Here is a 229346-nt window from a genome sequence, read left to right as displayed (position 1 = left end):
GCAGTTGACCAGCACCGTGACCTACGGCGGCAACGCGTTCGCCTCCTACCCGATCAACATCTACCCGGGTCTGCTGCGCCGGTTCATGGCGTTCGTGGTGCCCGGCGCGTTCGTCGCCTACTACCCCGCGCTCGCCCTGCTCGGCCGGGACGACCCGCTGGGCGGGCCCGCCCTGCTGGGCTGGGTCTCCCCGCTCGTCGCACTCGCCGCCGCCGGGGTGGCCGGGCTGGTGTGGCGGTTCGCCGTTCGCCACTACCGAGGGACCGGGTCATGATCGAAGTGCGCGACCTGCGCCGCGAGTTCACCGTCACCACCAAGACGGGCCGGTTCCGGCGCAGCCGGCGCACCGTCCGCGCCGTCGACGCGGTGAGCTTCGACGTCGCCGCCGGCGAGGCCGTCGGGTACGTCGGGCGCAACGGGGCCGGGAAGTCCACCACCATCAAGATCCTCACCGGCATCCTGGTGCCCACCTCGGGCCGCGTCCGCGTGTCGGGCGTCGACCCGGCCCGCTCCCGCCGGGAGCTGGCGCGGCGGATCGGCGTGGTGTTCGGGCAGCGCAGCCAGCTGTGGTGGGACCTGCCGCTGCGGGACAGCTTCGACCTGCTGCGCGCGATCTACCGGGTGCCCGCCGAGGACCACCGGCGGCGGCTCGCGGAGTGCGTCGAGCTGTTGGAGCTGGCCGATTTCCTGGACACGCCGGTCCGGCAGCTCTCGCTGGGGCAGCGGATGCGCGGCGAGGTGACCGCCGCCCTCCTGCACGGGCCGGAGCTGCTGGTGCTGGACGAGCCGACCATCGGCCTGGACCTGGAGTCCAAGGAACGGCTGCGCGAGTTCCTGGCCGACCTCAACGCGCGGCGCGGCACCACGTTGCTGCTCACCACCCACGACCTGGACGACATCGAGCGGTTGTGCCCGCGCCTGCTGGTGATCGACCGCGGCGCGGTGCTCGCCGACGGACCGCTGGAGGAGCTGCGGGAGCGGGTGGCGCCGGACCGCGTGCTGGTGGTGGACCTGGAGCGCCCCGCCGGGCCGCTGGACGACCTGCCGGGCGTGCGGTCGGTGCGCTCCGAGCTGGGCGGGTTGCGACTGCACCTCACGTTCCGCCGCGCGGAAACCACGGCGGCGGCGTTGATCGCGGCGGTCGCGGCCCGTGCCGACGTGCACGACCTCGTGCTGGAGGAACCCGATATCGACGATGTGGTGCGCCGGTTGTACGCGCGTCGGTAGAGTCGGGCGAAACGGGCACCAACCGAGACAACAGGAGCACCCATGCGCGCAGGCCGTCCGGTTGCCACCATCCTGCTCGCGCTCGGCCTCGTCGGCGCGGTCTCCGGTTGCGAGGCCGTGCAGGAGGCGTCCAACGCCGCCAACCAGGCCAGTCAGGGCATCGACAAGGCCAAGCTCTGCGTGGACGCCCTCGCGCTGGCCGGTTTCACCCCCAGCGCGGCGGACCCCCAGAAGGCCGTGGACGAGACCAAGGCCAAGGCGGAGGAGCTGAGCAAGCTCGCCGAGAAGGCGGGTGACACCACGTTGCGCGACGCCATCACCGGCGTGTCGGACTCCATGTCCAAGGTGACGCTGAGCGACCTCGACCCGACCAAGTTCGCCGACTGGACGCAGCAGAAGCTCGACCAGGTGGCCAAGCTCAGCGCCGCCTGCGGCGGCTGACCGGCGCACGCCGGGCGGGATCGCCGGGCGGTCGGTACCTTCGGAACCGTCCTAGCTGTGACGCACCGGAGGTGTGGCAGATGCACGCGACAGCAGGCGACCGGTTGCACGTCCACAGCCGCGCGGTGGGTCTTGACGAGCGCGTCGGCGAGATCCTGGAAGTACGCGGCGAGGAGGGCGCTCCGCCCTACCTGGTCCGCTTCGCGGACGGGCACGAAGGGCTGGTCTACCCCGGCCCGGACAGCCTGGTCGAGCCCCGCCGGGGCGACTGAGCGAGCGGACCCGACCCCACCCCCGGCCGACGCCGGGGGCGGTCGAGCACGGCTCAGCCCAGGGCGGTGGCGATCAACTCGTCCGCGAGCCGCGGCGTGGCGGCGGCGACGCCCGACCAGCGGCGGGACAGGTCCGGGTCGAACTCCAGCGGACGACCACGCAGGTCGAGCAGCACGCCACCGGCCGCGGGCAGCGTCACCATGGCCGCGATCAGGTCCATCAGGCGGTGCGTGTCCGAACCCGGGTCGGCGAACGCGTCCACCGAGCCCTCGGCGACCAGCATCGTCTCCAGGCACGTCGTGCACAGCACGCGGATGCGGTCGGCGGCGTTCGCCAGCCGGTGCCACGCCTCCTCCGTGCCGCGCTTGGGGCGCATGAGGCAGATCGACGAGCCCTTCAACGCGGTGCGGCCGGACGTGCGGAAGCCCGCGGGCTCACCGGCCTTCGCCGACCAGGCGCGGCCCGTGTCGAACCAGACCGTCAACGCCTCCACCGGCGTCGCGTCCACCACCAGGGCGCCCGCGAAGCACGACAGCGGCACGCCCATCGCCGCGTTCGCCGAACCGTCCACCGGGTCCACCACGAGCGTCACGGCCGAGCCGTGGTCGAGGAAACCCGCCTCCTCGGACAGCAGGTTCACCCCGGCCGCCGCGGCGGCCTCGGCGATGGCCGCCTCCACGAGGGCGTCGACCCGCATGGTGGGGGTGCCGTCCGCGCCGTCCGCGACCTCTTCACGCAGTTCGGCACGCGTGTGCCGCCGACGGGCCTCCTGGTAGGCACGCGACGCGGCGCGGGCGGTCGCGCCGAGGGCCGGGTGCACGTCTTGGGCGAGCACCGGTTCCGGGACTGGCCACAGGTTTTTCGTCACACCATGAACATGCCATGCGGGCCGCGCCCCGTGCGGAGCGCGGCCCGCACGCGATCAGATCAGGCCGAGGGCCCGCACCGCGTCGCGCTCCTCGACCAGCTCGGCGACCGAGGCGTCGATGCGACCGCGGGAGAACTCGTCGATCTCCAAGCCCCGCACGATCTCGTACCGGCCGCCCTTGGCGGTCACCGGGAACGACGAGATCAGGCCCTCCGGCACGCCGTACGAGCCGTCCGAGACGACGGCGGCCGACGTCCAGTCGCCCTCGGCGGTGCCGTTGACCCACGTGAACACGTGGTCGATGGCCGCGTTCGCCGCGGACGCCGCCGACGACGCGCCACGCGCCTCGATGATCGCCGCGCCGCGCTTGGCCACGGTCGGGATGAAGTCGTTCTCCAGCCACGCCTGGTCGTTCACGGCCTCGGCCGCGACCTGGCCGTTGACCTCGGCGTGGAACAGGTCCGGGTACTGGGTGGCCGAGTGGTTGCCCCAGATCGTGAGCTTCTTGATGTCGGTGACCGACACGCCGAGCTTCTTGGCGAGCTGCGACAGCGCCCGGTTGTGGTCCAGGCGGGTCATCGCGGTGAAGCGCTCGGCGGGCACGTCCGGCGCGTGCCGCTGCGCGATGAGGGCGTTGGTGTTGGCCGGGTTGCCGACCACCAGCACGCGCACGTCGTCCGCCGCGCCCGCGTTGATCGCCTCGCCCTGCGGCTTGAAGATGCCGCCGTTGGCCTCCAGCAGGTCGCCCCGCTCCATGCCCTTGCTGCGGGGGCGCGCGCCCACCAGCAGGGCGACGTTCACGCCGTCGAACGCCGTCTTGGCGTCGTCGGTGATGTCGATGCCGGACAGCAGCGGGAACGCGCAGTCGTCCAGCTCCATGGCCGTGCCCTCGGCGGCCTTGACGGCCTGCGGGATCTCCAGCAGCCGCAGGCGGACCGGGACATCGGGGCCCAGGAGGTGGCCGGAGGCGATGCGGAACAGCAGTGCGTAGCCGATCTGGCCGGCCGCACCGGTGACGGTGACGTTCACGGGCGTGCGGGTCATGAGCCTTCCCGAATGACGATCCAACGGCTTCAGTCCTCGGGCACGACCACTAGGCAGGCTGCACCTGTCAGCGGCGGTCTCTACTCCGGGACCGGCGCATCGGGCGGGTTGCCCGACGCGGTGAGGTTACCAACCGCTGAACGGTGAAATGGTGTGACAGTGAACATCATGGAAGCCGACGAGGACTACACCGACGCCGTGCTGGCCGGGCAGCGGTGGGAGGGCCGCTCGTTCGTGCGGTGCGATTTCACCGAGGCCGACCTGCACGGGCTGGTGACGTCGGGCTGCACCTTCACCGAGTGCGTGTTCGACCGCTCCGACCTGGGCGGTTCCGAGCACACCGCCACCGCGTTCCGGTCGTGCCGGTTCGACCGCGCCGTGCTCGGCTCGGCGGTGTTCCGGTCGAGCACGCTGCTCGGCTCGCTGTTCGTCGACTGCGGGCTGCGGACGATCACCTGGGAGGAGACCGACCTCACCCTCGCCGGGCTGTCCCGGGCGAACCTGCGCCGCGCGTCGCTGCGCGGCCTGCGGTTGCGGGAGGCCAACCTGGAGGACGCCGACCTGCGTGACGCGGACCTGCGTGACGCCGACCTGACCGGCGCCCGCCTGCGCGGGTGCCGGTTCGACGGCGCGGACCTGCGTGGCGCGCGGCTCGGCGCGGACGGCCTCGTCGCGGCCGACCTGCGCGGCGCCCGCGTGGACGTCGACACGGCCATCGCCTTCGCCGCCGCGCACGGCCTGCGCGTGGACTAGTGGGTGGGCGCCTCCTGGTTGGCCACCTCGACCAGGACGCCGTCCGCCAGCATGTCGTCGACGGACCCGGGCAGCAGGTACGCCGTGCCGCCGCCGGGCTGCTCGAACCACGGCACCGCGATGCCGGTCAGCACCTCCAGCGGGCGGCGCAGGCGGTAGACGCGGTACGGGCGGTTGACCCACGACGGGACGAGGGAGCGCTCGGGGAACGGCGTGCCGGCCGCGTAGACCAGGTTGCCGCCGCCGTCGCCGAACCGGTCCACCTCCGCGCCCACCGGCAGCTCCACGAGCTGCTTGTGGCGGAACAGGGTGAGCGGCGGCTCGCCGTTCATCGGGGTGATCGGCCAGGCACGCGACTTGGGCGGCTCCTGGGCCTCCGCGCGGGGTGGCGCCGGGGGCGGCGTGGGGGCGCGGCGGTCGTCGCGGAAGCCGTTGTTCAGCGGGGGGCGTGGCGGCTCCTCGCGGAAGCCCTCGGCCTGCGCCTGGTGCTCCTCGCGGAACGGCTCCGGCCGACGCGGCTCGTCGCGGAAGTTCTCCGGCTGGCGCTGGAGGTCTTCGCGGAACGGCTCGGGCTGGCGCTGGACGTCATCGCGGTACTGCTCCGGCTGGCGCTGGACGTCATCGCGGAACGGCTCGGGCTGGCGCGGCTCGTCGCGGAACGGCTCCGGCTGGCGCTGGACCTCGTCGCGCTGGGCCTCGTCGTGGAACTGCTCCGGCGGGCGGGGCGGTTCGTCGTGGAACTGCTCCGGTCGGCGTGGCGGCTCCTCGGGCAGCGGCTCCGGTGCGCGTTCGTCGCGGAACGGCTCCGGGCGGCGCGGCTCGTCGCGGAACGGCTCGTGGTGCGGTTCCTCGCGGAAGCCCTCGGGGCGGGGCGGGCGGGGCGGCTGGTTGCGCGGTGGCAGCGGGCGGGGCGCCCGGTGGCCGGTGAGGACGAGCTTGCCGACCAGGTAGGCGGCGGCGTCGTCCAGGTGTTCGAAGTGGACCGGCTTGGTGGGGCCGTGGTCGTACCACGACACCTCCCAGTCCCGGTCGGTCACGCGCAGCCGCCACGTGCGGTCGACCGGCTCGCCGAACCGGTACGCCGCGGCCGGCACTTCGAGGTCGTCCAGCGCGCGGCGCAGGGCGACCAGCTCGCGCTCCTCGTCGACCGTCACCTGCCGGGGCTCCTCCTCGGCCGGTTCCTCGTAGTCGGCGGTGTCGTCGTAGTCGGTGTGGTCGGACTCGTCGGAGTCGTGCTCGTCGAACCGGTGGCCGCGGTCGTAGGACTGCTCGGGGAACAGCTCCTCCTGGTCCACCTCGATCTCGGTGGTCCGCTCGGCCTCCTCCTCGTCCACGACGCGCTCCGGCTCGTCGGCCGCCGGCGCCTCGACCGCCTCCGGCTCCGCCGGCGACTCGTCCACCGGCTCGGGCTCGGCCTCGGTCTCCGGCTCGGCGGCGCGGGCGGCTTCGGGCTCCTCGTCCGCGAACGGGCTCCACGTCTGCGCCTCCTCCGGCGCGCGGTCGTACGTGGTGACCGGCGCGAACAGGTCCATGCCGTCGACGTAGGTGTCCCGCCGGTACCGGTCCTCCACGACCGGGCCGCCGTCCTCCTCGAACCGCACCCGGTACGGGGGACCGTCCTGCGCGTACTCGACCGTTTCCGGCTTGACGTCGCCGAGGTGCACCGTCTCACCCACGGGCACCGGGCCGTCCTCGGCCGACGCGCGGTCGGGCAGCAGCGCGGCGACCGTCTCGCCGACCTCCACCGGCTCCTCGTACTCCCGGAACTCGTGCACGGGCACGGCGGGCAGCGGCGTGTCGCGGGGCGCGGCGGGCGCGCCGAGGTTCGCGGCGGCGGCCACGCGGACGTCCTCCGGGACCTCCGGCAGCTCGAAGTCGTGCGCCTTGACCCGCTCCACCAGCTCCGGCTCGGGCGGCACGCCGTACGCGCGCAGGTAGTAGCCGACCGCGGCGGGCCAGATCCAGTGGCCGTCGGTCTGGAACGCCACCGGCACCACGGCCGGCGCCTCCGGGTTGAGCACGTCGGCGTCGAAACCACCGCGCCCGACCACGGCGACCGGCGCGTGGTCCAGGTAGGCGAGCAACCGCTCCCGCTCGTCGTCGGGCACCGGCGGCCGGTGCGCCGAGGGACGCCCGTTCGGGCCCGCGCCGTCGAACACGCGGGCCGTGCGGAAGCGCGGCTGGGCGGGTTGCTGGGCCAGCCGGCGACGCAGCCAGTCCGGCACGTTCTCGTCGGTGCGCGGGAAGAACCGCATCTCGTCGACGTACGCCTGCGGCGGCGGTGGCGTCTGCCACACCGGCTCGGCGCGGTCGAAGTCGAGGTTGTAGCTGGACGGGTGGTCGAGCTGGTAACGGGCGTTGGACCAGCTGCCCCGGCCCTCCCGGTACATGCCCGCGCGCAGGCGCGCGAACAGACCGGCCACGTCCTGGGGTGGCGACCACGCGCGCATGGTCCCGTCCGCGGCACGCACTTCGGCGGACAGCTCGAAGTACCGACCGGTCGCGCGGTACTCCGCCGTCACGTGCCGCCAGTCCTCCGGGGCGGCCCGCATCAGCGACAGGCCGATCTGCTTGACCAGCGCGTCCTGCTCGGTCGGGTTCAACGGCTTCGGCTCGGACACGTGCATCATCTTCCCCCGCGACGCATCGTGCCCGCACGGGACCCCGCTCGGCCGAATGGACGAACCGCTCCGCGCCAGGCCCTCGGCCTACCCGATCTCCACCAGGCTGCCGTCGGCGAGCAGGTCCCGCACCGGGCGGGCCAGGAAGTACCCGGTGCCGCCGCCGACCTGGCCGAACCACGGCACGGCCACGCCCTTCAACGCCGGCACCGGCTGTCGCACCAGGTAGCCGTGGTACGCGCGGTTCAGCCATTCCGGTGGCAACGACCGGTTGCCGTACGCCGTGCCCGCCGCGTAGACCAGGTTGCCGGTGTCGTCCCCGAACCGGTCGACCTCGGTCCCGACCGGCAGCACCACGGCCTCCCGGTCGCGGAACAACGACAGCGGCGGCTCGTCCGGCAGGGGCTGGATGTCCGGCACGGGCCGCACCGCCCGCGCCCGCCCGCCCGCGCGGACCTCGTCCAGGTCGTCCCGCCACAGCAGCTGCGCGAGCAGCGCCTTCGCCGCGTCCACGGCGTGCTCGTGCACCTTCGGCCGCCCGTGCGGGCCGCGGTCGGCGTCCCAGAACTGGACCTGCCAGCCGCTCGGACCCGGCGCGGGTTCGATGACCAACGCGTCCGGTTTCGGCTCGACGATCCCGTACTCGCCCTCGCCCACCCCGTAGTGGTCGAGGCGGTTCTTCAGGTGCTCCAGCGCGTGGCGGTCCGCGTCGGAGATCACCCGCGGCGTGTGCGGCGGCAGCGGCGCGCTCCGCGCCTGGCCGGTCGCCACGGCCGCGGCGGCGCTCTGCGTGGTCGGGTTCACCGGCGGCACCGCGTAGTCGTTGTCCCGGATGTGCTGGACGAGCTGCGGCGCCGGCGCGACGTGGTGGTTGCGCAGGTAGTAGGCCACGCCGCCGGACCAGACCCAGGTCCCGTCGGTGTGGAAGGACAGCGGCACGGAGGGCGGCAGGTCCGGCTGGAACGCGTCCGGCCCGTACGAGCCGGTGGTCAGCACGACCGGCGCGCTCTCCAGGTACTCCAGGACGTCGGCCAGCTCCTGCGGGTGCACGCGGGGCCGGTCGGCGATCAACCCGCCGTGCGGGTCGTCCAGCAGCGGCGCGGCGATCAGCTCGGGCGCGCGGGCCGCCAGCCAGTCCGGCGGCGAGTCGCGCGGGTACCGCGCCAGCTCGTCGGCGCGGTCCTCGGCGGTGGGCGGCGACGTCCAGTCCGGCTCCTGGTCGTGGTTGAACTCGACCGAGTAGGTGTCCGGGTGGACCAGGTGGAACCGCAACGACACCCACGTGCCCCGGCCCGGCCGGGCCATGCCCTCGCGCAGCTGCGTGAAGAACGGCATCGCCGCGACCGGCAGCTCCCACCGGAACGGACCGCCGAACATGGTCACGCCGGACACGTCGGTCTCCACGTGGTCGCCCACCACGCGGAAGTCGATGAACAACTGCTCCCAGTCGCCACGCAGCCGCTGCACCAGCAGCGTGGTGACGGAGCCGAGGATCGCGTTCTGCTCCTCGGCGGCCAGTACCGGCGTGGTCATGCCCGCTGCTCCTCGGACGCCTCGGCCAACCTGACCCGCAGCCAGTCCGGCACGAAGGCGTCGTCCCGGGGGAACGCCTCCAGGTCGCGCGCGAAGTCCGCGGCCGGCACCGGGGGCGTGAACAGGGGGTCGTGGTCGAAGTTGTAGGTGATGTCGATCCGGGCCGGCGCGTTCACCACGCACCGGCACGAGAACCACGCGCCGCGACCCGGCTGGTAGAGCACCTGCCGCATCTCCTCGAACGCCTCGGTCAGCCCCTCCGGCGGCAGCACCTCGGGCGTCGAACCGTCCGGCCGGTACACCGTGAGCGCCAGGTCCCGCACCGCGACCGTCATCTTCACCAGGAGGTCGATGCGCCGGAAGTCGTCCGGGGCGGCGTCCAGCAGCAGACCGCCGATCCGCTGGAGCAGCTCGTCGTGGCGCTGCTCGGTGGTCGACCGGTCAGCGGGCCGCGGTGGGCTCATCGGGGTAGCTCCTGACGTAGATCTCGGTCGTGCCGTCGGCGAGCGTCACCCGCCACCTGGTCCGGTACGCGTGCGGGTGCCGGGGTGGGTCGCACCGGGTGAACGTGTCGATGATCTCGACCGTACCGCCGGCCCGGACGAAGTTCGACCGGTCCCGCTCCATCCGCCGCCACGTCGCCTCCGGCGTGCAGTCCGGCCGGTCGGTGGTGGGCGGCGCGGTCGCCTCACGCAGGACGCCCAGGTCCAGCAGCCGCCGGACGCTCACCCCGCCGGTCGCGGGGTCCACCAGCGCCGGGGTCGGCACCGGCCGGAACCCCGGCGTCCCGCCCGGCCGGTCGGCCGTGACCCGGATCGGCGTGGTGAGGACGTACACGTGGGGGTTCTTGGCGTTGTCCGACCGCAACGGCGACATGACGTCCCCCTCGGGACTGCCGGACCGCTCCAGCACGGTGCCGGCGGGGAGTTCCACGAGTCGCGGTGGCGTGCTGCCCGGGATCTCCTTGTGGGACAGGGGTTCGGCGGGCCACGTGCGGGTGGCGACCGGGTTGGGCGGTGCCGGTGTGGTCTCCCGGAACGGCTCGGCCGGTACGCCGGTCAAGGTGTCGTCGGCGGGGTCGCCAGCGGGGTCATCAGCGGGTTCTTCCGCGGGATCGGTGTCGGTGTCGCGGGACTCGTCGTCGCGTTCCGGTTTGGCGCGCGCGGCCCGGCCACCGGCGGACGGACCACGCCCACCGGCGGCCACGGCGGTCGCCGGGAGGAGACCCGCGCCGCCGGTCGACACCGCCCCACCGGCCGCCGGCCCGCTCGTGGTCGGACCACCGGCGCCCGGGCTCCGGCCGGGCGGTGGCGCACCACCGTTGCCCTGTCCCGCGCCCGGCAGCACGCCGGACGTCGGGCCGGCGGTCACCCCGGGCACCGACCCGGACCGGCTGCCGGCACGGGACTCGGGACCGCCGGGTGACGTGCTCCGGCCGCCCGGCGAGCCGGTCCCGGGCGGGCCGCCCAGTCGGCCGCTGATCGACGAGCCGCCGGACGTCCTCGGCGTCGTCCCGGGCCTGGTCGGGGTCGGGACGGCTCCGGTGCCGCCACCGCCGACCGGGCCGTTCCGGTGGGCTTCCGGTGCGGCGGCCACGCCGGTTGATCGGCCTGCGGTCTCGCGTGGAGCGGGGGGCGCGTGGGACGTCGTGGTGGTGTCGTTGCCGGGCCGGGTGGGGCTCTGACCGGTCGACCCGCCGGGAGGAGCGGTGATCACCGGCTGGGGCGGCACGTCGCGGGTCGCACCGGGCACGGGTGCGGCGGGGGTGCTGGAGACGGGTGCGCTGGAGACGGCGGCGGCGGAGGTGGTCACCACGTCGGGCGCGTTGACGGCCTGGCCCGAGGTGGTTCCGGGGAGCTGCCCGGGGTGCTTGCCCTTGGTCAGGACACCGCCCGTCACGGTGCTCCCCTCCACTGGGCTGCCTCCCACTGGGCTCCCCTCCACGCGACCCGTCCGGGCGGCGATGTCGACACCGTCCGGGACCGCGACGTCCCGGAGCATCGCGGTGACCAACCGCCGGAACGTGTCCTGCACGGTCGCCCTGGCCGCCTGCTGCGCGACCGGGATGCCGGCCGTGGACACGCCGAACGTCCCGAACGCCGCCGCGACCAGGGCCGAGATCTCCACGGCCAGCGCGAGCAGCGCCGCGATGATGGCCAGCTTGGCGTGCTCGACCTCCAGCGCGGCGCGTTCGCAGGTCTCCGCCAGCTCCTCGCAGGCCCGCTGGAGCGCGGGCAGGCGGGCGTCGTCACCGGCGGTGTACTCGCCCCAGTGCTCCTCGAACCGCCGCGCGGCCACGCCTTCCTGGCTGCCCACGACCGCCGAGGCGGCGGTGTCGGCCTGGTCGATCACCGACCGCACGCCGCGCGCGGCGGTGCGGTAGGCGTCGGCCATCCGCCGCAACGCGGTCTCGTCGCCCTCCGGCCAGCTCCGCCCGACGACGATCGGGACGAGCCAGGCGACCTCGCCCGGGATCTCGATGCCCACCGCGGCACCCCCTCGCTCGTGTCCGGGTCAGCGGGTCCGGGAGAGCCCGGTCGCGTTGTCGCGGTCGACCCCTTCGTAGGTGTCCGCCGACCGGTCGACGCCGGTCCTGATGTCCTGCAACGCGCCGGCCAGCCGCCGGAACGCGTCGAGCGTGGCGGTGGAGGCGGGCACGTAGCCGCCGGCGAACGCCTGACCCGACTCGTCGTCGCCCCAGCACCGGCCCTCGGCCCGCAGCGCGCTGTCGAGCTGCCGGAGCACGCCGTCGAGCGCGTCACCCGCACCGCTGAACCGGGCGCCGCCCCGGCGCAGGCCGGGCACGTCCACCTGGAAACCGCCGGTCACCAGTCGCTCCGGTCCAGGACGCCGGCGTCGTCCTCGTCGTCGGGTGGGCGGGCGGCCGGGCGCCGGGGCGCGGTCGCCGGTGGGCCCGGCACGGCGGGCGGCTCGGGGACGAGGTCGGCCAGCGTCGGCACGCCGGGCAGGAACTCCGCCAGGTCGACGCTCGCGCCCCGCTGGGAGGGGGTGATCACGTCGCTCAGCTCGTCGCGGGCCTGCGCGACGGCGCGGAGCACGGTCTCCGTCGCGAGCCGCGCGAGCTTGGCGGGCGTGGTGCGCTCGAAGGCGTTGGCGGAGAACTCCAGCGACGTGAGCGCACCGGTGGAGTCCACCGCGGCCCGCACCGCGCCGTCCTCGGACACGGCGGTCGCGGTGATCGACCGCACGCGTTCCCGCACGTCCCGCAGCTCCGCGGTCCTGGTCCGCAGCTCGGCCAGGAGGGTGTCGACCCGCTCGCGCGCCGCCGCGTTGCGCGCCTCCAGCTCGGCCCTGTCCGGGCCGGTGGGATCGGTCACCGCTGTCCCCTCGCTCGTGCCTCCGCAGTGTGCTGACGTTCGGCGACGCCCCGGGGTTCCCCGAAAAACGGCAACGGGTTCGGCGGTGATCGGGTGCAGAGTGGACGGGTGCTGCGCCCGTACCGCGAACTCGCGACGATCCCGGGTCTGCCGGGCCTCCTGCTCTGGTCGTTGATCGGCCGCCTCCACTTCCCGGGCACGCCGCTGGCCACGTCGTTCCTGATCGCCGGGTGGACCGGCTCGTACGCGGCGGCGGGGGTGGTGGGTGGCGCGTTCTCCCTGGGGCTGGGCGTGGCGAGCCCGCTGCGGGGCCGGGCCGCGGACCGCAGCCCCGCCGGGCGGCTGCTGCTGGTGACGGCGGCGGGCTACGCGGTGGCGATCGCGGTGGCCGGGCTGCTGCCCGCGGTGCTGCCGCCCGCGTGGTGGCCGCTGTCTGCGGTGGTGGCCGTGCTGGCGGGCATGTCGATGCCGCCGGTCACGCAGGTGGGCCGGGCGAGCTTCCCCCGGCTGGCGACCGGTCCGGCGCGGCAGGCCGTGTTCACCGTCGAGGCGTCCATGCAGGAGCTGATCTACGTGGTGGGGCCCGCGCTGACCGCGATGGCCGTGGCGTTGCTGGACGCGCGGATCGCGTTGTGGCTGTGCGGTGCGGTGGCGGTGCTGGGCGCGCTGGGTTTCCGGGCCGCGGTGCGGCGGGCCGGGGTGGACGACCCGGTGGGCCGCGCGGACGGGCACCGGGGCCGGGCGCTGGTCGCCCACCCGCCGATGCTGCTCGCGTTGCTGGTGTCGTCGTGCATCGTCGCGTCGCTGGTGGCGATCGACATGCTGGTCGTCGCCTGGGCCCGCGACCTGGGCACCCCGGCGGTGGCGGCGGTCCTGACGGTCGCCTGGGGCGTCGGTTCCACGGTGGGCGGGCTGGTGGCGGGCGGCTGGACCGGCGAGGTCCGGTTCACGCGGCGGATGGCGGTGCTGGCGCTGGGCGTGGTCGCGTTGGTCCCGGTGCTGCCGCCGGTCCTGCCGTCGTCGCCGGTGTGGTTGGTGGCCGCGGTGCTGGCCGTCGGCGGCACGGCCATCGCGCCCGCCATCGCCGCCAACAACGCCCGGGTCAGCGACCTCGCGCCGGACGGCCGGAAGGCGGAGGCGTTCGGGTGGATGGCCGCGTTCACGACGGCGGGTTCCGCGCTGGTGCTGCCGCTCACCGGGTGGCTGCTGGACGGGGTGGGTCCGGCGGCGGCGGCCGGGGCGAGTGCCGCGCTGGCGTTGCTCGGGGTGCTGCTGGCGAGCCGCGTGCGGGTGCCGGCCGAGGTGGGCACGGGTGCGTGAGGTCGGGGTGCCGGCGGGTCGTGGGCGGGCGCCGGCCAAGATGGGCCGTGCAGATGCGTGGGATCGGGGTGCTGGCCGCGTTCGTCGGCGGGGTGTGCATCGCCGTGCAGGGGCGGATCAACGGCGAGCTGGGGCACGTGCTCCGCGACGGGTTCCTGGCGGCGATGGTGTCGTTCGGCGTGGGGCTGGTGCTGCTGGCCGCGGCGGTGCCGACGACCCGGGTCGGCCGGGCGGGGCTCGTGCGGTTGCGGGATGCGTTGCGGCGTGGCGACATCCGCTGGTGGCAGTGCGTCGGTGGCGCGTGCGGCGCGTTCTTCGTGTCCGCGCAGGGTTTGACGGTGGCCGTGCTCGGCGTGGCGACGTTCACCGTGGCCGTGGTGGCGGCGCAGGTGGTGAGCAGCCTGGTGGTGGACCGCGTGGGCGTGGGTCCGGCGGGCGTGCAGCCGCTGACGTGGCCGCGCGTCGCGGGCGCCGGGCTGGCGGTCGGCGCGGTGGTGGTCGCGGTGGCGGACGAGTTCGGCACGCCCGCGTCGCTGTGGCCCGCGGTGCTGCCCGCGCTGGCCGGGATCGGGATGGGCTGGCAGCAGGCGGTGAACGGCCTGGTGCGGGAGGCGGCGGGCAGCACGCGGGTCACCACGCTGGTCAACTTCGGCACCGGCTCGGTGGTGTTGGCCGTGGTGTGCGTGGTGGACGTGGCGGTGCGCGGCCTGCCCGTCGTCGTGCCGAGCGAGCCGTGGCTGTACGTCGGCGGGGCGTTGGGGATCGTGGCGATCGGCACGGCCGTGCTCGCGGTGCGCTGGAGCGGCGTGCTGCTGGTCGGGCTGGGCCAGGTCGCGGGGCAGCTGGTGGGCGCGCTGGCGGCGGACCTGGTGGTGCCGGCGACGGGTGGCGCGGTGTCCGCGACGACCGTGCTGGGCACCGGCCTGACGTTGCTCGCGGTCGCCGTCGCCGCGTTGCCGGCGGGTGCGGGCCGCCCGGCCCGCGATGCGCGGTGATGCGAAGATGGGGCGCGTGACGGCGACGATCCTCAACGGCAGGGCCACCCGGGACGCGATCTTCGAAGACCTCCGCGCGCGAGTCGCGGCGCTGGTCGAGCGGGGGGTGACGCCGGGGCTGGCCACCGTCCTGGTGGGCGACGACCCGGGGTCCCACTCCTACGTCAAGGGCAAGCACGCCGCGTGCGCGAAGGTCGGCATCACGTCGATCCGCCGCGACCTGCCCGCCGACACGACGCAGGAGGAGCTGGAGGCCGTCATCGACGAGCTGAACGCCGACCCCGCGTGCACGGCTTACATCGTGCAGCTCCCGTTGCCCAAGCACTTGAACGCCAACGCGATCCTGGAGCGCATCGACCCGCGCAAGGACGGCGACGGCCTGCACCCGGTGAACCTCGGCAAGCTGGTGCTCGGCGACGAGGCGCCGCTGCCCGCGACGCCGCGTGGCGTGGTGGAGCTGCTGCGCCGGTACGACGTGCCGATCGCGGGCGCGAACGTCACCGTCGTCGGGCGCGGCGTCACGGTGGGCCGCCCGATCGGCCTGCTGCTGACCCGGCGCAGCGAGAACGCCACGGTGACGTTGTGCCACACCGGCACCAAGGACCTGGCGGCCGAGGTGCGGCGGGCGGACGTCGTGGTCGCGGGCGCGGGCAGCCCCGGCCTGATCACGGCGGACATGGTGAAGCCGGGCGCGGCCGTGGTCGACGTCGGCATCACCCGCACGGAGGCGGGCCTGGTCGGCGACGTGCACCCGGACGTCGCCGAGGTCGCCGGGTACCTCGCGCCCATCCCGGGTGGCGCGGGGCCCATGACGATCGCGATGCTGCTGACCAACACGGTCGAGGCCGCCGAGCGCGGCCTCGCGGACTAGCGGGCGGAATCGGTGGAGCTGATGCCGGAGCAGCGCTGGCGGTCGGCGGCGGGTCAGCACCTGCCGTTCGCGCTGGTGCTCGGCGTGGTCGTGCTGGGTGTCGTGCGCATCGTGCAGTACCACTGGCGGCAGGGCGTGGTGCTGATCGGCGTGGCGCTGCTGCTCGCGGCGTTGCTGCGGGTGCTGGTGACGGACGAGCAGGCGGGCCTGATCGCGATCCGCGGGCGGAGCGTAGACGCGTTGCTCTACTCGGGGTTGGGTTTCGCGTTGATCGTCGTCGCGATGACCATCGTGGGCGGCCCGTTCAGCCGTTAGGGGCGGTGGAAGTCGTCGGCGTCCCGGGACCACCCCCGCCGACGCGGGGAAGACACGTGGCACGCCCTGGCGGGGCCGGCTAGTGGAAGTCGCGGGAGCGGGACGGGATGCGCAGGTCCAGCGCTTGCAGCCGGTCCGCGCGCAGGTTCACCACACCCTCGGCCCGTTCCAGCACACCCCGCACGAGCAGGGCCGGGCTGGAGCGGGCCACTCGGCGGTACCTCGCCCACAGGCCCTCCGTGCACACGACGTTCACCATGCCCGTCTCGTCCTCGATGTTCAGGAACGTGACGCCGCCCGCCGTCGCCGGGCGCTGCCGGTGGGTCACCGCGCCACCCACCAGGACGCGTGACCGGTCCGGCGCGTGCGCCAGCTCGGCGGTGGTCAACGCGCCCAGCCGGGCCAGGTGCGCACGCACGAACTGAGTGGGGAAGCTGTCCGGCGACAGGCCCAGCGCCCACACGTCGGCGACCGCCAGCTCCACGTCGTCCATGCCCGGCAGCACCGGCGCGTCGACACCGACCACCGTGCCCGGCAGGCGGTCCGGGCGGATCTTCGCGGCGGCGCCCGCCGCCCACAGCGCCGACCGGCGGTCCACGCCGAAGCAGCCGAACGCGCCCGCCGTGGCCAACGCCTCCGCCTGGGCCGTGGTCAGCCGCACCCGCGCACCGAAGTCCGCCATGTCCCGGAACGGGCCGTCCGCGCGTGCCGCCACCACCGCCTCCGCCGGCGACTGCCCCACCGTGCGCACCCCGGCCAGCCCGATGCGGACCGCCTGCTCGCCGTCCACCTCCTCCAGCGTCGCGTACGGCAGGCTCGCGTTCACGTCCGGGCCGAGCACCCGCACGCCGTGCCGCCGGGCGTCCGCGACCAGCGACTGCGGCGAGTAGAACCCCATCGGCTGCGCCCGCAGCAGGGCCGCGCAGAACGCCGCCGGGTGGTAGAGCTTGAACCAGGCGCTGACGAACACCAGGTGCGCGAAGCTCAACGCGTGGCTCTCCGGGAAGCCGAAGTTGGCGAACGCCCGCAGTTTCGCGTAGATCCGCTCGGTCAGCTCCTCGTCCAGCCCGTTCGCCCGCGCGCCCCGGTGGAACCGCTCGCGCAGCCGCTCCACGCGGTGCGTCGACCGCTTGGCGCCCATGGCCCGGCGCAACTCGTCCGCCTCCGCCGGGCTGAAGTCGGCCACGTCCACGGCGATCTGCATCAGCTGCTCCTGGAACAGCGGCACGCCGAGCGTCTTGCCCAGCGCGTTCGCCAGCAGCGGGTGGTCGTGCTCCCACACCTCCTGCCCGTTGCGGCGGCGGATGTACGGGTGCACCGAGCCGCCCTGGATCGGGCCGGGCCGGATCAGGGCGACCTCCACCACCAGGTCGTAGAAGTTCCGCGGCTTGAGCCGGGGCAGGGTCGCCATCTGCGCGCGGCTCTCCACCTGGAACACGCCCACCGAGTCGGCCCGCTGGAGCATCTCGTAGACGCCCGGGTCGGCCAGGTCCAGCGCGCCCAGGTCGACCTCGACGCCCTCGTGCTCGCGCACCAGGTCCATCGCGTAGTGCAACGCCGACAACATGCCGAGGCCCAGCAGGTCGAACTTCACCAGGCCGATCGCCGCGCAGTCGTCCTTGTCCCACTGGAGCACCGTGCGGCCCGCCATCCGGCCGCGCTCCACCGGGCACACCTCGCTCACCGGCCGGTCGCAGATCACCATGCCGCCGGAGTGGATGCCCAGGTGGCGTGGCGAGTTCTCCAGCTCGGCGGCCAGCTCCAGCACCGGCCGCGGGATGTCGCCGCCGGCCGCGGTGGACCGCAGCGGGCCCCAGCGCTCGATCTGCTTGCTCCACGCGTCCTGCTGACCGGGCGAGTGGCCGAGCGCGCGTGCCACGTCCCGGATCGCCGAGCGGGCGCGGTAGCCGATGACGTTCGCGACCTGCGCCGCGTGCCGCCTGCCGTACCTGCGGTAGACGTACTGGATGACCTCCTCGCGGCGGTCCGACTCGATGTCCAGGTCGATGTCCGGCGGCCCGTCCCGCGCCGGGGCGAGGAAGCGCTCGAAGAGCAGGTCGAACCGGACGGCGTCCACGTTCGTGATGCCGAGCGCGAAGCAGACCGCCGAGTTCGCGGCCGAGCCGCGGCCCTGGCACAGGATGTCGTGCTCGCGGCAGAACCGGACGATGTCGTGCACCACCAGGAAGTAGCCGGGGAAGCCGAGTTCCGCGATGACCCGCAGCTCGTGCTCGACCTGCCGGTACGCCTTGGGGTTCGCCTCCGGCGGGCCGTAGCGGCGGGCCGCGCCGGCCAGGGTGAGCGCACGCAGGTGGCTGTTCTCGTCCTCGCCCGGCGGCACGTCGAACGGCGGCAGCTCGGGCGCGATCAGCCGCAGGTCGAACTGGCACTGCAACCCCAGCACGGCCGCCCGGTGCACCGCGCCGGGGAACCGCGCGAACCGGCGTGCCATCTCCTCGCCCGAGCGCAGGCACGCCGTGCGGCCCGGTGGCAGCCACCCCGCCATCTCGTCCAGGCCGCGCCGGGCGCGCACCGCCGCCATCGCCGCCGCCAACCGGCCGCGCGCGGGCACCGCGTAGTGGACCGCGTTCGTCGCCACCGTCGGCAGGCCCAGGTCGTGCGCCATGCCCCAGAGCAGGTCGTTGCGGCGGTCGTCCTCGGGGTAGCCGTGGTCGGTCAGCTCCACGAACACCCGGTCCGCGCCGAACCGGTCGACCAGCTCGCGCAGCCGCGTGAAAGCCGCCTCCGGGCCCTCGGTGGCCAGCGCCCGCCGGACCGCGCCCTTGCGGCAGCCGGTGAGCACGACGCACTCGTCGCGGGTGTCCGCCACGACCTCGTCCGGCGAGTACACCGGGCGGCCCTTCTCCGCGCCGTCCGCGAGCTGGCCGGTGGTGATGGTGCGGCACAGGGCGTGGTAGCCGGCGGAGCCGGTGGCGAGCAGCAGCAGGTGCTCGCCCTCCGGGTCGGGTCGGCCGCCCTGCGGCGCCGACAGCCCGAGGCTCAGCTCCGCGCCGAAGACGGTCCGCACGCCCAGTTCCTTCGCCGCCTCGGCGAACCGCACCACGCCGTACATGCCGTCGTGGTCGGTGAGCGCGATGCCGTCCAGTCCCAGCTGCTGCGCCGCCTCCACCAGCTCCTCGGGGTGGCACGCGCCGTCCAGGAAGCTGAAGTTGGAGTGGCAGTGCAGCTCCACGTACGGCACGCGGGACCGGGTCGTCCCCAGCTCGTCGACCTTGACGTGCCGGTGGCGGGTCCGGGCGGGGCTGTCCCCGCTCGGCTCCGGGGGTTCGCCGGACAGGGCGCGTTCCAGGTCGGACCAGCGGACCGGTGGGTTGTCCCAGCCCATGTCAGAACAACTCGTCCGGTGCTCGGCGCGGTAGCGGGACCAGCGGGGGTTCGCCCCAGTTCACCGGGCAGGTGAGCGCGCCGCGTCGAGCGGGCCAGAACGCCTCGTCCGCCGCGCGGGCGGGTTCCTTGGGGTGTTCTCCCCGACCTACCTGGGCGGGTTCTCCCCGGCTTGCCGGGTTGGTGTCCCGCGGCGGTTCGCCCCGACTCGCCGGGCGGGTGTCCCCCACCGGCCGGGCGCGCCCGCCCCGGCTCGCCCCGCGAACGGTCTCGCCGCCTGCCGGGCCGCCGGGTCCGGCCGGGCGGGTGGGATCTTCGTGATCCGCCGGGCCGACGGATCCGGCCTGGCCCGCCGAGCGGGTGGGATCTTCGTGGTTCGCCGGGCCGACGGATCCGGCCTGACCCGCCGGGCGGGTGGGATCTTCGTGATCCGCCGGGCCGACGGATCCGGCCTGACCCGCCGAGCGGGTGGGATCTTCGTGGTTCGCCGGGCCGACGGATCCGGCCTGACCCGCCGGACGGGTGGGACCTTCGTGATCCGCCGGGCCGACGGGTCCGACCTGGCCCGCCAGGCGGGTGGGACCTTCGTGATCCGCCGGGCCGACGGGTCCGACCTGGCCCGCCAGGCGGGTGAGACCTTCGTGATCCGCCGGGCCGGCGGGTCCGTTCCGGGCCGTCTTGTCGAAGCCGGTCCGCGAGCCCTGGTCTTCGGAGAAGTCACCGGACATCAGTCGTACACCCCTTCCACCGCCCACTCACCGTTCGCGCGGATCAGCAGGTAACCCAGTTCCGCGCCGTCCGGGGTCGTGCCGAGCACTTGGAGGCGGGCGGCGCGCAGCGCGTGTTCACCGTCCCACCAGCGTTCGTCCACGGGCCACGGCCCGGCCCACGCCACGACCTTCCTCGTCTGTCCGCCGTGCACGATGCGGTGCGGTCGGGCCACCAGTTCGGCGTAGCCCGTGACCACCACGTCGCCGCCCGTCTCGTCCAGCAGCACCACCGGTTCGGGTGGCGCGAAGACCGTGGCGGGTGATGGTGCGGGCAGCCGGCCCGGCCACGGCTGGTCGGGGTCGGTCGCGGGCGTGCGGTCGTCGCCCCACGGCACCAGCCGGATCCGCTCCACCGGACCACGCCCGCCCTGCGGCACGGGGGTGACCACCGCGTCCGGTCCGAGCAGGCCCTGAACGTGGACCATCGCGCGGGCCGCGCGTTCCGCGGCCTCACCCTGGTCCTGGCCCGCGCCCGGCCACAGGCCGAGCTGGAGGGCGTCGGCGTCGACGACCTCCTCCGGGTCCAGTTCCAGCAGCTCGACGCCCGCGGTGAGGCGTTCGCGGGTGAGCCAGCCGTCGAGCTGCCAGCGCACCCGGTCCGCGATGCCCTGCGGTGTCAACGGGTCCGCGCACCGCCAGACCCGGCGCAGTTGCCCGCCGTGCTCGGTGGTGGCCCGGATGCCCAGGCGCGTGCACGCCAGGCCCCGGTCGGCGAGGCCGCGGTGCAGTCGTTCGGCGAGTGCCTTCGCGGCGAACGCGGCGGCGTCGACCCGGTCCACCGGCGGGTCGAGGTGTTCGGCGACGGACAGCTCCGGCGGCGGGCGGCGGCGTGCCCTGGGTCGGGTCACGACGCCCGAGGCGAGCCGGTGCGCGAGGACCGCGGGTTTGCCGAAGCGGCCGGCGACGTCCCGTTCCGGGATGGCCGCGAACGCGCCGAGCGTCCGCAGCCCGAGCCGGCGCAGCAGGTCGACCAGCTCCGTGCGGTCGGCGCGGCGCTCATCGGGCGGGTCGAGTTCGCGGATGTCCAGCGGCGCCAGGAACTCGCGGGTCCGGCCGGGCGGCACCACCGCGCCGCGCCGCGCCGCGATGGTCGCGGCGAACAGCCCGTCCGCGAACCCCACCTGCGCCTCGACCCCGGCCCGGTCCGCCACGTGGTCGACCACCCGCTCCGCCGCGGCCTCCGCCGAGCCGTAGTACCCGGCCGGCCCCTTGGCCGCCACCGTCACCAACCCGGGTCGCACCACCTCGATGCCCGGCGCCAACTCCTCCACGGCCGCGGCGACCGGCTCGAACAGCCGCGCGTCACGCACGTCGTCGTGCTCGAACACCACCAGCTCGGGACAAACCCCCTGCGCGGCCCGCTTCCGCTGTCCGCGGCGGACGCCCTCGGCGCGGGCGACGGCGGAGCAGGCCACCACCTCGTTGCCCCGCACGACGGCGGCGGGGAGGTGCGGCAGCAGTGCCGCCTCGGCCGCGGCGGCCACCACCGGCCAGTCCGGGCACCAGACGGCGAGCGTGTACGGGTCGGTCACCACGTCCCCCGTGTCAGGCCACCCGGACGCCATGGGGCCAGGTGTGGTCCGAAGTGTGGGACTGGGTGTGGGGCGGAGTCCGGGTCGGACGGGGCACGCGGGCCCGGGGGCGGACCTGGGGGCGGAGCCGGGTGTTGGGCGGGATGTGCGCTGGAGTGCGGAACAGGGTGCGGATCGGCACCCGGGTCGGAGTGCGGGGTGGAGTGCGGGGTGGGGTGCGAGGTGGGGTGCGGACCGGAGCGCGGAGCGGCACACGGGGCGCGATGCGCAGCGGAGTGCGAGGCGGAGCGTGCGTCGAGGTGCACGGCGGAGCGTGTGGCGAGGGGCGCGGCGGAGCGCGCGGCGGAGTGGGGGGCGCGGAGCTTGGTGTGCGGGAACCAGGACATCGGCTCACCTCCTGTTGTTCGCGGCGGATGGCTGCGGTCGGGCGGCGTGCGGTGGGGTGTGGCGGAGGGAGGTCGGTGTGCCGACTCGGACCAGGGCAGCCGTGGATGAGGCTTGAGCTGGGGCGACCGGTGTCGGAGCGTAAGGCGGGACCGAGGTGTGAACCAGGGCCGGAGGGGAAGGGTGCGACTGGGCCGGAGAAGGGACCGGGGACCGGGAAGGGCGTGGGCCGGGTGTGGGGCCGAGCCGCCGGGGAGGGTGGGGGTCATCCGGCTACCGCTCGTAGCACCGGCCGGACCGCGGGGCGGGGAGTGCCTGGTAGGGACAGGTTTGTCGTCCTGGCTCGGGAGGCGGCTCCTCGGCCTGTCGCGTGGACGGTCGCCGGGCGCGTGGTCAGGGTGCCGTGGCCCTTGCCCAGGCCCTCCCACGGGCCGAAGGTGGCGTTCAGCTCCACGTCCGCACCTGGCCACGCCGCGCCGAACGGCAGCAGGACCGCCTTGCGGTTGCGGGCTCGGGCGGAGAGTTTGCGGGCCGTCGCCGGGGACACCGGGGTGGCCACCGACACCAGGTCGAAGCCGTCCAGCAGGGCGGCCACGGTGCGTTCCACCTCGGCCCGGTCCCGCCCCGGGCTGGGCACCAGGGCGAGGCGGTGGACGGCCACCCCCAACTCGGCCGCCGCGAGCGCACCGCACCGCGGCAGGCCGGCCACGGCCGCCCAGCACCCTTCCGCTGTCGCCTCGGCCATCAGCGTGAGCAGCAACGATGTCGACCCGCGCACCGACACCGTGCTGCCCCGCCGCAGGCCGCCCCACGGGAGGACGTCCGCCAGTTCCCCGCGAACCGGCAGGACCCGAGCCGGTGCCGTGGTCGACTCGTCGATCGCGCCTACCCCGAGCGCGGCCAACGACGCCGTTGCCGACCTGGACACCAACCCTCCTCCCACGAATCCGCGCGCACCCCTGTGCGCGGACCGCCGTGGGAAGCCGGCGACCTGATTTTTGTCGAACACACGTTCGAACGACGGGGTCGATCTTATCGTCTTCGGTGGTCCTGGTGTCAATGGCGAGAGGTACCACTTGTGGGTGGGATCGCCGGCAGACTGCTCGGCGCAGCTTTCCGCACCTCAGGGGGGAACGTGAACGGTCCTCAGCACCCGTCCCAACAACCTGGGCAACCGCCTCACCAGCCCGGGTACCCGCCCCAGCCGACCGGGTACCCGCCTCAGCAAGCCGGATACGGACCCCAGCAGACCGGGTACGAGCAACCACAGACCGGATACGGGCCACCGCCCGGACACGGGCCGACAGGTGAGCACGGGCCGCCACCGGGACACGAGCCCGTAGCTGGACATGGACCGACAGCCGGATACGGGCAGGCAGCCGGGTATGGGCCGCCACCGGGACATGGGCAGGCAACCGGACACGGACCGGCAGCCGGGTACGGGCCACCACCAGGACACGAGCCCGTAGCTGGACATGGACCGACAGCCGGATACGGGCCGCCACCGGGACATGGGCAGGCAACCGGACACGGACCGGCAACTGGATACGGGCAGGCAAGTGGGTACGGGCCGGCGGCCGGACATGGGCCGGCGACCGGGTATGGGCCGGCGGCTGGGTACGGGACGCCTCCGCCCAGGAAGAAGCGCACCGGGCTGGTCGTCGGCTTGGCGGTGGGGGCCGTCGTGCTGATCGCCGCCGGTGTGTTCGGCAAGCTCTACCTCGACTACAGCCGCGAACCGGGCGGCGGGCCGGGTGAGCAGCCGATCGCGCAGTGCCAACTGAGCGCGGAACTGCTGTCCCAGGCCCACGTGAGCAGCTTCCGCCTGGTCCAGGCGCCGCACGACGGTGAGAAGGGCCTCAAGCAAACCCACTGCGCGTGGGAGCAGACCAAGGGCAAGGACGGTCGCAACCCGCGCACCCTCGGGTTCCTGGTCTACGACTACTCCAAGTTCTCCGACAAACCGGACCGGAACCTGGAGCAGGCCAAGAGCAACTACAGCGGGTTCACCAGCTACGCGTCCGGGCAGCAGGCGAAGCCCGTCCAGGGGCTCGGCGACGAGGCGTTGTTCATCGCACCCTCGGCCAAGGGCGACCTCACCGAGGTGAACCTGTTGGTGCGCAAGGGCACCGTGGTCTACAACATCCGCTACCTGGGGCGGGACAAGGGGTTCTTCAGCGACTCGGAGTTCCCGGTCGCGGACGCGGAGGACGTGGCACGCAAGACCGCCGAGGAGCTGACCGGGCGGTGATCGGGCCGCGGTGGGGCTGCCCGCGCAGCCCCACCGCGGAACGCGCTCAGTGCGCGAAGTGCCGGGTGCCGGTCAGGTACACGGTCGCGCCCGCCGCCTCGGCCGCCGCGATGACCTCCGCGTCCCGCACCGAGCCGCCGGGCTGGACGACGGCACGCACACCGGCCTCCAGCAGCACCTCCAACCCGTCCGGGAACGGGAAGAACGCGTCGGACGCCGCCACCGACCCGCGTGCCCGGTCACCGGCCCGCGCCACGGCCAGCCGCGCCGCGTCGACCCGGTTCACCTGACCCATGCCCGCACCGACGGTCGCACCGCCGGACGCCAGCAGGATCGCGTTCGACTTCACCGCCCGACACGCCCGCCACACGAACGCCAGGTCCGCCAAGCCCTCCGCGTCCAGCGGCTCGCCGCACGCCAGCGTCCAGTTCGCCGGGTCGTCGCCCTCGGCTTCAACGGTGTCGACGGTCTGCACCAGCAGCCCACCGGACACGGCCCGCGTCTCGACACCTCCCCGGACCGGCTCGTCGGCCACCAGGATGCGGACGTTCTTCTTGCGCGCCAACACGTCCACCGCGCCATCGGCGTACGACGGCGCGATGATCACCTCGGTGAAGATCTCGGCGACCTGCTCGGCCAGCTCGACGGTCACCTCGCGGTTGGCCGCGATCACACCACCGAACGCGGACACCGGGTCGCACGCGTGCGCCTTGCGGTGCGCGTCCGCGATCGCACCCGGACCGTCCACAGAGGACACCGCGATGCCGCACGGGTTGGCGTGCTTGATGATCGCGACGCACGGCAGCTCGTGGTCCCACGCCGCGCGCCACGCGGCGTCGGCGTCGACGTAGTTGTTGTACGACATCTCCTTGCCGTGCAGCTTCCGCGCGGTCGCGAGGCCGGTGGCGCCGTCGCCCCGCGTGTACAGCGCGGCCTGCTGGTGCGGGTTCTCGCCGTACCGCAGCACCTGCCCGCGCTGCCACGTCGCGCCGATCCAGCCGGGGAAACCGGAACCGTCGTCGTCGGGGCTGAGCACGCCGCCCATCCAGGACGCCACGGCCACGTCGTAGGACGCGGTGTGCCGGTACGCCGCCGCGGCGAGCGCCTGCCGGTCGCCGAGCGTGAAACCGCCCGCGGCCACCTGCTCCAGCACCCAGCCGTACCGCGCCGGGTCCACCACCACGGCCACGCCGGCGTGGTTCTTCGCGGCGGCACGCACCATCGCCGGGCCGCCGATGTCGATCTGCTCCACGCACTCCTCGGGCGAGGCGCCGGAGGCGACCGTCCGCTCGAACGGGTACAGGTTCACCACCAGCAGGTCGAACGGCGCGATCTCCAGCTCCCGCAGCTTCGCCACGTGCTCGGGCCGGCGCGGGTCCGCGAGCAGCCCCGCGTGCACGCGCGGGTGCAGCGTCTTGACCCGCCCGTCGAGCACCTCCGGGAACCCGGTCACGTCCTCCACCCGGGTCACCGGCACGCCGGCGTCGGCCAGCGTCTTCGCGGTGCCGCCGGTGGACACGACCTCGACTCCGGCCGCGTGCAGGCCGGTGGCCAGTTCCAGCAGCCCCGACTTGTCGGAAACCCCGATCAGGGCCCGGCGAACCGGTCGCCTCTCGGCAGGAGTGGTCACGGGATGCTCACCTTTCGTCCGTTCACGGTGCAGCCCTCGCGGGCCAGGCGGGCGACGACGTCCACCAGCAGCCGCCGCTCCACCACCTTGATGCGCTCGTGCAGGCGGTCGACGTCGTCGCCGTCCTCGACGACCACGGCCTCCTGGGCCAGGATCGGCCCGGTGTCCACGCCGCCGTCGACCAGGTGCACGGTGGCACCGGTGACCTTGACGCCGTAGTCCACGGCGTCCCGCACCCCGTGCGCGCCGGGGAAGGCGGGCAGCAGCGCGGGGTGGGTGTTGACCATCCGCCCGCTGAAGCGGGCCAGGAAGGCGGAGCCGAGGATCTTCATGAAACCGGCGGTCACCACGAGGTCGGGTTCGTGCGCGGCCACCGCGTCGGCCAGCGCCGCGTCCCACGCGGACCGGTCGACGTGGTCGCGCAGCCGGACGCTGAAAACGGGCACGCCGGCCCGCTCGGCACGGGCCAGGCCCTCGATCCCCGACCGGTCCGCGCCGACGGCCACCACCCGCGCGGGGTAGTCGGGGTCGGCGGCGGCGTCCAGCAGGGCCTGGGCCAGGGTGCCGGAACCGGAGACTAGGACGACGACCCGCGCGGGGATCGGTAGCTGGAGTGTGGTCGCGGCGCTCAGCGTGCTCTCCTTGCTGGGGATGTCACAGCAGCTCAGGAGAGCCTATGCGGTGGCTGGTCGCGCTTGTCGGCCAGGTCCTGCTCGTCGTCGCGCGGGGTGGAATCGCCGGTGCCGGTGGACGCGTCGCCGGGTGAGTCGGGAGCCGGTTCGCCGGACGCGGAGAGATCCGACGCAGAGGGGTCCGACGCAGAGGGGTCCGGCTCGTCGGACAGGGAGAGGTCGGGCTCGTCGTCCGGGAAGTCCTCGGACAGGTCCTCGTCGTCTTCGGAGAGGTCGTAGTCGTCCTCCTCCTCTTCGAACTCCTCCTCCAGCTCGTCGAGTTCTTCCTCGTACGCCTCGTCGTCCTCGTCGTCCTCGAACTCCTCCTCCTCGACGTCCGGGTCGGGCTCCGGGGTGTCCGCCGGTTCCTCGGCGACGGGCTCGACGGGCACCGGCGCCGGGCGCGGGCCGGCGAACCACGCCACCACGCCGCCGGGCACCGCCAGCCACCCGAACACGATCACGGCCAGCAACCCGGCCGGCACGGTCACCGGGTCGAACACGCCACCACCCAGGCTCCCGCCCGCGACGGCGGCCAGCACCAGCACGCCCACCGCGGCGGTCACGGCGGCCACCAGCGCGGCACGCAGGCGGGCACGGGGTGTGTCGGCGGCGTCCCGCAGGGACCACCCGACCAGCACCCCGATCGCACCCGGCAGCACCAGGACCAGCGGCAGCAGCGGGCTCTGCGTCTCGGGCAGCGCGGCCAGCAGCGGCACGGCGGGCACCGGACCGCCGGTGAACGCGGTGGGGCTCACCGCGACCGCGCCGATGGAGAAACCCGCGCCCGCGACGTACGACAGGGCGCCGACCACCGCGTTCGGCAGGTAGGCGAGGCACATCAGGAAGATCCCGAGCCCGGTGCCGAGGGTGCCGCCCGCCTGGTCGAACAGGGAGCTGGTCACCGGCCACGACACGGCCAGCCCGCACGCCAGCACCAGCGCGCCCGCCGCCGCCAACGCGAACAGGCCCAGCGCGCCCGCGCGCAAACCACGCCGCGCCACCGGGTCGATCCGCTCGAACACGACCTCGACCAGGCCGCACCGCTGCGCCACACCGGCCACCGCCGCCACGGCGGACACCGCCGCGCACCCGAAGAACGCCACGGCGGGCGTCGCGCGCACCACGCCGCCGTCGCCCATCAGGAACGCGATCACGCCGCCGACCACCGCGTGCGCGCCGGCGATGCTGAGCACCACGCCACGCGCCTGGAGCGGTTCGAACAGGCCCAGCCGGTCCGCCGCGCCGGCCGCCGCCCGCGACACCAGCAGCATCAGCAGCACGGTCGGCAGCAGCGGCAGGACGCCGAGCTGACCGCCGTCGAACCGCAGCGGCACGTGGTGGGCCACCAGCCAGCCGGGCGCGGACGCCGTCAGCACGCCGGTGGTGGAGAACCGGGCGTGCGCGGCGGTGGACGAGACCAGGGCGAGGAGCGCCGCCACGGCGGCGTAGCTGACCACCACGGAGCCGGCGGCCGTCATGGCGAGCACCCGGGCCCGTTCCGCGCGGGAGAACTCGGGCGGGCGCACGGAATCCGTCACGGCGCCGTGCGAAGACGTTTGCAGCACCGGCATCTTCCCACTGTGTCAGGACTGCTGGGCCGACCGGGTGAGGCACGCCGCGCACGCGAGGAGGGGTGGCGCCGGCGAACCGGCACCACCCCTCCCACGACGCGGATCAGCCCTGCGGCTGGCCGCCGAACCCGCCGGGCGGCGTGCCCGGCTGACCGGGCTGCTGCTGGCCGGGCTGGTTGAACTGGCCGGGCTGCGGCATGTACGACGTCGGCTGCGGCGCACCACCGGGCTGCTGCTGGGGCGGCTGCTGCGCGCCGAACTGGCCGGACGGCGGGCCGTACTGACCGGGCTGCTGCTGGCCGGGCTGCGGGAACGCGCCGGACTGCGGGTTCCAGCCGCCGGGCTGGCCGTACGGGTTGGCGGGCTTCGGCTCGAACTTCACCACGCCCGTGTCGACCAGCAGGCTGAGCACGATCGCCGCCGTCTCCAGCAACGCGATGATCAGCAGCACGATGTGCATGCCCTTGACGCTGCCCTCGCTCTTGATGATCCCCTGGAGGAACAGCAGCGTGGGCACCGCGGACAGCACCGCCGCGGCGGGCAGCAGCTTGGGCGCCTTGGGCAGCGCGGTGAGGCCCGCGAGCGCGGCGGCGGCGAGCAGGTACTCGACGGTGCCGAACGACGGCACGTCGTCGGCGAAGGCCAGGAGGTAGGCGATGAGCCCCAGACCTGCCGCGACCAGCGGGAGGATGAGGGTCAGGTTGACGCCCACCGCCGGCTGCTGCGCCGGACCCGGCTGCTGCTGAGGGGCGCCGTACGGCACGGACATGGCGAGGTCTCCTCCTCCACCTACGGAAACGGCAGCGACGGCTGAACGCTAGCCGATGCGCACTCTCCGACGACCACCGGACCTTCTTGGTTCCACCGGATGTGCGCATCGACCCGCGTCGAAACGGCGCACAGGCCATCCCCGTCACCGGGAACGGCCTGTGCACACGGGTGGCCGTCAGCCGATGGACTGCATGATCTCCCGCATGAGCGCGGCGGTCTCGGACGGCGTCTTGCCGACCTTCACGCCCGCCGCCTCCAGCGCTTCCTTCTTGGCCTGCGCGGTGCCGGCGGAACCGGACACGATCGCGCCCGCGTGGCCCATGGTCTTGCCCTCGGGCGCGGTGAAGCCCGCCACGTAGCCGACGACCGGCTTGGTGACGTTGTCCTTGATGTAGGCCGCGGCCCGCTCCTCGGCGTCGCCGCCGATCTCGCCGATCATCACGATCGCCGCGGTGTCCGGGTCGGCCTCGAAGGCCGCCAGCGCGTCGATGTGCGTGGTGCCGATGATCGGGTCGCCGCCGATGCCGATGGCGGTGGAGAACCCGAAGTCCCGCAGCTCGTACATCATCTGGTAGGTCAGCGTGCCCGACTTGGACACCAGGCCGATCTTGCCGGCGCCGGAGATGTTGGCCGGGATGATGCCCGCGTTGGACTGCCCGGGGCTGATCAGGCCGGGGCAGTTCGGGCCGATGATCCGGGTCTTGTTGCCGGTGGCCACGGCGTGCGCCCAGAACGCGGCGGTGTCGTGCACCGGGATGCCCTCGGTGATCACGACGGCCAGCTCGATGCCGGCGTCGATGGCCTCGACCACGGCGGCCTTCGCGAAGGCCGGCGGGACGAAGATCACGGTCACGTTCGCGCCGGTGGCCTCCATGGCCTCGGTCACGGTGCCGAACACCGGCAGCACGTTGCCGTCGAAGTCGACCTTCTCGCCCGCCTTGCGCGGGTTCACGCCGCCGACGATGGTCGTGCCGGACGCCAGCATCCGCTTGGTGTGCTTGGTGCCCTCGGCCCCGGTCATGCCCTGGACGATGACCTTGCTGTCCTTGTTGATGAAGATAGCCATCGTCAGACCCCCGCAGCGGCGAGTTCGGCGGCCTTGTCGGCCGCGTTGTCCATCGTGTCGACAACGGTCACCAGCGGGTGGTTGGCGTCCGCCAGGATGCGGCGCCCCTCCTCCACGTTGTTGCCGTCGAGGCGGACGACCAGCGGCTTGGTGGCCTCGTCGCCCAGGATCTCCAGGGCCTTGACGATGCCGTTCGCCACCGCGTCGCAGGCGGTGATGCCGCCGAAGACGTTGACGAAGACGCTGCGGACGTCCGGGTCGTGCAGGATGATGTCCAGCCCGTTGGCCATCACCTCGGCGGACGCGCCGCCGCCGATGTCCAGGAAGTTGGCCGGCTTCACGCCGTTGTGCTTCTCGCCCGCGTAGGCGACGACGTCCAGCGTGGACATGACGAGGCCCGCGCCGTTGCCGATGATGCCGACCTGGCCGTCGAGCTTGACGTAGTTGAGGTTCTTCGCCTTGGCCTTGGCCTCCAGCGGGTCCTCGGCCTGCTTGTCGACCAGGGCCTCGTGGTCGGGGTGGCGGAAGGACGCGTTCTCGTCCAGCGTGACCTTGCCGTCGAGGGCGACGATCCGGCCCTCCGGGTCGCGGACGAGCGGGTTGACCTCGACGAGGGTCGCGTCCTCGCGGACGAAGGTCTCCCACAGCTTCACGACGACCTCGGCGACCTGGTCGGCCACCTCGGCGGGGAACTTGGCGGCGGCGACGATCTCGTCGGCCTTGGCCCGGTCGACGCCCTTGACGGCGTCCACGGGCACCTTCGCCAGCGCTTCCGGCTTCGTGGCGGCGACCTCTTCGATGTCCATACCGCCCTCGACGGACGCCATCGCGAGGAACGTGCGGTTGGCGCGGTCGAGCAGGAAGGAGAAGTAATACTCCTCGGCGATGTCGGACGCGGGGGTCACCAGCACGCGGTGCACGACGTGGCCCTTGATGTCCAACCCGAGGATCGCCTCGGCCTTGGCCTCGGTCTCGTCCGGGGACTCGGCGAGCTTGACGCCACCCGCCTTGCCACGGCCACCCGTCTTGACCTGGGCCTTGACTACGACGGTCTGACCGAAGCGCTCGGCGATGGCCTTGGCTTCGGCGGGCGTGCTCGCCACGTCGCCCGGCAGCACCGGGACATCGTGGGCGGCGAAGAGGTCCTTCGCCTGGTACTCGTACAGGTCCACTCGGGTCTCCTGCGACGTCGGTGTCGGACACCGCGCCCTGGTGCGGTCCTCGATTGTCCGGCGCTCCAGGCCATGGCCTGGTGCGTCCACGTACCAGGCATCACCTGGAACGCCGGCATAGCCGTGGGGGGACCGGCTGCGACGCGGCTGCGCAGAACACTATCGACCTGCGCGGACCACACCGCACCCCATACCCGTGAGGTCGGTCATAAAGGCGGTGAGGTCGATCACCCGCGCACCGCGCGGCGGGCGCGGGCGGCTTCGGCGGTGGCACCGACGAGCAGCGCCGCGGTGGTCGCGAGCGCCAGCCACAGCCCGGGTCCGGGCGTCGTGGCGGCGGCGCGGGACTCGCTGAACGGGTACTCCAGCGCCCTGGTCGCGGTCACGCACGCCGCGCCGAGCAGCAGCGCCGCGCCGGGGCCCGGCCGCGACACCAGCGCCAGCCCGGCCGCGGCGAGCACGGCCAGCAGCGCGATCAGCAGGCCCCACGAGCCGACCCGCAGGCCGAACGCCGTGATCGGCGCGTAGTCCGGCGCGCGGAGCACGGGCAGGGCGAACGCGCCCACCGCGAGCAGCGCCGCCGTCAGGCACGCGGCGACCAGCGGCAGCGGCGGCGGCACCCGGGACGCGCCCTCCTCGTCCCGCTCGACCGCGCCCGCCAGGGCGGCGGTGATCGCGGCGGCGGCGGCGAGCACCACCGCGAGCGCCGTCCACCACACGCCCGCGGCCGGTTCGACGAACGGGACCCGGGTGGCGTTGAACGCGGCGTCCAGGGCGAGCCCGGCGGCCAGCGGCACGGTCGCGGTGGCTACGGCGAACGCGGGCCGCGCCCGCGGCAGCAGCCCGAGCAGCGCCACGGCCACCGCCGCCGGCCACAGCAGGCGTGCCGCGTAGTCGGTGGGCTGGGTGACGCCCTCCGGCACGGCCAGGTGGTCCAGCAGCGCGCCGAGGGCCGCGCTCGCACCGGTCGCGACGCCCAGCGCGGCGGCGATCACGTGCAGCCGCCCGCGGCCGGGCAGCGCCAGGTCGCGCTCCTTCTTGTCGGTGGTCGACCACACGAGCGCGACGGCGGCGGCGAGCACGAGGAACGGGCCGGGCGCCACGTCCACCCGGTCCAGGGCGGAGGCGGTCGCCAGGCCGGGCGCGCCGAGGGCCACCAGGGCGGCGGCGGTGCCGAGCAGGCCGCCGCGGCGCGTGTCGGGGTCGCCGGAGCTGGCCGCGAGGACGGCGGTGACCGGCGCGGCGAGCAGCACCAGCAGCCCGCCCGCGAACGGCAGCGGCGGCGCGTCCAGCGGACCGCCGGCCGGGATGAACGCGTCGGACGACCGGTAGGGGGCCATGAACAGGCCGACCGCCGCCACCACGCCCGCCGCGGCGGGCAGGCCGAACCGCTCGGCCCGGCCGCCCTCCCGGTCGACGCGGGTCAGCGCGACCACGCCCGCCGCGCAGGTCAGGACGTGGCCCGCGAGCAGCAGCCACGCGCCGAACACGGGCTCCGGCCCGGACAGGCTGTCCGGGCGCAGCAGCTCGGGCCGGGTGGCGAGCACCGGGTCGCGGAGGATCTGGAGGTCGATCAGGAACCGGCCGACCGCGAACACCCCGGCGGGCACCAGCGCGGCGGCGGCCGTCGTGCTCCGCCCGCGCAGCAGGAAGAAGGCGGACACGGCCACCGGGAGCAGGGCCAGGACGGCGAGCAGCGGCCACGCGGTGAACGCGGGTGGCGCGCTGCCGTCGACCACGGAGACCAGGGGGCCGGCCACGGCGCACGCCGCGCCCGCCGCGGCGAGCCCGAGCGCCGGGGTCGCCGGGTCAGCGGTTCGGATCATCGGGACCGACGCTAGCAAAGCTGCGCCGCCCGGTCGGGAATGTCCGGGGCCCGTGGCGGTTGATGGTGTACGGGGGAGGTGCCGGCCGCCCAGTCACGTGCTGGGGGACGTGACGTCGGGGTGGGCGTGCCGGTGACGCGCCGCGTTCGCGCGGGGCCCGGGGGCACCACGTCGAACTCCCCCCGATCGGGCGACTGTCGGCGTGGTCCGGTTTTGGCGGGTGGCGTGCCGGGCACCCAGGTCGCGCGGTGCACGGCAACGGGGACCACCGGCCGGCCTTCGCAGTGCTGTCGGGGGCGCTGCGAAGGCGCGGTCGCGGGATTTGCGGTGCGCGCCGCCTCCGGTCGGCCCAGGGTCACTGGCCCCGGTGGAGCACCGGATACGTGATTCAGGTCACCATTCGGTGTCGAACGTCTTCCGCCCTGCGCACGTGGTCGTGGCCGTCATCACTCGAATGGTCGACCCGATGGTCGGCCACATCGTGCCTGTAAGTGAGGGGTTTCGTGAGCCGGGCGTGACGCAGGGTCACCACCCGAACCGCCCACTCGCGCGCCGACCGCTAATCGGTAGACATCCGGGCCGGGGATTGCCTACGAGCCTTCCGCCCCGTTACTGTCCCCCGGTCCGTTGTCACGGTCTGGTCACGAGCAGGAGAGCGAGTCGGTACCCCGACCGGCTCAAACCGGGATCCCCCGCCCGGTGTCGACCGGACTCCCCGAAGACGGAAGGCCAGGTTTTGTCCCGACACCGCTCCCCCGGCGGCCATAGCAGTTCCGCAGTGCTCGACGAGGCGACCGAACGCGCCGTTCCGGCCGCCTCGCGCGACACCGGCGCCCACCGGCTCCCGCCGCCCCCCTCGGCGTTGCGCGGCCGGATCGTGGTCGCCGCCGTCGCGGTCGGCGCGTTCGCCGCCGCGGGCGCCGGGCAGACGCTGCACGCCCTGGGTTCCGGCTCCGACGCACCGGCGGCCGACGAGATCACCCCGCTCGCCAACGCCTCCGACGGCGCCGCCGCGTTCGGCGTCGGCGGCACCGGCCCCGCCGCACCGCAGGTCCTGCCGGTCGCGAAGACCGTCGACACGGCGGGCGAGGCGCAGAAGCTCGCCAAGAGCGCCCGGATCACCGAGGACCGCGAGGCGGCCGAGGCCGAGGCCAAGCGCCCCAAGTTCTCCCGGCCCGCGAACGGCACGTACACCTCCGGCTTCGGCGGCCGGTGGGGCGAGATGCACTACGGCATCGACATCGCGGGCCCGATCGGCACGCCGATCCTGGCCGCCGCCGACGGCGTCGTGATCGAGGCGGGTCAGGCCAGCGGTTTCGGCCTGTGGGTCCGCGTCCAGCACGAGGACGGCACGATCACCGTCTACGGCCACGTCGACACCTACTCGGTGCGCCAGGGCCAGCAGGTCCAGGCCGGCGAGCAGATCGCCCGGATGGGCAACCGCGGCTTCTCCACCGGCCCGCACCTGCACTTCGAGGTCTGGGAGCCGAGCGCCAAGACCAAGATCAACCCGCTGAGCTGGCTGAACGCCAGGGGCATCAGCGTCTGAACGCGGTACAAGAGGAGGAAGGGCCCGGGTCGCCGCACGCGACCCGGGCCCTTCCCGGTACTGCCCACCCCTGGAGCAACCCCTCGGGGAGCACACCTCCGGAGGTGGCCGCCTCCGCCGGGTCTCCCCCCGGTGCGGTCGCCGCCCCCGAAAACGGCTCCCGCGCACCTCACCCGCAAGCGGCTCCCCCTGACCGGAACGCCCCGAACGCCCCGGTCATCCGCTTGGGACACCCCTTAAGACGCGCGGGTGCGAATCGGGTTGCGCGTGACTTCCGGTATCTCCGGGAGGGTCAGAGCTTCACCAGCGGCACGCCGCCGATGAGCATCAGCCGCACCTTGCCCGCGCTGCCGAAGTCGATCGTGGCGGTCGCGCGCGGGCCCGTGCCGTCCACCGCGATGACGCTGCCCAGCCCGTACTTGTCGTGGCTCACGCGGTCGCCGACGTCCAGCTTCAGCGCGGGCGTGTCCTTCCACGCCGCGTTGGTCGGCGCGGGCCGCGACGGGCCGTCCGAGCGGCGGCCCCACGTGGTCGCCGCGGCCGGCGCGGAGCGCTTCGGCTCCACCCGCCGCCACTCGACCAGGTCGGCCGGGATCTCGTCCAGGAACCGGGACGCCGGGTTGGCCGACGGCTGGCCCCACGCCGAGCGCACCAGCGCGCGCGACAGGTACAGCCGCTGCCGCGCCCGCGTGATGCCCACGTACGCGAGCCGCCGCTCCTCGGCCAGCTCGGTCGGGTCGCCCAGCGCGCGCATGTGCGGGAAGACGCCGTCCTCCCAGCCGGTGCAGAACACCACCGGGTACTCCAGGCCCTTCGCGGTGTGCAGCGTCATCAGGGTGACCACGCCGTCGGACTCCGCGTCCGGCACCTGGTCGGCGTCCGCGACCAGCGACACGCGCTCCAGGAACGCGGCCAGCGAGCCCTCCGCGGGCAGGCCCTCGTCCTCGGCGGGCACCTGCGTCGCCGAACCCAGGTCGGTGAACTCGCGGGCCACCGTGACCAGTTCGTTCAGGTTCTCCACGCGGGTGTGGTCCTGGGGGTCGTCGCTAGCCTCCAGCTCCGCCCGGTACGCGGTGCGGTCCAGCACGGCCTCCAGCACGTCGGCCACGTCGTCACCACGCGCCACCAGCTCGCCCAGCTCGTCCAGCAACGCCACGAAACCCGCGATCGCCCGCTGCGACCGGGGGTTGAGCAGCGGCACCCGGCCCTCGACCGCCGCGCGCAACGCCTGCGCGAAGCTGATCCGCTCGCGCTCCGCGTAGGTCGACACGCACGCCTCGGCGCGGTCGCCGATGCCCCGCTTGGGCACGTTCAGGATGCGGCGCAGCGACACCGTGTCGTCGGGGTTGGCGAGCGCGCGCAGGTACGCCAGCGCGTCCCGCACCTCGCGCCGCTCGTAGAACCGGACACCGCCGACGACCCGGTACGGCAGGCCCAGCCGGATGAAGATCTCCTCGAACACGCGGGACTGGTTGTTGGTCCGGTAGAACACGGCGATCTCGCCGTTGTTCGCCTCGCCGCCGTCCACCAGCCGGTCGATCTCGCCCGCGACGAACGCCGCCTCGTCGTGCTCGTTGTCCGCGACGTAGCCGACGATCTTCTCCCCGTCGCCCAGGTCGCTCCACAGGCGCTTGTCCCGGCGGTCCGGGTTGCGCGAGATGACCGCGTTGGCGGCGGCCAGGATGTTCTGCGTGGAGCGGTAGTTCTGCTCCAGCAGGATCGTCGTGGCCTGCGGGTAGTCGCGCTCGAACTCCACGATGTTGCGGATGGTCGCGCCGCGGAACGCGTAGATCGACTGGTCGGCGTCGCCCACCACGCACAGCTCGGCGGGCGGCACGCCGTCCGCGCCGGTGCCGACCAGCTCGCGGACCAGCGTGTACTGCGCGTGGTTGGTGTCCTGGTACTCGTCCACCAGCACGTGCCGGAACCGGCGGCGGTAGTGCTCGGCCACGTCCGGGTGCCGCTGGAGCAGCTCGACGGTCCGCATGATCAGGTCGTCGAAGTCCAGCGAGTTCGACTCGACCAGCCGCCGCTGGTAGCTCTCGTACACCTCGGCGACCCGGCGCTCCAGGTCGTTGCCCGCCCGCTCCTTGGCGGTCTCGACGTCCACCAGCTCGTTCTTCAGGTTCGAGATGTGGATGGCCAGCGTGCGGGCCGGGTACCGCTTCGGGTCCAGGTCGAGGTCGCGCGCGACCAGCGTGATGAGGCGGCGCGTGTCGTCCGAGTCGTAGATGGAGAAGTTCGACGACAGGCCGAGAGTCTTCGCGTCACGCCGCATCACCCGGACGCACATGGAGTGGAACGTCGACACCCACATCGCGCGGGCGCGCGAGCCCACCAGGTCGGCGACGCGCTCCTTCATCTCGGCCGCGGCCTTGTTGGTGAAGGTGATCGCCATGACCTCGCCCGGGTGCACGCCCCGGTGCGCGAGCAGGTACGCGATCCGGCGGGTGAGCACGCGGGTCTTGCCGGAGCCCGCGCCCGCGACGACCAGCAACGGGGAGCCGGCGTGCTCGACCGCCCGGCGCTGGGCCGGGTTGAGGTCGTCCAGCAGCTCGGTGGACCGCGACGCGGGGGGACTTGGCGGCAAGTCGAACAAGGCGCTCATCGTGGGTTCACGTTACCGGGTGACACCGACAACGCCGGGCTGTGGCATGATGACGGCGTGCGCGTGGCTCACTTCGAGTTTTTCTACGGGACCCGGACTCCGGCTCCCGTGGAACGCCAGCGCTGACAAAGCACCCACGAAGCCCCGGAGTCCTCGGATTCCGGGGCTTCGTCGCTTCCGGGAGCCGGGATTCCACCCGAGTCGAGAGGTCACCTCGATGAACAGCACCGGAACCGCAACCCCGCAGGCCGGCGACACCGAGCCCGCGCCCGACATCGACGCCCTGCGCCAGGAGATCGACTTCCTGGACGCCGAGCTGCTGCGGATCGTCAAGCGGCGGGTCGACGTCTCCCGCACGATCGGCGCCGCCCGCATGGCCGCGGGCGGCACCAAGATCGTGCACAACCGGGAGATCGACGTGCTCAACCGCTACCGGGAACTCGGCCCCGAGGGCCGGGACCTGGCCATGATCCTGCTCAAGCTGGGTCGCGGCCCGCTCGGCCGCTAGTCGCGCGGGCCAGGTCGCGGTCCACCAGTTGGGTGTCGTCGGGCACGTAGGCCAGGGGGTCGTCCAGCAGCGGGCCGGTCCCGACCAGGCCCTCGACCAGCGCGTGCAGGCACAGGGCGGCGTACCCCCGCAGGTAGCCGCCCTCCTGGGTGAGGACGGTCGGGAGGGCCAGCGCCGCCACCTCCCGGCCGATGTCCCGGTACCCCGCGGCGGTCAGGTTGTGCCTGCCGTTCGGGTCGAACGCCGAGCCGTCGAAACCGGAGGCGCACACCAGGAAGTCCGCGCCGTGCGCCCGGATCGCGGGCAGCGCGACCTCGGCCAGGGCACGCCGGTAGGCGGTGTCGCCCGCGCCGAGCGACAGCTCGACGTTCAGGTTGCCCCGGTCGTTCTCCTCGGGGCCGCCGGTCTGCGGGTGGTTCACGCCCCACGGGCCGTGCCGCATGTGCACGGACACGGTGAGCACTTCGTCGGTGTGCGCGAAGACGTCCTGCGTGCCGTTGCCGTGGTGGACGTCCCAGTCGAGGACGGCGACCCGGTGACCGGCGCGGCGGGCCGTCTCGGCGACCAGGGCGGCGTTGTTGACCAGGCAGTACCCGTCGGGCCGCGTGCGTTGCGCGTGGTGGCCGGGCGGGCGGACCAGGGCGTACGCCAGGCGCGTGCGGCCGGACTCGACCGCCTCGTACGCGGCGAGCGCCGTGCCGGCCGCGGCGCGGATCGCGTCCCACGAGCCGGGGCCGACGACCGTGTTGGTCTCCAGCGCCACCCGCTCGCCGGTCGCGCACGCCGCGCGCAGGGCCGCCAGGTACTCCGCCGCGTGCACGCGGCCCAGCTCCTCGTCGGTGGCGAACCGGCCGTCCCGCCACGCGAGGTGCGGCGCGACCGGGCCGTGCTCCAGCGCGTGCCGGAACGTGCGCAGGCGGGCCGCGTTCTCCGGGTGCGGCTCGGGTTCGTCCAACCAGTCCCACCGGCCCGGCAGCTCCCACAGCCCGGTCCCGGTGTCGTGCTCCAGGCAGGCGTCATGCCAGTACAACTCCACACCAGGGGCATATCAGGGCGATCACCGATGGTCCAAGCGGAATAACGGCGGGCACACTGGACGCATGGGCGGAGTCATCGGCCTCATCACGGGCCTCATCGCAATCCTCGGCGTGCTCGCCACGCTCGCACACGACGGCTACCTCGCCATGCTCGGCTCGGCGGCCAAGGCCAAGCGCGCCGCGGGCGCACCGGTCGCGCAGTACGTGCGCAGCCGGTGGACCGTGGCCGGCGTGACCACGGTCATCGCGCTGGTCGGCCTGCTGATGACCACGGGCGGGGGCGTCGCGTCCGACATCATCGGCGCCCTGATCGCGGGTGGCGCGGGCTTCGCCGCCACGAACTCGTTGCAGAGCAGCCGGCGGAAGCTGAACAGCGGCGGCTGAGTTTCACCGGGTCGGGTGTCCCCGGGCTGCTCCGGCCGGCCGGTCCGGGACCCGGCACCTACCCTGTGCCGTGCGCAGGGTCCGGCTGCCCCACCCCTCGTTCCCTGCCCTGAACAGGTGAATCTCGGCCCGAGTCACGTGCGGGCCGGGGGTGGGAGGGATCACAACAGCCATGGACTTCGGGCAACCGGCACGAGCGGGCAGGCACCGGCTGGCGGACGAGCGGGCGGTCCTCTGGCTGCCCGCGGGCGACGCGCCCGAACCCGTGCTGCCGCTCCAGCGCACCCGCGACCCGCTGTGCGACAGCGACGTCGTCGGCCTGCACAAGTTCAACATCGGCCTGGTGCCCGCGTCCGTCACCCCGCCCCGGACGTGGAAGCGGGCCGCGTGGTTCGCCGTCCTGTCGTCGGCCGCCGTCCTGGTCGGGCTGGCGTACGCGGCGGCCGAGCTGGTCGGCGTGCACCCGCCCGAGCAGCGGATCGGGATGCCCGCCCAGCTCACGGCGAGCCCGCTGCTCAGCGGGTTCGCCGCGGCCACCACCACGCCGCCGACCACCGCCGCCCGCCTGGACGTGCCGCGGGTGGACCGCGCGGACGCCGCCTGGTCGCCCGGTGAGGCCCGGCAGCCGGCGGCCGTCGTGCCCGTCGTGCCCGACACCGCGCCGGGCGAGCCCGTGCCGGACGGCGTGCCCGGCGTCGGCCAGCGGCCCGGCGCGGCGCCCCAGCCGACCGTGACCACCGTGGCGGGCGACGCGCCCGCCGTGGTGGACGGCGCGGCCCTCGTGCTGCGCACGCAGCGGTTCTTCGAGCAGGCCGCGGCGAACGTGGACGCCGCGATCGCGCTGGTGTCCGCCGCGTTCCGGCCGGACGCCGAGGCGCAGCTCGAGCACCGGATCGGCGACGTCGCGGCGGTGCGGGTCAGCGAGATCACCGTGGACGCCACCCGCGGCGTCACGGTGAGCACGCTGCACGTGACCAGGAAAGACGGCACGACGACCACGGAGAAGCGGCAGCTCGTGTTCGCGACCTCGGGTGAGCCGTTGATCGAAGCCGAGCGGCTGGTGGACAGCGCCTAACGGTCGTTAGCGAACGCACACCTCCGGGCTTGATCGCCTGAACGAGGGATACCCCGCGACCGCTGGCCGCCACGAAAGGGTGAACCCACGGGTTCGGCTGGCTTCGCGCAGGTGGCACGCGGTACGAGTGCTGGCGACGACACGGGTACGAGGGAGTCGCCAGTGCAGCGCCCTACGACGAGCGGTCGCAGGCACAACCGGGCCGGTTCGGTCTCCGTTGCCGAGCTGATCCGCAAGCAGCGCCCACCGCTGCGGGCACCGGCCCGCGGTCGGGCGGGCGCGCCCGCCACCGAGCCCGCCCACCTGGCACCGCCACCGCCGACCAACCGCACCGCCAAGGTCGCGGGCCTGGCCACCGGCGCGGCGGTGTTCCTCGCGTTCACCACCACGGCCGCGCTGCTGGCGAGCCACCGGGACGCCGGTCCCGAACCGCCCGCGGTCGCGCCGCCCGCCGCCATCGCCGGCTCCTCGGCGTTGCGGCCGGACGTGCTGGCCGCCGAACTGGGCGGCCCGCCGGTGCGGGCGCAGCCGCCGGCGGCGGACGAGGTGCCGCTGGAGCTGCCGATGGAGCCGGACCGGCCGGTGGTGCCGCCGCAGGAGGCGGCCTCCCGGTCCAAGCCGCAGGTGGACGTGGTGCGGCAGTTCTACGAGCTGCTGCCCGCCAAGCCCGCCGACGCGGCCCGGCTGCTCACCCCGGAGCTGGTCGGCCCGAGCACGCGGGACTTCGCGGCCTCGTGGAGCGGCGTGCAGGCCATCACCACCGAGTCGACGGCGCTGCGGCCGGACGGCACGGTGCTCGCGGTGGTGTCGATGCAGGAGCGCTCGGGCCGGTGGTTGCGGGTCGAGCAGCGGTTCTCGCTGACCGACACGAGCCCGCCGCGCATCGTGGACACCGAGGTCGTCTCCGCCCAACGTGGTTGACGCAGCGTGACAACCACGACGGGCTCCGTCACGGATCGTAGACAAATCTGGTTGTTGACGAGGAAAGTTCCACCGAAGGGGTTACGGATTCGGTCACGATTCGGTATCCATGTTCCCGGTCGGTAGCGCATCAGCACTTCCGGGAAAGGTGACCTCCGGTGTCGAACGACGACAAACGCCGTCGGTGGGACAGCTCGACGGCCCAGCTGTCCGTCGCGGAGCTGATCGCCCGGCGCGAAGCGGAGACGCAGCCGATCCCGCGCATCACCGACGAGGAGACCGTGCGGTTCCGGCCCACCGACCTGTCCGGCCGCGAGCTGCACATCACCGAGCTGCTGCGCCGGGAGGGCCGGGCGGGCGAGGAGGAGCGCGGCGGCGGGTTCTCCGTGCCGAAGCTGGTCGCCCTGGCGAGCGGCGGCGTGGTCCTCGCGGGCACGGTCGCGTTCACCGCGTCCAACCTGCTGTCGTCGCCCGACGAGCGCCCGCTCGCCGAGGTCAGGTACGACGCCCGCCAGGCCGCGCGCAGCACCAACACCGTGGGGATGGACCTGGCCGCCGCCAAGCCGCAGCAGGCCGCGCCGAAGGTGGCCGAGACCACCGACGCGACCACCGCGTCGACCGCCGCGCCGAACACCCAGCAGCCCCGCCCGCGCGTCACCCAGCAGCCGCGGCCCGCGCCGACCACCACGACCGAGCAGGCACCGCCGCCGGTCGAGGAGCCGCCCGCCGCGCCGCCGACCACCAGCACGCCGCCCCCGAGCAGCGAGACGCCGCCGCCGACCAGCAGCACGCCCGTGGCGCCCCCGTCGACGGACGTCGCGCCGCCGCCCTCCTCCGGCACCACCGCGCCGCCCACCACCACCTCGCCCGGCCTCGACGTCGGGGTCGACCTCGGCGAGATCCTCGAACCCATCGGTGGTTTCGACTTCTTCGCGCCGGCTCGGTAGCCCGGTCCCCGCCCGCTGGGCCGTTCGGACCCAAATCGCGCGATCTTCACCCGAACAGGTGGCCTCAGGCGGCGCTTTCGGGTATCCCTTCCCGGTCTGAACGTAGCTCGCGTGACCTGCGCGACGGTCCGAAAGCCGTCGTCACCGCCGGGGTAGGCTGTCCGCGCACCGATCCGCACGACGAGGAGCCCGAGCGTGAGACCTGCTGCCCATGCCGCGGTCGCGCAGCGCCCCAGCGAGGTGGTCCGGTGACCGACGGCAAGCTGATCGCCGAGCGCTACCGCTTCCTGGACCGGATCGGCAGCGGCGCCATGGGCGTCGTCTGGCGGGCCCAGGACGAGCGCCTGGGTCGGATCGTCGCGATCAAGCAGCTGCTGCTCCAGCCCAGCCTCGACGCCACCGAGCAGGACGAGGCCATCCAGCGCGCCATGCGCGAGGGCCGGATCGCGGCCAAGCTGCACCACCCCAACGCGATCGCCGTCTACGACGTGGTCGAGGAGAACGGCGCTCCGTGCCTGGTCATGGAGTACCTCCAGTCCCGCAGCCTGGCCGACACGATGGCCGAGCACGCGCCGCTGGAGCCGGTGGAGGTGGCGCGGATCGGCGCGCAGGCCGCCGCCGCGCTGGCCGCCGCGCACGCGGCGGGCATCGTGCACCGGGACGTGAAGCCCGGCAACGTGCTGCTCGCCGACAACGGCCTGGTGAAGATCACCGACTTCGGCATCTCCCGCGCCAGCGACGACGTCACGGTGACCAAGACCGGCCTGATCGCCGGCACGCCCGCGTACCTCGCGCCGGAGATCGCCCGCGGGCAGGACCCCACGCCCGCCTCGGACGTGTTCTCCCTCGGTTCCACGCTGTACGCGGCGGCCGAGGGCGAGCCGCCGTTCGGGCTCAGCGAGAACACCCTGGGCGTGCTGCACGCCGTGGCCGCCGGGCGGATCAACCCGCCGACCACCGAGGGGCCGCTGACCGACGTCCTGCTGGCGCTGCTGAGCTACGACCCCGCCGACCGGCCGACCATGGCCCAGGCGCGGGACATGCTCAACGCGGTCGCCAACGGGCGCGCCGGGACCGTGGCCGGCCTCGCGCCGGCGGCGGTGCCCGCGGCCGGCGCGACGACCGTGCTGGACGCGGACCGGACCCGCGTGGTGCGGCCGGGCCCGCGCACGTCCGGCCCGACCACCCCGGTGGCGGCGCCGCCACCCACCAAGGACGGCAACACCAGGCCGCTGGTGGTCGCCGCCGTGGTGCTGGGCAGCCTGCTGCTGCTCGGTTTCCTGCTGGTCCTGCTGGGCGTGTTCGACGCCGAGCAGCCGAAGGTGCCGCCGGCGAGCAACACCAGCTCCTCGACCACGCCGCCCACGACCACCACCACCGCGCCGGTGACCACCACCACGGTGCCGGTGGAGGTGACGACCGACGAGCCGATCCCGACCACGACCACCACCACGACGACCACGACCACCACTACGACGACCACGACCACCACGACCACCACGACGGTGCCGGTGACCACGCCGAAACAGACCACCTCCGTCGCACCCACGACTTCAGAGGCTGCACAGGGCAGCTGACGAACCTCGTAAGGTGGACGGCGAACCCACCGGGTGCCGCAACGTCTCCTGTCCTTGTGGCGATGTCACCGGTGTTCGCCACTGATCCAGTCCGAGCAGCTTTGGAGCACCTGTGACCGACGATGGCCGCCTGGTTGCCGGCCGCTACCGACTGGGCCGGCGGATCGGCAGCGGAGCCATGGGCATCGTCTGGCAGGCGCACGACGAGCGCCTGCACCGCACCGTCGCCGTGAAGCAACTGCTCCTCCAGCCGGGGCTGGCCGAGGCGGACACCGACGAGGCGAAGCGCCGCGCGATGCGCGAGGGCCGCATCGCGGCCCGGTTGCAGCACCCGCACGCCATCGCCGTCTACGACGTCGCCGAGGACGACGGGCAGCCGTGGCTGGTGATGGAGTACCTGCCGTCGCACAGCCTGTCCACGGTGCTGTCCGAGCGGGGCACGCTGCCGCCGCGCGAGGTGGCCGCCATCGGCTCGCAGGTCGCGTCGGCGCTGGCCGCCGCGCACAACGCGGGCATCGTGCACCGCGACATCAAGCCCGGCAACGTGCTGCTCGGCGACGACGGCACGGTGAAGATCACCGACTTCGGCATCTCCCGCGCGACCGGCGACGTCACCGTCACGGCCACCGGGATGCTCGCCGGCACGCCCGCCTACCTGGCGCCGGAGGTCGCGAAGGGCTACGACCCCGGTCCGCCGTCGGACGTGTTCTCGCTGGGCTCGACGTTGTACGCGGCGGTCGAGGGGATGCCGCCGTTCGGGTTGAACGAGAACACCATCGCGCTGCTGCACCAGGTCGCGTCGGGCAAGGTCACGCCGCCCAAGCAGGCCGGTCCGCTGACCGCGTTGCTGATGCGCCTGCTGCGTGCCGAGCCGGAGGACCGGCCGACCATGGCCGAGGCCAAGGAGGCGCTCGCCGCCGTGGCCGCCGGCCGTGCCGCGCCCGAGTTCCCGGTGGCGCTGCCGCAGCACAACCCGCCGTCGTGGCGGGGCACGCCCGTGCCGCCCGCCGCGGCGACCCGCCCGGTGACGCCCGCGCCCGCCGCGACCCGCGTCGCGCCCGCGCACACGCCGCCCCGCCCGGCCGCCGCGCCGAAGCCGGCCGCGCGACCAGCCGCCGCACCCCGCCCGGCCGGTCGCGGCCTGGCCAAGAGCAAGCGCTCCACGGTGGTCACCGCGCTGGCCATCGTGGCCGCCGCCGTGGTCGGCATCCTGCTGGCGAGCGTGCTGACCAGCGGTGGCGGCAGCACCGACGACCAGGCGGGTGGCACGCCGACCACGCAGCCCAAGCAGGCGGGCGGCGGCGAGCCGTCCGCGACGTCGACGGAGAAGACCGTCACCCCGCCGCCCAAGATCACCACGGATCCGACCGCGGCGCAGATGGAGCAGACGATCCGGGACTACTTCGCGCTCATGCCGACGAACGTCGACGAGGGCTTCAACCGGCTCACCGCGGACATGAAGGCCGCCGCCGGCGGCTACGACCGGTACAAGGGCTGGTGGGACCTCGTGAAGTCGGTCGAGCTGACCAACATGAGGCTCAACTCGGAGTACGCGTACGAGGTCGACCTCGCGTTCGGGATGAAGGACGGCTCGACGTCCCACGAGCGCAAGCTGATCGCGTTGAAGTGGGAGAACCAGGGGCTGTTCATCGACAAGGAGCAGTCGATCAGCAAGTCCTAGCCGGTGCCGGCCGCCGCCACGCGGGGTCTCCGCGCCGGCGGCGGGCCGCCTGGGTTGGGGGCGGCCGACCGGCAGCGCGCACCGCACCACGCCGGCTGCGGGATCGGCCGACGGCCGCGGCCCAGGACGGCAAGCGACGCGACCAGGCACCGGGCACCGACCAGCGGCACGCACCGCACCACGCCGGCGGCGGGATCGGCCGACGACCACGGCCCAGGACGGCAAGCGACGCGACCAGGCACCGGGCACCGACCGGGCAGCGAAACCACACGGCACCAAGCGCCCGCGACAGCCGAAGCCCGGCGGCGTCAGCCCGCGGCCGCGGTGCGGAGGGCGGACAGCAGTGTCCGCACGGCGGGTGAGGTGAGGGTGTCCACGCGGACCGCCGCGCCGATCGCGCGGTTCGGCTCGGGACGCCGCAGCTTGCGGACCACCACGCCCGGGTGCACGACGCCCAGCCCGAGCTTGGGCACGATGGTGACCCCGAGCCCGGCGGCCACGAAGCCCTGCGCGGTCGGGTAGTCGTCGGCCTCCACCACCAGGTTCGGCGTGAACCCGGCCGCCGCGCAGGCGTCGACCACGATGTCCCGGCACGGTCCCGGCGGGTTCGCGGCGTCCACCCACGGCTGCCCGGCCAGGTCGGCCAGGTCGAGCACCCGCTTGCGCGCCAGGTCGTGCCCACGCGGCAGGACCGCCAGGTACGGGTCATCCAGCAGGTGCTCGACGTGCACGCCGCGCGGCGGCTCGGCGAGGCGGGCGAACACGCACAACGCCACGTCCGCCCGACCGGCCTCGACCTCGGCCAGCGGGTCGTCCGGCTCGGTCAGCCGCAGGTCCAGCCGCACGTCGGCGTGCCGGGCCCGGAACGCGGCGACGGCGGGCGGCACGAGGGCGGCGCCGGCGGTGGCGAAGTAGCGGACCCGCAGGCGACCCGTGCGACCCTCCCGCAGGTCCGCCAGCGCGGCCTCGGCCTCCACCAGCCGGTCGGTGATCCGGGCGGCGTGCTCGGTGAGCAGCCGACCCGCGACGGTGGGCCGCACGCCGCGGCCGACGCGGTCCAGCAGCGGCAGCCCGGCCTGCTTCTCCAGGGCCGCGACCTGCTGGCTGATCGCGGACGGGGTGTAGCCGAGGTTGACCGCCGCGGCGGTGATGGAGCCGGTCGTGACCACGGCCCGGAGCACCTGCATTCGTCGCACGTCCAACATGTCCGAATCGTACAGCTCAGCTTAAGGGACGTGCAGAATTATTCACTTGTGCTGTTGGGTCGCCCGCGCGCAAAGTGTGCCGGTGAACAGTCCCGGGACGTTGATCAGGATGGGTGTCCTCGCCCTGCTCTGGGGTTCCAGCTTCCTCTGGATCAAGATCGCGCTGACCGGCCTGTCCCCGGTGCAGATCGCCCTCGTGCGCACCCTGCTCGGCGCGGCGGTGCTGGTCGTCCTGCTCCACGTGCGCGGGCAGCGGCTGCCGCGCGGCCGGACCGCGTGGCGGCACCTGCTGGTCGCGGCGACGTTCGCCAACGCCATCCCGTTCATCCTGTTCGCGATCGGTGAGCAGACCGTCGACTCCGGCGTCGCGGGCGTCCTGAACGCCACCACGCCGCTGTGGACGCTCGCGATCGGCCTGCTGCTGGGCTTCGAGCGGCAGCGGCACCCGGCGCGGCTCGCGGGGCTGGGGCTGGGCTTCGCGGGCACCCTGCTGATCTTCGCGCCGTGGGAGAAGGCGGGCCTCGCGAGCTGGGGCGCGCTGGCGTGCCTGGCCGCCGCCGCGTCGTACGCGGTCGCCTACACCTACATCGGCCGCACGATCTCCGGGCGCGGCATGTCGTCCATGCAGCTCTCCGCCGCGCAGCTCACCGCGGCGAGCGGGCTCACCGCGCTGGCCGTGCCGGTCGGCGGGCTCCAGCCGGTGCACCTGAGCTGGCAGCCGCTGGTCGCCGTGGCGGTGCTCGGCGTGTTCGGCACCGGCTTCGCGTTCGTCCTGAACTACCGGCTGATCGAGGACGAGGGCGCGACGAACGCCACGACCGTCGGCTACCTGCTGCCCGTGGTGTCCGTCCTGCTGGGCGCGGCGTTCCTCGGCGAAGCGATCGGCGTGCGGGTCGTGGTGGGCATGGTCGTGGTCCTGGTGGGCGTCGCGCTGACCCGCAAGCAGCCCGCGACCGCGATCATTCCGACCGACCGCGCTCCGGTGACTACGCTCAAGTGACCTGCGATAACGCTGGGTTACTCACCGGTATGGCCATCTGAGACGGGCGATGTGGGCAAACGGGTGGACCTGAGAGCCAGGTCTCCCCCGATCGCGTGGTGTTCGGGCGAACCACGTCCCGAATCGCCTCCCCGGACGTCTCCTCTCCAGTGAGGGTGAAACACGGGAAGGACTCCACAACCATGAGCGCCGAGAGCATCACCGCCAGCACCACGTTCCACCTCCTGGTCCCGGGGGTCGCGCCGGCACCGGTGGAAGCCGAGCTGCACTACGAACCCGAGGACCCGTACGCGGTCGCCGTCCTGTTCCACACCGGTCAGGGCAAGGTCGAGTGGATCTTCGCCCGCGACCTGCTGGCCGACGGCCTGCTGACCGCGTCCGGCGAGGGCGACATCCTGGTCCGGCCCGCCGCCGACGACCCCGAGCGCGTCCTGCTGGAGCTGAACGCGCCCACCGGGTTCGCCATCCTGTCCGCTCGTGCCGAGGACATCGCCGAGTTCCTGGACCTCACCTACGACGTGGTCCAGCCCGGCGAGGAGGACCTCTGGATCGACTTCGACCGCGAGCTGGCCAAGCTGGTCTCCACCAACTGACCCGGTCGCCGACCTCCTCCCGGAGCGCCAGGGGATCCCGGGGGACGGTGGGCGACCCGGTCGAACGGGTCGGCGACGGCGCCTCGGCGCGCGTCGGCAGGGGAAACCGACCCGAGTCCCGCCGGGCCTCACACCGGCGGGCGCGGAACTCCGCGCATCGACGTCCCACCGGGGCCGATGCGCGTCGATGCGATCACAAACCCGCCGGGCCTCAGACCAGTCTGCGGTCCGAGGCCCAGCGGGACAGCTCGTAGCGGTTGGAGAGCTGCGTCTTGCGCAGCACGCTCGACACGTGGGTCTCCACGGTCTTCACCGAGATGAACAGCTCCGACGCGATCTCCTTGTACGCGTAGCCACGCGCCAGCAGCCGCAGCACGTCACGCTCGCGGGGCGTCAGCAGGTCCAGCTCGGGGTCGCTGATGGGGGCCGCGCCGGGCCGGTCGGCGAACGCGTCCAGCACGAAACCCGCCAGCCGGGGGCTGAACACGGCGTCGCCGTCGGACACCCGCACCACCGCGCGCACCAGCTCCTGGCTGGAGATCGTCTTGGTCACGTAGCCACGCGCGCCCGCCCGGATCACCGCGATCACGTCCTCGGCCGCGTCGGACACCGACAACGCCAGGAACACCACGTCCGGCAGCGTCGTGCGGACCTGCCGCAGCACCTCCGCGCCACCGCCCTCCGGCATGTGCACGTCCAGCAGCACCACGTCCGGCTTGACGTGGTTGATCCCGACGACCGCCTCGCCCACCGAGCCCGCCTCGCCGACCACGTCCACCTCGTCGGTGATCGAGTCCAGCTCCGCGCGCACCCCGGCGCGGAACAACGCGTGGTCGTCCACCAGGAACACCCGCACCGGCGTCTTCTCGGCTGTCACGTCCCGGCCTCCGTACTCCGTGCTCCGGCCGCGCCGGAGGTCTTGCGGGGCATGTAGAGCTGCACCTCGGTCCCCTCGCCGGGGGTGGTGCGCAGCCGGACCTCCCCGCCGTGCCGGTCCATCCTCCCCCGGATGGAGTCGGCGAGGCCATGCCGGTCCTCCGGGACCAGCTCCGGGTCGAAGCCCTTGCCCCGGTCCCGCACGAACACCGCGACCCGCTCGGGCTCCACCTCGCCGTAGACGCTGATCTCGGCGACACCCGCGTGCTTGGCCGCGTTCACCATCGCCTCGCGGGCCGCCTGCACCAGGGCCAGCAGGTTGTGGTCGAGGTCGCAGTCACCCACGACCACCTGCTGCACGGCGAGCGCGAACTGGTCCTCCACCTCGCCGGACGCCTTGGCGACGGCCGCGGACAGGGTGGTCGGCCGGTCGCTCTCGTCCACGCTGCGCCCGTACAGCCAGTCCCGGAGCTGCCGCTCCTGGCCACGCGCGAGCCGCTTGACCTCACGCGGGTGCTCGGACTGCTTCTGGATCAGGGCCAGCGTCTGGAGCACCGAGTCGTGCAGGTGGGCGGCGATCTCGGCACGCTCCTCGGTGCGGATGCGCACCCGGCGCTCCTCGCCCAGGTCGTTGATCAGCTTGATCCACAGCGGCACGGTGAGCACCGCCGCGCCGCCCAGCGTGGCCACCACCGCGAGCAACGCGAACCGGAGCTGGTCGATGCCGTAGCTGCTGATCAGCAGCACGCCGATGCCGATGGCGACCAGCGCCACCCCGGACAGCACCCGCACCACCCCGGCCCGGCCGGTGCCGACCAGCCCGGACTTCGCGCCGTCCCGCCAACGCCTGCGCTGCGCCTCGTCGGCCTCCCGCCACACCACGGCCGCGCCGACCAGCGCCACCGCCAGCGGCCCCACGATCCAGCCGCTGACCGGGCCGGTCAGCAGACCGCTGACCACGGCCGCGCCGATGCCCAGCGCGACGAGGCCGAGCGCCTGCTGCCGCTCCTGCGGCTTGGCGGTCGGCTCGGGCGTGTCGGCCGCGCGTTGCGGCACGAACAACCACAGCAGCCCGTACGCGACGATGCCGATGCCGTTGAGCGCGGTGAGCGCGGCGAACACCGCCCGGACCCAGAAGACCTCGACGCCGAGGTGGTCGGCGACACCGCCCGCGACGCCCGCGACGACGCGGTTGCCACGCCGGCGGCGCACCGGTTCGGGCGCGTGCGCCGGTTTCGGGGTCGGTTTGGTCGCGGCCGGCTGCGGCGCGCTGTCCACCTGCGAACTCACCCCACGATCGTCACACGGGCCCAATATCGAATCATCAGGGTTCCACCCGATACCCGGTTCAGGGTGGATCCCCGATGTGCATCGTCCCCCGAAGCAGCATTCTCGTCACCGTGAGCGGGAACCTGAGCGCAGCGGGCGTCGAGGAGACGCTGAAGGACTTCTGGGTCAGCCGACCCAGGCGGCCGCACGGCGGGCGCAAGATCGCGGGTGTCGCCGCCGGTATCGCCGAGCGGTACCAGGTCGACCCGGTGATCGTGCGCGTCGCGTTCGTGGCCATGGCGCTGTGCAACGGTGCGGGCATCCTGATCTACCTGCTGGGCTGGCTGTGGCTGCCGCAGGCCGACGACGAGGTGTCCGCCGCCGAGGCCCTGATCGGCCGGGGCCGCAGCTCGACCCCGGTGCCGCTGACCGTGCTGCTCGGCCTCGCGGTGTTCCCCGCGTCCGGCTTCTTCGTGGACGGCGGCTTCACCCTGGTGGGCGGCGTGCTGCTGTCCCTCGGCGCGATCTACGCGCTGCACCGCGGCCGGGGCCACGTCAACCGTCCGACCCCTGCACCCGAGGTGAGCACCGTGGACACCGCCGATCCCCCGACGACCCGCGTGACGACGACGACGCCGCCGGCGTGGGACCCGCTGGGCGCGGCGCCGTTCGCCTGGGACCTGCCCGAGCCGGCGACCGAGGCGGCACCCGTCGCGCCGCAACCGCGGCCGGTCCGCCGCCGCCGCAGGTCGCGCGTGGGCGGGGCGACGTTCGGCCTGGCCATGGTGGTGCTCGCCGGGTCGCTGGTGTCCTCCTCGTACAGCTCGTGGTTCACGCCGCAGCACACCATCGGCCTGGTGGTGGCGACGCTCGGCCTGGGCCTGCTGGTCGGCGCGTTCCGGGGCGGCGCGCGTGGCCTGATCGGGCTGGTGGTGCCGCTCAGCCTGGTCGGCGTGGTGCTGACCAGCGTGAACTTCTCCTGGTACGGCGGTTCGGACCGCTTCGGCGACGTGACGGCCCGACCGGCCGCGACGGACCAGGTGGAGGACCGGTACGACTCCAACGTCGGCACCGTCGAGGTCGACCTGACCGGGTTGCCCGCGACCGGCTCGGTGAAGACGCGGGTGGAGGTCGGCGCGGGCAGCGCGCGGGTGACGGTGCCCGCGGACGCGCAGGTCGTGGCGACGTGCGAGGCGTCGATCGGTTCGGTGGACTGCCTCGGGAAGCGCGTCGACGGCCGCAACCGGTCGACGACGGTCACCGAGGACGGCGGGGCCGACGGTGGTCTGAAGGTGGAGCTGGACGTGCGCGCAGCGGTGGGAGAGGTGGTGGTGAGCCGTGGCTGACCAGGAGTTGAGCGAGAAGCGGGGAATCGACGTGGTGGGGCTGGTGTTCGGGGCCGCCGCCCTGGTCGCCGCCGCCTACATGCTGTCCGACGGCGCGTCGTGGCCGGACTTCCTGGACCTCAGGTGGGTCCTGGCCGGCGGCGCGATGGTGATCGGCCTGGGGCTGCTCGCGGGCTCCGCCCGACGTCGGAGGTGAGAGCTTCGGCGCCGCGGTGGCCGCGGTGCCGGGGACAGGGGGGTTCGAAGGGGTTCGAGGGAATCGATGGAGTGATCACGGGGGTCGGAGGAGGCCATCCCGCCACGCGGCGGGGTGGCCTTCGTCGCGTCCCGGGGTCACTCCCACTCGATGGTGCCCGGCGGCTTGCTCGTCACGTCCAGGACCACCCGGTTGACCTCCGCCACCTCGTTGGTGATGCGGGTGGAGATGCGCTCCAGCACGTCGTAGGGCAGGCGGGTCCAGTCGGCGGTCATCGCGTCCTCGCTGGACACCGGCCGCAGCACCACCGGGTGGCCGTAGGTGCGGCCGTCGCCCTGCACGCCGACGCTGCGCACGTCCGCCAGCAGCACGACCGGGCACTGCCAGATCGTGCGGTCCAGGCCGGCGCTGGTCAGCTCCTCGCGGGCGATCGCGTCGGCCTTGCGCAGGATCTCCAGGCGTGCCGCGGTGACCTCGCCGATGATCCGGATGCCCAGGCCGGGACCGGGGAACGGCTGGCGCTGCACGATCGTCTCCGGCAGCCCGAGTTCCGTGCCGACCCGGCGCACCTCGTCCTTGAACAACGCCCGCAGCGGCTCGACCAGGGTGAACTGGAGGTCTTCCGGCAGGCCGCCGACGTTGTGGTGGCTCTTGATGTTCGCCGCGCCCGAGCCGCCGCCGGACTCCACCACGTCCGGGTACAGCGTGCCCTGCACCAGGAACCGGTAGTCGCCCTCGGCCGTCAGGTCGCGCTCGGCCTGCTCGAACACGCGGATGAACTCGCGGCCGATGATCTTGCGCTTCTCCTCCGGGTCGGTGACGCCGGCCAGCGCGTCGAGGAACCGCTCCCGCGCGTCCACCGTCACCAGGTTCACGCCGGTGGCCGCCACGAAGTCCCGCTCCACCTGCGCCCGCTCACCCGCGCGCAGCAGGCCGTGGTCGACGAACACGCACGTCAGCCGGTCACCGATGGCGCGCTGCACGAGTGCGGCGGCGACCGCCGAGTCCACGCCGCCGGACAGGGCGCAGATGGCCTTGCCGTCGCCGACCTGCGCCCGGATGCGCGCCACCTGCTCGTCCACGATGGATGACGTCGTCCACTGCGGCCGGATGCCCGCGATGTCGTGCAGGAACCGGCGCAGCACCTCCTGGCCGTGCGGGGAGTGCCCCACCTCCGGGTGGTACTGGACGCCCGCGAACCGCCGCCGCCGGTCCTCGAACGCGGCGACCGGCGCGCCGTCGCTGCTCGCGGTCACCGTGAAGCCTTCGGGGGCGCTGGTCACGCAGTCGCCGTGGCTCATCCACACCGGGTGGTTGCCGGGCAGCTCCTCGTGCAGCAGGCCGCCCGCCTCGGTGAGGCCGAGTTCGGTGCGGCCGTACTCGCGGGTGCCGGTGTGCTCCACGGTGCCGCCGAGCGCGCCCGCCATGGCCTGGAAGCCGTAGCAGATGCCGAACACCGGCACGCCCACCTCGAACAGCTTCGGGTCGACCTGCGGCGCGCCCGGCTCGTAGACGCTCGACGGCCCGCCGGACAGCACGATCGCCGCCGGGTCCTTCTCCAGCAGCTCGGCCACCGACGCCGTGTGCGGCACGACCTCGGAGTAGACCTGGGCCTCGCGCACGCGGCGGGCGATCAGCTGCGCGTACTGGGCCCCGAAGTCGATGACCAGAACTGGGCGGTTGCTGCTCTCAGACACGGCTGACATCGTCTCAGACCTGCGCGGGGTGCTCAGCACGGCCTAGGTTGTCCCCCATGGACGCGACCACCCCGCAGCCCCGGCCCTGCTGGATCGCCGGACACCCCGAGCAGGGCACGCAGGCCATCACCGTCTCCCACCCCTACGACGGCACAGAGGTCGCCTCGGTCGCCGTACCCGGGCCTGACCAGGTGGAACGGGCGGTGGCGGCAGCCGCGGCGGTCGCGAAGGAGTTCCGGCGCACCCCCGCGCACGTGCGCGCGGAGGCGTTGCTCCAGGTGTCGCGGGCGCTGGCGGAGCGGGCCGAGGAGGTCGCCGAGACCATCACCGCCGAGAACGGCAAACCGCTCAAGTGGGCGAACACCGAGGTGACCCGGGCGGTCGCCACGTTCCGGTTCGCCGCCGAGGAGGCCCGCCGGTTCACCGGCGACCTCCAGCGCCTGGACACCGACGTCACCGGCGAGGGCAGGCTCGCCCTGGTGCGCCGCGTGCCGCGCGGGCCGGTGCTGGCCGTCGCCCCGTTCAACTTCCCGCTGAACCTGGTGGCGCACAAGGTCGCGCCCGCGCTGGCCGTGGGCGCGCCGGTGGTGGTGAAACCCGCGTCCGCCACGCCGCTGTCCGCGTTGCTGCTCGGTGAGCTGCTGGCGGAGACCGACCTGCCGGAGGGCGCGTTCTCGGTGCTGCCGGTGCGTGGCGGTGACATGAAGAACCTGGTGGCGGACGAGCGGCTGCCGGTGATCTCGTTCACCGGTTCCACGTCGGTCGGCTGGTCCCTCACCGACGCCGCGCCCCGCAAGCACATGCTGATGGAGCTGGGCTCCAACTCGGCGGCCATCGTCTGCCCCGACTGGCCGGACCTGGACCGGGCGGCGACGCGGATCGCCACGTTCGGCAACTACCAGGCGGGCCAGTCGTGCATCGCGGTGCAGCGGGTGCTGGTGCACCGCGACGTGGCGGAGGAGTTCGTGCCGAAGCTGGTCGCGGCGGTGCGGGCGTTGCGGACCGGCGACCCGCACGACCCGGAGGTCGAGGTGGGCCCGCTGATCGACGAGGACAACGCGCGGCGCGTCGAGGAGTGGGTGGCCGAGGCCGTCGACGGCGGCGCGCGGCTGCACGTCGGCGGCGGGCGCAGCGGCGCTTCGGTGGAGCCGACCGTGGTGCAGGACGTGCCCGCGACGGCGAAGCTGTGGCGGGAGGAGGTCTTCGGGCCGGTGCTCGCGGTGTCCGTGGTGGAGTCGCTGGACGAGGCGTTCGAGCAGGCCAACGCCACCGACTACGGGTTGCAGGCGGGCGTGTTCACGCGGGACGTGGCGGTGGCGTTCCGGGCCGCGGCGGAACTGGAGGTCGGCGGCGTGATCATCGGCGACGTGCCGTCGTACCGGGCCGACCAGATGCCGTACGGCGGGGTGAAGGGCTCGGGCACCGGTCGCGAGGGGGTGCGCTCGGCGATGGAGGACTTCACCGAGGAGCGCACCATGGTGCTCACCGACATCACCCTCTGACGAAACCCGTGGCCCGGCGCAGCGCCGCGGCCGGGTCGGGCGGGTCGACCGCCGCGAGGTGGCCGTCCGGGCGGATCAACCGCCCGCCGTCGTACGTGAAACCGGGGCCGCACCGGTGGCTGCCGGCCACCAGTTCACCCGGGCAGCCGGGCGTGGTGAGCGGCGAGTCGCGGTAGGCGAACGGCTCGAACAGCCGACCCGAGTCGATCTCGGCGGTCCGGCCGCCGCTGAGCACCTCGTGGCGGTAAGCGCGCTCGGCCTCGGTGCGCGGCACCAGGAACCGCATGGTGGCCCCGGTGACGCGGAGGTTCTCGTCGGCGGCGGCGCCGCGCTCCTGCTCGTAGGACGGCAGCAACGCGGGTCCGGCCTCACCGCGGCGGTCCAGCACGACCTTCCACACGGCGTTGTCCGCGTCGCAGATGCCCGAGTTGAGGCCACGCGCGCCGAACGGGCTCATCACGTGCGCGGCGTCGCCGATCAGCAGCACGCGGCCGTCGCGGAACCGCGTCGCCCGCCGCTGGTGGAACCGGTAGGTGGACTGCCACAGCACCTCGTACGGGCGGTCGCCGGTGATGGCGCGGATGTGCTCGGGCTCCAGGTGGAACCCGGCGGGCACCTGCCAGTCGACCCGGTGGACGCCGCCCGGTTGCGGGTGCAGCAGCACCTGCCTGCCCGGGTGCCAGGCGGGGTCGAAGTGGAACAGCCGCTCGGGTTCGGCGTGCCCGAGGTCGACCCGGATGTCGGCGATCACGAACAGGTCCTCGAACGAGTGGCCGACGAACCCGATGCCGAGCAGGTCGCGCACGGTGGACCGGGCGCCGTCGGCGGCCAGGCAGTGCGTGCCCTCGACCACCTCGCCCCCGGCGGTCACCCGCACGGTGGCGCCCTGCCGCAGGTCGGTCACCCGCCGCCCCCACCGCAGGTCGATCAGCGGTTCGCGCCGCACCAGGTCGTCGAGGACGCGTTCCACCTCGGTCTGCGGCGTGTTGACGAACGGCGGGAAGCCCTCGCGGCGCGGCAGTTCCACGGTCAGCACCTCGCGACCCCGGTAGAACGTCCGCCCCCGGTACCAGGTGACGCCCGCGTCGACCACGGCACGCCCCGCGCCGACCCGCTCCAGGACGTTGAGCACGTCGTGCTGCACGCAGATGGACCGGCTGCCGACGGCGGTGCGCTCGGCGGCGGCCTCCAGCACCACGCTCGGCATGCCCGCGCGGGCCAGCAGCAACGCCGCCGTCATGCCCACCGGTCCCGCGCCGACCACCACGACGGGCAGTTCCGCGCCCACCGCGCCCACCTCCGCTCAGCGCTGCAACGCGGCCCACACCTCGCGGTCGCGCTCGGCCGTCCAGATGCGCGGCCAGTCCACGCCGTCGCACTCGTCCCAGTACCGCTGCACGTCGAACGGCAGGCAGTGCTCGAAGATCGGCCACCGCCCGTAGCGGGGCGCGAGGGCGCGGTGCGCCGCCTCGAACGCCTCCGCCACCGTGCCGCCGGACTCGTGCACCGCGCCCACCGTGCGCCTCAGCTCGTCCAGGAAGTGCCGGGACTGCGCGATCGCCGCCTCCACCGCGCCCCGGCCGCGCACCACCGGGCCGCGCCCGCCGACCAGCACCTCCGCGCCGAGCGCGTGCACGGTGTCCAAAGTGGACGTCGCCCACTCGTCGTGGAACGCGTCGCCGGTGTACAGCGCGGCCTGCGCCTCCACCAGGTCGCCCGCGAACAGGATGCGCTGGTGCGGCAGCCACGCCACGATGTCGCCCGCCGTGTGCCCGCGCCCGCAGTACCGCAGCTCCAGCACGCCCCGGTCGCCCCCGAGGGGGATGGTGAGGCGGTCGCTGAACGTCAGCGTCGGCCAGGTGAGGCCCGGGATGGACGAGGGCTCCTCGAACAACCGCGGCATCCGGCCGTACTCGCTCTCCCAGTCCTGCCTGCCGCGCTCGGCGATGAGGGTCCGGGTCAGCTCGTGCGCGATCACCTCGTCCGCGCCGAACGCGCTCGCGCCCAGCGTCCGCACCGCGTGGTAGTGGCTGAGCACCAGGTACCGCACCGGTTTGCCGGTGTGCTCGCGCAGTCGGTCCAGCCACCGCCGGGCCGCGACGGGGGTGGCTCTCGCCTCGACGCAGACCAGGAAGTCCTCGCCCTCCACGGCGCCCACGTTCGGGTCGCCCTCGGCGGTCAGGGCGTAGACGCCCTCCGCGAGTTCCACGAACTCCTCGTCCTTCGGGGCGAGGTCGGCGCTGGACGCAAACGGCTTCGCTGCCACGCCTCCCACCATAGGACCGCCGCACGGGGAGCGGACCGGCCGTTTTCAGGTCACCCGGACGACCGGCAGCCGCAGCGCGCCGGGCGCGGACCCCGGCACGGCGGGCCGCACCGGGCGCACCGGTGCCACCCGCCGGTACGCCGCGCCCGGCGCCGGACGCCCGTCCACCTCGCCCTTGTTGGGCCACAGCGCGAACGCCCGCTCGGCCTGCGCCGCGATGGTCAGCGACGGGTTCACGCCGAGGTTCGCGGAGATCGCCGAGCCGTCCACCACCGACAGGTTCGGGTACCCGAAGACCCGGTGGTACGGGTCGATCACGCCGGAACCGGCGTCCGAGCCGATCGGGCAGCCGCCGATGAGGTGGGCGGTCAGCGGGATGTCGAACAGCTCGCCCCAGGTGCCGCCCGCCACGCCGCCGATGTGCTCGGCGGCCAGCAGGTTCGCCCGGTGCCCGGCCGGGATGAACGACGGGTTCGGCTCGCCGTGGCCCTGCCGGGACGTGAGCCGCCACCCGAACGGGCCCCGCCGGCGGTAGGTGGTGATGGAGTTGTCCAGGCTCTGCATCACCAGCAGGATCACCGTCCGCTCGCTCCACCGGCGCACGGACAGGACCCGCGCGAACCGCACCGGGTGGCGCACCGCCTGGCGCAGGAACTGGACCAGCCGGGGCGTGCTCCGCCCGCCGTCGGTGGCGAGCGTCTGGAGCAGGCCCATGGCGTTGCTGCCCTTGCCGTACCGGACGGGCTCGATGTGGGTGCGGTCGTCGGGGTGGATGGACGACGTGATCGCCACGCCCCGGCTGAAGTCGCGGTCCTCGTCCACGGTGGTCCGGCCCGCGCCGATGATCGACTCGGAGTTGGTGCGGGTCAGCTCGCCGAGCCGGGCCGACAACCGCGGCAACGCGCCCTCGGCCTTCATCCGGTGCAGCAGCTGCTGGGTGCCCCACGTGCCCGCGGCCAGCACGACCTGGCCCGCCGTGATGGTGTGGCGGCCGGCGCGGAACTTCGCGCCGGTGCGGCGGGTGCCCACCACCCACGTGCCGTCCGCCGCCTGCCGCAGGTCGGTGACGGTGGTCAGCGGCAGCACCGCGGCGCCGTGGCGCTCGGCCAGGTACAGGTAGTTCTTCACCAGGGTGTTCTTCGCGCCGACCCGGCAGCCGGTCATGCACGCGCCGCACTCCACGCACCCGGTGCGGTGCGGTCCCGCGCCGCCGAAGTACGGGTCCTCCGCGACCCGACCCGGTTCGCCGAAGAACACGCCGACCGGCGTCGGGTGGTAGGTGTCGGCGACGCCCATGTCCTCCGCCACCCGCCGCATGACCTCGTCGGACGGCGTGGTGGTCGGGTTCTCCACGACGCCGAGCACCCGGCTCGCCTGGTCGTAGTACGGCGCGAGTTCGGCTTCCCAGTCGGTGATGTGCGCCCACTGGCGGTCCGCGTAGAACGGCTTGAGCGGCCGGTACAGCGTGTTCGCGTACACCAGCGACCCGCCGCCGACACCCGCGCCGGCCAGCACGACCACGTCGCGCAAAGCGTGGATGCGCTGGATGCCGTAGCAGCCCAGCGCGGGCGCCCAGAGGTAACGCCGCAGGTCCCAGGAGGTCTTGGCGAACTCGTCGTCGGCGAACCGGCGACCCGCCTCGACGACGGCGACCCGGTACCCCTTCTCGGTCAGGCGGAGCGCGGCGACGCTGCCACCGAAGCCCGATCCCACCACCACGACGTCGTAGTCGGTGTTGTTACCGGCGAGTTCACCCATGGGAGCAGGTTAGGGGTGACTTCGGGTAACAGCCAGACCCCGGCCGCCCGCGAGCGGCCGGGGAGCGGCGGTCAGCCCCGGACGGTCAGGCCGACCTTCTGGAACTCCTTGATGTCCGAGTAACCCGTCTTGGCCATCGCGCGGCGCAGCGAGCCGAACAGGTTCGTCACGCCACGCGGGTCCACCGACGGCCCGAACAGCAGGCTGCGCAGGTCCACCACCTGGTCCACGCCCGTCGACACGTGGCTGCGCGGCACCGACGGGTGCGCCGACGACGCCGTCCAGTACAGGCCCTGGCCGGGCGCCTCGGCCGCCGCGGCGAGCGGTTCGCCGAGCATCACCGCGTCCGCGCCGCACGCGATCGACTTCGCCACGTCACCGCTGGTCAGCACGCCGCCGTCGGCGATGACGTGCACGTACCGGCCACCGGTCTCGTCCAGGTAGTCCCGGCGCGCCGCCGCCGCGTCCGCGATGGCCGTGGCCATCGGCACGCCGATGCCCAGCACCGAGTCCGTCGTGGTCACGCCCGGCGTGTAGCCGTAGCCGACGATCACGCCCGCCGCGCCCGTGCGCATCAGGTGCATCGCCGTCCGGTAGTCGCCCACGCCGCCCGCGATCACCGGGATGTCGAGGTCCGCGATGAACGACTTCAGGTTCAGCGGCTCGCCGTCCCGCGACACGTGCTCCGCCGAGATGATCGTGCCCTGCACGACCAGGACCTCCACGCCCGCCGCGAGCAGGTCCGGCGTCAGCTCGGCGGCGCGCTGCGGGCTGACCCGCACCGCCACCGTGACCCCGGACTCCCGCACCTGCTTGATCGCCTCGGTGATCAGGTCCATCCGGACCGGCGCGGAGTGCAGCTCCTGGAGCACCTTGACCGGCGCGGCCGGGTCGTCGGTGTCCTCCACCGACTGCACCAGCCGGAACAGGGCGTCCTCCACGTCCGCGTGCCGCGCCCACAGGCCCTCGGCGTTCAGCACGCCGAGACCGCCCAGCTCGCCCACCGCGACCGCCGTGCCCGGCGACACGATCGCGTCGGTCGGGTGCGTGATCAGCGGGATCTCGAACCGGTAGGCGTCGATCTGCCACGCCGTCGACACGTCCTTGGAGGACCGGGTCCGGCGGGACGGGATGATCTCGACGTCGTCCAGCTCGTAGGCCCGCCTCGCGGTCCGGCCCATGCCGATCTCGACCAGATCGCGCACTTGTTAGTCCTCTCGTGGAGCGGGCGGAGCCAGGTGGTCCTGATCCGTCACCGGGTGGTGTAGTTCGGAGCCTCTACGGTCATCGTGATGTCGTGCGGGTGGCTCTCCTTCAGCCCGGCCGCCGTGATGCGCACCAGCTGCTTCTGCTGGAGGTCGGCGACCGTCTTCGAGCCGGTGTACCCCATGGCCGCGCGCAGACCGCCGACCAGCTGGTGCACCACCTGCGACAGCGGGCCCCGGAACGGCGTGCGGCCCTCGATGCCCTCGGGCACCAGCTTGTCCTCGGACAGCACGTCGTCCTGGAAGTACCGGTCCTTGGAGTAGGACTTGGCGTCGCCGCGGCCCTGCATCGCGGCCAGCGAGCCCATGCCCCGGTAGGTCTTGAACTGCTTGCCGTTCACCAGGACCAGCTCGCCGGGCGACTCGGCGGTGCCCGCGAGGAGGCTGCCCAGCATGACCGTGCTCGCGCCCGCCGCGATGGCCTTGGCGATGTCGCCGGAATACTGGATGCCGCCGTCGCCGATCACCGGCACGCCCGCGGGCGCGCACGCCAGCGACGCCTCGTAGATCGCGCTGATCTGCGGCACGCCCACGCCCGCCACGACGCGCGTGGTGCAGATGGAGCCGGGGCCGACGCCGACCTTCACGCCGTCCGCGCCCGCGTCCACCAGCGCCTGCGCGCCCGCCCGGGTCGCGACGTTGCCGCCGACCACGTCCACGGTCTCGCCGAGTTCCTTCTTCACGCGGGCGACCATCTCCAGCACGTTGCGCTGGTGGCCGTGCGCGGTGTCGACCATGATCACGTCGACGCCCGCGTCCGCGAGGGCCATGGCGCGGGCGAAGCTGTCCTCGCCGACGCCGATCGCCGCCGCGCACAGCAGGCGGCCGTCCGGGTCCTTGGACGCGTTGGGGTACTGCTCGGTCTTGACGAAGTCCTTGACCGTGATCAGGCCGCGCAGCCGGTTGTCGGCGTCGACGATCGGCAGCTTCTCGACCTTGTGGCGGCGCAGCAGGCCGAGCGCGGCCTCCGCCGACACGCCCACCTGGGCGGTGACCAGCGGGCCCTTGGTCATGATCTCGCTGACCTTGCGGTTGTGGTCCACCTCGAACCGCATGTCCCGGTTCGTGATGATGCCCACCAGCTTGCCCTGCTCGTCGGTCACCGGGACGCCGGAGATCCGGTAGCGGGCGCACAGCTGGTCGACGTGGCGGATGGTGTCGTCCGGCGTGCACGTCACCGGGTCGCTCACCATGCCCGCCTCGGACCGCTTCACGGTCTCCGCCTGGCGGGCCTGCTCGTCGATGGACAGGTTGCGGTGCAGGACGCCGATGCCGCCCTGACGGGCCATGGAGATGGCCATCCGGCCCTCCGTCACGGTGTCCATCGCGGCCGACGCGAGCGGGACCCGGAGGGTGGTGTTGCGGGAGATCCTGGTGCTGGTGTCCACGCCGCTCGGCACGATCTCGGATTCGGCGGGCAGCAGCAGGACGTCGTCGAAGGTCAGTCCCAGCATGGCGAACTTGGGCGGGACTCCGTCAGCGTTGAGCTCGCTGGTCATGGCGGCTGGCTTGCCTTCCGTCGTGCGGTGATCCCGCCGCACGCGGATTGGGGTTTTCCGCAGGCGGCGATGGGTTCAGCCCATGGTATCTGGACGTGGTCGGGGGTCCTGCCGGTACCGTGCGTGGTCGTGCCGCACGACGCGTTGCCACCAGACCCGTTCGCGGGCGACCCCGAGGACCCCGCGCGGGCCCTGGGGCACCCGGAAGACGATCACGACCACCCGCCGATGGACGACGTCGAGCGGGCGGAGCTGATCGGCGACCTGAGCGACCTGGCCGTCTACCAGGCGCTGCTGGAACACCGCGGCGTCAGAGGCATCGTCGTGGACTGCGGCGAGTGCCAGGAGCCGCACTACCACGACTGGGCGCTGCTGCGGTCCAGCCTGGAGCAGCTGCTGTCGGACGGGCGGATGCGCCCGCACGAGCCCGCGTACGACCCGGACCCGGCGGCGTACGTCAGCTGGGAGTATTGCCGGGGCTACGCGGACGGCGTGACGGCGACCGAGAGCGCGCGCTGACGCCGCTCGGGATGTGACGAATCACTCGTCACACCGGAACGCCGAACGCCCGCACCCCGGTCCGGGCGCGGGCGTTCGCGGGAGTCCTTCAGTTGCCGCCGGTCGCGGCGGTGTTGTTGCTGTTGTTGCCGCTGTTGCCGGTGTTGTTGCCCACCTGACCGGTGTTGCCGCCGCCGGGCTCGCCGCGGGACTCGTTGCCGCCGCTCGTCTGGGTGTTGCTCGTCGGGACCGTGCCGTTCGTGGTCGGCGTGGTCGTCGTCGTGGGTGTCGGCTGCGTCGTGGTGGTGGCGTCGGTGGTGGACGGCGCCGGGGTCACCGAGGACGGGGCGCTGGTGGTCGTCGGCGCCAGGGGCGCGGACGACGAGGAGTGGCCGGCGGGCGTGCTCGCCGGCGGCGGCGTCGTGCTGGTCAGCTCGCGCCACAGGTTGCCGTGCTTCTCCTCCAGGTCGGCCTTGCCGTCGTCCACCGAGATGGACGGCAGCACCTGGCCGGCGCGGTCCAGCAGCGAGCGGGCGTCGCCGTACCGGCCCTCGCGCAACGCGATGCGGGCGGTGTCCAGGTCGGTCCGGACGGTCACGGCGGCCTCCACGGAGCGCGCGTGCTCCGAGTAGAGCACCCGGGTCAGGCCCCACAGCGCGTCGCCCGGCTGGGCGTCCCGCGCGACCAGGCTGACGCCGGTGAACGCGATCGCCAGCACGGCGGCGGCGCTCGCGAGGGGGATCAGGAAGCGGTGCCTGCGCTGCTGCGGGCGGGCCGCGGCGATGGTCGCCACGGCGGTGTCGGTGTCGACCAGCTCGCCCACGGGGCGGCTGTCCACCTCGCGCCGCCACGCGAGCAGCAGCGCGTTCAGCTCGTCGTCGACGAGCGCCTCCGTCTGGCCACGCCCACCAAGCGCGTCCAGCAGCGCGTCGTCCGCCCGGATGCCGGCGAGGTCGTCACCGGGCTCCACCGGGGGGTCTTCCGAAGTGAGCGGGGTTCTCTCGTCTCGTCCGCGCACGACTCGTCCATCGCCCTTCTCGTGCTGGTCGGCCACTCAGACCACCTCCTCCGCTGCCAACGTCTTGCGGAGGCGGGCCAAGGCGCGGTGCTGCGCCACCCGCACCGCGCCCGGCGTGGAACCGACGGCGTCGGCGGTCTCCTCGGCCGACAGGCCGACGACCACTCGGAGCAGCAGGATCTCCCGCTGCTTCTCCGGCAGGATCTTCAGGAGCTGGGCCATGCGGCCGGACAGCTCGCCCTGCATGGCGCGCTGTTCCGGACCGGCTTCCGTCTCGGGGGCGTCGGGCACCTCCGGGACCGGTTCCGACCGGTTCCGGGCGGCTGAGCGATGCGCGTCGGCGACCTTGTGCGCGGCGATCCCGTAGACGAACGCCAAGAACGGCCGACCCTGGTCGCGATAGCTGGGCAAGGCCGTCAGCACCGCGAGACACACCTCCTGGGCCACGTCGTCCGCCGAAGCGAAAGACCTCTCCTGCCTTCCGACTCTGGCGCGGCAGTACCGCACCACCAAGGGACGAATGGATGCCAGCAGCCGCTCGATTGCGTGGCGGTCGCCATCGACGGCCGCGCCCACTTCGGCGTCCAGTCCGTCCCCCAAGTTGGTCATCGCAGACAACAGCCCTGGTGTTACGTGTAGGCGTACCGACAACGAACGGCACGAACCGACCGATGTCGCCCGTACCGGTGACGCTTACCGTACCGGTCCGCTGCCCGGATGGTCGCTTAAGGGGGTCTTAAGGCCCTGCATGACGGGCCGTCACGCCCTGGGCCGGCGCAAACGAATCAGCCCGGCGACGCGGGGGTCGCCGGGCTGACCGGAGGAAGGAGTACCCGGTCGCGGCCCGGGGTTACGAGACGAGCCCGCGCCGGAAGCCGTGCGCGACGGCTTGGGCGCGGTCACGGACGCCGAGCTTGCGGAACAGCCGGCGGGCGTGGGTCTTGACGGTGTCCTCCGACAGGTACAGCTCGCGGCCGATCTGCCCGTTGCTCTTGCCCTGGCTCATGCCGCGCAGCACCTGGAGTTCCCGCTCGGTGAGCTGGACCCCCGGGTCGGACGGCTGGCGCGGTGCGGGCACCGAGGTGCTCGCCAACGTGTGCGCGAGCGCGGCCACCAGCTCGGGGCGCGAGGCGTCCCAGCGGAGGTAGCCACGCGCGCCACCGGCGATCGCGGCGGCGATGCTGCCCGCGTCGTCCGGAGCGCCGAACACGATGACGTTTGCCTGCGGGTTGGCCGAGACGAGCCGACGGGTCGCTTCGACCCCGGTCGGGACGGCGCGCTGGGTTCCCACCAGCACCACGTCGACCGGCTGACGGGAGAAGCGCGCCAACAACTCGTCACCGTGCGCTACGCAGTCGATGCGGCTAACCCCGGGGACAGCCGACATCACGCGGGTGAGACCCTCCCGCACACTGCGCCGGTCGTCGCATATAAGGACCGTGGTCACGGGGACTCCTTCCTGCAGCCGAGTGACGTTCCACTTCCCCTATCGGACGCTAGGGGCAGAACCTTGACACGATCCGGTGCTTAATCCGTCAAGAAGTTCGTCTGAGGGTCTGCGTTCGGGGGTTCCCCGGAACGGAGCAGCGCCGTCGGAATCCACGGAGAGTTGGCCGCGAGTTGGCGGCCAATTGGATCAGCCCTGCGTAACGTGCAGCTCAGAGCGTTGACGACCGCATTCCGGACACTCGTGGTCTCCGCAGGATTGCGGACGACCGGACTGGTCAGGAGCACGTACGCCATCGGCCAGGACAACGAGAGGAGCCCGTGGCGGTGAGTGTGATTTAGGTCACAGCGAAGGATGTCGATGCCCCGTTCGACGCTTTCGGGTGTCCCCCACACCACGAGCGCGGTCCCCAGGACGAGCCGGGACTTGAGCAGGTGTCGCGTTCCACCGGCCGCTCCGGCGAGCCGCACCGCGGCCTCCGCCGGCCCCACCGCCGCCTCCGGGCGGCCGGAGGCGAGTGCCAGTTCGGCGGCCACCCAGTGCACGCGCACGGCGGTCCGCCAGCTCGTCGGCGCGACGCGGGCGTGCAGGCGGCGTGCCTCGACCAGGCGGCCGGCGCCGAGCGCGTCGGCGGCGAGGCCCAGCAACGCGTCGGCCAGCGCCCCGGCCGCGTCCACGCCGTCGGGGTCGCCGGACCACCCCGCGCCGGCGGACAGCCCGGGACCACCGGCCCGCCCCCGCTCCGCCGGTCCCGGATCGCCGGTCCGGCCCGGGTCGGCGCTCATCCCCGGGTCCGCGCTCGGTCCCGGGTCGGCGTTCCAGCCCAGGTCGGCGGACTGCCCGGCACCTCCGGCCGCCCCCCGGTCCGCGCTCGGTCGGGCGTCCGCGCTCGGCCCCGGGTCCTCCCGCGCCGGTCCGGCAGCCGGCACCGGTTCGGCGTGCTCCCAGCCGGCTGGACGGCCGTGTCCGGTGGCCGGGACGTCGCCACCGGACCGGGCGACGCCGGTCGCCGCCGGACGAGTGGGTGATGGGTCCTCGCCCGGTTGGGTGGGCGGGGCCGAACGGCGGCCCGCCGACCGGGTGGCCGGCACGACCCGCACGCCTGGCGGTCCCTCCCATGGGGGCGCGCCGGGGGTGTCCGCGGTCCGCATTGCGGCGCTCCGGGCGGTCTCGATTGGCGGCCCGCCCTGCGCCGTTCCGGTCGAGGGGGCGGGTGCCGGCGGCGCGGTGGCCAGGGCCAGGGCGTCCAGGCGGCGTGCCGGGCCGTGCGCGCCCAACTGCCGCCGATGCGACGCGAAAGTGGACGCGGCCAGCGACGCGAACAACCCGTCACCCGACCCGATCAACGCGGTGAGCACCGTCGCCGCCGCCGCGTAACGACCCTGCGCACCCAGCACGACCGCCGCCAACCAGCGCTCACGCGGCGACCCGCCCGCGGCGGCCTCCCACACGTCCGCCCCGGGCCGGTCCCCGAACGCCGCGGCTCGAAGTGGGTCCACCCCGTCATTGTGCGGGCGCACCCCGACATCCCGGCGAACCCTCAGCACACGGCGCGTTCCACCGCGTCCGCCGCCTCCGCCAGGTCGTTGATCCGCTCCGCCGGCGACGGCACGATCCCGCGCGCCCACCCCGGCCCGCCGACGAACACCCGCACCTGCTGGCGCGTCCGCGGCAACGCCGACACCGCACCCGGATCGGCGTAGCGCGGCAGCTGCGCCCACAGCACGACCGCCGCCGGCGCGGTCCGCCGCACCGCCGCCGCCAGGGCGTCCAGCGGCAGCGCCGCGCCGAGCTGGCGGATCCCGATCCCCCGCCCCGCGAGCACCGCCGCCAACGGGTAGAGCGGCAGGTTGTGGCGTTCCTCCGGCATGCACGCGAGCAGCACGGGCCGGTGGTTGCGCGGCTCGGCGACGATCGGCGTGGCCCGCACCATCGCCGCCATGACGCACTCGTCCAGCAGGTGCGACACCTCGACGCCCGCGCCCGAGTGCTCCCACCGGGCGGCGATGGCCGCCAGCACCGGGCGGACCACGTCGTTCCACGTGGCGATCACCCCGTCCTGCTCGACGGAGTCCGCGAGCAGCAGCTGGACCGCCGCCGAGTCCATCGCCAACGCGGCCCGGCCGACGCCCCGGGCGAGCCTGCTCGCGCCCGGCAGCTTCAACCCGCGCCCGCCCGCGGCCGGCGCGACGCCGTCGACCTCTCCCCCGGTCAGCACGGGCGCGGCGGTCAGCCGGGGCGGCTGCGCCGGTGCGGACAACGCGTACTTGGCCGCCTCCGCGCTCGACGCGCCCCGCAGCAACGCCCGCTGCATCAGCTCCAGTCGCGCCACGTCCTTCGGCGCGTACTTGCGGTGTCGCCCGGTTGTGTGATCACTGGGTCCGAGGCCGTAGCGGCGGTCCCAGGTGCGCAGGGTAGCGGGCGCGACGCCGAGCCGGCGGGCCACCGCGGCCACCGACAAGGTCACCGAATGCGCAGGATCATCCTCTGCCGCAACGGGTTCCCGCTCGCCTTCGGACGTCGCCGCGGTGTGGTCGGGTGGCGTCATCACGGGGACATGGTCCGTTCACCTGACGTCACCGGCAACTCCTGGGGTGACGCCGATTGATCACCCATCGAATGAATTGCCATCTTTCTGACGGCGACCCCCTTGAACAAGTTTTGGCGCGGTTCTACGGTGGATCATCGTTAAGCCGAATGGAGCAGTTCACGTCAGTGGGCCAAGGAGGCGGTCTCGATGGCGGACACCCGAAGGCTTCCCGGTCCCAACGCCGACCTGTGGGACTGGCAGATGCGCGGCTCCTGCCGCGGGATGGACAGCGCGTTCTTCTTCCACCCGGACGGGGAGCGCGGACCGGCGCGGGCGAGGCGGGAGGCGCGGGCGAAGGCCGTGTGCCTGTCGTGTCCCGTGCTGGAGATGTGCCGGCGGCACGCGCTGGCGGTGCAGGAACCCTACGGGATCTGGGGTGGGCTCTCGGAATCCGAACGCGACAGCATCATCAAGGCCCGCAAACGACAACTCGCCCTCACCTGACCGGCAGCGGACCGACAACTCCACGACTGAGCCGGGACGCCCCGCGCGCGTCCGGGCCGGCAGCCGACCGGACGGAGCCCGGCGACGACCACCCGACCAACCGGGGGCGCGGCCGGCGGCACCCGACCGGGTTGAACCCACAGCCCACCGACCAACCGACCGGGCCGCGGCCGGTCACCCGCCGACCGACCGGACCGCAGCCGACCGGCCCGGCGACCAGCCGAACCCGGACCGCGACCGAACGGGGTCGGCGGTCACCCGATCGAGCGGCAACCCGCGTGGCCGCTCGACGTTCCGCGAGCCGGTGGCCCGTGACGTGCGACCGTGACGTGCGAAAGGGGCGGCACCCAAGCGGGTGCCGCCCCTTCGTGCGAGCGCTCGGAGCGAGCCCTCAGCGGTAACGCCTCAGCCGCAACGCCTCAGTGGCCGTGACCGTGGCCGTGGCCGTGACCGGCGTCGGCCTCCTCTTCCTTCTTCTCCACGACGGCGCTCTCCGTGGTGAGCACCATGCGGGCGATGGAAGCGGCGTTCGCGACGGCCGACCGGGTGACCTTGACCGGGTCGATGATCCCGGCCTCCAGCAGGTCGCCGTAGACCAGCGAGGCCGCGTTGAGGCCGAAGCCCCAGTCCTGCTCGCGGACCTTGTTGACCACGACCGCGCCTTCCAGCCCGGCGTTCGCGGCGATCCAGTACAGGGCCGAGCCGAGCGCCTCGCGCACGATCCCGACGCCGGTCGCCTCGTCACCGGTGAGGTCGAGGTCGCCGTCGAGCACCTTGGCCGCGTGCACCAGCGCCGAACCGCCGCCGGGCACGATGCCCTCCTCGACCGCGGCCTTGGTGGCGGCCACCGCGTCCTCGATGCGGTGCTTCCGCTCCTTCAGCTCGGTCTCGGTGGCCGCGCCGACCCGGATGACCGCGATGCCGCCGGACAGCTTCGCCAGCCGCTCCTGGAGCTTCTCGCGGTCCCAGTCGGAGTCCGTGGCCTCGATCTCGCGACGCAGCTGCTCCGCGCGGGCGGTCACGTCGGCCTTGGTGCCGGCGCCGTCGACGATCGTCGTGTTGTCCTTCGACACCACGACGCGCCGCGCGGAACCCAGCACGTCCAGACCGGCCTCGGACAGCTTCAGGCCGACCTCGGCGGAGATGACCTGCGCGCCGGTCACGACGGCCAGGTCGTCCAGGAACGCCTTGCGGCGGTCGCCGAAGTACGGCGCCTTCACCGCGACCACGCGCAGCGTCTTGCGCAGGGCGTTGACCACCAGGGTGGACAGCGCCTCGCCCTCGACGTCCTCGGCGATGATGACCAGCGGCTTGCCCGCCTCGGCCACCTTCTCCAGCACCGGCAGGAGGTCGGCCAGGGCGCTGATCTTCTCGCGGTGCAGCAGGATGCGGGCGTCCTCGAACACCGTCTCCTGAGCTTCCAGGTCGGTGGCGAAGTGCGCCGACACGTAGCCCTTGTCGAACTGCACGCCCTCGGTGATGCGGAGTTCGGTCGCCAGCGTCGAGGACTCCTCGACGGTGATCACGCCGTCCTCGCCGACCTTCTCGATGGCCTCGCCGAGCAGCGCGCCGATCGACTCGTCGCGGGACGACACGGTGCCGACCTGCGCGATGTTGTCGCGGCCCTTCACCGGGGTGGCCTTCGCCTTGAGGGCGTCCACCACGGCGTCGGCGGCGGCCTGGATGCCGCGGCCCAGCGACGTCGGGTTCGCGCCCGCCGCCACGTTCCGCAGGCCGACCCGCACCATGGCCTGGGCCAGCACGGTCGCGGTCGTCGTGCCGTCGCCCGCCACGTCGTTGGTCTTGGTCGCGACGCTCTTCGCGAGCTGCGCGCCCAGGTTCTCGAACGCGTCCTCCAGCTCCACCTCGCGGGCGATGGTGACGCCGTCGTTGGTGACCGTCGGACCGCCGAACTTCTTGTCGAGCACCACGTGCCGGCCGCGCGGACCGAGGGTCACCTTGACCGTGTCCGCGAGCTTGTTCACGCCGCGCTCAAGAGCCCGACGAGCGTCCTCGTCGAAGCTGATCTGCTTGGGCATAACCTAGCCTCTCTCAGATGCGCGAAACGCCCCGGAACCCCCGGTTCCGGTGGGTCGCCGGGGCGTCCTGCGTGGCGGCCGAACGTCAGTTGATGACGGCCAGCACGTCGCGGGCGGAGAGGATCAGGTACTCCTCGCCGTTGTACTTGACCTCGGTGCCGCCGTACTTGGAGTAGATGACGACGTCGCCGACAGCCACGTCCACGGGCACGCGGTTGCCCTTGTCGTCGATCCGGCCCGGGCCGACCGCGAGGACCTTGCCCTCCTGGGGCTTCTCCTTCGCGGTGTCCGGGATCACGAGGCCGGACGCCGTCGTGGTCTCGGCCTCGCTGGCCTGCACGACGATCTTGTCTTCGAGCGGCTTGATGTTCACGCTCACCGGGCTGACCTCCACGGTCGTCGAAAGCGTTGGCAGGTTGCGTTTACGGCTCCTGCCACCCCGCCGTCGCGGGGGTCGGGGCGGTTGCTGGTGCCGTGCAGCTAGCACTCTACCCACGCGAGTGCCAACGCTTCAACGAGCCCCGGCCACTCCTACCCGACGGTGACCCACGCCACTCCTCGAAGGCCCCACCAGGCGGCGATCTTCCCGACCCCTGCCCGCACCCCGCCGTTCACCAATGGGCCAACACCGTCCACGACGGTGGTCGACCATGACCTCCCTGACTCGACGCACCCTGCTGGTGGGCGGTGCCGCGCTGGCCGCGGTCGGCGCCGGATTCCCCAAGCTCGCCAACCCCTTCACGCTCGGCGTTGCCTCCGGCGACCCCAGCCACGACGGCGTGGTGCTGTGGACGCGGCTCGCACCCAGCCCGCTGGACGGGAACGGCCTGGGCGGGATGCCGAACCGGGTCGTGCCGGTGCACTGGGAACTCGCCGAGGACGAGCGGTTCCGGCGGGTGGTCCGGCGCGGCGTGGAGGTCGCGCGCCCGCAGTCCGCGCACAGCGTGCACGTGGAGCCGTTCGGGCTGCGCCCCGGCCGCGACTACTACTACCGGTTCCGGGTGGACGGCCACGTCTCGCCGGTCGGCCGCACCCGCACCGCGCCCGAGCCGTGGTCGGTCGGCCAGGACCTGACGATGTGCTTCGCCTCCTGCGCGCACTACGGCGAGGGCTACTTCACCGCCTACCGGCGGCTCGCCGAGGACCACCCCGACCTGGTCCTGCACCTGGGCGACTACCAGTACGAGTACGCGGCGGCCAAGAAGGACGTCCGCGAAGTCCTCGGCCCGGAGACCAGGACGCTGGCCGACTACCGCCTGCGGCACGCGCAGTACAAGACCGACGCGGACCTCCAGCTCGCGCACGCGGTCGCGCCCTGGGCGGTTGTGCTCGATGATCACGAGGTCGAGAACAACTGGGCCGACGAGGTGCCGGAGCAGCCGGACCCGGACTTCCTGAAGCGCCGCGCGGCGGCCTTCCAGGCGTACTACGAGAACATGCCGCTGCGCCGCGCCGCCCGCCCGAACGGCATCGACATGCGGCTGTACCGCCGCATCCGCTGGGGCAACCTCGCCACGTTCCACATGCTGGACACCCGCCAGTACCGCGACGACCAGGCGTGCGGCGACGGCTGGAAGACGTGCGCGGACGCCGCCGCGCCGGGCCGCAGCATCACCGGCGCGGCGCAGGAGGCGTGGCTGCTGGACGGGTTCCGCCGGTCCCGCGCCCGCTGGGACGTGCTGGGCCAGCAGGTGTTCTTCGCCGAGCGCGACCGCAAGGACGGCCCGGAGAAGGAGGTCTCGATGGACGCGTGGGACGGCTACCTCGCGTCGCGCGACCGGGTAACCCGCGGCTGGGTGGACGCCCGCGTGCGCAACACCGTGGTGCTCACCGGCGACGTGCACGCGGCGTACGCGGCCGACGTCAAGGCCGACTGGCACGACCCGGCGTCGTCCCGGACGGTCGGCACCGAGCTGGTGTGCTCCTCGATCACCTCGGGCGGCGACGGCAACGACACCTCGGACGAGGTGCAGCTCCGCCTCAACCCGCACATCAAGATGCACAGCAGGCGGCGCGGCTACGTGCGGACGCGGTTCTCCGCGCGGGAGATGCGGGTCGACTTCCGCGCACTGCCCCACGTGTCGAAGCCGGGCGCGGAGGCCACCACGCTCAAGTCGTTCGTGGTGGAGGACCGCAACCCCGGCCTGAACCCGGTCTGACGGGTGCGGGGGCGGTCCGCGCGGACCGCCCCCGCCCGGTCAGCGACCGGCCTTGATCACCTCGTACAGGGCGGTCCAGTTGTCGCGGCCGAACCCGGCGGCGAGGCCCTTGCGGTACATCCCCTGGACGGCCTTCGGCAGCCCGGCGTCCACGCCAGCGTCCTCGCTCGCGCCCACGACGTGGTCGGCGGACGCGCTCATCATGATGATGTTCGACAGGTCGCCGGGGTGCTCGCCGCGGTCGATGGCGTCGACGGTCATGTCCAGGTACTCGACCAGGCCGCCGACGTTGTCCCGCAGGTGCGGCAGGAACTCCGCCCCGCTGATGCCCGCGGACTTCACCAGGGCGACGCTGTGCAGGACGCCGGACAACGCGGTCAGGAAGAAGTCGAGCTGCGCCTGGTAGTACAGCTGCGCGAGGGAGTGGTCCTCGCCCAGGTACTCGGTGCGGCCGAGCACCGCCAGCGCCTCGCGGTGCTCCTCGAACACCGCGGACGGACCGCTGTAGAACACGTAGGCCGCTTCCGTGCCGACCACCGGCGGCGGCACCATCACGCCGCCCACCACCAGCTCCGCGCCCCGCTCGGCGAGCCACGCGGCGGCCTTCAGGGTCTTGTCCGGGGTGTCCGAGCTGAGGTTGACGATGGTCTTCCCGGCGACCGGAACGCCGTTGAGCACGTCGTACATGGCGGCGTAGTCGGTGAGGCTGAGCACGATCAGCCCGTTCGCCGCCACGGCGTCCCGCGGGGTGTCGGCGCGGCGCGCGCCCTTGGCGACCACCTCGTCGGCGCGGCTCGCGGTGCGGTTCCACACCGTCACGGGGTGGCCGTGCTCCAGGAACTTCGCGACCATGGCCCGCCCCATCGGGCCGAGGCCGATCAGGGTCAGCGGCTTGCTCATCAGTGGTTTCTCGCTTTCCTCGTCGTTGCGACCGAGGTTGCCGCCACGCGCTGCGGGTCCGCTGGGGGTTCGCTGCGGACGGCTGTCGGCGGGTGCGGATAACGTCGTGGCGTGCGATTCGGCGTGTTGGGGCCGTTGGCGGTGTGGGCGGCGGACGGTTCCCCGGTCCGGGTGCCGGAGGCGAAGGTCCGGGCGCTGCTGGCGCACCTGCTGGTCGCCGAGGGCCGGGTGGTGCCGGTGGACCGGTTGGAGCGGTCGCTGTGGGGTGACCGGCCGCCGGGCGGCGCGGCGAACACGCTCCAGACGAAGGTGTCGGCGTTGCGGCGGGTGTTGGGCCGGGACGCGGTCCGGTGGGAACCGCCGGGCTACGCGCTGGCGGTCGACGCGGACACCCTGGACCTGCTGCGGTTCCGGGCGCTGGTCGCGGCGGGCGACCGGGCCGCCGCGCTGGCGCTGTGGCGGGGTGAGCCGCTGGCCGAGTTCGCCGGCGAGCCGTTCGCGGTGGACTTCGCGCGGCGGGTCGCCGAGGAGCGGCTGGTGGCCGTGGAGGACCTGGCTCAGGCGCGGCTGGCGGTCGGGCAACCGGTGTCGCTGGCGGACGAGGTCGCGCGGCACCCGCTGCGGGAACGGTTGCGGGGCCTGCACATGCGGGCCCTGTACCAGGCGGGTCGGCAGGTGGAGGCGTTGGCGAGCTACGCCGAGCTGCGCCGCGCGCTGGCCGAGGAGCAGGGGCTGGAGCCGGGACCGGAGCTGGTGGCCGTGCACCGCGCGCTGCTCGGGCACGAGGCGGCCCGACCGCGCACCAACCTGCCCGCGCCGGTGACGGAGCTGGTCGGGCGGGCGGACGCGGTGCGCGCGGTGGCGGCCCGGCTGGGCACCTCCCGGCTGGTCACGCTGACCGGGCCGGGCGGGGTGGGCAAGACGCGGCTCGCCGTGGAGACGGCCCGCGCGCTGGTCGGCACCGCGCGGGACGGCGCGTGGCTGGTGGAACTCGCCGGCCTGGACCGCGCCGAACCGGCCGGTGACGCGGTGGAGCGCGTCGCGGCGGCCGTGGCGGAGGTGCTGGGCCTGCGCGAGGACGCGCCCGGCGGGTTCGGGCCGGGTGGCGCGGCGCGGTTGGCCGACCGCGTGGTGGCCGCGACCCGGGGCCGGGACGTGCTGCTGGTGCTGGACAACTGCGAGCGGCTGGTGGAGCCGGTGGCGCGGCTGGTGTCGGAGCTGCTGCGCGCCGCGCCCGACCTGCGGGTGCTCGCCACCAGCCAGGAACCGCTGGGCCTGGCCGCCGAGGCGGTGTGGGCGGTGCCGCCGCTGGCCGAGGGCGACGCGGTGCGGTTGTTCGCCGCCCGCGCCTCGGCCGCCGCGCCGGGGTTCGCCGTGACGCCGGCGAACGAGGCCGCCGTGACCGCGATCTGCCGCCGCCTGGACGGCCTGCCGCTCGCGCTGGAGCTGGCGGCGACGCGGGTGCGCGCGCTGGGCGTCGCGACGTTGCTGGACCGGCTGGACGACCGGTTCCGGCTGCTCGCGGGCGGTCACCGGGACGCGCCCGCCCGGCAGCGCACGCTGCGCGCCATGATCGACTGGAGCTGGGACCTGCTGTCCACCGCCGAGCAGACCGTGCTGCGGCGGTTGTCGGTCACCGCCGAGGGCTGCGACCTGGCCGCCGCCGAGGCGGTGTGCGCGGGCGGCGGCGTGCGGGCGGAGGACGTGGCCGACCTGCTCACCGGGCTGGTCAACCGCTCCCTCGTGGTGGCGCCGGACCACGGCGGGCGGGCGCGCTACCGGCTGCTGGAGTCGGTCGCCGACTACGGCCGGGACCGGTTGCGCGAGGCGGGCGAGGAGGACGCGGTCCGGGCGCGGCACGCCACGCACTACCGGTCGCTCGCCGAGCGCGCCGACCCGGAGCTGCGCGGGCCCGACCAGCTCACGTGGCTGGACCGGCTGGACGCGGACACGGCGAACCTGCGTGCCGCCCTCGACGTCGACCCGGGCGCCGCCACGCACCTCGCGTGGTACTGGTTCCTGCGCGGGCGGGTGCACGAGGCGCTCCGCCACCTCACCGGGCCGTGGCGGGCCGGGTTCGCCGTGCTCGCCGGCGGGTCGGCGGAGGCGGTGGCGCCCGACGCCGACGCCGTGGAGGACCCGCGGGCCGCGTGGTTCCTCGGGTACGTGCTGGCGACGGTCGGCGACATGGCGACCGCCGAGCGGTTCACCGACCGGGCGCACGCGGGGTTCCGGGCCCGCGGCGACGACTGGGGCGTGGCGGCGGCGTTGAGCGACCGGGCCACGTACGCCATGCACCGCGGTGAGTTCGACGTGGCGCGGGACGCCGCCGAGCGGTCCGGCGAGGTGTTCGCGGCGCTGGGCGACCGGTGGGGGCTGCTCCAGTCGACGTTCGCGATGGGCACGCTGGCGCAGATCACCGGCGACTACGCGCGGGCGGAGCAGGTGCACCGACGTGGCCTGCGGATGGCCGAGGAGCTGCGGTCGTGGCCCGAGGTGTCGTACTCGCTGTCGTGGCTGGGCCGGGTCGCCCTGCTCACCGGTGACTACGCGCGGGCCCGCGCCCACCACGAGCGGGCGCGGCTGATCGCGGCCGACCGCGGTTTCACGCCCGGCGAGGCGTACGCGGAGACCGGCCTGGCGCTGGGCGCGCGCCGCTCGGGCGACCTGGACGAGGCGGACCGGCTGCTGCGGCGCGTCCAGGAGTGGCACCGCCGGGTCGGGTTCGAGGCGAGCGGGTCGCTGATCCTCGCCGAGCGCGGTTTCGTCGCCGAGCTGCGTGGCGACGCCGACGCGGCACGCAAGCTGCACGAGGAGGGGCTGGAGCTGGCCGGGCGGACGGGTGACCCGAGGGCCGTCGCCCTGGCGCAGGAGGGGTTGGCGGGCGCGCACGCGCTCGCCGGCGACCACGAGGAGGCGGCGCGGATGCTCGGCCGCGCCGCCGCCAACCGGCTGTCCGTCGGCCGGCCGCTGCCGCCCTCGCAGCGGCAGGACGTGGACCGCGCGACCGCCGCCGCCCGCGCCGCGCTCGGCGAGGAGCGGTTCGCCGCGGCGTACCGCGAGGGCCTGGACGCGCCGCGTTAGAACAGCTGCACGGTGCCCACGGGCAGACCGGGCACGGTGGACAGGTCCAGCGGCGACGGCGGCGCGCCCGCCGCGACCAGGTGCGCGCCCAGGGCGGCGATCATCGCGCCGTTGTCCGTGCACAGCCGGGGACGCGGCACGCGCAGCTCGATGCCGGCCGCCGCGCAGCGCTCCGCCGCCAGCCCGGACAGCCGCGAGTTGGCCGCCACGCCACCGGAGATCACCAGCGTGTCCACGCCGAGGTCCTGGCACGCCCGGATCGCCTTGGCGGTCAGCACGTCCGCCACCGCCTCCTGGAACGACGCCGCCACGTCCGCCAGCGGCACCTCCTCGCCCGCCCGCTCCCGCCGCTCGACCCAGCGCGCGACGGACGTCTTCAGGCCGGAGAACGAGAAGTCGTACTTGGCGTCACGCGGCCCGGTCAGGCCGCGCGGGAACGCGATGGCGCACCCGTCGCCGGTCTTCGCGAGCCGGTCGATCGGCGGACCGCCCGGGTAGGGCAGGTCGAGCAGCCGGGCGACCTTGTCGTACGCCTCACCCGCCGCGTCGTCCACGGTGGACCCGAGTTCGGTGATCTTCTCGGCCAGGCCCTCCACCAGCAGCAGCTGCGAGTGCCCGCCGGACACCAGCAACGCCACGCAGCGCGCGGGCAGCGGGCCGTGCTGGAGGGTGTCCGCGGCGACGTGCCCCGCGAGGTGGTTCACGCCGTACAGCGGCTTGCCCAGCGCCGCCGCGTACGCCTTCGCCGCCGACACGCCGACCAGCAACGCGCCCGCGAGCCCCGGGCCGGCGGTGACCGCGATCGCGTCCACGTCGGACAGCTCGACCCCGGCCTCCTCCACGGCGCGGCGCATGGTGGGCACCATCGCCTCCAGGTGCGCCCGCGACGCCACCTCGGGCACCACGCCGCCGAAGCGCGCGTGCTCCTCGACGCTCGACGCGACCTGGTCGGCCAGCAGCTCCAGGGCCCCGTCCGGGCCGAGGCGGACGATGCCGACGCCGGTCTCGTCGCAGGAACTCTCGATACCGAGGATGAGCCGGTCAGTCACGGTTCGCGGGCCTTCCCATCGTGTACGCGTCGGCGCCCGACGGCTGGTAGTAGCGGCGGCGCAGGCCCAGGTGCTCGAAACCGTGCGCCAGGTAGAGCGAGATCGCGCGGGCGTTGTCGGTGCGGACCTCCAGGAACACCGGCAGCCCCGCCTCGTCGGCCTTCGCCAGCAGCGCCCGCAGCAGCGTCTTGCCGACACCGCCGCCCTGCCAGTCGGCGGCCACGGCGAGGGTGTGCACGCTCGACTCGAAGTCCGTCAGGCCCAGGCCGCCGTAGCCGACCAGCTCGTCCGCCACGTACGCGCCGACGTAGTAGTTGCCCCCGGCCAGCTCGCCGCGGAACGCGGCCTCGCTCCACGGGTCGTCGCCCGCGAACAGGGCGCGCTCGATCTCGGCGCACCGGGGCGCGTCCTCGGCGCGCAGCGGGGCGATGGTGAACGTCCGGGCGCTCACCGCGTCACCCGCTTGCGCCCGGTCGGCTCGACCGCGTCCGGCCGCCGCAGGTAGAGCGGGGTCAGCGCGGCCGGGCGCGCCTTCGCGAGCAGCTCCTCGGCCGCCGCCGCGACCAGGGACGTCGGGGACGGGTAGACGGCGTCCACCACGGGCAGCCCGAGCACGTCGGCGTAGATCCGCGCGCCCTCGCCCGCGGCGTGCGCGACGGCGGGCAGCTTGGCGGGCACGTCGGCCGGCCGGTCCACGTGCGGTCCGTCGGTGCGGCGGCCGGCGGCGTCGTAGGCGGCCCAGTAGACCTCCTTGCGCCGGGCGTCCGTGGCGACCAGCAGCGGCGCGCCGGTGCGCGCGTCGAGGGCGATCGCGTCCGGTGTCGGCACCGGGTAGACCGGGCGGTTCAGCACCTGGCCGAGCGCGGCGGCGGTGACCAGGCCGACCCGCAGGCCGGTGAACGGGCCGGGGCCCGAGCCGCACACGACGGCGTCCAGGTCGGACAACGCGTGCCCGGCTTCGGCGAGCGCCTCCGCCAGGTGCGGTGTCAGCAGCTCGCCGTGGGCTTTCGCGTTCACCGTCACGCGCTGGGCCAGCAGGCGCGCCCCGTCCTCGGTCAGGTCGACCACACCGGCGGTGACCGCCGGGGTCGCGGTGTCCAAAGCGAGCACAAGCACAATCGACAAGGGTACGGGTGGCCTGACGCACACTGGACTTGACGTCCACGTCAAGTCGGAGGATCGGCACGTGCGCATCGGTGAACTGGCACGGCGGGGTGGGACGACCACCAGGGCGCTGCGTTACTACGAGTCCCTGGGTCTGCTCACCGCACGCCGCAGCGCGAACGGGCAACGCGAATACGACGAGGACGATGTGCGCCTGGTCGCCGAGATCCGGTCGCTGACCGGGATCGGGTTCGCGCTGGAGGACACCCGGCCGTTCGTGGAGTGCCTGCGCACCGGCCACCCCAGCGGGGACGCGTGCCCCGCGTCGGTGGCGGTGTACCGGCGCAAGCTCGCCGAGCTGGACGAGTGCATCGACCGGCTGGAAGCCGCCCGTGAGCGGGTGCGCGCGCAACTGGACCAGGCAGAGCTGAGGAGACGACCGTGCACGCGCTGACCGACGAGACGTTCACCGACCAGACCAGCACCGGCGCGGTGCTGGTCGAGTTCACCGCCACCTGGTGCCCGCCGTGCCGGATGATCGAACCGGTGCTGGCCGAGCTGGACCGGGAGCTGCCCGCCGTCACGTTCGCGAAGATCGACACCGACGCGAACCCGACCACCGCGCGCGACCGGGGCGTGCTCGGCCTGCCGACGCTCCACCTCTACCGGGACGGCGAGCTGGTCGCGGAGGTGGTCGGCGCGCGGCCGAAGGCGCAGCTCAAGACGTGGCTCGAAGCACACTTGTGATGCGTGCCGCGCCGGCTGCCGCCAAGGTGGGCGGATGCTGCTGCCCGCCCTGGCGTCGACGCCCGCGAAAGTGGCCCTGCGGTTCCCCGGCCACGAGCTGACCTACCCGGAACTGGCCGAGCAGGCCCGCGCCGTCGCCGCCGGGCTGGTCGGGCGGCGGCGGATCGCGGTGTGGGCGCGGTCGGACGCGCGCACCTGCGTCGCGGTGGTCGGCGCGCTGCTGGCGGGCGTGCCCGTGGTGCCGCTGAACCCGAAGCTCGGGGAACGCGAACTCGACCACGTCCTCACCGACAGCGCGCCGGACCTGGTGGTGGACGACGTGCTGCCCACCGGCCCGCCCGCGGACCTGCCGGAACCACCCGCCGGAGCACCCGCGTTGATCGTCTACACGTCCGGCACGACCGGGCCGCCGAAGGGCGTGGTGCTGCCGCGCCGGGCGCTCGCGACGAACCTGGACGCGTTGGCCGACGCGTGGGAGTGGACCGCCGACGACGTGGTGGTGCACGGCCTGCCGCTGTTCCACGTGCACGGCCTGGGCATCGGGGTGATCGGGCCGCTGCGGCGCGGTGGCACCGTGCACCACCTGGGCTCGTTCGACGTCGCGGCGGCGGCCGGGGCGCTGGACGGCGACGGCACGGTGTTGTTCGGCGTGCCCACCATGTACCACCGGATCGCACGCGCGCCGGAGCACGCGGCGTCGTTCGCGAAGGCCCGCCTGCTGGTGTCCGGTTCCGCGCCGCTGCCCGCGACGCTGCACGCCGAGCTGACGGCCCTGACCGGGCAGCGCGTGGTCGAGCGGTACGGGATGACCGAGACGTTGATGAACACCAGCGTCCGCGCGTCCGGCGACCGGCGGCCCGGCACCGTCGGCCCGCCGCTGGACGGCGTGGAGGTGCGGGTCGTCGGCGACGAGCCGGGCGAGGTCGAGGTGCGCGGGCCGAACCTGTTCCTGGAGTACCTGAACCGGCCGGACGCCACGCGCGCGGCGTTCACCGAGGACGGGTGGTTCCGCACCGGCGACCTGGCCGTCGTGGAACCGGACGGCTACCTGCGGCTGGTGGGCAGGCGCGCCACCGACCTGATCAAGAGCGGTGGTTACAAGATCGGCGCGGGCGAGGTCGAGAACGCCCTGCTGGAGCACCCCGGCGTCGCCGAGGTCGCGGTGACCGGCGAACCGGACGACGACCTCGGCGAGCGGGTCGTGGCGTGGGTGGTGCCCACCACGACACCGGCCACGCCGGAGGAGCTGGCCGACCACGTGGCCCGCCTGCTCACCCCGCACAAGCGGCCCCGCGTGGTCCGGTACGTGGAATCCTTGCCCCGCAACGACATGGGCAAGGTGCTCAAGCGCGAGCTGCGGTGAGCCCCCGGCTCACACCGGCAGTTCGCGGGCGGCCCACGCGCCGTGCGGCTCCAGGCGGGCCGTGCGGACGTCGTCGTCGTGACGTTCCAGGGTGATCAGCAGGTGGTCCTCGGACAGCCGCTCCGCGCCGCCCTCGCCCCACTCCACGGCCACCACGGCGTCCACCAGGTCGGTGTCCAGGTCGAGGTCGTCCAGCTCGCCCAGGTCGCCGCCCAGCCGGTACGCGTCGACGTGCACCAGCGGCACGCCGCGCCCGCCCGGCGCGGGGTCGTGCACGCGGGCGATCACGAACGTCGGCGAGCTGACCCGCCCGCCCACGCCCAGCCCGGCCGCGAGCCCGCGCACCAGCGCGGTCTTGCCCGCGCCCAGCGGACCGGCGAGCAGCAGCAGGTCGCCGCCCCGCACCAGCCCGCCCAACCTGCGCCCGAACTCCTCGGTGTCCTCCACCTTCGGGAGGGTCACGCTCGTCGCCACCGCCGCCTGCTCTCCGTCCGGCCCACCGCGCAGCGCCGGGCCAGGGCCGCCAGGTGCCCGGTCACCACGTCGGGGCGCTCCAACATCACCATGTGACCCGCGCCGGCCGCGCGGACCAGTTCGCCGTGCGGCATCTCCGCCGCCATCCGCTCGGCGTGCGAGAACGGCGTCAGCCGGTCCGCGTCGCCGCCGACCACCAGCACCTCGCAGTGCCGCAACCCGGCCAGCGCCTTGTACCGGTTGTGCGTGCCCAGCGTCTCCAGGAACTCGGTGAGCACCTGCACCGACGTGCCGGCGATCATCCGGTCCATCAGGTCGACCAGCGACGGGTCGACGTGCCGGTCGCCGAACGCCAGCACCCGGATGCCGCGCCGCGTCACCGTGCCCGCCCGCCGCCGCGCCCACTCCACGAGGTCCGGCTGGAGGCCGGCGAGCCTGCCCACGCCCAGCGTCACCGGGTTGTACCGGGACAGCACGGACTTGGGCAGCCCGGCGCCGCCGACCGCGCCCGCCGCCGTGCCGATCAACGCCACGCCGCGCACCCGGTCCGCGAACAGCTCCGGCCGCTGCTCCGCCAACGCCATGATCGTCATACCGCCCATGGAGTGCCCGACGAGCACCAACGGCCCGTCCGGCGCCAGGGTCCGCAACACCGCGTCCAGGTCGCGGGCGAGCTGGTCGATGGTGCTCGACTCGGCGCCGGACCGGCCGGACCGGCCGTGGCCCCGCTGGTCGTAGAGCACCTGCCGGACCCGGGGCTCGGTGAGCGCCGCCAGGTCGCGCCGCTGGAAGTGCCAGGACCGCCGGTCCAGCGCGAAACCGTGCACCAGCACGACGGTCAGCGCGGGCTCGCCGCCGTCGTCCGGGTCGACCTCCTCCGCGGCCAGCGGCACGCCGTCGTCGGCCGCCACCGTCGACTCGCGGGTGGGGCGCAGCTCGCCCGGCGGCTCCTCCGGCACCCCGACCGGCCGGCGCTCGGCCGCCCGCCGCTGGTTCGCCACCAGGCCGACCGCGGCGCCGGTGGCCGCCGCGCCCAGGACGCCGCCGGCCCAGCCGACGGCCTTCCACACCGCGTTCACCGGTAGGTCCTGGTCACCCGCGGCCGGTACATGCCGGTGACGATCTCGTAGTCGATGGTGCCGGTGCGGTCGGCCCACTCGCGGGCGGTCGGCTCGCCGTGCTCGCCGGAGCCGAACAACACCACCTCGTCGCCCTCGACGACCAGGTCGTCCCCGCAGTCCACCACGAGCTGGTCCATGCACACGCGACCGACGACGGGCCGCCGCCGACCGCCGAGCCACACGTCCATCCGGTTGGACAGGGCACGCGGCACGCCGTCCGCGTAGCCGACGGGCACCAGCGCCACCGTCGTGTCCGCCGGAGCGGTCCAGGTGAACCCGTACGACACGGCGTCGCCCGCCGCGATCCTCTTGACGGCCGCCACCGACGACCGGAACGTCATCACCGGCCGCAGGTCGACCGGCACCGGCACCGGGTTCAGCCCGTACACCGCGATACCCGGCCGCACGAGGTCGAAGTGCAGGTCGGGGCGGGTGAGCACGGCGGCCGAGTTCGCGATGTGCCGCATCGGGTCCAGGCCCGCCGCCACGGCCTCGCCGCAGGCGTCGGCGAACCGCGCGGCCTGCGCGTCGGTCGCCGGGTGCCCGATCTCGTCGGCGCACGCCAGGTGCGACCACACGGCACGCACCTCCACCTCGGGCGTGGCGGCGGCCTTCTCCACCAGCGCGCCCCACTCGTGCGCCGGGCACCCGTTGCGGGACAGCCCGGTGTCGATCTTGAGGTGGATCGCGGCCCGCCTGCCGACCGCGCGGGCGGCCTCGGCGACCTCGGCGAGCTGCCGCGCCGAACTCACGGACAGGTCGACGCCCGCTTCGACGCCGGGCGCGTAGTCCGTGCCCACCGGGTCCAGCCAGGCCAGCACCGGCGCGCGGACACCGGCGGCGCGCAGCACCAGCGCCTCGGCCAGCGAGCACGCGCCGAGCCAGGTCGCGCCCGCCTCCAGCGCCGCTCTCGCCACCTCCACCGCGCCGTGCCCGTAGCCGTCGGCCTTGACCACGACCATGGTCCGCGCGGCGGGCGCGTGACCGGCCAGGACGGAGACGTTGTGCCGGAGCTTGTCGAGGTCGATCACGACCTCAGCGCGTGGAGCAGCCATAACACCGTTCATGGTGACACAGGGAGGGGTCCGGGCGTCCGAATGGGCCAACACGTCACTTCGGCTCCGGCCGCACCGCGCGGATCGCGTCCGGCACCGCGGCGAGCAGCGCGCCCGCCGTGACGGGCGCGCCGTCGGCGGCCAGCTCGGCGGCCAGCACGTGCACCCGGGCGGCGCAGCCCGCCGCGAGCAGCGGGTCCAGGCCGGCCGCCAGCAGCGCGCCGATCAGGCCGGACAGCACGTCGCCCGACCCGGCGGTCGCCGCCCACGACGTCCGGGCCCGGTTGACCAGCACCCGCCCGTCCGGGCCGGCCACCACCGTGGCGTGCCCCTTGAGCAGCACCACGGCGCCGAACCGCACCGCCGCCCGCGACGCCGCCGCCACCCGGTCCGCGCCGACCTCCCCCGCCAGCCGCTCGAACTCCCGGTCGTGCGGGGTGAGCACCAGGGGCGTGCCCGGGTCGCGGGCGTCCCACAGGTCGGGGTTGTTGGCGAGCATGGTGATCGCGTCGGCGTCCGCGCACACGGGCACGCCCGCGCCCAGCACGGTCCGCAGCACGTCCTCCGCGCCCAGCCCGGTGCCGAGGCCGGGTCCGACGACCCACGACTGCACGCGCCCGGCGTCCGTGGTCGTCCCGGTGCAGATGGCCTCCGGCCACCGCGCCCGCACGGCCTCCGCCGCCGCACCGGCGTACCGGACCATGCCGGACGTCGCGAGCAGCGCCGCGCCGGTCGCCAGCACGCCCGCGCCGGGGTAGGTCGCCGACCCGGCCGCGACGCCGGTCACGCCCTGCGTGTACTTGTCGTCGGTGGGACCGGGCACCGGCCACGCCGAGCCGACGTCGTCCACGTCGAGTTCCAGCAGGTCCGGCCCGGCGAGTTCGGGGCCGAGACCGATGTCCACCAACCGCACCTCGCCGCAGTCGGCCAACGCGTGCACGGGTTTGAGGCAGCCGAACGTCACGGTGACCGCCGCCCGCACCGCGGGCCCGTCCACCGCGCCCGTGTCGGGGTCGACGCCGCTGGGCGAGTCGACCGCGAGGACCGGGGCGTCCAGGTGCGCCACGTGCTCGGCGGCGGCGGGCCGCAGCGGACCGCGCCCGGACAGGCCGACGATGCCGTCCACCACCAGGTCGACCTCGCCCAGCCGGTCCACGACCCGACCACCCGCGCGCCGGAACGCGGCCAGCCCCTCGGCGTGCGCGCGTTCCGGGTCGAGCAGCACGGCGGACACGGCGAACCCGCGTCGGCGCAGGTAGTACCCGGCCCACAACGCGTCACCGCCGTTGTTGCCCGCGCCGACCAGCAACCCGACCCGCCGCTTGCCGCCCAGCACGTCCGCCGCCGCCACCGCGACGCCGAACGCGGCCCGCCGCATCAGCGATCCGGTGGGCACCCGCCCCATGAGCCGTTCCTCGGCCGCCCGGACCCGGGCGGTGGTCCACAGTCCCCGCATAGCGGGACAGCCTGCCGCGTCCGGCCGCGTGCCGCACCGCCGGGTGGTGGCCTACTCGACCGTCACGGACTTCGCGAGGTTGCGCGGCTTGTCCACGTCGTAGCCGCGGCTGCGGGCGATCTCGGCGGCCAGGACCTGGAGCGGCACGGTGGAGACCAGCGGCTGGAGGAGGGTGGACACGGCGGGCAGCTCCACCAGGTGGTCCGCGAACGGCCGCACCGCCTCGTCGCCCTCCTCGGCGATCACGACGGTCCGCGCGCCGCGGGCCTGGATCTCGCTGATGTTGGACACCAGCTTGGCGTGCAGCACCGGCCGGCCCTTGGGCGAGGGCATCACCACGACCACCGGCAGGCCCTGCTCGATCAACGCGATCGGGCCGTGCTTCAACTCGCCCGCCGCGAAGCCCTCGGCGTGCATGTAGGCCAGTTCCTTCAGCTTCAACGCGCCTTCCAGGGCCACCGGGTAGCCGACGTGGCGGCCGAGGAAGAGGACGGCCTTGGAGTCGGCCAGCTCGCGGCCGAGGGCGCGCACCTGGTCGACCGTGCCGAGGACCCGGCGCACCGCCTCCGGCGTCGTCTCCAGCTCGTGGAACTCGCGGGCCACCTCGTCGGGGTACTTCGTGCCGCGTGCCTGGGCCAGCGCGAGGCCGACCAGGTAGTTGGCGGCGATCTGGGCGAGGAACGCCTTGGTCGACGCCACGCCGATCTCCGGGCCGGCGTGCGTGTAGAGGACCGCGTCGGACTCGCGCGGGATCTGCGCGCCGTTGGTGTTGCAGACGGCGAGCACGCGTGCCTTCTGGGCGCGGGCGTGGCGGACGGCCTCCAGCGTGTCGGCGGTCTCGCCGGACTGGGACACCGCGACCACCAGCGTGTCGCGGTCCAGCACCGGGTCGCGGTAGCGGAACTCGGAGGCCAGCTCCACCTCGACCGGCAGGCGCGTCCAGTGCTCGATGGCGTACTTGGCGACCAGGCCCGAGTGGTAGGCCGAGCCGCAGGCGACGACGAACACCTTGTCCACGTCGCGCAGGTCCTGGTCGGACAGGCGTTGCTCGTCGAGCACCACCCGGCCGTCGCGGAAGTGGCCGCGCAGGGTGTTCGCGAGCGCTTCGGGCTGCTCCTCGATCTCCTTGAGCATGAAGTATTCGTGGCCGCCCTTCTCGGCGGCGGACAGGTCCCAGTCGACCGTGAACGGGGTGGCCGCGGCGGGTTCGCCCCGGAAGTCGGTCACGGTGTAGCCGGCGCGGTCGATCACGACCACCTGGTCCTGGCCGAGTTCGACGGCCTCGCGGGTGTGCTCGATGAACGCGGACACGTCGGACGCGACGAACGTCTCACCCTCGCCGACGCCCACCACCAGCGGCGAGGAGCGGCGGGCGGCGACCACCAGGTCCGGTTCGTCGGCGTGCGTGACGACCAGCGTGAACGCGCCCTCCAGGCGGCGGACCACCGAGCGCACGCTGGCCGGGAGGTCGCCCCGCGTGTCGCCGTCCCGGTAGGCGAGGGCGATCAGGTGGGCGGTGGTCTCGGTGTCGGTGTCGCTGGTCAGCTCGACGCCGAGCCCCTCCAGTTCCGCGCGGAGCGCGGCGAAGTTCTCGATGATGCCGTTGTGGACGACGGCCACCCGGCCGGTCGCGTCGCGGTGCGGGTGGGAGTTGCGGTCGACGGGCGCGCCGTGCGTGGCCCAGCGGGTGTGGCCCATGCCGGCCGTGCCCGCGAAGCCGGCGCGGCCCACCTCGTCCAGGCGCTCCTCCAGGTTGGCCAGCCGGCCGGCCTTGCGCTCGACGGCCAGGTTGCCCGCGCCGTCCAGCACCGCGACGCCCGCCGAGTCGTAGCCCCGGTACTCCAGCCGTCGCAGCCCGTCCAGCACGACGTCCAGCGCCGGGCGGTGGCCCACGTATCCCACGATTCCGCACACGCCGCACAGCGTAACCAGACCAGCGCCACCTTCGGAAAGTGACGTTCGCGGGTGTTTCCCCAGGTCGCACCCGGTATTGGTGTAGACCAATCCGGGCGTGCGGGGCCGGCGGGCGATCGACTACCGTTCACGCGGTGAGCGGCTACTCGGCGAAGCAGGTGCTCGACCAGCTCGGCAGGCCCGGTGAGCACCGGGTGCTGCGAGGTGATCTGGCGCTGGTCGGCCTGCCCGGCCTCGTCTACACCCCGGCGGTGGGCCTGGGCCTGCCCGCCGTGGCGTTCGGGCACGGCTGGTTGCAGCCCGTGACGCGGTACCGGGCGTTGCTGCGGCACCTGGCGTCGTGGGGTTTCGTGGCGACCGCGCCCGGTGCCCGCCGCGGGCCGCTGCTGTCGGCGCGGTTGCTCGCGGGTGACCTGCGGACGGCGCTCGACGTGTGCACCGGCGTGCGGTTGGGCGAGGGCGACATCAGCGTCGACGCGGAGCGGCTGGCCGTGGCCGGGCACGGTGCCGGTGGCGGCGCGGCGGTGTTGGCGGCGGCGGGCGACGAGCGCGTCCGGGCCGTGGTGACGCTGGCCGCCTCCGAGACCCGGCCGTCCGCTCTGGACGCGGCCCGGGGTGTCGGCGTGCCGGCCCTCCACCTGGCCGCCGGGGAGGACCGCATCGCTCCGCCGGTCGGGCACGCGGAGGCGATCGCCGAGGCGTGGCGGGGGCCGGTGCAGGTGCGGACCCTGCCGAAGGTGTCGCACCTCGGGTTCGCCGAGGGCAGGCACTGGAGCGAACTCCTGCTGGACGGCCGCGGGGCGCACGGCGCGCAGCGCTTGGCGCGGGCGTTGGTGACGGCGTTCCTGCTACGCGTGCTCAAGGGCGAGCGCCAGTGGGACGCCCTCCTGGAGAACGACGTGAAGGGCGCACCCCTGACCTACCACCGCCCCGCCCTGGCCACGAGCTGACCGCGCCCTCGGCCGGCCGGGGCCTGCGGGCGCCGAGTCCGGCGAGCGCACACCGACCGGAGTGCGACCCGGCCGGGCACCCGACCCGGCGGGCGCGGGGGCCGGCCGGTCGGCTCGGGCTCATGTCAGCCAGCTCTGCCCGCCGAAATCGTCATCGTCGTCCACCGGAGCCGGGCGGCGTGGTGCCGGGCGCGGCGGAGTCGGGCGGGGTGCGGGTGGCGGTGGCGTGACCGGCGGGGGCGGGGTGGGTGGCGGCGGGGTGGAGGACACCCAGGTGTTGCCGGGCGCGGGGGCCTCGTAGGTGGGTTCGTCCTCCTCCGCCCCGAAGCGGTACTCGCCGCCCTTCTTCTCGGTGGCCGCCGTGGTGCCCCAGCCGCCGGCTGCCTTCTGGCGCTTGCCGGCCTCCTGGATGCGCTCGATGGTCTTCTCCGCGACCGCGGCCTGCTTGTCGAGGCTCTGCCCCGCCTTCTCCCTGGCCTCCCGGGAGTGGCGTTCCCTCAGCTCCCGCCGGTCGGCGTGCTCGCGGGAGATCTGGTCCATCCGGCTCTTGGCCGCGGCCAACCGGTCCGACGCGACGCTCATCGGCCCTCCTCACCCAGCACGCCCTGCACGCGGCTGAGGCTCAGGTCGTCGTCGAACAGCGAACCGGTGGTGCGCCACTGCCCCGGGCTGCGCTCGCTGTCACCGCCCTGCTGCTGGCCGGCACCCGCCATGCCACCACCCATCATCCCGCCGCCCATCATGCCGCCACCCATCGGGCTCTGGGCCGACTGCGCGTGCTGGTCCTGCATGGACGGCAACGTCGCCCCACCGGGCTGCCCCGCGTTGGACGTGTTGGTGTCGGCGTTCAACCCCTGGTCGGCGCGGTCGGACGGCGGACTGGTCCACGTGTTGTCCGCACCCGGCGAACCGCCGCCGAGCACCGAGTCCGCACCGTTGAACCCGCTCGTCCCGCCGGAACCGCCGAACACGGACGCGCCGGACGCCGTCGTCGTGCCGCTCGGGTCGGACGCCACCAGCGGGCCGTGGTCGGCCGGTGCGAACTGCCCCGGCGAGAACTGCCCCGGCGGCGAGAACGAGGACTGCTGCGCGACCGGCTCGGTGAAGCCGAACCCGGAGTGCGCGGCACCGCCGGGCATCGCCTCGGGAGGGGTGAAACCGGACGGCGGGGTGAAGCCGGAGGGCGGTGTCGCCAGGCCGGCGTCGGCCGCCGCGAAGCCGGCCGCCGCCGTCGCGCTCGCGGGAACCGCGCTGTCCGGCGCGAAACCGGCGGCCGGGGCCGTCTCGACCCGGTCGAAACCGATGTCGGCGGCGAGGGTGCCTTCCGCGGTGGTGAAGCCCGCCCCCGCACCGCCACCGGACCCGCCGTCGGCGAGCGGGGGTTCCGGTCGGAACGTCTCGTCGGCGGGCGCGGGCATGGTGGTCACCTGGTCGCCCTCGGCGGGCAGCGGCACGGCGCCTTCGATGGTGGGGATGCCGGGGACGTCCTTCGAGTCCTCGCCGAACTCGACGCCGTACTCCTCGGGGGTGCCGTCGCCGTTGTCCACGGTCAGGTTGATCTCGCCGGTCAGCGGGTCGACCTCGGCGGTGATCGCCAGGCCCTCCAGCTGGATCAGCGCCTTGCCGTCCGGACCCGCCGCCACCGGCGTGGCGGCGTCGGGCGCGCCGGGCGTCGTCGGTGCGCCGGGAGCGGTCGGCGTGCCGGGGGTGGTCGGCGTCGCACCCGCCAACGCTCCGGCCAACGCCGCACCGCCCTGCTGGCCGGTGAGGGCCTTGAGCGCGTCGGGGTTCTTGCTGAAGTCGACGTCGTAGGTCTTCGGCTCGCTGGTCGGCGTGTCGACGGTGATCTTCACGTGGCCGTTGGCGTCCGGCTCGGTGACCTTGATCTCGTTGTCACCGCTCTTGATGGTGACGGTCTCGGGCGCTTCCTCCTCGCCCTTCAGCCCGTCCGGCTTGCCGTCGGGTTTGCCGTCGCCGTCGAGGTCGTCGGGCTTGCCGTCGCCGTCGGTGTCGCCCGGGATCTTGACGTCGGGCTTGCCGTCACCGTCGGTGTCACCGGGGATCTTGACGTCCGGCTTGCCGTCGCCGTCCTTGTCGAGCGGGTTCTCCGGCTTCGGGATCTCCGGCACGGACGGCGTCCCGCCGCCGCCACCGGAACCCGAGCCGCCACCGGTGCCGGTGCCGCCACCACCGCCGGTGCCGGTGCTGCCCCCCGTGCCGTTCCCGTTCCCGTTCCCAGTGCCGTTGCCGTTCCCGTTCCCGTTGCCGTCATCGCCGCCCTTGTCGTCGGCGGGCGCGGGGAACGGGTTCTCGAACTCGGCCATGTAGGAGGCGAGCGTCTCCCACTTGCCGTCCACCGAGGTCTTGGTGTCCTCGCAGCAGCCCTTGAACTGCTCGTACAGGCCCCAGAACTCGACGTTGAACGACTGCTGGATCCAGCGCTTGCACTGGTTGATCGCGTACTCCTTGTTCTCGTCGTTCAAGGAGCAGTCGTCGTCGTTGAGGCGGTCGGCGATGTTGCTGCCCTCGACCACCGAGTCGACCCAACCCGCGATCTCACGCACGCGGTCCTTGGAGTAGTCGCCCTCGCCACGCGCGAACGAGACGACCTTCTCCGCCATGTACGTGTCGGCCTTGGCGATCCGCTCCCGGTACATGTCCAGGACCTCGTCCGCCTTGCCCTTGCACAACTGGTACACGCCGCCGACCGCGGTCCGGGTCAGGTCCGCCGCGCCGTTCAGGCCGTCGCCGAGTTCGGTGATCTTCGGGACGATCTGGTCCGTGTAGTGCTCGTACGACTTGGTGGCGGCCTTGCCCTCCCACTCGCCGTACAGCGTCTTGAGCTGCCCGTCGACGTCCGCCTTCATGTCGTCGATCTTCGACTTGGCGGTGCTGAACTCGTCGGCTTCCTGGAGCAGCTTCTGGAAGTTGATGCCGCGCTGCTCGTCGTACGGCTTCTGGATGTGGTTGCCGAAGTCCAGGTTGGACGTGTTGCCGAGGCAGTCGCCGGGCCGGTTGTTCCAGATCGGCAGGAACTTCTCGAAGACCTTCAGGCCGGCCTTGCCCGCGTCGAACAGCTCGTCCGACGTCTTGGTGCCGGAACCGGCCGCGGTCGGCGGCTGCTTGCCCTCCAGCGACTTCTGGCCCTCGTCCACGGCCTTGGTCTGCTCGCGGCTGTTGTAGCCCTTGGTGTCGCTCTCGGCCTTCGCCTCGTCCAGGCGGCTCTGGAGGTTGTCGCCGCGACCCGCGTAGTCGCCCCAGTTCCAGAAGCTCGAGGTGTCGTACCGGTCCTTGTACGTGTCGGCGCCGTCCGGGATGTCCCACGGCGGGGTGGCGGAGACGTAGGCGTGCATCAAGTCCGCCTTCTTCTCCTCGGACACGTTCGGGTCGTCGAGGACCGCCTTCACGTCGTCCCAGCTCGGCCCGGCCATCAGTGCTGGCTCCCCACGTTGGTCGCGTTCGTCGCCTCGACGTCACCGTAGGTCGCGGCGCCGGACGCGATCCGGCCCGCGAAACCCTGGAGCGTGCCCGCCATGTTGGCGATACCCTTGCCGAAATTCTCGATCCCGGACTTGTACTTGCCGAAGTGCTGTTTGTGCGCCTGGCCGAAATCGGCGTCGGCGGTTTCCGTCTGACCGACCTTCTTGAGGTCTTCCCCCGTGTCCTTCGCGGCGTCGGAAATGCCCTTCGAGGCTTTTTGCATCGCCTCGGTGCTGGTGTTGTAACCGGCCACGGCGCCTCACTCCCCTCCGTGGCACGACGGCCACGACCCTTCAGCCGAACTCGTTCGTTGGGACGCGACGCCCCGGTACCCGGTTCCCATCGTGACAGCCACCGGGACCGCTTCGCGGCAATTCCCACCTGCTCCTTGCAGGTGTGAACGCGCGAGTGGCGGCCGGGGGTGCGCGACTACTGCGGCGAGGGCGGGAACTGCGTCTGCGGGAATGGGGGCCGCGGACCCTGGCCGGACCCACCCGGACCGTTCGGGTCGGGCCACCCGGGCGCCCCCTGGGCGGGCGGGGTGCCGCCGGGCGCGAACTGCCCCGGGAAGGCTTGACCCGGGGTCGGCGGACCGGGCTGTCCGGGAAACGCCTGACCCGGGGCCGGTTGGCCGGGAAGGGGCTGCCCCGGGAAGGGTTGCCCCTGAACGGGCTGACCCGGGAAGGGCTGACCGTAGCCGGGAGGCGGGCCGTAGCCGGGTTGGGCGGCGCGGCTCCTGCTCCTCTTCACCAGCACGACGACCACCACCACCGCGGCGATGACGAGCAGCACGATCCCGATCAGCGGGATGAAGCCAATGCCCATTCCGGCACCCCCGACGGACTAGACGGCGTCAGCCCACCGAGGAAACCACACCGGCGAGGCGGCGCGCGGCGGACTCCGCGAGTTCGTGCGTCGACGCCTCCACCATGACCCGCACCAGCTGCTCGGTGCCGGACGGCCGCAACAGCACGCGACCGGTGTCACCCAGCTCCTCGCTGACCGCGGCCACGGCGTCGTTCACCGCGGCGGCACCGGCCACGGCCGCCTTGTCGCCGACGACGACGTTGATCAGCACCTGCGGCAGGCGGCGCATCACGCCCGCCAGCTCGGCCAGCGGTTTCCCGGTCTGCGCCATCCGCGACATCAGCCGCAGCGCGGTCAGCAGACCGTCACCGGTGGTGGCGTGGGCGGGCAGCACCACGTGGCCCGACTGCTCGCCGCCGAGCGCGAACCCGCCCGCGTGCAGCTCCTCCAGCACGTACCGGTCACCCACGGCCGTGGTGCGCAGCGTCACACCGTGCTCGCGCATGGCGATGTGCAGGCCGAGGTTGCTCATCACGGTCGCCACGAGCGTGTCGTCGGTCAGCTCGCCCGCTTCCTGCATGGCCAGCGCGATGACGGCCATGATCTGGTCGCCGTCGACCTCGTTGCCCGCCGCGTCCACCGCGAGGCAGCGGTCCGCGTCGCCGTCGTGCGCGATGCCCAGGTCGGCCCCGTGCTCCAGGACGGCGGCACGCACCAGGTCCAGGTGGGTGGAGCCGCAGCCGTCGTTGATGTTCAGGCCGTCGGGCGCGGCGTGGATGGCGATGACCTCGGCGCCCGCCCGGCGGTAGGCGTCCGGCGCGGCGGCGTACGCGGCGCCGTGCGCGCAGTCCACCACGACCTTGAGGCCGTCCAGGCGGTGCGGCGTCACGTCCAGCAGGTGCCGCACGTACCGGGCCTCGGCGTCCTCGACGTCACGCACGCGGCCGATCTCCGCGCCGGTGGGCCGGGTGTGCGCCTCACCCATCTTGCGCTCGATCTCGTCCTCGACGGCGTCCGGCAGCTTGTGCCCGCCACCGCCGAACAGCTTGATGCCGTTGTCGGGCATCGGGTTGTGCGAGGCGGAGATCATCACGCCCATGTCCGCGCCCAGCGCTCCGACCAGGTGCGCGACGGCGGGCGTCGGCAGCACGCCCACGCGCAGCACGTCCGCGCCGGAGGCGGTCAGGCCCGCCACGACGGCGGCTTCCAGCATCTCGCCGCTGGCCCGCGGGTCGCGGCCGACCACGGCCACGGGTCGGTGCGAGCGATCGTGTTCGGCGAGCACGCGGGCCGCCGACGCGGCGACCGACAACGCGAGTTCGGGGGTGAGGTCGGCGTTCGCCAGACCACGTACACCGTCCGTGCCGAACAACCGACCCATGACCGCCATGACCTCCGTGATCAACCACACATCGCCGGGTGGGGAAAAGACTGCGGGAGCAGCAGTTCGGTGAAGAACTGACTGCTCCCGCAGGGTGGTGCTCGGCGCTCGATCAGCGCTTGCTGTACTGAGGCGCCTTGCGCGCCTTCTTGAGGCCGTACTTCTTGCGCTCCTTGACCCGGGGGTCACGGGTGAGGAAGCCGGCCTTCTTCAGCACCGGGCGGTCCTCGGAGTCCACGGCGATCAGCGCGCGGGCGATGGCCAGGCGCAGCGCGCCGGCCTGACCGGTGGTGCCGCCGCCGCGCAGGTTCGCGACGACGTCGAAGGTCTCGGGCTTCTCGGTGGTCACCAGGGGCTCGCGGATGAGCTGCTGGTGCACCTTGTTCGGGAAATACTGCTCCAGCGACTTCCCGTTCAGGGTGAACTTGCCGGTGCCGGGCAGCAGGCGCACGCGGACGATGGCCTCCTTGCGGCGGCCCACGGTCTGCGCCAGGTGGTGCGCGCCCGCGCTGAGCACGGGGCGGGCGACGGGGGCGGGCGCCTGCTCGGCGGCCTCGTCCACGTCGGCGGACTCGACGGCTTCGACCTCGGCCGGGGCCTCGGCCTCGACCGGCGCGTCGACCTCAGGGGTGGTCACTTCGGCTTCCTCGGTGTACGGCTCGGTCACTGGGCGACCTTCTTGATCTCGAACGGCTGCGGCTGCTGCGCCGCGTGCGGGTGGGTCGGGCCCGTGTAGACCTTGAGCTTGGCTGCGATCACGCGGCCGAGGCGGTTCTTGGGCAGCATGCCCTTGATGGCCTTCTCGACCAGCCGGTCGGCCCGGGTGTCGAGCACCTCGCCGAACGACTTCTGACGCAGGCCGCCGGGGTGGCCGGAGTGGCGGTACACGAACTCCTGGTCGCGCTTCTTGCCGGTCAGCGCCACCTTGTCCGCGTTGACGATGATGACGAAGTCACCGGTGTCAACGTGGGGGGCGTAAGTCGGCTTGTGCTTGCCGCGCAGCAGCGTCGCGGCCTGGGTGGCGAGCCGACCGAGCACCACGTCCTGGGCGTCGATCACGTGCCAGGCTCGGGTCACCTCGCCGGGCTTCGGGCTGTACGTGCGCACGGGTCTACCTCGTCGTCACTTGCGTCTGGGGTCATTGCGGCGGCTGCTCAGGCCAGGCACCCCAGGTGGGCAGGTGGACCAGAACACGGCACGCGAGTGCGCACCGAGTACCGCACAACAACGTAGGAAGATACCGGGTGGGTCATGGTCGGGTCAAAACGACCCCCCTCGACCGCCCCGGCCGGGGTGCCGGCGCGCTGCCACGTGCCGGTCGGTCACGACCGGTCCGGTGCGGGCCGCCGGGTCGGCACGTGCCCGCCCGGTCACGACCGCGCGGCGCGGGCCGCCGGGTCGGCACGTGCCCGCCCGGTCACGACCGCGCGGTGCGGATCGCCGGGTCGACACGTGCCCGCCCGGTCACGACCGGTCCGGCGCGGGCCGCCGAGCCGGCACGTGTCGACCCGACAAGCGGGCCGCGTGCCGCCGGACCGCCCGGCGTGGCGCGGCGCGCCCACCGGTCGCGTCCCGACCGGTGGCGTGCCGACCGCGCGCGCGGGCCCCGGCAGCCGAGGACGGCTCCGGGGCCCGCGGGGTCACGCGGTGACGCGGTTCACCAACGCGCGGTGTTCTTCTGCTCCGCGGCGGAGTAGGCGTCGTTCGCCGAGGCGACGGCGGTGCCGATCGCGGCGAGCACCTGCTGGAGGTCGGCGGCCGACTGGTCCCACTTGGCCTGGACCTCCTGGTAGGCGCCGGAGGTGGCACCGTCCCACTGCGCGATGACGGGCGCGATGCGGGACTTCAGGTCCTCCAGCTGCTGCTGCACCTGGTTGGCCTGGCTCTGGATGTCACCGGCCGCCGAACCGAGGGCGCCGAAGTCGATCTTGATCTCGTCGTTCATGGTCTCCCCTTGGAAGTCAGGTCACACTGTGCGGAAAGGTATTCCAGGAAAAGCAGTGGAGCGGGCGAAAATGAATTCGCCGTCACGCACCGCCGCCGAGGCGACCGAGGATGGTCGACATCTCGGAGGACTGCTCCTCTTCCTGCTGCACGTAGGTCTGCACCGTGCCGGTGATCTGCTCGGCGATGCCGACCAGCGCCTCCTGGAGCTTGGCGGCGTCGTCGTTGAAGCGGTTCATCAGGTTGGTGAACGCGTCCGCCGCCGAACCCTTCCACGCGGGGGCAAGGCCGTCGATGGTGTTCCGCAGGTTGTTCAGGATGCCCTGAACGTTCCCGTTGGTGTCCATGATGTCCTTGGCGGCGTTCTGGAGCGCCGGGACTCCGGTTGCGTAACCAGCCATTGGGTATGACCCCCTAAGTCGGCGAGATCAGGCATGCGTTGCCTTCTCGGTTCGTACACGGCTTCAGACGCAGACCCTGCCACGCCCGGTTCCACGCTGTCGCGACTTCTTCGGAAGTAGTTGCGCTAGTAAACGGACGACGCCGCCACGCCGGCTCAGTACAGGATTCGCGCTTGCGAAAAGTCCTCGTCATCGCCTGTTTCCGGGGGCAGTTGGCCGCTCGGCCCGGCCACCGGGCGCGATCCCGACGGCTCCGGCGCGGACGCGGTATTTGCATTCGCGTCCGTTTGCTCCTGCGATTTCCCGGGCGGCGCGAGCAGTTCGGCGGCGTCCGGCAAGCGGTCCACCGGCAAACCCCGGTACTCGCGGAACCCGGTGGCCACCCGCCGCACGTCGTCGGGCGTCGGCACGTGCTCGCCGGGCCGCACGGCGCGGTCCCGCGCCTGCCGCGCCGACTCCCGGTTCCGGTCCCGCAGCGCGGCGTTCTTCGCGCCGGCCGCGGCGGCGGCCCGCCTGCCCCTGGTCACGGCCGCGGCGAGGTCCGCGCGGAACCTGTCGAAAGCCTCCGGGACGCCGGTCATCTGCCACCCACCCAAGTCAGTTCGTCACGGTCAGCGTGCGCACCACCTGCTCGCACGCCGGGCGGACCCGGTCCTGGCCCGGGTCCGGGTACTGGCAGCCCACGCTCACCTGCGCGTCGCGCTGGAAGAACACGTACCAGTCGACGGTCACGGTGCCGGCCTGCTCCCGGTAGTAGACGACATCCTTGCCGCCGAAGTTCGCGTTCTCGGCGAAACCGGACAACTCCCGCCCGCCGCCCCGGTCGTACTCGGCACGCAGCTGGGCGACCGCCCGACCGCGGTCGGCCGACGAGTCGTAGGTGAGCTTCTGCTCCGTCACCGCGATCACGTCGTCCGGGCGCCCGGCCCGGTCGACCGGCTTGATGAACACCTGCCGGGTCTCGGCGGCGCCGCCGGTCTGCTCCCAGCCCGCGGGCAGGGCGAACTCGTAGTCGTACTGGGCGATGGTCTTGCCCGCGCTCGGCGTCGTGCTCGTCGCGGGCGACGTGGGGTCGCCGCGTTCCCGCACGGCCAGCGCGTACGCGACCGTTCCACCCACCACCGCGACCAGCGCGAGCACCACGCCGACGACGAGCGGCGCGCGGTTGCGGGTCCGGGGCGGGTGGGGGTGCGGGAAACCGACCGGCGGCGGCAGGTCCGGCTGGATGCGGCGGGTGATCCGGCGGGTCTGGTCGGTCGTGACCCGGTGCGTCACGTCCGCCTGGTCGGGCAGCGCGCCGGTGCGCATCGGGTCAGTGGTCACCGCGCGCAACGCGCCGCGCGCCACCACCGTCTCCGGCTGGTCGATGCTGGTCGGCACCACCCCGGTCCGCTCCAGCACCAGCCGGGCCACCAGCGGGATGCGGCTGGAGCCGCCGACCAGGAACACCCCGGCCAGGCCGCGGGGGTCGAGCCCGGCGTCCCGCACGGCCGCCACGAGCAGCTCCACGGCCCGGTTCAGCGGCGCGCCCACCAGGCGCTCCAGGTCGGCCCGGGTCACGTGCGCGTCCGGGAACGGCGGCGGCATCGGCACGTCGGTGTACGAGTGGCGGGACAGCGTCTCCTTCGCGCCCCGCACGTCCTGCCGCAGCACGCGCCGCTTGCGCCGGTCGGCCAGTTCCCGGCCCTCCACGAGCTGCCGCCACGCCTCCGGGTCCCGCGGCGACACCAGCGAACCCACGTGCTCCAGCAACGCCTGGTCGACGTCCGCGCCGCCGAACGTCGGGTCGCCCTTGGCCGCCAGCACCCGGAACGCGCCGCCCTGCCGGGTCACCACGCTCGCGTCCACGGTGCCGCCGCCCAGGTCCAGCACGGCCAGCGCCGCGCCCTCGGGCACGGCGTGCGACGCCGAGTGGAACACGGCCGCCGCCACCGGTTCCGGCACCAGCCGCAGCTCCCGGCCGAGCCCGCGGCCCGCCGCGAGCAGCACCCTGGTGCGGATCGCGCCCCAGTCCGCCGGGTGCGTGAGCACCAGCAGGTCGACCGGCACGCCGCCCGCGACGTGCCGCGCCTCGGCCACCACGCGGGTGAGCACGGCCCGCACCACGTCCACGACCTTCAGCACGCTGGTGCCCAGCAGCAGTTCGCCCTCGTCGACGCGGCGCTTCGGGTGCGGCTCGTACCGGGACGGGTCGACCGCCGCCTGCCGCTCCGCCTCCTGCCCGACGAACAACGCGCCGTCGGCGGCGGCGAACACGGCGGAGGGCAGGATCGGCTGGCCGTCCACCACGACGACCTGCGGTTCCCGGCCGTTGACCGAGATGGCCACGCACGTGCTGGACGTGCCGAAGTCGACCGCCACGCGCAAGCTCATCGGTCACCCCCGTCGTCACCGCCGCCAGGCGAGGGTATCCGCCGCGGTCCGGTGTCCCCGGCGGCGGCGAGGCGGGCACGCACCTCGTCGGCCTTGACGTGCCCCATCCGGTCCATCAGCTCCAGCGCCGCGGTCCACGTCCGGCGCGCGGCCACGACGTCGCCCAGCGCCTCCTCCGCCTCGCCCCGGTGGGCCAGCACCTCCGCCTCCAGCGACTGGCCGCCGACCTCCCGGAAGATCCGCACCGACTCGGCGAAGCACGCCAGTGCCCGCCGGTGGTCGCCGAGGTGGTGGTGCGCGTAGCCCAGCGTGTCGAGGGCGTTCGCGAGCCCGTAGCGGTGGCCCGCCGCGCGTTGCGCCTCCACCGCGCGGGTGGCGTGGTCGAGCGCGGACCGGTAGTCGCCGAGCTGGGTCTCGTAGACGCTGATCGCGTTGTACGCGCCGGCGAGGCCCAGCACGTCGTCGACGGCGGTGAAGCACTCGACGGCCGCCCAGGCGTGCTCCAGCGCCTCCGGGTACCGGCCCTCCAGGTCGCGCACCCACGCCATCGTGCGGTTGACCTTGCCCTGGCCGACCAGGTCGCCCGCACGCCGGTACGCCGCCAGCGCCTCGCCCATCACCTCGGCCGCCTCGCCGTGCGCGCCGACCCGGGCCAGCACGTGCCCGGCGTTGAACTGCGTCACGGCGTGCGCGGTGTCGTCGCCCAGCCGCGCGGTGGCCGTCATCGCCAGCCGCTGCACGCCCAGCCAGTCGTGCCACCGGCCGCGCCGGTCGAAGAACTGCGCCATGGTCCAGCAGAGCTGCCACGCCACCTGGTCCGCGCCGACGTCGACCGCGACGCGCACGGTCGCGATGAGCGCTTCGCACTCGACGTCCAGCCACTCCCACGCGGCGGCCGCGTCGGCGGGTCGCCAGGGCGCGACGCCGACCGCCGGCGGTGCGGGCGGCACGGGCATGGCACCGCGGCTCGGGTCGATCAGCCCCGCCGCGGCGACCGCCGCGTGCAGCAGGTGGTCGAAGACGCGGCGACGCGCGGCGGCGGCCTCGTCACCCGCCCGCTCGGCGGCCCACTCGCGGACCAGGTCGTGGTAGGCGTACCGGTCCGGGCCCACCTCGGCCAGCAGGTTCGCGTCGACCAGCTCGGCCAGCGCGGCACGCACCCCGTCCTCGGTGACGCCCGCCGCGGACCGCGCGGACGCCGCCGACAGGGTCCGCCCGGGGTGCAGGCTCGCCAGCCGGAACACCCGCGCCGCGCCCTCCGACAACGCCCGGTACGACCACGACACGACGGCACGCACGTCGCTGTACGGGTCATCGTCGTCCAACGCGGGCAGGCGTGCGCCCGCCAGCTCCTCGACCCGGGCGGCCAGCGGGCGGGTCGGGTCGACCGCCGCCCGCGCCGCCACCACGGCCAGCGCCAGCGGCAGGCCCGCGCACAGCTCCACCAGCCGCGTCGCGGCGGCCGGTTCGCGGGCCACCCGGTCCGCACCGACGACGCCCGCGAGCAGCCGCCGCGCGTCGGGCTCGGCCAGCACGCCCAGCACGACCGGCCGCGCGCCTTCACGCGCGACCAGGCCCGCCAGCCGGTTGCGGCTGGTCACCAGGGTCAGGCACCGCGCGCTGCCGGGCAGCAGCGGCCGGACCTGGTCCACGTCACGCGCGTTGTCCAGCAGCACCAGCACCCGCCGCCCGGCGAGCGTGGTCCGGTACAACGCGGCCTGCTCGTCCGCGCCGGGCGGCACGCGTTCCGGCGGCACGCCCAGCGCCGTGAGGAACCCGCGCACCACCTCGGCCGGGTGCAGCGGCTCGGCCACCGGGTCGAACCCGCGCAGGTTCACGTACAGCTGGCCGTCCGGGAACCGGTGCGCCACGCGGTGCGCCCAGGTCACGGCCAGCGCCGTCTTGCCGATGCCGCCCGCGCCGTCGATGGCGGAGATCACCACCGGTCCGCCCGCGCCCGGCAGGTCGTCCAACGCGCCCAGCTCGGCGTCCCGGCCGACGAAGTGCGGTGTCCGCGCGGGCAGCTGACGCGGCACGGCGGCGGGTGGCGTGCCCCGGTCGAGGATGCGGGCGTGCAGCTCGACCAGCTCCGGGCCCGGGTCGACGCCCAGCTCGTCGGCGAGCAGGGCACGCACCTCCCGGTAGGCGGCCAACGCCTCGGCCTGCCGGCCCGACCGGTACAGGGCGAGCATGAGGTGGCCCCGGAACCGCTCGCGCAGCGGGTGGCGGTCGACCAGCGCCCGCAGCTCGCCGACCAGCTCGGCGGACCGGCCCGCGGCCAGGTCGGCGTCCAGCCGCCGCTCCAGCACGACCAGCCGCTCCTCCTCCAGCGGCGCGACGTCCTCGCGGTGCAGCGCATCGGACCGGACGTCGGACAACGCGTCGCCACGCCACAGCGCCAACGCCTCCGCGGGCCTGCCGCGGGCCGCCAGCTCCCGGAACGCGTCCAGGTCCAGCGCACCCGGCGGCACCTCGGCCAGGTAGCCGTGGGTGGCGGTGCGCACCACGTTCGCCGGGCCCAGCGCCTGCCGCAGCCGGGTCACCACCATGTGCAGCGTGGCCCGCGCGCGGGCCGCGTTCGGCGGGCTGCCGTCCCACAGGCGTTCCACCAGCGCGTCCGCCGAGACCGGCCGGTTCGCCCGCAGCAGCAGCGTGGCGAGCAGCACCCGCGCCCGCCCGGCGGGCACCGGCACCCGCTCGCCGCCGTGCCGGACCTCCAAGGGTCCGAGGACCTTGAACTCGGTCACAACCCCACCTTCACCGCCGGACCGGACGCACGCCTGGAGCGGCACGGGAGTCTACGGTCGGAGACCGGCCGACCGGCCGACCCGCGTCACACCCTGGCCGCGGCCAGCAGCCGCTCGCCCAGCTCGCGGGCCTCCGGCGCGTCCAGCTCGCGCAGGATCGCCAACGCCGCCCGCCAGTGGTCGCGTGCCTCGTCCCGCTCACCGCCGCCCGCCAGCACGTCGCCGAGCCGGGCCAGCGCGATGGCCTCGTTGTGGCGGTCGTGCACGGCGCGGCTGTGCTCCAGCGCCCGCTCCAGCGCGTCGAGGGCGGCGGTCGGCCTGCCCGCCTCCAGGTGCAGGCGGCCGAGGTTCGCCAGGTTGATGCCCGCCGAGTAGCGGTCGTCGCGGTCCAGGTTGAGGCGCAACGCCTCGGTCAGGCACCCGATCGCCCGCTCCCGCTCGCCCCGCGCCCGGTGCACGGTGGCCAGCGTGTCCAGCAGGAACGTCTCGCCGGTCGGCTCCGGCTGCGCGCGGCAGATCGCCAGCGCCCTGGTCAGCACCTCCAGCGCCAGGTCGTCGCGGCCGACCGCGTTGTACGCCATGCCCAGGTTGTTCAACGCGATCCGGGTGTTGCGCGGGTCCTCCAGCCGCTCGGCGAGCGCCAGCGAGTCGGTGAGGTGCCCGATGGCCTCCTCGAACCGGCCCAGCCGCCCGTTCACCACGCCGAAGTTGTTCAGGGTGCCGCACTGCGCGGCGAGGTCGCCGAGCCGGCGCGCGGACTCCAACGCCATCTCGCACAGCACCAGCGCGGTGGACTGGAGGTAACGCAGGTTCAGGTAGGCCCACATGTGCGTGCAGAACGGCGGCGGGTACTGCCACCGGCCGCGCTGGAACGCGTCACGCGCCAGCAGCACGAGGTTGTTGTGCTCCAGGTCGAGCCACGCGGTCGCCTCGGCGAAGGAGGAGAACTCCCGGGGTCTCAGCCCGTCCACCGGCGGCACCTTCAGCGGGGTGAGGTCGTGCACCAGCCACCGGTTCGCGTGGTGCAGCACCCGCACGGCCCAGTTCAGCAGCCGGTCCGCGGCGGCGTCCCGCTCCGGCGCGGGGTCCTCGGCCTCCGCCAGCTCGGCCGCGTACCGGCGCAGCAGGTCGTAGGTCGTGAACCGGCCGGGGTGCGGTTCGAACAGCAGGTGCGCGCGGGTCAGCTCGGCCAGCGCGGACGCCGCCGCCTGGTCCGGCACGCCCGCCAGCGCCGCCGCCGCGGCCACCGACGTCTCCACCGCCGGGCTCAGGCCGATCAACCGGAACATCCGCGCCGCCGCCCGCCCGACGAACCGGTACGACCAGGAGAACACCGCGCGCACGTTCGCGTCCGGCGCGCCCGCGTCCAGGTAGTCCAGGCGCAGGCGCTCGTCGGCGAGTTCGTCGGCCACGGCGCGCAACGCGAAGCCCGGGTTGACCGCGGCCCGCGCGGCGACGATGGCCAGCGCCAGCGGCAGGCCCGCGCACCGCCGCGCCAGCTCCGCCGTCGCGCCGGGGTCGGCCGCCACGCGGTCCGCGCCGAGCCGGCGGGTCAGCAGCGCCACCGCCTCGTCGGGCGCCAGCAGCGGCAGCGACAGCGGGTGCGCGCCCTCGTTGGCCACCAGCCCGGTCAGCCGGTCCCGGCTGGTCACCACGGCGAAGCAGCGCGCGCCGCCGGGCAGCAGCGGGCGCACCTGCTCGGCGTCCCGCGCGTTGTCCAGCACCACCAGCGCCGACCGGTCGGCGAGGATGCGCCGGTACAACGCCACCTGGCCCTCCAGCCCGGCCGGGATGGTGCCCGGCGGCACCTCGAACGCGTCCAGGAACGCACGGACCGCCTCGGCGGGCGACAACGGCTCGCCGGTCGGGTCGAACCCGCGCAGGTTCACGTACAGCACGCCGCCCGGGAACCGGTCCGCCACGGCGTGCGCCCAGTGCACGGCGGTGGTGGTCTTGCCGACACCCGCCGTGCCGCCGAGCACCGCCACCCGGCTCGCCGACCGCGTCACCAGGCCGGTCAGCTCCGCCAGTTCCGCCTCGCGGGCGACGAAGTGCGGGTTGGGCGCGGGCAGCATGGTCGGCGCCACGACCGGCGGCGGCGCGGGCCGCGCCAGGTCCGGGTTGGCGACCAGGACGTGGTCGTGCAGCTCACGCAGCGCCGCACCCGGCTCCACGCCCAGTTCCGCCACGAACACCGCGCGCACCTCGCGGTACGCGGCGAGCGCGTCGGCCTGCCGCTGGGACCGGTACAGCGCCAGCACCAGCTGGCCCCAGAACCGCTCCCGCAGCGGGTGCCGCCCGGTGAGCGCGCGCAGCTCCGCCACCAGCTCGCCCGCCAACCCGTCCGCCAGGTCCGCGTCCACCCGGCGCTCCAGCACGTCCAGCCGCTCCTCCAGCAGCGGCGCGACGGCGGTGGCGTGCAGGGCGTCGGACCGCACGTCCGGCAGCGGCGCGCCACGCCACAGCGCCAGCGCCTCGTGGTACCGGCCCGCCGACACCAGGTCCCGGTAGCGGTGCAGGTCCAACGCGCCCGGCGGCACGTCCAGCCGGTAGCCGCCGGTCACCGTGCGCACCCCGGCCGCGTCGCCGAGCGCCCGGCGCAGCCGGTTCACCACCATGTGCAGGGTGGACCGCACGCGGTCCGGGTTGGGCGCGCCGCCCTCCCACAGGACGTCCACCAGCTCGTCGGCGGGCACGGTCTCGTTGGCGCGCAACAGCAGCACCGCGAGCAGCGCCCGGACCTTGCCCGCGGGCACCGGCACCGGCTCGCCGCCGTGCCGCACCTCCAGGGGGCCGAGCACCAGGAACTCGGTCGTCACCGTCAACTCCCGCAGGTCAGGGCGCTGTGAGCCGACTGTGAGCCGACTTGCGCAGAGTGGACACCGTTCACCGCCGCCCTCCCACCGGACCGGCTCGATCACGGGGGGCAGCCGGTCCACCGGTGTCGCGTGCCGACGCACTGGGGGGCCGACACGCGACACCGGGGTAGGCGGTGGTGGGCACCGCGCCCGCGGGGTTCTCGTCGCTCCCCCGCCGAGAGCCTCGCGGCGCGGGCCGCGCGCGTCGCCGCCTCCCCTCGGCGCGAATCGCAGTCTACGGACGGTGCCCGGCGTGTTCCGCGCCGTGTCCACGCCACCGGGAAACCGGCCGCACCCCCTCCGACCCGGGGAAGCCCGGCGCGGCAAGGGAACCCGCCCCGACGCGGCACGCGAAACCCCCGGCCACCCGCCGCGGCACGAGACCCCGGTACACCCGCCACAGCGCGGAAAAGCCCCGCCGGAGCGGGGCTTCTCCCGTCGTGCCGCGGAACCCGGTCAGTCGGGCTGGATCCACGCGGCCTGGATGCGCTGCTGCCCGTACTTGCGGGTGACCAGCGTGCCGCGACCGGGCGGCTGCGGCGACGGCTTGAGGGTGCCGACGATCGCGCCCTCCTCCTTCGAGCCGGAGCCGACCAGGATCGGGGCCGAGATCTCCTTGAGCTTGCCCAGGATCGGGTCGTACATGGCGCGCGAAGCGCCACCCATGCGGCGGACCGTCACGATGTGCAGGCCGACGTCCTTCGCCTGCGGGATGAACTCCGCCAGCGGCTGCAACGGGTTCTGCGCGCCCTGCGGCGCCACCAGGTCGTAGTCGTCCACGACCACGAACAGCTCCGGGCCCTTCCACCAGGAGCGGTTCTTCAGCTGCTCCTGCGTGACGTCCGGGCCGGGCAGGCGGCCGTTCATCGAGCCCCGCACGTCCTTGACCATGTCGGTGAGCTGCGCCGACGACACCGCGTACGCGAGCAGGTGGTCCGTCTCGATGAAGCCGAGCATGGTGCGGCGGTAGTCGACCAGCATGATCAGCGCCTCGGACGAGGTGTAGCTGTTCATGATCCCGCGCACGATGGTGCGCAGCAGGTTCGTCTTGCCGGACTCGCCGTCGGCCAGGCACATGAAGTGCGGGTCGGCGTCGAAGTCCAGGTAGACCGGCGCCAGCTCGTCCTCGTTGACGCCGATCGGCACCAGCCGGCCCCGGTTCGGGTTGGTCTGCTGCACCTGCGCCATGAACTCCGCGTGCGGCAACAGGTCCGGCAGCAGCCGCACCTGCGGCGCGCGCCTGCCGCGCCACGCGCCGGACACCTTGGCGATCATGTCCTGCACGCCGTGCGCGACGGTCTCCGGGTCGGACGACGCGTCGACGCGCGGCAGCGCGGTGAGGAAGTGCAGCTTCTGCGGCGACAGGCCGCGGCCCGGCCGCCCGGCGGGCACGTTGATCGCGACCTTGCGGTCCACGTCGGACTCGCTCGGGTCGCCGAGCCGCAGCTCGAACCGCGTGCCGAGCAGGTCCTTCATGGCGGGCCGGATCTCCGCCCAGCGGTTCGCCGCCACCACGACGTGCACGCCGTACGAGAGGCCCTGCGCGGCCAGCGCCTGCACCTGCGGCTCCAGCGCCTCGAACTCCTGGCGGAAGTTCATCCAGCCGTCGACGACCAGGAACGCGTCGCCGAAGTCGTCGTCGCGGATCTCGCCACGCCGCTTGCGGTTGCGGAACTCGACCATGGAGTCGATGCCCTGCGCGCGGAACCGAAGCTCGCGTTCCGCGATCAGGCCGCTCAGCTCCGCCACCATGCGGCGGGCCTTGTCGACGTCCAGGCGGGACGCGAAACCACCGACGTGCGGCAGCTTCTCCAGCGACGCGAGCGTGCCGCCGCCGAGGTCGAGGCAGTAGAACTGCACTTCCTCCGCGGTGTGCGTGAGCGCCATCGACGTGATCATGGTGCGCAGCATCATCGACTTGCCGGACTGCGGGCCGCCGACGATCGCGCCGTGGCCCGCGGCGCCGGAGAAGTCCGCCCACAGCAGGTCGCGCCGCTGCTCGAACGGCTTGTCCACGACGCCGAGCGGCACCTGGAGCTTGCCGTTGGAGAAGAAGCCGGGCGAGGTGAGGCCCCGGTCCTCGGTCGGCTGGAGCGGCGGGAGGAGGGTGTCCAGCGACGGCGGCTCGTTCAGCGGCGGCAGCCACACCTCGTGCGCCGGCGGGCCCTGGCCCACCAGGCGCTCGACGATGACCTCCAGCTCGCTGGGCTCGTTGCTGTCCTCCTTCTTCTCCTGCTTGACCGGCTCGATCGGCTTCACCGGCTCCTTGGGCACCTCGATGTAGTCCGGCACGAAGAAGCGGGGCCGCTTGTCGCTGGACACGACCGCCGACGGGCCCGCGACCTGGAGACCGGCGGGCCGGTAGGGGCCGGACACGTACAGCGCCTTGAACCGGGTCAGCGGCGAACCCTGCACGCCCAGGTAGCCGGAGCCCGGGATGGGCGGCAGCTCGTAGGCGTCCGGCACGCCGATCGCGGCACGCGACTCGGCGGCGGAGAACGTCTTCAGACCGATCCGGTAGGACAGGAACGTGTCCAGGCCGCGCAGCTTGCCCTCCTCCAGGCGCTGCGAGGCGAGCAGCATGTGCATCTGGAGCGACCGGCCGACGCGGCCGATCTGGAGGAAGATGTCGATGAAGTCCGGCTTCGCCGTCAGCATCTCGGAGAACTCGTCGATGCAGATGAACAACGCGGGCAGCGGGTCGAGGTCGGCGCCGTTCTCCCGGGCCTTCTCGTAGTCCCAGACGTTCTTGTAGTTGCCCTTCGCCAGGACCTCCTGGCGACGCGCCACCTCGCCCGCGATGGCGTCCTTCATGCGGTCGACCAGGGTCAGGTCGCCCGCCAGGTTGGTGATGGTCGCCGCGACGTGCGGCGCCTTGTCCAGGCCGAGGAACGTCGCGCCGCCCTTGAAGTCGACCAGGATCATGTTGAGCGTCGTGGACGAGTGCGTGGCCAGCAGGCCCAGCACCAGGGTGCGCAGGAACTCCGACTTGCCGGAACCGGTCGCGCCGATGCACAGGCCGTGCGGACCCATGCCCTCCATCGCCGCTTCCTTGATGTCCAGCTCGACCTGCTGGCCGAACTCGCCGATGCCGAACGGCACGCGGTAGCGGTCGCGGACCGGCCGGGGCCGCCACGCCTGCTGCACGTCGAACGTCATCGGGTCGCCCTGGAGGCCCAGGAACTCGATCAGCGGCGGGTTGTTGGACATCGACAGCGGGTCCTCGTCGCTGCCGCCCGCGTCGACGCCGCCGATCCGGTACGGGGCGAGCCGGCGGGCCAGCGCCTCCGCCTCGACCGCGGACAGCCAGTCCGGCGAGCCGAACCACTCGACGCCGCTCGCGCTGCGCGCGCCCAGCTTGCCGTCCTCGATGACCAGCCGCAGGCCGCGCCGCGCGGTCAGGTTGCCCAGCGACTCGGACAGGTCCAGCAGCGTGACGCCGACCAGCCCCTCCTCCAGGATGATCTGCTCTTCCCGGGTCACGTCGCCGTCGTCGATCACGATCACGATGTGCGGCTGGTCGGCGGGCGGCGGCGCGTTGCGGGTGAACCGCTGCCGGTCGCGCAGGTGGTCGTCGAGCATCTGCTCGACCTCGGTCAGCGAACCGGCCATCATCCGCATCTGGCCGATGCCGTCCACGATGGTGGGGTGCTGCACGTGCGGCAGCCACTTCATCCACTCCCACTCGGCCTTGGTGCGCCCGGTGGTGACGACCGCGATCAGCAGGTCGTCCGGCGAGTGGAAGGTCGCCATCTGCGCCAGCAGGGCACGCGCCAGGCCGCGCTTGGCGTTGGTCTCGCCGAGCAGGCCGACGGCGGCGAACCCGCGCAGCGCGATGGAGATCGGCAGGTCGGGCACCAGCGAGTGGGCGCGCACGAAGCGGCGCAGCGCCAGCGTCGCGATGGGCTCCAGCTCCTCGACCGGTCCGGTCTGCGGCGGCACCAGGCGGGTCGCGAGGCGCTGCGAGCCGCGGCCCGCGCGCAGGTGGCAGAAGTCGGGGTCGTTCTGCCTGCGCTCCCACATGCGGCGGGTGGTGGCGAGCGACCACAGCGCCTGCGGGTCCGGGTGCACCCACTCGCGCTCGGCGCGCTGCTCGTTGGCCGCCTCCCGGGCCCGGTCCCGCATCTGGCCGAGGTACCGCAGGTAGTCCTTGCGGTCCTCGTTCATCTCGGCCTTCTTCTGGCCCTTGCCCGAGCCCATGCCGCCCGCCATCATGCCGATGGTGGAGATCATCATCATGCCGGGCATGATCATGGCGGCCGGGTTCTTGTTGCTGTAGCTGAACATCAGGACCATCATCCCGATGGAAGACACGATCATGACGGCCGGCATCGCCTTCATCATGATGTTGCCGGGGATGACCCGGGGCACCTCGGGCGGCGGTTCGAGGTGGACCTCACCGCCGGGCGGACGGGGAGCGGCGAGGCGTGCCGTGCGCTTGAACTGCAACGTGCTCACCTAACAGGCACCTCTTCACACTCTCGAACCAACGCACGCAGGGGTGCGGCAACCAGTCGCAACCGACACTATGGCGCATCGGCCCGGCGGGCGGCGGTGGGTCGGCGAAAATACCGGTGGCGACGTGTTCCGCCGAACCGCCCTGCCGGAACAGCCGATGCGGCCATACTTGGGGCCGCCCGGTGGGCGCGCGGACGCGGACCAATAGGGTCGGTGCGGCCCACAGGCAGATATGAGCGACAAGGACTTTAGGGGGCGCTGGTGGCGACCGGTACGACGGTGTTCAGCCGGGTGACGGTGGTTGCGCCGCGAACGCGTATCGACGTCGCGCTGCCCGCCGACGTGGCGGTGGCCGACCTGCTGCCGATGCTGCTGGACATGGCCAAGGAGGCCACTCCGGACGGTGGTGTGCGGCACGGCGGGTGGGCGTTGGCGAAGCTGGGCGACAGCCCGCTGGACCCGGCGCGGACCCTCGCGTCGCTGGGCGTGGTGGACGGCGAGCTGCTCCAGCTCCGCAAGCGCAACGAGAACCCGCCGCCCCCGCTGTACGACGACGTGGTGGACGCGATCGCGGAGTCCGACCCGGACAGCTTCCGCCCGTGGACCAAGGACACGGCCCGCCGCTACGGGCACCTCGCGGGCGCGCTGGCGTTGATCATGGCCGCCGTCGCGGTGCTGTTGTCCGGCCCGCTGGTCGGCGGCAGCGGGTTGTGGCCCGCGATCAGCGCGGGCGTCGCGGCCGTGGTGGCGCTGGCGGCGGGCGCGGTGATCGCCCGCTCCTACGACGCGACCGGCACCGGCGTGCTGATCGCCGCCGCGGGCGGGCTGCCCATGGCGTACGTGGCGGGCCTCTACACCGTGCCCGGCGCGATCGGCCGACCGAACCTGCTGCTCGCCAGCGTCCTGGTGCTGATCTTCGCGGCGGCGGCGATCCTGCTCATCGGGCGCGGCATCACGGTGTTCATCGCGGCGGCCACGGCGGGCGCGCTGAGCGGCCTCGCGTTCCTCATCGGCATCTTCGTGGACCACCCGGTCGTCGGCATCGCGGCGGCCACGGCGGCGGTGTCGCTGGCGGCGTTGTCCGCGCTGCCCCGGCTGACCATCCAGCTCGCGAAGCTGCCGCTGCCGACCGTGCCGGGCAGTGCCGAGGACCTCAAGGAGGACACCGGGTTCCCCGAGTACGCGGTGATCGAGCGGCGCACCGCCAACGCGCACGAGTACCTGACCGGCATGATCATCGGCTGCGGCGGCATCGCCGCGGTGTTCTCGGTGATCGCCGCGGGCGACGGCACCGTGTTCGGCCCGATCCTGGCCGTGGTGGTCGCGCTGGTGCTGCTGCTGCGCGGCCGGGCGTACGCGAACGGCGCGCAGGCCGTGGCGTTGCTCGCCTCCGGCATGGTGGCCGCGGCGGGCGTGCTGGTCGGCTGGCTGGTCGAGGCCACGCCGGACAACCGCCTGCTGTTCGTGTTCGGCACGCTGGTGCTGGTCGGCGCGGCGGCCCTGGTGCTCGGCGTGATCTTCCCCGGCCAGAAGTTCTCCCCGGTGCTGCGCCGCACGGTGGACGTGCTGGAAGCCATCCTGATCGCCGCGGTGCTGCCGCTGGCGCTCGCCGTGATGGACCTGTACGTGGCCATGCGCCAGCTGATCCCGGCCTGATCCCGTGAACCGCACCGCGCGCAAGCTCGCCGCCGCGACCGCCGTGGCGCTGACGCTGGTCGGCGCACCCGGCGCGCAGGCGCAGGAACAGGCGAAGTCCAACTCGACCCCGCCACCGGTGGACCGCGGCTACCTCAAGCCGTTCAAGCCGCCCGCCGAGGACGTGGACTACGCGCAGAAGACCCAGTGCGTCCGGTCGGGCACCGGCAACCGGCCGATCCCGAACAAGCCGTGGGGCCAGATGCAGCTCCGGCTGGAGGAGGCGCACCGGTTCGCGACCGGCGCCGGGGTGAAGATCGGCATCATCGACACCGGCGTCAACGCCGACCACCCCCGCCTGCGTGGCCGGGTCACGTCCGGCGGCGACTACGTGGAGACGGAGAAGGGCGGCACGTCCGACTGCGACGGCCACGGCACGGAGGTCGCGGGCATCGCCGCCGCCAGCCGGGACGAGCAGACCGGTTTCGTCGGCGCCGCGCCCGACGCCGAGGTCGTCGCCTACCGCCAGACCAGCAGCCACTTCGAGTACAAGGACCCCGCCAACCGGGACAACCGGCCGTCGGCGGGCAAGGTGCGCACCCTCGCCGAGGCGATCGTCGCGGCGGCGACCGCGGGCGTGCGGGTCATCAACATCTCGCTGACGTCGTGCGAGCTGCCCAACGCCCCGAGCGAGCAGGAGCGCGAACTCCAGGCCGCGATCGACTGGGCGGTCAACGACAAGGACGTGGTCATCGTCACGGCCGCCGGCAACGTCGAGCCCGACGACGGTTGCTCGGTGCAGAACGACAACCAGGACCCGGACCACGTCAACATCGTCGCCTCGCCGGGCTGGTACGCGGACAACGTGCTGTCCGTGGCCTCGATGAGCGAGAAGGGCACGGTGTCGTCGTTCTCGGTGTGGGGCCCGTGGGTCAGCGTGGCCGCGCCGGGCGAGCAGATCACCACCCTGGACCCGGCGGGTGAGGGGCTGTCCGACGCGCGCGTGGACGAGAAGGGCACCCCGAGCCCCCTCCAGGGCACCAGCTACGCGTCGCCGTACGTGGCGGGCGTGGTGGCCCTGGTGCGGCAGCGGTTCCCGGACCTCACGGCGCACCAGGTGATGGACCGCGTCAAGGCGACGGCCCAGCACCCCGGCAACCCCGGCGGGCGGGACCACAAGGTCGGCGCGGGCATGATCAACCCGATCGCGGCGCTCACCGCGGAACTGCCGTCGGAGAAGGGCGTCAAGCCCGCCGACCCGCCGCAGCTGATGACCGACCTCGACCCGCTGAACCCGCCGGACCACACGCCGCTGATCGTGGCGCTGTCCGGCACCGGCGCGGGCGTGGGCCTGCTGCTGCTGACGTTGTTCATCGTGCACACGGTGAACCGCAACCGCGCCCGCCGCACCACACCGGTGCGCCGCTCGGTGATCTGACCCGACACGCGGGAGGGGCCGCCCGGTGGGCGGCCCCTCTTCGTCGTCCGGCGGGGAACGGCTCGCCGGTTCAGTCCTCGCCGAGCACTTCCGGCACGGTCTTCTTGGGCTTGCCGAACAGCTCCTCGGTGGTGCCCGCGAGGCGGACCTTGGACTTGTGCTCCTTGTCCCCGCCCTGCTGGCCGGCCGCGCCCATGCCGCCCATCATCCCGCCACCCATCATCCCGCCACCGGTGGCGGTACCGCCGCCCGCGGCGGGCGCGGCGGTCGGCGCGGGGCGCGGACCGGCGTCGGGGAGCTTCGGCTCCTGCACCATGGTCACCCCGCCCGGCTGGAGCTGCGGTTCACGCGGGGCCGCGCCCGGCACGCCGCCGCCGACCCCACCGCCGCCGACCCCACCGCCGCCGGGAGGAGCACCACCGCCGGGTGTGCCGCCACCCGGGGAAGCACCACCGGCCGGAGTCGTCGGAGCGGCGGGAGCAGCGGGGGCGGCGGCACCGGCCGGCGCGGGCGCGTCACCGACCGCGGCGGCGGTGAGGGGCTTGGGCTTCGGCGCGTCGAACGCCCAGTCCCGCTCGGGGTACCGGTGCTCCATCCGCACCTCGTCGAACTCCGACGCGCCGGAAACCCCGTCGCACAACCGCAGGAACGCCTCCAGCACGTCACGCACGGACTCGTGCAGCTCCCGCACCGGGTCCCGCAGCTCGTCCAGCGCCTCGACCACGCGGCGGTCGCCGTCCAGCGGCAGCGCCGCCGCACCGGACACCGCGTCCGCCGCCTCCGCGAGCACCCGCGCCATGTCGGTCACGATGTCCCGGATGCCGTCCGCGGTCTGGTCCAGCGCCTCGCCCATGGCGTGCATGGCGTCGGACATGTCGTGCCCGGCCAGGCCGACGGACTGCATGTGCGTCACGAACGAATCCGCGTCCCGCCCCTGCCACGCGGAGTCCAGCTTGCCCAGCGGTTTGGTCAGGTCCCGCGTCACGTGCTCCGCGACCAACCCGGCCGCACGCCACCGCTCGGCCTCCTCGTGCAGGTCGTTCCACGTGCCGACGACCGGCGCGAAGCACTCCTCCACCAGGTCCCGCACGCCCAGCCGGCGGCTGATCCCGCTCAGGTAGTCCAGTTCCGCGCCGACCTCGGCCGCGACCTGCCCGCCGTCCTTGCCCCGCACCGCGGTCACCCCCTACCGCCGGTCGGCGTTCTTGATGAGGGCGACGGCCTCGTCATCCCGCGAGCCGTAGTGCTCGGCCACGGCGTGCAGCCCACGGGCCGCCGACGTCAGCACGTCGCACGCCCGGTCGAGCTGCCGGTGCAGCACACCCGCCGCCCGTTGGTACGCCTCGGCACTGCGCAGGGTCCGGCCCAATTCGCCGAAACTGGCCGCCCGCACCGGTTCGGCACGCAGCCCGGCGCGGGCGCGGTCCAGCTCCTCCGCCGCCTCGTCCACGCGCTTCGCGTACAGCTCGACCCAGCGCGCGTCGACCGCGATGCGGCCGGTGCGCGCCGGGACGGCGGGTCGTGACACCTCTTCCACCCCGGACACCTCCTACCGCTGTGACGGCGTCCGGGGTGCGGTGGTTCCGCCGATCAGCCGCCGTTCGCCTTCTTCTGCTCGTCTTCCGGGAGCTGACCCAGGTTCTTCGGCACCGGGATGGAGTCCCAGCTGCGGATGGCGTCGTTGCGGTTGAGCTGCGGCCCGTTGGGCAGCAGCCGCAGGATCGACTCCGGCCCCGGCGTGAACTGGTCGCCCAGGCCGAGCGCGCCGCTCACCACCGTGTCCGGGATGCCGTACTTCACGCCGCGCCCGGTCACCAGGTGGATGGGACCGCTGCGGAAGTCCTGGGTGGACGTCGCCGAGCGCACGACCGCCGACTTGCCGGACGCCATCATGAACTGGCCGACCACCTCGCCGGTCGCGCCGACCTGGTTGATGTCGACCGCCACGGCGTCGGACGGCACCGGCAGCGACGGCGCGATGGTCACCTGCGTGTGCTGCGAACGGTTGTCCGCGTTGACGTTCTCGGCCCGCCAGTTCAAGCACACCACGCGGTTGTTCTGGTTGGGCTCCAGGACGTCCGGCACCTCGCTCGGGTAGTCCAGGAAGTCCAGCGCCTGCGCGGGTTTGCGGGTGTCGATGCGCGCGATGTCCACCTTCTTGGCCTCCGCGCCCTGCGCGTAGGCGGCGCGGATCAGGTCGCCCGCGGCCCGGCTGATCTCCTGGAGCGCGTCCTTGAGCGCCACGTAGAACACCGGGTCGGCGCCGGTGCGGACGACCTCGATCACGTCGCCCACCTCCAGGTTGACGCCGTTGAGGTAGGTCACCGGCTCGCCGAGGCCCGGGATCTCCGGCGCGCGCAGCGGCTTCGCCTCGGGGATCGCGTTGAGCAGACCGGAACTCACCGCGCGGACGGTTTTGCCGCGCAGGTTCAACGCGGTCTGCACGTCGGCCTTGGTCAGGTCCACCTTGGCCCGCACGGTGGAGGTCGAGGTGATCTTGGAGTTCACCGGCGCCTTGTAGATCAGGTACGCCTGCTTGTCGTCGGTGCCCGCGCGGACCAGCAACGCCTTGTTGCCGTCCAGGAGCTGCCCGCCGCTCATGCCCGCCAGCACCGTCGTCTCGAACTTGTTCTTGGCGGTGGGGTTGTTCAGCGTCTCGTCCAGGTCGAGCGTGTCGCACACGCCCCACTCCGCGCCGATCCGGTCCTCCTGCTTGGCGGGCAACGAGTCCGGCCCGTCCGGGATGCCGGTGAGCCTGCCCTTGGGCAGCTTCGCCAACGCCTTCTCGCTGACCAGCTTCGGCTCGCCGCCCGCGACCTGCGACGCGTTCACCTGGCCCGCCTGCGCGTCGCCGCCGCCCACGCCGTTCTGCGCCTTGTCCGGGCTCTGCTGGTTGAGGATCAGCAGCCGCGCGGACGCGAGGTTCGTCATCGGGACGAGCTGGGTTGGACCGCGCCGCACCACGTAGACCTGGCCGGTTTCCTTGCTGATGGCGATCTGCGTGTCGTCGTCGATCTTCGGGTCGGGTGAGAAGAAGCCGAAGACCAGGAAGCCGATCATGCCGATGACGCCGAGGATCACACCGACGGCGGTGGCGCGCGAGTGGGTGCGCATCGGGTCGTGCAGCATCACCGCGTCCCGGCGGACCAGGGCGGACTGCATCCGGCGCAGCACGAATCGGTACGCCTGGACCTGTGACTTGGTGGTGGGTGTTGATGCCATTCTGGCTCGCTGCTCTCCCAGTCGCGGTACGGTCTGCACGATAGCCGGACGGCGGGTGGCGCGTGTGCGGGTTGGTCAGACCCGATCGGCCACCGCCGCACCCGACGGGAGAGAGAACCAGATCGGATGTCCGTGACCACCCCACATCCGGGTCCGCCCAACCCTGCCATGGCACGCGCGCAGGCCGCCGGTGGCGCCGTGCGCGCCGCGCTGCTCCGGGCGCGCCGCCGGGCCACCGGCGCCAGCCTCGGCTCCCTGCCGGTCGCCAACCTGGTGGTCCTGGAGGTCGGCGTCGCGGTGGGCCTGATCCTGGTCGCCGTCGGCACGACCGGTGACCGGGTCGCACCCGCCCTGCTCTACACGGCGGGCGGCATCGTGCTGATCGCCCTGGTCCTCGCGTTCACCCGCTCCCGCGGCCGGTGGCTGACCCAGTGGATCGGCCTCGTCGTCCGCTACAACCTCCGCGGCCACACCCGGTCCGCGAAGCGCGCCGGCCCGGTCGAGATGCGACCGCCGTCGGAGGAGGAGACGTCGGTCATCGGACCGGACGACCCGCGCGTCGCGTTGCTGCGGCTGGCCGTGCCGGACCTGGTGGTGGCCAAGGGCGTCGACCACGAGCGCCGCCCGCTGGGCATGGCGTGGCACCAGGGCGCGTGGACCGCCGTGCTGCTGGTGGACCCCGCGCCCGGCCTGATCACGGCCGTGGGCAGCGCGCCGTCGCTCCCGCTGGGCGCGCTCGCGCCGACCCTGGAGGACCGGGGCGTGGTGCTGGACGCGATCTCCGTGATCTGGCACTGCTACCCGGGCAGCGCGGCGCTGCCCGCGAACTCGCCGGCGCTCAACTCGTACATGGAGGTGCTCGGCCCGCTGCCCGCGGCGTCCCGGCGCACCACCTGGATCGCGGTCCGGCTGGACCCGCGGCGGTGCGCGGCGGCGATCCGGGAGCGCGGCGGCGGCGTCGTCGGCGCGCACCGGGCGTTGATCGGCGCGTTGTCCCGCGTGCGCAACGCGTTGGAGTCCGCGGGTGTCGCGATCCGACCGCTGGACTCGGACGAGCTGATCCGCGCGGGCATCTCGGCCGCCGAGCTGACCTCCGTGGCGGGCGCCAACAAGCCGGTGTCGTTGCGGGAGAAGTGGTCCGGCGTGACGGCGGGCGGTGTCGGGCACGCGTCGTACGCGATCACCGGCTGGCCCGCGAAGGGTATGCGCAACAACCTGAACGCGTTGACCGGCGTGCGCGCGTTGTCCTCGACGCTGTCCATGACGATCTCGCCGAGCAGCGAGCAGGGCCAGGTCGGCCTGCGCGGCCTGGTGCGGGTGTCCGCGCGGACGCCGTCCGAACTGGACCGCGCCGACGACCGGCTGAAGGCGTTGTCGGACAAGCTGGACATCACGCTCACCCCGTTGAACGGCCTCCAGGTCGCGGGCCTGGCCGCCACCCTCCCGCTGGGGGGTGTGGCGTGACCGACCCGCGGCTGCTGGACACGCGTGGGCAGGGCCAGGGCGTCGCACCCGAGTTCCTGGTCGCGCCGCAGCTGCTGGACGTGGTCGCGCCGTCCGGCGACCGCGGCGGCATGGTGCTCGGCTCGGGCCTGAAGGGCGAACCGCTCACCATCTCCGTGCTGCGGTCCGCGCCGACCCGCATGGTCGTGGTCGGCGGGCTGTACCTGGCGCGGCAGATCGCGTTGCGCGCCATGGCGACCGGCGCGTGGATCACCATCGCCACCGGCCGGCCGCAGGCGTGGCAGCCGGTGGTGCGCGCGGCGGGCACCGGCCCGGACGGGCGGCCCTCGCCGCTGGTGCAGCTGCGCCGGCTCAGCCCGGTGGAACTGCCCCGGCCGTCCGAGGACACCCCGCTGCTGGTCATCCACGACGGCGGCCACGTGCCGCAGGAGCTGTTCCCGCCGCGGTCGCCGTGGCAGACCACCATGTACGTCCTGCCGTACCTGCACCCGCAGGCGGCGACCACCGCGAACTCGGCGGACCTGGTGTTGTTGCAGCGGTTGCCGGTGGGCCAGGCGCAGCTGGCGAGCCAGATCTGGCGCCTGCCGCCGCAGATGGCCCACCAGCTCACCACGTTGAAGGACGACCAGGTGATCGCGCTCGGCGCGAACCTCTGGCGCCCGCTGCGCCTCGTGACCACCCCGGGCGAGCAGCAGATCCTCGGCGCGGTCCGGCGCGGCGACTGACCGCCGCCGGCGGTGGCGGGCTCAGCGGCGGCCCGCCACCTCGCGCGTCTTGCCCTCCGCGCGCTCGCGGCACGAGCGCAACGCCTCCAGCACCCGCGGCCACGTGCACGGCGGCTCCGTGGCGCGGTTGTGCTCGGCCATCCGCCGCCGCTCGGCGGGATCGGTCGCCAGCCGCACGATGCCGCCCACCAGGTCGTGCGTCAGCACGCCCTCCACGCCGTCACGCACGAAGTCCGCCACCCCGGTGCCGGGCAACGCCACCACGGGCACCCCCGCGGTCCGCGCCTCCAGCGTCGCCAGGCCGAACGCCTCCGCCACGGTCGGGTTCACGAACACGTCCGCGCTCGCCAGCAACCGGCCGATGGCCTCCCGGTCGAGCCGACCGGGCAACGACACCCAGTCCACGTGGTTGCGCCGCAGGAACCGGCGCATCGCGGCCATCTCCGGACCTGCGCCGGCGATGGTCGCCCGCAGGTTGCCGACCTTGTCCTGGGCCTCCAGCAGCACCTCCAGCAGCTTCATCGGCTGCTTGCGGGGCGCCAGCCGCCCGACCGACACGACGTGGACGGTCCCGTCGGGCCGCCGGTCCGGCGCACCGCGCCAGCGCACCGGCGTGATGCCGTTGGGCACCACGGAAACCTCCGCACCGGGGAGCGCGGCACGCATCCGGTCCGCCGCCGCGGTGCTCACCGCGGCCAGCATGAGCGGCGTGCGGGTCCAGCCCTCCAGGCGGTCCAGCCAGCGGTACACGCGCCGCACCGCCGGGTCCCACATGCTGTGCACGACCGCGACCGTCGGCACCCCCAGCCGCAACGCCGCGCGGATGCCCGACCACGCGAACGGTGAGATGGCGCCCACATGCGCGTATACGACTTCCGGCCGAAGTTCGGCGAGAATTCGATCAATGTGCTTGCCCGCGCGGGGATGCACTGGCAGGTTCCACGGCAAGCGCATCGCCACCCGGTGCACCTCGTACCCCGGTGGTCGCTCGGCCTGCCGGGTCGCCGTCACGACGTGCACCCGCTCGCCCGCCCCGCGCTGCGCGTCGGCGAGGCCGGCGACTTGAACCTCGATCCCGCCCAACCGCGGGAGAAAGCAGTCGGTGACGTGGATGATCGACACTTGGACTCCCGTCAAGCCGCCTAACAGAGCAACTGACACTCTTACACCTGTGACCCGAACCTGCGTGTTCTTCCACGCCCACCCCGATGACGAGGCCCTGCTGACCGGCGGCACCATGGCCCGCCTGGCGGCCGAGGGCCACCGCGTCGTCCTGGTCGTCGCGACCGCGGGCGAGCGCGGCCTGTCCTCCGCCCGGGGCGACCTGGGCGCGGTCCGGACCAAGGAGGCCCACGCGTCGGCGAAGGCCCTCGGATGCGCACGGGTCGAGTTTCTCGGTTATGAGGACTCTGGTCTGGACGGTTCGACGGGATTCGCCCGAGCGGACGTGGCGGAAGCGGCCGGACGGCTGGCCGAGATCCTCCACGAGGAGAACGCCGACCTGCTCACGACGTACGACCCGACGGGCGGCTACGGCCACCCCGACCACGTGCAGGTGCACCGGGTCGGGGGGCTGGCCGCGGAACTGGCGGGTACACCCAGGGTGTGGGAGGCGACGGTCGACCGGACCCTGCTGCTGCGTGGCCTGCGACTGGCCAGGCTGGCACGCAAGTTCGACATGACCCCGTTCAAATCCGCGTACACCCCCCGCGCGGAGATCACTCACACCGTCAACGTACGCCGCTACGCCACCCAGAAGCGGGAGGCGCTCGCGGCACACGCGACGCAGACGACCGGTGGGGACCAGACGCGGACGGTGAGTGCGTTGCTCAGCCTGCCGAAACCCCTGTTCAGCCTCGTGATGGGCACTGAGTGGTACGTCGAGCGCAAGCGTTTGCGGGCCCGGTGACCTCCGACACGCGGATGATCTCCGACCCGATGACCGACACCCCGGGCACCACCGGCGCGCACGCCGCGCGACCGGCGCGCGGCCGGACCTGGCTGCGGGTGCTCGCGTCGCTGGCCTCCCTCGCCCTGGCCGGGTGGCTGGTGGTGGCGATGGTGCCCACCGTGGGCGGCGTCGACTGGGCCGCCATCGGCGACCAGCTGCGCGGCGTCGGCCCGGTCGCCCTGATCGGCCTCACGGCGTTGTGGCTGGCCGGGCTGTGGGCCTACACCTACGTGCTCACCGGCTCCCTGCCCGGCCTGCGCAACACCCAGGCGTTCACCCTCAACGCGGCGGGCAGCGCGGTCAGCAACCTGCTGCCGTTCGGCGGCGCGGCCGGCGTGGCGGTCACCGCCGTCATGGCGGCCGGCTGGGGCCACCGCGCCCGCGCCATCGCCACCTCCACCATCGTCAGCGGCCTGTGGAACGCGCTCGGCCGGGTCGCCCTGCCGGTGGTGGCGCTCGCCATCCAGGGCGCGGCCGTGCTGGGCCACGGCGTCCTGGCGGCGACGGTGACCACCGCGGCGGTCCTCCTGGCGGTCACGATCGTGCTGACCCGCCTGCGGTGGCTCAGCGGCGTGCTCAGGGGCCGCGCCCGCCGGTTCGTGGTCCGGCTGCGCAGGCAGAACGCCGAGGTCGTGCGGGACGGCTGGGTGCGGATGACCCTCGGCATGATCGCCTACCTGGTGCTCCAGGCGCTGCTGCTGTGGTGCTGCCTCGCGGTCACCGGCACGAACCTGGGCCTGCCCGCCCTGATCGCCGCGTTCGCGGTGAGCCGCCTGCTCACCCTCGCCGTGATCACGCCCGGCGGGTTCGGGGTGAGCGAGAACGGCACCATCGCGTTGCTGGTCGCGCTCGGCACCCCCGCCGCGCCCGCCGTCGCGGGTGTCCTGCTGTTCGCGCTCTTCACGTTCCTGCTGGAGATCCCGCTCGGCGGGATCGCCTGGCTCAACTGGACGGTGCGACGCGCACGTTCCGCGTGACCAGCGCCCGTTCCGCGAGGTGCGCGTCGTCCGGGTAGTCGACGCGCACCAGGGACAGCCCGTGCGGCGGCGCCACGGTGACCTCGCTGGACCGGCCGGTCAGCCGCAGCAGGGACGCGGGCCACTCCGGTGGCTTGCGCCCCTCGCCCACGGCCAGCAGCGCGCCCACGAGGCTGCGCACCATCGAGTGGCAGAACGCGTCCGCCGACACGTGCGCGGTCAACACGTCCCCCGTGCGCTCCCACGTGAGCCGTTGCAGCTCGCGGATCGTCGTGGCGCCCTCACGACGCTTGCAGAAGGCGCAGAAGTCCCGTTCGCCGAGCAGGAGGGCGGCGGCGGCGTTCATGGCGCCCACGTCCAGCGGACGCGGCCACGCCAGCGTGTCCAGCCGCCGCAGCGGGTGCGCGCCCGACGGCGCGTCGGTCACCCGGTACTCGTAGTGCCTGCGCAGCGCGGAGAAGCGGGCGTCGAACGCGGTCGGCACCACCCGCGCCGCGAACACCCGCACGTCGGCGGGCAGGGCGCGGGCCAGCCGGCGCGGCAGGCCGGCGACGTCGGTGGCGGCGGGCAGGTCGGCGTGCGCCACCTGGCCCGCGGCGTGCACGCCCGCGTCGGTGCGACCCGCGACGGTGAGGTTCACGTCCTCCCGCAGCACGGTGGACATGGTGTCCTCCAGCACCCCGCACACGGTGCGGCGGTCCGGCTGACGTGCCCAGCCGGAGAACCCGGTGCCGTCGTACGCCAGGTCCAGGCGCACACGAACGAGCCCGTCGCCCCCGGTGGGGACGACGGGCTCGCGGGCGGGCGAATCCGTCAGGACTCGTCCTTCTTGCTCTCGGCCTTCGCCTCGTCGGCGGGCGCCTCGTCCGAAGCGCCCTCGGCGGGCTTCGCGTCGGCGTCCTTGGTGGCCGACTCGGGCGCTTCCGCGTCCTGGTCGGCGACCTCGGTGGCCTTGGCCTCGTCCGCCGCCTCGGTGGCCTGGGGGGCCTCGTCCTTGGCGAACTTGGTCTTGCGGGCGCGCTCCGCCTCGGAGGTGACGGTCTTCTCCGCGACCAGCTCGATCACGGCCATGGGGGCGTTGTCGCCCTTGCGCGGCAGCGTCTTGGTGATGCGGGTGTAACCACCCTCGCGGTCCGCGAACTGCGGGCCGATCTCCGCGAACAGCTTGTGGACGACGTCCTTGTCGCGGATGACCTTGAGGATCTCACGGCGGTTGTGCAGATCGCCGGCCTTGGCCTTGGTGATCAGCTTCTCGGCGTACGGGCGCAGGCGCTTGGCCTTCGCCTCCGTGGTCGTGATCCGGCCGTGCGTGAACAGCGAGGTGGCCAGGTTGGCCAGCATGAGCCGCTCGTGGGCCGGCGACCCACCGAGACGGGGTCCCTTGGTGGGGGTAGGCATCGTATTGCTCCTCGGACTTCTTCCTGATCCTCTGCTCCGGCCCGGCCGTCAGACGGCCTCAGAGCTGCTCGGTCTCCGCGTAGTCCTGGCCGTCGTCGTGGGTGTCCACGCCCGTGTCCGCGGCACCCCAGCCCTCGGCGGGGTAGTCGGACGCGGCGGCCGACGGGTCGAACCCAGGAGGGCTGTCCTTCAGCGCGAGGCCGAGGCCGACGAGCTTCATCTTGACCTCGTCGATCGACTTCGCACCGAAGTTGCGGATGTCCAGCAGGTCCGCCTCGCTGCGCGAGACCAGCTCGCCCACCGTGTGGATGCCCTCGCGCTTGAGGCAGTTGTAGGACCGGACGGTCAGGTCCAGGTCCTCGATCGGCATCGCGAACGCCGCGATGGTGTCGGCCTCGGCGGGCGACGGTCCGATCTCGATGCCCTCAGCGTCGACGTTCAGCTCGCGTGCGAGGCCGAACAGCTCCACCAGCGTCTTGCCCGCCGACGCCACGGCGTCGCGCGGCGTGATGGAGGGCTTGGTCTCCACGTCGAGGATCAGCTTGTCGAAGTCGGTCCGCTGCTCGACACGGGTGGCCTCGACCTTGTAGGTCACCTTCATGACGGGCGAGTAGATCGAGTCGACGGGGATGCGGCCGATCTCGGCACCGGCCTGCTTGTTCTGGACGGCGGGGACGTAGCCGCGACCGCGCTCGACGACGAGCTCGATCTCCAGCTTGCCCTTGCCGTTCAGGGTCGCGATGTGCAGGTCGGGGTTGTGCACGGTGACACCGGCCGGAGGCACGATGTCGCCCGCGGTCACCGCGCCCGGCCCCTGCTTGCGCAGGTACATGGTCACCGGCTCGTCCTCCTCGGAGCTGACGACCAGCTCCTTGAGGTTCAGGATGATGTCGGTGACGTCCTCCTTGACCCCGGGCACGGTCGTGAACTCGTGCAGCACGCCGTCGATGCGGATGCTGGTCACGGCGGCGCCGGGGATGGAGGACAGCAGGGTGCGGCGGATGGAGTTGCCGAGGGTGTAGCCGAAGCCCGGCTCCAGCGGCTCGATGACGAACCGGGAGCGGGTCTCGTTGACCGCTTCCTCGCTGAGCGAGGGGCGCTGGGAAATCAGCACTGGGTTCTTCCTTTCTCAACCCGACGCCCGCCATATGACGCCGGGAGTGCCAGTCGCGGAGACCGGCGAACGCGCGCGGCACACCATTCCGTGCCGCCGCGGGACCCGACCGGGGGACGGCGTGGGCCGTCCCCCGGGAGGATCACTTCGAGTAGAGCTCGACGATGAGCTGTTCGGTGACGGGCGTGTCGATCTGCGCCCGCTCCGGCAGCTGGTGCACCAGGACGCGCAGGTTCGACTGCACGACCTGGAGCCACGCCGGGATCGGCCGCTCGCCGAACGACGCGCGCGCCGCCTCGAAGGGCAGCGTGGGCAGCGACTTCGGCTTCACGTCGATGATGTCGAACTTCGACACCCGGTAGCTGGGGATGTTCACCTTCTGGCCGTTGACCAGGAAGTGCCCGTGGCTGACGAGCTGGCGGGCCTGGCGGCGCGTGCGCGCGAGACCCGCGCGGTACACGACGTTGTCCAGCCGGGACTCCAGGATCTGGAGCAGGTTCTCACCGGTCTTGCCGGTGCGGCGGACCGCTTCCTCGTAGTAGCGGCGGAACTGCTTCTCCAGCACGCCGTACGTGTAGCGGGCCTTCTGCTTCTCCTGGAGCTGGAGCAGGTACTCCGACTCCTTGATGCGACCGCGGCCGTGCTGGCCGGGCGGGTACGGCCGGCGCTCGAACGCCTGGTCACCGCCGACGAGGTCGACCTTCAGCCGGCGCGAGATGCGGGTGGCCGGTCCGGTGTAGCGAGCCATGTGTGCTTACTCCTCCCCGTGCCTCAGACCCGGCGCCGCTTGGGCGGGCGGCAGCCGTTGTGGGGCTGCGGGGTCACGTCCTGGATGGTGCCGACCTCCAGGCCGGCGGCCTGCAGCGAACGGATCGCGGTCTCGCGGCCGGAGCCGGGACCCTTCACGAACACGTCCACCTTGCGCATGCCGTGCTCGGCGGCCTTGCGGGCGGCGTTCTCGGCGGCCATCTGCGCGGCGAACGGCGTCGACTTGCGGGAGCCCTTGAAGCCGACGTGGCCGGCGGACGCCCAGCTGATCACGTTGCCCAGCGGGTCCGTGATGGACACGATGGTGTTGTTGAACGTGCTCTTGATGTGCGCCTGGCCGTGCGAGACGTTCTTCTTCTCCTTGCGCCGGACCTTCTTGACCCCGGCGCCCGTGCGGGACTTGGGTGGCATGTCTGGGTGATCTCCTACTGTTCCCTGTTCTGGGGGTGTCGCGAGGTCTTACTTCTTGCCGGCCTTCTTCTTGCCCGCAACGGTCTTCTTCGGCCCCTTGCGAGTGCGCGCGTTCGTCTTGGTGCGCTGCCCGCGGACGGGCAGGTTGCGACGGTGGCGCAGGCCCTCGTAGCAGCCGATTTCCATCTTGCGGCGGATGTCGGCCTGAACCTCGCGGCGGAGGTCACCCTCGACCTTGAAGTTGTTCTCGATGTAGTCCCGCAGCTTGGCGAGGTCGTCGTCACCCAGGTCCTTGACGCGCAGGTCGGCGGAGACCCCGGTGGCGGTCAGCAGCTCCTTGGAGCGGGTGCGACCAATGCCGAAGATGTAGGTGAGCGCGATCTCCATCCGCTTCTCGCGGGGGAGGTCGACGCCAGCGAGTCGTGCCATACGGCGCTTGCTCCTGTCGGTTCGCTCCAGGTCTGCTCCCCGCCCGCTCCCGGGACTGACTCGCTGTGTCAGTGCCGTCCGCTCTCACGGGCGGCGTCCCGGCCCCGGCCTGGAGTCCGGGGGTGTGCCGCACCCGGCTTCACCGGGTGGGCAGGTGCGAAGAGGCTTGCTTTACGTTGTCGCGTCCGAGGAAGGGACCACGACCTCGTGCTCGGCGCTGATCAGCCCTGGCGCTGCTTGTGGCGCAGGTTCTCGCAGATCACCATGACCCGGCCGTGACGGCGGATCACCTTGCACTTGTCGCAGATCTTCTTGACGCTCGGCTGGACCTTCACGCCTGAGCTCTCCTGCTGCTAGCCAGGTGTTCGACGTCGTGCGAACACCGTGGAGGTCACTTGTAGCGGTAGACGATGCGCCCTCGGGACAGGTCGTAGGGCGAGAGCTCCACGACAACCCGGTCCTCGGGGAGGATACGGATGTAGTGCTGACGCATCTTGCCGCTGATGTGTGCCAGGACCTTGTGCCCGTTCTCCAACTCGACGCGGAACATCGCGTTGGGGAGCGGCTCGACTACGCGGCCCTCGACCTCAATGGCCCCGTCCTTCTTGCCCATGTCCTCCGCGTTTCGTGACGGTGGGTAATTCCACTGGGTGCGGGCACGCGGAACCCCGACTCCTTCAAGGCCCTTGCGAACCCTGCCAGGCCCCGTGGGTCAAGCGTCACAGGCATGGCGGAACCGGCGCTACGTGTGCGCCACCTGTCCATAGTACGCGGGTTGTGGTGGATGCCCAAATCAGGTCGCGAGGAGCAGCAGGGCGTACGCGGCGAGGCACGCCGCCGCCACGACGACTCCGGCGACCAGGCGCTGGTGGTTGACGGGTTTGGGCTGGTGAGACGGGTGGGGCGTGGTCGGGCGGAGCCGTCGCGGTGCGGCGCGCGCGGTGGGCGGCGCGTGGCCGTCCGCGGGCAGGTCGCCGGTGAGGGCCACCAGGGCGGCGTAGGTCTCGGCGGCGTTGACCGAGTTCAGCCGCTCCTCGTACTCCGCGTCGGTGAGCCGGCCCTCCGCGCGGGCGCGGGCGAGGGCGGAGGCGACCACCGCCCGGTCGTTGCCCCGGAAGTCGCTCACCGCGGCCGGCCCATCAGCCGGACGACGCCGAGCACGGAACCCGCGGGCACGACCACCCAGAGGAACCACGGGTGCACCGGCCCGTTCCCGCCGAGCACGCTCACCAGCAGCCACAGGGTGAAGTTGAGCGCGCTCAGGCTCAGCCAGATCGTGGTGAGGGCGGCGAGCACCGGTCGGCCGCCGGGGCGCGTGGTCGGTGCTGTCGGTGTGGTTGCCGGCGAGACGTCCGCCGTGAGCGCCGTCCGCGGCAGGTCGGCGGTGAGCGCCGCCAGCTCGCCGCGCGTCGTCGCCGACCACGCCCGGGACACCCGGAGGTCGAACTCGGCCAGGTCGAGGCTGCCCGCCACGTGGGCCCGGTGCAGCCACTGCTGCACGAACTCGCGCTCGGCGTCGGAGGCCCGCAGTTCCTCGGGGCGCACGGGGTGGCTCACGACGTCCATGGTGGCGTGGTCCGCCCGGGTCGAGAAGGGGGCTGGCCCCCGTTCGGCGGTGGGGACCACCGCACCCGCGGCGATCAGTTCTCCGGAGGAGCGGTGAGCACCCACGGGCCGTCATCGGTGATCGCGACGCTGTGCTCCCAGTGGGCCGCCCGCGAGCCGTCGGTGGTGATCACCGTCCAGCCGTCGTCCAGCTCCACGGTGCGCTCGCTGCCCAGCGTCAGCATCGGCTCGATGGCGATCGCCATGCCGACCTTCAGGCGCGGCCCCTTGCCGGGCTTGCCGTAGTTCGGCAGGAACGGGTCCATGTGCATCTTCGTGCCGATGCCGTGGCCGCCGTAGCCCTCGACGATGCCGTACTCGACGCCGTCGCGTTCACTCGCGCGGACCGTCGCGGCCTCGATGGCGAACGAGATGTCGCTGAGCCGGTCGCCCGGCACCGCCGCCGCGATGCCCGCGAGCATCGACTCGCGGGTCGCCTCGGACAGCTTCCGTTCCGCCTCGGTCACCGCGCCCACGGGCAGCGTCACGGCCGAGTCGCCGTGCCAGCCGTCCAGGATCGCGCCGCAGTCGATCGAGATGAGGTCGCCCTCGGCCAGGATCTGCGTGCGGCTCGGGATGCCGTGGACCACCTGCTCGTTGACGCTCGCGCAGATGCTCGCGGGGAACCCGTGGTAACCCTTGAAGCTCGGCACGGCGCCCGCGTCGCGGATGCTCTGCTCGGCCAGTTCGTCCAGCTCGGCCGTGCTGACGCCGACCTTCGCGTGCTCGGTCAGCAGCGCCAGGGTGCGTGCCACGACCAGGCCGGCGGCCCGCATGGCCTCCAGCTGGCCGCGGCTCTTGATCTCGATCATGCGGTCTTGCCCGCCGGGGAGTGCTCTGCGCAGCGCATTGATCAGGCCGGTCACTCGCTCGCGCGCAGCGCCTTGAGCGCGCGCTCGCTGATCTCCTGGACGGAGCCGACGGCGTCGATCGTCACGAGGATGTTCCGGTAGTACGCCAGCAGCGGCGCGGTCTCCGAGCGGTACACCTGCTGCCGGTGGCGGATGACGTCTTCCTTGTCGTCCTCGCGACCGCGGGCGAGCAGCCGCTCCACGACGACGTCCTCCGGCACGTCGAACTCGATAACCGCGTCGAGGCGCTGGCCCTTCGCGTCCAGCAGGCCGGTGAGCACGTCGGCCTGCGCGGTGGTGCGGGGGAACCCGTCGAGCAGGAAACCGGCCGCGGTGTCCTGCTCGTCGAGGCGCTCGCGCACCATGTTGACGGTGACCTCGTCCGGCACGAGCTGACCGGCGTCCAGGTACTGCTTGACTTCCCTGCCGAGTTCGGTCTGCCCTCCGATGTGGGCGCGGAAGAGGTCCCCGGTGGAGATGTGCGGCACGCCGAGCGTGGTGCTGAGGATCTGGGCCTGCGTGCCCTTGCCCGCTCCGGGCGGGCCGACGAGAACGAGTCGCACTAGCGGAGGAACCCTTCGTAATTGCGCTGCATGAGCTGGCTCTCGATCTGCTTAACAGTGTCGAGGCCGACGCCGACCATGATCAGCACCGCCGTGCCGCCGAACGGGAAGTTCTGGTTCTGGCCCTGGCCGGTGATGTCCAGGAAGAAGTTCGGCAGGATGGCGACGATACCGAGGTAGATCGAGCCCGGCAGCGTGATCCGCCCCAGGACGAAGCGGAGGTACTCGGCGGTGGGTCGACCCGGTCGGATACCCGGGATGAACCCACCGAACTTCTTCATCTCGTCGGCCCGCTCGTCCGGGTTGAACGTGATGCCGACGTAGAAGTAGGTGAAGAAGACGATCAGCAGGAAGTACAGCGAGACGTGGACCGGGCTGGACTGGCTCACCAGGTGGGTGGCGACGAAGGTCGCGAACCAGCCGGGCTGGGAACCGTCGGTGGAGGCGGTCAGCCGCGAGATCAGGTCCGGGAGGTACAGCAGCGACGAGGCGAAGATGACCGGGATGACGCCGGCCTGGTTCACCTTCAGCGGCAGGTAGGTCGAGGTGCCGCCGTACATCCGGCGGCCGATCATGCGCTTCGCGTACTGGACCGGGATGCGGCGCTGGGCCTGCTCCACGTAGATGACGCTGGCGATGATGAGCAGTGCCGCCACGCAGACCAGGAAGAAGGTCAGGCCGCCGCGGGCCCAGATCAGCTGGCCCTCGGCCGGGATGCGGGCCGCGATGCCGGTGAAGATCAGCAGCGACATGCCGTTGCCGATCCCCTTCTCGGTGATGATCTCACCGAGCCACATGATGATGCTGGTGCCGGCGGTCATGGTGACGACCAGGACCGTCAGGTTCCACACGCTCTGGTCCGGGATGACCGGGACCTGGCAGTTCGCGAACAGCTGGCCGCGCACGGCCAGGGCGATGATGCCGGTCGACTGGAGGACCGCGAGGGCGATGGTCAGGTAGCGGGTGTACTGGGTCAGCTTGTTCTGACCCGCCTGACCCTCCTTCTTCAGCTGCTCGAACCGCGGGATGACCACGGTGAGCAGCTGGATGATGATGCTCGCGGTGATGTAGGGCATGATGCCCAGGGCGAAGATCGACAAGTTCAGCAGCGCACCGCCGCTGAACAGGTTGATCAGCGAGTAGATGCCCTGCTGGTCGACCGAGTCGATACATTCGCGGACGTTTTTGAAGGAGACGCCCGGCGCGGGCATGGTCGCACCCAACCGGTACACCACGATGATCCCCAGCGTGAAGAGGATCTTCTTACGTAGGTCCGGCGTCGCGAGAGCCGAGCGGAATGCGCCGAGCACGCGAACCTCCATCAGCGTTGCCGCCCCGCCTGGGTCGGCATCCTGCGGTGCCGGCTTGTTGCCGGCACAGTCTGGTCGAGCTGGGTCCTGCTGGTGTTGCTTCCTGATCTTGCTTGGTCTTGCCTGGTCCCGCTAGGTGGTGCTGGGCCGTGCGTCCCGCTTGGCCTTGCTGGGTGGTCGAGCACGCCGGTCAGGGCGGGTAGCCGCGACCGACCCGGAAGACATCCGGGTTCAGCCCGCGACTTTAACAGCCGCGAGGCCGATCGCCGTAGTCAGTCGTCCTTCACACTTCGTACCTGATCGACTACTCATGTGCGCAAGCCGCCGAATGGATCAAGCGCCCTTCACGGTCGGGTGGCCGACGGGTGACGGGAGGAGGGCGGAGTGGTGACATTCCGGTCGAATGGTCACGTCCGGGTGGTTGCGAGGGCACCGGCCATCCCCACGAGCAGCGCACCCGTGGCCCGGTCCAGCCGACGCTTGGCCCGAGAGGTGAGGTCGGCCCGGCGGATGATCCATCCGAGTGCGACGTAACCCACTCCTGCCAGCGCTTCCGCCGCCAGGTAGATCGCGCCGAGCACGGCGAGCTGGGTTGCCGGATCACCGCGGGCCGGGTCCACGAACTGCGGCACGAAGGCGGTGAAGATGAGCAGCGCCTTCGGGTTCGTGATCGCCGTGAGGAATTCCTTGCGCAGGGGGTGGTCTGGTTTGCGGGTCGTGGTGGGGGTGTGTGTAGGTGTGAAGAAGATGCGGGCGGCGAGGTAGAGCAAGTAGGCCACGCCCAGCCACTTGATGACGGTCAGCGCGGTCTGGGAGGCCGCGAGCAGGGGGCCCAGCCCCGCTACGGCGGCGGCGATGAGCAGCACGAACGCGCAAAGCCGCCCGGACAGGGCGGTCGTCGCTTTGAGCGGGCCGTGGTGGACCGCGTGGTGCATACCCAGGAGGTTGTTGGCTCCCGGGGTGAGGGCGACCAGTACGGCCGCACCGAAGAAGACCGCTAGCCACATGTGTCGGACGGTAGTTCGGGTGGGCAAGCGGATATTCGTTGCGCTGATAGCGAACGCGGTCGGTGGGGGCCGGGTGGGGCGGTGCAAGGACGACGCTCGCCGCTTGGCAGACCGCCAAGGATGACGATCAAGGGCGGGCTGCGTGTCATCCCCGTATGGCCTGGTCAAGACAACCACCCTCGTTCCCAGGGCGCAAACGAAGAGCGTGTTTGCGCCCTGGGAACGAGCGCGGTTCGCTGGCGCGCAGGCCATACGGGGATGACACGCAGCGGGGTGGGGTGTGCGGCGTGGCCGCACACCCTTGCCAACCGCCGTGCCATCGGCGCCACCAGACCCGACCTGTCTTCACGCCACCAGACCCGACCCCTCTCCACGCCATCCGACCCCCGTGCGCCCCGTTCGGCCTCGACCCACCCCCGCGCGCCACCTGCTCAATCCCTGTGCGCCCCTGTGCCACCGCCGTCCGACCTGGCGCCGCATCTCTCTGTCCCCCGCGGCCGTCCCCCGCGGCCGTCCCCCGCGGCCGTCCCCCGCGGCCGTCCCCCGCGGCCGTCCCCCGCGGCCGTCCCCCGCGGCCGTCCCCCGCGGCCGTCCCCCGCGGCCGTCCCCCGCGGCCGTCCCCCGCGGCCTGGGCCGCTGCGCCGGCCCGGCCGCAGTCCTGGCCGCTTGGCGTCGCTCGCGCGAGCCCCGAGCACCGCCGTTTGCCCCGCCTGGCGGGCCGTATCCCGACCTGCCCTCCTCCCCCAGACATGCGAAAGGCCCCCGGAGCGGGAGGCTCCGGGGGCCTTTCTGGGGTCTTGCTCCAGCGTGTCAGAGCACGGTGGTGGTGCCACCGGCGGCGGCGATCTTGTCGGTCGCGCTGCCGGAGAACTTGTTGGCCACGACGTCCAGCTTGACGCCGTTCAGGTCACCGTTGCCGAGGACCTTCACCAGCTCGTTCTTGCGCACCAGGCCCGCCTGGACCAGGGCGTCCACGTCCACCCGACCGCCGTCCGGGAAGACCCGGGCCAGGTCGCCCACGTTGACGACCTGGTACTCCGTGCGGAACGGGTTGCGGAAGCCCTTGAGCTTCGGGAGGCGCATGTGCAGCGGCATCTGGCCACCCTCGAAGCGCGGCGAGACGTTCTTCCGCGCGCCGGTGCCCTTGGTGCCGCGACCGGCGGTCTTGCCCTTGGAGCCCTCACCGCGACCGACACGGGTCTTCGCGGTCTTGGCGCCGGGGGCCGGACGCAGGTCATGGATCTTGATGGTCACGACTGGACCTCCTCGACGACCACCAGGTGACGCACGGTGTGGATCAAACCGCGCACCTGCGGCGAGTCCTCGCGGACCACCGACTGGCGGATCTTGCGCAACCCCAGCGTCCGGAGGGACTCACGGTGGTTGTGCTTGGTACCGATGCTGCTCTTCACCTGGGTGACCTTGAGCTGTGCCATGGTCACACCGCCCCTGCGCGAGCGCGGAGCATACCGGCGGGAGCGACGTCCTCCAGCGGGAGACCGCGGCGGGCCGCGACCTCCTCCGGCCGCTGGAGGCCCTTCAGGGCTTCCACGGTGGCGTGCACGATGTTGATCGCGTTGTCCGAGCCCAGCGACTTGCTCAGCACGTCGTGGACACCGGCGCACTCCAGCACCGCGCGGACCGCGCCACCGGCGATGACGCCGGTACCGGCCGAAGCCGGGCGCAGCAGCACGACGCCCGCGGCCTTCTCGCCCTGCACCGGGTGAGGGATCGTGCCCGCGATGCGAGGCACGCGGAAGAAGTTCTTCTTCGCCTCCTCGACACCCTTGGCGATCGCGGCCGGGACTTCCTTGGCCTTGCCGTAGCCGACACCGACCATGCCGTCGCCGTCGCCGACGACGACCAGGGCGGTGAAGCTGAAGCGACGACCACCCTTCACGACCTTGGAGACGCGGTTGATCGCGACCACGCGCTCCAGGTGCGGGGTCTTCTCCTGGGCCGCGCCGCCGCGGCCGCCGTCACGACGGTCGCGACGCTCTCCGCGCTCGCCCCCGCCGCCTTCGCGACGCGTGCGTCCTGGCATCAGGCGTCCCTCTCAATTCCAGTGTTGATCATTTGTCAGAACTCCAGCCCCGCCTCGCGGGCGGCATCGGCCAGAGCGGCGATCCGGCCGTGGTAGGCGTTGCCGCCACGGTCGAACACAACCCTCGTGATCCCGACTTCCTTGGCACGCGCGGCGGCGAGCTGGCCCACCTTGGCCGCGCGGGCCTTCTTGTCGCCGTCGATCGCGCGGACGTCCGCCTCGACCGAGGACGCCGCGGCGAGGGTGTGGCCCACCAGGTCGTCGATGATCTGCACGGTGATGTGCTTCGACGACCGGTGCACCACCAGGCGCGGGCGCTCGGCGGTGCCGCTGACCTTCTTGCGCAGGCGGAAGTGACGGCGGGTCTTGGCGATGCGGCGCGTGGTCGAGATGTCCTTGCCCACCGGCTTGCGCTTCGTTGCAGTCTCGCTCATGATCACTTACCCGTCTTTCCGACCTTGCGGCGGATCTTCTCGCCCGCGTAGCGCACGCCCTTGCCCTTGTACGGGTCGGGCTTGCGCAGCTTGCGGATGTTCGCGGCCACCTCGCCCACGAGCTGCTTGTCGATGCCCGACACGGAGAACCGGGTCGGGGTCTCCACCGCGAAGGTGATGCCCTCGGGGGCCTCGACCTTCACCGGGTGGCTGTAGCCCAGCGCGAACTCCAGGTCGGAGCCCTTCAGCGCCACGCGGTAGCCGACCCCGTGGATCTCCATCTTCTTCTCGTAGCCCTGGGTCACGCCGACGACCATGTTCTGCACCAGCGTGCGGGAAAGGCCGTGCAGCGAGCGGCTGCGGCGCTCGTCGTTCGGGCGCTTGACCTCGAGAGTGCCGTCCTCGGCCTTCTCGATGACGATCGGCTCGGCGATGTTCAGCGACAGGGTGCCCTTGGGGCCCTTGACGCTGACGGCCTGGCCGTCGATGTTCACGTCGACCCCGGAGGGGACGGTGATCGGCAGCTTTCCGATGCGCGACATTGCTTGGTCCCCCTTCCGTTACCAGACGTAGGCGAGGACTTCGCCGCCCACGCCGGACTTGTTGGCCTGACGGTCGGTCATCAGACCGCCGGAGGTCGAGATGATCGCGACGCCCAGCCCGCCCAGCACCTTCGGCAGGTTGGTCGACTTCGCGTAAACCCGCAGACCGGGCTTGGACACGCGGCGCAGGCCCGCGATGCTGCGCTCCCGGTTCGGGCCGTACTTCAGCTCGATCACCAGGTGCTTGGACACGTCGCCCTGCTCGTCGCGGTAACCCGCGATGTAACCCTCGCGCTTGAGGATCTCGGCGATGTTGGCCTTCAGCTTCGAGTGCGGCATCACGACCTTGTCGTGGTAAGCCGAGTTGGCGTTGCGCAGACGCGTCAGCATGTCTGCGATCGGGTCGGTCATCGTCATGGTGACCTGGTCAACCTTTCTCGCCGCGGTTCCCCAGTCAGGGTCCGAGCCGGCCCGGGTTCGGGCCGGCTGGTCGTGAGCGGGCCTACAGCGAAGTGAATGATCTTGTTTTCCTGCCGCCGAGCCGGGATTACCAGCTGGACTTGCTCACACCGGGCAGCTCGCCCCGGTGCGCCATCTCGCGGAGGCAGATCCGGCACAGGCCGAACTTGCGGAACACCGAGTGCGGCCGACCGCAGCGCTGGCAGCGCGTGTAGCCGCGCACCTTGAACTTCGGCTTGGCCGCCGCCTTGTTGATCAGCGCCTTCTTGGCCATCTGTCACTGCTCCTTGAACGGGAAGCCCAGGTGCTTCAGCAGCGCCCGGCCCTCCTCGTCGTTGGTCGCGGTCGTCACGACCGTGATGTCCATACCGCGCGGACGGTCGATCGCGTCCGGGTCGATCTCGTGGAACATGGACTGCTCGTTGAGACCGAACGTGTAGTTGCCGTTGCCGTCGAACTGCTTGCCCGACAGGCCGCGGAAGTCACGGATGCGGGGCAGCGCGATGGTCAGCAGCCGGTCCAGGAACTCCCACATGCGGTCGCCGCGCAGCGTGACGCGCGCACCGATCGGCATGCCCTCGCGGAGCTTGAACTGGGCGATGGACTTGCGGGCCTTGCGGACCTCGGGGCGCTGGCCGGTGATGATCGACAGGTCGCGCACGGCGCCCTCGATCAGCTTGCCGTCGCGGGCGGCGTCGCCGACACCCATGTTGACGACGACCTTCACCACGCCGGGGATCTGCATCACGTTGGCGTACTCGAACTGCTTGCGCAGCTCGGCCACGATCTCCTCGCGGTAGCGGGTCTTCAGCCGCGGCACGATCTTCTCTGCGGTAGTCATGCTCAGATGTCCTTCCCGTTGCGACGGGAAATGCGGACCCGCTTGCCCTCGTCGTTGGTCCGGTAGCCCACGCGGGTCGGCTTGCCGTCCGAGTCGACCACCATCACGTTGGACACGTGGATGGAGGCCTCCTGCGTCACGATGCCGCCCGACTGCGCGCCGCGCTGGGTCTGCGTGATCCGGGTGTGCTTCTTGATCCGGTTGACGCCCTCGACCAGGACGCGGTTCTGGGCGGGGTACGCCTGGATGACCTTGCCCCTCGCGCCCTTGTCCTTGCCGGCGATGACGACGACCGTGTCGCCCTTCTTCACCTTCATGGTCAGAGCACCTCCGGCGCCAACGAGATGATCTTCATGAACTTCTTGTCGCGCAGCTCGCGACCGACCGGGCCGAAGATGCGGGTGCCCCGCGGCTCGTTGTCGTTCTTGATGAGCACCGCGGCGTTCTCGTCGAACCGGATGTAAGAGCCGTCGGGACGGCGCTTCTCCTTGACGGTGCGGACGACGACCGCCTTGACGACGTCACCCTTCTTCACGCCGGCGCCGGGGATGGCCTGCTTCACCGTCGCGACGATGATGTCCCCGATGCCCGCGTAGCGGCGGCCCGAGCCACCGAGAACACGGATGCAGAGGATCTCCTTCGCACCGGTGTTGTCGGCGACGCGCAGCCGCGACTCCTGCTGGATCACTTACCTCTCCTGACCATTCCTGGCCCGCCAGATTTCCGACCTGACGGGCTCGGTCCGATGTGCTACTTGGCCTTCTCGAGGACCTCGACGAGCCGCCAGCGCTTGGTCGCCGACAGCGGTCGGGTCTCCATCAGCAGCACGCGGTCGCCGACACCGGCGGTGTTCTGCTCGTCGTGCGCCTTCACCTTGGTGGTGGAGCGCATGACCTTGGCGTAACGGCGGTGCTTCTTGCGGTCCTCGACCGCGACCACGATCGTCTTGTCCATCTTGTCGGACACGACGTAGCCCTCGCGGACCTTGCGCTCGCCGCGGACCTCGGTCGTCTCAGTCACTTCGTTGTTCTCGCTCATGCCGCACCCTCACCAGTGGAAACCGCGTCGGGAGAGGCCGACAGGCCCAGCTCCCGCTCCCGCATCACGGTGTAGATCCGGGCGATCTCGTGCCGGACCGTGCGGAGGCGGCGGTTGTTGTCCAGCTGCCCGGTGGCCATCTGGAAGCGGAGGTTGAACAGCTCCTCCTTCGCCTCCCTCAGGCGCAGCACGAGCTCTTCCTCGGTGAGCTCACGCAGCTCGGAAGCGGTGGTACCCGCTGCCATCAGAACTCACCACCCTCACGCGTAACGATGCGGCACTTCATCGGGAGCTTGTGGATCGCGCGGCGCAGCGCCTCGCGGGCCACCGCCTCGTTCGGGAAGCTCATCTCGAAGAGCACCCGACCGGGCTTGATGTTGGCGACCCACCACTCCGGGGAACCCTTACCGGAACCCATGCGGGTCTCGGCGGGCTTCTTGGTCAGCGGCCGGTCCGGGAAGATGTTGATCCAGACCTTGCCACCGCGGCGGATGTGCCGCGTGATCGCGATACGAGCCGACTCGATCTGTCGGTTGGTCACGTAAGCCGGCTCCAGAGCCTGGATGCCGAACTCGCCGAAGGTGACCCTCGTGCCGCCCTTGGCAGCACCGGACCGTCCGGGGTGGTGCTGCTTGCGGTGCTTAACCCTGCGCGGGATGAGCACGACTCAGCCCTCCGTCTTCTCTTCGGTCGCGACCGGAGCGTCCGTGGCCTCGGCCGCGGCCCGACCGGCCTCGGTGCTCGTCGCCGTGGTGCCGCTGGAGCCGGAGCGACGCGCCCGGTTCGGGCGGTCGCCGCGGTCGCGGCGCGGTGCGCGCTCCGCGGACGGAGCGGCGTCGCGCTCGCGCTTCGCGCTGATGCCACCGACCACGTCGCCCTTGTAGATCCACACCTTCACGCCGATCCGGCCGAACGTGGTGCGGGCCTCGAAGAAGCCGTAGTCGATGTCGGCGCGCAGCGTGTGCAGCGGCACCCGGCCGTCGCGGTAGTGCTCCGAGCGGGACATCTCGGCGCCGCCGAGCCGGCCACCGCACTGCACGCGGATGCCCTTCACCTGCGGCGAGCGCATGGCCGACTGGATGGCCTTGCGCATCGCGCGGCGGAACGCCACGCGGTTGGACAGCTGCTCGGCCACGCCCTGCGCGACGAGCTGCGCGTCCGACTCCGGGCTCTTCACCTCGAGGATGTTGAGCTGGACCTGCTTCTTGGTGAGCTTCTCCAGCTCACCGCGGATGCGGTCGGCCTCCGCGCCGCGCCGGCCGATGACGATGCCCGGCCGGGCCGTGTGGATGTCGACGCGGACCCGGTCGCGGGTGCGCTCGATCTCCACCTTGGAGATGCCGGCACGCTCCATGCCGCGCGAGAGCAGCTTGCGGATCTTGACATCCTCGGCCACGTACTCGGCGTACTGCTTGTCTGCGTACCAGCGGGACTTCCAGTCGGTGGTGATCCCCAGCCGGAAGCCGTGCGGGTTGATCTTCTGGCCCACTACCGGGTTCCCTTCGCGCTGGTCTTCTTCGGACGCGACTCCACCTCGACGGTGATGTGGCTGGTCCGCTTGCGGATCCGGTACGCACGGCCCTGGGCGCGCGGGCGGAACCGCTTGAGGGTCGGACCCTCGTCCACGTAGACCTTCGCCACCCACAGGGTGTCCGGGTCCAGGGACAGGTTGTTCTCGGCGTTGGCCACGGCGCTCGCGAGCACCTTGCGGACCGGCTCACTTGCCGCCTGCGGCGCGAACTGGAGCACGGCCAGGGCCTCGCTGGCGCTACGACCCTTGATGAGCTCGACGACGCGGCGCACCTTCATCGGCGTGTCGCGGACGTAGCGAGCCCGAGCCACGGCGCGCGGGTACTCCGGCGCTTCGGCTTCGTTGCGGGCGTTCATCGCTGCTTCCCCTTGCTCTTCCTCTAGTTCGTCGCCTTAGCGGCGGCGCGACTTCCGGTCGTCCTTGATGTGGCCCTTGAACGTGCGGGTCGGCGCGAACTCGCCGAGCTTGTGCCCGACCATCGCCTCCGTCACGAACACCGGCACGTGCTTGCGGCCGTCGTGCACCGCGATCGTGTGGCCCAGCATGTCGGGGATGATCGTCGACCGGCGGGACCAGGTCTTGATGACGGTCTTCTTGCCCGACTCGTTGAGGACGTCCACCTTCTTGAGCAGGTGGTCGTCCACGAAGGGGCCCTTCTTAAGGCTGCGCGGCATCCTTCACTCCCTCCCTGCTCAGCGCTTCTTACCGGTGCGACGACGCCGGACGATGAGCCTGTCGCTTGCCTTGCGGCGGCGGGTACGGCCTTCGGGCTTACCGGCCGGGTTCACCGGGTGGCGACCACCGGAGGTCTTGCCCTCACCACCACCGTGCGGGTGGTCGACCGGGTTCATGGCGACACCGCGGACGGTGGGCTTCTTGCCCTTCCAGCGCATCCGGCCGGCCTTGCCCCAGTTGATGTTCTGGTGCTCGGCGTTGCCGACCTCGCCGACCGTGGCGCGGCAGCGCACGTCCACGTTCCGGATCTCGCCCGAGGGCATCCGGAGCTGGGCGTACGGGCCGTCCTTGGCGACGAGCTGCACGCTGGCGCCCGCCGAGCGCGCGATCTTCGCACCGCCGCCGGGGCGCAGCTCGATCGCGTGGACCACCGTGCCGACCGGGATGTTGCGCAGCGGCAGGTTGTTGCCGGGCTTGATGTCGGCCTTGGGGCCGTTCTCCACCCGGTCGCCCTGCTGGAGCTTGTTCGGCGCGATGATGTAGCGCTTCTCGCCGTCCACGTAGTGCAGCAGCGCGATGCGCGCGGTCCGGTTGGGGTCGTACTCGATGTGCGCGACCTTGGCCGGGATGCCGTCCTTGTCGGTGCGGCGGAAGTCGATCAGGCGGTACGCCCGCTTGTGGCCGCCGCCCTTGTGCCGCGTCGTGATCTTGCCCGACGCGTTGCGGCCACCGCGGCCGTGCAGCGGGCGGATCAGCGACTTCTCCGGCGTCGACCGAGTGATCTCGGCGAAGTCGGAGACGCTCGCACCGCGACGACCGGGGGTCGTCGGCTTGTACTTGCGAATGCCCATCTCTACGCAGTCCTCGTCGTCATCAGGCGGCCGGGCCGCCGAAGATCTCGATCGGCTTGCTCTCGGCGGACAGCGTCACGATCGCGCGCTTGGTGTCCTTGCGCTTGCCGAAGCCCAACCGGGTGCGCTTGCGCTTGCCCTGGCGGTTGATCGTGTTGACGCTGACGACCTTGACGCCGAAGACCTTCTCCACGGCAATCTTGATCTGGGTCTTGTTCGCGCCGGGGGCCACCACGAAGGTGTACTTGCCCTCCTCCAGGAGCCCGTAGGACTTCTCGGAGATGACCGGCGCGAGCAGGATGTCCCTGTGGTCGGGGATCACTTCTCGTCCTCCACTTCGGACGAACCGGCGACCGCCTCGGCCGAGCCGGCACCGAGCTGGGCCTTGCTCGCCAGGAACACGTCCAGAGCGTCCTTGGTGAACACCACGTCGTCGTTGACCAGCACGTCGTAGGTGTTCAACTGGTCCGGGGCGATGATGTGCACGTGCGGCAGGTTGCGCAGGCTGACCCACGAAACCTCCTCGGTGCGCAGCAGCACCGCGAGCACCCGGCGGGCCTGCGTGACCGACTCCAGGGCCTTGCGGGCGGTCTTGGTCGACGGGGTGTCACCCGCGACGAAACCGCTCACCACGTGGACCTGGCCGGCACGCGCCCGGTCGGAGAGGGCGCCGCGCAGCGCGGCGGCCTTCATCTTCTTGGGGGTGCGCTGGGAGTAGTCGCGCGGCTGGGGGCCGTGCACCGTGCCACCGCCGGCGAACTGCGGGGCGCGGGTCGAGCCCTGGCGGGCGCGGCCGGTGCCCTTCTGGCGGTAGGGCTTCTTGCCGCCGCCGGAGACCTCGCCGCGGGTCTTGGTGGAGTGCGTGCCCTGGCGGGCCGCGGCCTGCTGGGCCACGACGACCTGGTGCAGCAGGGCGACGTTCGCCTGCGCGCCGAACACGGCGGCGGGCAGCTCCACGGTGCCGTCGGTGTTGCCGTCCGGGGTGCGGACCTCAACGGACGTCATGATCAGGCACCACCCTTCGCAGCGGTCTTGACGAACACGGTGCCGCCCTTGGGGCCGGGCACCGCGCCCTTGATGAGCAGCAGGCCGGACTCGGCGTCGACCTTGTGCACCTTGAGGTTCTGGGTGGTCACGCGCACGTGGCCCATGCGACCCGCCATGCGCAGGCCCTTGAACACGCGGCCGGGCGTGGCGCAGCCGCCGATGGAGCCGGGCGACCGGTGCTTGCGCTGCGTGCCGTGGCTGGCGCCGAGGCCGCCGAAGCCGTGGCGCTTCATGACACCCGCGGTGCCCTTGCCCTTGCTGGTGCCGACCACGTCGACAACAGCGCCGGCCTCGAACACCTCAGCGGTGACTTCCTGGCCGACCTGGTACTCGGACGCGTCCGCGGTGCGCAGCTCCGCCAGCCGGCGGCGCGGCGTGACGCCCGCCTTGGCGTAGTGGCCCGCGACCGGCTTCTTGACCTTGCGGGGATCGATCGCACCGAAGGCCAGCTGGACGGCCGAGTAGCCGTCGTTCTCCTGGGTCCGGATCTGGGTGACCACGTTCGGCTCGGCCTTGACGACGGTCACCGGGACGACCCGGTTGTTCTCGTCGAAGACCTGAGTCATGCCGAGCTTGGTGCCCAGGAGGCCCTTAACCTGCCTGTCAGACATTGGTCTCGTTACTCTCCGCGTCCAACGCTTACTGGATGTTGACGTCGACGCTCGCCGGCAGGTCGATGCGCATCAGCGCGTCCACCGTCTTCGGCGTCGGGTCGAGGATGTCGATCAGACGCTTGTGCGTGCGCATCTCGAAGTGCTCGCGCGAGTCCTTGTACTTGTGCGGCGAGCGGATGACGCAGTAGACGTTCTTCTCAGTGGGCAGCGGCACAGGCCCGACGACCCGAGCGCCGGTGCGCGTCACGGTCTCGACGATCTTGCGCGCGGACGCGTCGATCGCCTCGTGGTCGTAGGCCTTGAGCCGGATGCGGATCTTCTGTCCCGCCATGATGGCTTGCCGTTCCTCTGCTTCTCGATACCGCTGCGGTGCGGGCAACCGGAATGAGGCCGTCGAGCCTCCGGCGCGTACCGCCCCCTATTCAGGACTGACACCTCAGCGGTGTCACGGTGCCCGGTCCACGCGGTCGGGCGTGTCGCGCCCTTGGCCACAGACCGGTCCCACTGATGAAACCTGTGGGATTGTCTTGCTCCCTCGTGACGGAGCGGCCGGGTTCCGCTGGAACCGGCCGCCCCGTGACGAGCAACCCGTCAATGGTCGCACACCGACGTGCGCAGTCCAAATCGGGGGTCGGTCGTTAGACCGAGGTCACTTGATGATCTTGGTGACCGAGCCCGCGCCGACGGTCCGGCCACCCTCGCGGATGGCGAACCGCAGACCCTCGTCCATGGCGATCGGCTGGATCAGCTTCACGGCCATGGAGGTGGTGTCGCCCGGCATGACCATCTCGGTGCCCTCGGGGAGGGTCACGACGCCGGTCACGTCGGTGGTGCGGAAGTAGAACTGCGGGCGGTAGTTGTTGAAGAACGGCGTGTGGCGGCCGCCCTCGTCCTTGGACAGGATGTAGACCTGCGCCTCGAACTCGGTGTGCGGGGTGGTGGTGCCCGGCTTCACGATGACCATGCCGCGCTCCACCTCCTCGCGCTTGATGCCGCGGAGCAGCAGCGCCGCGTTGTCGCCCGCCTGGCCCTCGTCGAGGAACTTCTTGAACATCTCGATCGAGGTGACCGTCGTCTTCTTCGAGGTCTCCTTGATGCCGACGATCTCGACCTCTTCGTTGACCTTGATGACGCCGCGCTCGATGCGACCGGTCACCACGGTGCCGCGGCCGGTGATCGTGAAGACGTCCTCGACCGGCATCAGGAACGGCCGGTCGACCTCGCGCTCGGGCTCCGGGATGTTCTCGTCCACGGCGTCCATCAGGCCGATGAGCTTCTCGGCCCACTCGGCGTCGCCCTCCAGCGCCTTCAGCGCGGAGACGCGCACGACCGGCAGGTCGTCGCCCGGGAACTCGTACTCGGAGAGCAGCTCGCGGACCTCGAGCTCGACGAGCTCCAGGATCTCCTCGTCGTCCACCATGTCGGACTTGTTGAGGGCCACGACGATGTAGGGCACACCGACCTGGCGGGCGAGCAGGACGTGCTCCTTGGTCTGCGGCATCGGGCCGTCGGTCGCCGCGACCACCAGGATGGCGCCGTCCATCTGCGCCGCACCGGTGATCATGTTCTTGATGTAGTCGGCGTGACCGGGGCAGTCGACGTGCGCGTAGTGGCGCTTGTCGGTCTGGTACTCGATGTGCGCGATCGAGATGGTGATGCCGCGCTGCTTCTCCTCCGGCGCCTTGTCGATCTGGTCGAACGGCGTGAAGGGGTTCAGTTCCGGGTACTTGTCGTGCAGGACCTTGGAGATCGCCGCGGTCAGCGTCGTCTTGCCGTGGTCGATGTGACCGATGGTGCCGATGTTGACGTGCGGCTTCGTCCGCTCGAACTTCGCCTTCGCCACTGGATTGTCCTCCTGGACTTCTGTTGCTGTGCCCGGCGGGAGTGGTTCCACCCGCCGGGCGTCACGTCAGGGTTCTGCGGACCCCAGGGACGAGAGACCCCGGAGAGCCCGCGTGGTGCTGCGGTGCTCCGGTTGGGGTTACTCGCCCGTCGCCTTCGCGATGATCTCCTTCGCGACGTTCGTGGGAACCTCGGCGTAGGAGTCAAAGGTCATCGAGTAGTTCGCACGACCCTGGGTCTTGGACCGCAGGTCGCCGACGTACCCGAACATCTCCGACAGCGGGACCAGCGCCTTCACGACACGGGTGCCACTGCGCTCCTCCATGGCCTGGATCTGGCCACGGCGGGAGTTGAGGTCGCCGATGACGTCGCCCATGTACTCCTCGGGCGTGGTCACTTCGACCGCCATCATCGGCTCCAGCAGGGCCGGGTCGGCCTTGCGGGCGGCTTCCTTGAGCGCCATCGAACCGGCGATCTTGAAGGCCATTTCCGACGAGTCGACCTCGTGGTAGGCGCCGTCGACCAGCGTCACCTTGATGCCGACCAGCGGGTAGCCCGCCAGCACGCCGTACTGCATGGCGTCCTGCGCACCGGCGTCCACCGACGGGATGTACTCCCGCGGCACGCGGCCACCGGTCACGGCGTTCACGAACTCGTAGAGCGCGCCGTCGTCCTGCTTCTCCAGCGGCTCCAGGTCGATGAGGACCTTCGCGAACTGGCCGGAGCCACCGGTCTGCTTCTTGTGGGTGTAGGAGTATTTCTCCACCTTGCGGCGGATCGTCTCCCGGTACGCCACCTGGGGCTTGCCGATGTTGGCCTCGACCTTGAACTCCCGGCGCATCCGGTCCACCAGGATGTCCAGGTGCAGCTCGCCCATGCCGGCGATGATGGTCTGCCCGGTCTCCTCGTCCTGCTTGACGCGGAAGGTCGGGTCCTCCTCGGCCAGCTTCTGGATCGCGGTGCTGAGCTTCTCCTGGTCGGCCTTCGTCTTCGGCTCGATCGCCACCTCGATGACCGGCTCGGGGAAGGTCATGGACTCCAGCACGATGGGCGCCTGCGGGTCGCTCAGCGTCTCACCGGTGGTGGTGTCCTTGAGACCGATGACGGCGTAGATGTGGCCCGCCATGGCCTCGTCGACCGGGTTCTCCTTGTTGGCGTGCATCTGGAAGATCTTCCCGATGCGCTCCTTGCGGTCCTTGGTCGAGTTGATGACCTGGGTACCGGAGGCGACCCGACCCGAGTACACCCGGATGTAGGTCAGCTTGCCGAAGAACGGGTGCGCGGCGATCTTGAACGCGAGGGCCGAGAACGGCTCCTCGGTCGACGGCTTCCGGAAGGCCGGCGTCTCGCCGTCCTGGAGGGTGCCCTCGACCGGCGGCAGGTCCAGCGGCGACGGCAGGTAGTCGATCACCGCGTCGAGCATGGGCTGCACGCCCTTGTTCTTGAACGACGAGCCGCACAGCACCGGGTACGCCGCGCCCGTGGACACGATCTTGCGGATGCCGGCCTTGATCTGCGCGACGGTCAGCTCTTCGCCGCCCAGGTAGGACTCCATCAGCGCGTCGTCGGTCTCCGCGACGGCCTCGACCAGCTGCTCGCGGTACTCCTGCGCCTTCTCCAGGAGGTCCGCGGGGATCTCCTCGACGGCGTAGTCCTCGCCCTTCTGGACCTCGCCGCGCCAGGTCAGCGCGCGCATCTCGACCAGGTCGACGACGCCGATGAACTCGCTCTCCGCGCCGATCGGGAGCTGGAGCGGGAGCGGCTTCGCGCCGAGGCGCTCGGAGATGGTGCGCACGGTGAAGTAGAAGTCGGCGCCCAGCTTGTCCATCTTGTTGACGAAGCAGATGCGCGGGACGTCGTACTTGGTCGCCTGCCGCCACACCTGCTCGGACTGGGGCTCGACACCTTCCTTGCCGTCGAACACGGCGACGGCGCCGTCGAGGACGCGCAGGTTGCGCTCGACCTCGACGGTGAAGTCGACGTGACCGGGGGTGTCGATCAGGTTGATCTGGTGGTTCTTCCAGAAGCACGTCGTCGCGGCCGACGTGATCGTGATGCCGCGCTCCTGCTCCTGCTCCATCCAGTCCATCACGGCGGCGCCGTCGTGGACCTCGCCGATCTTGTAGCTGATCCCGGTGTAGAACAGGATCCGCTCGGTCGTCGTGGTCTTGCCCGCGTCGATGTGGGCCATGATCCCGATGTTGCGGACCTTGGCCAGGTCGGTGAGCACGTCCTGTGCCACGGGTGTTTCCCCTGTCTTGAGCTCGCTGGCTCACTAGGGCTGGGAGAGCCCGGCCGGCGTCTCGGGTGCCGGCCGGGCGTCACGTCACCAGCGGTAGTGGGCGAAGGCCTTGTTCGACTCGGCCATCTTGTGGGTGTCCTCGCGGCGCTTGACGCTCGCGCCCAGGCCGTTGCTCGCGTCGAGCAGCTCGTTCATCAGGCGCTCGATCATGGTCTTCTCCCGCCGCTGCCGGGAGAAGCTGATCAGCCAGCGCAGCGCCAGGGTGGTCGCCCGACCGGGCTTGACCTCCACCGGCACCTGGTAGGTCGCGCCACCGACGCGGCGGCTCTTGACCTCCAGGGCGGGCTTGACGTTGTCGAGCGCGCGCTTGAGGGTGACCACCGGGTCGGTGCCGGTCTTCTCGCGGGCGCCTTCCAGCGCGCCGTACACGATCCGCTCGGCCACGGAGCGCTTGCCGTCGACCAGCACCTTGTTGATGAGCTGGGTCACCAGCGGAGAGCTGTAGACCGGGTCGGAGATCAACGGCCGCTTCGGGGCCGGTCCCTTGCGGGGCATCAGCTCTTCTCCTTCTTCGCGCCGTAGCGGCTGCGGGCCTGCTTGCGGTTCTTCACGCCCTGCGTGTCGAGGGAACCGCGGATGATCTTGTAGCGAACACCCGGGAGGTCCTTCACACGACCGCCGCGCACGAGCACCATGGAGTGCTCCTGGAGGTTGTGGCCCTCACCGGGGATGTAGGCCGTGACCTCGATGCCACTCGTCAGCTTCACGCGGGCGACCTTGCGGAGCGCCGAGTTCGGCTTCTTGGGCGTGGTGGTGTAGACACGGGTGCAGACGCCGCGCCGCTGGGGACTCCCCTTGAGCGCCGCGGTCTTCTGCTTGGCGACCTTGTCCTGCCGGCCCTTGCGGACCAGCTGCTGGATCGTTGGCATGCGCCGGCTGCTTCTTCCCTTCGAGTGCCCGTCGCCACGAGGACGTCGACCACTGTTTACCTGGTCCCTCTCTGCACCCGAGGTCGGGCGTGTCGCGCCCGTTCACCCCAGGTCCGCAGGCAACATCCCAGGATGCCCCTACGCGTGGAGGTCACCGCGGCCGGCTTTCCAGGACACACTGGCGCGTAGGCACGCGGAGCGGCCCGACATGGGTCGGGCACGAGTACCAAAGATACCTCGGTCGCTTCCCACCGGTCAAAACGGGTCCGTCACAGCTTACGTCCAGGTCGGGGAGGTCGCCGAGTCGGTTTTCGGCGGCGGCGCAGACTGGGCCCGTGGACGAGGGTCTGGGCGGCGGGGTGCGGCGGCGCGAGCTGGTCGAGTGGGTTGGCGGGAGCGGGGAGGGCGAGGTCCTGGCCGTTCGCGGCGACGTCGTGGTGGTGAAGGTGGGTGACGTCGTCGTCAAGGTGCACGAGGTGGGGACGGACGTCGACGGGCTCGCGGCGCGGGTGCGGGTGGCGGCCGCGGTGGGCGGGTTGCTGCTGCCGCCCGTGCTGGGGCCCGCGGTGGTGCGGGGGCGGGTGGTGACGGCGTGGCCCCTGGGTACGCCGGTGTCGTCGGACGGCGCGCTGCCGATGGAGGAGGCCGGGCGGCTGCTCGCCGCGTTGCACCGGGTGCGGGTGCCCGGCCCCGTGCCGCCCGCTCGGGCCTGGTCGCGGGTGGAGCGGGCGGTGCGGGACGTGCCGGACGTGGTCGGGGCCGACGTGGTGTTGCGGGCGTTCGCGACGTTGGGGCCCGATCGGGGTGGTGACGTCCTGGTGCACGGCGACTGGCACCTGGGGCAGCTGGTGTGGCGGGACGGGTGGCGGCTCATCGACGTCGACGACATCGGGGTGGGCGACCCGGCGTGGGACCTCGCCCGGCCGGCCGCGTTGTTCGCCGCCGGGGTGTTGGAGCCGGGGGTGTGGAGCCGGTTGTTGGACGCGTACCTCGACGCGGGTGGGGTGGCCGTTCGGCGGGACGACCCGTGGGAGGGGTTGGAGCGGCCGGCTCGGGCGCTGGTCGTGCAGATGGCGGCGCGGGCGTTGACGGCGGCGGAGCGGGACGGGAAGGCGTTGACGGAAGCGCAGGGGGCGTTGCTCGACGCTTGTGGGCGCATCGTGGCGGGGTGGGCCGGCGGGGGGTTGGGCGGATAGCGGCGCGGATCTATGTCGCGTGGCTAATATCGCCCATAACGCACCGAGAGCAGGAGGCTCACACGATGCAGTGTCCCAAGTGTCATGGCAACATGCGGACTTTCGACCGCATGGGCGTACACATCGAGCAGTGCGACGGCTGCCGCGGGGTCTTCCTGGACTACGGCGAGCTGGAGGCCATCACGCGGCTGGAGACCCAGATGGCCGCTCCCCCGCCCCCGCCGCCGGTCGCACCGCCGCCGGCGCAGGTGCACTACGTCCAGCAGCCCGTTCAGCCGGGGTGGGGCGCGGCTCCGCACTACGGGCACGGCTACCACCACCGCAAGCACAACGGGTTGTCGGGGCTGTTCTTCTCGTCCTGAGCCGTTCTCGGCTTGAGAGGGGGAGGGGTGGGGCTGAGCGCCCCACCTTGGCACCTGCCCGGGACCTCTCCCCCGGCCCGGTGATGCCCGGCGATTCCCCACCCGGCATCGCCGGCGGACCTATCCCCGTCTGGCTGCGCCCGCCTGCCTGCGCCCGCCTGCCTGCGCCCCGCCTGCCTGCGCCCCGCCTGCCTGCGCCCCGCCTGCCTGCGCCCCGCCTGCCTGCGCCCCGCCCGGCGTTGCCCCACCTGGCATCACCCCCACCCGGCGTCGCCCCCGCCTGGCGTCGCCCCCTTGGCGCGCCCCCGCCTGGCATCGGCCTGGGCCGACTTACCTGGCATCGCCGACACCCCCGAACTTGGCACTCCCGAAAAAGAGCGCCATACTTGGTAGCGAGCGTGAGGGGGAGCCATGTCTGTCGCCACCGAGGCAGCGTTGATCAGGGACCTCTTCGATCAGATCCAAGAGATCGAAGAGGTGGCGTCCAGCCTCTCGGAGGACGACGAGCGGCGGCACAAGCTCGACGGCGTGGTGGCCCGCGCGCTGCGCAAGGCACCGCCCGTCCGGCCCGTGGTGGCCGGAGAGCTGCTGGACCTCACCGAGAAGACGGTCAAGGCGTGGGCCCGGGAAGGCGTGCTCGCCATCCACAGCCAGGAACCCCGGATGCTCCTGGACGCCGTGCGGCTGCACGAGGTGCTGCACGTGGTGGCGGAACTGCGGCGTGCCGGCCGCACCAGGGGGCTGCTGGACGAGGTGCACCGCAGGCTCGGAGACGCCGCGTTGCTCGACCGCGAAGACCTCGCGACGAGCGTCGAGCAGATGCGGCGAGGTGAAGGACGAGTCGTCCGCTCCGCTTGACGACCGTGGTGGAGACGCCGGTCGCCGGCGCTCAAGCGGCGTCCCTGCGCGGACCCGCCCGCCAGGCGTACGAGCGTTTCCTGGACGAATTGGCGCACAGCGGGTGCGCCGCCCTGGGATATCGCGTCACCGGGCCCGATCCCCTGCCCCGGCTCTGCGTCAAACACCTGCGTGGAACTGATCGCGTGGTGGTCGCCTTTCCGACGCCCGATGTCGCCTGGGTCTTGTTGGTGGGAGCCCACGATGACGATCCCGGGCGGAACCTCTACGACGCCTTGTACGAATTGGCGGGCGTGCGACCGCGGTTGAACGAACGCCGGACCAAGCCGCCCTGCTGCGCCGACGGCGTGCCGCCGGAAGCCGGTGACGAGTTGGTGGACGAGTTGGTGGCACGGGCCCGAGCGCTGGCCAAAGGGCGTCGGAGGGGGTAAAAAACGACGCTCGCCGCTTGGCAGACCGCCAAGGAGAACTGGAAGAGCGCCGTCGTGTTCTCCCCGTATGGCCTGGTCAAGACAACCACCCTCGTTCCCGGGACGCAAACGAAAAGCGTGTTTGCGTCCCGGGAACGAGCGCGGTTCGCTGGCGCGCAGGCCATACGGGGAGAACACGACGGGGGGCTTGGTGTGGGCAAGCCCCCATAGCGGGGGGTGTGGAGGCCGACCGCCGAATTGGCCTTTGCCGCGAGGCTCCCTGGCGGTGAGTTGCTGATTTACCCCTATTGCCGCGAAGGCCCCCACAGCTGGGCTGCGGGGGCCTTCTTCTGGTGCTTTTTAGCGGTAGTCGCGGCCGAAGTCGTAGTCGTCCAGGGGGACGGCTGCGCCCGTGCCGGTGCCGAAGACGTCCGGCGTGTAGTAGCCGTCGTCGTAGGACGGGATGGCGTACGCCGCGGCGCGTGCCTCTTCGGTCGGCTGGACCTGGATGTTCCGGTACCGGTTGATGCCGGTGCCGGCCGGGATCAGCTTACCGATGATCACGTTCTCCTTGAGGCCGATGAGCTTGTCCGAGCGGCCGTTGATGGCTGCGTCGGTCAGGACTCGGGTGGTCTCCTGGAACGACGCCGCGGACAGCCACGAGTCGGTGGCCAGCGACGCCTTCGTGATGCCCATCAGCACCGGGCGACCGGCGGCCGGCTCGCCGCCCTCGGCGACGACCTGGCGGTTGCCGCTCTCGAACTCCGCCCGCTCGACCAGCGAGCCGGGCAGGAACTCGGTCGCGCCCGAGTCGATGATCGTCACCCGGCGCAGCATCTGCCGGACGATGACCTCGATGTGCTTGTCGTGGATCGCCACGCCCTGGGCCCGGTAGACCTTCTGGACTTCCTGGACCAGGTGCAGCTGCGCCTCGCGCGGACCCATGACGCGCAGGACCTCGTGCGGGTCCGGCGTGCCCTCCAGCAGCTGCTGGCCGACGGACACGTGGTCGCCGTCCTGCAACGGGCCGGTGGGGGTGTTGGCCAGGCGCTGGCGCTTCGACAGCTTGTCGAAGACGATCTCCTCGCTCCCGTCGTCCGGGATGAGGGTGATCTTCCAGAAGCGGTCGCCGTCCTCGATGCGGACGCGGCCGTCGACGTCGGCGATCGGGGCCTTGCCCTTCGGCACGCGGGCCTCGAACAGCTCCTGGACACGCGGCAGACCGGTGGTGATGTCGTCGCCCGCCACACCACCCTGGTGGAAGGTGCGCATGGTGAGCTGGGTGCCCGGCTCACCGATGGACTGGGCGGCGACGATGCCGACGGCCTCGCCGACGTCGACCAGCTTGCCGGTCGCCATCGAGCGGCCGTAGCAGGACGCGCACACGCCCACCGCGGACTCGCAGGTCAGCACCGAGCGGACCTTCACGCGGGTCACGCCGGCGTTCACCAGCGTCTGGAGCGCCGGGTCACCGAGGTCGTCACCGCGGTTGAGGACCACGTTGCCGTTGGCGTCGGTGATGTCCTCGGCGATGGTCCGGGCGTAGACGGAGGTCTGCGCGAACTCGTGCAGGCCGACCTTGTCGCCCAGCTTCTCGCCGACGGTCATGTTCACGCCGCGGGTCGTGCCGCAGTCGATCTCGCGGATGATGACGTCCTGCGACACGTCCACAAGACGACGGGTCAGGTAACCCGAGTCGGCGGTACGCAGCGCGGTGTCGGCGAGACCCTTGCGGGCGCCGTGCGTCGCGATGAAGTATTCCAGCACCGACAGGCCCTCGCGGAACGAGTTCTTGATCGGACGCGGGATGTACTCGCCCTTCGGGTTGGTCACCAGACCACGCATACCCGCCAGCGACCGGACCTGGGTCATGTTGCCCGCCGCGCCGGACTTCACGATCATGCGGATCGAGTTGTCCTCGGGGAAGTTGGCCTCCATGACCTCGGCGACCTCTTCCGTCGCCTTGGTCCACACCTTCACCAGCTCGTTGTTGCGCTCGGCGTAGGAGAGCTGACCGCGCTGGTAGCGCTTCTCCACCGCGTCGGCGAGCTTCTCGTACTCGTCCAGGATGCCCTGCTTGGCCTCCGGCACGAGCACGTCGGAGATCGCGACGGTGACGCCCGACCGGGTCGCCCAGTAGAAGCCCGCGTCCTTCAGCTTGTCCAGCGTCCGGGCGACGGTCACCATCGGGTACCGCTCGGCGAGGTCGTTGATGACCGTGGCCTGCCGCTTCTTCGGCATGACCTCGTTCAGGAACGGGTAGTCCTGCGGCAGGACCTCGTTGAACAGCACGCGGCCGAGGGTGGTCTCGGCCAGCCACGGCTGACCGGGCTCCCAGCCCTCCGGCTCCTGGCCCTTCGGCGGGTTCTTGTCCGTGATGCGGATCTTGGCCATCGCCTGGAGGCCGAGGGCCTTCCGGTCGAACGCCATCAGCGCCTCGGCGGGCGAGGAGTACGCCTGGCCCTCGCCGATGTCGCCCTCCTTGTGCCGCGTCAGGTGGTACAGGCCGGTCACCATGTCCAGACGCGGCATGGCCAGCGGCTTGCCCGACGCGGGCGAGAGGATGTTGTTCGACGACAGCATCAGCACGCGCGCCTCGGCCTGCGCCTCGGCGGACAGCGGCAGGTGGACCGCCATCTGGTCACCGTCGAAGTCGGCGTTGAACGCCTCGCAGACGAGCGGGTGCAGCTGGATGGCCTTGCCCTCGACCAGCTGCGGCTCGAACGCCTGGATGCCCAGGCGGTGCAGCGTGGGCGCGCGGTTGAGCAGCACGGGGTGCTCGGTGATGACCTCTTCCAGCACGTCCCACACGGCCGGGCGGGCGCGCTCGACCATGCGCTTCGCCGACTTGATGTTCTGCGCGTGGTTGAGGTCCACCAGCCGCTTCATCACGAACGGCTTGAACAGCTCCAGCGCCATCTGCTTGGGCAGGCCGCACTGGTGCAGCTTGAGCTGCGGGCCGACCACGATGACCGAACGGCCCGAGTAGTCGACGCGCTTGCCCAGCAGGTTCTGGCGGAACCGGCCCTGCTTGCCCTTGAGCAGGTCGCTCAGGGACTTCAGCGGGCGGTTGCCCGGCCCGGTGACCGGACGGCCGCGGCGGCCGTTGTCGAACAACGCGTCGACGGCCTCCTGGAGCATCCGCTTCTCGTTGTTGACGATGATCTCGGGCGCGCCGAGGTCGATCAGCCGCTTGAGGCGGTTGTTCCGGTTGATGACGCGGCGGTACAGGTCGTTCAGGTCGGACGTGGCGAAGCGGCCACCGTCGAGCTGCACCATCGGGCGCAGGTCCGGCGGGATGACCGGCACGCAGTCCAGCACCATGCCCTGCGGGTTGTTGCGGGTCGCCTGGAACGCGGCGACGACCTTCAGGCGCTTGAGGGCGCGCAGCTTCTTCTGGCCCTTGCCGCTGCGGATGGTCTCGCGCAGCACCTCGGCCTCGGCGTCCACGTCGTAGTCGCCGAGCAGCTTCTGGATGGCCTCGGCGCCCATGGCGCCGGTGAAGTAGTCGCCGTAGCGGTCGTACAGCTCGCGGTAGAGCAGCTCGTCCGCGATCAGCTGCGCGCGCTCCAGCTTGGTGAACGTGGACCAGATCTCGTCGAGCCGGTCCAGCTCGCGCTGCGCCCGGTCGCGGAGCTGGCGCATCTCGCGCTCGCCGCCCTCCTTGACCTTGCGGCGGACGTCGGACTTCGCGCCCTCCGCCTCCAGCTCGGCCAGGTCGGCTTCCAGCTTCTGCGCCCGCGCCTCGACGTCGGCGTCGCGCTTGTTCTCCACGCGCTTGCGCTCGACCTGCATCTCGTTCTCGAGCGTCGGCAGGTCGTTGTGGCGCAGCTCGGTGTTGACGCCCACGATGACGTAGGCGGCGAAGTAGATGATCTTCTCGAGGTCCTTCGGGGCCAGGTCGAGCAGGTAGCCCAACCGGCTCGGGACGCCCTTGAAGTACCAGATGTGCGTGACCGGGGCGGCCAGTTCGATGTGGCCCATCCGCTCGCGGCGGACCTTCGCGCGGGTCACCTCGACGCCGCAGCGCTCGCAGATGATGCCCTTGAAGCGGACGCGCTTGTACTTGCCGCAGTAGCACTCCCAGTCCCGGGTGGGACCGAAGATCTTCTCGCAGAACAAGCCGTCCTTCTCCGGCTTGAGCGTGCGGTAGTTGATGGTCTCGGGCTTCTTGACCTCGCCGTAGGACCACTGGCGGATGTCGTCCGCGGTCGCGAGACCGATGCGGAGCTCATCGAAGAAGTTGACGTCGAGCACGTCTACTCTCTTCCCCTTTGGATCGGTTGCCCGGCGTGTGACGGCGGTGGCCGCACGCGGGACGTGGCTCAGGAGCTGGTGGCTGGGCCGCGGGGAGGCGCGGGAGGCACCTCCCCGCGGGCCGGCGAGGGACTAGTTGACGACGTCGTCCACGGACGGCGACTCGCTCCGCGACAGGTTGATGCCGAGGTTCGCGGCCGCGCGCTCCAGGTCTTCGTCGTCGCCGTCGCGCATCTCGATCGCGGCGCCGTCCGAGGACAGCACCTCGACGTTGAGGCACAGCGACTGGAGCTCCTTGAGCAGCACCTTGAAGGACTCCGGGATGCCCGGCTCCGGGATGTTCTCGCCCTTGACGATGGCCTCGTACACCTTCACGCGGCCGAGCACGTCGTCGGACTTGATGGTCAGCAGCTCCTGGAGGGTGTAGGCGGCGCCGTACGCCTGCATCGCCCAGCACTCCATCTCGCCGAACCGCTGGCCACCGAACTGCGCCTTACCACCCAGCGGCTGCTGCGTGATCATCGAGTACGGGCCGGTGGAGCGGGCGTGGATCTTGTCGTCCACCAGGTGCAGCAGCTTCAGGATGTACATGTAGCCGACCGACACCGGGAACGGGTACGGCTCGCCGGAGCGGCCGTCGAACAGCCGCGCCTTGCCGTTCTCCTTCACCATGCGCTCGCCGTCGCGGTTCGGGACCGTCGACCCGAGCAGACCGGTGATCTCGTCCTCGCGTGCGCCGTCGAAGACCGGGGTCGCGGTCTTCGTGCCGGGCTCCACGTCGTACAGCTCGGCGGGCAGGTTCTTCGCCCAGTCCGGGTCGCCGTTGATGCTCCAGCCCTGCTTGGCGATCCACCCGAGGTGGGTCTCCAGCACCTGGCCGATGTTCATACGACGCGGCACACCGTGCGTGTTCAGCACGATGTCCACCGGGGTGCCGTCCTCCAGGAACGGCATGTCCTCCACGGGGAGGATCTTGCCGATGACACCCTTGTTGCCGTGGCGGCCGGCGAGCTTGTCGCCGTCCTGGATCTTGCGCTTCTGGGCCACGTAGACGCGGACCAGCTCGTTCACGCCGGGGGGCAGCTCGTCGTCGTCCTCGCGGCTGAACACGCGGATGCCGATGACCTTGCCGTACTCGCCGTGCGGCACCTTGAGGGACGTGTCGCGCACCTCGCGGGCCTTCTCACCGAAGATCGCGCGCAGCAGGCGCTCCTCCGGCGTCAGCTCGGTCTCGCCCTTCGGCGTGACCTTGCCGACCAGGATGTCGCCCGGCTGGACCTCGGCGCCGATGCGGATGATGCCGCGCTCGTCGAGGTCGGCCAGGACCTCCTCGGAGACGTTCGGGATGTCCCGGGTGATCTCCTCGGCGCCCAGCTTGGTGTCCCGCGCGTCGATCTCGTGCTCCTCGATGTGGATCGAGGTCAGGACGTCGTCCTGCACGAGGCGCTGCGACAGGATGATCGCGTCCTCGTAGTTGTGGCCCTCCCACGGCATGATCGCGACGAGCAGGTTCTTGCCCAGCGCCATCTCGCCGTTCTCGGTGCACGGGCCGTCGGCCAGGACCTGGCCCTCGCGCACCCGGTCGCCCTCGTTCACGATGGGCTTCTGGTTGATGCAGGTGCCCTGGTTGGACCGGCGGAACTTGTGCAGGCCGTAGGTCTGCCGCGAGCCGTCGTCGGCCATGACCGTGACGTAGTCGGCGGAGATCTCCTCCACCACACCGGTCTTCTTGGCGACCACGACGTCACCGGCGTCGACCGCGGCACGCAGCTCCATGCCGGTGCCGACCAGCGGCGACTCGGATCGCAGCAGCGGCACCGCCTGGCGCTGCATGTTCGCGCCCATCAGGGCGCGGTTGGCGTCGTCGTGCTCCAGGAAGGGGATCATGGCGGTCGCCGCCGACACCATCTGGCGCGGGGAGACGTCCATGTAGTCGACGTCCTTCGGGTCGATCTGCTCGACCTCGCCGCCCTTCTTGCGGACCAGGACGCGGTCCTCCAGGAAGCGGCCCTCGTCGTCGATCTTCGCGTTGGCCTGGGCCTTCACGAAGCGGTCTTCCTCGTCCGCGGTCAGGTAGTCGATCTGGTCGGTGACCCGGCCGTCGACGACCTTGCGGTACGGCGTCTCGATGAAGCCGAACGGGTTCACGCGCCCGTAGGACGACAGCGAGCCGATCAGACCGATGTTCGGGCCTTCCGGCGTCTCGATCGGGCACATGCGGCCGTAGTGCGACGGGTGGACGTCGCGGACCTCCATGCCGGCCCGCTCGCGGGACAGACCACCGGGGCCGAGCGCCGAGAGGCGGCGCTTGTGCGTCAGACCGGCCAGCGGGTTGGTCTGGTCCATGAACTGCGAGAGCTGGGACGTGCCGAAGAACTCCTTGATCGCCGCCACGACCGGGCGGATGTTGATCAGGGTCTGCGGCGTGATCGCCTCGACGTCCTGGGTGGTCATGCGCTCGCGCACGACGCGCTCCATGCGGGACAGGCCGACCCGGATCTGGTTCTGGATCAGCTCGCCGACGGTGCGCAGGCGGCGGTTGCCGAAGTGGTCGATGTCGTCCACCTCGACGGGCACCTCGACGTCGCCCGGCTTCATCGTCGCCTCGCCCGCGTGCAGGCGGACCAGGTACTCGATGGTCGTGACGATGTCGTCCTCGGTCAGCACGCCGGTGCTGATCGGGGTGTCCAGGCCGAGCTTCTTGTTGACCTTGTAGCGGCCGACCTTGGCCAGGTCGTAGCGCTTGTCCTTGAAGAACAGGTTCTCCAGCAGCGCCTGGGCGGACTCCCTCGTCGGCGGCTCGCCCGGCCGGAGCTTCCGGTAGATGTCCAGCAACGCCTCGTCGGTGCCGGCGGTGTGGTCCTTCTCCAGCGTCGTCAGCAGCGTCTCGGAGAACGCGAAGCGCTCCCGGATCTGCTCGGTGGTCCAACCCAGCGCCTTCAGCAGCACGGTCACCGGCTGGCGGCGCTTGCGGTCGATCCGGACGCCGACGGTGTCGCGCTTGTCGACGTCGAACTCCAGCCAGGCACCCCGGGACGGGATGATCTTGACGCTGAAGACGTCCTTGTCGGTCGTCTTGTCGATCGCCGTGTCGTAGTAGACGCCCGGCGAGCGGACGAGCTGGGATACCACGACCCGCTCGGTGCCGTTGATGATGAACGTGCCCTTGTCCGTCATCATCGGGAAGTCACCCATGAACACCGTCTGGCTCTTGATCTCGCCGGTGGTGTGGTTGGTGAACTCCGCCGTGACGAACAGCGGGGCCGCGTACGTCATGTCCTTGTCCTTGCACTCCTCGGTCGAGGCCTTGACCTCGTCGAAGCGCGGGTCGGAGAAGGAGAGCGACATCGAGCCCGAGAAGTCCTCGATCGGGGAGATCTCGTTGAGGACCTCTTCGAGGCCGCCCGTGGGGGCCTCGTCGCCCTCGTCGACGCGGCGCTGGAACCACGCCTCGTCGCCGGTCAGCCACTCGAAGGACTGAATCTGCAGGTCGAGCAGGTTGGGCGTCTGGAGCGGCTCGTGAATCTTCGCGAACGAGACCCGCTTCGGCGCTCCGGGGATCCCCGACGTGGAGTTGGTCGCAGCAGTGGCCTTGGTCGCGCGAGAGATCGCCAAGATGCGTCCTTCCAGGGACAGGTAGCTGGCTAGCAGCGGACTAGCACGGCTGTCAAGGGTGCGGCGATGCCCGGCAATCCAGCTCTCGGCGAAGGGCAAACGGAAAGAGGGCAGCGCAAAGGGGCAGTCTAGCCACGCGCACGCCAACTGTCGAGAGGCACCTGGAAGGACCTTTCTCGTCGTCACCGACAGAGTGACCCCGCCGACGCCCACAGTCAAGATGCCACGCGGCGATCACTCGCGTGGCGCAAGGCGCGTTTACCCCGCGTTACGTTCCTGACCAGGGGAATTACACCTCTGTGGCTTGCGCTGAACGCCCTCCGGGCACTCACCGGCCCGATTCTGGTGCTTGGGATTCCGTTCGGTCACCAATGAAGAAATGTGGCGCAGATCACGGTACGCGAGGCTTGGCGACGGGCACCCGAGCTGCCGGCGGCGGCTCGCCCCGGGGACGGCGGCGCCCGGACCGGGTGACCTCCGGGGGCGGGAATCTCATTGATCTTTGCGGGGTGCGTCGGGGATACTGGCCGTCGTCGTTCGGCTACGCAGCGTCGGGTGCCGCGGGAGTGGTCGAACGGGGGCCGGGTCGGCGGACCGGCCCCGGGTGCCGGTCAACCGCACCGGGCCAGTTCGGCGGACTGGTCGCCGGAGCGGCCGAACATCTCCATGTCGTCGACCCGCCAGCGGTCGCCGGACCGGACCGCGCTCGCCCGCATCATGGCGACACCACCGCCGCTCTGGTTGTCGGTGGTGCGCGTGGTCACCTGGTCGAGGAACAGCAGGACCGTCGCGCGGTCGCCGTCCAGGCTGGTCACGCCGCTGGAGACGGCCTTCACGGTGACCACCAGCTTCTGCTCGGGCGCGAGCGACCGGACCGGGCCGAAGATCGCCTCGTACTGGCACCGGGCCCGGCCCACCAGCAGCTCACCGGCCGCCCGCTCGGTGGCGGCGACGTCGGCGAAGTTGTAGGAGAACGCCTTCTCCACGGCCTCGCGGACCTGGCCGGCCACCTCACTCGTGCCCGCGGTGTCCACCAGCGCCGCGTTGTGGCGGACACCGCCCGCGCGCCCCTGGAACCAGGTGCCGAGGCCGACCAGCGCCACCGCCAGGAGGAAGAGGGTCACGGGCAGCACGACCCCGGGGCGGCGGGCACGACCACCGGCGTCCGCCGGCACCCGCTTCCGCCGCCACGCGGCCGACGGCTCCTCCCCCGCGTTCCCGGCGCGCCGCTTCTTCCCCACCGGCCGGGGCTTCGCCGCTCGCCGGTCCGGGGTGGCGGGTGCCGGAGAGTCGGATGCCGGAGAGTCGGGCGCCGGTGAGTCGGTGGCCGGTGAGTCGGGTGCCGGAGAGTCGGGTGCCGGAGAGTCGGGTGCCGGTGGGGCCGGTGGGGTGGGGCGCTTGCGGAGGCCGGCCACCCGGGGGCGGGTGGTGGGCGGGGTCGGGACGGGGCGGCGGCGGGTGGGTGGCACGGGTTCCTCCTCTGCTACGCGCCGCCGGCCGCGACGGGGCCCAGCGCGCTCAGCTTCCAGCCCGCGTCGGTGCGCGCGAGGTTCGTCTGGTAGCGGTTGACCTTCTTCACCGGGCGACCGCCTTCCGGGGTCACCGTGGTCTCCACGACGGCGATCAGGCGCGCCTTGCCCGCACGTGCGTCGAGGTCGGTCACGGCGGCGTCCAGGACTCGGCTCACGGTGACCGTCCGGGCGTCCGCGATCTGCTTGCGGCGGGTGTCGCGGCCGGTTTCGACCTCGCCGCGCAGCTCGCCCGTCGACGAGTCGAGCCAGCGGTTCAGGTCCTCGTCGACCTTCTTGTAGTCGAGCGTGGTGAAGTTCGCGATGCCGACCTGGCCGACCCGCAGCACCTCCTCGCGCTCACGTGCGAACGCGACCGACTCGGCGCTCTCCGCGCTCCACCACGAAGCACCCGCCCAGATCGCGTACCCGGCCGCGAGCACGACCAGCACGGCGCTGACCGGCAGCAGAACTCGTCGCACGGTGTCCTCCCGACTTCAGCCCGGCAGCCCGAGCAGTTGACCGAGGCTGGTGAGCACGGGCGCGTCGGCCCGCTGCCCGGTGACCGGCACGTCCTGCCCGCCGACCGGCGTGCCGCCGCGTGGCGCGTTCTGCGCACCGCGCACGGCCGTCGCGCTGCCCCTGGCCAGGGCGCAGTACGCCCCGGTGTTCAGCGGCGACGCCGTGGTGTCGGTGCCCTGCCGCACCCGGGTGCCCTCGTAGCCCGCGGTGCACGGCGGCGGGTCGAGCACGTTGACCGCCAGGCCGAAGTGGGCGCCGGTGCCGTCGCCCTTGGCCACGCTGAGCCCGCCGCCCACGGCGATCGGGTAGGTCACCGCGATCTGCTCCAGCCCGTCCAGGCGGGTGACCAGCACGTCGCCGGTGGTGAGCAGGTTGGCGAGCACCACGCCCAGGCCCGGCCCGGTCTCCCGGAGCAACGCGGACACCTGCTCGGCGGCCCGCGGCGATACGGCGACCAGCCGTCGCAGGTCGCCGTCGGCGTCCTTGAGCCGCTCGGCCAGCGCACGCAGGTCCGCGCTGAACGACCGGATCGCGTCGCCCTGCTCCGCCTGCGTGCGCAGCACCACCACGCCGTGGTCCAGCAACGCCCTGGTCTGCGGCAGGTGCTCGGTGGCGGCGGCGGTGAAGGCGCGGGTGTTGTCCAGCAGCACCCGGAGGTCGGGCCCGGCGCCGGCGAACGCCAGGTCCAGCTCGTCCACGACGGTGCGCAGCGAGTCGGCGGGCACGGACGCGGCGAACGCGTCCAGGTTCGCCAGCAGCCCGTCCACCGGCGGCGGGGTCCTGGTCGCCGACTCGGGGATCACCGAGCCCGCCGCCAGGTACGGCTCGCCGGCACGGCGCGGGCGCAGGTCCACGTACTGCTCGCCCACCGCGGACCGGTTGGCCACCACGGCCTCCAGGTCGGCCGGGATGCCCGGTGCGCCGGCGTCGATGACCAGGTCCACGTCCACGCCCGCCGGCGTCAGCCGCAGCTCGCCGACCCGGCCGACCGCGACGCCCCGGTAGGTGACCTCGGCGTTGGTGAACACACCGCCGGACTCGGCCAGCCGCATGGTCACCACGTACCCGGAGAAGCCGAACAACCGGCCCAGCCCCGCGTAACGCGCGCCCGCGTAGCTCATCCCGACCAACGCCACCAGCACGAACGCGCCGATCTGGAGCCGGACCCGACGAGTGGTCACCGCGCACCTCCCAGCAGCCCGCCGAGCACGTCGCCCAGCCCGGTGCCGCCGGTGCCCGGCGGCGGCGCGTTCGGCAGCGGCAGGGGCAGGGACGGCAGCGGGCTCTGCCGGGACCGGCCCAGGTTGTCCACGACGTTGCCCAGGTCCAGGTCGATGTCCGCGTACAGGTTCGTGTAGTCGCCCTTGATGCCGTCCACCGCCGAGTCCGGGAACGGGTAGGTGAGCAGCAGCTCCAGCGCGTTGGGCAGGTTCGCGCCCGCCTCGCCCAACGCGTGCAACGTCGGCTGGAGCGCCTTCAGGTCGGCCACGACGTCGTCCTTCGACCGGTGCACCGTGTCCACGGCGACGTCGGACAACGCGTCGAGCGCCTGGAGCAGCGTCACGAGCTGCGTGCGCTGCTCGCTGAGCACCTTCAACCCGGGCTCCAGGTCGTCCAGGACGCCGGTGATCCGCTCCCGCTCCGCGTTGAGCGCGCCGCCGAGCCGGTGCACCCCGTCCAGCGCCCTGGTGATCTCCGACCGGTGCCCGTCCAGCTCGGTGACCAGCGCGTCCAACTCGGTCAGCAGGGACCGGACCTCGGGTTCGTTGCCCGCCAACGCGGCGTTCAGCTCGCGGCTGATGTCCCGCAACTGCGCCACGCCGCCGCCGTTGAGCAGCATCGACAACGCCCCGAACACCTCCTCCACCTCGGTGTTGCGGTTGGTCCGCTCCACCGGGATGGTCGCGCCGTCGGCGAGCACGCCCGCCGCGCCGGTGTCGCCGGGTCCGGCCAGCTCCACGTACTTCTCACCGAGCAACGCGGTCTGGCGCAGCCGGGCGACGGCGTTCGCGGGCAACGCCACGTCGCCGTTGACCAGCACCGTCACCTCGGCGGTCCAGCCGTCCGGGGCCAGCGCGATGCGGTCCACGCGCCCCACCGGCACGTCGTTGACCTTCACGCCCGCCTGCGGCACGAGGTCCAGCACGTCGTGGAAGCGCACGTGCACGGCGTACGGGTGGTCGCCCAGGTCCGCGCCGCCGGGCAGCGGCAGGTCGTGGACGCCGTGGAAACCACACGCGGTGAGCGCGAGGCAGGCGATGACGGGCAGGGCGACGCGTCGGGGGTTCACTCCGGCACCCCCGCGAGCGGCAGGGGCAGCGGCAGCCTGCCCGCGTTGAGGTCGCCGACCACCTCGGCGGGCGTCTTCAGCGGCACCGCGCCGGACAGCACCGGCGCGAGCTGCTCGCAGGTCCGGGCCAGGGCCTGCGGCACGCGGCCCGGCTCCGCGGCCTGGACCAGCTTGCACACCAGCACGATCGGCGGCTGGTTCAGCTCGTTGAGGTCCGCGCGGGTGTCGATCGTGCCGGACGCGGCGTTGTAGGCGTTCTGGAGGTTGCCCAGCGCCAGCGGCGCGACGTCGAGGGTTTCGGCGAGCGCCGCGCGCTGGTCCACCAGCACCTGCGTGATGCCGGTCAGCCTGTCCACGTTGGACCGCAGCGCGGCGCGGTTGTCGCGCACGAAGCCCTGCACGTGCCCGAGCGCGGTGGCCAGCTCGGCCAGCGCGGCGCTCAGGTCCTCCCGCTCGTCGGCGAGGAAACCGGCGACCTCGGCGAGCTGCCGGTTGAAGTCACGCACCCGGCCGTCGTTGGCGGCGAGCACCCCGGTGAACCGCTGGAGGTGGTCCACCGCGCCGAACAGGTCGTCCCGCGACCCGGACAGCGTGCGGGCGGCCTCGCCGAGCTGCCGGATGGTGTCGCCGAGCGCCCGGCCGTTGCCGTCGAGGTTCGCGGCGGCGGAGTCCAGCAGCTCCGACAACGCGCCGGACCGGTTGGCCCCGTCCGGGCCGAGCGCGGTGGTGAGCCGGTCGAGGCTCGCGTACAGCTCGTCCAGCTCCACGGGCGTCGCGGTGCGCTCGCGCGGGATCACCGCGTTGTCGCCCAGCACCGGACCGCCCGTGTAGGCGGGCGCGAGCTGCACGTAGCGGTCGGCGACCACGCTGGGCGCGACCACGACCGCCTGCGCGGCGGCGGGCACCCGCACCGACCGGTCGATCGACAGGGTGACCCGGACCCGGTCGCCCTGCGGTGCGACGTCGTCGACGGAGCCGATCCGCACGCCCAGCACCCGCACGTCCGAACCCGGGTAGACACCCACCACCGACGCGAACACGGCGGTGACCCGTCGGCTGTTCGCGTCGCCGAACGCCCACCACATCGCGGTGACGGCGACCAGCGCCACCACGCACGCGAGCACCAGCACCCGCTTCAACCGGCCGGCCACGTCAGCCACCTCCCGGCGCGCCGGGCGGCAGGCAGCCCTCGTCGGTGAAGCCGACCAAGCCGAGGTTCACCGAGGGCGGCAGCAGGCCGCAGATGTAGACGTCGAACCAGCGGCCGTTGCCGAGGGTGTTGGCGAACACCCGGTAGAACGGGGCCATCAGGGACAGGCTGCGGTTCAGGGCGTCCTGGTTGCGCTGCAACACCGTGGTCACCCGGTCCAGCTGCTCCAGCACGGGCCGGAGCTGCCCGGCGTTGTCGGCCACCAGGCCGGTCAGCTCCGCGGCCAGCGCGCGGGTCCCGGTGAGCAGCGCGCTGATCGCGTCCCGGCGCGCACGCAGCTCGCCCAGCAGCAGGTTGCCGTCCGCGAGCAGCTTCTCGAACTGCTCGTCGCGGTCGGCGAGGGTGCGCGTGACCTGCTCGGTGTTGGCCAGCAGCCGCGCCAGCCGCTCGTCACGCGAGGAGATGGTCCGGGACAACGCGGACAGGCCGTCGAGCGCGCCGCGGACGCTGCCCGCCGAGCCCCGCAGGGTTTCCGACAGCACCCGGAAGCTCTCCGCGAGCTGCCCGGTGTCCAGCCGGCCGACCGTGGCCGCGAGGCCGTTGAACGCCTCCTGCACGTCGTACGGCGACAGCGTGCGCTCGCGTGGTATCGGCTCGCCGGGGTCCAGCGGTCGCGTCCCCTGCGGGTCCAGCGCCAGGAACTTCTGCCCGAGCAGCGTCTTGATCCGGATCGCGGCCGTCGAGCGGTCGCCCACCCAGGCGTCCACCACCCGGAACGACACGCGCACCCGGTCGCCGGCCAGCTCGACGTCGGTCACCTCGCCGACCTTCACGCCCGCGACGCGCACCTCGTTCGCCGGCGCGAGTCCCGCGGCCTCGGAGAACTCGGCGGTGTAGGTCGTGCCGCCGCCGATGAGCGGGAGGTCGTCCGCGTGGAAGGCGGCCACCAGCAGCAGCACGACGACCACGAGGGACACCGCGCCGACCGCGACGGGGTTGCGCTTGGTCTTCACGGGCGACACCTCGCCTGGGTCACCGGCAGCACCGTGATGGGGATCGGGTCGTCGACCACCGGCGGCACCGCGACCCGACCGCCGGCCTCGCACAGGAAGAAGTTGAACCAGGACCCGTACGACGCGGTCCGCGCCATCGCCTCGATCTTGGTCGGCAGCCGCTGGATGACGCCCTCCACGACCGCCTCGTGGTCGGCCAGCGTCCGCGACACCAGGCCCAGCCGCGAGATGTCGTCCCGCAGCGGCTCGCGCGCCTCCGCCAGCAGGCCCGCCGTGGTGCCCGTCAGGTCCCCGATGGCGTTGATCGCGTCGCCGATCGCCTGCCGGTCCGACGCGAGGCCGGTGGTCAGCTCCTGGACCGTGGTCACCAGCGCGGTCACCTGGTCGGTGCGGCTGTTCACGGCGTCCAGCACGGCGTTGAGGTTGTCGACCACCTCGCCGATCACGCGGTCCCGGTCGGCGAGGGTCCTGGTGAGCGACGCGGTGTGCCGCAGCAGGCTGTCGACCGTGCCGCCCTCGCCCTGGAGCACCCGGATGATCTCGCCGGACAGCTTGTTCACGTCGTCCGGGTCCAGCGCCTGGAACAGCGGTTCGAACCCGTTGAACAACACCGTCAGGTCGAGCGCCGGCCTGGTGCGCTCCAGCGGGATCACGTCGCCGGGCCGCAGCGCGGACGCGTCGCCCGTGCCGTGCTCCAGCGCGACGTACCGCCGGCCGACCAGGTCGCGGTACTTGATGGTCGCCGTCACCGACCGGGGCAGGCCGCGTTCCCGGTCGACGGTGAACGCCACCTCGGCGATCCGGCGGTCCACCACCCGCACGTCGGTCACCTGGCCGACGCGCACGCCGGCGATGCGGACGTCGTCGCCCTCCTCCAGGGCGGTCGCGTCGGTGAACCGGGCCGCGTACGGGTGGGTGTCGCGGAAGTCGGTGTTGTCGATGGTGATCGCCAGCAGCGCCGTCGCCAGGACCGTGACGGTGGCGAAGACACCCAGCTTGACCAGCGGTGCGACCAGGGACCTCACGCGTGCACCTCCGCTCCCCGGTACAGCGGGCCGAGCAGCAGCGCCGTGAAGCTCGGCATCTCCGCCTGCTCCACGCCGAACCGCGGCGCGAGCAACGCGGCCAGGAACTCCTGCTCCGCGGGCGAGTTCGCCAGGCTCGGCACGCCGCCGCCGGACGCGGGCAGCACGCCGTCGTGCGCGATCCGCGCGGGTGGCGGCGGGGTGGAGCCGTCCCGCACCGGGCCCTCGGGCGGGTACTGCGGGAACGGGTCCGGCCGCGGCACGATGTCGTAGCAGCGGGGACCGCGCTTGTCGGCGTACTCCGGCTCGTCGCGGCCGGGCTCGTACTTGCCGCGGTTGGCGGTGATCTCCAGCGTGATGTGCAGGCCGGGCTCGTCGGTGCCCTTGCCGAACACCTGGTCCATGATCGGCTTGAACTCGGTGAGGCCCCGGAGCAGGCACGGGTACTCGGGCGCGTACTTCGCCAGCAGCTCCAGCGTCGGCCGCGACACGTCGGCCAGCCGGATCAGGTTGTTCCGGTTGGCCGCGAGGAAGCCGTGCACGTCGACGGCGGTCGTGGTGAGCGAGCCGTACAGGTCGAGCAACGCGTCCCGCTGCTCGACCAGCGTGCGGCTGGTGGTGGTCGCGTCGTCGAGCGCGCGCACCAGGTCGGGCGCGGCGGCGGAGTAGACCTCCGCCACGTCGGCCAGCCTGCTGATGCCCTCCTTGAGCCGCGGCAACTCCGGGTTCAGCTCGCCCAGGTACCCGGCCAGCGCCACCAGGGTCTCCCCCAGCGGCTTCCCCCGGCCGGACAACGCCTGCGACACGGCGGTCAGGGTCGTGGCCAGCTTCTCCGGCCGCACGGCCCGCAACACCGGCAACAGGTCGTCGAGCACCCGTTCCAGCTCGACGGCGCCGCTGGAGCGGTCCTGCTCGATCACCGCTCCGTCGGCCAGGGGGTCCGCCGTGTGCCCGGCGGGCGGCACCAGGCTGACGTACCGCTCACCGAACAGGGTCTTCGGCAGCAGCCGCGCCGACACGTCGGCGGGTATGCGCGCCGCCTGGTCCGGGTGCAGCGCCAGGTCCAGCTCCGCGCCGCCGTCGACCGCCCGGATGCGCGTCACCTCGCCGACGAGCACGCCGCGCACCTTCACGTCCGACGACACCAGGAGCTGGTTGCCGACCCGGTCGGTTCTCAGGGTGACCCGCACGGACCCGGTGAAGGCGTCGTTGTAGACGGCCACGGTGAGGGAGAGGAAGAGGGCGATCACCGCGAGGAACGCGACGCCCAGCAGTCGCCGCCCGGTCATCCCGCGATCCTCACCGTCGTCGTGGTGCCCCAGATCGCCAGGCTGAGGAAGAAGTCCAGCAGGCTGGTCGTGACGATCGCCGCGCGGACGGCCCGGCCGACCGCGACGCCCACGCCCGCCGGGCCGCCGCTCGCGCGGTAGCCGTAGTAGCAGTGCGTCAGGATGATCACCACGGCGAAGACCAGCACCTTGCCGAACGACCAGAGCACGTCGACCGGGGGCAGGAACAACGTGAAGTAGTGGTCGTACGTGCCCGCCGACTGCCCGTAGAACTCGACCGTGATGACCCGCGCCGCCAGGTACGACGTGAGCAGGCCGATCACGTACAGCGGGACGACCGCGACGAAACCCGCGACGATCCGCGTCGTCACCAGGTACGGCAGGCTGGGCACGCCCATCACCTCCAGCGCGTCGATCTCCTCGGAGATCCGCATCGCGCCGAGCTGGGCGGTGAAGCCGGAGCCGACCGTCGCGGACAACGCGAGGGCGGCCACCAGCGGCGCGATCTCCCGGGTGTTGAAGTAGGCCGAGACGAAACCCGCGAACGCCGACGTGCCGATCTGGTTCAACGCCGCGAAGCCCTGGAGGCCGACGACCGTGCCGGTGGCCAGGGACAGGCCGACCATCACGCCGACCGTGCCGCCGATGACGGCCAGCGCGCCCGAGCCGAAGCTCACCTCCGCCAGCAGCCGCAACGCCTCCCGCGGGTAGCGGGTCAACGCGCGTGGCGTCCACGCGAGGGCGCGCAGGGCGAACCACAGCTGGTCGCCGAGGGTGTCCAGCACGGCGAACGGCCGCCGGAGGGGGTTGTCGCTCGTGGCCACCTCAGCTCCCCTTCGCCGGCACGACCTGGAGGTAGATCGCGGTGAGCACGAAGTTCACGAAGAACAGCAGCAGGAACGTGATGACGACGGCCTGGTTGACCGCGTCGCCCACGCCCTTCGGGCCACCCGCCGGGTGCAGGCCCCGGTAGGCGGCCACGATGCCCGCGATGAAGCCGAAGACGAGCGCCTTGATCTCGGAGATCCACAGGTCCGGAAGCTGCGCCAGGGCCGTGAAGCTCGCCAGGTACGCGCCGGGCGTGCCGTCCTGGAGGACCACGTTGAAGAAGTAGCCGCCCAGCACGCCGACGACGCTGACCATGCCGTTGAGCAGGACCGACACCACCATCGCGGCCAGCACCCGCGGCACCACGAGGCGCTGCACCGCCGAGACGCCCAGCACCTCCAGGGCGTCGATCTCCTCGCGGATGGTCCGGGAGCCCAGGTCGGCGCAGATCGCCGACCCGCCCGCGCCCGCGATCAGCAACGCCGTCACGATGGGGCCGGCCTGCTGGAGGACCGCCAGCACGGACGCCGCGCCGGTGAACGACTGCGCGCCGATCTGCCGGGTCAGCGACCCGATCTGGAGCGCGATCACCGCGCCGAACGGGATCGACACCAGCGCCGTCGGCAGCACCGTCACGCCGACCACGAACCAGCACTGCTGGATGAACTCGCGGAACTGGAACGGCCGCCGGAACGCGTTGCGCACGACGTCGACGCCCAGGTCGACCAGCCGACCCGTCTCCCGCAGCGCGCTCACCCCGCACCACCCGGCGTGCCGTAGTGCCGCCGCTCCTCGGGCGTGAGGCTGTCGACGATGCCCTGCCGGGCCCGCGGCGGGAGCGTGTGGACGATGCTCATGACCCGGTCCTTGCGGCGGCGGACCGCACCGCGTGGCGGCAGGCCGGGCGTGGGTTCGAGCTGCGGCACGACACCACGCACGTCCCCGGTCGGCGAGCCGTCCGCGTGGCCCGCGTCGCGGTGCGCCAGCTCGGCGGCCATCGTCGCCTGGTCCTTCTCCTCGGACATGCCGATGGGACCGACGCGGCGGCCGTTGAGGAACTGCTCGACCACGGGTTCGTCGCTGGTCAGCAGCACTTCGCGGGGTCCGAACAACACCAGTTCGCGGCGGAACAGCATCCCGAGGTTGTCCGGCACGGTCCGGGCCACCGTGATGTTGTGGGTGACGATCAGGATGGTGGCGTCGAGCTGGGCGTTGAGGTCGATCAGCAGCTGGCTGAGGTAGGCGGTGCGCACCGGGTCGAGACCGGAGTCCGGCTCGTCGCACAGGATGATCTCCGGGTCGAGCACCAGCGCGCGGGCCAACCCGGCGCGCTTGCGCATACCGCCGGAGATCTCGCCGGGCAGCTTCCGCTCCGCGCCGACGAGGCCGACCATCTCCATCTTCTCCAGCACGATCCGCCGGACCTCGGCCTCGGTCTTGCGGGTGTGCTCGCGCAGCGGGAAGGCGACGTTGTCGAACAGGTCCATCGAGCCGAACAACGCGCCGTCCTGGAACAGGACGCCGAACAGCTTCCGGATCTCGTAGAGCCGGCGCTCGGTGCAGCGGAGGAGGTCGGTGCCGTCGACGACGATCCGGCCCCGTTCGGGCTTGAGCAGCCCCACCAGCGACTTGAGGAAGACGGACTTGCCGGTGCCCGAGGGGCCGAGCATGACGCTGACCTCGCCGGGCGGCAGCGTGAGCGTGACGTCGTGCCAGATGGTCTGCTTGCCGAAGGACTTCGTCAGGCCCTCGACGACCACCTCGACGCCCATCGCACCTCCCGGCCACGGGCGACGCCTCCGTGAGGCACGCCACACCGGGTGCAACGAGGCCGGCGTGGGGTGGTTACTCCTCGGTTGGGTTAGCACCGGTCACGGAACGGTAACTTTGTGCGTTTCGCCACCCGTTCCGGCGAACGCCGAAGGGCGGGCATCCACGAGGGATGCCCGCCCTTCGAGGCGTTCGCGCCCGGAGGCGCTCAGCTCACTTCAGCGAGATCTTGGCGCCGGCCGCTTCCAGCTTCTCCTTGGCGGCGTCGGCGACGTCCTTCGCGACGTTCTCCAGCAGCGGCTTCGGAGCGGACTCGACCAGCTCCTTGGCCTCCTTCAGGCCCAGGCCCGAGACGACCTCGCGGACGACCTTGATGACCTGGATCTTCTTGTCACCGGCGGACTCGAGGACGACGGTGAACTCGTCCTTCTCCTCCTCGGCGGGGGCAGCGGCACCCGCGGCACCCGGCGCGGCGGCGGCCACGGCGACCGGAGCGGCGGCGGTGACCTCGAAGGTGTTCTCGAACTCCTTCACGAACGCGGTCAGCTCGAGGAGGGTCATCTCCTTGAACGCGTCGAGCAGCTCGTCGGTGCTGAGCTTCGCCATGATCGGCGGTCCTTTCTATTCAACGCCCGAACTGGACGCGGATGTCGGTGATCAGCTTTCGGCGGGAGCCTCGTCCGCGGGAGCGTCCGCGGACTTCTTCTCCACCAGGGCAGCGGCCAGGCGGGCGACCTGGGAAGCCGGGGCGTTGAACAGCCCCGCGGCCTTGGCCAGGTTGCCCTTCATCGCACCCGCCAGCTTGGCGAGCAGCACCTCACGGGTCTCCAGGTCCGCGATCTGCGTGACCTCGTCGACCGAGAGGGGGCGGCCGTCCATGTAGCCGCCCTTGATGACCAGGGCCTTGTTGTCCTTCGCGAAGTCGCGCAGCGCCTTGGCCGCGTCGACCGGCTCGCCTTCCACGAAGGCGATGGCGGTCGGGCCGATCAGCAGGTCGTCGAGACCCTCGACGCCCGCGTCCTGAGCCGCCCGCTTGACCAGCGTGTTCTTCGCAACGGTGTACGTGGTGCCCGCGCCGAGAGCGCGACGCAGCGTGGTGAGCTGCGCCATGGAGAGGCCGCGGTACTCGGTGACGACGGCGGCCGAGCTTCCGCGGAACTTGTCCGTCAGCTCGGCGACGGCCGAAACCTTGCTGGGCTTCGCCATGATCGCCTCCTCTCTGGGCTAGGGGTGGACCGCCGGGCCGACGAGAGGAGGGCATGAAAAACGCCCCGGCGCGACAGCAGCACGGGGCGATCGGGACGCGCGAGCGTCCGGGAACCTCGTCCTCCTGCGCGGGCCGTTCGCCGTGCGAACCCTTCGTCCTCACGCCCGGAGGCGTGAGAAGACCAGCGGTCTTCGGTGGAACCGGGTACAGGTTACGGGACGTGTCCCCCGGCGTCCAAATCGGCATGATGTGACCCGTGACCGAAGAGCCCCCGAGGAACCCGCCAACCCCGGACATCGACCCGGAACAGCTCAGGCAGTTCCAGGAGTTCCAGCGGTTCCAGGAGTTCCAGCGCTTCCAGCAGGCCCAGGGCGGCCCCCCGGCGCTGCCGCCGGGCACCCCCGCGCCACCACAGGCGCCCCCGCGCCCACCACGCAAACCCCTGTGGCTGATCCTCCTGGGCAGCAAGCTGTTCCGCAGGCTGGTCTACCTCCTGGTCGTCATCCTGATCGCCTCGATCGCCTACGACCACTACTTCGGCCCGGCCGACGAGGGGGGCGAGCCCCGTGCCCAGGGCAACAAGGAGCAGGCGGGCCGGATCCCCAAGACGCCCTGGGGCACCGTCGAGCGCCTGTACCAGCACGTGGCGCTCGAGATCACCGACCAGGGCTGCATGTTGTTCGCCGACAACGGCAAGGCCAAGCAGAAGTTCGCCCAGGCCTTCGGCGCCACCGACTGCGAAGGGGCCATCCGGCAGGCGAAGAAGCAGGTCACCAACGTCGCGTTGTACGAGCGCACCGCGCCGGAGGCCGGTGACACCCCGACGACGAAGCAGGTCGAGATCTCGTCCTGCCAGGTGCGGGTGCAGGGTGGGCCGCGCCTGGGCCGGTTCGTGCTGACGAAGCTGGAGCCGAGCGGTTCGTGGGCGATCACGGACTACGAGGCCGAGCCCGCGGACTGCGTCACCGGCTGAGCGCGGAAAAGCCCCCCGGCGGGAGCCGGGGGGCTTTTCGCGGGCCGAGCGGGAAGCCGGATCAGGCGGTGGCTTCGTCGGTCAGCAGGTTGCGGGTGCGGTTGGGGTCGACCGGGATGCCCGGGCCCATCGTCGTGGAGACGGTCACCTTCTTCAGGTAACGCCCCTTGGCCGCGGACGGCTTCGCGCGCAGGATCTCGTCCAGGGCGGCGGCGTAGTTCTCGACCAGCTTCTCCGGGTCGAACGACACCTTGCCGATGACGATGTGCAGGTTGGACTGCTTGTCCACGCGGAAGTTGATCTTACCGCCCTTGATGTCCGCGACGGCCTTGGTGACGTCGGGCGTCACGGTGCCGGTCTTCGGGTTCGGCATCAGGCCACGCGGGCCGAGGATGCGGGCGATGCGGCCGACCTTCGCCATCTGGTCGGGCGTGGCGATCGCGGCGTCGAAGTCGAGCCAGCCACCCTGGATGCGCTCGATCAGGTCCTCGGAGCCGACCGCGTCCGCGCCGGCGGCCTCGGCCTCGGCGGCCTTGTCGCCGGTCGCGAAGACGATCACGCGGGCGGTCTTGCCCGTACCGTGCGGCAGGTTCACGGTGCCGCGGACCATCTGGTCGGCCTTGCGGGGGTCGACGCCCAGCCGGATGGCGACCTCGACGGTCGCGTCCAGCTTCACCTTGGAGGTCTCCTTGGCGAGCTTGGCCGCTTCCAGGGGCGAGTACAGCCGCTCCCGGTCGACCAGCTCAGCCGCGTTCTTGTACGCCTTGCTGCGCTTCATGCTTCTGTCCTTAATCAAACAGTTGTGGTGACGAGCCAGCGCCGGCTCTCCCACGACTTCGCGGAAAAGATCAGCCCTCGACCGTGATGCCCATGGAGCGGGCGGTGCCGGCGATGATCTTCGCCGCCTGGTCGACGTCGTTGGCGTTGAGGTCGACCATCTTGGTCTGCGCGATCTCGCGCACCTGGTCCATGGTCACCTTCGCGACCTTGTTCCGGTGCGGCTCGCCCGAGCCCTTCTCCACGCCCGCGGCCTTCAGCAGCAGCTTGGCCGCCGGCGGCGTCTTGAGCTTGAAGTCGAACGACCGGTCCTCGTACACGGAGATCTCGACGGGCACCACGGTGCCGCGCTGCGACTCGGTCGCCGCGTTGTACGCCTTGCAGAACTCCATGATGTTGACGCCGTGCTGGCCCAGCGCGGGGCCGACGGGCGGCGCGGGGTTCGCGGCCCCGGCCTTGATCTGCAGCTTGATGACCGCTGCGAGCTTCTTCTTCTTGGGTGGCATCTCAGTGCTTCCTGTTATTGCGGTGTCCGCGCGCGGCCCTGCCAGCCGCAGCGTGGCTGCCGGCGCCCGGGGGCGCCGATCAGATCTTGGAGACCTGGCTGAACGACAGCTCGACCGGAGTCTCGCGGCCGAAGATCGACACCAGGACCTTCAGCTTCTGGCCGTCCGCGTTGACCTCGCTGATCGTCGCGGGCAGCGTGGCGAACGGACCGTCCATGACGGTGACCGACTCGCCCACCTCGAAGTCCACCTCGACGGTCGTCTTGGCGGGCGCCGCGGCGGCCTTCTTGCCCGCGGCCGGCTTCTCCCGCTCGACCTGCGGCAGCAGGAACTTCAGCACCTCGTCGAGGGTCAGCGGCGACGGCTTGGAGGTCGCGCCGACGAAGCCCGTCACGCCCGGCGTGTTGCGGACCGCGCTCCACGAGGCGTCGTTCAGCTCCATGCGGACCAGGATGTAGCCGGGCAGCACCTTGCGCTGCACCTGCTTGCGCTGGCCGTTCTTGATCTCGGTGACTTCCTCGGTCGGCACCTCGACCTGGAAGATGAAGTCCTCCATGTCGAGCGTCTGGATGCGCGTCTCGAGGTTGGTCTTGACCTTGTTCTCGTAGCCCGCGTACGAGTGCACGACGTACCAGTCGCCGGGCGCGTGCTTGAGCGCCTCGCGCATCTCGGCGGCCGGGTCGGCGGGCTCCTCGTCGATCGGCGCGTCCACCGCGGTGGTCGGCTCGTCGAACTCGGCGGCAGCGGGTTCCGCGGTGTCCTCCGTCGCTTCGTCCTGCTCGACGTCCTCGACGCCACCGTCGAGGTCCCGCTCGTCGGTCAGGTCGGTCAGCTCCTGGGCGTCAACGCCGTTCTCGGAGGTCACTGTGGGTCTCGCTTCCTTTCATGCATCACGTGCTCCAGCCACCGCCCGAGGGCGGTGGCCAGGGTGTTCGACTCTAGGCGAACACCTTGAACACGCCCCAGGCGAAGGCCGAATCCAGGCCGAACACCAACGCCACCATGAAGGCCACGAAGACCAACACGACCGAGGTGTAGGTGATCATCTGCTTGCGGGTCGGCCAGATGACCTTCCGCAGCTCGCTGACCACCTCGCGGATGTAGCGGGCGAGCTTCGCGAAGAGGCCCGGTCGCTTCTCCTGGTCACCCCGCGCTCGGGTGGGGCGCCCCTTCTTGCCCTCCGCGGCGTCGGCGTCGGACTCGGCCGACTTCTTCGCCTCGGACGGACGCGCGGCGGAGTCCTTGCGGCCCGCCGGGCGCGCGGTACCCCGGCGCTCGCGGCGCGCTGCGGCGGTGACCGGCCGGGACGCGCTCTCGCGCTCGTCCGGCTGGTCCTGCTCGCGGCCCTCGCTCATGCCGACCTCCGCTCACCTCGCGCTTGCACGTCGCGCTTCGACGCAGGGGCGACAGGACTTGAACCTGCAACCTGCGGTTTTGGAGACCGCTGCTCTGCCAGTTGAGCTACACCCCTTTGGGACCCCGTTGCCGGAGACCCCTGGCTGAGGACGTCTTCCACTGCCCTCACGTGGCCCGTGAGGCAGCGGCTGTGCGTTCCCGGAGACGAAGCATACGGCAACGAGGGCCCCTCCTTCCAACCGGCCCGGTCAGCGGGGGTGCGGACGCCGACTCGGTTGTGCCGTCTGCCACGATTGGGGCATGGCCTCACCAGAGACGACCCCCGCGCCCGGTACCTCCGCCTTCCCCCGGATCTCGAAGCGGATCGGTGGCATCACCGAGTCCGCGACGCTCGCCGTGGACGCGAAGGCGAAGGCGCTCAAGGCGGCCGGTCGACCGGTGATCGGCTTCGGGGCCGGCGAGCCCGACTTCCCGACGCCGGATTCCATCGTCGCCGCTGCTCAGGCCGCGTGCGCCGACCCGCGCAACCACCGCTACACCCCCGCCGCCGGCCTGCCCGAGCTGCGGGAGGCCGTAGCCGCGAAGACGGCACGCGACTCCGGGTACGCCGTGACCGCCGCGCAGGTGCTCATCACCAACGGCGGCAAGCAGGCCGTCTACCAGGCGTTCGCGACCATCGTGGACCCGGGCGACGAGGTGCTGCTGCCCGCCCCGTACTGGACGACCTACCCCGAGGCGATCACGCTCGCGGGCGGCGTGCCGGTGCAGGTGACGGCCGACGAGACGACCGACTACCTGGTCACCGTCGAGCAGCTGGAGGCGGCCCGGACGCCGCGGTCCAAGGTGCTGCTGCTGTGCTCGCCGTCCAACCCGACCGGCGCGGTGTACACCCGCGAGCAGATCACCGCGATCGGCGAGTGGGCCCTGGCGAACGGCCTGTGGGTCATCGCCGACGAGATCTACGAGCACCTGGTGTACGACGGCGCGGAGGCCGTGTCGCTGCCGGTGGCCGTGCCCGCGATGGCGGACCGGACGATCGTGCTCAACGGCGTGGCCAAGACCTACGCGATGACCGGCTGGCGGGTGGGCTGGCTGATCGGCCCGACCGACGTGGTGAAGGCCGCGGCGAACCTCCAGTCGCACCTCACGTCGAACGTGTCGAACGTGTCGCAGCGCGCCGCGCTGGAGGCGGTGTCCGGCTCGCTGGACGCCGCGCACGAGATGCGCGAGGCGTTCGACCGGCGGCGGCGGACCATCGTGGAGATGCTCAACGCCATCCCCGGCGTCACGTGCCCGACGCCGAAGGGCGCGTTCTACGTGTACCCGTCGGTCAAGGCCCTCATCGGCAAGGCGCTGCGCGGCGCGGAGATCACGGACACGGTGCGGCTGGCCGAGCTGATCCTGGAGCACGCCGAGGTCGCGGTGGTGCCGGGTGAGGCGTTCGGCACGCCCGGCTACCTGCGGTTGTCGTACGCGCTGGGCGACGACGACCTGAAGACCGGCATCACCCGCATCGGCGAGCTGCTGGGCGAGATCGAGGGCTGAGAACCCCGGCTTCCCGGCGGAAGGCGCTCCCATCGGGGGCGCCTTTCGCCGTCTTTAGGACACATTCCGGTAACCGGAGGTAACCGCGCCGTACACCTGCTCGATGGTCCGGTCATCCGGCTCGCCGAGCCGCACCCCCCGAGGAGAGCACATGGCCTTACCCCAGCCGCCCACGACGCACCACCAGCACGCCGCGCCGCGGCCCCCGCGCAACGGGCTCGGCACGGCCGGCTTCGTGCTCGGACTGGTGGGCCTGCTGTTCAGCTTCATCCCCGTGATCGGTGTCGTCGCGTGGCCGCTGGTGATCCTCGGCCTCGTGCTCGGCGGCATCGGGGTCGCGCGGGCGCTGGGCGGCGCGGCCACCAACAAGGGCCTCGCGATCGCCGGTGTCGTCCTGTCGGCCGTCGGCCTGGTGATCTGCATCGTCTGGCTCGCCGCCTTCGGCAAGGCCGCGAGCGACACCAAGGACACCCTGGACGACCTGTCCCGTCAGGCGAACAAGGAGTCCAAGGTGGTCTACGAGATCACCGGCGACGCCAAGCGGGCGACGATCACCTTCACCACCTACAGCGAGGGCAACAGCACCAACAACCAGGAGGAGGTCGACAAGCTGCCCTGGACCAAGGAGCTGACCGTGAAGGGCCTGCTCAGCGGCGGCAGCGTCGCCGCCATGACCGGCGCCGACGGCGGTTCCGTCACCTGCAAGATCACCGTGGACGGCGTGGAGCGCAAGACGGCGACGGCCACCGGGCCGGGCGCCGTGGCGACCTGCGCCAACTTCTGACCGAGGGCCACCCGGGCGAGGTCTCCGCACCGCCCGGGTGGCCGCTCGCAGCCGTGTGCTCCCACCTGGACGGGTGAATAGGGTAACCGTCAGTAGAACCACACTGATGGACTATTCAGGTCAACTCGTTTCCTGCCGAGGAGCGCAACGCATGGCGGAGACCCGCAAGTGGCCCGTGATCACCGGTTCGGTCGTCCTCGTGTTGGGCGCGGCGGTGCTCGCGCTGTGGGTGGCGAGACCGGACGACCCCTCCGTGGTGGTGTACGAGGTGTTCGGCGAGGTGCGCAGCGCCACCGTGACCTACTCGACGTTCGACGAGGGCAACCCCACCCACCGCGAGGAGCTGACCGCGTTCCCGTGGCAGAAGAAGCTCCTCGTGGAGGGCGACGTGATCGGCGGCGTGCTCACCGTCACGATCGGCCCGGACGGCGGCTCGGTGGCGTGCCGGGTCGGCGTGAACGGGGAGGAACGCCGCGCCGCCACCGCCACCGGCCCCCTGACCAGCGCCCTGTGCAGCAACTTCTAGGGCAAGCAATTTCTAGGGCAGGCAACTTCTAAGGCAGCCGAACCCGCGCGAACGCCCCACCCAACACCGACCGGCCCTCGAACGAGGCCGTCACGTTGACCTTGAACGTCCCGTCGTCCAACACCTTGGTCACCTTGCCGGTGGCCTCCACGAGCGCGCCCTCGTCGTCGTCGGGCACCGGAACGGGCCGACCGAAGCGGACGCCGTACTCCACGACGGCGCCGGGGTCGCCTGCCCACTCCGTGACGACCCGGACGGCCATGCCCATGGTGAGCATCCCGTGCGCGATGACACCGGGCAGGCCGACCTGCTCGGCGAACCGCTGGTTCCAGTGGATCGGGTTGAAGTCGCCGGACGCGCCCGCGTACCGGACCAGGTCGGCACGCGTGATGCGCAGCGCCAGCGGCGGCAGCACGTCCCCGACGGACACCTCGGCAGCGCGGATCACGCGTCCTCCCCCCGCACCACGAGCGTGCAGCGCGCGGTGCACACGTGCTCGCCCTCGTCCGTGCCGATCTCGGCCCGCAGGCCGAGCATGTCGTTGCCCATCCGCGTCGTGATGGAGTCCACGTGCAGCTCGACCACCAGCCGGTCGCCCGCCGCGATCGGCCGCGCGTAGGTGAACGACTGGTCGCCGTGCACCACGCGGCTGTAGTCCAGGCCCAGCTCGGGGTCCTCCACCAGCACGTCGTTGGCCTTCAGCGACACGATCACCGCGAACGTGGGCGGCGCGATGACGTCCTTGTACCCCGCGGCACGCGCCGCTTCGGGGTCCCGGTGCACCGCGCTGGTCTCCCCCACCGCGTCCGCGAACTCGCGGATCTTCTCCCGCCCCACCTCGTAGGGGGGCGACGGCGGGTACACACGTCCGACGAACGACTGGTCAAGTGGCACCCGGGCACCCTACGCGAAAGGCCCGCCCCCACCAGGGGACGGGCCCGAAGCCAAGCGGGAAACCCGGTCAGCGGGTTTCCTTGTGCGGCCGGTGGGTCTTGCAGTTCGGGCAGAACTTCTTGATCTCCAGCCGGTCCGGGTCGTTGCGCCGGTTCTTCCGCGTGATGTAGTTCCGGTGCTTGCACTCCTCGCACGCGAGGGTGATCTTGGGGCGTACGTCGGTTGCAGCCACGGTCCTTGCCTTCCTAGAGCGCGTCGATCCCGTAACCCCAGCGCGGGCTTACCACCTGGCGGGCCAAACAAACACAAACACCAACCCACCCACCCCCACCCGAGCACCGGAGGGGGGATCCAAGGGGGGCTACGCCCCCCTTGGGCGGGGTCCGGGGGCTGCGCCCCCGGTGTGATGCGGAGCGAGCCGGGTCCACGTTCTCCGTGGACACGAGTCGCCCACTCGCGTAGCGGTGGCCGGACTTGAACCGGCGACACAGCGATTATGAGCCGCTTGCTCTGCCAACTGAGCTACACCGCTTCACACGACTCTTGGCCGCCGATGCTTGTGCACCGCGGCCAAGTCGTGGAGCCCCTTTACGGAATCGAACCGTAGACCTTCTCCTTACCATGGAGACGCTCTGCCGACTGAGCTAAAGGGGCCTGCTCTCCCGTTCTTGCGGAGCGAGGTGAACTCTACACACTCTCCCCGCCGGAGTGAAATCGGGGGGGTCGATCAGTGCACGAGCGTGAGCACCGTCTCATCCCGGGCTCCCCTGACCTGCACCGTTCGCGCCCGCAACCACGCCTCGAAGCGGTCCTCGGACAGCGGTCGGGAGATCAGGTAACCCTGCGCGACGTCGCAGCCCATGGACACGAACTGGTCGCGTGCCGCGTCGTCCTCGACGCCCTCCGCCACGACGGTGAGGCTCAACGAGTGGCCGAGTTCGACGATGGACCGCACGACGGCCATGTCGCCGAGGTCGGTGCCCATGCCGAGCACGAACGACTTGTCGATCTTCACCTCGTCCACGGGCAGCTGCCGCAGGTAGGCCAGCGACGAGTACCCGGTGCCGAAGTCGTCCACGGCGAGCACGACGCCCATGGTGTGCAGCCGCCGCAGCACGGGCAGCGCGCGTTCCGGGTCGGCCATGACGCCGGACTCGGTCAGCTCGAAGGTCAGCAGCTCCGGCGGCACGTCGTGGCGGGCGAGGGCCGCGGCCACGCGGTCGGGGAACTCCTCGTCGGCGAGGGTCCGCACGGACAGGTTGACGGCGATGGACATCCGCAGGCCGCGGTCGATCCACCGGCGGACGCGTTCCAGCGCCTTGTCCATGACGAAGTCGGTGAGCACGTCGACCAGGCCGGTGGCCTCGACGGCGGGCACGAACTCGTCGGGGTCGACGCGGCCGAACTCGGGGTGCTTCCACCGCACGAGCGCCTCGGCGCCCACCACCTGCCTGCTCGGCAACGCCACCTTCGGCTGGTAGTGCACGGTGACCTGGCCGGTCTCCAGCGCCGACCGGAACTGGGTGACGAGCTGGAACCGGCGCAGGAAGATCTGGCCCATCGACGGCGCGTACGCCCGCAGCGGCTCGCCCTCGCTGGTCGCGCGGACCGCCACGTCGGCGCGCTGGAGCAACGCGTCCGGGTCGGGGTCCTCGATCTCGCACTCGGTGGTGGCCGCCCAGCCGACGACCGCGCCCGCCTCCACGGTGAGCCGGTCCACCGGGTAGGGCACGGACAACGCCGCACGCAACCGCTCGGCGATCTCCTGGATGCGCTCGGCCTGGCGGTCCAGCAGCAGCGCGGCGAACGCGCCGCCCTCCAGGCGGGCCAGCGGCACCTCGGGCCCGAGTTCGTCGCGGAGCCTGCGCCCGGCGGCCACGACCATCCGGTTGCCCCACGCCTGGCCGAGCGCGTCGGACACGGTGGACAGCACGTCGAGGTCGATGCGGAGCACCACGGACCGCGTCGCCTGGCGCATCGGCTCGCTGCCCGCCTCGCGGAAGCCGGGCCGGTTGAGCAGGCCGGTCAACGGGTCGTGGTAGGCGTCGTGACGCAGCCGCGCGAGCAGCCGGCGGTTGTCGACGGCGGTGGACAGGTGGCTCGCGAGCGTGCGCAGGAGCTGGAGGTCGGCCTTGCCGAAACCACGCCACCGGCTGAGCCGGTCGTGCACCTCGACCGCGCCGAGCAGCTGGGTCGCGCCGCGCAGCGGCACCACGAGGGCTTCCTGCGCGTCGCGGCGGACCAGGGCCTCGGCCACGTCCTCGCCGGCGTCGACCACGCGGAAGTACCGCACCTGGGAGCCGGGCAGTTGCAGCATGGCGTCCTCGCGGAGCTGGCGCGGGTCGTCACGGCGCATACCGGGCGGCAGCGGCTCGCCCGCGACCAGGGTCCGCATCGGGGACTGCGGGTCGGTGCGCAGCCGCAGCACGACCCGGTTGGCGTTGAGCTGCTCGCGGATGCGCTCGGCGATCAGCTGCCACTCGTCGTCCTCGGCCCGGCCGTCGCCGTCCTCGGCGGACGCGCCGCGCGGTCCGGTGGCGTGGCGGCCGGAGCGGGCGACCCGCAGCGACACCTCGCTGAGCGCCTCCAGGTCGCGCTGCTCCCGCAGCAGGCCGGAGTAGGCGAGGTAGATGGCGGTGATGCCGGCGAACACGAGCGCGATCAGCAGGCCGCCCCAGGGCGCCTTGGTGGCGATCTCGTAGCCGGCGAGGCCCGCGGAGGTGTTGAGCAGCGCCACGACCAGGGTCTGGAGGACGAGCCGGACGCTCGGGCCGACGCGCATCCCCTTGCCCATGAGCCGCAACGCGGTCAGGCCGAGCACGCTGGCCAGCAGCGGCACGGCGATGGTGCCGAGGAACGCGCCCGCCCAGAACGGCCCGTGGTCGCCGATGAACCCGGTCACCGCGTGCGCGACGGCGAAGGCGACCGAGATCTCCATGAACATCAGGCCCGCGTTGTAGACGGCGCGGTCCAGGACGCGGCGGCCGAGCAGCGTGCCGACGCCCGCGACCACGTGCGCGGCCAGCACGACCTCGAACGGCGCGACGAGCAGGCCGAGGACGAGCGGGATCTCGGTGAAGGAGATGGTCCAGGCGACGCCGCTGCGGACGTCGACGTTGATGGCGAGCTGCTCGGCGAGGAGGAACCCGACCACGAGCAGCGGGCCGGTCCACAGCAGGCCGAGCTTGTCGTCGCCGTCGGGCAGCCACGTGCCGACGGCGACCGCCGACAGCGTGCCCGCGGCCAGGAGCAGCACCGCGAACACCGTGAACGCCCGGTTGGTGGACCGGGTCGGCGCGCTCGGCGCCGCGGCCGACGCGTGGTCGGACATCCAGCCTCCTCGTCGGCCGTCGTCGCGGTTGGCCGGGTCGCGGCCCTACGAGCACCTGGCGTGACTGAGGGGTCCCGAACACCCACCGAGACCCCTCCAAGGGTGCCAATGTACCCCGGTTGGGCGACGAAATGGCAGGTCGATGAGCCGATTACCACGAGAAGTAACAGAACTGCTCACACGATCAGCACTCCGGCCAGCACGGTCACCGCCTGCCCCGCGAGGCGCACCCGAGCGCCGTCCAGGACGGTCCGGAGCCGGCCGCCGCGAGGCGACGCCTGCTCGGCGCGCAGTTCCGCGCGACCGAGCTTCGGCGACCACCAGGCGGCGAGCGTGCAGTGCGCGGATCCCGTCACCGGGTCCTCCGGCACGCCGTACGACGGGTAGAAGCAACGGCTGACGACGTCCACGTCGGGTCGGTCGCCGCGGGCCGTGACGATCACGCCGCGCCCCGGCACGGCGGCCAGCGCGTCCGGGTCCGGGCGCAGCGCGCGGACCTCGGCGGCCGACGCCGCCTCCACCAGCACGTCGGTCGTGCCGCGGGCGACGGCGGTGATCGTGACGCCCGGCAGGGCCGCGACCAGCTCGGGGGTGGTCCCGGTCGGCGCGGGCGGGTCGGCCGGGAGGTCCAGCTCGACCCAGCCGTCGCGGGCGGTGCAGGTGAGGACGCCGCTGCGGGTGGCGAACCGCCGCTCGCCGCCGAGCACGTGCGCGGCGGCGAGCGTGGCGTGCCCGCACAGGTCGACCTCGCGCAGGGGCGTGAACCACCGCAGCGGCAGGGGCTCGTCGTCGTCGCGGACCTCCACGAACGCCGTGTCGGCGTGCTTCAGCTCGGCCGCGACGGATTGCATCCAGCCCTCGTCGGCGGGTTCGTCGAGGAGCACGACGCCCGCCGGGTTGCCGCCGAACGCCCGGTCGGTGAACGCGTCGACCACGTGGATGCGCATCCGCGGAGGTTACGGGTGGGAGCGCTCTCGTCGCCCTCCGCTTTTCCGGTGGTCTAGGCGGGCACCAGCTCCAGCCGGGCGGCGAGGTCGCGGCGCAGGCCCGCGCGGATGACGTCCAGGCACTCGCGGGCCTTGGCGGCGGCCTGGTGCTGCGCCGCGCCGCTGCCCACCGCTTCCCGCAGCACCAGCCAGACGGAGGCGTCGTCGTCGCGGACCGCGGACAGCAGCTCGCGTGGTTCCGGGTACGGGTGCATGGCGATGCGTTCGGTGTGCGTGCGCAGGTCGTGCATCGTGTCGCGGTCCACGGCGTTCGTGCGGACGATCCGCTCCAGCTTCGCCGCCAGGTCGACGGAGGCCAGCTCGGACAACGACAGCGGGCCGAAGTTGAGCACGGTGTTCAGGCCGTACTCCAGGTCGTCGGCGGCGCGCAGCAGCTCCCACGAGCGGTCCTGATCGGTGGTGGGCTTCCGGCTCGTCCACCGCACGAGGCCGGTCCGCGGGACGACCGCGCCGAGCACGACGCCGGCGGCGAGGGCGGGCAGGACGATCCAGAGTTCGCTCATGACGCCGAGTCTGGCGGTCGCCGGCGGTCGTGGTGGCCGGTCGGCGGTCGGCCGGCCGATCTCGTCGCCGAGAGGTCGGGCCGACTTCGGTTGGGCTGAACAGCCGAACCGGTCGGCGTGGCGGCGTGATCCGAACGGCCGCGCGGGGGAAAGTGGGGTGAAGGACCCCGGCTGCACCGCCGGTACCACCCGGACGGGTGGTACTCGGGCCACGGGTTCGGCCCTCCTACAGGACGAGTGGCGGGACAGCGGCGGAGGGGGTCGCCATGACCAGCGTGAAGGAACTGTCGGGGCGGGAGAGGGCGATGCTGCGGGCGGTCGCCGCCGGGCGCGGGCGGCTGTCCGGCGAGCCGGTCCTGTACGTGGACGGGTTGCGGTGCTGCGACCAGATGGCAGCACACGACCTGGTCGACGCGGGGCTGCTGCGGCCGGGTCACGCGGTGGGCCTGGAGGAGTGCGCCGCGGCGGTGCTGACGGAAGCGGGCCGGGCCGCTATCGCGTAACCCTCGAACATACGTTCGACATGGGTTATGCTGGAACGCGGGGCCGACACGCAAGCGAGAGGAAGCGCTTGCGCGTCGGCCCCGCTTCTTTCCGGATCATGATCTACCTCACACCACGGGGTGAACCCGCCGAAATCAAGCCGGCGACGTGGTGAACCAGGGCCGAGCGCGGGTAGACCGCTCCGCCGGACCCCGCGCGACGCACCAACGGCCCCGGAACGGCGAAGACCCCCGCGACCTGGTGCTGCTGGTCACGGGGGTCTTCACGCTGGTGTGGCGGGTAGAGGATTCGAACCTCTGTAGCTTTCGCGACGGATTTACAGTCCGCTCCCATTGGCCGCTCGGGCAACCCGCCCCGCCCCCGGCATCGCCGGGTGCGGTGGAGACAATACATAAGCCCGTGCGGCCCCCTGCAACCGGGATACCCCGGTAGGCTGCCGGGCGGTTCCAGACCCAGCTAAGCGGAGGTGCCGGGCACGTGGCAGACCCGTCGTTCGACGTGGTGAGCAAGGTCGACCGGCAGGAGGTCGACAACGCGCTCAACCAGGCCGCCAAGGAGCTGAGCACCCGGTTCGACTTCCGGGGCACGGGCACGCAGGTCGCCTGGGCGGGCGAGGAGGCGATCGCCTTCCAGTCCGAGACCGAGGAGCGCTGCCGCGCCGCGATCGACGTCTTCCAGGAGAAGCTCGTCAAGCGCGGCATCTCGATGAAGGCGTTCGAGGTCGGCGAGCCCGCCATCTCCGGCAAGGTGTTCAAGGTCACCGGCAACGTGGTGCAGGGCATCTCGTCGGAGAAGGCCAAGGAGATCGCCAAGAAGGTCCGCGACGAGGGCCCGAAGGGCGTGCAGGCGCAGATCCAGGGCGACCAGCTGCGCATCTCGGGCAAGAAGAAGGACCACCTCCAGGACGTCATCGCCCTGCTGAAGAACACCGACTTCGGCATCGCGCTCCAGTTCACCAACTACCGGTGAAAGGCATCATCCTGGCGGGCGGGAGCGGCACGCGGCTGCACCCGATCACGCAGGCCGTCTCGAAGCAGTTACTCCCCGTCTACGACAAGCCGATGGTCTACTACCCGCTGTCGGTGCTGATGCTGGCGGGCATCCGGGACATCCTGCTCATCTCCACGCCCACGGACCTGCCGCTGTTCCGCCGCCTGCTCGGCGACGGCTCCCAGTTCGGCCTGCGCGTCGAGTACGCCGAGCAGGCGCACCCGAACGGCCTGGCCGAGGCGTTCGTCATCGGCGCGGACTTCGTCGGCGACGACTCGGTCTCGCTGGTGCTGGGCGACAACATCTTCTACGGCCAGGGCTTCTCCCGCCTGCTCCAGCACCACGTGGCCGAGCTGGACGGCTGCGTGCTGTTCGGCTACCCGGTGCGCGACCCGGAGCGGTACGGCGTGGGCGAGGTGGACGAGCACGGCCGGCTCCTGTCGATCGAGGAGAAGCCGGCCCGGCCGCGGTCGAACAAGGCGATCACCGGCCTGTACTTCTACGACAACGAGGTCGTCGAGATCGCCCGCACCCTGGAGCCGTCGGCGCGGGGCGAGCTGGAGATCACCGACGTGAACCTCGCCTACCTGCGCCGGGGCCGCGCGCACCTGGTGGACCTGGGCCGCGGTTTCGCGTGGCTGGACACCGGCACGCACGACTCGCTGCTGGAGGCGGGCCAGTTCGTGCAGGTGCTGGAGCACCGCCAGGGCGTGCGGATCGCGTGCCCCGAGGAGATCGCCCTGCGGATGGGGTACATCACCCCCGAGCAGTGCTACGCGCTGGGCGAGAAGCTGGCCAAGTCCGGCTACGGCCAGTACCTGATGAACGTGGCCCGCGAGGCCCGCTACTAGCAGCGGCGGGCCAGCTCCTCCAGCCGCCGCACGCGGTCGGCGATCGGCGGGTGCGTGGAGAACAGCCGGGCCAGGTGCTCGCCCGGCCGGAACGGCGACGCGATCATCAGGTGCGACTGCGCCACCACCGCGGGTTCCGGCGCGAGCGGCGCGGCACGCGTGCCGAGTTCGAGCTTGCGCAACGCCGACGCGAGCGCCAGCGGGTCGCCGGTCAGCCGCGCGCCCGACCGGTCGGCCTGGTACTCCCGGGACCGGCTGACCGCCATCCGCACGATGCTCGCCGCGACCGGCCCGAGGACGGCGATGAGCAGCACGGCCAGCGGGTTGGGGCGGTCATCGTCGTCGTCGAAGAAGAAGCCCGCGAAGACCGCCAGGTTCGCCAGCGTGCTCACCGCGCCGGCGAGCGCGCCCGCGACGCACGAGATGAGGATGTCGCGGTTGTAGACGTGCGACAGCTCGTGCCCGAGGACGGCACGCAGCTCCCGCTCGTCCAGCAGTTCCAGGATGCCCGTGGTGCAGCACACGGCCGCGTTGCGCGGGTTGCGGCCCGTCGCGAACGCGTTGGGCGCGGCGGTGGGGCTGATGTAGAGGCGCGGCATGGGCTGCCGGGCCGCCATCGCCAGCTCGCGCACGATCCGGTGCATCGCGGGCTGCTCGACCTCGGACACCGGCCGCGCCCGCATCGCGCGCAGCGCCAGCTTGTCGGAGTTGAAGTACGCGTACGCGTTCACGCCGAACGCCAGCACCACACCGACGACCAGGGCGGTTCGCCCGAAGAGCGAGCTGATGCCGATGATCAGCGCGCTCATCAGACCGAGCAGCAACGCGGTCTTCAACCCGTTGTAGTGCTTGTGCACGTTGCTTCGCCTCCGGGTGTTACGTCCTCCTCCTCAACGCTCCGGGGCGTCCAGGGGTTCCGGTACCCCCGCGTGCCGCGGTCTCCGGCGCGGGCTCGGCGGCCGGGTCGAGCGGCGGTGGCGGCGGCACGTGGGAGACCCACGTGCCGAGCACGTCGCGCTCGTGGACGAGTTCCGCCACGGCGCCGTCCCCGGACGGGGTGCCGGTGCCGGGGTAGGAGAAGTCGGGCGCCCAGTGCAACGCGTCGAACGGGCACGCCTCGACGCAGATGCCGCAGTAGAGGCACTGGCCGTAGTCGATGGCGAACCGGTCGAGCACGTTGCGCGCCCGCGGCCGGGCCGAACCGGGCTGCTGCTCGGTCTCGGTGTGCGAGTCGATGTGGATGCACCAGTCCGGGCACTCACGCGCGCAAATCATGCACACCGTGCAGTTCGCTTCCAGCAACGCGATCACGCCACGCGTGCGCGGCGGCAGGTCAGGCACCGTTCTCACCTTCACGTCGGGGTCCCCAGGAGGGGTCGGGCACGCCGGGCGGCGCGGTGCGGCGGCGGCTGGGCGCGGACGTGCCGTCCTCGCCGGGTTCCAGCCGACCGGGCCACGGCCGCACGACGCGGGAGGCCAGCACGAAGTCCTTGCGCAGCGGGTGGCCCGCGAACGAGTCGGGCAGCAGCAGGTGGGGCGCGGGCACGTCCAGGGCGATGCCGAACATCTCCACCGCCTCCCGCTCGTGCCACGCCGCGCCCGCCCACAGCCCGGCCACGCTGGGCAGCGGCTCCCCGCCCACCTCCGTGCGCAGCAGCAGGCCGAGCTTCGTGTCCGGCTGGACGACGTGCAGGAGCACGGCGTGCCGCGTGCCGGACGCGCCGGGCCGGCCCGCGTCCTCGACGCCGAGCCAGTCGAACGCCACGCACCCGAGGACGTCGCGGGCGTGGCGTGCGGCGGCGAGCCAGCCGTCCGACGGCACGTGCGCGGTGGACTGCCCGAACGCCGTCGTGACCCGCGCGCCGGGCACCAGCGCGGCGAGGTCGGCGGAGGCGGCGGTCACGACACGAGCCGGTGGAGCGCGGCGAGACCTTCGAGCACGGCCTCGGGGCGTGGTGGGCAGCCCGGCACGGCGACGTGCACGGGTAGCGCCTGGTCGATGCCCTTGGTGACGCTGTAGGAGTCCCAGTACGGGCCGCCGGTGTTGCTGCACGCGCCGACGGACAGCACGTAACGCGGTTCCGGCATCTCCTGGTACGTGGCGATCACGGCGGGCAACATGGCATCGGTGACCGTGCCGGAGATGATCAGCACATGGGCCTCGCCCGCCTCGTGCGACACCTCGACCCCCAAGGCGGCCAGGTCGTGCGGCCGATCGCCTTCGAGCGCGGCCATGACTTCGACACCGCAGCACGCGAGCCCCAGGTCCAGCACGGTGACCCGGTACGCGGTGCCCCAGTCCAGGGTGGAAACCGTCACATCGGGTCAGGTTAATACGTGGGGGCCCGCCAGGCTCTCGCCCGGCGGGCCCCCAACCCCCCAATACTCCCCCCCGGATTGCTCCCACGTGAACTCGCACCTGGTTGCGGCAGAAGTCTCCACCGGAACGCACATAGCTGTCCAGGGATATCGGTCAAGATCTTCGGATAATTTCCGGACGAACTGCGGTCAGGTTCAGTACAACTAATCGGTAGAACACCAAGCCCCGACCCCCGAGAGGCCCCGATGTCCACGCCGCCCCGGTTGCTGCTCCCCGCGGGCAACCAGCTCAGCAGACTCCTGCACACCTCTCCCCTGCTGCTGGACACCACGTTCGACCAGCTCAGGACCCTCATCACGGTGCACGAGACGAGGTCCGCCCTGCGTGCGGCCCGCGCCCTCGGCCGTGAGCAGTCCAGTGTGCAGAAGCAGCTCGACACGCTCAACCGCAACTTCAAGCAGTTGTGCGGAGAACCGCTCGTCGTCAAGCAGGGGCGCGGAAAGGACGTGCTCATCACACCCACCGGCGAGGCGTTGGTGGAATTGGCGAAGGAGACCCTCGGCGACTGGCTGGATTCCATTCACGAGTGCCGGCGGCGACTCGGCACGACGCTCACCGTCGGCACCACCCGGTTCATGCTCGACTCGCTGGCGAAGGCGTGGCACCACGTGGCCGACGACTTCCGGCAGCGGGACGTGGAGCTGAAGGTCGTCCACATCCGCACCAAGGACATCTGGCGGAAGCTGGAGAGCAAGGAGGTCGACATCGTCTGCGGCTCGGTGGTGACGCCCGCGGGCGGAGGGTCCGACTTCGACGAGTTCGACGTCATCGAGTGGCGGCGCGGTGGGCTGGCACTGCTCACCAACCTGCCGGAGCACCGGCTGGGCGCGCGGGTCGGCACCGGGGAGCTGCCGAAGCTGCCGCTGGTCGTGCCCGGTGACGGTCTCATCGCCGAGTTCCTGCGCGGCTGGTTCGGCCCGGACTACCGCAACGAGCTGGACATCGCGGCGGAGATCGACGAGATCCAGTACGGGATGTCGCTGCTGCGGTCCGGCCTGGTCGAGGGCTGCATGATCGTCACCTCGGGCCTCGGCGTGGTGGCCGCCAACAACGAGCTGCGCGAGGGTTCCGGGCTGCGCGTGGTGGAGCTGGAGAACGACCGCAAGCCCGTGCTGGAACGCCTCGTCGGCGTGTTCGCGCGCAAGGACGAGCGGGCCAGGTTCCCCGCCGACCACCCCCTGAACCTGCTGTGGTCGGCGTTCCAGCGCGAGGTCGCCGACTGACCCGCCGGGGGCCGGGGCGCGGCACGCCCCGGCCCGCCACCGACCTACCGCCCGCGCTGCCGCTGCGCCTGGCGCACCAGCCACTCCAACCCGGTGAGCCGCTCGGGCCCCCGGTCCCGCTCCACCCGTTCGTCCGGTCGCGGCTGCACCGGCGTCCGCCGGTCGTCGAGGTCGTTCATGGCGCGCTCCCTACCTTGGCCGACAGCGAGTGCCGTCGATCGGAGCACTGACCCACCCCGACCCGCCAGCCCGATCAGCCCTACGGGTGAAGTGCCGGTCGATCACGGCGGAACCTGCTATGCGCGCGGCCGGGTCAGTCCCTGATCTCCAACGTGCAGCACTTCGGCCCGCCGCCGGACTTGCGGAGTTCCGAGATGTCCACGAAGACCGGCTCGAAGCCGCGGTCCGCGACCGCCTCCGCGAGGTGCACCGCCTCCACCGGCAACACCACGTGCCGCCCGTCGGACACCGCGTTGAGGCCCAGGCAGGCGGCGTCGGCCGCGGTCGCCACGACGGCGTCCGGGTACAGCCGGGCGAGCACCCGGCGGGAACCCGGCGAGAAGGCGTCGGGGTAGTACGCGACCAGGTCGTCCGCCAGCACGAACAACGCCACGTCCAGGTGGTAGTAACGCGGGTCGACCAGGCGCAGCGACACCACCGGCACGCCCAGCACCTCCTGCGCCTCCGCGTGCGCCGCCGGGTCGGTGCGGAAGCCCGTGCCGGCCAGCAGGTGCTTCCCGGTCCACGTGAAGTCGCCCTCGGCCTCGTTCGTGCGCTCCGGCATCACGACCTCGCCGTAGCCGTTGGCGAGGAACCACCGGCGGAAGTGGTCGGCTTCCGGCACGCGTTGCTCGGCGCGGAAGCGGGCGCCCAGGACGCGGCCGTCGACGACCGTGCCGGAGTTGGCCGCGAAGACCATGTCGGGCAGGCCGGGCACCGGCTCGATCACGTCCACGCGGTGGCCCAGGCGCTCGTAGGTCTCCTTGAGCGCCGTCCACTGCTCGACCGCCAGCCCGGTGTCGATCGGCTGGGTCGGGTCCATCCACGGGTTGATCGAATACTCGACCGTGAAGTGCTCCGGCGGGCACATGAGGTACCGGCGGGTGGTCGGCACGCGCACGGGCGCGACGGGCGCGGTGTCGCCCAGCACGATCGGCTCGTCGCCGGGGCCGAGGAGGGAAACCGAGGTCATGGATCGAAGGGTAAATAAGGGTCAGACCAGCGAACAACGCCGCAGTATTGCGTTTGTTGGTGCAGAATGTTGCGTGTGGACTCGATTGACCAGCGGATCATTTCGTGCCTGATGGCCAACGCCCGCTCCAGTTACGCCGACATCGGCAAGGAGGTGGGCCTGTCCGCGCCGGCGGTGAAGCGCCGCGTGGACAAACTGCTGGACACCGGCGTGCTGCGGGGCTTCACCGCCGTCGTGGACCCGGAGCAGCTGGGGTGGGGCACCGAGGCGTTCGTCGAGGTGCACTGCCGCGGCAACGTCGCGCCGCACGACATCCAGTCGCGCCTGGAACCGATGGCGGAGGTCATGGCCGCCTACACGGTGTCCGGCGCGGCCGACGCGATAGTGCACCTGCGAGCCGCCAACATCCACCACCTGGAGACCGCCCTGGAGCGGTTGCGGGCGGTGGAGATCATCGACCGGACCGTGTCCACCGTGGTGCTCTCACGGCTGCTCGACCGCCCACCGGCCCCGTGACCCTAGAGTCGCCTCATGCCCGAGGTGCTGCTGGAGCGTTCCGACCGCGTCGCCGTGATCACCGTGCACGACCCCGAGCGCCGCAACGCGCTGACGCTCGACCTGTCCGACGAGTTGGTGGCCGCCGTACGGGCCTGTGAGCAGGACACGGGCGTCAACGCCGTGGTGGTCACCGGCACGCCTCCCGCGTTCTGCGCGGGCGCGGACCTGACCGCGCTGGGCGAGGCCCGCGAGGAGGGGCTGCGCCGGATCTACGCGGGTTTCCTCGCGGTCGCCGACTGCTCGTTGCCGACCGTCGCGGCGGTCGGCGGCGCGGCGGTGGGCGCGGGCCTGAACCTGGCGCTGGCGTGCGACGTGCGGCTGGTCGGGCCGAAGGCGCGCTTCGACGCGCGGTTCCTCCAGCTCGGCATCCACCCCGGCGGCGGGATGACGTGGTTGCTGCACCGGCTCGCCGGTCCCCAGGCGGCGACCGCGATGACGTTGTTCGGGCAGGTCCTGGACGCGGACGCGGCGGTGCGGCACGGCGTCGCGTGGGAGCGGGTGGACGGCGGCCACGACGAGCTGGTGGCCTCGGCCGTCGAGTTCGCGCGTGCCGCGGCCGAAGCGCCACGCGACCTCGTGCGCACCATCAAGGCCACCATGCGCCGCACGGCCGTGACGGACGCGCACGCCGACGCCGTGGACCTGGAGATCACGCCCCAGGTGGCGTCGATCGAAACGCCGGAGTTCGCGGCGAAGCTGGCCGCGATGAAGGCCCGGATCAGCGGTCGCCGGTGACCCGGACGGGCCGCGACTCCGAGTAACCGCTACTCCGGGGTACACCCGATTACCGGCTGGTTGCCGTTCGTCACACCAGGTGGAACGAAGCGTCCCGAAGAGTGGTACGAGAAGAACCTGCCCACGGGTGGGCACGACTACCCTCGCGGAGGGGAGGGGCGACTTGCCCTCAGGCGGGCGTGAAGAGAGGGATCGGCGTAGGACATGACTACCGACGTTGGTAATGGCGCCGCGCCAGGTGGCCGGAACGGCGGCTCCGAGGTCCGCAAGCTCGACCGGGTGGTGATCCGGTTCGCCGGCGACTCCGGTGACGGGATGCAGCTCACCGGCGACCGCTTCACCTCAGAGGCCGCCGCGTTCGGCAACGACCTCGCGACCCTGCCGAACTTCCCGGCCGAGATCCGGGCGCCGCAGGGCACGCTGCCCGGTGTCTCCAGCTTCCAGCTGCACTTCGCGGACTACGACATCCTCACCCCCGGCGACCGGCCGGACGTCCTGGTGGCGATGAACCCGGCCGCGCTCAAGGCGAACATCGGCGACCTGCCCAAGGGCGGGATGCTGATCGTCAACACCGACGAGTTCACCAAGCGCAACCTGGTCAAGGTCGGCTACGACGCCAACCCGCTGGATGACGCCTCGCTGGAGGCGTACCAGGTGCACAAGGTGGCCATGGCCACCCTGACCATCGGCGCGCTGGAGAACACCGGCCTCGGCAAGAAGGACGCCGAGCGGGCGAAGAACATGTTCGCCCTGGGGCTGCTGTCGTGGATGTACCACCGGCCCACCGAGGGCACGGAGCGGTTCCTGCGGGAGAAGTTCGCGAAGAAGCCCGACATCGCCGAGGCGAACGTGCTGGCGTTCCGGGCGGGCTGGAACTACGGCGAGACCACCGAGTCGTTCGCCGTCACCTACGAGGTCGCGCCCGCCAAGCTCAACCTGGGCACCTACCGCCAGATCACCGGCAACACGGCGCTGGCGTACGGCATCGTCGCCGCCGGGCAGCGGGCGGGGCTGCCGGTCGTGCTCGGCACGTACCCGATCACCCCGGCCTCGGACATCCTGCACGAGCTGTCCAAGCACAAGAACTTCGGCATCACCACGTTGCAGGCCGAGGACGAGATCGCGGGCATCGGCGCGGCGCTCGGCGCGTCCTACGGCGGCGCGCTCGGCGTGACGTCGACGTCCGGTCCGGGCATCGCGCTCAAGTCGGAGACCATCGGCCTCGCGGTGATGACCGAGCTGCCGCTGGTCGTGATCGACGTGCAACGCGGCGGCCCGTCCACCGGTCTGCCCACCAAGACCGAGCAGGCCGACCTGCTCCAGGCGATGTTCGGCCGCAACGGCGAGTCGCCGGTGCCGGTGATCGCGCCGCAGTCACCCGCGGACTGCTTCGACGCCGCCCTGGACGCCGTGCGGATCGCGGTGAAGTACCGGACGCCCGTGCTGCTGCTGTCCGACGGCGCGATCGCCAACGGCTCCGAGCCGTGGCTCATCCCGGACGTCGCGGAGCTGCCGGACCTGTCGGTCGAGTTCGCCACCGAGCCCAACGGCCCGGACGGCGCGTTCTGGCCGTACCTTCGGGATCCCGAAACGCTGGCCCGGCCGTGGGCGGTGCCCGGCACGGCCGGTTTGCAGCACCGCATCGGCGGCTTGGAGAAGGCCGACGGCAGCGGCAACATCTCCTACGACCCGGCCAACCACGACCACATGGTCCGGCTGCGGCAGCGCAAGGTGGACGGCATCGAGGTGCCGGACGTCGAGGTGGACGACCCGTCCGGCGCGGCGAAGGTGCTGGTCGTCGGCTGGGGCTCCTCCTACGGCCCGATCGGCGCCGCCGCACGCCGCGTGCGGAAGCTGGGCCTGCCCGTGGCGCACGCGCACCTGCGCCACCTCAACCCGTTCCCGAAGAACCTCGGCGAGGTGCTGTCCCGGTACGAGCGGGTCGTCGTGCCGGAGATGAACCTCGGCCAGCTGGCCTTGTTGTTGCGAGCGAAATACCTGGTGGACGCCATCAGTTACACCAAGGTGCAGGGCCTCCCGTTCAAGGCGGAGGAACTCCAGGACGTGCTCGCCGAAGTGATCAAGGGAGTGTCCGCGTGACGGCCACAGATTTGGGTCTGCCGGGCCTGGGGGGCCTGGCCGGTGTGCCCGTGACCGACGAGCCGCAGAAGGCCAAGGACTACAAGTCGGACCAGGAGGTCCGCTGGTGCCCCGGCTGCGGTGACTACGTCGTGCTCAACGCCGTGCAGTCGTTCCTGCCCACGCTCGGGCTCAAGCGCGAGAACATCGTGTTCATCTCGGGGATCGGATGCTCTTCGCGGTTCCCGTACTACATGAACACCTACGGGATGCACTCGATCCACGGGCGCGCCCCGGCCATCGCCACCGGCCTCGCCGTCGCGCGGCCGGACCTGTCGGTGTGGGTGGTCACCGGTGACGGCGACGCGCTGTCCATCGGCGGCAACCACCTGATCCACACGTTGCGGCGCAACGTGAACCTCAAGATCCTGCTGTTCAACAACCGGATCTACGGCCTGACCAAGGGTCAATACTCGCCCACCTCCGAAGAGGGCAAGATCACCAAGTCGACGCCGCTCGGCTCGCTCGACCACCCGTTCAACCCGGTGTCGCTGGCGCTGGGCGCGGAGGCGTCGTTCGTCGGCCGGGCCGTCGACTCCGACCGGGCGGGGCTCACCGAGGTGCTGCGGCAGGCCGCCGAGCACCGGGGCTCCGCGCTGGTGGAGATCTACCAGAACTGCCCGATCTTCAACGACGGCGCGTTCGACGTGCTGAAGGACGCCGACGAGGCCGCGCAGCGGATCATCAACGTGGTCCACGGGCAGCCCATCACGTTCGGCGGCGGCGAGCACGCCGTCGTGCGGGACGGGTTCGGGCTGGCCGTGGCGAGGACGGCGGACGTCGCGCCCGAGGACATCGTGGTGCACGACGCGGCGGACCTGAACCTCGCGTTCGCCCTGTCCCGCCTGTCGACGCAGGACCTCCGGCACACCGTCACCGGCGTGTTCCGCAACACCGCGCGCACCACGTACGACGACGCGGCCCGCGCCCAGGTCGACGCGGCCAAGGAGGCCAAGGCGCCCGACCTCGCGGCGCTGCTGCGCGGCAAGGACACCTGGACCGTCGCCTGACCCGCGCTCCGAGAAGGGCCCCTGCCGCGGCAGGGGCCCTTTCGCGTGTCAGGGCGCGGCTCGGAAGCCGGCCTTCTCGGCGTCGGAGACGGTGCGGAACCAGACGTCCGCGCGGGTCTGCTGGAAGTTCGCCGAGTCGTCGGTGTAGTAGCGGCGGCCGGTGAGGGTGGCCTTCACCTGGAAGTCCGGCGCGGGCGCCATGCCGTCGGACTTGGGCAGCACCGAGCCCGGCCCGAACGGCGACCGTGGGTTGAAGCCCTCCGGCTGCTGGTAACGCGTCGTGCCCTGCGCCGGGCGACCACCCGTGCTGGGGCTGAAGCCGACCGGCCGGGGTCGGACCGGGCGGCCGGGCGGCGGTGCGATCGGCTGCGGCGCGGGCTGGGGCGGCGGTGGCGTGCGGTTGCCGTTCGCGGGCCGGGTCGGCCGCTGCGGCAGGCCGCCGCCCGAGGACGCCAGCAGCTCCGGGGCCAGCGTCGGGACGAACGGCTGGTCGCTGCCCGGCGACGCGGGCTTCGGCGGCGCGGGCGGCTCGTCGTCGACGTCCTCGGGGGTCAGCACCGGCTCGAACAACGACCGGGGCTTGTCCGACTTCTCCGGCGGCACGCCGTAGGAGGCCGGGTCGGGCCGGATCGGCGCGCGCTCGGGCAGGGCGGCGGCACGTTCCTCGCGGGAGCGCGGCTCGTCCCGACGCCTGCGCTCGGCCCGGGTCGGCGTGCGGCGCTCGGCGGGCGGCTCGTCCTGCTCCTCGCGGACCGGCTCGCCGAACGGGTCGAAGTCGGCGGAGTCGGCGTCCACCGGCTCGCCGAACGGGACGAACGCGCCGCGCTCCGGCTCGGGCCGGTGCTCGCCCCGCGAGGGCAGACCGGCCGGGCGGACCGGGACCTCGGGCTGGGCGTGGGTCTCGGGCCGGGCCAGGGGCTCGGGCCGGGCGTCCACGGGTTCGGGGCGGGCGGGCGCGGGTTCGGGCCGGATGTGCGACTCGGGCCGGGCGTCCACGGGCCGCGCGGGCGACTCGGGCCGGGCGTGTGCCGACTCGCCGGGAGTCGGGTCGGGGGTCGGCTCGCCGGGCGTGGGGTCGAACTCGGCACGGGCGGTCTCATCGCGCCGCGCGTGCTCACCCGCGCCGAGCCCCAGCGGTGCGGGCTCGTGACGCGCCGGCTCCACGTGGCCGCCGAACAGCGACGGGCCGGGCTCCGGGTGGGACTGCGCGTGACGCGGCGGCTCCGCGCCGCCGGCGAACGGGTCGAACCCCTGGCCGGCCGTCTCCGACCAGCCCGGCCGCGGGTCGGCCGCCTCCGGGTGGACGGGCTCCGGGACGGCAGCCTCCTGCCGGGCGGGCTCCGGGCCGGTCGGCTCGGGGTGGGCACGCTCGGGGTGGGCAGGCTCGGGGTGGGCACGCTCGGGGTCGGTGAAGGCCGGGCGGGTCGAGTCGAGGCCCGCCGGCCCTGGCTGGGGCGGGGTGTCGTGGTCGGCAGGCTCCGCCGGCGCGGGGTCGGCGGGGCGGGTTTCGGTGGGCACCTCGGCATGGCGCGGGGTTTCGCGGTGGCGCGGGGTCGCCGGGGGCGGGGTGAAGCCCGCGAGCGGCTGCGGCGGGTCGGCCGGCTCCTCGTGGCGGGCGTGGGCCGGGGGTGTCGTGACCGGCAGGTCGTGGGCCGCTTCGATCTCCTCGGGCAGGAGAACCGTGCCGACCGGCGAGATGAACTCCGTCCTCGGCGCGGACGGGTTGGGCAGTTCGGCGCGGATCGCGGGGTACTCGCCGGTCAGGTCGTGGTCGGGCCACCGCTGCCCGTCGACCTCGGCGATGGCCTCGGCCAGCGCGGTCGCCGGGATGAACGTGGTGGCCTCGGCCGGGCGCTCCGGCTCGTCCTCACCCTCACGCCCTTCGGCCAGGTCGCCGTCCTCGCCGTACACCTCGGGCACGGACGCCTGCCACGGCTCGCGCGGGCGGAACGCCTCGACCTCGGGCGGTGCGGCGACCTCGGCGACCGGCGCGACCGCCTCCGCCGCCGGCAGCAGGCGGGTCTCCGCGGCGGGCGCCTCCGGGCTCAGCCGCTCGAACAGGCTGCGCGGCCGGTCGTCCGCCTCGTCCACCGGAGCCGGACCGGCCACCGGGTCGACCGACGGCTCCGCGGCACGCGGCTCCTCGTCCAGCAGGTCGTCCACCGGGTCACGGCGCTCGGCCTGCCGGTCGACGGGCGGCGCCTGCGGGTGCGGCGCCGTGAGCAGGCGCTCCTCCAGCTCCGCGATCTCCTTCTTCGCGGGCCGGACCAGGACCAGCCAGGTCAGCGCGACGCCTGCCACGAACGACAGCAGGCTCCACAACCAGACCTGTCCGAACAGCGAACCCACGGGAGACCCTCCCACTGCACAGTCCTGTCACACCCCGACACGCTCCGCTGCCAGATCTTCACCCGGTAGTGGAAGCCGTGCCAAAGTACCCTGACCGGACGCCCCGGCGCGTGCGACCGCCCGGACTTGCTCCCATGGTGCGGCACTAGGCCGGCCGGAGCAACTGACCAGGGAAAACGGCAGCGTAGAGTGGTTCTCGTGCCGCCGTTGACCGCACCGGCCGCCGTCTCGGCGGAAACACAGGACACCAATCGGGGCATCGCCTTCGGGATAGGCGCGTACTTCCTCTGGGGCATCGTCCCCGCCTACTGGCCACTGCTCGCCCCCGCCGGGTCGGTGGAGATCCTCGCCCACCGGATCGCCTGGTCGCTGGTGTTCATGCTCGGCCTGACGGCACTGCTCGGCCGGTGGGCGGGCCTGCGCTCGCTGTCCCGCCGCGGCTGGCTGATGGTGACCGCCGCGTCCGCGTTGATCGCCGTGAACTGGGGCGTCTACATCCACTCCGTCAACACCGGTCACGTGGTGGAGGCGGCGCTCGGCTACTTCATCAACCCGCTGGTGAGCGTGCTGCTCGGGGTGCTGGTGCTGCGGGAACGGCTGCGCGGCCCGCAGTACGCGGCGATCGGCGTCGCCCTGGCCGCGGTGGTGGTGCTGGCCGTCGACTACGGCAGGCTGCCGTGGATCTCGCTCGCGCTGGCCTGCTCGTTCGGCCTCTACGGCCTGCTCAAGAAGACGGTGCCGCTGGACGCCACGGCGAGCCTCACCGCGGAGAGCGTCGTGCTCGCCCCGATCGCCGTCGGCTACCTGCTCTGGCTCGGCCCGGCGGGCACCTTCCACGACCAGGGCGTCGGGCACGCCCTGCTCCTGGTGTCGTCGGGCGTGGTGACGGCCGTGCCGCTGATGATGTTCGGCGCGGGCGCCCGGCGCGTCCCCCTGATCACGATGGGGATGCTCCAGTACCTCGCGCCGGTCCTCCAGTTCGCGTGGGGCGTGTTCGTCAAGCACGAACCCATGCCGCCGTCCCGCTGGTTCGGGTTCGCGCTGGTGTGGGTGGCGCTGGCGGTGTTCACCGCGGACGCGGTGCGGGCTCGGCGCAAGCAGCAGCGGCTCCTCGCGCCGGTCGAGTGACCGCGGGTCAGCGGGTGCGGGTCACCACGTAGTCGCTGACCGACTCCAACGCGTCCCGCGCCGGGCCGGCGGGCAGCTCCGCCAGCGTGGCCCGCGCCCGCGCCGCGTAGTCGTCCAACGTCCGCCGCGCCCGCTCCAGACCGGACGAGGCGCGCAGCAACGTCAACGCCTCCACCACCTCGGCGTCGTCGGTGAGCGGCCGGGACAGCAGGCTCGCCAGGCGCGAGTCCGGCTCGTCGGCCAACGCGTACAGCATGGGCAGCGTCTGCACGCCCTCCCGCAGGTCCGTGCCGGGCGTCTTGCCCGACTCGGACGACGGGCTCGCGATGTCGATGACGTCGTCGGAGATCTGGAACGCCGCGCCGATCACGTCGCCGTACGAGCGCAACGCCTCGACCTGCGCGGGCGTGACGTCGGAGAACATCGCGCCGAACCGGGCGGCGGTGGCGATCAGGGAACCCGTCTTCTCCGCGATGGTGGTCAGGTAGTGCGTGATCGGGTCCTCACCGGCACGCGGGCCCATGGTCTCCCGCATCTGGCCGGTGACCAGCTCGGAGAACGTCTCGGCGATGATCCGCGCGGCCCGCGTGCCCAGGTCGGCGACCAGCGCCGAGGCGTGCGCGAACAGGTAGTCGCCGGTGAGGATGGCGATGCTGTTGTCCCACTTGGCGTTGGCCGACTCCGCGCCGCGGCGCATGGTCGCCTCGTCCATCACGTCGTCGTGGTACAGCGTCGCCAGGTGCGTCAGCTCCACCACCGCCGCCGCCTTGATGACGCTGTCCCGGTCCCAGGTGGTACCCAACTGGGCGGACAGGATGGTGAACAGCGGCCGGATCCGCTTGCCGCCCGCGTCCACCAGGTGCAGCGACGTCTCCATCACCGGGTGGAACTCGCTCTGCACGACTTTGTGCAGCAGCTCCTCCACCTCGGCCATCCCGGCCTGCACCACCTCCGCGAGCACGGGGTCCGCAAACCGGAACCCCGTCCCCGCCTGCTCGCTACTGGTCACGGCTGGAAGCCTACGTACCGCTAGAACACGAACCCGCCGGCACCCGCCCAATCGAGGGCGAAAGCCGGCCACAGGCCCAGCACCAGCGTGATCGCCGCACCCATCGTGATGGCCACGGTGGTGAACGCGCCGGGCACGCTCACCGTCGGGCCGTCCGCCGCCGGCTCGCTGAAGTACATCAGCACGATGACCCGCAGGTAGAAGAACGCCGCCACGGCCGACGCGATGAGGGCGATCACCACCAGCGGCGCCATGCCGCTCTTCAACGCCGCCGCGAACACCACGAACTTGCCGATGAACCCGCTGGTCAGCGGGATGCCCGCGAGGGCGAGCAGCAGGAACGTGAACACCGCGGCGGTGATCGGCGACCGCTTCGCCAGCCCCGCCCACTGGGACAGGTGGGTGGCCTCGCCGTCCGAGTTGCGGACCAGCGACACCACGCCGAACGCGGCGATCGTCGTGAAGCCGTAGGCCATCAGGTAGAACATCGTGCCGGACAGGCCGTCGCTGGTCAGCGTGATCGAGCCGATCAGCAGGAAGCCCGCGTGCGCCACCGACGAGTAGGCGATCATCCGCTTCACGTCGGTCTGGGTGAGGCCGAGCACCGCGCCGATGACCATCGACACGATCGCCACGCCCCACAGGACGCCGTTCCACTCCCAGCTCGACTTCTCGAACGCCACGAACAGCACCCGCAGGATGCCGCCGAACGCCGCGACCTTCGTGCACGCCGCCATGAACGCCGTGACCGGCGTCGGCGCGCCCTGGTACACGTCGGGGGTCCACGCGTGGAACGGACCGACGGACGCCTTGAACAGCAGGCCCACCACCAGCAGGCCGAAGCCCGCGTACAGCAGCGTGTCGGACCGGTCGGTGCCCGCCGTGGCGGTGGCGATGTCGGCCAGCTTCACCGAGCCCGCGTAGCCGTAGAGCAGGGCCACGCCGTAGAGGAAGAACGCCGAGGCGAACGCGCCCAGCAGGAAGTATTTCACCGCGGCCTCCTGCGACAGCAGGCGGCGACGGCGGGCCAGGCCGCACATCAGGTACAGCGGCAGCGACAGCACTTCCAGCGCGATGAACATCGTCAGCAGGTCGTTCGCCGCGACGAACACCATCATGCCGCCGAGCGCGAACAACGTCAGCGGGAACACCTCGGTCTGCATCCCGAACCGGCCCGCCTGGGCGCGGTCCTGGACGGTGCCGGGCCGCACGGCCGCGTCCGCGACGAACGCGCCGCCGGGCTCCACGGAGCGGTCCGCGATCAGCAGCACCGCGCCGAACCCGAGCAGCAGCAGCGTGCCCCACAGGAAGATCACCGGCTGGTCGACGGCGACGGCGCCCGCGAGGGTCACCTTGCCCTGGGCGGGCGTGTCCTCCGCGCCGCCGTACCAGGCGAGCGCGCCACCGGCCGCGGCGAGCGCCAGCAGGGTCAGCACGACCTGGCTGGACCACCGCTGCGGTTTCGGCAGGAACGCCTCCACCAGCACGCTGAGGCACGCCGCGCCGAGCACGACGAGGATCGGCGCCACCGCGAGGTAGTCGATCTCCGGCGCCTGGAGCCGCTGGGCTTGAGCGAGGAACGTCTCCACGTCACTTGCCTTCCTGCGCGACCGGGTCGGCGACCCCGACCTCGCTGAGCGTCGCCCCGACGGACGGGGTGATCACGTCCAACACCGGCTTCGGGTAGAACCCGAGCACCAGGATCAACGCCACCAGCGGCGCGAGCACCGCCAGTTCCCGCTTGCCGAGGTCCGGCACGGCCGCGCGCTCCGGGTCGACCGCCGCACCGGGGCCGCCGGTCGCGCCGACCAGCGCCGTGCCGCGCACCGGGCCCTGGAAGATCCGCTGGTACAGCCACAGGACGTACAGGGCGGCGAGCACCATGCCGACCGCGGCCAGGATCGTGTAGACGGGTTCGTTCGGGTAGGACCCGACCAGCACCAGGAACTCGCTGACGAACGAGTTGGTGCCCGGCAGCGCCAGCGACGACAGGCCGGCCACGAAGAACAGGCCGCCCAGCACCGGTGTCAGCTTCGCCATGCCGCCGTAGTCCTCGATCAGGCGCGACCCGCCGCGGGCCATCACCATCCCGACGACCAGGAACAGCATTCCGGTGGAGATGCCGTGGTTGACCATGTACAGCACCGCGCCCGTGCCCGCCTGCGAGCTGAACGCGAAGATGCCCAACGCGATGAAGCCGAAGTGGGCGATCGAGGTGTAGGCGACGAACCGCTTGAGGTCGGACTGGCCGACCGCGAGCAGCGAGCCGTACAGGATGCCCGCGACGGCGAGCACCAGCACCAGCGGCGCCAGTTCCTGGCTGGCCAGCGGGAACAGCGGCAGGCAGTAGCGCAGGAAGCCGAAGGTGCCGATCTTGTCCAGGATGCCGACCAGCAGCACGCCCGCGCCGACCGGCGCCTCGGCGCCCGCGTCGGGCAGCCACGTGTGCAGCGGCACCAGCGGCGCCTTGATCGCGAACGCGACGAAGAACCCGAGGAACAGCCAGATCTGCGTGGACAGCGGCAGCTCGCGGGTGACCGTGACCAGCGTCGCCCAGTCGAACGTGCCGGTGCCGAGCTTGTCCGCCGCCGCCACGTACACGCCGATCACCGACGCCAGCATCACCAGGCCGCCGAGCAGCGAGTAGAGGAAGAACTTCATCGCCGCGTACTGCCGGTTCGGTCCGCCGAAGCGGCCGATCAGGAAGTACATCGGGATGAGGACCGCCTCGAAGAACACGTAGAAGAGGAACACGTCGGTCGCGGCGAACACGCCGACCATGCCGGTCTGCATGACCAGCAGCAGCGCGAAGAACCCGCCCGCGCTGCGGCCCTCGGGCAGCTTGTCCGCCCACGAGCCGCCGATGACGACCGGCACCAGGAACGCGATCAGCGCGATCATCACCAGCGCGATGCCGTCGACGCCGAACGACAGGCGGACGCCGAACGCCGGGATCCAGTCCACCGAGCTGGTCAGCTGGAGCCGCGCGTCCGACGACGGGTCGTAGGCGACCCACGCCAGCACCGCGAGCACCAGTTCGGCCAGCGCGAAGACCAGGGCGACCGCCTTCGCGATCCGGTCGTCGCGCCGCAGGAAGGCCACCACCACGCCGCCCGCGAGGGGCAGCAGGAGCAGCGCGATCAGCGTCCAGCTCACGAGAACCTCACCATCAGCAGCGCGCCCAGGACGAAGATCGCACCCAGGAGCATGGACAGCGCGTAGGAGCGCACGAACCCGGTCTGGAGGCGGCGCAGGCGGCCCGAGCTACCGCCGAGCAGCGCGGCGGACCCGTTCACCAGGCCGTCCACACCCCTGTTGTCCACGAACACCAGCGCGCGGGTGAGCCAGGTGCCCGGCCGCGCGAACAACGCCTCGTTCAACGCGTTGCCGTACAGGTCGGCACGCGCGGCGCGGACCGGGAACGAGACCCGCTCGGGCCGCGCCACCGGCTGCGGCTTGCGGCCGAACAGCAGCCACGCCACCAGCACGCCCAGCGCGGACAGGCCGAGCACGAGGAAGTTGACCGCCGTGTGGCCCAGCACGCCGTGCTGCTCCTGGAGTTCGCCCAGCGACGGCGCGAGCCAGCCCGCCAGGTTGTCGCCGGAGGACAGGAACGCGCCCGCGCCGACCGAGCCGATCGCCAGCACGATCATCGGGATCGTCATGGTGGGACCGGACTCGTGCGGGTGGTAGGCGCGGCCGTCGGCGGACTTCAGGTCCGTCCAGCGTGCCTTGCCGAGGAACACCAGCAGCAGCAGGCGGGTCATGTAGAAGGCGGTGATGGCCGCGCCCAGCGCCGCCGCGCCGCCGAACACCCAGCCGCGCCAGCCCGGCTCGCTGAACGCCGCCGCGATGATGGCGTCCTTGGAGAAGTAGCCGGACAGGAACGGGAAGCCGATCAGCGCCAGGTAGCCCAACGCCCACGTGGCGAACGTGATGGGCATCTTGCGCCACAGGCCGCCCATGCGGCGGATGTCGCCCTCGTCGTTCATGCCGTGCATGACCGAACCGGCGCCGAGGAACAGCCCGGCCTTGAAGAAGCCGTGCGTGAGCAGGTGCATGATGCCCAGCGCGTAGCCGACCGGGCCGAGGCCGACGGCCAGGATCATGTAGCCGATCTGGGAGACCGTCGAGTACGCGAGGACCTTCTTGAAGTCGTCGTACGCGCAACCGATGATGCACCCGATGATCAGCGTGAACGCGCCGATGCACATGACGACCAGGCGGCCGTCGGCCGACGCGTTGTAGAGCGGGTTGGCGCGGGCGATCAGGTAGACGCCGGCGGTGACCATGGTGGCCGCGTGGATCAGGGCGGACACCGGGGTCGGGCCCGCCATGGCGTCCGGGAGCCACGCCTGGAGCGGGAACTGGCCGGACTTGCCGCACGCGCCGAGCAGGAGCAGCAGCGTCACCGCGGTGACCTCGCCCGCCGACAGCTCGCCGACGCGGGCGAACACGTCCGCGTACTGGGTGGTGCCCAGTTCCTTGAACAGGATGAAGATGGCGATCGCCAGGCCGACGTCGCCGACCCGGTTCATCAGGAACGCCTTCTTCGCGGCGGACGCGGCTTCCGGCTTGTACTGGTACCAGCCGATCAGCAGGTAGGACGCGAGACCCACGCCCTCCCAGCCGAAGTACAGGGTCACGAAACCGTTGCCCAGCACCAGCAGCAGCATGGCGGCGACGAACAGGTTCAGGTAGGCGAAGAACTTCCGCCTGCCCGCCTCGTGCGCCATGTAGCCGATCGAGTAGACGTGGATGAGCGAGCCGACACCGGTGATCAGCAGGACGAAGGTCAGCGACAGCGGGTCGAGGCGCAACGCGAACTCGACGTTCAGCGCGTTGACCGGGATCCAGTCGAACAGGTGCAGTTCGGTGGTGCGGTCGCCGTCACGGCCGATCGTGTCGAAGAACAGCGCCAGGCCGTACGCGAACGCCGCGACGACCGTCGCGGTCCCGAGCAGGTGCCCCCACTTGTCGGTGCGCCTGCCGCCGAGCAGCAGCACCGCCGCGCCGAACGCGGGCAGGGCGAGCAACAACCAGGCGAGGCTGCCGATCCCGCCGGCGGCGACCACGTCCGAGGACCCGCTCACGGGGTCGAGCATCAATGCAGACACCGGTGTCCCCTAGTACTTCAGCAGGTTGGAGTCGTCGACCGAGGCCGAGCGACGCGTCTTGAAGATCGACATGATGATCGTCAGACCGACCACGACCTCCGCCGCGGCGACGACCATCACGAAGAACGCCATCACCTGGCCGTCGAGCGCGCCGTTGATCCGGGCGAACGTGACGAGGCTGAGGTTCACCGCGTTGAGCATCAGCTCCACGCACATGAACACCACGATGGCGTTGCGCCGCACCAGCACGCCCACCGCGCCGAGGCTGAACAGCAGGGCGGACAGCAGCAGGTAGTAGGTCGGGGTCACGACAGGTCTCCCTCGGACGCACGGCCCGCGCGGGCCGCCAGGGGTTCGGGCCGGTGCGCCACCGCGAGCCGCGCGGGGCCGCGGCCGGTCCGCGCGGTCACGACTGGTCCCCCTTGAGGGCACGAGCGTCGGCCTGGTGGCCGTCGCCGGAGACCTCGGCGAGGTCGTCGTCCAACGTCTCCTTGGCGGTGGTCTCGATCAGCTCGGACAGCGATTCGCTCGCCACCGAGCCGTCCGGCAGCAGGGCGGGCGTCGCGACCGAGTTGGCGGTCGCGAACACGCCCGGACCGGGCAGGGAGCCGACGCGGTCGCCGCGGAAGCGCTCCTCCACCAGTTCCTTCTGCGTCTTCTTGCGGTCCTTGCCGACGCGCGAGCTGAACGCCAGCACCATCGCGCCGACGGCCGCGGTGATCAGCAGCGCCGAGGTCAGCTCGAACGGGAACAGGAAGTCGGTGAACAGCAGCTCACCGATGTTCGCGACGTTCCCGCCGTTCTGGGTGTTCTGCTGCGCGAGGCCGGCCGGCGCCACGTCGGTCAGCGCCCGCGCGAGCGAGCCGACGACGAGACCCGCGAACCCGATGCCCAGCACGATCGCGGTGAGCCGCTGCCCGCGCAGCACCTCGACCACCGAGTCCGAGCTGTCCCGGCCGACCAGCATCAGCACGAACAGGAACAGCATCATGATCGCGCCGGTGTAGACGATGATCTGCACGAAGCCGAGGAACGGCGCCTGCTGCACCATGTAGAGCACGCCGAGGCTGAGCATGGTGAGCACCAGCCACAGCGCCGAGTGGACGGCGTTGCGCGCGAACAGCATCCCGAGCGCGCCGGCCAGCGCCAGCGGTCCGAGGACCCAGAACGCGACGGCCTCGCCGGTGGTGACGGTGTCCACGACCCGTCCGACGGTCTCCGGCTGGAGCAGGAACGACGTCATCGCCCGGCCTCCCGCGCCTGGCCGTCGCGTGCCTCGGCGGCCAGCCGCGGCCCGTGCACGTAGTAGTCCTGCTCGTTCTCGCCGAGCCGCATGGGGTGCGGCGGCTGCTCCATGCCGGACAGCAGCGGCGCGAGCAGGTCCTCCTTCGTGTAGATCAGCTTCTGGCGGTCGTCGTCGGCCAGCTCGTACTCGTTGGTCATGGTGAGCGAGCGGGTCGGGCACGCCTCGATGCACAGGCCGCAGCCGATGCAGCGCAGGTAGTTGATCTGGTAGTCCGCGCCGTACCGCTCACCGGGCGAGTAGCGCTCGTCCTCGGTGTTGTCGCCGCCCTCCACGAAGATCGCGTCCGCCGGGCACGCCCACGCGCACAGCTCGCAGCCGACGCACTTCTCCAGCCCGTCCGGGTGCCGGTTGAGCTGGTGGCGGCCGTGGTACCGCGGCGCGGTGACCTTCTTGACCTCCGGGTACTCCTCGGTGACGACCTTCTTGAACATCGTCCCGAAGGTGACGCCGAAACCCTTGACGGGATCAAGCATCCCCATCGCCGGCCTCCTTAGGTGATGCGGTTACCGCGGCGGGCTCTTGGTTCCGGACACCGGCTTCGCCGGAGGTGGGCAGCCGCGCGACCGGCGGCTGCCGGCGTGGCGGCGACTTGGGCACGCTCAGGTCGAGCGGCGGCACCGGGTACCCGCCGCCGGTCACCGGCACGGCGTTCGGGTCGCGCACCTCGCGCTTGTCCGGCAGCAGGAACGCCACCAGCAGGATCACCGCCAGGACCACGCCGAACACGGTGAGCAGCAGCCCCGTGCTCAGGCCCGCCTGGTTGATGTAGCGGGAGAACGCGACCGCGACGAACCAGAACAACGCGATCGGCACCAGGAACTTCCAGCCGAGGCGCATGAACTGGTCGTACCGCAGCCGGGGCAGGGTGCCGCGCAGCCAGATGAACAGGAACAGGAACGCCAGCGTCTTGAGCACGAACCAGAGCAGCCCGAACCAGCCGCTGTTGAGCAGGTGGTCGTCGCCGACGAACGGGAACCGCCAGCCGCCCAGGAACAACGTGGTCGCCAGCGCCGAGACGGTCACCATGTTGATGTACTCGGCGAGGAAGAACAACGCGAACTTCAGCGAGCTGTACTCGGTGTGGAAACCACCGACCAGCTCCGACTCGGCCTCGGGGAGGTCGAACGGGGCGCGGTTGGTCTCGCCCACCATGGAGATCACGTAGATGATGAAGCTCACCGGCAGCAGGATCGCGTTCCACGCGGGCAGCGCGCCCCACGCGATGGTGCCCGCCTGCGCGCCCACGATGTCGGCCGTGGACAGCGAGTGGGAACTCATCACGACGGCGACGATGGACAGGCCCATCGCGATCTCGTACGAGATGACCTGCGCGGCCGAGCGCAACGCGCCGAGCAGCGGGTACGGCGAGCCGGAGGCCCAGCCGGACAGCACGATGCCGTAGACGCCGAGCGAGGAGCAGGCGAGCACCACCAGCACGCCCACCGGCAGGTCGACCAGCTGGAGCGCGGTGCGCTCGCCGAAGATCGACACCTCGCCGCCGAGCGGGATGACGGAGAACGCCACGAACGCGGGCACGCACGAGATCACCGGCGCGAGGAAGTACACCCACTTGTCCGCCAGGACGGGGCGGATGTCCTCCTTGAACGCGAGCTTCAGACCGTCCGCGAGCGACTGGAGCCAGCCGTTCGGCCCGACCCGGTTGGGTCCGGGCCGCTGCTGCATCCGCGCGACGACCTTGCGCTCCCAGTTGATCATGAACAAGGTCATCACGACGAGGAACGCGAAGATCCCCACGACCTTGACGATCACCAGCCAGACGGGGTCGTCGGCCAGCAGTTGTGCGGTGCTCATGCGTTGCCTCCGAGCGGTGCGGCGGAAACGGCCACCACCGAGCCGTGACCGGCGGCCAGGTTGCGCCGCACGGTGACCGCGCCCGAGTTGCCGGGCAGCCACACGACGCCGTCCGGCAGGTCGGCGGCCTCGACCGGCAGCGACACCTCGCCCCGGTCGGTCGACACGGTGATCACGTCACCGGGCACGACGCCCAGGCCCCGTGCGGTGGCCTCGGACAGCTTCGCCACCACCGGGCGCGCGGTGCCCGCCAGGTGCGGCTCGCCGTCCTGCGCGGAACCGTTGTCCAGCAACCGCCGCCACGTCGCGAGCACCACCTGGCCCGCCTTCGGCTGCGGCAGCAGCGGCGCGGCCTCGGTCGGCGGCTGCGCGGTGAGCGCGCCCCGGCCGAGCCGGTCGAAGTCGGCCGCCGCGGCGGCCGGCGTCTGCGTGAACAGGTCCGCGTCCAGCTCCACCGCCAGGGTGTCCAGCACGCGGCCGTCGGACAACGCGCCGGTGCCCTCCAGGGTGGCGCCGAACGGGCGGTGCCTGCCCTCCCAGTTGAGGTAGCTGCCCGCCTTCTCCACCGCGGGCGCGATCGGCAGCACCACGTCGGCGTGCGCGGTGACCGCACTGTGCCGCAGCTCCAGGCTCACCACGAACCCGACCGCGGCCAGCGCGCGCTCGGCCAGCGCCGGGTCCGGCAGGTCGAACGGGTCGACGCCGCCGACGACCAACGCGCCCAGGCCACCGCTCGCGGCGGCGGTCAGGATGCCCGTCGTGTCGCGACCCGGCTGCTCCGGCAGCGCGCCCGCGGGCAGCCCCCACGCGTGCTCCACCTCGGCACGGGCCGCCGCGTCGGACACCAGCCGCCCGCCGGGCAGCAGCGTCGGCAGCAGACCGGCCTCCAGCGCGCCGCGCTCACCCGCGCGGCGCGGGATCCAGGCGACCCGCGCGCCGGTCCGCGCGGCCAGCGCCGCGACCGCCGAGAACAGGCCGGGCACCTCCGCCGCGCGCTCGCCGACGAGGATCACCGAACCCGGCTTGCCCAGGTCCTCCACCACGTCCGCGGCGTGCTCGGGCAACGCGTTCAACGCGGCCGGCTCGCCACCGGGCACGCACGCGAGCAGCGTGCCGAAGGTCTTCTCCACCGCGGGCGTCGTGTACTGGCCCAGGTGGAACACCTTGGTGCGGTTGCGGCGGGCGGCCTTACGCAGCCGCAGGAAGACGATCGGCGCCTCCTCCTCCGGCTCGAACGCCACCAGCAACGCGGCCGGCGCGGCCTCGATGCCGCGGAACGTCACGCCGTTCTCCGGCGTCGTGCCCAGCACCGAGGACGTGAGGAACGCCAGCTCCTCCGCCGAGTGCGCGCGGGCGCGGAAGTCGACGTCGTTGGTGTGCAACGCGACCCGCGCGAACTTGCTGTACGCGTAGGCGTCCTCGACGGTCAGCCGACCGCCCGCGAGCACCGCCGCGCCCTTGCCGGCACGTGCCTTCGCCAGCCCGTCCGCCGCGACCCGCAACGCCTCCGTCCACGACGACTCGCGCAGTTCACCGGACTCGGCGTCACGCACCAGCGGCCGGGTGATCCGGTCGTCGGCGGTGGCGTAGCGGAACGCGAAGCGGCCCTTGTCGCAGAGCCACTCCTCGTTCACCTCCGGGTCGTCGCCCGCGAGCTTGCGCTGCACCTTGCCGCGCCGCCAGTCGGTGCGCTCCGCGCAGCCCGAGGAGCAGTGCTCGCACACGCTCGGCGTGGACACCAGGTCGAACGGTCGCGCCCGGAACCGGTACGCGGCCGAGGTCAACGCGCCCACCGGGCAGATCTGGATGGTGTTGCCGGAGAAGTAGCTCTGGTTCGAGCCCTCGTCGACACCCTCGATCCGCGCGGTCGCCGCCGTGCCGACCTGCTGCTGCGCGCCGCGCTCCAGCAGGTCCAGGAAGTTGTGGTCGCCGGCGATCTCCTTGGAGAACCGGGTGCACCGCTGGCACAGCACGCACCGCTCGCGGTCCAGCAGCACCTGCGCGCTGACCGCGATCGGCTTCGGGAACGTCCGCTTGTGCTCGTGGAAGCGGGACTCCGCGCGACCGTGCTTGAGCGCCTGGTTCTGCAACGGGCACTCGCCGCCCTTGTCGCAGATCGGGCAGTCGAGCGGGTGGTTGATCAGCAGCAGCTCCATCACGCCCTGCTGCGCCTTGTCCGCCACCGGCGAGGAGAGCTGCGTCTTGACCACCATGCCGTCGGCGACGGTCATCGTGCAGGACGCCTGCGGCTTCGGCATCGGCCGGCCGCCCATCTCCACCTCGACCAGGCACTGCCGGCACGCGCCCGCCGGGTCCAGCAGCGGGTGGTCGCAGAACCGCGGCACGACGATGCCCAGCCGCTCCGCGGTGCGGATCAGCAGCTCGCCCTTGGGCGCGACGACCTCCATGCCGTCGATGACGAGCTTGACGTGGCCCTCCGGGACCACCAGCTCGGTGCTCTTGTCAGGCGCGATCGTCATGCGCTTGCTCCCGCCAGGACCTTCGAGTTCCGGTCGCACAGCGCCAGGAACTCGTCCTTGAAATACTTGATGCCGCTGGTGATCGGGCTGACCGCACCGTCGCCGAGCGCGCAGAACGAGCGGCCCAGGATGTTGTCGCAGATGTCCAGCAGCGTCTCGATGTCCGCCGGCGTGCCCTCGTGCCGGTTCATCCGCTGGAGGATCTGGACGAGCCAGTAGGTGCCCTCGCGGCACGGCGTGCACTTGCCGCACGACTCGTGCTTGTAGAACTCGGTCCACTTCATGACCGCCCACGGGACGGACACCGTCTCGTTGAAGATCTGCAACGCCGTGGTGCCCAGCATCGACCCGGCCTCCGCCGCGCCCTCGAAGTCCAGCGGGACGTCCAGGTGCTCGGCGGTGAACAGCGGGGTGGACGAGCCGCCCGGCGTCCAGAACTTCAGCGGGATGCCGTCCTTCATGCCGCCCGCCATGTCCAGCAGGGTGCGCAGCGTCGTGCCCATCGGCGCCTCGTACTGGCCGGGCCGCTCCACGTGGCCGGACAGCGAGTAGATCTTCGGGCCCGGCGAGCGCTCCCGGCCCATGGCGCGGAACCAGTCCGCGCCGCCGTTGACGATGTAGGGCACCGACGCGATGGTCTCCACGTTGTTGACCACGGTCGGCGACGCGTAGAGGCCGGCGGTCGCCGGGAACGGCGGCTTGAGCCGGGGCTGGCCGCGCTTGCCCTCCAGCGAGTCGAGCAGCGCCGTCTCCTCGCCGCAGATGTACGCGCCCGCGCCCGCGTGCACCACCACGTCCAGGTCGAACCCGGAGCCGAGGATGTCCTTGCCCAGGTAGCCCGCGGCGTACGCCTCGCGCACGGCGTTGTTGAGCCGGCGGATGCAGTGCAGCACCTCGCCCCGCACGTAGATCGCGGCGAAGTTCGCGCGGATCGCGTACGAGGTGATGATGATGCCCTCGATCAGCGAGTGCGGGTCCGCCATCATCAGCGGGATGTCCTTGCAGGTGCCCGGTTCGCCCTCGTCGGCGTTGATCACCAGGTAGTGCGGCTTGCCGTCGTTCTGCGGGATGAAGCCCCACTTCAGGCCGGTCGGGAAACCCGCGCCGCCCCGGCCGCGCAGCCCGGAGTCCTTGCACTGCTGGATGAGCTGGTCCGGGTGGGCCTTCAGCGCCTTGCGCAGCGCCGTGTAGCCCTCCAGCTGCTCGTAGGTCTTCAGCGTCCACGAGCGCGGCGACAGCCAGCGCTTCGTGAGGACGGGCGTCAGTTGGTCGACCATGTCCGCCTCCCCCTACTTCTTTTCCGGCAGCGCGGGGAACTCGGCGTTCTCCGGCATCGTCGGCGCGGTCCACCCGCGGTCGGCCGCGACCGCGGCGCCGCGCACCGTCTCCGGCGCCGCCGACGGCCCGTCCAGGTCCGCGTCGCGCCCCTCGAAGAAACCCGCGAGCTGGAGTTCGGCCTGCCGGAAGTCGGTCAGCGGCGCGCCCCGCGTCGGGTGCGGCTTCTCACCGGCCTGCAACGCCTTCACCAGCTCCAGCGCCTTCTCCGGCGTCTGGTTGTCGAAGAACTCGTAGTTCACCTGGAGCACCGGGCCGAGGTCGCACGCGGCCAGGCACTCGGCGTGCTCCAGCGTGATCGAGCCGGGCGCGCCCGGCTCGCCCGCGGTCTCCTCGTGGCCGAGCGGCTTGCCGTCCGAACCGAGGTGCTCCCGCACGGCGGCGTAGATCGCGTCACCGCCGAGCGCGGCGCACAACGTGTTCGTGCAGATGCTCACCAGGTGCTCGCCGCACGGGCGGCGCTTGTACATGGTGTAGAACGTCGCGACCGCGCTGACCTCGGCGTGGGCCAGGTCGAGCTGCCCGGCGCAGAACGCGATGCCCGCCTGGCTGACGTACCCCTCCACGGACTGCACCAGGTGCAGCATCGGCAGCAGCGCCGACCGCGGCTGCGGGTACCGCGCGATGATCGCCTGCGCGCGCGCGACGGTGTCCTGGTCGAACACGCCGGTCGGTTCCTGGGTCTGGGTCATCGGTCACAACCACCCATCACGGGGTCGATAGAGGCCACCGACGCGATGACGTCGGCGACCATGCCGCCCTCGCACATCGCGGGCATCGACTGGAGGTTCACGAAGCTGGGTTCGCGCACGTGCACGCGCATCGGCCGGGTGCCGCCGTCGGACACCACGTGGTAGCCCAGCTCGCCGCGCGGCGACTCGATCGGCACGTACACCTGGCCCGCCGGCACCTGGAAGCCCTCGGTCACCAGCTTGAAGTGGTGGATCAGGGACTCCATGGACTGGCCCATGATCTTGCGGACGTGCTCCAGCGAGTTGCCCATGCCGTCGGCGCCGATGGTGAGCTGCGCGGGCCACGCGATCTTGGCGTCCTCCACCATCACCGGGCCCGGCTCCAGCCGGGCCACGGCCTGCCGCACGATCTTGAGCGACTCGTGGATCTCCGCGACCCGCAGCCGGTAGCGGGCGAACGAGTCCGCCTCGGTGGCCGTGGGCACGTCGAACTCGTAGTTCTCGTAACCGGAGTACGGCTCGATCTTGCGCAGGTCCCAGGCGAGGCCCGCCGACCGCAGGACCGGGCCGGTGATGCCCAGCGCGAGGCACGCGTCCACCGGCAGGTAGCCGATGCCCGCCAGGCGGTTGCGCCAGATCGGCTGGCCGGTGAGCAGCTTGTCGTAGTCCGGCAGCCGCGAGTCCATGACCTTGATGAAGTCGAGGATGCGTTGCGGCGCGTCCTCCGGGAGGTCCTGCGCCAGGCCGCCGGGCCGGATGAAGGCGTGGTTCATCCGCAGACCGGTCAGGTGCTCCAGCAGGTGCAGCACCTCCTCGCGCTCGCGGAAGCCCGAGGTCATGCCGGTCAGCGCGCCCAGCTCCATGCCGCCGGTGGCCAGCGCCACCAGGTGCGAGCTGATCCGGTTCAGCTCCATCAGCAGCACGCGGATGGTCTGCGCGCGGCTGGGCGCGGTGACGCCGAGCAGCTTCTCCACCGCGAGGCAGTACGCGGCCTCGTTGTGCAGCGGCGCGAGGTAGTCCATGCGCGTCACGAACGTGACGCCCTGCGTCCAGGTGCGGTACTCGCAGTTCTTCTCGATACCCGTGTGCAGGTAGCCGATGACGCTGCGGGCCTGGGTGACGGTCTCGCCCTCCAGCTCCAGCACCAGGCGCAGCACGCCGTGCGTCGACGGGTGCTGCGGGCCGAGGTTCATGACGATGCGCTCGTCGCCCGCCGAGTCGTTGAGGAACTCGTCCCAGTCGCCGCCGGTCACCGTGTAGACGGTGCCCTCGGTGGTCTCCCGGGAGCTGGCGTACGGGTCGCTCTCGCGACCGGCGGCCGAGGTGTCGGTGCCGGTGGTCACGTCGGAAAGCCGTTCGCTCATGAGTAGGACCGCCTCTGGTCGGGCGGGGGGATCTCCGCGCCCTTGTACTCCACCGGGATGCCGCCGAGCGGGTAGTCCTTGCGCTGCGGGTGGCCGTCCCAGTCGTCCGGCATCAGGATTCGGGTCAGGCCCGGGTGACCGTCGTAGACGATCCCGAACATGTCCCACGCCTCGCGCTCCTGCCAGTCCGCGGTCGGGTAGACCGCGACCACGCTGGGGATGTGCGCGTCGTCCACGTCCACCGCGACCTCCAGCCGGATGCGCCGGCGGTAGGTCATGGACGTGAGGTGGTAGACGGAGTGCAGCCGCTGCGCCACGTCCGGCCCGTAGTCCACACCGGACACCGAGCTGCACAGCTCGAACCGCAGCGCCGGGTCGTCGCGCAGGATCCGCGCCACCTCCACCAGGTTCTCCCGGCGCAGGTAGAACGTGATCTCACCGCGGTCGACGGTGATCTGCTGGACGGTGTCGGCGGGCAGGTCGCGCTCGCGGATCGCGGCCAGCAGCTCGTCGGCGACCTCGTCGAACCAACCGCCGTAGGGCCGTTCGCTGGGCGGCGCCACGTGCGCGGGCAGCCGCAGGCCGCCGAAGCCGGAGGTGTCGCCGCTGCCCGACACGCCGAACATGCCCGTGCGGGACTTGCCGGCGATGATCGGCGCCTTGGGCTCCGTGTCGCTCGCCTCCAGGCCCTCGACCGCGCGGTCGGCGCTGGAGTGCTCGTCACCAGGCTGGGTCATCGGTCGCTCACTTCTTCGCAAAGCGCTGGGACGACGGGATGAGTTCCGTGGTGCGGCCCTGCTCGGCCAGCAGCGCGGCCCGCGTCGGACCCAGCGGCTCGTCCATGATCTTGGCGTGGATCTTGAGGATCGCGTCGATCAGCATCTCCGGGCGGGGCGGGCACCCCGGCAGGTACATGTCGACCGGCACGACGTGGTCCACGCCCTGCACCACCGCGTAGTTGTTGAACATGCCGCCGCTGGAGGCGCACACGCCCATCGCCAGCACCCAGCGCGGCTCCGGCATCTGGTCGTAGATCTGCCGCAGCACGGGCGCCATCTTGTTGGTGACCCGGCCCGCGACGATCATCAGGTCCGCCTGGCGCGGCGACGCGCGGAAGACCTCCATGCCGAAGCGCGCGAGGTCGTAGCGCGGCGCGCCGGTGGTCATCATCTCGATGGCGCAGCACGCGAGGCCGAACGTGGCGGGCCACAGCGAGGACTTGCGGGTCCAGTTGACCAGCTTCTCCACGCTCGCGAGCAGGATGCCGTTCGGGAGCTTCTCTTCGAGGCCCACGGTCTTCCCCCCTCAGTTCCAGTCGAGGCCGCCGCGCCGCCACACGTAGGCGTACGCGAAGCCGACCGTCGCGACGAACAGGGCGATCTCCACCAGGCCGAACAGGCCGAGCCGGTCCGCGGAGACCGCGAACGGGTAGAGGAACACCATTTCGATGTCGAACAGGATGAACAGCATCGCGGTGAGGTAGTAGGCGACCGGCATCCGGCCACCGCCCACCACGGGCTGCGGTGACGGTTCGATGCCGCACTCGTAGGCGTCGAGCTTCGCCTTGTTGTAGCGGCGGGGGCCGACGTAGGGCGCGGCCGTCACCGAGAACAGTGCGAAGGCCGCGGCGAGGGCGAACATCAATACGAGGGGGAGGTAAGGGTCCAGCACTCCACGTCGTCCTTTCCTCGCGTGTCGCGGTGGTGGTGGCACAGCCGACCGTTGCGCACCCTAAGGGGTGTTCTTGCGCCCTTCGGAAGTTAGGCGTGCCTAACGATCCGCCGGGCGCTTGTGAAACAGTTCACAAGGCATCACAGCCGGTTGTGAACTGATTCACAAGACCTGAGGGCCAGTGTAGAACGTCACACAGAGGCGTGACCAACACCCCCCGCAGTACCGCTGACCTGCGGATACCCGCCGCTGAACGATGCTCCGGCGGCCTCGGGGTGAACCGGGCCACACCCAAAACGAAACAGCGCCGGCTTGGAAGCCGGCGCTGCGACGATCGGAGGAGGTGCGATTAGGCCGAAGGGGTGAGTTTCGTGGCGGCCGTGATGATGCGGTCGAACGAGTCGCCGTCCTTCGGGTCGTAAAGGCCCGCCAACAGCTTCAGGACCAGCTTCATCAACGTTTTCCGAGGTAGGCCGTACTTGGTCGCGGTGCGCATCACCGTCGGGTGGCCGATCAGGCGGCTGAACACGTTGCCGAGCCGGTAGTAGCCGCCCAACGCCTGCTCGATCCGCACCGGGTAGCCCTGGAGCGCCCGCTCCCGGCCCCAGTTGGTGCGCGACATCGCCTGCACCACGGTCTCCGCCGCGATCCGCGCCGACTCCATGGCGTAGCCGATGCCCTCGCCGTTGAACGGGTTGACCATGCCGCCCGCGTCCCCGACCAGCAGCAAGCCGTCCCGGTAGTGCGGTTTGCGGTTCAAGCCCATCGGCAGCGCCGCGCCGCCGATCCGGCCGGTGGCGTTCTCCTCGCGGAAGCCCCACTCCTCCGGCGTGCCGTCCAGCCACGACCGCAGGAGGGCTCGGTAGTCCGTAGTCCCGTACGCCTTGGAGGTGCTGAGGATGCCGAGGCCGACGTTCACGGTTCCGTCGCCCATGCCGAAGATCCAGCCGTAGCCGGGCAGCAGCACGTCGTTCGCCCGGTCCCACAGCTCCAGGTGCGACTCCAGGTAGTCGTCCTTGGTGCGCGGGCTCGCGTAGTAGCGGCGCACCGCCACGCCCATCGGCTTCGCGTCGTCCTTCTGGAGGCCGACGCTCAGCGCGAGCCGCGCGGACACCCCGTCGCAGCCGATCACCACCGGCGCGCGGTAGGTGACCTCCCGCTTGTCCGGGCCGGTCTTCGCGGTGACGCCGACGACCCGGCCGTTCTCGGTGATCGCGCCCGTCACCGTCGTCTGCTCGAACAGGCGCGCGCCCGCCTGCTGGGCCGTCTTCGCGAGCAGCTCGTCGAAGTCCTGCCGCGGTCGCACCACGCCGTACGGCGGGAACGTCGCCAGGTCCGGCCAGTCCAGCTCCAACGTCACGCCGCCGCCGACCACGCGCAGACCCCGGTTGTGCAGCCAGCCGGCTTCCTCGCGGGTGTCGATGCCGAGGTCGACCAGCTGCTTCACGCCGCGCGGCGTGAGCCCGTCACCGCACACCTTCTCGCGGGGGAACACGGACTTCTCCAACAACAGCACGTCCAGGCCCGCGCGGGCCAGGTAGGTCGCCGCCGTGGAGCCCGCCGGGCCCGCGCCGACCACGATCACCTCGGCGTCCTCGCCTGCCTGCCGGCGGCTGGGAGTCGTCATCCCCGCTCCTTGTGCCTGGGTTCACAAAGTCCGAGGCGAGTCTACTTGCGCGTGGCTGAGAGCCGTTCAGCCTTCCCGCTGGACCGGCTTGGTCGCGCGGTGCAACGCCACCACGCCACCGGTGAGGTTCATCCAGGCGACGTCGTCCCACCCGGCCCGCGAGATGATCTCCGCCAGCGACCGCTGGTCCGGCCACGTGCGCATCGACTCGGCCAGGTAGTCGTAGGCGTCCGGGTTGGAGCAGACGAAGCGCGCGGTGAACGGGACGAGGCGCAGCAGGTGGCGCATGTAGACGTAGCGGAACGGGCGGAAGGTCGGCGTGGAGACCTCGCAGATCACCAGCCGGCCGCCCGGCCGCACCACCCGGGCCATCTCCCGCAGCGCCGCCTCGGTGTCGCTGAAGTTGCGGATGCCGAACGAGACCGTGACGGCGTCGAACACCCCGTCCGCGAACGGCAGGTGGAGCGCGTCGGCGGCCACCTTGGGCACCGCCCGGTGCGCCCCGCCGAGCAACATGCCCAACGAGAAGTCGGCCGCCACGCACCACGCGCCGGACGCCGCGTACTCGACGGTCGACACCGCCGTGCCCGCGGCGAGGTCCAACACCCGCTCCCCGGGCCGGGCGTCCAACACCCGCCGACTCCACTCCCGCCAGCGCCGGTCGAAACCCAGGGTCATGACGGAGTTCGTGCGGTCGTAGCCCTTGGCCACGCCGTCGAACATCTCGGCGACCTCGCGGGGGTTCTTGTCCAGACCTGCACGCGACATGGGGAAATGGTAGGTGACGCCCGGAGAGGCCGGCACAGCATCCACCCGCTCGTGGCTGTGACCAGCGCAAACACCCTGTCGGGTGAGTGGCCCGGTTGGTTGTCGTGGATGCGAAAGGCCACCTAATGTAGCGAAACGGCCGCGATCCGGAAACTTTTCGGCGGGCGAATTCGTTGCCGTAGAGAAGAGGAGGCGGCGCGGCGGGAGGCAAAGAGGCAGCAGGCACACGCACGCGAGGTTGAACGCTGCCCAAATGCGGGTGCGGGTGCGGGACTGCGGTGCGACCACGGAGCGCCGGCGGCCTCCGGCGCGGCGAGCGGCTTCGGCTGGCGTGGCCCCGGCCCGGCGGATGCGGCGGGGGCCACGCCGGCCGGGGCCCCGTTGGGGGCGCGTGCCGGCTGCGGACGCGGCAGGCAAGCGTTGGGTGGCCTGCGGCGAGCGCGGCGGACAGGCGCGGCAGACGCAGGCGACCGATGGCGCGCGACGGCACACGCGAGCAAACGGCTGGCGGCAGGCGCGGCCGATGCGCCCCTGGGCTCGGCATGGTCGGCCAAGGGCACTCGTCCGGTGGACAAGCGGCGTGGGCTACGCAGCGCGGGGCTATGCGGCGCGGAGGGCGGTGAGCATCCCGTCGACGGCCGCCTGCCAGGGGTACTCCTCGGCGCGAGCGCGGGCTGCCGAGCGGCGGGTGGGTTCGGGGTTGTCCAGCAGTTCGCTCACCGCCCCGGCGAAGGCCGGGGCGTGGTCGGCCACCGCGGCGCCGCAGCCGGGGCGCACGATCTCCCGCAGCGCGGACGACGCGGACACCACGACCGGCGTCCCGGACGCCAACGCCTCCAGTGCCGCCAGGCCGAACGTCTCGTGCGGCCCGGGGGCCAGGGACACGTCGGCCGTCGCGAGGAGGTTCGCCACGTCGGTCCGCCGACCCACGAACCCCAGGAACGTGACCGGCAGGCCGGAGGCCCGGCGCTCCAGCCACTCGCGCCGCGGCCCGTCGCCCGCGATGACCAGCCGGACGCGGTGGCCGGCGGCGTGGAGTTCGGCCGCGGTGTCGATGCTGCGCTCCACGTGCTTCTCCGGCGACAGCCGCCCGCAATGGACGAGGAGGGCGTCCGCCCCGCGCGCCAGGTCGGCCTTCAACGCCCGGTCGTGGCGGCGCGGGGTGAAGGTCGTCAGGTCCACGCCCAGCGGCACGCGGGTCACGTTGCGGGCGCCGATCCGGTCGAATTCCTCGCGTGCGAAGTCCGTCGTACACACGACCGTGTCGTACGACGCCGCCATCCGCGCATTGGCCCAGTCCGCCCCGCGCCGCGCCCACGCCGCCGGCAGCAGGAACTGCTCCAGCAACCGGTCCAGCCGCTCGTGCGAGATCACGACGCTGGGCACGCGCCGTGCCGCCGCCCACCGGCCCATCCCCCGCAACGTCAGCCGATCGGACACCTCCAGCCGGTCGGGTCGCAGGTGCTCCAGCAGGGCACGCACCCGCCACGGGTCGACCGCCCGGTACCCGCCCGTGCCGGGGATTCGCGGTGCGGGCAGCGTTATTCGGCGAACTGGGCGCGACCCCGCGTCACCCGAACAAGCGTCACCTGAAGAAGTGGCGCGGTCCAGGCGCTCATCGGCATACGCCGCCCCGGGCACGACCAACGTCACCTCGTGCCCCGCCGCCGCGTACCCCGCCCCCAAGTGGTGCAAGGCCGTGCGCAACCCCCCGGACCGCGGCCCGTAGAAGTTGGCGAGCTGCACGATCCTCATGCGACACGCCGCTCCCCCCACCCGATCACCTCGGCGTAGTGCCCCAGCAGCTCATCACACACCGCCGACCACGTCCGCCCCCGCACCCACCGCCGCGCAGCGAGCCCATACCGCTTGCGCCGCAACGGATCACGCAACGCGAGCACCGCAGCCCGCATCTCCTCCTCCGACCCGAACAAGTACCCCGTATCCCCCCGTACGAGGTCACGAGGCCCACCGGCATCGGGCGCCACCACGGGCACCCCACTGGCCAACGCCTCCTGCACGGCCTGACAAAACGTCTCGTGCGGCCCCGTGTGCACGAACACGTCCAACGACGCGTAAGCCTCCGCCAACTCGACCCCGGCGCGGAACCCGAGAAACACCGCACCGGGCAACGCACGCCGCAACGCCGCTTCCTCCGGCCCGGAGCCGACCACGACGACCCGCACCCCCGGCACGCCCTCAAGCGCACGCAACCGCTCCACGCGCTTCTCCGGCGAAAGCCGCCCCACGTACCCGACCAACAACTCCCCCTCCGGAGCAAGGGCACGCCGCAACGCATCGGACCGCCGACCGGGCGCGAACAACTCCGTGTCGACCCCACGCCCCCAACGGTGCACACGAGGCACACCGTGCGACCGCAACGCCTCCACCGCCCACGTGGACGGGGCCAACGTGCGATCCGCCTGGCTGTGCAGGCGACGCGTCCAACGCCACGCCGCACGAGCCGTCAGCCCGAGCCCGTAATGACCCGCGAACCCGGCGATGTCGGTCTGGTACACGGCAACCGTCGGCAACCCGAGCCGACGCGCGGCGGACAGGCCGCGTGCGCCGAGCACGAACGGGCTGGCGAGGTGCACGACGTCGGGCCGGAAGTCGGCCAGGGCGCTCAGCACCTTGCGGGTGGGCACGCCGACGGGCAGCGAACTGAACCGCGGCAGGTCCACGGCGGGCACGCGCACGACGGGCGTGCCGCAGTGCTCGTCGGCCCCCGCGCCGGGCGCGACGACCAAGGCTTCGTGGCCGTGCGCACGCAAGTGCTCCAGCACTCTCAGGACGGAGTTGGTCACTCCGTTGACCTGCGGCAGGAAGCTCTCCGTGACGATCGCTACACGCACGCCGATCACCATGAGCCGCGAAGGACACGGGGGCGTGACGGATCGAGGAACGAAGGTCGAACTCCTCGCGTCACGGTTGACGTTGACCCGGAGATCGTCATCGCTTCACCTGGTGGACGTGTCGCGGACACCAGGGGCGGTGACACTAGGTCGGCATGACCGTCTTGTCGTCCCGTCCCGCCCAGCCAGTCGATCCCGGCCTGGTGTCGATCGCGCTGGAAGTGGCGGGCCGCCTCGCCAACGACGCGTCGGACGTCATCATGGCGACGGCGGGCCGGGGCGCCCGCCCCGACGACGACACCTCGCCGTTCGACTGGGTGACCGACACCGACCGCACCCTGGAGCGGCACACGCGGCGGGTGTTGACCTCGGAGTTCCCGGACATCCCGGTGTTCTGCGAGGACGACGACGTGGCGTCGGACGCCGAGTTCCGCTGGGTGGTGGACCCGGTGGACGGCACGGCGAACTACGTGGCCGGCCTGCCGTGGTGCGCGTACAGCCTGGCCCTGGTGGACCGCTGGGGCCCGGTGGTCGGCGTGGTGGCCGACCCGTACCGGGCGCAGATCTACGCGGCGGCACGCGGGCGGGGGATGCGGGCCAACGGCACGCCGGTGAAGCTCAGCGGGCAGCCGGCCAGTTCCATCGTCTGCACGGAGATGACCCGGACCGGCCCGTGGCCGGGGATGGGCGAGTTCATCTCCCGGGCGGCGCTCTCCGGTTCGGGCGTGCGGGTGCTGGGCTCGAAGGCGCTGGCCGTGGCGCAGGTGGCGTTGGGCCACGCCGCGGCGGCCGTGCTGGACAGCTACCACGAGTGGGACGTGGCGGGCGCGGTGGCGCTGGCGGTGGAGTCGGGCGCGGTGGTGCTGGACCGGCGTGGTGAGGGCGCGCCGCTGCCCGTGGACGGGTTGCTGGTGGCGATGCCCGAGGTGGCGGACGAGGTGCTGGGGTGGTGGCAGTCCTCGGGTCAGGCGTCGTAGTCGACCGTGACGGCGGGTGAGACGGGCACGGACTGACAGGTCAGCACGAACCCCGCTTCGACCTCGTGCGGGTCGAGGGCGTAGTTGCGCCGCATGTCGACCTGGCCGAACACGACGCGTGCCCGGCACGTGCCGCACACGCCGCCCTTGCACGCGAACGGCAGGTCGGACCGGACCCGTTGGGCCGCGTCGAGGATCGGTGTGTCGGGTGGCAGCGGAACGGTCGTCGTGCGACCGTCGAGGATCACGGTGCCTTCGGCCGCCGTGTCGAGGACTTCCTCCGGACGACGTGGCGGTGGCGGCGGTTCGTCGACGTAGAACAGTTCGTGGTGCACGGCGGACGTGTCGACCCCGAGGTCGGACAACACGGTCTCGGCGTCACGCACCAGCCCGTACGGCCCGCACAGCCACCACTGGTCGATGGCGTCGAACGGCACCACGGTGGCGAACAACGCGCGCAGCTTGTCCGCGTCGAGCCGTCCGGTGAACAGCTCGACGTCACGTGGTTCGCGGGACAGCACGTGCACGAGCTGGAACCGCGCCGGGTAGCGGTCTTTGAGGTCGGCCAGCTCCTCGGCGAACATCACGGTGTCGGTGCGCCGGTTGCCGTAGAGCAGGGTGACGCGCGCACCGGTCGCGAGGGCGGTCGCGGCGATGGACAGGGCGGGCGTGATGCCGCTACCCGCGACGACGAGCCCGTGGTGGTCGCCGCCGGTGGGTGTGAAGTTGCCCAGCGGTGGCAGGACTTCCAGCACGTCTCCGCGTTGCACGCGGTCCACGAGGTGTTCGGAGAACATGCCGCCCGTGACGCGTCGTACGCCGATACGGGGCGGTGCGCCGACAGGAGCGCAAATCGAGTAGGAGCGGCGTTCTTCGCCGATGCGCAGCGTGAGGTACTGCCCGGCGCGGAACGCGAAGGTGTCGGCCAGGTCGCGCGGTACGTCGAACGTGACGGCGACCGCGTCCTCGCACAGCCGGTCGACGGCGGCCACGGTCAGCTTGTGAAACACCGGCCGCGCCATCTAGATCTCCTTGACGTGCTCGAAGGGCTCGGCGCAGTCCGCGCACCGGCGGAGGGCTTTGCACGCCGTGGAGCCGAACCGGGACAGCTCGGTGGTGTGGTGGGAGCCGCACCGCGGGCACGCGACGCGTCGCTCCGGCGGGGTGAGCGTCAGCGGCACGGGTCCCGCCGGGCGTGGTCCGATGCGGGCCGGCGGGGCGATGCCCGCCTCGGCGAGCTTGCGGCGGCCCTCCTCGGTGATCCAGTCGGTGGTCCAGGCGGGTGTCAGCGACAACCGCACCTCGACGTCCGCGTACCCCGCGGCGTGCAACGACGCCCGCAGGTCGGCGCCCATCTCCGCGACGGCCGGGCAACCCGAGTACGTGGGCGTGATGGTGACCAGCACGCGGCCGTCGGCGACCCGCACGTCCCGCAGCACGCCCAGGTCGGCCAGCGTCAACACGGGCAGCTCGGGGTCGCGGACGCGGGCCGCGACGTCCCGCGCGGTCACCACTTCGCGCCCGGCAGCGACCGGTGCAGGTGCTGCATCTCGGCGAGCAGGTAGCCCATGGCCTCGGTGTGCACGCCGGCCCGCCCCGCGCGGCCGTTGACGCGGGCGGCGGGCACCGGGTCGGGCCGTTCCAGGCCAGCGGCGGCGAACACGGCGGCCAGCACGTCGTCCACTTCGGACCGGAACGCGGCCGGGTCGACGTCCAGGCGTTGTTCCACGGGGTCCGCGGTGAACAGTTCGTCCACATACGGCCACACCCGCCGCACACCCGCCACCATGCGCGCGTGCGACTCGTCGGTGCCGTCGCCGAGCCGGACGACCCATTGCGCCGCGTGGTCGCGGTGGTAGGCCAGTTCCTTGAGCCCCTTGTCGGCGATCGCGGCCACGACCGGGTCGACGAACGCACGCAGCCGCTGGTACTGGGCGATCTTCCAGGAGGAGAACACCAGCAGCCGGGCCATGGTGGTGGCGAAGTCGCCGCCCGCGAGCGGGCCGCACTCGATCTCGGCCAGGTGCACGTTGCGGAACTCGCGCTCGTCACGCAGGTAGGCCAGGGCGTCCTCGTCCCGGCCGCGGCCCTCGACCTCGCCCGCGCGGGTCAGCAGCAGCCGGGCCTGGCCGAGCAGGTCCAGGGCGATGTTGGCGAGCGCCACGTCCTCTTCCAGCTCGGGCGCGCGGGAGCACCACTCGGCCAGCCGCTGGGACAGCACCAGCGCGTCGTCGCCAAGCATCAGGCAGTACGCGAAGAGGTCGGCGCGGTCGGCGGTGGCGGGGACGGCGCGGTCGACACCCGCCAGCGACTCGGTGAACCCGGTGCCGAACGCCCAGTGCGCGTCCTCCTGGTCGATCAGCGACTCGTAGGCGTTGTCGAAGCTCATAGGTGCGGCACGTCCTCGGGGATCGCGTAGAACGTGGGGTGGCGGTAGACCTTGTCGCCGCTCGGCGCGAAGAACGGGTCCTTCTCGTCGGGGGACGACGCCGTGATCGCTTCGGCCGGCACCACCCAGATGGACACGCCCTCGTTGCGTCGCGTGTAGACGTCACGGGCGTTGCGGAGGGCCATCTCGGCGTCGGGCGCGTGCAGCGACCCCACGTGCACGTGGTTGAGGCCGCGCTTGCCACGCACGAACACCTCCCACAACGGCCACGACGAACTCATGCCGCACTCTCCTTGGTCCGCGTGCGCTTGGCGGCGTGCGCGGCGGCTGCCGCACGCACCCATTCGCCGTCCTCGTGTGCCTTGCGGCGGTGTGCGACGCGCTGCGCGTTGGCCGGCCCGTTGCCGCCGACGACCTGCCAGAACTCGTCCCAGTCGGGTTGGCCGAAGTCGTGGTGGCCGCGTTCGGGGTTCCACTTCAGCAGCGGGTCGGGCAGCGTGACACCGAGCTTCTCGGCCTGCGGCACGGTCATGTCCACGAACTTCTGCCGCAGCTCGTCGTTGGTGTTGCGCTTGATGCGCCACTTCATGGACTGCTCGGTGTTGGCGCTCTCGGCGTCCGGCGGGCCGAACATCATCAGCGACGGCCACCAGAACCGGTCGACGGACTCCTGCACCATGGCGCGTTGTGCGTCCGTGCCGCTCATCATGGTCATCAGCAGCTCGTAGCCCTGACGCTGGTGGAACGACTCCTCCTTGCAGATGCGGATCATGGCGCGCGCGTACGGGCCGTAGGAGGTGCGGCACAGCGGCACCTGGTTGCAGATGGCGGCGCCGTCGACCAGCCAGCCGATCGTGCCCACGTCGGCGTAGGAGAGCGTCGGGTAGTTGAAGATCGAGGAGTATTTCTGGCGGCCGGAGATCAGGTTCTCGGTGAGCAGGCCGCGGTCCGCGCCGAGGGTTTCGGTGGCGGCGTACAGGTAGAGCCCGTGGCCCGCCTCGTCCTGGACCTTGGCCAGCAGGATCGCCTTGCGGCGCAGCGACGGCGCGCGGCTGATCCAGTTGCCCTCGGGCTGCATCCCGATGATCTCGGAGTGCGCGTGCTGCGCGATCTGCCGGACCAGCGTCTTCCGGTAGCCGTCGGGCATCCAGTCGCGTGGTTCGACGCGGTGCTCCGCCGCCACGGTGCGCTCGAACTCCGCCTCCAGGTCCATGCGGTGATGTTACACCTGGAGGCGGTTTCCGGGAAGAAGTGTCACAAGTGCCGGCGGGTCCACCAGACCAGCGGGGCGAGCACCGCCCACACCGCCAGCAGGAACGTCGAGATCGGCAGGATCGCCAGCGTCCACGTGCGCTCGGCCACGCGTGCCAGCTCCGGGTCGGCCGTGTCGAACTCGATGCGCACCAACTGCCCCGGCTCCAGCCCGTCCGGGTACAGCAGGCCCTGCGAGGGGCTGTGCACCGCGCCGTCCGGCGTCGCGAACCGCACCACGGTCCGTTGGAACGACACGGACACCACCTCGGCCGTCGCCTTGCCCATGCGCTTCTCGATCGCCATGTCGTCCCGCAGGCACGCCGCCAGCAGGACCACGCCGATCAGCGTGACGACCCCGCCGAGGACCAGCAGCACCCGACTCGCCGACAGCCACAGCCGGCGCCGGCCGCCGGCCCGCGCCGGGTTGTCCGACACCGCGCTGCCCGGCACTGCGTTGTCCACCACAGGCGCAGAGTCTAGGACCGACCGGGCGCGGCATCTCAGCCGCGAGTCCATACCCTCGACCTCGTGACCACAGCACACACGTCCCGTACGCGACAGCGGTCGCGCGTGCGCACCACGCGCGCCGGCAACGCCGACCTGCTCGGCAGGCTGCCCGCGCCGACCGGCGCGCTGGCCTGGGTGCGTGACGGGTCCGGCCTGGTCGGGTGGGGTGAGGCGGCCCGGTTCGAGGTGTCCGGGCCGGACCGGTTCGCCGCCGCCGACCGGTGGTGGCGCGAGTTCACCGCGGGCCTCGACGTGGACGACGAGGTGGGCGTGCCGGGCAGCGGGCCCGTGGCGTTCGTCTCCGTGGCGTTCGCCGACCGGCCCGGCCACTCGGTGCTGGTGGTCCCCGAAGTCGTGGTCGGCGCACGCAACGGCGACACGTGGGTGACCACGGTCGGCGAAGGCGCTTCACTCGACATCAGACCCGTGCGGCGGCCGTCGAACGTGCGGTACGCCGACGGCGAGCTGTCCGTGTCCGCGTACCGGGAGGCGGTGCGTGCCGCCGTGGCCCGGATGCGTGCGGGCGAGTTGGAGAAGGTGGTGCTCGCGCACGACCTGCTGGCCGTGGCGGACGCCGACATCGACCACCGGCACGTGCTGGAGAACCTGGCCCGCCGCTACCCCGAGTGCTGGGTGTACGCGGTGGACGGCCTCATCGGCGCGACACCGGAGCTGCTGCTGCGTCGTTCCGGCGCCGTTGTCGACTCACGGGTTCTCGCGGGCACCACGTGGCCCCACGACGGCATGTCGGACGACGAACTCGCGCACGCGCTCATGTCGTCGGCCAAGAACCGCGAAGAGCACGAGTACGCCGTGGCGTCGCTCACCGAGACCCTGCGGCCGTTCTGCCACACCATGTCCGTGGACGGGCCGTCCGTGCTGCGCCTGCCGAACGTGTCGCACCTGTCCAGCGACGTCATCGGCACGCTCCGGGGCACGCCCTCGCTGCTCGCGTTGGCCGAGGCACTGCACCCCACGGCGGCCGTCGGCGGTACGCCCCGTGCCGCCGCGACCGCCCTCATCACCGAGCTGGAAGGCATGGACCGGGGCCGTTACGCCGGTCCGGTCGGCTGGGTCGACGGCGCGGGTGACGGCGAGCTGGGCGTGGCGTTGCGCTGCGCCCGGGTCGACGGCCGCACGGCGCGGTTGTTCGCGGGCTGCGGCCTGGTCGCCGAGTCCGACCCGGACACCGAGGTGCGCGAGGCGCACGCCAAGATGCGGCCGTTCCGCGAAGCCCTCGAAGGGCTGTGAGCGGGGTCACGGGGACGCCGGGTGGCCCACCGGCCAATCGGTGTGTGACCACAGCACTGGAGAAACCGCCGGACCTGCGCGGCCCGGACGTCACCGCCGTGTTCGCGGAGCTGTTCGACGCGCACGCCCGCCAGTTGCGCGGGTACCTCGCCGGGCGGGTGGGCGAGGCGGTCGCGGACGACCTGGTCGCGGAGACGTTCCTGGTCGCCCTGCGCCGGCGGCACGACTACGACCCGACGCGCGCGCCGGTCAAGGGCTGGCTGTACGGGATCGCCACCAACCTGGTGCGCGAGCACGTGCGCAAGGAGACCAGGGGCCGCCGCGCCGGTCTGCGGGCCGTGGGGCGACCGGAACCGGACCACGACGTGACCGTCGCCGAACGCGTGGACGCCGAACGCGCGTCCCGGGTCCTCGCGGCGGCCATCGCCGACCTGCGTGACGAGGACCGGGACGTGCTGCTGCTCACGTCGTGGGCCGGCCTCACCCCCGCCGAGGTCGCCGAAGCCCTCGGCGAACCCGCCAGCACCGTCCGCTCCCGCCTGCACCGGGTCCGCACCAGGCTGCAAGCCCAGCTCACCGAGGAGACGCAGCGATGAGCGATCTCGACGAAACCCTGAACCGGCTCGAACGCGCCGCCCGCACCGCCGACGTGCCGCTGGACGCCGTGCGCGCCCGCGTCCTCGCGGCGGCGGCGGCCGAGCAGACCGCCACCGCACCGGCCGCGCGCCGCTCGCGCCGCTGGCTGCTGCCGGTGTCCGCGGCAGCCGCCGCGGCCGTCATCGCCGGGTTCCTGGTGACCGGCGGCGAGCCGGCGCAACAGCAGCAGGCGCTGCCGCCGTCCGCCTCCGAGACCACGCAGCCCAAGGTGTCGCTGCTGTCCGCCAAGGAGGTGCTCAACGGCGCGGCCGACGCCATCACCGCCGTCGACCCGCCCCTCGCGCCCGGCCAGTTCCGGTACATCAACACGCACGCCTGGTACCAGCGCGGCCAGACGTACGGTCCCACCGCGGACAACCCGGACCAGCCGCTCCAGGGGTACACGTACCTCAAGGAGACGTCCCGCGAGGTGTGGATCCCGCAGGACCAGCAGCAGGAGTGGCTGGAGAAGCGCGGCTGGCTGCCCGGCGTGAAGTGGCTCGGCGGCACCGTGCCGCAGTCCGAGGCGCCCGAGCCGGAGGCGATCGACACCGACACCGGTGAGCGGCGTGGCGTGTGCGGCAACTTCTTCCCCAAGGCCAACCCGACGAAGGTGTGCGGCGACCCGAACGACTGGGACAACCCGGCGTTCTACGACGCCCTGCCGCGTGACCCGCAGGCCATCGTGGACTACCTGCGCACCGCCACGGCGCACCGCGGGTCCGCGCCCGAGACGATGTTCCACTGGGGCGTGGAGATGCTGCGCACCGGTCTGATGCCCGCCGACCTGCGCCCCGGCTGGTACCGGGCGCTCGCGCAGCTCGACGGGGTGAAGGTGTACGACGAGGCGGCCACCCTCGACGGGCGCACCGGCGTGGCCATCGGCATCGACACCGAGGCCGAGCGGCGTGACCTCATCGTCGACCCGAAGACCGGCGAGTTCATCGGCGAGCGCACCGTGGCCGGCCCCAAGCCGCACTACTCGTGGATCAAGGCGGGCACGGTCCTGGGGTACAGCTCCATCACCACCAAGGTCGTCGACGGGATCGGGCAGACCTGATCCGGCCCGTCCCCGGAAAAGACCGCGACCGCCCTCCACGTGGGGGCGGTCGCGGGTTTTCGCGTCAGTGGCCGTGCCGCCCGAGCAGGTCGTGCGTCTCGCGGATCTTCTGGAACGACTTCGGCTCGGCGACCGGGGTCCGCGCCACGGCGAAGTTCGCCGCGCCCGGAGCCGCCGCCGGCTTGCCCTTGGTGAACAGCCACGTCCGGAAGAGGTCGTACAGCGGCTTGCCCGACACCCGCTCGGCCAGCGCGATGAACTCCTCGATCGTCGCGTTGCCGTAGCGCTTGGCCTGCTGCCACTGCTTCAGGATGCCGAAGAACGCCTCGTCGCCCACGGCCACGCGCAATGCGTGCACGGCCAGCGCGCCGCGGTCGTACACCGCGCCGTGGAACTGGTTGTCCACGCCCGGGTCACCGGGCAGGACCTGCCAGAACGGGCTGTCCGCCGGGTACAGGTCGTAGGTGTACTGGGCGTTCTCCTGGGCCGTGCCCTCGCCCACGTGCTCCGACCAGAGGAATTCCGCGTAGCTCGCGAAGCCCTCGTTCAGCCAGATGTCGCGCCAGCGCTGCACCGACACCGAGTCGCCGAACCACTGGTGGCCGTTCTCGTGCGCCACGACGTAGGTGTTCGCGCCGCGCTGGAAGAACGCGGTGGAGTAGGTCGAGCGCGTCTGGTTCTCCAGCGCGAAGCCCAGCTGGCCGGGGCCGACGACCACGCCGCCCTGCGCCTCGAACGGGTACGGCCCGAAGCTCTCCGCCAGGAACTCGACCACCTCGGGGGTGCGCTCGATGCTGGCCCGTGCCGCGCCGTCGTGCGCACCGAGGTTCAAGGCGTACGCGTTGACCACGGGCTGCCCGTTGGGCGCGGTGGACTGGCGCACGTCGTACTGGCCGATGGCGAGGAACGTGAGGTAACTGGCCTGCGGCTTCGCGCTGCGCCACCGCCACCGGGTCCAGCCGTTGATCTGCTTCGTGGTGCCCTCGAACGTGCCGTTCGAGATCGCCTCGACACCGTCCGGCACGGCCACGGACACGTCGTAGGTGGCCTTGTCGGTCGGGTGGTTGTTGCTCGGGTACCACCAGGGCGCGACGTCCGGCTCGTCGATCGCGAGCGCGCCGTCGGCGGTGCGCTTCCACGCCGTGAAGCCGTCCACCGAACGGCTGGAGGGGACGTCCGAGTAGGTGACGACGATCGTCACGTCGGTGCCCTTGCGGAGGTTGCCCTTCGGGTCCACCACCAGTTCGCCGCCCTGCTGGGTGAACGAGGCGACCCGGTTGTTGACCCGGACCGAACTGACCTTGAGCAGGAAGTCCAGGTTGAACCGGTTCAGGTCCTGGGTGGTCTTCGCCAGGATCGTGGTGGTGCCGGAGAGGTTGTCGTCGGTGGGCCGGTAGTTGAGCCGGATGTCGTAGTGGGCGACGTCGTAGCCGCCGTTGCCGGCGTTGGGGTAATAGGGGTCGCCGATACCCGGCGAACCCGGTTCCGCGGCGGACGCGGTGCCGGCGAGCAGCAGCAGGGAAGCCGCGGTCGCGGTGCCTAGCGTGAGCTTCGCTCTCAGGGACATGGCCCGAAGCTAGCCACGGGCGGGTGAGCGCTGTACCCCCGTCCGTATGTTCCTGGCTATTGGAATGCGGTTGACACCGCCGCCTTCAGGCGGGCGTGCAGATCGCGCAATTCGGTGCGTTCCGCCCGGATTTCCAGCACGCGCATTCCGCGGGGTGGCGTCAACTCCCGTCTCAACTGGTCCGCGTCGTGGACCAGGGTGTGCGGCACGCGGTGCGCGGCGCACAATGCCGCGAGGTCGGCGCCGTGCGGTGTGCCGAAGACCCGTTCAAAGGCGTCCGCGTGTTCCGGCGCGCCTTGTTCCAGCAATGCGAAGATCCCGCCGCCGTCGTCGTTGAGCACCACCACGGTCAGGTCGGGGCGTGGTTCGTCCGGGCCGATCAGCAGGCCGTTGGCGTCGTGCAGGAACGTCAGGTCGCCGATGAGCGCGAACGTGGGGCCGGTGGTGAGCGCGATGCCGGCGGCCGTGGAGATGCTGCCGTCGATACCCGCGACACCCCGGTTGGCGTGCACCCGGACGTCCTGGCGCGGCGCGGCCACCAGGTCCACGTCCCGCACCGGGTTGGACGAGCCGAGGAACAGGTTCGAGCGCGTGGGCAGCGCCGCCACCAGGTCGCGCGCCACCTGGAGGCCGGTGGGCCAGGACTCGCGGGACAGCAGCTCGTCCACCACGTCCGCGGCGGCCTTGGCGGCGTGCTGCCAGGCGGTGAGCCAGTCGTGGTCCACCTCGTGCTCGCCCAGCACCAGGCCCGTGGAGGTGTGCGTGGCGGCGAACTGCGGGTCCGGCCAGTCCGGGTCGTCGGTCAGCACGTGCACCACGGGGGTGGTCGCGATCAGGCGCGACACGCCGCGGGAGAGCGTGGGGCGGCCCACCACGACCAGGGCGTCCGGCTTCAGCTCGGGTGGCAGCCCGCCCGCGTTGAGCAGCAGCGCGCCGTGGCGCAGGCCGTGCCCGGTGGGTTCGGCGATCACCGGCCAGCCGGCGCGTTCGGCCAGGTCGGCGAGGTCTTCGCGGGTGTCGCCGACGACGACCAGCGTGCGGGGGCCGAGGTGGTCCGCCGGGTGCAGCGAGGTCGTCGTGCGCGGGGCGACGCGGGTCCACGGCATGTCGAACGGGCGGCCGTCCAGCGGTTCCGGCCACTCGCCGCCGCCGGGCACCAGCGGTTCCCGGAACGGCACGTTGACGTGCACCGGGCCCTGCTCGCGCGCGGTCGCGACGGCACGGCACACCAGCGACCGCCACAGGCCGTTCTGGCCGGGGCGGCGCTCGGCGATGGGGAACTGGAGGGTGTCGATGCCGAACACGCGTTGCTGGTCCACGGTCTGGCTCGCGCCGGTGCGCAGCAGCTCCACCGGGCGGTCGGCGGTCAGCGCGATCAGCGGGACGCCGGCGTGCCGCGCCTCCAGCACCGCCGGGTGCAGGTTGGCGACGGCCGTGCCGGAGGTGCAGGTCACGGCCGTGACCTCGCCGCTGCCGCGGGCCAGGCCGAGGGCGAGGAAGCCCGCCGTGCGCTCGTCGATGCGGACGTGCAGCGTGAGCCGTCCGGCCGCCGCGGCCTCGGCCAGGGCGAACGACAGCGGGGCGTTGCGCGACCCGGGGCTCAGCACGACGTGCCGGACGTCGTTGCGGAGCAGCTCGTCGACGAGCACCCTGGCCTGCGCGGTGGACGGGTTCACCGGGACATTGTCGCTCAGTCCACGATCCGGTGATTCCCCTTGCTGAGTCGAACAGGTGTTCGGATGATGGTCACATGACCCCCACCCAGCACAGACTCCTCACCGCACCCGACCGCCGGCCCTGCCCGGTCTCAGCTTCAGCGCGGGCATATTGTCCGTGGCGTGGCAGATCAAGGCGTATCCGAGCTGTTCGACCCGTCCCGCTGGAAGCCGGTCGAGGGCTTCGACTTCACCGACATCACCTACCACCGCGCGGTGGACCAGGGGACGGTGCGCATCGCGTTCCACCGCCCCGAGGTGCGCAACGCGTTCCGCCCGCACACCGTGGACGAGCTGTACCGGGCCCTGGACCACGCCCGGATGAGCCCGGACGTCGGCTGCGTCCTGCTGACCGGCAACGGCCCGTCACCACGCGACGGCGGCTGGGCGTTCTGCTCGGGCGGCGACCAGCGCATCCGGGGCCGCAGCGGTTACCAGTACGCCTCGGGTGAGACGGCCGACACGGTCGACCCGGCCAGGGCGGGCAGGCTGCACATCCTGGAGTGCCAGCGCCTGATCCGCTTCATGCCGAAGGTCGTGATCGCGGTCGTCCCGGGCTGGGCGGCGGGCGGCGGCCACAGCCTGCACGTGGTGTGCGACCTCACGCTGGCCAGCGCGGAACACGCCCGCTTCAAGCAGACCGACGCCGACGTCGGCAGCTTCGACGGCGGCTACGGCTCGGCGTACCTGGCCCGCCAGGTGGGCCAGAAGTTCGCCCGCGAGATCTTCTTCCTGGGTCGCGCCTACAGCGCGGAGGAAATGCACCGGATGGGCGCGGTGAACGCGGTGGTGCCCCACGCCGACCTGGAGAACACCGCGCTGGAATGGGCGAAGGAGATCAACGGAAAATCCCCCACCGCCCAACGAATGCTCAAGTACGCCTTCAACCTCATCGACGACGGCCTGGTGGGCCAACAACTCTTCGCCGGCGAAACGACCCGCCTCGCCTACATGACCGACGAAGCCGTGGAAGGCCGAGACGCCTTCCTGGAAAAGCGCGACCCGGACTGGTCCGCCTACCCGTACCACTACTAACCCCGTCCCACCCCACCTCCAGCCCACCCGCCACCCACCTCCAGGCCCCACGCCACCCGCCTCCAGCCCACCCGCCACCCACCTCCAGGCCCCACGCCACCCACCTCCAGCCGCCACACCAGCCCACCCGCCGCCCACTCCAGCCCCCCCACGCCACCCACCTCTCCAGCCGCCCACGCCAGCCCCCAACCATCCGCCTCCGGTTCTCACGGCCCAGCCCACCCGCCCATCTCCAGGAGAACCACCTCCGCCCGACCCACGCCCACCCCAACCGGTGCCGCACCAGCCAGCCCCCACACCACCGGTCCCGAACCGGCCGCCCCCGCACCCCGGCCCCGCACCCCCGGCCCCGGCCCCGACCCCGACCACCGCAGCGGTCCCTCCACCACGGCAGGACACCAAGGGCACCGCCGCACGCCACTCCCGCGCTCAGCACCTGCCCCAAGCGACCATCCGCTCCACCCGACACTCCTCAACCGACCACCCACCTCGGGCACCGCCACTCACCGGCACCGCCCTGAGCCCCGCCCCAACGCCCGAGCGGCCAACGCCCAGACCAAGCCCCGCCGCAGCCTTCCGACCACCACCCCCAGGCCGCCGGCCGCCCACCTCCAGCCACCAGCCGCGTCCACACCCGCCCTGGCACACTCGGCCCGACCACCCACCGCACCAGGCGCCCACCGGCACCGCACTCCGCCCCGAGCGACCGCTGCCGGCCCCCGCGCCACACCGAGCCGCACCACACCGGGCCCCACAACACCGACCACCAACCCTGTCCACCGCCCACCTCCGGCCACCGCCGCCCAGCCACCAGCCGAGCCGATGCCCACTTCCAGCACCTCCCAGCCGCCCACCGGCACCCCCGCCCCCATGCCCGCACCCACCTACGAATCCCTGCAAGCGGCACTGGCCCCCGCCCTGCCACCGGAGGCCGCCGCAGCCGCGCCCACGGGCCAACCCACCGCCCCGGCGGACCCCCGAGCCGACGCCGGGCAGTCCACAACCGACACGTCCGCCGACACACTTGCCGACCCGCCTGGCGGCACAGCGCCCCAGGACACCCCCGGCACCAGCGCACTCGCCAACACACCCCTCAACACGGCCCGTCGGTCCTCACCCGCGGTGGTGGTCGCGTCCCTGCCGGGCGGGCGGGAGTTGGGTGCGCTTCGGGACTGGGAGACCGACGCGGC

At 72.3% G+C, this 229346-nt stretch carries 220 protein-coding genes, 4 tRNA genes and 1 pseudogene (2 of these 225 running past the window's edge); 60 read left to right on the top strand and 165 right to left on the bottom strand.

From position 1 onward, the window contains the following. From KZQ38_RS02885 to KZQ38_RS02870, 4 genes are all read left to right on the top strand, one after another. Positions 1-274: the 3' end of an ABC transporter permease gene (locus KZQ38_RS02885; protein ID WP_219438062.1), read on the top strand. 524 nt of this gene lie to the left of the window's left edge; the window shows 274 of its 798 coding nt (coding positions 525-798); its start codon lies off the left edge, out of view; it ends in the stop codon at positions 272-274. Then, positions 271-1227, top strand: coding sequence for an ABC transporter ATP-binding protein (locus KZQ38_RS02880; protein ID WP_219438060.1), 957 nt, complete (start codon positions 271-273; stop codon positions 1225-1227). Before KZQ38_RS02885 ends, KZQ38_RS02880 begins: the two co-directional genes overlap by 4 nt. Positions 1228-1269: 42 nt before the next feature. Further along, the gene (locus KZQ38_RS02875; RefSeq protein ID WP_219438058.1) at positions 1270-1668 is read left to right on the top strand and encodes a bacteriophage spanin2 family protein; all 399 of its coding nucleotides are present in this window, start codon (positions 1270-1272) and stop codon (positions 1666-1668) included. A gap of 80 nt (positions 1669-1748) precedes the next feature. Beyond that, positions 1749-1940, top strand: a complete 192-nt coding sequence (locus KZQ38_RS02870; RefSeq protein WP_219438056.1) for a DUF1918 domain-containing protein — start codon at positions 1749-1751, stop codon at positions 1938-1940. A 53-nt stretch (positions 1941-1993) separates the two neighbouring features. Here the strand turns inward: KZQ38_RS02870 and KZQ38_RS02865 are convergent, their stop codons facing one another. Next, a complete protein-coding gene (locus KZQ38_RS02865; RefSeq protein WP_219438054.1) occupies positions 1994-2809 on the bottom strand; it encodes an inositol monophosphatase family protein in 816 nt (271 codons plus the stop codon). 54 nt (positions 2810-2863) lie between these two features. Next, the gene (locus tag KZQ38_RS02860) at positions 2864-3853 is read right to left on the bottom strand and encodes a malate dehydrogenase (RefSeq protein ID WP_219438052.1); all 990 of its coding nucleotides are present in this window, start codon (positions 3851-3853) and stop codon (positions 2864-2866) included. Positions 3854-4021: 168 nt separating this feature from the next. On the opposite strand from KZQ38_RS02860, the gene KZQ38_RS02855 reads away from it, so the two are divergent. Beyond that, the gene (locus KZQ38_RS02855; protein ID WP_219439302.1) at positions 4022-4606 is read left to right on the top strand and encodes a pentapeptide repeat-containing protein; all 585 of its coding nucleotides are present in this window, start codon (positions 4022-4024) and stop codon (positions 4604-4606) included. Here KZQ38_RS02855 and KZQ38_RS35835 read toward each other — a convergent pair. The 6 genes from KZQ38_RS35835 to KZQ38_RS02825 all read right to left on the bottom strand — a co-directional run bounded on the left by KZQ38_RS35835 (position 4603) and on the right by KZQ38_RS02825 (position 12098). Next, the gene (locus KZQ38_RS35835; RefSeq protein WP_372452199.1) at positions 4603-7233 is read right to left on the bottom strand and encodes a TNT domain-containing protein; all 2631 of its coding nucleotides are present in this window, start codon (positions 7231-7233) and stop codon (positions 4603-4605) included. The genes KZQ38_RS02855 and KZQ38_RS35835 overlap by 4 nt on opposite strands. An 81-nt stretch (positions 7234-7314) precedes the next feature. After that, positions 7315-8760, bottom strand: coding sequence for a TNT domain-containing protein (locus tag KZQ38_RS02845; RefSeq protein ID WP_219438050.1), 1446 nt, complete (start codon positions 8758-8760; stop codon positions 7315-7317). Beyond that, a complete protein-coding gene (locus KZQ38_RS02840; protein WP_219438048.1) occupies positions 8757-9224 on the bottom strand; it encodes a hypothetical protein in 468 nt (155 codons plus the stop codon). The genes KZQ38_RS02845 and KZQ38_RS02840 overlap by 4 nt, the downstream gene beginning before the upstream one ends. Further along, positions 9202-11247: a WXG100 family type VII secretion target gene (locus tag KZQ38_RS02835; protein ID WP_219438046.1), complete on the bottom strand. Its 2046-nt coding sequence runs from the start codon at positions 11245-11247 to the stop codon at positions 9202-9204. Before KZQ38_RS02835 ends, KZQ38_RS02840 begins: the two co-directional genes overlap by 23 nt. A gap of 27 nt (positions 11248-11274) precedes the next feature. Beyond that, positions 11275-11589 (bottom strand): WXG100 family type VII secretion target, encoded by a 315-nt coding sequence (locus KZQ38_RS02830; protein WP_219438044.1) that lies wholly within the window; start codon positions 11587-11589, stop codon positions 11275-11277. After that, positions 11586-12098 (bottom strand): YbaB/EbfC family nucleoid-associated protein, encoded by a 513-nt coding sequence (locus KZQ38_RS02825; RefSeq protein WP_219438042.1) that lies wholly within the window; start codon positions 12096-12098, stop codon positions 11586-11588. Before KZQ38_RS02825 ends, KZQ38_RS02830 begins: the two co-directional genes overlap by 4 nt. A gap of 93 nt (positions 12099-12191) precedes the next feature. Between KZQ38_RS02825 and KZQ38_RS02820 the strand changes: the two genes are divergently transcribed. Genes KZQ38_RS02820 through KZQ38_RS02805 form a run of 4 tightly spaced genes read left to right on the top strand, consistent with a single transcriptional unit; the run spans position 12192 to position 15599 of the window. Beyond that, on the top strand, positions 12192-13418 hold the full coding sequence (locus KZQ38_RS02820) for an MFS transporter (protein WP_308258208.1): 1227 nt from the start codon (positions 12192-12194) through the stop codon (positions 13416-13418). Positions 13419-13471: 53 nt separating this feature from the next. After that, positions 13472-14413, top strand: a complete 942-nt coding sequence (locus KZQ38_RS02815; protein WP_219438040.1) for a DMT family transporter — start codon at positions 13472-13474, stop codon at positions 14411-14413. A 16-nt stretch (positions 14414-14429) separates the two neighbouring features. After that, entirely contained in the window at positions 14430-15284 is an 855-nt protein-coding gene (locus KZQ38_RS02810; protein WP_219438038.1) for a bifunctional methylenetetrahydrofolate dehydrogenase/methenyltetrahydrofolate cyclohydrolase, read from the top strand. A 21-nt stretch (positions 15285-15305) separates the two neighbouring features. Further along, positions 15306-15599, top strand: coding sequence for a DUF3017 domain-containing protein (locus KZQ38_RS02805; RefSeq protein ID WP_219438036.1), 294 nt, complete (start codon positions 15306-15308; stop codon positions 15597-15599). Between the two features lie 79 nt (positions 15600-15678). Here the strand turns inward: KZQ38_RS02805 and KZQ38_RS02800 are convergent, their stop codons facing one another. From KZQ38_RS02800 to imuA', 3 genes are all read right to left on the bottom strand, one after another. Next, entirely contained in the window at positions 15679-18945 is a 3267-nt protein-coding gene (locus KZQ38_RS02800; RefSeq protein ID WP_219438034.1) for an error-prone DNA polymerase, read from the bottom strand. Between the two features lie 726 nt (positions 18946-19671). Beyond that, a complete protein-coding gene (locus tag KZQ38_RS02795; protein ID WP_219438032.1) occupies positions 19672-21279 on the bottom strand; it encodes a DNA polymerase Y family protein in 1608 nt (535 codons plus the stop codon). Between the two features lie 616 nt (positions 21280-21895). Continuing rightward, positions 21896-22558, bottom strand: coding sequence for a DnaE2-dependent mutagenesis accessory factor ImuA' (gene imuA' / locus KZQ38_RS02790; RefSeq protein WP_219438030.1), 663 nt, complete (start codon positions 22556-22558; stop codon positions 21896-21898). A gap of 738 nt (positions 22559-23296) precedes the next feature. On the opposite strand from imuA', the gene KZQ38_RS02785 reads away from it, so the two are divergent. Beyond that, positions 23297-23881: a hypothetical protein gene (locus KZQ38_RS02785; RefSeq protein WP_219438028.1), complete on the top strand. Its 585-nt coding sequence runs from the start codon at positions 23297-23299 to the stop codon at positions 23879-23881. 46 nt (positions 23882-23927) lie between these two features. On the opposite strand, the gene purH is transcribed toward KZQ38_RS02785, so the two are convergent. The 7 genes from purH to KZQ38_RS02750 all read right to left on the bottom strand — a co-directional run bounded on the left by purH (position 23928) and on the right by KZQ38_RS02750 (position 32591). Continuing rightward, complete coding sequence (gene purH, locus KZQ38_RS02780) at positions 23928-25511, bottom strand: bifunctional phosphoribosylaminoimidazolecarboxamide formyltransferase/IMP cyclohydrolase (protein WP_219438026.1); 1584 nt, start codon at positions 25509-25511, stop codon at positions 23928-23930. After that, a complete protein-coding gene (purN, locus tag KZQ38_RS02775) occupies positions 25508-26143 on the bottom strand; it encodes a phosphoribosylglycinamide formyltransferase (protein ID WP_219439296.1) in 636 nt (211 codons plus the stop codon). The genes purH and purN overlap by 4 nt, the downstream gene beginning before the upstream one ends. 32 nt (positions 26144-26175) lie before the next feature. Beyond that, entirely contained in the window at positions 26176-27756 is a 1581-nt protein-coding gene (locus KZQ38_RS02770) for a cell division protein PerM (protein WP_219438024.1), read from the bottom strand. 103 nt (positions 27757-27859) lie between these two features. After that, complete coding sequence (locus KZQ38_RS02765; protein ID WP_219438022.1) at positions 27860-28525, bottom strand: DUF5336 domain-containing protein; 666 nt, start codon at positions 28523-28525, stop codon at positions 27860-27862. Positions 28526-28702: 177 nt separating this feature from the next. Continuing rightward, on the bottom strand, positions 28703-29593 hold the full coding sequence (gene sucD, locus KZQ38_RS02760) for a succinate--CoA ligase subunit alpha (RefSeq protein WP_219438020.1): 891 nt from the start codon (positions 29591-29593) through the stop codon (positions 28703-28705). 2 nt (positions 29594-29595) lie between these two features. Beyond that, positions 29596-30765 carry an ADP-forming succinate--CoA ligase subunit beta gene (gene sucC / locus KZQ38_RS02755; protein WP_219438018.1) on the bottom strand — a complete coding sequence of 390 codons (1170 nt, stop codon included), beginning with the start codon at positions 30763-30765 and terminating at the stop codon, positions 29596-29598. 227 nt (positions 30766-30992) lie between these two features. Next, a complete protein-coding gene (locus tag KZQ38_RS02750; protein WP_219438016.1) occupies positions 30993-32591 on the bottom strand; it encodes a hypothetical protein in 1599 nt (532 codons plus the stop codon). A gap of 778 nt (positions 32592-33369) precedes the next feature. On the opposite strand from KZQ38_RS02750, the gene KZQ38_RS35830 reads away from it, so the two are divergent. After that, complete coding sequence (locus tag KZQ38_RS35830; protein ID WP_308258207.1) at positions 33370-34140, top strand: M23 family metallopeptidase; 771 nt, start codon at positions 33370-33372, stop codon at positions 34138-34140. A 292-nt stretch (positions 34141-34432) separates the two neighbouring features. On the opposite strand, the gene pcrA is transcribed toward KZQ38_RS35830, so the two are convergent. Then, positions 34433-36748 (bottom strand): DNA helicase PcrA, encoded by a 2316-nt coding sequence (pcrA, locus tag KZQ38_RS02740; RefSeq protein ID WP_219438014.1) that lies wholly within the window; start codon positions 36746-36748, stop codon positions 34433-34435. A gap of 217 nt (positions 36749-36965) precedes the next feature. Between pcrA and KZQ38_RS02735 the strand changes: the two genes are divergently transcribed. Beyond that, positions 36966-37256, top strand: coding sequence for a chorismate mutase (locus KZQ38_RS02735; RefSeq protein ID WP_219438012.1), 291 nt, complete (start codon positions 36966-36968; stop codon positions 37254-37256). Here KZQ38_RS02735 and KZQ38_RS02730 read toward each other — a convergent pair. Then, positions 37225-38292 carry an arginase family protein gene (locus tag KZQ38_RS02730; protein WP_219438010.1) on the bottom strand — a complete coding sequence of 356 codons (1068 nt, stop codon included), beginning with the start codon at positions 38290-38292 and terminating at the stop codon, positions 37225-37227. The two genes, KZQ38_RS02735 and KZQ38_RS02730, sit on opposite strands and share 32 nt — an antisense overlap. 64 nt (positions 38293-38356) lie before the next feature. On the opposite strand from KZQ38_RS02730, the gene KZQ38_RS02725 reads away from it, so the two are divergent. The 6 genes from KZQ38_RS02725 (at position 38357) to KZQ38_RS02700 (ending at position 44878) form a co-directional block, all read left to right on the top strand. Then, positions 38357-38677 (top strand): hypothetical protein, encoded by a 321-nt coding sequence (locus KZQ38_RS02725; protein ID WP_219438008.1) that lies wholly within the window; start codon positions 38357-38359, stop codon positions 38675-38677. A gap of 172 nt (positions 38678-38849) precedes the next feature. After that, positions 38850-39752: a hypothetical protein gene (locus tag KZQ38_RS02720; RefSeq protein ID WP_219438006.1), complete on the top strand. Its 903-nt coding sequence runs from the start codon at positions 38850-38852 to the stop codon at positions 39750-39752. Between the two features lie 162 nt (positions 39753-39914). Next, on the top strand, positions 39915-40673 hold the full coding sequence (locus tag KZQ38_RS02715; protein WP_219438004.1) for a hypothetical protein: 759 nt from the start codon (positions 39915-39917) through the stop codon (positions 40671-40673). A gap of 158 nt (positions 40674-40831) precedes the next feature. Next, a complete protein-coding gene (locus tag KZQ38_RS02710) occupies positions 40832-41620 on the top strand; it encodes a hypothetical protein (protein WP_219438002.1) in 789 nt (262 codons plus the stop codon). 248 nt (positions 41621-41868) lie between these two features. Continuing rightward, positions 41869-43197, top strand: coding sequence for a serine/threonine-protein kinase (locus KZQ38_RS02705; RefSeq protein WP_308258206.1), 1329 nt, complete (start codon positions 41869-41871; stop codon positions 43195-43197). Between the two features lie 112 nt (positions 43198-43309). Further along, entirely contained in the window at positions 43310-44878 is a 1569-nt protein-coding gene (locus KZQ38_RS02700) for a serine/threonine-protein kinase (RefSeq protein ID WP_219438000.1), read from the top strand. Between the two features lie 308 nt (positions 44879-45186). On the opposite strand, the gene KZQ38_RS02695 is transcribed toward KZQ38_RS02700, so the two are convergent. Then, a complete protein-coding gene (locus KZQ38_RS02695) occupies positions 45187-46083 on the bottom strand; it encodes a LysR family transcriptional regulator (RefSeq protein ID WP_219437998.1) in 897 nt (298 codons plus the stop codon). A gap of 76 nt (positions 46084-46159) precedes the next feature. Here KZQ38_RS02695 and KZQ38_RS02690 point away from each other — a divergent pair, with 76 nt between their 5' ends. Together KZQ38_RS02690 and KZQ38_RS02685 are read left to right on the top strand one after the other, a co-directional pair. After that, on the top strand, positions 46160-47083 hold the full coding sequence (locus KZQ38_RS02690; RefSeq protein WP_308258205.1) for a DMT family transporter: 924 nt from the start codon (positions 46160-46162) through the stop codon (positions 47081-47083). Between the two features lie 182 nt (positions 47084-47265). Continuing rightward, positions 47266-47676 (top strand): SsgA family sporulation/cell division regulator, encoded by a 411-nt coding sequence (locus KZQ38_RS02685; RefSeq protein ID WP_219437996.1) that lies wholly within the window; start codon positions 47266-47268, stop codon positions 47674-47676. Between the two features lie 211 nt (positions 47677-47887). On the opposite strand, the gene KZQ38_RS02680 is transcribed toward KZQ38_RS02685, so the two are convergent. Both KZQ38_RS02680 and KZQ38_RS02675 read right to left on the bottom strand, forming a co-directional pair. Beyond that, a complete protein-coding gene (locus KZQ38_RS02680) occupies positions 47888-48553 on the bottom strand; it encodes a response regulator (protein ID WP_219437994.1) in 666 nt (221 codons plus the stop codon). Beyond that, complete coding sequence (locus KZQ38_RS02675) at positions 48550-49842, bottom strand: ATP-binding protein (protein ID WP_219437992.1); 1293 nt, start codon at positions 49840-49842, stop codon at positions 48550-48552. The genes KZQ38_RS02680 and KZQ38_RS02675 overlap by 4 nt, the downstream gene beginning before the upstream one ends. 110 nt (positions 49843-49952) lie before the next feature. Between KZQ38_RS02675 and KZQ38_RS02670 the strand changes: the two genes are divergently transcribed. Continuing rightward, the gene (locus tag KZQ38_RS02670; RefSeq protein ID WP_308258204.1) at positions 49953-51167 is read left to right on the top strand and encodes a PspC domain-containing protein; all 1215 of its coding nucleotides are present in this window, start codon (positions 49953-49955) and stop codon (positions 51165-51167) included. After that, positions 51160-51363, top strand: coding sequence for a hypothetical protein (locus KZQ38_RS02665; RefSeq protein ID WP_219437988.1), 204 nt, complete (start codon positions 51160-51162; stop codon positions 51361-51363). Before KZQ38_RS02670 ends, KZQ38_RS02665 begins: the two co-directional genes overlap by 8 nt. A 137-nt stretch (positions 51364-51500) precedes the next feature. Here KZQ38_RS02665 and guaA read toward each other — a convergent pair whose 3' ends face one another. Continuing rightward, positions 51501-53069, bottom strand: a complete 1569-nt coding sequence (gene guaA, locus KZQ38_RS02660; RefSeq protein WP_219437985.1) for a glutamine-hydrolyzing GMP synthase — start codon at positions 53067-53069, stop codon at positions 51501-51503. Positions 53070-53116: 47 nt separating this feature from the next. Between guaA and KZQ38_RS02655 the strand changes: the two genes are divergently transcribed. After that, positions 53117-54562 (top strand): aldehyde dehydrogenase family protein, encoded by a 1446-nt coding sequence (locus KZQ38_RS02655; RefSeq protein ID WP_219437983.1) that lies wholly within the window; start codon positions 53117-53119, stop codon positions 54560-54562. Here the strand turns inward: KZQ38_RS02655 and KZQ38_RS02650 are convergent. From KZQ38_RS02650 to guaB, 5 genes are all read right to left on the bottom strand, one after another. Further along, complete coding sequence (locus tag KZQ38_RS02650; protein WP_219437981.1) at positions 54552-55850, bottom strand: FAD-dependent monooxygenase; 1299 nt, start codon at positions 55848-55850, stop codon at positions 54552-54554. The two genes, KZQ38_RS02655 and KZQ38_RS02650, sit on opposite strands and share 11 nt — an antisense overlap. Before the next feature lie 15 nt (positions 55851-55865). Continuing rightward, positions 55866-56828: an MBL fold metallo-hydrolase gene (locus KZQ38_RS02645; protein ID WP_219437980.1), complete on the bottom strand. Its 963-nt coding sequence runs from the start codon at positions 56826-56828 to the stop codon at positions 55866-55868. A 45-nt stretch (positions 56829-56873) separates the two neighbouring features. Then, complete coding sequence (locus KZQ38_RS02640) at positions 56874-58586, bottom strand: GMC family oxidoreductase (RefSeq protein ID WP_219437978.1); 1713 nt, start codon at positions 58584-58586, stop codon at positions 56874-56876. Between the two features lie 71 nt (positions 58587-58657). Next, positions 58658-59791, bottom strand: a complete 1134-nt coding sequence (locus tag KZQ38_RS02635) for a GuaB3 family IMP dehydrogenase-related protein (protein ID WP_219437976.1) — start codon at positions 59789-59791, stop codon at positions 58658-58660. Positions 59792-59838: 47 nt separating this feature from the next. Further along, positions 59839-61350 (bottom strand): IMP dehydrogenase, encoded by a 1512-nt coding sequence (gene guaB, locus KZQ38_RS02630; protein WP_219437974.1) that lies wholly within the window; start codon positions 61348-61350, stop codon positions 59839-59841. A 69-nt stretch (positions 61351-61419) separates the two neighbouring features. Here guaB and KZQ38_RS02625 point away from each other — a divergent pair, with 69 nt between their 5' ends. Beyond that, on the top strand, positions 61420-61869 hold the full coding sequence (locus KZQ38_RS02625) for a DUF5319 domain-containing protein (RefSeq protein WP_219437971.1): 450 nt from the start codon (positions 61420-61422) through the stop codon (positions 61867-61869). An 88-nt stretch (positions 61870-61957) separates the two neighbouring features. On the opposite strand, the gene KZQ38_RS02620 is transcribed toward KZQ38_RS02625, so the two are convergent. From KZQ38_RS02620 to KZQ38_RS02600, 5 genes are all read right to left on the bottom strand, one after another. Then, complete coding sequence (locus KZQ38_RS02620; protein WP_308258203.1) at positions 61958-62818, bottom strand: anti-sigma-D factor RsdA; 861 nt, start codon at positions 62816-62818, stop codon at positions 61958-61960. Between the two features lie 84 nt (positions 62819-62902). Then, entirely contained in the window at positions 62903-63475 is a 573-nt protein-coding gene (locus KZQ38_RS02615; RefSeq protein WP_121009685.1) for a sigma-70 family RNA polymerase sigma factor, read from the bottom strand. Between the two features lie 241 nt (positions 63476-63716). Next, positions 63717-64313 (bottom strand): response regulator transcription factor, encoded by a 597-nt coding sequence (locus tag KZQ38_RS02610; RefSeq protein ID WP_015805222.1) that lies wholly within the window; start codon positions 64311-64313, stop codon positions 63717-63719. A gap of 80 nt (positions 64314-64393) precedes the next feature. Further along, on the bottom strand, positions 64394-65812 hold the full coding sequence (locus KZQ38_RS37445; protein WP_257900939.1) for a hypothetical protein: 1419 nt from the start codon (positions 65810-65812) through the stop codon (positions 64394-64396). 41 nt (positions 65813-65853) lie between these two features. Continuing rightward, entirely contained in the window at positions 65854-66861 is a 1008-nt protein-coding gene (locus KZQ38_RS02600) for a MerR family transcriptional regulator (RefSeq protein WP_257900744.1), read from the bottom strand. Positions 66862-67050: 189 nt separating this feature from the next. Here KZQ38_RS02600 and KZQ38_RS02595 point away from each other — a divergent pair, with 189 nt between their 5' ends. Beyond that, the gene (locus KZQ38_RS02595) at positions 67051-67347 is read left to right on the top strand and encodes a WhiB family transcriptional regulator (RefSeq protein WP_121009691.1); all 297 of its coding nucleotides are present in this window, start codon (positions 67051-67053) and stop codon (positions 67345-67347) included. Between the two features lie 419 nt (positions 67348-67766). Here KZQ38_RS02595 and groL read toward each other — a convergent pair whose 3' ends face one another. After that, entirely contained in the window at positions 67767-69386 is a 1620-nt protein-coding gene (gene groL / locus KZQ38_RS02590; RefSeq protein ID WP_219437967.1) for a chaperonin GroEL, read from the bottom strand. 85 nt (positions 69387-69471) lie between these two features. Beyond that, positions 69472-69765 (bottom strand): co-chaperone GroES, encoded by a 294-nt coding sequence (gene groES, locus KZQ38_RS02585; RefSeq protein ID WP_033428811.1) that lies wholly within the window; start codon positions 69763-69765, stop codon positions 69472-69474. A 271-nt stretch (positions 69766-70036) separates the two neighbouring features. Between groES and KZQ38_RS02580 the strand changes: the two genes are divergently transcribed. Next, the gene (locus KZQ38_RS02580) at positions 70037-71545 is read left to right on the top strand and encodes an alkaline phosphatase D family protein (protein ID WP_219437965.1); all 1509 of its coding nucleotides are present in this window, start codon (positions 70037-70039) and stop codon (positions 71543-71545) included. A gap of 39 nt (positions 71546-71584) precedes the next feature. Here the strand turns inward: KZQ38_RS02580 and KZQ38_RS02575 are convergent, their stop codons facing one another. Next, positions 71585-72445 (bottom strand): NAD(P)-dependent oxidoreductase, encoded by an 861-nt coding sequence (locus KZQ38_RS02575; RefSeq protein WP_219437963.1) that lies wholly within the window; start codon positions 72443-72445, stop codon positions 71585-71587. Between the two features lie 111 nt (positions 72446-72556). Between KZQ38_RS02575 and KZQ38_RS02570 the strand changes: the two genes are divergently transcribed. Then, the gene (locus KZQ38_RS02570) at positions 72557-75529 is read left to right on the top strand and encodes an AfsR/SARP family transcriptional regulator (protein WP_219437961.1); all 2973 of its coding nucleotides are present in this window, start codon (positions 72557-72559) and stop codon (positions 75527-75529) included. Here KZQ38_RS02570 and tsaD read toward each other — a convergent pair. From tsaD to tsaB, 3 genes are read right to left on the bottom strand one after another with little or no spacing between them, the layout of a single operon-like run. Beyond that, complete coding sequence (tsaD, locus tag KZQ38_RS02565) at positions 75526-76578, bottom strand: tRNA (adenosine(37)-N6)-threonylcarbamoyltransferase complex transferase subunit TsaD (protein ID WP_219437959.1); 1053 nt, start codon at positions 76576-76578, stop codon at positions 75526-75528. The genes KZQ38_RS02570 and tsaD overlap by 4 nt on opposite strands. Next, the gene (gene rimI, locus KZQ38_RS02560; RefSeq protein ID WP_308258202.1) at positions 76571-77029 is read right to left on the bottom strand and encodes a ribosomal protein S18-alanine N-acetyltransferase; all 459 of its coding nucleotides are present in this window, start codon (positions 77027-77029) and stop codon (positions 76571-76573) included. Before rimI ends, tsaD begins: the two co-directional genes overlap by 8 nt. Beyond that, positions 77026-77694 carry a tRNA (adenosine(37)-N6)-threonylcarbamoyltransferase complex dimerization subunit type 1 TsaB gene (gene tsaB / locus KZQ38_RS02555; RefSeq protein WP_219437957.1) on the bottom strand — a complete coding sequence of 223 codons (669 nt, stop codon included), beginning with the start codon at positions 77692-77694 and terminating at the stop codon, positions 77026-77028. The genes rimI and tsaB overlap by 4 nt, the downstream gene beginning before the upstream one ends. Before the next feature lie 70 nt (positions 77695-77764). On the opposite strand from tsaB, the gene KZQ38_RS02550 reads away from it, so the two are divergent. Genes KZQ38_RS02550 through KZQ38_RS02540 form a run of 3 tightly spaced genes read left to right on the top strand, consistent with a single transcriptional unit; the run spans position 77765 to position 79792 of the window. After that, positions 77765-78136, top strand: coding sequence for a MerR family transcriptional regulator (locus KZQ38_RS02550; RefSeq protein WP_219437955.1), 372 nt, complete (start codon positions 77765-77767; stop codon positions 78134-78136). After that, positions 78124-78429: a thioredoxin family protein gene (locus tag KZQ38_RS02545; protein WP_219437953.1), complete on the top strand. Its 306-nt coding sequence runs from the start codon at positions 78124-78126 to the stop codon at positions 78427-78429. The genes KZQ38_RS02550 and KZQ38_RS02545 overlap by 13 nt, the downstream gene beginning before the upstream one ends. Positions 78430-78463: 34 nt before the next feature. Next, positions 78464-79792: an acyl-CoA synthetase gene (locus KZQ38_RS02540; protein ID WP_219437951.1), complete on the top strand. Its 1329-nt coding sequence runs from the start codon at positions 78464-78466 to the stop codon at positions 79790-79792. Between the two features lie 9 nt (positions 79793-79801). On the opposite strand, the gene tsaE is transcribed toward KZQ38_RS02540, so the two are convergent. Genes tsaE through glmS form a run of 5 tightly spaced genes read right to left on the bottom strand, consistent with a single transcriptional unit; the run spans position 79802 to position 85812 of the window. Then, complete coding sequence (tsaE, locus tag KZQ38_RS02535) at positions 79802-80266, bottom strand: tRNA (adenosine(37)-N6)-threonylcarbamoyltransferase complex ATPase subunit type 1 TsaE (protein WP_219437949.1); 465 nt, start codon at positions 80264-80266, stop codon at positions 79802-79804. Further along, complete coding sequence (locus tag KZQ38_RS02530; protein WP_219437947.1) at positions 80251-81345, bottom strand: alpha/beta fold hydrolase; 1095 nt, start codon at positions 81343-81345, stop codon at positions 80251-80253. The genes tsaE and KZQ38_RS02530 overlap by 16 nt, the downstream gene beginning before the upstream one ends. Then, a complete protein-coding gene (alr, locus tag KZQ38_RS02525) occupies positions 81342-82442 on the bottom strand; it encodes an alanine racemase (RefSeq protein ID WP_219437945.1) in 1101 nt (366 codons plus the stop codon). The genes KZQ38_RS02530 and alr overlap by 4 nt, the downstream gene beginning before the upstream one ends. Positions 82443-82497: 55 nt before the next feature. Then, positions 82498-83898, bottom strand: coding sequence for an NAD(P)H-hydrate dehydratase (locus tag KZQ38_RS02520; RefSeq protein ID WP_219437943.1), 1401 nt, complete (start codon positions 83896-83898; stop codon positions 82498-82500). A 51-nt stretch (positions 83899-83949) separates the two neighbouring features. After that, positions 83950-85812, bottom strand: coding sequence for a glutamine--fructose-6-phosphate transaminase (isomerizing) (gene glmS, locus KZQ38_RS02515; protein WP_219437941.1), 1863 nt, complete (start codon positions 85810-85812; stop codon positions 83950-83952). Between the two features lie 134 nt (positions 85813-85946). Between glmS and KZQ38_RS02510 the strand changes: the two genes are divergently transcribed. Then, the gene (locus tag KZQ38_RS02510; RefSeq protein WP_219437939.1) at positions 85947-86762 is read left to right on the top strand and encodes a dienelactone hydrolase family protein; all 816 of its coding nucleotides are present in this window, start codon (positions 85947-85949) and stop codon (positions 86760-86762) included. Between the two features lie 120 nt (positions 86763-86882). Here KZQ38_RS02510 and KZQ38_RS02505 read toward each other — a convergent pair whose 3' ends face one another. From KZQ38_RS02505 to eccCa, 13 genes are all read right to left on the bottom strand, one after another. Further along, complete coding sequence (locus tag KZQ38_RS02505) at positions 86883-87344, bottom strand: hypothetical protein (RefSeq protein WP_219437937.1); 462 nt, start codon at positions 87342-87344, stop codon at positions 86883-86885. Beyond that, positions 87341-90193, bottom strand: a complete 2853-nt coding sequence (locus KZQ38_RS36880; protein ID WP_219437935.1) for a WXG100 family type VII secretion target — start codon at positions 90191-90193, stop codon at positions 87341-87343. The genes KZQ38_RS02505 and KZQ38_RS36880 overlap by 4 nt, the downstream gene beginning before the upstream one ends. Further along, positions 90193-90495, bottom strand: a complete 303-nt coding sequence (locus tag KZQ38_RS02495; protein WP_219437933.1) for a hypothetical protein — start codon at positions 90493-90495, stop codon at positions 90193-90195. Before KZQ38_RS02495 ends, KZQ38_RS36880 begins: the two co-directional genes overlap by 1 nt. Before the next feature lie 600 nt (positions 90496-91095). Then, a complete protein-coding gene (glmM, locus tag KZQ38_RS02490) occupies positions 91096-92430 on the bottom strand; it encodes a phosphoglucosamine mutase (protein WP_219439284.1) in 1335 nt (444 codons plus the stop codon). Positions 92431-92542: 112 nt separating this feature from the next. Further along, entirely contained in the window at positions 92543-93067 is a 525-nt protein-coding gene (rpsI, locus tag KZQ38_RS02485) for a 30S ribosomal protein S9 (protein WP_219439282.1), read from the bottom strand. Between the two features lie 26 nt (positions 93068-93093). Next, positions 93094-93537, bottom strand: a complete 444-nt coding sequence (gene rplM, locus KZQ38_RS02480) for a 50S ribosomal protein L13 (protein ID WP_219437931.1) — start codon at positions 93535-93537, stop codon at positions 93094-93096. A 550-nt stretch (positions 93538-94087) separates the two neighbouring features. Beyond that, positions 94088-94375: a WXG100 family type VII secretion target gene (locus KZQ38_RS02475; protein WP_219437929.1), complete on the bottom strand. Its 288-nt coding sequence runs from the start codon at positions 94373-94375 to the stop codon at positions 94088-94090. An 82-nt stretch (positions 94376-94457) separates the two neighbouring features. Further along, positions 94458-94775, bottom strand: coding sequence for a WXG100 family type VII secretion target (locus KZQ38_RS02470; RefSeq protein ID WP_219437928.1), 318 nt, complete (start codon positions 94773-94775; stop codon positions 94458-94460). A 155-nt stretch (positions 94776-94930) separates the two neighbouring features. Continuing rightward, positions 94931-95356, bottom strand: coding sequence for a hypothetical protein (locus KZQ38_RS02465; protein WP_219437926.1), 426 nt, complete (start codon positions 95354-95356; stop codon positions 94931-94933). A 16-nt stretch (positions 95357-95372) separates the two neighbouring features. Continuing rightward, positions 95373-97148: a type VII secretion-associated protein gene (locus KZQ38_RS02460; protein ID WP_219437924.1), complete on the bottom strand. Its 1776-nt coding sequence runs from the start codon at positions 97146-97148 to the stop codon at positions 95373-95375. After that, complete coding sequence (locus KZQ38_RS02455; protein WP_219437922.1) at positions 97145-99895, bottom strand: AfsR/SARP family transcriptional regulator; 2751 nt, start codon at positions 99893-99895, stop codon at positions 97145-97147. The genes KZQ38_RS02460 and KZQ38_RS02455 overlap by 4 nt, the downstream gene beginning before the upstream one ends. Positions 99896-99981: 86 nt before the next feature. Next, on the bottom strand, positions 99982-102714 hold the full coding sequence (locus tag KZQ38_RS02450) for an AfsR/SARP family transcriptional regulator (protein ID WP_219437920.1): 2733 nt from the start codon (positions 102712-102714) through the stop codon (positions 99982-99984). Positions 102715-103209: 495 nt separating this feature from the next. Beyond that, the gene (gene eccCa, locus KZQ38_RS02445; protein ID WP_219437918.1) at positions 103210-107211 is read right to left on the bottom strand and encodes a type VII secretion protein EccCa; all 4002 of its coding nucleotides are present in this window, start codon (positions 107209-107211) and stop codon (positions 103210-103212) included. Between the two features lie 261 nt (positions 107212-107472). On the opposite strand from eccCa, the gene eccD reads away from it, so the two are divergent. Then, a complete protein-coding gene (gene eccD, locus KZQ38_RS02440) occupies positions 107473-108867 on the top strand; it encodes a type VII secretion integral membrane protein EccD (protein WP_219437916.1) in 1395 nt (464 codons plus the stop codon). Between the two features lie 4 nt (positions 108868-108871). Next, positions 108872-110284, top strand: a complete 1413-nt coding sequence (gene mycP, locus KZQ38_RS02435) for a type VII secretion-associated serine protease mycosin (protein ID WP_219437914.1) — start codon at positions 108872-108874, stop codon at positions 110282-110284. A 70-nt stretch (positions 110285-110354) separates the two neighbouring features. Here mycP and KZQ38_RS02430 read toward each other — a convergent pair whose 3' ends face one another. Genes KZQ38_RS02430 through eccB form a run of 3 tightly spaced genes read right to left on the bottom strand, consistent with a single transcriptional unit; the run spans position 110355 to position 113506 of the window. Further along, positions 110355-111458 (bottom strand): WXG100 family type VII secretion target, encoded by a 1104-nt coding sequence (locus tag KZQ38_RS02430; protein WP_219437912.1) that lies wholly within the window; start codon positions 111456-111458, stop codon positions 110355-110357. A gap of 12 nt (positions 111459-111470) precedes the next feature. Next, positions 111471-111821, bottom strand: coding sequence for a hypothetical protein (locus tag KZQ38_RS02425; RefSeq protein WP_219437910.1), 351 nt, complete (start codon positions 111819-111821; stop codon positions 111471-111473). A 53-nt stretch (positions 111822-111874) separates the two neighbouring features. Beyond that, positions 111875-113506, bottom strand: coding sequence for a type VII secretion protein EccB (eccB, locus tag KZQ38_RS02420; protein ID WP_219437908.1), 1632 nt, complete (start codon positions 113504-113506; stop codon positions 111875-111877). 168 nt (positions 113507-113674) lie between these two features. Between eccB and eccE the strand changes: the two genes are divergently transcribed. Together eccE and KZQ38_RS02410 are read left to right on the top strand one after the other, a co-directional pair. Next, a complete protein-coding gene (gene eccE, locus KZQ38_RS02415; RefSeq protein WP_219437906.1) occupies positions 113675-114970 on the top strand; it encodes a type VII secretion protein EccE in 1296 nt (431 codons plus the stop codon). Beyond that, positions 114967-115695, top strand: coding sequence for a hypothetical protein (locus KZQ38_RS02410; RefSeq protein ID WP_308258201.1), 729 nt, complete (start codon positions 114967-114969; stop codon positions 115693-115695). The genes eccE and KZQ38_RS02410 overlap by 4 nt, the downstream gene beginning before the upstream one ends. A 21-nt stretch (positions 115696-115716) precedes the next feature. Here the strand turns inward: KZQ38_RS02410 and KZQ38_RS02405 are convergent, their stop codons facing one another. Continuing rightward, positions 115717-116817 carry a glycosyltransferase family 4 protein gene (locus tag KZQ38_RS02405; RefSeq protein WP_219437904.1) on the bottom strand — a complete coding sequence of 367 codons (1101 nt, stop codon included), beginning with the start codon at positions 116815-116817 and terminating at the stop codon, positions 115717-115719. Between the two features lie 49 nt (positions 116818-116866). Here KZQ38_RS02405 and KZQ38_RS02400 point away from each other — a divergent pair, with 49 nt between their 5' ends. Both KZQ38_RS02400 and KZQ38_RS02395 read left to right on the top strand, forming a co-directional pair. Beyond that, on the top strand, positions 116867-117604 hold the full coding sequence (locus KZQ38_RS02400; RefSeq protein ID WP_308258200.1) for a PIG-L deacetylase family protein: 738 nt from the start codon (positions 116867-116869) through the stop codon (positions 117602-117604). Then, a complete protein-coding gene (locus tag KZQ38_RS02395) occupies positions 117601-118623 on the top strand; it encodes a lysylphosphatidylglycerol synthase transmembrane domain-containing protein (RefSeq protein ID WP_219437900.1) in 1023 nt (340 codons plus the stop codon). The genes KZQ38_RS02400 and KZQ38_RS02395 overlap by 4 nt, the downstream gene beginning before the upstream one ends. Here KZQ38_RS02395 and truA read toward each other — a convergent pair. The 39 genes from truA to rpsL form a co-directional block, all read right to left on the bottom strand. Continuing rightward, entirely contained in the window at positions 118589-119380 is a 792-nt protein-coding gene (gene truA / locus KZQ38_RS02390; RefSeq protein WP_219437898.1) for a tRNA pseudouridine(38-40) synthase TruA, read from the bottom strand. The genes KZQ38_RS02395 and truA overlap by 35 nt on opposite strands. A 56-nt stretch (positions 119381-119436) precedes the next feature. After that, on the bottom strand, positions 119437-120021 hold the full coding sequence (gene rplQ / locus KZQ38_RS02385; RefSeq protein ID WP_219437896.1) for a 50S ribosomal protein L17: 585 nt from the start codon (positions 120019-120021) through the stop codon (positions 119437-119439). Positions 120022-120079: 58 nt separating this feature from the next. Further along, complete coding sequence (locus KZQ38_RS02380; RefSeq protein WP_219437894.1) at positions 120080-121135, bottom strand: DNA-directed RNA polymerase subunit alpha; 1056 nt, start codon at positions 121133-121135, stop codon at positions 120080-120082. Positions 121136-121277: 142 nt separating this feature from the next. Continuing rightward, positions 121278-121883, bottom strand: a complete 606-nt coding sequence (gene rpsD / locus KZQ38_RS02375; protein WP_219437891.1) for a 30S ribosomal protein S4 — start codon at positions 121881-121883, stop codon at positions 121278-121280. Positions 121884-121906: 23 nt separating this feature from the next. After that, entirely contained in the window at positions 121907-122314 is a 408-nt protein-coding gene (gene rpsK / locus KZQ38_RS02370) for a 30S ribosomal protein S11 (protein ID WP_015105236.1), read from the bottom strand. A gap of 48 nt (positions 122315-122362) precedes the next feature. Continuing rightward, on the bottom strand, positions 122363-122743 hold the full coding sequence (gene rpsM, locus KZQ38_RS02365; protein WP_219437889.1) for a 30S ribosomal protein S13: 381 nt from the start codon (positions 122741-122743) through the stop codon (positions 122363-122365). 221 nt (positions 122744-122964) lie between these two features. After that, the gene (rpmJ, locus tag KZQ38_RS02360; protein ID WP_010148647.1) at positions 122965-123078 is read right to left on the bottom strand and encodes a 50S ribosomal protein L36; all 114 of its coding nucleotides are present in this window, start codon (positions 123076-123078) and stop codon (positions 122965-122967) included. Between the two features lie 56 nt (positions 123079-123134). Next, complete coding sequence (gene infA / locus KZQ38_RS02355; protein WP_005166804.1) at positions 123135-123356, bottom strand: translation initiation factor IF-1; 222 nt, start codon at positions 123354-123356, stop codon at positions 123135-123137. A gap of 180 nt (positions 123357-123536) precedes the next feature. Then, positions 123537-123869: a DUF1707 SHOCT-like domain-containing protein gene (locus tag KZQ38_RS02350; RefSeq protein WP_219437888.1), complete on the bottom strand. Its 333-nt coding sequence runs from the start codon at positions 123867-123869 to the stop codon at positions 123537-123539. Then, positions 123866-124300, bottom strand: coding sequence for a DUF1707 SHOCT-like domain-containing protein (locus KZQ38_RS02345; RefSeq protein WP_219437886.1), 435 nt, complete (start codon positions 124298-124300; stop codon positions 123866-123868). The genes KZQ38_RS02350 and KZQ38_RS02345 overlap by 4 nt, the downstream gene beginning before the upstream one ends. Positions 124301-124383: 83 nt before the next feature. Next, positions 124384-125160, bottom strand: a complete 777-nt coding sequence (map, locus tag KZQ38_RS02340) for a type I methionyl aminopeptidase (RefSeq protein WP_219437884.1) — start codon at positions 125158-125160, stop codon at positions 124384-124386. 50 nt (positions 125161-125210) lie between these two features. Then, positions 125211-125762 (bottom strand): adenylate kinase, encoded by a 552-nt coding sequence (locus KZQ38_RS02335; RefSeq protein WP_219437882.1) that lies wholly within the window; start codon positions 125760-125762, stop codon positions 125211-125213. After that, a complete protein-coding gene (gene secY, locus KZQ38_RS02330; RefSeq protein WP_219437880.1) occupies positions 125762-127072 on the bottom strand; it encodes a preprotein translocase subunit SecY in 1311 nt (436 codons plus the stop codon). The genes KZQ38_RS02335 and secY overlap by 1 nt, the downstream gene beginning before the upstream one ends. A 407-nt stretch (positions 127073-127479) precedes the next feature. Continuing rightward, positions 127480-128079: a LysE family translocator gene (locus KZQ38_RS02325; RefSeq protein ID WP_219437878.1), complete on the bottom strand. Its 600-nt coding sequence runs from the start codon at positions 128077-128079 to the stop codon at positions 127480-127482. 810 nt (positions 128080-128889) lie between these two features. Next, positions 128890-129333: a 50S ribosomal protein L15 gene (rplO, locus tag KZQ38_RS02320; protein ID WP_219437876.1), complete on the bottom strand. Its 444-nt coding sequence runs from the start codon at positions 129331-129333 to the stop codon at positions 128890-128892. Then, positions 129330-129515 (bottom strand): 50S ribosomal protein L30, encoded by a 186-nt coding sequence (rpmD, locus tag KZQ38_RS02315; protein ID WP_219437874.1) that lies wholly within the window; start codon positions 129513-129515, stop codon positions 129330-129332. Before rpmD ends, rplO begins: the two co-directional genes overlap by 4 nt. Before the next feature lie 2 nt (positions 129516-129517). After that, positions 129518-130123: a 30S ribosomal protein S5 gene (gene rpsE, locus KZQ38_RS02310; RefSeq protein WP_121224926.1), complete on the bottom strand. Its 606-nt coding sequence runs from the start codon at positions 130121-130123 to the stop codon at positions 129518-129520. 35 nt (positions 130124-130158) lie between these two features. After that, the gene (rplR, locus tag KZQ38_RS02305) at positions 130159-130557 is read right to left on the bottom strand and encodes a 50S ribosomal protein L18 (RefSeq protein WP_257900572.1); all 399 of its coding nucleotides are present in this window, start codon (positions 130555-130557) and stop codon (positions 130159-130161) included. Between the two features lie 2 nt (positions 130558-130559). Next, positions 130560-131099 carry a 50S ribosomal protein L6 gene (gene rplF / locus KZQ38_RS02300; RefSeq protein ID WP_219437872.1) on the bottom strand — a complete coding sequence of 180 codons (540 nt, stop codon included), beginning with the start codon at positions 131097-131099 and terminating at the stop codon, positions 130560-130562. Positions 131100-131117: 18 nt separating this feature from the next. Next, the gene (rpsH, locus tag KZQ38_RS02295; RefSeq protein WP_219437870.1) at positions 131118-131516 is read right to left on the bottom strand and encodes a 30S ribosomal protein S8; all 399 of its coding nucleotides are present in this window, start codon (positions 131514-131516) and stop codon (positions 131118-131120) included. Positions 131517-131646: 130 nt separating this feature from the next. After that, complete coding sequence (locus tag KZQ38_RS02290) at positions 131647-131832, bottom strand: type Z 30S ribosomal protein S14 (RefSeq protein ID WP_053715226.1); 186 nt, start codon at positions 131830-131832, stop codon at positions 131647-131649. A gap of 3 nt (positions 131833-131835) precedes the next feature. Beyond that, complete coding sequence (rplE, locus tag KZQ38_RS02285; RefSeq protein WP_219437868.1) at positions 131836-132399, bottom strand: 50S ribosomal protein L5; 564 nt, start codon at positions 132397-132399, stop codon at positions 131836-131838. Between the two features lie 2 nt (positions 132400-132401). Continuing rightward, a complete protein-coding gene (gene rplX, locus KZQ38_RS02280) occupies positions 132402-132716 on the bottom strand; it encodes a 50S ribosomal protein L24 (RefSeq protein ID WP_219437866.1) in 315 nt (104 codons plus the stop codon). Positions 132717-132718: 2 nt separating this feature from the next. Beyond that, entirely contained in the window at positions 132719-133087 is a 369-nt protein-coding gene (gene rplN, locus KZQ38_RS02275) for a 50S ribosomal protein L14 (protein WP_015805282.1), read from the bottom strand. Between the two features lie 62 nt (positions 133088-133149). Further along, entirely contained in the window at positions 133150-133437 is a 288-nt protein-coding gene (gene rpsQ / locus KZQ38_RS02270) for a 30S ribosomal protein S17 (RefSeq protein ID WP_219437864.1), read from the bottom strand. Further along, positions 133434-133682 carry a 50S ribosomal protein L29 gene (rpmC, locus tag KZQ38_RS02265; protein ID WP_033428581.1) on the bottom strand — a complete coding sequence of 83 codons (249 nt, stop codon included), beginning with the start codon at positions 133680-133682 and terminating at the stop codon, positions 133434-133436. Before rpmC ends, rpsQ begins: the two co-directional genes overlap by 4 nt. Beyond that, entirely contained in the window at positions 133682-134101 is a 420-nt protein-coding gene (gene rplP / locus KZQ38_RS02260) for a 50S ribosomal protein L16 (protein ID WP_123745275.1), read from the bottom strand. The genes rpmC and rplP overlap by 1 nt, the downstream gene beginning before the upstream one ends. A 3-nt stretch (positions 134102-134104) precedes the next feature. Beyond that, the gene (gene rpsC, locus KZQ38_RS02255; protein WP_219437861.1) at positions 134105-134926 is read right to left on the bottom strand and encodes a 30S ribosomal protein S3; all 822 of its coding nucleotides are present in this window, start codon (positions 134924-134926) and stop codon (positions 134105-134107) included. Beyond that, positions 134926-135324 carry a 50S ribosomal protein L22 gene (rplV, locus tag KZQ38_RS02250; RefSeq protein ID WP_219437859.1) on the bottom strand — a complete coding sequence of 133 codons (399 nt, stop codon included), beginning with the start codon at positions 135322-135324 and terminating at the stop codon, positions 134926-134928. The genes rpsC and rplV overlap by 1 nt, the downstream gene beginning before the upstream one ends. Positions 135325-135360: 36 nt before the next feature. Continuing rightward, positions 135361-135642, bottom strand: coding sequence for a 30S ribosomal protein S19 (gene rpsS / locus KZQ38_RS02245; protein WP_015105260.1), 282 nt, complete (start codon positions 135640-135642; stop codon positions 135361-135363). Positions 135643-135660: 18 nt separating this feature from the next. Then, complete coding sequence (rplB, locus tag KZQ38_RS02240) at positions 135661-136494, bottom strand: 50S ribosomal protein L2 (protein ID WP_219437857.1); 834 nt, start codon at positions 136492-136494, stop codon at positions 135661-135663. Between the two features lie 22 nt (positions 136495-136516). Next, positions 136517-136816 (bottom strand): 50S ribosomal protein L23, encoded by a 300-nt coding sequence (gene rplW, locus KZQ38_RS02235; protein WP_219437855.1) that lies wholly within the window; start codon positions 136814-136816, stop codon positions 136517-136519. Further along, the gene (gene rplD, locus KZQ38_RS02230) at positions 136813-137499 is read right to left on the bottom strand and encodes a 50S ribosomal protein L4 (protein ID WP_219437853.1); all 687 of its coding nucleotides are present in this window, start codon (positions 137497-137499) and stop codon (positions 136813-136815) included. The genes rplW and rplD overlap by 4 nt, the downstream gene beginning before the upstream one ends. A 2-nt stretch (positions 137500-137501) precedes the next feature. Next, positions 137502-138152: a 50S ribosomal protein L3 gene (gene rplC / locus KZQ38_RS02225; RefSeq protein WP_219437851.1), complete on the bottom strand. Its 651-nt coding sequence runs from the start codon at positions 138150-138152 to the stop codon at positions 137502-137504. A 28-nt stretch (positions 138153-138180) separates the two neighbouring features. After that, positions 138181-138486 carry a 30S ribosomal protein S10 gene (rpsJ, locus tag KZQ38_RS02220; protein ID WP_003938093.1) on the bottom strand — a complete coding sequence of 102 codons (306 nt, stop codon included), beginning with the start codon at positions 138484-138486 and terminating at the stop codon, positions 138181-138183. 318 nt (positions 138487-138804) lie between these two features. Beyond that, entirely contained in the window at positions 138805-139998 is a 1194-nt protein-coding gene (gene tuf / locus KZQ38_RS02215) for an elongation factor Tu (protein ID WP_219437849.1), read from the bottom strand. A 138-nt stretch (positions 139999-140136) separates the two neighbouring features. After that, positions 140137-142239 (bottom strand): elongation factor G, encoded by a 2103-nt coding sequence (fusA, locus tag KZQ38_RS02210; RefSeq protein WP_219437847.1) that lies wholly within the window; start codon positions 142237-142239, stop codon positions 140137-140139. 84 nt (positions 142240-142323) lie between these two features. Continuing rightward, entirely contained in the window at positions 142324-142794 is a 471-nt protein-coding gene (gene rpsG / locus KZQ38_RS02205; protein ID WP_219437845.1) for a 30S ribosomal protein S7, read from the bottom strand. Then, on the bottom strand, positions 142794-143168 hold the full coding sequence (gene rpsL, locus KZQ38_RS02200) for a 30S ribosomal protein S12 (RefSeq protein ID WP_030473471.1): 375 nt from the start codon (positions 143166-143168) through the stop codon (positions 142794-142796). The genes rpsG and rpsL overlap by 1 nt, the downstream gene beginning before the upstream one ends. 335 nt (positions 143169-143503) lie before the next feature. Between rpsL and KZQ38_RS02195 the strand changes: the two genes are divergently transcribed. From KZQ38_RS02195 to KZQ38_RS02180, 4 genes are all read left to right on the top strand, one after another. Next, positions 143504-144364 (top strand): phosphotransferase family protein, encoded by an 861-nt coding sequence (locus KZQ38_RS02195; protein ID WP_308258199.1) that lies wholly within the window; start codon positions 143504-143506, stop codon positions 144362-144364. Between the two features lie 65 nt (positions 144365-144429). Continuing rightward, on the top strand, positions 144430-144726 hold the full coding sequence (locus tag KZQ38_RS02190; RefSeq protein ID WP_219437843.1) for a TFIIB-type zinc ribbon-containing protein: 297 nt from the start codon (positions 144430-144432) through the stop codon (positions 144724-144726). A 411-nt stretch (positions 144727-145137) separates the two neighbouring features. Beyond that, complete coding sequence (locus KZQ38_RS02185) at positions 145138-145584, top strand: hypothetical protein (RefSeq protein ID WP_219437841.1); 447 nt, start codon at positions 145138-145140, stop codon at positions 145582-145584. Next, positions 145581-146015 carry a hypothetical protein gene (locus KZQ38_RS02180; protein WP_219437839.1) on the top strand — a complete coding sequence of 145 codons (435 nt, stop codon included), beginning with the start codon at positions 145581-145583 and terminating at the stop codon, positions 146013-146015. Before KZQ38_RS02185 ends, KZQ38_RS02180 begins: the two co-directional genes overlap by 4 nt. Positions 146016-146354: 339 nt before the next feature. Here the strand turns inward: KZQ38_RS02180 and KZQ38_RS02175 are convergent, their stop codons facing one another. The 16 genes and pseudogenes from KZQ38_RS02175 to rplJ form a co-directional block, all read right to left on the bottom strand. Next, the gene (locus KZQ38_RS02175) at positions 146355-150251 is read right to left on the bottom strand and encodes a DNA-directed RNA polymerase subunit beta' (RefSeq protein ID WP_219437837.1); all 3897 of its coding nucleotides are present in this window, start codon (positions 150249-150251) and stop codon (positions 146355-146357) included. Positions 150252-150383: 132 nt separating this feature from the next. After that, a complete protein-coding gene (gene rpoB / locus KZQ38_RS02170) occupies positions 150384-153866 on the bottom strand; it encodes a DNA-directed RNA polymerase subunit beta (protein WP_219437835.1) in 3483 nt (1160 codons plus the stop codon). Positions 153867-154477: 611 nt separating this feature from the next. Next, positions 154478-155107 carry a hypothetical protein gene (locus KZQ38_RS35810; protein WP_257900571.1) on the bottom strand — a complete coding sequence of 210 codons (630 nt, stop codon included), beginning with the start codon at positions 155105-155107 and terminating at the stop codon, positions 154478-154480. A gap of 49 nt (positions 155108-155156) precedes the next feature. Further along, positions 155157-155231 (bottom strand): annotated as a pseudogene (locus KZQ38_RS37440) (pentapeptide repeat-containing protein); the annotation flags it as partial. Between the two features lie 118 nt (positions 155232-155349). Beyond that, the gene (locus KZQ38_RS02160) at positions 155350-155856 is read right to left on the bottom strand and encodes an Rv1363c family protein (RefSeq protein ID WP_219437833.1); all 507 of its coding nucleotides are present in this window, start codon (positions 155854-155856) and stop codon (positions 155350-155352) included. A gap of 15 nt (positions 155857-155871) precedes the next feature. Next, on the bottom strand, positions 155872-157077 hold the full coding sequence (locus tag KZQ38_RS02155; protein ID WP_219437831.1) for an MCE family protein: 1206 nt from the start codon (positions 157075-157077) through the stop codon (positions 155872-155874). Further along, positions 157074-158186 carry an MCE family protein gene (locus KZQ38_RS02150; RefSeq protein ID WP_219437829.1) on the bottom strand — a complete coding sequence of 371 codons (1113 nt, stop codon included), beginning with the start codon at positions 158184-158186 and terminating at the stop codon, positions 157074-157076. Before KZQ38_RS02150 ends, KZQ38_RS02155 begins: the two co-directional genes overlap by 4 nt. Then, positions 158183-159337, bottom strand: a complete 1155-nt coding sequence (locus tag KZQ38_RS02145; protein WP_308258198.1) for an MCE family protein — start codon at positions 159335-159337, stop codon at positions 158183-158185. The genes KZQ38_RS02150 and KZQ38_RS02145 overlap by 4 nt, the downstream gene beginning before the upstream one ends. A gap of 1 nt (position 159338) precedes the next feature. Beyond that, on the bottom strand, positions 159339-160349 hold the full coding sequence (locus KZQ38_RS02140; RefSeq protein ID WP_219437827.1) for an MCE family protein: 1011 nt from the start codon (positions 160347-160349) through the stop codon (positions 159339-159341). Beyond that, positions 160346-161374, bottom strand: coding sequence for an MCE family protein (locus tag KZQ38_RS02135; protein WP_219437824.1), 1029 nt, complete (start codon positions 161372-161374; stop codon positions 160346-160348). The genes KZQ38_RS02140 and KZQ38_RS02135 overlap by 4 nt, the downstream gene beginning before the upstream one ends. Continuing rightward, positions 161371-162663: an MCE family protein gene (locus KZQ38_RS02130; RefSeq protein ID WP_219437823.1), complete on the bottom strand. Its 1293-nt coding sequence runs from the start codon at positions 162661-162663 to the stop codon at positions 161371-161373. Before KZQ38_RS02130 ends, KZQ38_RS02135 begins: the two co-directional genes overlap by 4 nt. Next, the gene (locus KZQ38_RS02125; RefSeq protein ID WP_219437822.1) at positions 162660-163487 is read right to left on the bottom strand and encodes an MlaE family ABC transporter permease; all 828 of its coding nucleotides are present in this window, start codon (positions 163485-163487) and stop codon (positions 162660-162662) included. Before KZQ38_RS02125 ends, KZQ38_RS02130 begins: the two co-directional genes overlap by 4 nt. Position 163488: 1 nt before the next feature. After that, the gene (locus tag KZQ38_RS02120) at positions 163489-164247 is read right to left on the bottom strand and encodes an MlaE family ABC transporter permease (protein ID WP_219437821.1); all 759 of its coding nucleotides are present in this window, start codon (positions 164245-164247) and stop codon (positions 163489-163491) included. Then, positions 164244-165263, bottom strand: coding sequence for an ABC transporter ATP-binding protein (locus tag KZQ38_RS02115; protein WP_219437819.1), 1020 nt, complete (start codon positions 165261-165263; stop codon positions 164244-164246). The genes KZQ38_RS02120 and KZQ38_RS02115 overlap by 4 nt, the downstream gene beginning before the upstream one ends. 211 nt (positions 165264-165474) lie before the next feature. Next, positions 165475-165867 carry a 50S ribosomal protein L7/L12 gene (rplL, locus tag KZQ38_RS02110; protein ID WP_219437817.1) on the bottom strand — a complete coding sequence of 131 codons (393 nt, stop codon included), beginning with the start codon at positions 165865-165867 and terminating at the stop codon, positions 165475-165477. Between the two features lie 51 nt (positions 165868-165918). Further along, positions 165919-166467, bottom strand: a complete 549-nt coding sequence (gene rplJ / locus KZQ38_RS02105; protein ID WP_219437815.1) for a 50S ribosomal protein L10 — start codon at positions 166465-166467, stop codon at positions 165919-165921. A 257-nt stretch (positions 166468-166724) separates the two neighbouring features. On the opposite strand from rplJ, the gene KZQ38_RS02100 reads away from it, so the two are divergent. After that, on the top strand, positions 166725-167441 hold the full coding sequence (locus tag KZQ38_RS02100) for a hypothetical protein (protein ID WP_219437814.1): 717 nt from the start codon (positions 166725-166727) through the stop codon (positions 167439-167441). Between the two features lie 61 nt (positions 167442-167502). Here KZQ38_RS02100 and rplA read toward each other — a convergent pair whose 3' ends face one another. From rplA to KZQ38_RS02075, 5 genes are all read right to left on the bottom strand, one after another. Continuing rightward, positions 167503-168219 (bottom strand): 50S ribosomal protein L1, encoded by a 717-nt coding sequence (gene rplA, locus KZQ38_RS02095; RefSeq protein ID WP_219437812.1) that lies wholly within the window; start codon positions 168217-168219, stop codon positions 167503-167505. A gap of 70 nt (positions 168220-168289) precedes the next feature. Then, entirely contained in the window at positions 168290-168724 is a 435-nt protein-coding gene (gene rplK, locus KZQ38_RS02090; protein ID WP_219437810.1) for a 50S ribosomal protein L11, read from the bottom strand. Positions 168725-168803: 79 nt separating this feature from the next. After that, positions 168804-169589, bottom strand: a complete 786-nt coding sequence (nusG, locus tag KZQ38_RS02085; RefSeq protein ID WP_219437808.1) for a transcription termination/antitermination protein NusG — start codon at positions 169587-169589, stop codon at positions 168804-168806. A 73-nt stretch (positions 169590-169662) separates the two neighbouring features. Beyond that, positions 169663-170079: a preprotein translocase subunit SecE gene (gene secE, locus KZQ38_RS02080; protein WP_219437806.1), complete on the bottom strand. Its 417-nt coding sequence runs from the start codon at positions 170077-170079 to the stop codon at positions 169663-169665. Between the two features lie 43 nt (positions 170080-170122). After that, positions 170123-170195, bottom strand: a tRNA-Trp gene (locus KZQ38_RS02075). 185 nt (positions 170196-170380) lie between these two features. Here KZQ38_RS02075 and KZQ38_RS02070 point away from each other — a divergent pair. The 3 genes from KZQ38_RS02070 to KZQ38_RS02060 all read left to right on the top strand — a co-directional run bounded on the left by KZQ38_RS02070 (position 170381) and on the right by KZQ38_RS02060 (position 172935). Continuing rightward, complete coding sequence (locus tag KZQ38_RS02070; protein WP_219437804.1) at positions 170381-171625, top strand: pyridoxal phosphate-dependent aminotransferase; 1245 nt, start codon at positions 170381-170383, stop codon at positions 171623-171625. Positions 171626-171776: 151 nt separating this feature from the next. Beyond that, positions 171777-172409 carry an MmpS family transport accessory protein gene (locus KZQ38_RS02065; RefSeq protein WP_219437802.1) on the top strand — a complete coding sequence of 211 codons (633 nt, stop codon included), beginning with the start codon at positions 171777-171779 and terminating at the stop codon, positions 172407-172409. A 151-nt stretch (positions 172410-172560) separates the two neighbouring features. After that, positions 172561-172935 carry an MmpS family transport accessory protein gene (locus KZQ38_RS02060; protein ID WP_219437800.1) on the top strand — a complete coding sequence of 125 codons (375 nt, stop codon included), beginning with the start codon at positions 172561-172563 and terminating at the stop codon, positions 172933-172935. Positions 172936-172963: 28 nt separating this feature from the next. Here the strand turns inward: KZQ38_RS02060 and KZQ38_RS02055 are convergent, their stop codons facing one another. The 8 genes from KZQ38_RS02055 to KZQ38_RS02020 form a co-directional block, all read right to left on the bottom strand. Continuing rightward, on the bottom strand, positions 172964-173383 hold the full coding sequence (locus KZQ38_RS02055; RefSeq protein WP_219437798.1) for a MaoC family dehydratase: 420 nt from the start codon (positions 173381-173383) through the stop codon (positions 172964-172966). After that, positions 173380-173829, bottom strand: coding sequence for a MaoC family dehydratase N-terminal domain-containing protein (locus KZQ38_RS02050; RefSeq protein ID WP_219437796.1), 450 nt, complete (start codon positions 173827-173829; stop codon positions 173380-173382). The genes KZQ38_RS02055 and KZQ38_RS02050 overlap by 4 nt, the downstream gene beginning before the upstream one ends. 67 nt (positions 173830-173896) lie before the next feature. Then, positions 173897-174061, bottom strand: coding sequence for a 50S ribosomal protein L33 (rpmG, locus tag KZQ38_RS02045; protein ID WP_121224826.1), 165 nt, complete (start codon positions 174059-174061; stop codon positions 173897-173899). Between the two features lie 227 nt (positions 174062-174288). Continuing rightward, positions 174289-174361: transfer RNA gene (locus KZQ38_RS02040), tRNA-Met, on the bottom strand. Between the two features lie 46 nt (positions 174362-174407). After that, a tRNA-Thr gene (locus tag KZQ38_RS02035) sits at positions 174408-174483 on the bottom strand. Between the two features lie 73 nt (positions 174484-174556). Beyond that, entirely contained in the window at positions 174557-177160 is a 2604-nt protein-coding gene (locus KZQ38_RS02030) for a putative bifunctional diguanylate cyclase/phosphodiesterase (RefSeq protein WP_219437794.1), read from the bottom strand. A 176-nt stretch (positions 177161-177336) separates the two neighbouring features. Beyond that, the gene (locus KZQ38_RS02025) at positions 177337-178107 is read right to left on the bottom strand and encodes a PhzF family phenazine biosynthesis protein (protein ID WP_219437792.1); all 771 of its coding nucleotides are present in this window, start codon (positions 178105-178107) and stop codon (positions 177337-177339) included. A 53-nt stretch (positions 178108-178160) separates the two neighbouring features. Next, entirely contained in the window at positions 178161-178670 is a 510-nt protein-coding gene (locus KZQ38_RS02020) for a hypothetical protein (RefSeq protein ID WP_219437790.1), read from the bottom strand. Positions 178671-178936: 266 nt separating this feature from the next. On the opposite strand from KZQ38_RS02020, the gene KZQ38_RS02015 reads away from it, so the two are divergent. Continuing rightward, positions 178937-179173: a hypothetical protein gene (locus tag KZQ38_RS02015; protein ID WP_219437788.1), complete on the top strand. Its 237-nt coding sequence runs from the start codon at positions 178937-178939 to the stop codon at positions 179171-179173. A gap of 274 nt (positions 179174-179447) precedes the next feature. Here the strand turns inward: KZQ38_RS02015 and KZQ38_RS02010 are convergent. Next, positions 179448-179528, bottom strand: a tRNA-Tyr gene (locus tag KZQ38_RS02010). Between the two features lie 123 nt (positions 179529-179651). Here KZQ38_RS02010 and KZQ38_RS02005 point away from each other — a divergent pair. Both KZQ38_RS02005 and rfbA read left to right on the top strand, forming a co-directional pair. After that, complete coding sequence (locus tag KZQ38_RS02005; RefSeq protein WP_219437786.1) at positions 179652-180143, top strand: YajQ family cyclic di-GMP-binding protein; 492 nt, start codon at positions 179652-179654, stop codon at positions 180141-180143. Next, complete coding sequence (rfbA, locus tag KZQ38_RS02000; RefSeq protein WP_219437784.1) at positions 180140-181015, top strand: glucose-1-phosphate thymidylyltransferase RfbA; 876 nt, start codon at positions 180140-180142, stop codon at positions 181013-181015. Before KZQ38_RS02005 ends, rfbA begins: the two co-directional genes overlap by 4 nt. Here rfbA and htpX read toward each other — a convergent pair. Genes htpX through KZQ38_RS01980 form a run of 4 tightly spaced genes read right to left on the bottom strand, consistent with a single transcriptional unit; the run spans position 181012 to position 183334 of the window. After that, entirely contained in the window at positions 181012-181872 is an 861-nt protein-coding gene (gene htpX, locus KZQ38_RS01995; protein ID WP_219437781.1) for a zinc metalloprotease HtpX, read from the bottom strand. The two genes, rfbA and htpX, sit on opposite strands and share 4 nt — an antisense overlap. A gap of 19 nt (positions 181873-181891) precedes the next feature. Further along, a complete protein-coding gene (locus KZQ38_RS01990; RefSeq protein ID WP_219437780.1) occupies positions 181892-182356 on the bottom strand; it encodes a 4Fe-4S binding protein in 465 nt (154 codons plus the stop codon). Continuing rightward, positions 182349-182918: an NADH-quinone oxidoreductase subunit C gene (locus KZQ38_RS01985; protein ID WP_219437778.1), complete on the bottom strand. Its 570-nt coding sequence runs from the start codon at positions 182916-182918 to the stop codon at positions 182349-182351. The genes KZQ38_RS01990 and KZQ38_RS01985 overlap by 8 nt, the downstream gene beginning before the upstream one ends. Continuing rightward, entirely contained in the window at positions 182915-183334 is a 420-nt protein-coding gene (locus KZQ38_RS01980) for an NADH-quinone oxidoreductase subunit B (protein ID WP_219437776.1), read from the bottom strand. Before KZQ38_RS01980 ends, KZQ38_RS01985 begins: the two co-directional genes overlap by 4 nt. Before the next feature lie 246 nt (positions 183335-183580). Between KZQ38_RS01980 and KZQ38_RS01975 the strand changes: the two genes are divergently transcribed. Beyond that, entirely contained in the window at positions 183581-184618 is a 1038-nt protein-coding gene (locus KZQ38_RS01975) for a LysR family transcriptional regulator (protein ID WP_219437774.1), read from the top strand. 44 nt (positions 184619-184662) lie between these two features. Here KZQ38_RS01975 and KZQ38_RS35805 read toward each other — a convergent pair whose 3' ends face one another. After that, a complete protein-coding gene (locus KZQ38_RS35805; protein ID WP_257900570.1) occupies positions 184663-184797 on the bottom strand; it encodes a hypothetical protein in 135 nt (44 codons plus the stop codon). Between the two features lie 134 nt (positions 184798-184931). After that, complete coding sequence (ddaH, locus tag KZQ38_RS01970) at positions 184932-185810, bottom strand: dimethylargininase (protein ID WP_372452198.1); 879 nt, start codon at positions 185808-185810, stop codon at positions 184932-184934. Positions 185811-185885: 75 nt separating this feature from the next. Between ddaH and KZQ38_RS01965 the strand changes: the two genes are divergently transcribed. The 4 genes from KZQ38_RS01965 to KZQ38_RS01950 all read left to right on the top strand — a co-directional run bounded on the left by KZQ38_RS01965 (position 185886) and on the right by KZQ38_RS01950 (position 190252). After that, entirely contained in the window at positions 185886-186326 is a 441-nt protein-coding gene (locus KZQ38_RS01965) for an Lrp/AsnC family transcriptional regulator (protein ID WP_219437772.1), read from the top strand. 15 nt (positions 186327-186341) lie between these two features. Next, positions 186342-187103 (top strand): enoyl-CoA hydratase, encoded by a 762-nt coding sequence (locus KZQ38_RS01960; RefSeq protein WP_219437770.1) that lies wholly within the window; start codon positions 186342-186344, stop codon positions 187101-187103. A 204-nt stretch (positions 187104-187307) separates the two neighbouring features. After that, a complete protein-coding gene (locus KZQ38_RS01955) occupies positions 187308-189203 on the top strand; it encodes a 2-oxoacid:acceptor oxidoreductase subunit alpha (protein WP_219437768.1) in 1896 nt (631 codons plus the stop codon). Beyond that, on the top strand, positions 189200-190252 hold the full coding sequence (locus KZQ38_RS01950; protein WP_219437766.1) for a 2-oxoacid:ferredoxin oxidoreductase subunit beta: 1053 nt from the start codon (positions 189200-189202) through the stop codon (positions 190250-190252). Before KZQ38_RS01955 ends, KZQ38_RS01950 begins: the two co-directional genes overlap by 4 nt. A gap of 48 nt (positions 190253-190300) precedes the next feature. Here the strand turns inward: KZQ38_RS01950 and KZQ38_RS36875 are convergent, their stop codons facing one another. Next, on the bottom strand, positions 190301-192601 hold the full coding sequence (locus KZQ38_RS36875; protein WP_219437764.1) for a sunset domain-containing protein: 2301 nt from the start codon (positions 192599-192601) through the stop codon (positions 190301-190303). A gap of 198 nt (positions 192602-192799) precedes the next feature. Here KZQ38_RS36875 and rarD point away from each other — a divergent pair, with 198 nt between their 5' ends. Beyond that, entirely contained in the window at positions 192800-193729 is a 930-nt protein-coding gene (gene rarD / locus KZQ38_RS01940; protein ID WP_219437762.1) for an EamA family transporter RarD, read from the top strand. 7 nt (positions 193730-193736) lie between these two features. Here the strand turns inward: rarD and KZQ38_RS01935 are convergent, their stop codons facing one another. The 19 genes from KZQ38_RS01935 to KZQ38_RS01845 form a co-directional block, all read right to left on the bottom strand. Then, positions 193737-194663, bottom strand: a complete 927-nt coding sequence (locus tag KZQ38_RS01935; protein ID WP_257900707.1) for a polyprenyl synthetase family protein — start codon at positions 194661-194663, stop codon at positions 193737-193739. A 95-nt stretch (positions 194664-194758) separates the two neighbouring features. Then, positions 194759-196327, bottom strand: a complete 1569-nt coding sequence (gene nuoN / locus KZQ38_RS01930) for an NADH-quinone oxidoreductase subunit NuoN (RefSeq protein WP_219437758.1) — start codon at positions 196325-196327, stop codon at positions 194759-194761. Position 196328: 1 nt separating this feature from the next. Next, positions 196329-197894 (bottom strand): NADH-quinone oxidoreductase subunit M, encoded by a 1566-nt coding sequence (locus KZQ38_RS01925; RefSeq protein ID WP_219437756.1) that lies wholly within the window; start codon positions 197892-197894, stop codon positions 196329-196331. Further along, entirely contained in the window at positions 197891-199843 is a 1953-nt protein-coding gene (nuoL, locus tag KZQ38_RS01920; protein ID WP_257900705.1) for an NADH-quinone oxidoreductase subunit L, read from the bottom strand. Before nuoL ends, KZQ38_RS01925 begins: the two co-directional genes overlap by 4 nt. A 21-nt stretch (positions 199844-199864) precedes the next feature. Continuing rightward, positions 199865-200164: an NADH-quinone oxidoreductase subunit NuoK gene (nuoK, locus tag KZQ38_RS01915; RefSeq protein ID WP_184689278.1), complete on the bottom strand. Its 300-nt coding sequence runs from the start codon at positions 200162-200164 to the stop codon at positions 199865-199867. 97 nt (positions 200165-200261) lie between these two features. Further along, the gene (locus KZQ38_RS01910) at positions 200262-201098 is read right to left on the bottom strand and encodes an NADH-quinone oxidoreductase subunit J (protein ID WP_219437754.1); all 837 of its coding nucleotides are present in this window, start codon (positions 201096-201098) and stop codon (positions 200262-200264) included. Then, positions 201095-201640, bottom strand: coding sequence for an NADH-quinone oxidoreductase subunit NuoI (nuoI, locus tag KZQ38_RS01905; RefSeq protein WP_219437752.1), 546 nt, complete (start codon positions 201638-201640; stop codon positions 201095-201097). The genes KZQ38_RS01910 and nuoI overlap by 4 nt, the downstream gene beginning before the upstream one ends. Continuing rightward, entirely contained in the window at positions 201627-202973 is a 1347-nt protein-coding gene (gene nuoH / locus KZQ38_RS01900) for an NADH-quinone oxidoreductase subunit NuoH (RefSeq protein WP_219437750.1), read from the bottom strand. The genes nuoI and nuoH overlap by 14 nt, the downstream gene beginning before the upstream one ends. Then, positions 202970-205453: an NADH-quinone oxidoreductase subunit G gene (locus KZQ38_RS01895; protein WP_219437748.1), complete on the bottom strand. Its 2484-nt coding sequence runs from the start codon at positions 205451-205453 to the stop codon at positions 202970-202972. The genes nuoH and KZQ38_RS01895 overlap by 4 nt, the downstream gene beginning before the upstream one ends. Next, positions 205450-206730, bottom strand: coding sequence for an NADH-quinone oxidoreductase subunit NuoF (nuoF, locus tag KZQ38_RS01890; RefSeq protein WP_219437746.1), 1281 nt, complete (start codon positions 206728-206730; stop codon positions 205450-205452). The genes KZQ38_RS01895 and nuoF overlap by 4 nt, the downstream gene beginning before the upstream one ends. A 12-nt stretch (positions 206731-206742) precedes the next feature. Further along, positions 206743-207480 (bottom strand): NADH-quinone oxidoreductase subunit NuoE, encoded by a 738-nt coding sequence (nuoE, locus tag KZQ38_RS01885; protein ID WP_219437744.1) that lies wholly within the window; start codon positions 207478-207480, stop codon positions 206743-206745. Beyond that, positions 207477-208844 (bottom strand): NADH-quinone oxidoreductase subunit D, encoded by a 1368-nt coding sequence (locus KZQ38_RS01880; protein WP_219437742.1) that lies wholly within the window; start codon positions 208842-208844, stop codon positions 207477-207479. Before KZQ38_RS01880 ends, nuoE begins: the two co-directional genes overlap by 4 nt. Further along, positions 208841-209581 carry an NADH-quinone oxidoreductase subunit C gene (locus tag KZQ38_RS01875; RefSeq protein WP_219437740.1) on the bottom strand — a complete coding sequence of 247 codons (741 nt, stop codon included), beginning with the start codon at positions 209579-209581 and terminating at the stop codon, positions 208841-208843. Before KZQ38_RS01875 ends, KZQ38_RS01880 begins: the two co-directional genes overlap by 4 nt. Before the next feature lie 7 nt (positions 209582-209588). Next, positions 209589-210137: a NuoB/complex I 20 kDa subunit family protein gene (locus KZQ38_RS01870; RefSeq protein ID WP_219437738.1), complete on the bottom strand. Its 549-nt coding sequence runs from the start codon at positions 210135-210137 to the stop codon at positions 209589-209591. A gap of 12 nt (positions 210138-210149) precedes the next feature. Further along, positions 210150-210515 carry an NADH-quinone oxidoreductase subunit A gene (locus KZQ38_RS01865; RefSeq protein ID WP_219437736.1) on the bottom strand — a complete coding sequence of 122 codons (366 nt, stop codon included), beginning with the start codon at positions 210513-210515 and terminating at the stop codon, positions 210150-210152. Between the two features lie 349 nt (positions 210516-210864). After that, entirely contained in the window at positions 210865-212142 is a 1278-nt protein-coding gene (locus KZQ38_RS01860; RefSeq protein WP_219437734.1) for a geranylgeranyl reductase family protein, read from the bottom strand. A 66-nt stretch (positions 212143-212208) separates the two neighbouring features. Further along, positions 212209-212910 carry a demethylmenaquinone methyltransferase gene (locus tag KZQ38_RS01855; protein WP_219437732.1) on the bottom strand — a complete coding sequence of 234 codons (702 nt, stop codon included), beginning with the start codon at positions 212908-212910 and terminating at the stop codon, positions 212209-212211. A gap of 600 nt (positions 212911-213510) precedes the next feature. Continuing rightward, positions 213511-214665 carry a glycosyltransferase gene (locus KZQ38_RS01850; protein WP_219437730.1) on the bottom strand — a complete coding sequence of 385 codons (1155 nt, stop codon included), beginning with the start codon at positions 214663-214665 and terminating at the stop codon, positions 213511-213513. Then, a complete protein-coding gene (locus KZQ38_RS01845) occupies positions 214662-215765 on the bottom strand; it encodes a glycosyltransferase family 4 protein (RefSeq protein ID WP_219437728.1) in 1104 nt (367 codons plus the stop codon). The genes KZQ38_RS01850 and KZQ38_RS01845 overlap by 4 nt, the downstream gene beginning before the upstream one ends. Positions 215766-215920: 155 nt before the next feature. Between KZQ38_RS01845 and KZQ38_RS01840 the strand changes: the two genes are divergently transcribed. Beyond that, complete coding sequence (locus tag KZQ38_RS01840; RefSeq protein WP_219437727.1) at positions 215921-216742, top strand: inositol monophosphatase family protein; 822 nt, start codon at positions 215921-215923, stop codon at positions 216740-216742. Here KZQ38_RS01840 and paaE read toward each other — a convergent pair. From paaE to KZQ38_RS01810, 6 genes are read right to left on the bottom strand one after another with little or no spacing between them, the layout of a single operon-like run. Then, positions 216730-217764 carry a 1,2-phenylacetyl-CoA epoxidase subunit PaaE gene (gene paaE / locus KZQ38_RS01835; protein ID WP_219437725.1) on the bottom strand — a complete coding sequence of 345 codons (1035 nt, stop codon included), beginning with the start codon at positions 217762-217764 and terminating at the stop codon, positions 216730-216732. The genes KZQ38_RS01840 and paaE overlap by 13 nt on opposite strands. Beyond that, positions 217765-218256 carry a 1,2-phenylacetyl-CoA epoxidase subunit PaaD gene (paaD, locus tag KZQ38_RS01830; protein WP_219437723.1) on the bottom strand — a complete coding sequence of 164 codons (492 nt, stop codon included), beginning with the start codon at positions 218254-218256 and terminating at the stop codon, positions 217765-217767. Further along, positions 218250-219131, bottom strand: a complete 882-nt coding sequence (paaC, locus tag KZQ38_RS01825; protein ID WP_219437721.1) for a 1,2-phenylacetyl-CoA epoxidase subunit PaaC — start codon at positions 219129-219131, stop codon at positions 218250-218252. The genes paaD and paaC overlap by 7 nt, the downstream gene beginning before the upstream one ends. Further along, complete coding sequence (gene paaB, locus KZQ38_RS01820) at positions 219128-219412, bottom strand: 1,2-phenylacetyl-CoA epoxidase subunit PaaB (protein ID WP_219437719.1); 285 nt, start codon at positions 219410-219412, stop codon at positions 219128-219130. Before paaB ends, paaC begins: the two co-directional genes overlap by 4 nt. After that, on the bottom strand, positions 219409-220344 hold the full coding sequence (paaA, locus tag KZQ38_RS01815; protein WP_219437717.1) for a 1,2-phenylacetyl-CoA epoxidase subunit PaaA: 936 nt from the start codon (positions 220342-220344) through the stop codon (positions 219409-219411). The genes paaB and paaA overlap by 4 nt, the downstream gene beginning before the upstream one ends. Positions 220345-220385: 41 nt before the next feature. Next, entirely contained in the window at positions 220386-220850 is a 465-nt protein-coding gene (locus tag KZQ38_RS01810; protein ID WP_308258197.1) for a DUF3592 domain-containing protein, read from the bottom strand. Between the two features lie 63 nt (positions 220851-220913). On the opposite strand from KZQ38_RS01810, the gene KZQ38_RS01805 reads away from it, so the two are divergent. From KZQ38_RS01805 to KZQ38_RS01795, 3 genes are read left to right on the top strand one after another with little or no spacing between them, the layout of a single operon-like run. Next, the gene (locus KZQ38_RS01805) at positions 220914-222143 is read left to right on the top strand and encodes an isochorismate synthase (RefSeq protein ID WP_219437713.1); all 1230 of its coding nucleotides are present in this window, start codon (positions 220914-220916) and stop codon (positions 222141-222143) included. 44 nt (positions 222144-222187) lie between these two features. Further along, on the top strand, positions 222188-222739 hold the full coding sequence (locus KZQ38_RS01800; protein WP_308258196.1) for an RNA polymerase sigma factor: 552 nt from the start codon (positions 222188-222190) through the stop codon (positions 222737-222739). Beyond that, positions 222736-223839: a CU044_5270 family protein gene (locus KZQ38_RS01795; protein ID WP_219437709.1), complete on the top strand. Its 1104-nt coding sequence runs from the start codon at positions 222736-222738 to the stop codon at positions 223837-223839. Before KZQ38_RS01800 ends, KZQ38_RS01795 begins: the two co-directional genes overlap by 4 nt. Positions 223840-223903: 64 nt before the next feature. Here the strand turns inward: KZQ38_RS01795 and KZQ38_RS01790 are convergent, their stop codons facing one another. After that, on the bottom strand, positions 223904-225406 hold the full coding sequence (locus KZQ38_RS01790; RefSeq protein WP_219437707.1) for a M1 family metallopeptidase: 1503 nt from the start codon (positions 225404-225406) through the stop codon (positions 223904-223906). Between the two features lie 56 nt (positions 225407-225462). Beyond that, positions 225463-227082, bottom strand: a complete 1620-nt coding sequence (menD, locus tag KZQ38_RS01785) for a 2-succinyl-5-enolpyruvyl-6-hydroxy-3-cyclohexene-1-carboxylic-acid synthase (RefSeq protein ID WP_219437705.1) — start codon at positions 227080-227082, stop codon at positions 225463-225465. Between the two features lie 162 nt (positions 227083-227244). Here menD and KZQ38_RS01780 point away from each other — a divergent pair, with 162 nt between their 5' ends. Together KZQ38_RS01780 and menE are read left to right on the top strand one after the other, a co-directional pair. Continuing rightward, positions 227245-228156: a 1,4-dihydroxy-2-naphthoyl-CoA synthase gene (locus KZQ38_RS01780; RefSeq protein ID WP_219437704.1), complete on the top strand. Its 912-nt coding sequence runs from the start codon at positions 227245-227247 to the stop codon at positions 228154-228156. An 870-nt stretch (positions 228157-229026) separates the two neighbouring features. After that, positions 229027-229346, top strand: the beginning of a protein-coding gene (menE, locus tag KZQ38_RS01775) for an o-succinylbenzoate--CoA ligase (RefSeq protein ID WP_257900568.1). 955 nt of this gene lie beyond the right edge of the window; the window shows 320 of its 1275 coding nt (coding positions 1-320); the start codon lies at positions 229027-229029; its stop codon lies off the right edge, out of view.

The organism is Saccharothrix obliqua, from assembly GCF_019375475.1.
In the GTDB taxonomy this organism is placed as follows: domain Bacteria; phylum Actinomycetota; class Actinomycetes; order Mycobacteriales; family Pseudonocardiaceae; genus Actinosynnema; species Actinosynnema obliqua.
The sequence above is the reverse complement of the archived record's forward strand: the minus strand, read 5'-3'. Positions and strand labels throughout refer to the sequence as shown.

Coding starts and splice junctions, on each gene's coding strand:
- KZQ38_RS02880 (WP_219438060.1), top strand. CDS start 271: ATGATCGAAGTGCGCGACCTGCGCCGCGAGTTCACCGTCACCACCAAG.
- KZQ38_RS02875 (WP_219438058.1), top strand. CDS start 1,270: ATGCGCGCAGGCCGTCCGGTTGCCACCATCCTGCTCGCGCTCGGCCTC.
- KZQ38_RS02870 (WP_219438056.1), top strand. CDS start 1,749: ATGCACGCGACAGCAGGCGACCGGTTGCACGTCCACAGCCGCGCGGTG.
- KZQ38_RS02860 (WP_219438052.1), bottom strand. CDS start 3,853: ATGACCCGCACGCCCGTGAACGTCACCGTCACCGGTGCGGCCGGCCAG.
- KZQ38_RS02855 (WP_219439302.1), top strand. CDS start 4,022: ATGGAAGCCGACGAGGACTACACCGACGCCGTGCTGGCCGGGCAGCGG.
- KZQ38_RS35835 (WP_372452199.1), bottom strand. CDS start 7,233: ATGCACGTGTCCGAGCCGAAGCCGTTGAACCCGACCGAGCAGGACGCG.
- KZQ38_RS02845 (WP_219438050.1), bottom strand. CDS start 8,760: ATGACCACGCCGGTACTGGCCGCCGAGGAGCAGAACGCGATCCTCGGC.
- KZQ38_RS02840 (WP_219438048.1), bottom strand. CDS start 9,224: ATGAGCCCACCGCGGCCCGCTGACCGGTCGACCACCGAGCAGCGCCAC.
- KZQ38_RS02815 (WP_219438040.1), top strand. CDS start 13,472: ATGCGTGGGATCGGGGTGCTGGCCGCGTTCGTCGGCGGGGTGTGCATC.
- KZQ38_RS02805 (WP_219438036.1), top strand. CDS start 15,306: ATGCCGGAGCAGCGCTGGCGGTCGGCGGCGGGTCAGCACCTGCCGTTC.
- KZQ38_RS02800 (WP_219438034.1), bottom strand. CDS start 18,945: ATGGGCTGGGACAACCCACCGGTCCGCTGGTCCGACCTGGAACGCGCC.
- KZQ38_RS02795 (WP_219438032.1), bottom strand. CDS start 21,279: ATGGCGTCCGGGTGGCCTGACACGGGGGACGTGGTGACCGACCCGTAC.
- KZQ38_RS02770 (WP_219438024.1), bottom strand. CDS start 27,756: ATGCCGGTGCTGCAAACGTCTTCGCACGGCGCCGTGACGGATTCCGTG.
- KZQ38_RS02765 (WP_219438022.1), bottom strand. CDS start 28,525: ATGTCCGTGCCGTACGGCGCCCCTCAGCAGCAGCCGGGTCCGGCGCAG.
- sucD (WP_219438020.1), bottom strand. CDS start 29,593: ATGGCTATCTTCATCAACAAGGACAGCAAGGTCATCGTCCAGGGCATG.
- KZQ38_RS02750 (WP_219438016.1), bottom strand. CDS start 32,591: ATGATCCGAACCGCTGACCCGGCGACCCCGGCGCTCGGGCTCGCCGCG.
- pcrA (WP_219438014.1), bottom strand. CDS start 36,748: ATGAGCGCCTTGTTCGACTTGCCGCCAAGTCCCCCCGCGTCGCGGTCC.
- KZQ38_RS02735 (WP_219438012.1), top strand. CDS start 36,966: ATGAACAGCACCGGAACCGCAACCCCGCAGGCCGGCGACACCGAGCCC.
- KZQ38_RS02725 (WP_219438008.1), top strand. CDS start 38,357: ATGGGCGGAGTCATCGGCCTCATCACGGGCCTCATCGCAATCCTCGGC.
- KZQ38_RS02720 (WP_219438006.1), top strand. CDS start 38,850: ATGGACTTCGGGCAACCGGCACGAGCGGGCAGGCACCGGCTGGCGGAC.
- KZQ38_RS02695 (WP_219437998.1), bottom strand. CDS start 46,083: ATGTTGGACGTGCGACGAATGCAGGTGCTCCGGGCCGTGGTCACGACC.
- KZQ38_RS02685 (WP_219437996.1), top strand. CDS start 47,266: ATGAGCGCCGAGAGCATCACCGCCAGCACCACGTTCCACCTCCTGGTC.
- guaA (WP_219437985.1), bottom strand. CDS start 53,069: ATGTCAGCCGTGTCTGAGAGCAGCAACCGCCCAGTTCTGGTCATCGAC.
- KZQ38_RS02655 (WP_219437983.1), top strand. CDS start 53,117: ATGGACGCGACCACCCCGCAGCCCCGGCCCTGCTGGATCGCCGGACAC.
- KZQ38_RS02640 (WP_219437978.1), bottom strand. CDS start 58,586: ATGGGTGAACTCGCCGGTAACAACACCGACTACGACGTCGTGGTGGTG.
- guaB (WP_219437974.1), bottom strand. CDS start 61,350: ATGACCAGCGAGCTCAACGCTGACGGAGTCCCGCCCAAGTTCGCCATG.
- KZQ38_RS02625 (WP_219437971.1), top strand. CDS start 61,420: ATGGGTTCAGCCCATGGTATCTGGACGTGGTCGGGGGTCCTGCCGGTA.
- KZQ38_RS02615 (WP_121009685.1), bottom strand. CDS start 63,475: ATGACCAACTTGGGGGACGGACTGGACGCCGAAGTGGGCGCGGCCGTC.
- KZQ38_RS02600 (WP_257900744.1), bottom strand. CDS start 66,861: ATGACGCCACCCGACCACACCGCGGCGACGTCCGAAGGCGAGCGGGAA.
- KZQ38_RS02595 (WP_121009691.1), top strand. CDS start 67,051: ATGGCGGACACCCGAAGGCTTCCCGGTCCCAACGCCGACCTGTGGGAC.
- groL (WP_219437967.1), bottom strand. CDS start 69,386: ATGCCCAAGCAGATCAGCTTCGACGAGGACGCTCGTCGGGCTCTTGAG.
- KZQ38_RS02580 (WP_219437965.1), top strand. CDS start 70,037: ATGACCTCCCTGACTCGACGCACCCTGCTGGTGGGCGGTGCCGCGCTG.
- KZQ38_RS02575 (WP_219437963.1), bottom strand. CDS start 72,445: ATGAGCAAGCCGCTGACCCTGATCGGCCTCGGCCCGATGGGGCGGGCC.
- KZQ38_RS02540 (WP_219437951.1), top strand. CDS start 78,464: ATGCTGCTGCCCGCCCTGGCGTCGACGCCCGCGAAAGTGGCCCTGCGG.
- alr (WP_219437945.1), bottom strand. CDS start 82,442: ATGGCTGCTCCACGCGCTGAGGTCGTGATCGACCTCGACAAGCTCCGG.
- KZQ38_RS02520 (WP_219437943.1), bottom strand. CDS start 83,898: ATGCGGGGACTGTGGACCACCGCCCGGGTCCGGGCGGCCGAGGAACGG.
- KZQ38_RS02505 (WP_219437937.1), bottom strand. CDS start 87,344: ATGAGCGTCGCGTCGGACCGGTTGGCCGCGGCCAAGAGCCGGATGGAC.
- KZQ38_RS36880 (WP_219437935.1), bottom strand. CDS start 90,193: ATGGCCGGGCCGAGCTGGGACGACGTGAAGGCGGTCCTCGACGACCCG.
- glmM (WP_219439284.1), bottom strand. CDS start 92,430: ATGGGTCGGTTGTTCGGCACGGACGGTGTACGTGGTCTGGCGAACGCC.
- KZQ38_RS02475 (WP_219437929.1), bottom strand. CDS start 94,375: ATGAACGACGAGATCAAGATCGACTTCGGCGCCCTCGGTTCGGCGGCC.
- KZQ38_RS02470 (WP_219437928.1), bottom strand. CDS start 94,775: ATGGCTGGTTACGCAACCGGAGTCCCGGCGCTCCAGAACGCCGCCAAG.
- KZQ38_RS02465 (WP_219437926.1), bottom strand. CDS start 95,356: ATGACCGGCGTCCCGGAGGCTTTCGACAGGTTCCGCGCGGACCTCGCC.
- KZQ38_RS02460 (WP_219437924.1), bottom strand. CDS start 97,148: ATGAGCTTGCGCGTGGCGGTCGACTTCGGCACGTCCAGCACGTGCGTG.
- eccB (WP_219437908.1), bottom strand. CDS start 113,506: ATGGCATCAACACCCACCACCAAGTCACAGGTCCAGGCGTACCGATTC.
- eccE (WP_219437906.1), top strand. CDS start 113,675: ATGGCACGCGCGCAGGCCGCCGGTGGCGCCGTGCGCGCCGCGCTGCTC.
- rplQ (WP_219437896.1), bottom strand. CDS start 120,021: ATGCCTACCCCCACCAAGGGACCCCGTCTCGGTGGGTCGCCGGCCCAC.
- rpsD (WP_219437891.1), bottom strand. CDS start 121,883: ATGGCTCGCTACACCGGACCGGCCACCCGCATCTCGCGCCGGCTGAAG.
- rpsK (WP_015105236.1), bottom strand. CDS start 122,314: ATGCCACCCAAGTCCCGCACGGGCGCCGGGGTCAAGAAGGTCCGGCGC.
- rpsM (WP_219437889.1), bottom strand. CDS start 122,743: ATGGCACGACTCGCTGGCGTCGACCTCCCCCGCGAGAAGCGGATGGAG.
- infA (WP_005166804.1), bottom strand. CDS start 123,356: ATGGGCAAGAAGGACGGGGCCATTGAGGTCGAGGGCCGCGTAGTCGAG.
- map (WP_219437884.1), bottom strand. CDS start 125,160: ATGATCGAGATCAAGAGCCGCGGCCAGCTGGAGGCCATGCGGGCCGCC.
- KZQ38_RS02325 (WP_219437878.1), bottom strand. CDS start 128,079: ATGTGGCTAGCGGTCTTCTTCGGTGCGGCCGTACTGGTCGCCCTCACC.
- rpmD (WP_219437874.1), bottom strand. CDS start 129,515: ATGGCACAGCTCAAGGTCACCCAGGTGAAGAGCAGCATCGGTACCAAG.
- rpsE (WP_121224926.1), bottom strand. CDS start 130,123: ATGCCAGGACGCACGCGTCGCGAAGGCGGCGGGGGCGAGCGCGGAGAG.
- rplR (WP_257900572.1), bottom strand. CDS start 130,557: ATGAGCGAGACTGCAACGAAGCGCAAGCCGGTGGGCAAGGACATCTCG.
- rplF (WP_219437872.1), bottom strand. CDS start 131,099: ATGTCGCGCATCGGAAAGCTGCCGATCACCGTCCCCTCCGGGGTCGAC.
- rpsH (WP_219437870.1), bottom strand. CDS start 131,516: ATGACGATGACCGACCCGATCGCAGACATGCTGACGCGTCTGCGCAAC.
- KZQ38_RS02290 (WP_053715226.1), bottom strand. CDS start 131,832: ATGGCCAAGAAGGCGCTGATCAACAAGGCGGCGGCCAAGCCGAAGTTC.
- rplE (WP_219437868.1), bottom strand. CDS start 132,399: ATGACTACCGCAGAGAAGATCGTGCCGCGGCTGAAGACCCGCTACCGC.
- rplX (WP_219437866.1), bottom strand. CDS start 132,716: ATGAAGGTGAAGAAGGGCGACACGGTCGTCGTCATCGCCGGCAAGGAC.
- rpsQ (WP_219437864.1), bottom strand. CDS start 133,437: ATGAGCGAGAACAACGAAGTGACTGAGACGACCGAGGTCCGCGGCGAG.
- rpmC (WP_033428581.1), bottom strand. CDS start 133,682: ATGGCAGCGGGTACCACCGCTTCCGAGCTGCGTGAGCTCACCGAGGAA.
- rplV (WP_219437859.1), bottom strand. CDS start 135,324: ATGAACGCCCGCAACGAAGCCGAAGCGCCGGAGTACCCGCGCGCCGTG.
- rpsS (WP_015105260.1), bottom strand. CDS start 135,642: ATGCCGCGCAGCCTTAAGAAGGGCCCCTTCGTGGACGACCACCTGCTC.
- rplB (WP_219437857.1), bottom strand. CDS start 136,494: ATGGGCATTCGCAAGTACAAGCCGACGACCCCCGGTCGTCGCGGTGCG.
- rplD (WP_219437853.1), bottom strand. CDS start 137,499: ATGACGTCCGTTGAGGTCCGCACCCCGGACGGCAACACCGACGGCACC.
- rplC (WP_219437851.1), bottom strand. CDS start 138,152: ATGTCTGACAGGCAGGTTAAGGGCCTCCTGGGCACCAAGCTCGGCATG.
- rpsJ (WP_003938093.1), bottom strand. CDS start 138,486: ATGGCGGGACAGAAGATCCGCATCCGGCTCAAGGCCTACGACCACGAG.
- rpsG (WP_219437845.1), bottom strand. CDS start 142,794: ATGCCCCGCAAGGGACCGGCCCCGAAGCGGCCGTTGATCTCCGACCCG.
- rpsL (WP_030473471.1), bottom strand. CDS start 143,168: ATGCCAACGATCCAGCAGCTGGTCCGCAAGGGCCGGCAGGACAAGGTC.
- KZQ38_RS02190 (WP_219437843.1), top strand. CDS start 144,430: ATGCAGTGTCCCAAGTGTCATGGCAACATGCGGACTTTCGACCGCATG.
- KZQ38_RS02185 (WP_219437841.1), top strand. CDS start 145,138: ATGTCTGTCGCCACCGAGGCAGCGTTGATCAGGGACCTCTTCGATCAG.
- KZQ38_RS02130 (WP_219437823.1), bottom strand. CDS start 162,663: ATGACCGGGCGGCGACTGCTGGGCGTCGCGTTCCTCGCGGTGATCGCC.
- KZQ38_RS02115 (WP_219437819.1), bottom strand. CDS start 165,263: ATGGGCGTCGAGGTGGTCGTCGAGGGCCTGACGAAGTCCTTCGGCAAG.
- rplL (WP_219437817.1), bottom strand. CDS start 165,867: ATGGCGAAGCTCAGCACCGACGAGCTGCTCGACGCGTTCAAGGAGATG.
- rplJ (WP_219437815.1), bottom strand. CDS start 166,467: ATGGCGAAGCCCAGCAAGGTTTCGGCCGTCGCCGAGCTGACGGACAAG.
- rplA (WP_219437812.1), bottom strand. CDS start 168,219: ATGAAGCGCAGCAAGGCGTACAAGAACGCGGCTGAGCTGGTCGACCGG.
- rplK (WP_219437810.1), bottom strand. CDS start 168,724: ATGCCACCCAAGAAGAAGAAGCTCGCAGCGGTCATCAAGCTGCAGATC.
- secE (WP_219437806.1), bottom strand. CDS start 170,079: ATGAGCGAGGGCCGCGAGCAGGACCAGCCGGACGAGCGCGAGAGCGCG.
- KZQ38_RS02070 (WP_219437804.1), top strand. CDS start 170,381: ATGGCCTCACCAGAGACGACCCCCGCGCCCGGTACCTCCGCCTTCCCC.
- KZQ38_RS02065 (WP_219437802.1), top strand. CDS start 171,777: ATGGCCTTACCCCAGCCGCCCACGACGCACCACCAGCACGCCGCGCCG.
- KZQ38_RS02060 (WP_219437800.1), top strand. CDS start 172,561: ATGGCGGAGACCCGCAAGTGGCCCGTGATCACCGGTTCGGTCGTCCTC.
- KZQ38_RS02030 (WP_219437794.1), bottom strand. CDS start 177,160: ATGTCCGACCACGCGTCGGCCGCGGCGCCGAGCGCGCCGACCCGGTCC.
- KZQ38_RS02025 (WP_219437792.1), bottom strand. CDS start 178,107: ATGCGCATCCACGTGGTCGACGCGTTCACCGACCGGGCGTTCGGCGGC.
- KZQ38_RS02020 (WP_219437790.1), bottom strand. CDS start 178,670: ATGAGCGAACTCTGGATCGTCCTGCCCGCCCTCGCCGCCGGCGTCGTG.
- KZQ38_RS02015 (WP_219437788.1), top strand. CDS start 178,937: ATGACCAGCGTGAAGGAACTGTCGGGGCGGGAGAGGGCGATGCTGCGG.
- KZQ38_RS01975 (WP_219437774.1), top strand. CDS start 183,581: ATGTCCACGCCGCCCCGGTTGCTGCTCCCCGCGGGCAACCAGCTCAGC.
- KZQ38_RS35805 (WP_257900570.1), bottom strand. CDS start 184,797: ATGAACGACCTCGACGACCGGCGGACGCCGGTGCAGCCGCGACCGGAC.
- ddaH (WP_372452198.1), bottom strand. CDS start 185,810: ATGACCTCGGTTTCCCTCCTCGGCCCCGGCGACGAGCCGATCGTGCTG.
- KZQ38_RS01960 (WP_219437770.1), top strand. CDS start 186,342: ATGCCCGAGGTGCTGCTGGAGCGTTCCGACCGCGTCGCCGTGATCACC.
- KZQ38_RS01955 (WP_219437768.1), top strand. CDS start 187,308: ATGACTACCGACGTTGGTAATGGCGCCGCGCCAGGTGGCCGGAACGGC.
- KZQ38_RS01935 (WP_257900707.1), bottom strand. CDS start 194,663: ATGGCCGAGGTGGAGGAGCTGCTGCACAAAGTCGTGCAGAGCGAGTTC.
- nuoL (WP_257900705.1), bottom strand. CDS start 199,843: ATGCTCGACCCCGTGAGCGGGTCCTCGGACGTGGTCGCCGCCGGCGGG.
- KZQ38_RS01910 (WP_219437754.1), bottom strand. CDS start 201,098: ATGACGTCGTTCCTGCTCCAGCCGGAGACCGTCGGACGGGTCGTGGAC.
- nuoI (WP_219437752.1), bottom strand. CDS start 201,640: ATGGGGATGCTTGATCCCGTCAAGGGTTTCGGCGTCACCTTCGGGACG.
- nuoH (WP_219437750.1), bottom strand. CDS start 202,973: ATGAGCACCGCACAACTGCTGGCCGACGACCCCGTCTGGCTGGTGATC.
- KZQ38_RS01895 (WP_219437748.1), bottom strand. CDS start 205,453: ATGACGATCGCGCCTGACAAGAGCACCGAGCTGGTGGTCCCGGAGGGC.
- nuoF (WP_219437746.1), bottom strand. CDS start 206,730: ATGGTCGACCAACTGACGCCCGTCCTCACGAAGCGCTGGCTGTCGCCG.
- nuoE (WP_219437744.1), bottom strand. CDS start 207,480: ATGACCCAGACCCAGGAACCGACCGGCGTGTTCGACCAGGACACCGTC.
- KZQ38_RS01880 (WP_219437742.1), bottom strand. CDS start 208,844: ATGAGCGAACGGCTTTCCGACGTGACCACCGGCACCGACACCTCGGCC.
- KZQ38_RS01875 (WP_219437740.1), bottom strand. CDS start 209,581: ATGACCCAGCCTGGTGACGAGCACTCCAGCGCCGACCGCGCGGTCGAG.
- KZQ38_RS01860 (WP_219437734.1), bottom strand. CDS start 212,142: ATGACGACTCCCAGCCGCCGGCAGGCAGGCGAGGACGCCGAGGTGATC.
- KZQ38_RS01855 (WP_219437732.1), bottom strand. CDS start 212,910: ATGTCGCGTGCAGGTCTGGACAAGAACCCCCGCGAGGTCGCCGAGATG.
- KZQ38_RS01850 (WP_219437730.1), bottom strand. CDS start 214,665: ATGAGGATCGTGCAGCTCGCCAACTTCTACGGGCCGCGGTCCGGGGGG.
- KZQ38_RS01840 (WP_219437727.1), top strand. CDS start 215,921: ATGACCGTCTTGTCGTCCCGTCCCGCCCAGCCAGTCGATCCCGGCCTG.
- paaE (WP_219437725.1), bottom strand. CDS start 217,764: ATGGCGCGGCCGGTGTTTCACAAGCTGACCGTGGCCGCCGTCGACCGG.
- paaC (WP_219437721.1), bottom strand. CDS start 219,131: ATGAGCTTCGACAACGCCTACGAGTCGCTGATCGACCAGGAGGACGCG.
- paaB (WP_219437719.1), bottom strand. CDS start 219,412: ATGAGTTCGTCGTGGCCGTTGTGGGAGGTGTTCGTGCGTGGCAAGCGC.
- paaA (WP_219437717.1), bottom strand. CDS start 220,344: ATGGACCTGGAGGCGGAGTTCGAGCGCACCGTGGCGGCGGAGCACCGC.
- KZQ38_RS01795 (WP_219437709.1), top strand. CDS start 222,736: ATGAGCGATCTCGACGAAACCCTGAACCGGCTCGAACGCGCCGCCCGC.
- KZQ38_RS01790 (WP_219437707.1), bottom strand. CDS start 225,406: ATGTCCCTGAGAGCGAAGCTCACGCTAGGCACCGCGACCGCGGCTTCC.